Source organism: Pseudomonas sp. TE3899 (genome assembly GCF_056279105.1).
In genome coordinates this window covers 395,001-625,686 of sequence record NZ_JBWBQR010000001.1, presented here as the reverse complement: position 1 = coordinate 625,686, position 230,686 = coordinate 395,001, and the positions used below count along the sequence as shown (strand labels likewise).

Sequence of the window (230,686 nt, the reverse complement as noted above, 5' to 3'; positions counted from 1 at the left end):
GGGGTAGGCGCGAACAGCACGTCAACGTTGCGCTGGCCAGCCATGAAATCGTCAAACCTGATCGCCAACAGCGAACCGGACGCGTATCCCTCGCCCATCGCCCAGTCATCGCGCAATTCCAGCAGCAGCCACTCCCGATGCACCCACTTGCTCGCCGAGTTCGGCGCATCGATCTTCGTCAGCGTGTTGTCCTTGCTACGCAGGTACATCTCATCGTTGTAAAACGCCAGCGTGCGGCAGACAAAATCGCGCTCGAAGCCCGGCGTATCATCGTGCATGGCCGAGATGTACAGGTCGTCCGTCTCGCCTTCGTAGACCACGCTGGCGGCGCTGAGCGGAGTTCCGCGCGTCCACTGTTTGACCACGCGCGGATAACCGGAACTGGTCATCGTGCCGTCACCGAAATCGGTATAGACATAAACAGTGTCCAGGTCGATCCAGCCCAGGCCACCCTTGGCCTCGGGCAGCTGGAAACCGTTCTCGACCCAGCACTTGGTGCCCAAGTCGAATTCACGGGTGACGCTGGCATCGGCACCACCGCGTGACAGCGCGATCAGGCAGCGTTGGTAGTCTGGACGCAAGCAGTCGGCGCCTTGCCAAACCCAGTTCTCGCCTTCGGCCTCGTTCAGCGCATCGATGTCGAGCACCGTCTCCCACTCCGGCTGCGGCGTGCAGTATTCCTCCAGCGTGGTGCGACGCCAGAGCCCCCGAGGGTGGACCGCGTCCGTCCAGAAGTTGTAATAGCAGTGACCGATTTTCTGTACGCCGGGAATCCGCGTGTCCGAGTCGAGCACCGCCAGCAGCTCGGCTTCCATCTGCTTGAAGCTGTCGGACTGGGCGAGCCGGGCCTGGGTCCTGGCGTTCTGAATGTGCACCCATTCAAGCGACCGTGCGCCCTCGACGTCTTCAAGCCAAAGGTAAGGATCGCTGCCGATGGCAGGCTCCAGGGCAGAGACCGCATCGGCGGCGATGAGGTCGAATTGAACGAGTTTTGACATCAGTGGCCTTCATTGGGACAAAGTCAGAGGCCACGAATGCTAACACTCTATACAGACTCATATGGGTGCCGCGCCCCCGCACGACGTCCTGTCAGTGATCGATCCTCAACGCCTCGGTCAGCCGGTTTGCCGGGTCATTTTCATCGTAGATGATATCGGTGATGCGCCAGCCTTCCGGCGTCTTGCGCAAAAGCACTTTGGTGTCATAGAAGGTCTTGTCGCCCAGCGTGGCCCAGGCCAGTTCTGAATGTGCGATCTCCCCCCACTGACGGGTTTCTATAATCCGATATTGATCAACCCGATCCTGGAAACCGGTGATGAGCGTGTTGTCGACAAAAGCAGGCTTGTCTCCGGGATGCGCCTTGATTTGCCTGTCGCGTTCGACTTTCGCTTCAACCAACAGACGAATAACGGCCGGGTCAAACAGTGGCTTGGCATCCTCGATCTTCAACAAAGCGCTATAGCCGTCCTTGAAGCCGTTCTTGAGATACCAGTCCGCCAGTTTTTTTACAGTGGCCTCGGGCGTATTGGCTTCAACTGAGCATCCCAGCAAGACCAGTCCCATGGCGACCAGGCTGAGAGCTTGATAGAACTTCTTCGGTAATGGCATGGGGTCTCTCTTTCTTTCGATATTGTTCATGGAAATGACCGGATGACGCCGCATCAATACCTGTCGGGCGCACCCTCAGCGCGCGATATGCCGCGAATCCAGCCAACTCAATAAATCTTCGCGCCCCATGGGCCGTGCGCACAGATAGCCTTGCCCCTGGGTACACCCGAGTTCCAACAGCTCCTGGCGCTGCTCTTCGGTCTCAATGCCTTCGATCACCACCGACATGCCCAAGGCTTCACCCAGGGCCAGCGTGCTGCTGATGACGGCTCGACAACGTGGTTTGTGCTTAAGGCTGCGGACAAATTCGCCATCAAGTTTTATTTCGTTGAAAGGCAACTGACAAAGGCGCTGCAACGAGGAAAATCCTGCGCCGAAGTCATCGATGGAGAGCTGGCAGCCCATCATCCGCAAGCGCACCAGACTTTCCATGGCGATGGCCGGCTCCTCCAGCAAACCCGTTTCGGTCAGCTCGAACGTCAGGTCACAACCCGATGCATCGTGAGTGTCCAGAATCGTTTTGATCCTTGATACCAGGCCAGGACTATTCAGCTGTGCGGGCTGCAAATTGAACGCGACGTTGAACCGATGGCCTCGCTCCCGAGCGTGTTGTTGCAGGTTCAGTCCTTGATGCAACAGCAGGAACAACAGTTCATCCATCAGCCCGCCCTGCTCCATCACCGGCATAAATACCGAGGGCGGCAGCACGCCTTTGACGGGGTGATGCCATCGCGCCAGGACCTCGACACCTTGAACCTGGTCAGTCAGCAGATCGAATTTCGGCTGGAAATAAGCGTGCAGTTGCTGACCGTCAAGCGCCCGACGCATCGCCTCCGGACTGGCCAGCGCCACCACCGGCTGCCACGGTCGCGCGTGCTTTGCCAATAGCGCCTGCAACGCATCAAGCCGCAAGGGTTTGCCCACATCCCCGAGCATCACCAGTCCCGACAACGCAATGACCTGCCGCACGCTACGAAGTACATCCGCCGACAGCGCGTTGCTGATAATGATCGATCCCACCAGCCCGGAAAGGCCTGCGCTGCGCAAGAATTCCAGGCCGCCCCTGCCTTCCATCCGCAGGTTGCACAACGCGATATCAACCGGCCCCACTCGCTCGAGAATGGCCAGCGCTTGCGCACCGTCGGCGGCAACAAAAACTTCCCGGCAGCCCAATTGCCGAAGCATGTCGAGCGCAACCGAACGCTGGAAGAAATGATCCTCAAGGACCAGAACGCGTAGCGGGAGCATGGGCATTTTGGTTGGCTCGCTGGGTGATGGAATAATCAGGCACGAAAATCACGATTGGGGCGCTGTCAGCAGTCCCTTGATCAGCGGCGAAAAGTACGCCACCTGAAGGGGGTAATCGCGCCCCAGCAATTTGCCTTCGCCATACCAGGTGATACCGCCCTGGTTGAGGATCAGACCGTTGCTGCCAAACTCGAATACGCTGCCGATGGAGCTGCTGAACACGAAGCGACTGTCATCCATTTCCACCAGCCTGTACTGCGTGCCCGCAGGCGGCAGTTGATCCTTGATGCGTTGCAGGTAAGTCGGTGCCAGACGGTCAAACAACTGCTTGGTACGCTCACGGTATTGGGGGACGGTTAAACCGGGACTGCGTTGCAACTCGGCAGCGATCACTGCAAACACATCGGCATTGGCCCGCGCCTCCGCCAGCTTGATCGACAGCGCCGCGGCCAACAGCGCGTTATCCACCTGCAGCGAGGATTTCTCCGGCTGCCCATTGGCCGCCGGTGTCGTGACCGGGCGCATGAACTCCGCCGCATCGACCGTCGACAAAACGGTGGTCGCCAGATACGCCGCACACGCAGTGGTCTGCCCCGCCTGATCACCGTTGACCAATAGCGAGAACTGGCTGCCGTGGGTGGGCAACGTTTGTGCATCGACCCCTTGTTGCTTGAGGAAGGCGTTGACCTGCTCCTGTTTCACCTCGCCCCGGGCCAGCGCGCAAAGCTGCTCCATCACCGGCGTATTACGCTGACCGTTGAACTTCGGTGACAGCTCGAATATCGCATCATGAATCACCGGCAGCGCGGGAACGTCGATCCAGTTGCCAGGGACATCCGCCGGCTTGTTGGCCAGGAACTTGTCGTAACCGGCCAACGCCAGCAGGGTGATCAGCGTGGTGACGAAAATCGATTTCATGTTCATAGGTTTTTGCCTGAGAAAAAGTCGGATAGAGACGCATCAAAAACAGCCATCACCACTGATAACCAACGCCCACGGCGACGCCGACATTGCGTTGGGTGTCAGTACTGCCCTGCACCTTGGTCAGCCACCGCCCGTTGCCGGACAAATGTGAAACACCGAAGGCAACCGACGATTGACCGCGATAGGTACTCGCCGCCGCCGTCGTCATGCTTGCTCCTGGCGAGTAGGACTGCGGCAAGCTGGCCATCGCCATTGCACCGGCAATCCCCGCGCTGAGAATTTCGTCTTGCTTCTTGATGTCATTTTTCAGATCCGAATAACGTTGGTCGGTGTAGGCCTTCGCGTTGTCGGTGATACCCGCCACGCTCTTGTTCAACTGGTCGACGTTCACCGCATCCGTGCCGCTGGTGCCGGCCGCGATGTTGGTGAGCTGCCGCTCATTGCCCACGCTACCGACCGATACGCTGTTCTCGCGGTCGGCCACTGCATTGGCGCCCAGCGCCGTGGCGTTCTTGGCCGAGGCCTTGGCGCCGTTGCCCAAGGCGACCGAATTTTCTCCGGAGGCCTGAGACTGGGTGCCGACCGCCGCGCTGTTTTTGCCCGACGCTACAGCCCCCGCACCACCGGCTATCGAATCGACACCGGTGGCTTTCGGTTTGGCTGCCGCGCTGCCGTTGCTCACCTGGAACATGCCGTCGGTGCCGTTCTTGATGTTGGAGACATCGCCCTCGACAGTGCTGATGCGGGCGCCCTGCTGAACCGCAGCGCCATTGAGATTGGCGATCGAGTCATCCGTGTACTGCTTCGATTCGGCGACTGCTCCGTCGAGCTGCCGCACGTTGACCGCATCGGTGGCGTTCTTGCCGTCGGCGACGTTGCTGACGGTGCGGGTGGCGCCGGTCGCGGCATCGCCCACCGACACCGTGCCCGAGGTCACGTTGTTCGCCCCCGAATATTGGCCGGTGTAAGTCTCCGCCCCTCGCCCCCCATCGCTGGAATCGCTGCCCAGTGCAACGCTGCCGTCAGCGGAAGCCTTGGCACCGTTGCCTACCGCCACCGAGTTGCTACCCGATGCTTGCGCGTTGGGGCCCAAGGCCATCGAGTTGGAGCCGCTGGCCACCGAGTCGGCGCTGCTGGAATTGACGTGCAGATACTTGATCCCGCCGCCCGAGCCAATGACGCTCTCAAGGCCGCCGACCCGACCGTCGAGGTTGGTGATGTTCGTGGTGTTTTGATCCACTTGATCGCCGACCGATTTCAGTTGCGCCACATTGACCGCGTCGCTGTCCTGCGTACCCGCCGACAGCCCGGTCAGCTTGCGATTGCCCGCCGCCGTGCCGATACCGACCTCACCGACCGATGTCTGCGGGGTCGCCAAGCGATAAGCGCTGTAACCCGATTCGGCGCCGACAGTGGTCAGCGAATCCGATCCCAACGCCACGCTCATGGCCTGGCTCGCATTGGCCCCTGCACCCAAAGCAACGCTGCCTGTAGCGGAAGCGCTGGCGCCGCTGCCTATCGCCTCCGAGGCATTACCCGACGCCTGAGCATTGGGGCCCAAGGCCATCGAGTCGATACCGGTGGCCGCCGAGTCGACGCCGGTCGAGTTGACGTGCAAATACTTGATGCCACCACCAGAGCCAACAAGACTCTCGAGGCCGCCGACCCGACCGTCCAGGTTGGTAATGCTCGTGGTGTTTTGATCCACCTGATCACCCACCGATTTCAGTTGCGCCACGTTGACCCCGTCATTGTCCTGGGTGCCTGCCGCCAGCCCGGTCAACTTGCGATTGCCCAGCGCCGTACCGACGCCGATCTCGCCGACCGATGTCTGCGGAGTCGCCAAGCGATAGGCGCTGTAATTCGTCTCGGCCCCAACCGTGTTCACCGAACTTGAGCCCAACGCCACGCTCATGGCCTGACTCGCATTGGCCCCGGCGCCCAACGCCACTGATTGCTCTGCACCTGCCTGGGCCGCGCTGCCCATGGCGATACCGGAGGCGAGCAACACCTGGGTATTGCGGCCGATGGCAATGCCACCGGCGCCGGCCAGACCGACAGTGGCTTGGTTGCCGATACCAATGCCGTTGTCGCCATTGACCACGGTGGCCGGACCGACCGCAATCGACTCTGCACCGCTAGCGAGTGAGTCCGCAGGGTTCGTCGAATTGGCGTGGAAATAAAGGGTACCGGTCGAACTCAAGGAGCCCATCGCCCCAGTCAATTGACGCAGGGTCACGGCGTCGTGATCCTGGGTGGCGTCCGCCACGTTGGTGATCTGCCGGTAACTGCCTGCCTTGCCCACCGAAACCGAGCCGAGCAAGGTTGCATCCGAGGTGTCATAGATGATCGCCCCGCTGCCGGCCGGGATGGTGCCGGTGGTCGGTGCCAGGGCACGATCGGCGACCGAACCTTCACCCAGAGCGATACCGCCCAAGACCTGAACCTGACTCTGATGCCCCAGCGCCAGACCACCATCAGCAGTGACATTGGCGCCCGAGCCGGCGGCAAACGAATTGGTGCCTGCGGCGACGGACACCGGCCCGATTGCCACGCTGTCCACGCCAGCGGCTTGCGAATCGGCCAACACCGAATTGCTGTGGAAGTATTTGATGCCGGTGCCGTTGTTGAGAAGGCTGTCGACCTGAGTCCCCAACCCATTGACCGCGGTGTTGGTGGAGAACAACTGGCTGCCGTTGACCGCATCGGTACTGGTCGCCGACACCTGCCCCGCTGCCACGTTGGTGATCTGCCGTTCATTGCCGGCGCTGCCGACGCTCAGTACGCCCGTCGGTGTCGTACCGGCGTAATTGAAGGTGGCGCCGTTGATCACACCCGAGGCGGTAGCGACCGCGGCGGCTGTGGTGGCGCCGTTGCCCAGGGCGACGGAGTTGGCAGTGCCTGCCACGGCACCATTGCCGATGGCCACCGCGTTCGCGGCGGTGGAACTGGCGGCGGGACCGACGGCCACGCTGTCCACACCGGTTGCTGTGCTGTCGGCGAGCGTCGAATTGCTGTGGAAGTATTTGATGCCGGTGCCGTTGTTAAGCAGGCTGTTGACCTGCGTCCCCAACCCATTCACTGCGGTGTTGGTGGAGAACAACTGGCTGCCGTTGACGGCGTCGGTGCTGCTCGCGGAAACCTGACCGGCGGCGACGTTAGTGATCTGCCGTTCGTTGCCCACGCTGCCGACGCTCAACACACCGGTCGGTGCAGCACCGGCGTAAGTGAAGGTGGCACCGTTGACCACACCGCTGGCGGTCGCAACAGCAGCAGCCGTGGTGGCGCCGTTGCCCAGGGCGACGGAGTTGGCTGTGCCTGCCACGGCACCATTGCCGATGGCCACCGCGTTCGCGGCGGTGGAACTGGCGGCGGGACCGACGGCCACGCTGTCCACACCGGTTGCTGTGCTGTCGGCGAGCGTCGAATTGCTGTGGAAATACTTGATGCCGGTGCCGTTGTTGAGAAGGCTGTTGACTTGCGTACCCAACCCATTGACCGCGGTGTTGGTGGAGAACAATTGGCTGCCGTTGACGGCGTCGGTGCTGCTCGCGGAAACCTGACCGGCGGCGACGTTGGTGATCTGCCGTTCGTTGCCCACGCTGCCGACGCTCAACACACCGGTCGGTGCAGCACCGGCGTAAGTGAAGGTGGCACCGTTGACCACACCGCTGGCGGTCGCAACAGCCGCAGCCGTGGTGGCGCCGTTGCCCAGGGCGACGGAGTTGGCAGTGCCTGCCACGGCACCATTGCCGATGGCCACCGCGTTCGCGGCGGTGGAACTGGCGGCGGGACCGACGGCCACGCTGTCCACACCGGTTGCTGTGCTGTCGGCGAGCGTCGAATTGCTGTGGAAGTATTTGATGCCGGTGCCGTTGTTAAGCAGGCTGTTGACCTGCGTCCCCAACCCATTCACTGCGGTGTTGGTGGAGAACAACTGGCTGCCGTTGACGGCGTCGGTGCTGCTCGCGGAAACCTGACCGGCGGCGACGTTAGTGATCTGCCGTTCGTTGCCCACGCTGCCGACGCTCAACACACCGGTCGGAATCGCACCGGCGTAAGTGAAGGTGGCACCGTCGATCACGCCGCTGGCGGTAGCGACCGCAGCAGCCGTGGTGGCGCCGTTGCCCAGGGCGACGGAGTTGGCAGTGCCTGCCACGGCACCATTGCCGATGGCCACCGCGTTCGCGGCGGTGGAACTGGCGGCGGGACCGATGGCTACGCTGTCCACACCAGTCGCGGCGCTGTCGGCGAGCGTCGAGTTGGCATGGAAGTACTTGATACCCGCGCCATTGTTGACGAGGCCATCGACGGTCTGGTTGGTCGCAAACAATTGCGAGCCATTCACCGCATCGGTGCTGGTGCCGTTCAAGGCCCCGGCACTCAGGTTGGTGATTTTCACCCCACCGGCCGGTGCGCCTGCACCACCCGTCGCCCCCAGGGTGATGGCGTTGCCGCCGACTGCATCGTATTTCACCGAGATGTTGGCGGTGTTGACCGTGTCGGTGTTCAGCGCCGTCAATGCACTTGCCACACTGGTTTGCGCAGTGCCAGCCCCTACCGCCCCAGTGGTGCTGACGCTGTTTATCGGCTGACTGAAGCCCGTAAGCCCCGTAGCCACCGAATAAGTGGCGCCGCCGCCCAAGGTGCTGGCCGAGGTGTTGCCCAGCGTAGTGGTTTGGGTCCCCAGATTAGTGACCGCTGTATCGGTAGCGAAGAGTTGGCTGCCGTTGATCGCGTCGGTGCTAGTCGCGGAAACCTGACCGGCGGCGACGTTGGTGATTTGCCGTTCGCTGCCCACGCTGCCGACGCTTAATACGCCGGTCGGTGCAGCACCGGCGTAAGTGAAGGTGGCACCGTCGATCACGCCGCTGGCGGTAGCGACCGCAGCAGCCGTGGTGGCGCCGTTGCCCAGGGCGACGGAGTTGGCAGTGCCAGCCACGGCACCGTTGCCGATGGCCACCGCGTTCGCGGCGGTAGAACTGGCGGCGGGACCGACGGCCACACTGTCAGTACCCGTAGCAGTGCTGTCGGCGAGGATCGAGGTGCTGTGGAAATACTTGATCCCGGTACCGTTGTTGACGAGGCTGTCGACGGTTTGGTTGGTTGCGAACAGCTGACTGCCATTCACAGCGTCAGTGCTGGTGGCATTCAACGCGCCGACCGCGACATTGGTCAGCTTGGTCGCAGTACCCGCCGGGTTGAAGGTCACCTGATTTTTTGTCGTGGCGTCGTCGTATTTCACTGCCACCGCGGCCGTGTTGGTCACGCTGGCATTCAGATTGGTCAGTGCCGCGCCGACGTTGTTGCTGGCTAATGGACCAGTGTTGGTGCCGACAGCGTTAATACTGTTGGTGGAATAGCTGGGCGCCGTCCACACACCGGTGGTCGCATTCAGCGCCGCGCCGCCGCCGAGGGCGGTCGCTGTGTCCTGACCGGTTTTATTCAGTTGACTGACGTTGACGGCGTCGGTCGCATCGGCACCGGCGGCAAGACCGGTAATACGGCGGCCGTTGGTGCCGTTGGCGATGTTCACTTCACCGCCCGTCGTTGCCGTGCCGCCGACACCATAAGCCGCGTCGGCCAATGTCGCGCCAGTGGCCGACGAATTCGAGCCGAGTGCAACGCCGTTGGCCACGGTAGCACTCGCGACCGGACCGATGGCTACGCTGTCCACACCGGTTGCTGTGCTGTCGGCGAGCGTCGAATTGCTGTGGAAGTATTTGATGCCGGTGCCGTTGTTGAGAAGGCTGTTGACCTGCGTCCCCAACCCATTCACTGCGGTGTTGGTGGAGAACAACTGGCTGCCGTTGACGGCGTCGGTGCTGCTCGCGGAAACCTGACCGGCGGCGACGTTAGTGATCTGCCGTTCGTTGCCCACGCTGCCGACGCTCAACACACCGGTCGGTGCAGCACCGGCGTAAGTGAAGGTGGCACCGTTGACCACACCGCTGGCGGTCGCAACAGCCGCAGCCGTGGTGGCGCCGTTGCCCAGGGCGACGGAGTTGGCTGTGCCTGCCACGGCACCATTGCCGATGGCCACCGCGTTCGCGGCGGTGGAACTGGCGGCGGGACCGACGGCCACGCTGTCCACACCGGTCGTGGCGCTGTCGGCGAGCGTCGAGTTGGCGTGGAAATATTTGATACCCGCGCCATTGTTGACGAGGCCATCGACGGTCTGGTTGGTCGCAAATAATTGCGAACCGTTCACCGCGTCGGTGCTGGTGCCGTTCAACGTACCGACCGCAACGTTGGTCAACTTGACCGCCGTACCTGCCGGGTTGAAGGTCACTTGAGTCTTGGTGGTGGCGTCGTCGTACTTCACCGCCACGGCGGCAGTGTTGGTCAGGCTGGTATTGAGGTTGGTCAGCGCCGCGCCGACGTTAGTGCTGACTAGCGGACCGGTATTGGTCCCGACAGCGTTGATGCTGTTGGTGGAGTAGCTCGGCGCCGTCCATGTCCCGGTGATCCCGTTAAGTGCCGCCCCGCCGCCCAAAGCCGTTGCCGTATCCTGCCCGGCTTTATTCAGTTGGCTGACGTTGACGGCGTCCGTCGCACTGGCACCGGCGGCCAGTCCGGTCATCCGCCGGCCGTCGGCACCGTTGCCGATGTTCACTTCGCCACCCGCCGTCGCCGTACCGCCGACGCCATAAGCCGCGTTGGCCAATGTGGCGCCCGTGGCGGAGGAGTTGGCACCCAGTGCGACACCGTTGGCCACGGTTGCACTCGCGACCGGGCCGATGGCCACGCTGTCCAGGCCGGTCGCGGTGCTGTCAGCCAGCGTCGAGTTGCTGTGGAAATACTTGATGCCGGCGCCATTGTTGAGGAGGTTGTTTACCTGAGTCCCCAAGCCGTTGACCGCAGTGTTGGTGGAGAACAACTGGCTGCCGTTGACCGCATCGGTGCTGGCCGCGGTCACCTGCCCTGCTGCCACGTTGGTGATCTGCCGTTCATTGCCGGCGCTGCCGACGCTCAGTACGCCGATCGGTGCCGTCCCCGCATAGTTGTAGGTTGTGCCGTTGATCACGCTGGAGGCGGTGGCGACAGCGGCGGCCGTGGTGGCGCCGTTGCCCAGGGCGACGGAATTGGCGTCGCCCGCCACCGCGCCATTGCCGATAGCCACCGCGTTGGTCGCGGTGGAACTGGCCGCCGGACCGACAGCCACGCTGTCCTGACCGGTCGCGCTGCTGTCGGCCAGCGTTGAGTTGGTGTGGAAGTATTTGATGCCAGCGCCATTGCTGATGTTGTTGACGGTTTGGTTGGTCGCGAACAATTGCGCGCCGTTCACGGCATCGGTGCTGGTGCCGTTCAACGTGCCGGCGGCGACGTTGGTCAACTTGACCGCAGTACCTGCCGGGTTGAAGGTCACCTGAGTCTTGGTGGTGGCGTCGTCGTATTTCACTGCCACTGCAGCGGTGTTAGTCAGGCCGGTATTGAGGTTGGTCAGCGCCGCTCCGACGCTAGTGCTAACCAACGGGCCGGTGTTGGTGCCGTTCACGCTGATGCTGTTGGTGGAGTAGCTGGGTGCCGTCCATGTCCCGGTGGTCGCATTGACTGCTGCACCGCCGCCCAAGGCTGCCGCTGTGTCCTGTCCCACCTTATTCAGTTGGCTGACGTTGACCGCATCAGTGGCCTGACTGCCAGCAGCTAGACCGGTAATCCGACGACCATTGGCGCCGTTGCCGATGTTCACTTCGCCGCCTGCCGTCGCCGTACCGCCAACGCCATAAGCTGCGGTGGACAACGTCGCGCCCGTGGCGGATGAGTTAGCGCCCAGTGCGACACCGTTGGCAACGGTCGCACTCGCGAGCGGGCCGATGGCCACGCTGTCCAGGCCGGTCGCGGTGCTGTCGGCCAGCGTCGAGTTGGCATGGAAATACTTGATGCCCGCGCCATTGTTGATGCTGTTGAGGGTTTGGTTGGTTGCGAACAATTGCGAGCCGTTCACCGCTTCGGTGCTGGTGCCGCCCAAGGCACCGGCCGCGACATTGGTCAACTTGACCGAAGTCCCTGCCGGGTTGAAGGTCACCTGAGTCTTGGTAGTGGCGTCGTCGTATTTCACTGCCACGGCAGCCGTGTTGGTCAGGCTGGTATTGAGGTTGGTCAACGCCGCGCCGACGTTAATGCTGGCCAACGGGCCGGTGTTGGTGCCGTTCACACTGATGCTGTTGGTGGAGTAGCTCGGCGCCGTCCACGCCCCGGTGGCAGCATTGACTGCCGCACCGCCACCCAGCGCAGTCGCCGTGTTTTGACTGTCTGTAAACAATTGGCTGCCATTCACAGCATCGGTACTGGTGGCGTTCAAGACACCGACCGCGATATTGGTCAGCTTGACCGCCGTACCCGCCGGGTTGAAGGTCACCTGGGTTTTGGTAGCGGCGTTGTCGTATTTCACCGCGACGGCGGCCGTGTTGGTCAGGCTGGTGTTGAGGTTGGTCAGTGCCGCGCCGACATTGTTGCTGATTAACGGGCCGGTGCTGGTGCCGACAGCGTTGATGCTGTTAGTGGAGTAACTGGGAGCGGTCCATGCCCCGGTGGTCGCATTGAGTGCCGCGCCGCCGCCCAGGGCTGTCGCCGTATCCTGCCCTACTTTATTCAGTTGACTGACGTTGACGGCATCCGTCGCACTGGCACCGGCGGCAAGACCGGTAATACGGCGGCCGTTGACGCCGTTGGCGATGTTCACTTCACCGCCCGCCGTTGCTGTGCCGCCGACACCATAAGCCGCGGTAGTTAGCTTGGTACCGTCGGCTAATGAGTTCGAGCCCAGCGCCACGCTGTTGGCAGAGGTCACGGATGCCGATGCACCAATCGCAACACCGGAACTGGCAGCCGCAGATACCGATGTATCAGTCCCTAAAGCAACACTGTTTGCCCCTAACGCACTAGCAGCCGTTGCTGCAGCGTCACCGCCACCTAGCGCGATCGAATTCAGGCCGGTAGCGTTGGCGAATGAACCTAACGCCGTTGCGTTGTCGCCGGAAACAACAGTGTTTGCACCTATCGCCGTTGCGTTCGTATTGTTCGCTTTAGCATTTGTACCGAGGCCAACCGAAGCGGCACCCGTCACGGTTGCAAATCGTCCAATCGCGGTGGAACTGGTTCCTGTTGCGCTGGACACGTCACCAATCGCAATACTGGCGCCTGTAGCCGTCGAGCCGCTCCCACTGCCAATTGCAATGGAACCAGCATCCGCTGACGGCGCGACCGTCCCCGGTCCAGATCCCGTCACATTTCCTGCAACGGTCGTGCTGGCGATCACCGGGGGGCTCATTACCCCCAACAAAAAAGCAGTCAACGCTACAACACCCGCTCCAGATGTTTTCACACCCCGCTTACGCTGCCCCGCCATCCCTCTCTTGGACTTCTTAGAGGCAAGTTCCGAAGCAACTACCCAGCAACCCAGCGACGTATTCCAGACAACCGAAAATATTTTATTCATCTATGAATTGGCGTCGAGCCAACCTCCGAATCACGTGTCATCCATGGCGTGATGACTCCCGCTTTTCAATCAATACTTGATATAAAAACCCTGCTCACAAACGACACTCCGCCTCTGAAACGACAAGTGTTAAATCTTCGTTTTATGCAAGTAACAGCAACTACCAAGGAATTAAGAGATTGTATTGTCTCGACTTGCCAACATGATTAAGTTAGGAAATTTCCTGCTGTTTGTAGGAAATTTCCCGAGCAACTAACCGCCGCCATCCGCTGAAGATCCAGCCAGTTCAATAAACCCGCCGCCGTCATCGGTCGGGAACACAAGTAGCCCTGCCCTTGCGTACAGCCAAGTTCCAGCAATACCTGACGTTGCTCTTCGGTTTCGATCCCTTCGACGACGACCGTCATGCCCAATGCTTCGCCCAGCGCCAGGGTGCTTTTTATAACGGCGCGGCAGCGCGGCTCTTGTTTGAGCCCGCGAACAAACTCGGCGTCGAGTTTGATTTCGTTGAACGGCAACTGACACAGGCGCTGCAACGACGAAAACCCCGCGCCGAAATCATCGATCGACAGGTTGCAACCCATCATTCGCAAGCGCACCAGGCTTTCCAGACTGGCTGCAGGGGCTTCGAGAAGACCCGTTTCCGTCAACTCGAACGTCAGCCCTGAACCGGGCAGATCATGCGCGGTGAGCATCGTCTTGATCCGGCACGTGAGTCCTGCGTTCACCAATTGCACAGCGTGCAGATTGAAGGCGATATTCAGCGCCAATCCCTGCCTGAGTACCTGCCGCTGCAGCCTCAAGCCTTGTTCCATTTGCAGGATCAGCAAGTCATCCATCAACCCGCAACGCTCGATAATCGGCATGAACACCGAGGGCGGCAGTACACCTTCGGAGGGATGGTGCCAACGGGCCAAGGCTTCGACGCTGCTGACTTCGCCGGTCATCAGGTCGAATTTTGGCTGAAAGTAAGTCTGCAATTGCTGATCGGCCAATGCCCGGCGCACCTCCTCTTCCGAGGCCTGCACCGTCACCGCCGGCACGACCCGTTCGCCAATGGGTTCGTGCATGTGTTTTGCCAGCAATCGTTGCAGCGCCCCGAACTGCAAAGGCTTGCTGACATCCCCGAGCAACACCATCCCCAACATCGAAACCAGTTGCCCCACCGCCCGACGCACATCGGCCGACAGCGAACTGCTGATGATGATCGCCCCCGCCAGACGCGATCGCCCCACGCTCTGCAGAAGCTCAAGGCTGTCGACACCGTCCATGCGCAGGTCACACAGGGTGATATCCACCGCACCGACCTGCCCCAGGATCGCCAGGGCTTGTGCGGCATCGCTGGCTACGAAGACTTCCTGGCATCCGGATTGCCACAGCATGTTCACCGCAATCGAGCGATGGAAGGCGTTGTCGCCAAGAACCAGGATGCGCAACGGGAGCATGGGCATGGACGCGGCTCACAATGAAAGGAATGAGCCAATTGTCCGGCGTAGGCCGGTGGGTATCGTTAGGAAATTTCTCCCTGAATGTAGGAAATTTCCGAACGTCACGCCCCTCCCGGTAATGCAGCATATCGTCAGCGGAATGCTGGTTCTTTGAGAAATTTCCTACATACACAACGTTGTATCCATCACTAATGTTTAGCGCTCGTTGTATGCAGTTATTAGCCAACTTTCCCAAGACAGAGTCCGAGATGACTAAAGAGCGAAATCAACTACGGGTATTAATCAGGCGCCACGAAGACAACCTGAAGTTGCTGACTGCACATAGTGAATCGTGGCGCGGCGAAGATCGCGATAGAGGCGCCGCGACCCTGCAGAACCTGACAGTGCAAATGGAAAGACTGTTGCAGCAGTTGAACAAGCGCAGGGGCCGCAAACTAGAGGACTGATCTTGTGCACTAAAGTGAACTCAAGTCAGGGTCGGGAGTTTCCGCCCCACACCGGGGTTTACAGCACCGGATCAGCCATGCGCTGCTCCAGCGTTTGCGCCAATCGCTCCATCGCTTGCTGCAACGCGTCCACCGCCTCCGTCAACAGGATCGAGTCCGAACCCATACAGATGACCTCTAATTGCTCGCAGCACAGGATCAGGCTCTGCGCCTTGATGATGCGGGCGCCGCCCTTGACTCGATGGGCCAGATCGGAAAGACCTGACAAGTCATGCTCGCCGAACAGTTTGATCAGCCGCAACATGTCTTCTTCATTACTGGACGCCAGATCACCGAGCAGGTTTTTGATCGCGTTGCGATCACCACGGGTCAGTTGCTGCAAGCTGCTCAAATTGATGTCGCCATCAATCTCTGGCATCGGCGCGCCAAGGGGTAATGACTTGGTACCGGGTTGTACTGAGGCCAGTCTGGCGCTCAACTCCAGGAGGCTGATGGGTTTGAACAGGCAATCGTCCATGCCCTCGGCCAGGCAGCGTTCTTTTTCTTCCGGCTGGGCATTGGCAGTGAATCCCAGGATCAGGCACGGCTCGGCCCCCGAAGCCTTTTCCTCATCACGAATGGCCCGCGTCAGCTCGTAACCGTTCATCACGGGCATGTTGCAGTCGGTAATGACCACATCGAAGTTGCCGTTGCGCCAGGCGCGCAGGCCATGGGCGCCATCCTCGGCGTCGCAGACACCGTGACCGAGATAGGATAATTGCTGGGAAAGCAGCAAGCGGTTGGCCGGGTAGTCGTCAATCACCAGGATATTGAGCACCCACGCCTGAGACGCCAGCTCGACCGCCGGCAATTCGGCAGCGGGCACAGGTTGCAAGATCAGCAGATCGAGACGGATATCAATCTGCGTGCCCTTACCCGGCACGCTGCTCAGGTGCAATTGGCCGTGCATCATTTCACACAGGGTCCGGCTGATGACCAGGCCCAGCCCCGAACCACCCCGCGCCGACTGATTATTATTGCTGGCCTGGCCGAAAGGGTTGAACAGCCGCTCCTGATCCGAGGTGGAAATGCCAATGCCGGAATCCTTGACTTGCACATGCAGCGCCAACCGCTCGCCGCACACGCCGGGCGCAGCCTGCACGCTCAAGCGCACCTCGCCTTCGTCGGTAAACTTGATCGCGTTGCTCAGCAGGTTGGACAGAATCTGTTTGAAACGCAGCGGATCGATCAGCACATCGCGACTGGCCTTGAGATCAAAATCCAGCAACAACCGCAGGCCTTTTTGCCGCGCCACCCCTTCGAACATGCGCACCACCGACTCGACCAACTCGCGCAAACTGGCCCGTTCCGGGGTCAAGGACAGGCGACCGGATTCAATGCGGGCGATATCGAGAATGTCACCGATCAGGTCCAAGAGACCCCGCGCCGCGCCAGAAGCCACCTCGATGGCGAAGCGGTCCATGACGCCTTGATCGGCTTTCTTCATGGCCAGTTCGAGCATGCCGATCACGGCATTCATCGGGGTGCGGATTTCGTGGCTCATGGTGGCCAGGAACGTGGTTTTCGCCCGGTTGGCATCATCGGCGCTTTTCTTGGCACTCTGCAATTGATCCAACAGGCGCTGGCGGTCGCTGATATCGATCCAGCCGGCGATGATGCCGGCGACCACGCCGTCACTGGTGTGATACGGCAACATCCAGTGATAGACCGTATGCACCTCGCCGTCGTTGAGGGTGTACGTACGATCCTGAATCCACCGCGTACCCTCCTCCATCACCTTTATGTACTCGGCCTGAAAGGTCTCGGTATCGGAATGACCGATCAGTATGCTGTCGGTAATCTTCTGACCCATCACCGCCTCGCGTGTGACACCCAGCACGTCAAGGTAAGCCGAGTTACAACTCACCAGCCGCCCCTGACGGTCACGGACATAAATCGGGTGGGGGGTGCCGTCGATCAAGACGCGCATGAACTCCATCTGGTCGTTGAGCGCCAATTCGGCCTTTTCGCGAGTGGACACCAACCTGCGCAGGTAAATGATCCAAACCACGGCCATCAACAACAACAGCGCAAACAGGACAAAACCCTGGATGACCGCCGAGCGATGGTGCAGCCAGTTGTCATTATCGATCACCACGTCGTGGCGCCAACGGCCGGTCAGCTCATCCAGTTCTTCCGGGGGAATGCTTTGCAGGGCTTTGTCCAGGATCGAGTACAACTCCAGCGCCCCACGGTCGGTGGCGAAACTCGCCTGGGCCGACTGCAAACCGACGACATTGGCAATGTGCAGGCGGTCGCGGAACTGGCGCAAAATCAAGTAACGCCCATTGATCAGCGAGTTGATGGCGCCATCCGCCTCCCCCTTGTCCACCAACACCATGGCATCGGCTGCAGTCTGGGTCTGGATCAACTCAATGCCGGGGAATTTATCTCTGATGAAGTCGTACAGCGCATTGCCGCGCCGCAGTGCCAGTTTTTTACCGACCATGCCGTCCAGTGTTTGCGCACTGTCCGACTCGTCCCGCGTGATCAGGACAAATGGGTTAGTCAAATAAGGACGGGTGAACCGCAGCTCGCCTTCGCGTTCGGTAGTGGGCGTGAACGCCGCGATCAGATCAGCATTGCCGACCCGGATCTGCTCGATCAACTTGTCCATCGAGTTGCCGCGCAGCACATCGAATTTCAAACCGGTGCGCTGGCTGATCTTGGCCAGCACCTCGGCACTGATGCCGCGGAACTCACCCTGATCATCGAAGAAGGACATGGGGGCCAGGCTGTCATTAACCGCCACGGTCAGGCGCGGATGTTTTTTCAGCCAGCGCTCTTCGGCCGTACTGAGCTGCAGCGGATGAAGCCCGGAAAGGCTCGTGTCACCGGCACTCCAACGGCGCAGAATCGCCATGCGCTCAGTGATGGGGATCACCGCCAGCGCGGCATCGACGATGTGCAACAAATGACGATTGCTCTGGGGCGTGGCAAAGGAGAAATGCGTGCTGTACACCCCGGACAATGCCGTCAGGTGGACGTCATTGAGGAAGTGTTTGTTGACCAGATAATGGGTGCTGATGGCATCCCCCACGTAAGCATCCGCGTGTCCGAACGCCACGGCACCGATCGCGCCCTGGGCCGAAGGGTAAAACTGCAGCTGCGCCTTGGGATAGGCGGCCCGGACTGCGTCTGTCGGCTGATAGTGGTCAAGCATGGCCAGGCGACTGTCTGCCAGGTCAGGCGCCAATACCTGATCCGAGCCACTGTGGGTCACCAGTGCCGACGGCGCATCGGCATAGGCACTGCTCAGCGCCAGCTCTGGATCGGCCCCGTCGAAACTGTTGGCAGTGCCCACCAGATCCAGCTCACCGAGCTTGAGCGCCTGGATCACCTCGGCTCGTGAGTCATAACGCCGAACCTCGACCTTGATGTGCAGCATGGTGGCCAACAGCTCGGCATAATCGGCGGTGATACCTTCGTAATCCTGGCCGTTGGTAACCATATCGAAGGGCGCATAATCCGGCGCCGACACGCCCAGGCGCAGCGAGCTTTTGTTGCGTAACCATCGCCAATCCGCCTCCTCCAGAACGACAGCAGCGTTCGCGCCATTTGAACGGCCGAAGAGGTTCAGCGATTGCGCCTCGGCCTGTGCTGTCGAGGCACTTCCTAACGCTCCCAGCAGACAGACGGCAAGCAAATAGTTGCGCAGATAAATTTTCATCTAGATCAGATTATTACGCTTGGCGAAGTCGGCCAGATACACCACCGACTTGACGTTGAGTTTTTCGATCAGACGGGTTTTATAGGTACTGACGGTCTTGTTGCTCAGCAACATGGCATCTCCGATTTCCTTGTTGCTCAGGCCCCGGGCCAGTTGCTGCAAAATCACCAGTTCACGATCGGACAAGCCGCGGATCATCTCCAGCTCAGTGGAATCGATATCGCTTCGGCGTACGGAATTACCCGCCAGGTTGGGAAAGAAGGTATAGCCCGCCATAAGCGCCTTGATCGCTTTGCTCAATTCACTCAATTCATCGGTTTTCGAGATATAACCGGCAGCGCCTGCTTTCATGCAGCGCATGGCATAAAAGGCGGCGGACTGGGAGGTCAATACCAGGATCTTGCTCGACAGTTTCAGCGCGCTGATCCGGTTGATGACTTCCAATCCATCCAGGCTCGGCATGGCGATATCCAGCAGGATCAGTTCCGGGTCGTGCTTGCGAGCCAGTTGCACCGCATCCACGCCATTATCAGCCTCGGCGACGACTTCGAATTGCTCGCGTTCCAGCAACACTTTTACAGTTGCCCGAATGAACGGATGATCGTCTACAACCAATGCTTTATGCATTTGAACCTCACGGTAATACGCACAGGAGATACCAGTGACGGGAAGAGCCATGCATCAAAAGAGTATGGAACAATTCACCGACCTATGTAGCTCACCTCACTACGTAATCGGCAGCCCTATCGAAATCTTTCCGACGTTGCGCCGACGTTTTCAAGCGGGTATTTTCGGGCTCTGCAACCATTGCACGAACCGCTGGGCATCCATGGGCCGCGCCAAGTGGTAACCCTGACCGAATGAACAGCCCATCTCCACCAGCCCATCGCGAATCATCTGGCTGCCGACCCCCTCGATCACCAGGCTCATGTTCAGTACCCGGGCCAGTGCCACGGTGCTGGTGACCATGGCCCTGGTGCGCGGATCGGCAATGGAGCGCACGAGTTGCCCGTCAAGTTTGAGTTGGTTGAATGGCAGGTGGCAGAGCAGTGTCAGCGAGGAAAAACCCATGCCGAAATCATCGATCGAAAGGCTGCACCCCATCATGCGCAGGCGCAGCAGGTTTTCCCGGATCGCCCTTGGGATGTCGAGCAAGCCGTTTTCGGCCACTTCGAACAACAACGTCGACCCCGGGAAGTCGTTGGACTTCAAGACGTGGTGAATGTGGTCGGTCAGGTCATCGCGGGCCAGTTGCGAAGCGTGAAGGTTGAAGGCCAATTCCACACCCAGGCCGGACTGGCGCAAGGCATGCAGCAGACTCATCCCTTGCTCCAGCATTTGCTTGAGCATTTCATCGATCAGGTCATAGGCCAGCACTGCGGCCAGGAAGTCCTTGGGCAATAGCAGCCCCCTGACCGGGTGCTCCCAACGCGCCAACGCTTCAGCCCCGGCCAATACCGTGCCGTTCAGCTCGAACTTGGGTTGGAACCAGGCTTTGAACTCCCCCAACGCCAGGCCCCGGCGAACATCCTCTTCGCTGGGCAACTTGTATGGCGTTGCGGGATCGACGTCCGGTAACAGGCGCCGATGACCATAGCGCTGCAAGATTTGCTGCAACGAATACAACTGCGTGGGTTTGCTCAGGACGCCCAGCAACTGCAATCCGGCAAAGTTGGTCATCTGTTCGACGGCGCGACGCAGCTCCGGCCGGAACTCACTGCACAGGGCAACTGCCCGGACCATGCCGTTCTGCCCGACAGAATGCAGAAAGTCCTGACAATTGAGGGCCGTATTCCCCAGGTCACAGAGCACAATATCCACGCCCCCCGCGCGGCGGATCTGCGCCATCGCCCCTTCGCTGTTATCGGCCTGCAAAATATCGATGACGCCCAGATGCTGCAGCGCCGTGACCAACACACCACGCCGAAACGAGTGATTTTCTAATACGAGAACGCTAGGGGAATCCATCTCGCTGCTTACCCTGCAATACGTGGAAGCAAAATTGTGGCTATTTCATGACACAGCGAGCGAAGGATTTATCTCCCTGATCTGTAGGAAATTTCCTAGGCGCAATATCAGCCAAGCACGGTTCTGTAGCAGCTGGCGATGCCTGCGTTCGGCTGCGCAGCAGTCGTGAATTCAGGCAACGCAGTGCATCAGTAAGACCTTGTGCCCAGGTTTTACGCCTGCTTCGCAGCCAAACGCAGGCTTCGCCAGCTGCTACACAGATCGTGAGGTGACTCAAATGATCGGCATTGGCAGCTCAGGCAGCCGCCACCACCGTGATTTCAATCAGCAACTCCGGCAACGCCAGACGCGACTCCACCGTCGCACGGGCAGGCGTGTGACCTTGGGGCACCCACGCATCCCACACTTCGTTCATTTTGGAAAAATCCGCCTGAATATCCGCCAGCCATATCTGCGCGGAAACGATGCGTGTCTTGTCCAATCCGGCCTTTTCCAGAAACCCGTCTATTTTCTGCAGGACTTGAGCGGTCTGGCCTTTGATGTCTTGCGTGGCGTCGGAAGCGGTTTGTCCGCCGACGAAAACAAAGCCGTTACAGACCACTGCGCGGCTCATCCGATGATTACTGTCGATACGAACGATATCTTTCATTTTTAGAGGCCTTGTGTGGAGAGTCATCAACATGACATTCAATTATTTGGGAACAAACGCCGCCAACGGCGCCGCATTCACATCCGGAACATAAGCGTTTGCCAGCTCAATCAATTGCACGGGTTTGATCGGCGGACGAATCCGGTAATAACCCACCGCCTGCATCGGCGCCTGCCTGGCTTCGGACAGTATCTCCCCAACGGTGATCCCGCACATGCGCCCCTGGCAGGGGCCCATTCCGCAGCGTGAGAATGACTTGGTCTGGTTCGGCCCGCTGCAACCCAATCGGCTCATGGCGCGGATATCACCGGCGCTGACTTCTTCACAGCGACAGACGATGGTCTGGTCTGCCGGCCGACGAAAAATGTCTGCGGGCCGATACAGCGTGTCCAGGAACGGCCGTATGGCGCGGTGGCGATCCAATTGGCGTTTGAGTGGGCGCACGTGTTTGTCGCGAACGGTTTCACTTAAAAAGCCCAGTTGCAGAGCGACTTGCAGGGCGGTCAGTGCCCCGGAAAGCTCCGCCACTTTGGCGCCATCGATGCCGCCACCGTCCCCGGCGACGTAGGTGCCTGCCAACGACGTCTGGCCCCACTCATCCAGCTCAGGGCGCCAGCACAACTGCACGTCGTCCCAGAGATGCTTGCAGCCCAGCGAACGCGTCAGCTGGACATTGGGAATGACGCCCTGATGCACAAGCAGCAGGTCGGAGTCGATGTGCGCTTCGCGACCGCCAACGGTATAACGGACGCTCTCCACAGCGCCCTGCCCCTGCGCAGTGAGCGCTTCGACATGATGGATATGCGGTATGGCACTGCCGCGAATCGTCTTCAACAAGCCGATACCCTTGAACAAATAGCCCGGTGCCCGCAACGCTGAAAACAGATAACGCAGCGCCGGAAAACGATTGGCTCGTGGCGTGGTGTCGAGTATCGCCGCCACTGAACTGCCCGCCCGGATCAACTGCCAGGCAAACAGATAGAGCAATGGCCCGCTGCCCGCGAGCACCACCCGCTGGCTCGGCAGCAGTGCGGCGGACTTCAACAGGGTTTGCGCAGCACCGATGCCCATGACGCCCGGCAGCGTCCAACCGGGAAACGGCACCGGCCGCTCCTGGGCGCCATTGGCGATGACCAGTGCTCGCGCCTGAATTTGCCCACTGCCGCCGTTGGCACCATTACGGGTGAAGCTCACCTGTCGGTCGCGTGTGATTTGCCATGCCAAGGTGCCTGACCAATAGGTCGCGCCGCTCGCCAGAAAGCGCTTCACCAGCGCCGCGCCGACGATATAGTCCTTGCCCAGCACATCAGGATCCGCCAGCGGCGACTGCGCCACGCTGCGATAAATCTGCCCGCCCGGTTGCTGGTTTTCGTCCAACAGCAACACATTGAGCCCCGCTTCCCTGGCTTGCACCGCACAGCTCATGCCCGCCGGACCGGCACCGATGATCAGCAGGTCAACATGGATCATGCTCATTTCAGGCTCCTGGCACCGATCATCGATCGGATCGTCATTCCCGGCTGCACCAACGTCATGCAGGCCTGTTGATTGGGCACACCGTCGATTTCCACCAGGCATTCGAAACAGGCGCCCATCATGCAAAAAGGCGCCCGCGGTGCGTTCGACACCGGCGTTTCACGCAGTTGGGTGACCCCCACGCTCAGCAGCGCAGCGGCGACCGTCATGTAGTTCGGCACGCTGAACGGCCGGTCATTGATCAGGATTGGAACCTGGGCGGCTGGCGCAGCGGCGAGCGCGCTAAACAGCGAATCGTTTGGCATAGAAGTAGTCGAGAAGTGAGGGACGAGGCGCACCCATGAGCCAGGGTACGAGTTGTTCACAATGGGCGGCCGCCAGCGTGACGCCGCTGTGGCACAAGGCAACGAATGCCCCCGGATGCTCGAGCGACTCTTCGTAGACCGGCATGCTGTCCGGGGTCATGATCCGCAACGAACCCCAGGCCCGCACCACGCGTACGTTCTTGAGCAGCGGAAACGGCGCGATGGCTTTCTGCGCGATGTGCGCAATGATGCCCGGCGTCACGCCGTCATCCATGTCCACGTCTTCGGCGGAGTCCCCCAACAGCAATGAGCCTTCGGCGGTCTGCCGGACCGAGAGCGTCGGGTAGTCGAGAAAGCGTTTGACCCGCTCGGTGACCAGGATCTGTCCACGCAGCGGCACGACTGGCGCGCGCAGACCAACCATCGGTGCCAGCTCGCGATTGCCGAGGCCGGCGCAGAGCACCACTTTGCCGGCATCGAAGGTCTGTTTGCCGGCGGTCAGGCGGAAGCCACCGTCACGCGGGACAATCAAATCGACCCGCGAGTCAGCCCGATAAACGCCCCCGGCGCGTTCGAAACCGGCGAACAGGCCGCGCAAGGTGTAGAGCGGACTGACATGGCCATCGTGGGGCGAATACACCGCACCCACCACGTCCGGCCCCACGGCCGGAATGCGCTGTGCCAATTGCCCATGATCGAGCACTTCATAGCTCAAGCGACTGTCTTGCGCATGGAGCTTTTCCAGCGCCGCCGCACTGCTGGCCAGGCTCTCCTCGTTCATGGCAATCATGATTCCACCCGGTTTTTCATAACCCAGCTTCATGCCGCTGGCGTCTTCGAGTTCCTGGCAGAAGCCGGGCCACAGCTGCGATGACTCCAATGACCAGCGCGCGTAATCGATTTGCCGCGAACCCTTGCTCGAGACCCACACCAGGCCGAAGTTGCCCCGGGCGGCACGTACGCTGGAATCCTCGCCATCGAGCACCAGGGTGCGAACACCGCGTTTGGCCAGTCCGTAAGCGATGGCCATCCCGACCAACCCGCCACCGACCACTACGTAGTCGTAGTCGTTTTTCATCAGTTTTTCCCCATCAGCACTTTGTCGAGCCCCACCAGACGGTCCAGCAGAAACATCAAACCCAGAGTGACCACGATGATCACCACTGCGACCGCCGCCACCATGGGATCGATGGTTTCGGTCATGCTCATGTAGATGCGCACCGGCAAGGTGATCGTCGCCGGAGAGGCAAGAAAAATGGTCGCGGTCAGTTCGTCGAAGCTGCTGGCAAAGGCCAACACCCAGCCGCCGAGAATGCCCGGCAGCAGCGCGGGCAGCGTGATGCGGCGAAAGGTGATCCAGGCACTGGCGCCCAGGGACATCGCCGCATGCTCCGGCTCCCGGGACAGGCTCACCATCAACGCCATGATCAGGCGCAGGGAGTACGGGAAGATCAACATCACATGGGCCAACACCAGTGAGGTAAACGAGCCGTTGACGCCAAACCCGTTGAACAGCCGCAACAACGCGACCCCCAACACCACGGGCGGAATCATCAGCGGCGACAGTAACAAGCCGTTCAATGCGGCCCGGCCTGGGAACGTGTAACGCAACAATCCCATTGCGGCAGGCACGCCCAGCAGTGCCGCCCCCGTCGCGGCCAGCGTTGCCAGGCCCATGCTGTTGCAGAACGCGGTGATGAAGCCATTGTCATTGAACAGCGCCACAAACCAGCGCACCGAGAAGTGCAGCGTCGGGACGCTGAGCATGTTGCCCGGGGTAAAGGCGACCAGGCAGACGATCACCAAGGGCGCCGCCAGGAACACGGAAAACAACGTGTGAAACACCAGCGAAAACAATCCGTTCTTGTTCATGTCAGCGCCCCAGACGTCGTTGAATTCGGCGCTCAAGCAGCTTGCCGTACACGCCGATGACCAGCAGGTTGAGCAGCAGCAACAGCACGGCGATGGTCGCGCCCACCGGCCAGTTCAAGGTGTTGAGAAATTCGTCATAGGCCGCGGTGGCCGCGACTTTCAGGCGCCGACCACCGATCAGCGCCGGGGTGGCAAAGGCGCTGGCGCTGAGGGCGAAGGTCATCAGGCTGCCGGACAGCACGCCGGGTAACACCTGGGGCAGGACGATCCGACGCCAGACCGTCATCGGCCCGGCGCCCAGGCTCAGCGCGGCGTTACAGCTTTGCGGGTCGATGCCTTGCAGCGAAGTCCACACAGACAAAATCACCAGTGGCACCAGCGCGTGGATCAGGACGACAACCACGGCCCAGAACGAGAACAGCATCTGCGCGTTGCCATCGATAAGGCCAAGCCACACGAGGAGGGTTGAAACGATCCCGTTCTGACTCAACAGGATTGACCAGCCCAGGGTCCGGACCACCGCCGAGATCAGCAGCGGTGCCAGGGTCATGATCAAAAAGAACGCACGCCAGCGCGGCCGCATGCGAAAAATGATGTACGCCTCCGGCACGCCCAACACCACGGCGCCCACCGTTACCGCCAACGCCAGACCGAGGGTGCGCAGAAAAATGGTTTGGTAATAAGGGTCGAACAGCACCAGGACGTAGTTGTGCCACGAGCGCGTCGCTAGCACCTCACTGGTGGCCACATTGAACTCATGCAGGCTCAGTTCGCCCGTCATCAGCATCGGAATGGCCAGCAGCGCGATGAACAACAGGCTGGCCGGCAGCAAGAGCAGCAGTGCTTTGCTGCTGAACTGGAAGGTGCGTCGACGGGAGGTCAACACAGACGCCTGACTCATGGCGCCACCCCGGTCTTCAGAGCACTGCTGGACATCACGTGGCGCAGGGCCGAAGGCTCCCACGACAAACCCACCTGTGCGCCGGGCACCACCGCCACCTGACCGCGATTCGCCCGCATGACTTGCAGCACGCCGAGTTCGGTCATGACCGTGAGCAGCCAGCAATTGCCCTTGAACACACAACCCGCCACTTTTCCGTAGAGCATGGCGGCAGGCCCTTCAACCAGATCGATACGCTCAGGGCGCAACGAGAACGTTGCAGCACCACACGGCAATTGGGCATCCAGCACCAGGCTGCCGCTACCGCAGATGAAGTGGCGCTGACCGCCACGCTGCACGATTTCACCGTCCAGCAGATTGGCACGGCCAATGAAATCGGCGGCGAAGTGCGATCCCGGATCGTCGTACAAATGGTTGGGTTTATCGAAGCGCACGATGCGCCCCCGGTCCAGCAGTGCGACCCGGTCACTCATGGCCAGGGCTTCGTCCTGATCATGGGTAACCATGATCGTGGTGGTGCCGACCTGGCGCTGGATGCTGCGCAGTTCGGTTTGCATGTCGTGACGCAGTTTGGCGTCGAGGTTGGAGAGCGGCTCATCGAGCAACAGCAAGGGCGGCTTGATGATCAGGGCCCGGGCCAGTGCGACGCGCTGGCGCTGGCCGCCGGACAGGTCGCGCGGAAACTTGTCGCCATGGGCGCCCAGTTGCACCAACTCCAGGGATTGGCTCACCTGACGCCCGCGCTCGGCACGGGCCACGCCACGCATTTGCAAACCAAATTCAATATTTTCCCGAACGGTCATGTGCACGAACAACGCGTAGCTTTGAAACACCATGCCCAGGCCTCGCTGGGCGGGTGGCCGCCCCAATAACGACTGGCCTTGCAAACGGATATCGCCGTGGCTGGGATCGATGAAGCCCGCGATCATCTGCAAGGTCGTGGTCTTGCCGCAGCCTGACGGCCCCAGCAACGAAATGAATTCACCCTGCTCGATATTCAGGTTGACCCCGTGCAAAACCGTCACGTCGCCATACGACTTGCTCAGGCCTTCGATACTCAAATAGCTCATTTTTATTAGACTCACTGTTCGCTTGTGCGGGCGCGTGCTGGCCCAGGCAAGACGACTGTCGGCCGCCCTGCCTGTGACGCTGATGTCATTGCTCGATCTGGCGATTCCACTGCTGGATCCAGGCAGGACGCATGGCGTTGACGACGTCCCAGTCAACGCTGAGCATCGCCGCGACGGTCGCCGTGTCAGGCACCTTGGCCAGCACGGCCGGTGGCAGCACGGTGTGCTTATTGACCGGGGCCACGCCCTCTTCATCGGCGAACAGTGCCTGCACGTCCGGGGTCAAGGTGTACTGGACAAACTTCTGGGCCAAGGCATTAACCGCGTCGTGCTTGACCGGACACACGCTCAGGCCCAGGGCCATGGCGCCTTCCTTGGGGGCGACGAACTTCACCGGTACACCCTGATTACGCAGGGCCTGGGTGCGGCCTGCGCCCCAGGCGCCGATCCACAGGCTGTCGTTCTGGAACAGCTCGGAAATTTTCCCCGGTGACGGATCGAAGGACAGAACGTTAGGCGCCACGCTGGCTTTTATCGCGGCAAAACCTGGCTCGATGTTCTGCTCGCTGCCGCCATTGAACCGCGCAAACATCACCAGGCTTTCAATCCCATAGCCATTGGTGACGCTGGGAAACTGCACGTGCCCCTTATACAAAGGGTTGGCCAGGTCTTTCCAGGACGTCGGCGGCGCCCAGCCCTTGGCGGCAAAGACCCGCTCGTTGTAGACAATGCCCGTGCCGTCGAGACCGATCGTGACAGCCTTGTTGCTTTTGAAATGCGCCGCGTCGTACAGGTCTTTGTAGACCGGGGCATCGCTCAGCGTCTCGCAATAATCCAGCTGCGCCGCCTGGGACATGGGACCGTCATCGAGAAACGCCACGTCCAGCGTCTGCTTGCCTTTCTGGGCTTGCATACGCGCCATGGTGGTGGTCGTGTCGCCCGGTACCAGAATCACTTTGCTGCCGGTCGCTTTCTCGAAGGGCGGCACAATCTGGTCTTTGAGCAACTGCTCGAAAGAGCCACCGAAAACGGCGACATAAAGGGTGGGTTGCTCGGCGTGTGCGTGGCTGGCGAACAGCGAGGCCGCGATGAGGGCGGGGGCAAACCTTCTGATCATGTTGACTCCTGATATGAGGACCACTGTCGATGCCCGCACTTTCCGGGCAGATCCAGTGTCAGCAATTGAAATCAGGGGGTCCAATCACAATTTGCACAACATCCATGTCTAAATATTATGGTTTCCAAGGATACGCAAGCGTCCACAAAATCTGCTGAAACGCTTATTCTGCGCAATGATCTGAGTCTTATCCGCGGTTGGTCGATGGATGTCATTCCAGTGAAATCACGCCAGTGGCCAAATATCAGGCAAACGAATGTCCAAATATAATGAGCACGCATTGTTATGAAAAACAGGCAGCTAGAGGCGTTTCGCGCCGTGATGATCAGGCACTCGATCACCAGCGCGGCAGAGATGATGAGCGTGACTCAACCGGCGGTGACGCGGTTGATTGCTGATCTGGAAGAGGATGTCGGATTCAAGCTGTTCGTACGCGAAAAGGCGCGCCTGTTTCCGACCGCTGATGCCGTGCTGCTTTACCGCGAAGTGGAGCGCTCGTTTGTCGGCGTCGAACGAATTGCCCATGCCGCGCGCCAGATACGCTCATTGAACAAAGGTGCACTGACCGTAGCTTGCGCCCCTGCCCTGGCCGCAGGATTGTTGCCCGCCTGGATCGCGGAGTTCATGGCACGGCACGAAGGGGTCACCGTGATATTTGCGGTTCACGGCACCAAAATCGTCAGTGAAATGGTGGCCAACGAACAATGTGACGTCGGCTTCGTGACGTATACCACCTGGCAACCCGGTGTGAAGCTCGAACGACTTTTCACCGCCCCCATGCGTTGCATTCTGCCGATCGGCCACCGCCTGGCAGACCGGGACCACATCACTGCGCAGGACCTGGCCGGCGAACCGTTCATTTCCTATCCCCAGGCGCTGGATACCCGACGAATGATTGATGAGCTGTTTGCCAAATATCAGGTGGAGCGCCGACTGAGCGTCGAATGCCAGCTATCGACGGTCATCGCGTCTTTCGTCAGTTTCGGTGCCGGCGTGTCCATCATTGATCCTGCGGTCGCCGATACATTGGGCGACCAGGTCCTGGTACGCCCATTCCAGCCTGAGATTGACTTCGAATATGGCGTTGTCACTTCCGAGCGCATGGTGGCGTCACGTTTGACCAAGGCCTTTTTGGAGTTTGTCAGGGAGAAGGTCCTGGCCATGTCGCATCCGGGCTGAAGGGCATGCTGTGCGAAGCCGCTTCCGGGGTCAGTCCGAATCAGCAGTGGCTTCGATCTTCTCCAGTGTCTGGTTAGCTCCGAGCACCTCACGAATCAAAGCCAGTCTGATTTCATCATCCCCCGATGTGCCCCGCTCCAGAGCCGCGAAAGATTGCTCCATTCGAATGACGATTTCGGCGTTCAGGCTTCGCCTGTTCTCTTTCGCAATACGTTTTAACGTGAGGCGCAAACCCTCAGGTAATCGAAGAACAAACCTATCGAGTGCTTTATCCACCACCAACCCCTGAAAACCCAAGAATTCGGTAGTTTGGTCGCCCGCAACGTCAATTTCATGTAGGGCTTTTCCTGCCTTAGCGCGAGAAATTTCCCACAAACAACTGTAGGAGTTGCCGAAGGCTGCGATCTATTGATCTTGAGCTATCTCACTGATGCTAAAGATCAAGATCAAAAGATCGCAGCCTTCGGCAGCTCCCCTACGGGGGGTTCCGTTTATTGTGGAATACCGCCTGTTCAGGCGAACTCTTCGCGCAACATCCCCACAAACGCCTCCCGCGCCGGGTGAACCCCGGCATTTTCGTGCCAGTAGAATAAATTCTCCACGGCCGTCAGCTCCGGGAACTCATACCCGGCGCAGCCCGCGCCTTTGGCGAATTGATCGAACACGCCTTTGGGCACCAGCGCCACGCCGGCCCCGGCACTGACGCAACCGACAATCGCGCCGTAACTGGCCAGGCTGACAATCGGCAACGCCTGCCCCTGGCGCAGCAACCAATGCTCCAGCGCCGCGCGATAGGGACAGCCCTGGGGCCACATGAACACGGTTTTGTCCTGCAAATCGGTGATGTCGCGCACCGGCCCCAGGGACGTCGAGGCAATCAGCAGCAGCTCTTCGCGGTACATCGGCGTGCGCTTGAGTTGTGAGCGCTCGACATCCACCGCGACGATGGCACCGTCGAGGCGGTGATTGGCGGTGTCGTCGAGCAGTTGACTCCAGGTGCCGGTGGTCAGCTCCAGGGCGACACCGGGATAGCGTTTGTGGAATTTGGCCAACAAGCGCGGTAAGCGCCCGGTGGCCGAGGATTCGATGGCGCCGATGCGCAGCGGCCCGGACGGCTCGGCGCACGGGTCCAGTGCGCGCTTGGCTTCAGCGGTCAGCGCGAGGATCTTCGAGGCATAGGCCAGGAACGTTTGCCCCGACGGACTGATCCGCAGGCCCCGGCCCTCGCGCAGGAACAGCGCCACCCCCAACTCGGCTTCCAGCGCCTTGATCCGCGCCGTGATGTTCGACGGCACGCAGTGCAACAGCTGCGCCGCCCGGGCAATGCTGCCGACGTCGGCGACGGTCTTGAACATGCGAATCTGAGCCAATTCCATACATCACCCAAAGTGAAGAGTTGGCGCAGTATAAGTCAGTTGTGGCGAATGATCCGGGTTCTGATACTGAGTGCATCCGCCCACAGGTGCACGACCATGCCGCGACTCTCACCCGCTCTGAAAATCATCCTGGCCATGGCGTTTGTCGTCGCATGCTGGGGTTATTCACCGACCGGCATCCACATTGGCTTGCAGGCTTACGACCCGGGTCATCTGGCGCTGATGCGGTTTCTGGTGGCGTCGGTGTTCATGGCGATCATCGCGCTATGGCGCGGCATCAGCCTCCCGAAACTCCGTGACCTGCCCTTCCTGATCGCCCTCGGTTTCTTTGCCGTGAGCCTGCACCATGTGTTGCTGAATTTCGGTCAGCAAAGCGTCAGCGCCGGGGCCTCCAGCGTGTTGGCGCAATCGACGCCGATATTCAGCACCTTGCTGGCGCGGTTTGTGTTCAAGGATCGAGTCAGCGCCTGGCGCTGGGGCTGCGTGTTACTGGGGCTGATCGGCGTGGTCATCGTGGTGGCCGGCGATAAAGGGCTGGGCAGCATTGACGCCCACGGCTTGCTGATTTTGCTGGCGGCGGTGTCGTGGAGTGTTTACTTCGCCCTGCAAAAACATCACACCGGGCGCTATGACGGTTTGACCCTGACCTGCTGCTCGGTGTGGTCCGGGACCGTGCTGTTGCTGGTGTATTTGCCGGGGTTGGCGGAGCAGGTGGCGAAGGCGCCGCTGGATGTGCAAATCGCCGTGATGGGACTGGGCATTTTCCCGAGTGCCTTGGCGTACCTGGCTTGGGCCTTTGTGCTGGCCCATGTGGATTTGAGCCGTGCGGCGATGACGCTGTATCTGGTGCCGCCGACGGCGATGGCAATTGCGTCGGTGGCGCTGGGGGAACGGCCGGCGTTGATGGTGATTGTCGGGGCGGTCGTGGTGTTGATCAGCGTGCTGGCGTTGAATCTTGAGCGCAGGCCGGTGGTGGCTCGTGTGGCAGGGGTTTAAAGAAACCCGGCGCCATGGCCGGGTTCTGTTTACCGCAGGTCATCGGACAGCGGCGTCTCTTCATCCGCTGCCGGTACGTCTTCATCGGCGGCCGGGTCTTTCCAGTCTTCGGGACGATCCTCGTCACTCAAGGCCGGGTCCCGTGAAGGGTCCATCCCTGCCGGTGCATCCGAGTCCAGCGTGGGTTCGTCCGTGCCGGGCATGGGTCTGGTCGGGTCGGTATGGGGGGTTCCGCCCTGGAACATCGAATCGTTAGCCATGATGCACCTCACTGATGTGGCCCGGTTGATCCGAGCCATATCAGTTGGAAGCGGAGGCAGGAACGGCGTGCTATCGACTAGACCAACGGTTGTCAGCCCTGGGCCAGAAAGCGGTCGCGGCTGTTGGTCAGGTGCAGCCACATGGCGGCGCGGGCCGCGTCCGGGTCCTGGCGCTTGATAGCGTTGAGGATCGCCTCGTGTTCCTGATTGGCCAATTGCCCGAGCTTGCTCAAATCCGTGGCGCCGCGCTCGGCGGCATTCACCCGGGTGCGGGGGATCATTGCACTGCCCAGGTGCTGCATGATCTCGGTGAAGCAGACATTGCCGGTGGCTTCGGCGATCAGCAGGTGGAAGCGTTTGTCGGCTTCAACGCAGCTGTCGTTGTTGGCCAGCAGGCGCTGATAGTCATCCAGCGCCTCGCGCATCTGCGCCAGTTGAGGCTCGGTGCGACGGGTCGCGGCCAATGCGGCGGCCTGGGTTTCCAGCCCCATGCGCAACTCCAGAATGCTGCGCACGCCCAGCGCGGTGTCGACGTTCAGCCGCAGCCCCTGCTCCGCCGTGCGCTCGATGACAAAGGTGCCGATGCCGTGCCGGGTTTCCACCAGTCCCGAGGCCTGCAACTTGGAGATCGCCTCGCGCACCACGGTGCGACTGACGCCATGCTCCTGAACAATCGTGTTCTCTGACGGCAGCTTGTCCCCCGGCAGCATCTGGCCGAGCAGGATGCTCTGGGTCAGCTTGGCCACCAGGTCATGGGCGAGGTTGTGGCTGCGCTTGCGGGCAGGTGCATCGAGGTCTTCTTGCATGGCGATCATCCGAAAAGCAGGGCTATCGGGATCGTAGCACCGGGCACCGCAGAAAACAGCGCTTAACTTGTATGACAACACTCAACAAAATCGCTGTAACGGCCTGAAAAACCACTCAATTCAATCAAAGAAAGAATAACTAATCGCCCAATAAGCGCCATTTTGTTGGACAACAGCCCTTGCACGACGAAAAAATGCAGTTGTATGATGTCTATCAACATCACAACACCAGCCGCACCCCGCATAAAAATAATCAGTGGGAGAAACGCAAGTGAACAAAGCCCTGTCCGGGATGAACGACGGCACCGATTCGGTCCTCGCATCCGCTATCTCGAAAGTCAAACGTCACGTTCTGCCGTTGTTCGTGATCATGTTCATCGTCAATTACATCGACCGCGTGAACATCGGTTTCGTCCGCGCCCACATGGAACAGGACCTGGGCATCGGCGCTGCCGCCTACGGCCTCGGGGCCGGCCTGTTCTTCATCGGTTACGCGCTGTTTGAAGTCCCCTCCAACATGCTGCTGCAAAAAGTCGGCGCCCGCATCTGGCTGACCCGCATCATGTTCACCTGGGGCCTGGTGGCTGCCGGCATGGCCTTCATCCAGAACGAAACCCACTTCTACATCCTGCGCTTTCTGCTGGGCGTGGCCGAAGCCGGGTTCTTCCCGGGGGTGATCTACTACTTCACCCGCTGGTTGCCCGGGGTTGAGCGCGGCAAAGCGATTGCGATCTTCCTCAGCGGCTCGGCGGTTGCGTCGCTGATCTCGGGGCCGCTGTCCGGCATGCTCTTGCAGATCGAAGGTTTCGGTTTGCATGGCTGGCAATGGATGTACTTCATTGAGGGCATGTTCTCGGTGGGCCTGTGCGTATTCGTCTGGTTCTGGCTCGACTCCAAACCCCACGACGCCAAATGGCTGAGCCGCGACGAACAGGACGCATTGGTCAAAGCCATCGACGACGAACAACTGGCTCGCGAAGCCGCGACGCCGATCAAACCGTCGTTGGGCAAACTGCTCAAGGATCGCCAGATCATCCTGTTCTGCCTGATCTACTTCTTCATTCAACTGACCATTTACGCCGCGACCTTCTGGCTGCCGAGCATCATCAAGAAGATGGGCGACCTCAGCGACATTCAGGTCGGGCTGTTCAATTCGATCCCGTGGTTGCTGTCGATTGTCGGCATGTACGCCTTCGCCGCGTTGTCCGCCAAGTGGAAACATCAGCAAGCCTGGGTCGCTGCGGCGCTATTGATCGCCGCTGCCGGGATGTTCATGTCCACCACTGGCGGGCCGATCTTCGCCTTCGTCGCGATCTGCTTCGCGGCCCTGGGTTTCAAGTCGGCGTCGTCACTGTTCTGGCCGATTCCCCAGGCGTACCTGGACGCGCGGATCGCTGCCGGGGTGATCGCGTTGATCAACTCGGTGGGCAACCTCGGCGGTTTCGTCGCGCCAACCACGTTTGGTCTTCTGGAAGAACACACCGGTTCGATCCAGGGCGGACTCTATGGCCTGGCCGCGACTTCGATCATCGCCGCGATCATCGTTTTCGCCGCGCGCAATACGCCCAAACCAGCCCCCGCCGTCGTCGGCCAAGCCACTTCCAGCCACGCCTGAATATCCGTAGTCAAGGACAATAAAAATGAACCCTCAAGACACTGCAAAAGCACCGATCATCACCAGCATGCAGGTTATTCCGGTGGCCGGGCACGACGGCATGCTGCTCAACCTGAGTGGTGCCCACGGGCCGTTTTTCACTCGCAACATTGTGATCCTCACCGACAACGCCGGGCACACCGGTGTCGGTGAAGTACCCGGCGGCGAGCGTATTCGCCAGACTCTGGAAGACGCGCGTTCGCTGGTGGTCGGCAGCCCGATTGGCACCTATCAGAAGATCCTCAATCAAGTGCGCCAGACCTTTGCCGACCGCGATGCCGGTGGCCGTGGCCTGCAGACGTTCGACCTGCGCATCACCATTCACGCGGTCACTGGCCTGGAAGCCGCCCTCCTCGATTTACTCGGCCAGCATCTGGACGTGCCGGTCGCCGCGCTGCTCGGCGAAGGCCAGCAACGCGACGAAGTGAAGATGCTCGGTTATCTTTTTTATGTCGGTGACCGCAACCAGACCGACCTCGCCTATCGCAGCGAAGCGGACGCCGATAACGATTGGTTTCGCGTGCGTCACGAAAAAGCCATGACGGCCGACGCCGTGGTACGCCTGGCCGAGGCCGCCCATGCGCGTTACGGCTTCAAGGACTTCAAGCTCAAGGGCGGCGTGCTCAGTGGCGACGCAGAAATCGAAGCGGTGACGGCCCTGGCCGAACGCTTCCCGGATGCGCGAATTACCCTCGATCCGAATGGCGCCTGGTCACTGAAAGAAGCGATCCGCCTGTGCCGCGATCAGCATCAGGTGCTGGCCTACGCCGAAGACCCGTGTGGCGCGGAAAACGGTTACTCCGGACGTGAGGTCATGGCCGAATTCCGCCGCGCCACCGGCCTGAAAACCGCGACCAACATGATCGCCACCGACTGGCGGGAAATGGGTCACGCGATCCAGTTGCAGTCAGTGGACATTCCCCTGGCCGACCCGCACTTCTGGACCATGCAGGGTTCGGTGCGCGTGGCGCAGATGTGCCACGAATGGGGCCTGACCTGGGGTTCGCATTCCAACAACCATTTCGACATTTCGTTGGCCATGTTCACCCACGTTGCGGCGGCCGCGCCGGGTGAAATCACCGCCATCGACACCCACTGGATCTGGCAGGACGGCCAGCGTTTGACCAAGGCACCGCTGCAGATTGTCGGCGGCTGCGTGCAGGTGCCGAAGAAGCCGGGGCTCGGTGTGGAACTGGATCTGGATCAACTGGCCAAGGCCCATGAGTTGTACAAAGGCATGGGCCTGGGCGCGCGGGATGACAGCGTGGCGATGCAGTTTCTGATCCCGGGCTGGAAATTCGATAACAAGCGGCCGTGCCTGGTGCGCTGACACCCACCGGACTCTGTAGGCGCAAAGCTTGCTCGCGATAGCGGTCTGCCCGGCACATGGATGTTGGATGGGCCGCCGTCATCGCGAGCAAGCTTTGTTCCTACAGGTGTGTTGCTTGAATTAGCCACGTCTTGAACGCCGCCATGGCTGACGTTTCCGGTCGCGACTGCAACCGCGTCAACCAATAACTCCCCGTGGTGATGTGAATGGCGAACGGTTGCTCAATCGCCCCCGCCGCCAGTTGCCGCGCAAACATCAGCGGCGGCGCCAACGCCACGCCCGCCCCTTGCAGCGCCGCTTCCATCATCGCCAGCGACGAGTCGAACATGATGCTCTGGGGCGGTGCGGCGTGGGTCGAGAGGCCCGATGCGTGGAACCAGTCCGGCCACTCGTCCGTTCGATAGGAGCGCAACAACGTTTGCTGCAACAGATCGGCCGGCTCGCGCAGTTGCCGGGCAATCTCGGGCACACACAACACCGACAGCGGCGCCTCGATCAACCGTACCGCTTCAATCCCATGCCACGCCCCCGCACCGAAACGGATCGCGTAATCCAGCCCTTCAGCCGCCACGTCCACCCGGTTGTTATTGGTCGACAGGCGCAAATCTATGAACGGATGTTTCGACTGGAAGTCCGCCAGGCGCGACAACAACCAACCCACTGCAAACGTCCCCACCGCGCCCACGGTCAATACTTCCCGGTGATGCCCGCCTTCCAGTCGTTCCAGGGTTTCGGCAATCCGGTCGAAGGATTCGCGCAGCACCGGCAACAGGGTTTCGCCCTCACTCGTCAGCATCAGGCCACGGGGCAGGCGTTTGAACAGGGTTACGTTAAGCTGAGCCTCAAGGCTCTTGACCTGATGACTCACCGCCGCCTGCGTGACGCACAACTCCACCGCCGCCCGGGTGAAGCTCAAATGCCGCGCCGAGGCTTCGAAGGCGCGCAATGCATTCAACGGTAATTGAGGCCGGATCATGCCCACTCCCAAATTTTTCTAATGGCTCGTGCGAAATATCATCGGTTGTCGATCAGCGGCAGACTGCCTAGATTTGCCTCGCCGCTGATCGGGCAGTCTACCGGCCGGCCGCCTCAATTTGCAGGGAATAGAATCAATGACATACCTAATCAACACCACCAAACTGACTGTGTTCGGGGCTTGCGTCGCCTTGCTCAGCGCTGGTCCGTGCCTGGCGCAGGGTCAGACCGATCAGCAGGTTCAAAGCGTTGTCGATGCCGCGATTAAACCGGTGATGCAAGCCCAGGGCGTTCCCGGCATGGCCGTGGCCGTCACCGTCAACGGCCAGCCACATTACTTTAACTACGGCGTCGCCGACAAAGAAAACGCCAAGGCAGTCACGGAAAACACCCTGTTCGAAATCGGCTCGGTGAGCAAAACCTTCACCGCCACCCTCGGCGGCTACGCCCAGGCGACCGGTAAATTGTCTCTGTCGGACAAGGCCAGCAAGGTCCTGCCGGAATTGGACGGCAGTGCGTTCGACAACGTCAGCGTGTTGCAACTGGGCACCTACACCGCCGGTGGTTTGCCATTGCAGTTTCCGGATGCCGCGGATCATGCGGACAAGATGCTCGGCTATTTCAAGCAGTGGAAACCGGTGTATGCGGCGGGTACTCATCGCCAGTATTCGAACCCCAGCATTGGCTTGTTCGGCTATTTAGCCGCTCATCAACTGGGCCTGCCGTTTGATGAGGCGATGGAAAAAATCTTGCTGCCCAAACTCGGGCTGTCCCACACCTTCTTGCAGGTGCCGCCGGATCAGATGAGCGTTTACGCCCAAGGCTACGACAAGAACGGCAAGCCTGCGCGCGTCGGGCCAGGGGCGCTGGATTCCGAGGCCTATGGCGTGAAAACCAGTGCGGTGGACATGATTCGCTTTGTTCAGGCGAACCTGAAACCGGCATCACTGGAAAAACCGTTGCAGCAAGCCATCGCCACCACTCACGCCGGTTACTACACCGTCGGCGACATGACCCAGGGCCTGGGCTGGGAGCGCTACACCTACCCGATCACCCTCGACAAATTGCTGGCAGGCAACTCGACGCCCATGGCGATGGAGGCGCATAAAGTGCAATGGCTGAACCCGCCGCAACCCGAGCCGAACAGCGTGCTGCTCAACAAAACCGGTTCGACCGGTGGCTTCGGCACCTACGTGGCGTTTGTGCCGGCCAAAGACATCGGCATCGTGATCCTGGCCAACAAGAATTTCCCGATTCCGGAGCGGGTCAAAGCGGCACACCAGATTTTGAGTGCGTTGACCGAGTAGTCCCGCTTGTCATTGGCATAAAAAATGGGCGACCCCTTCAGGTCGCCCATTTTCGTCAAGGTCTTGGCAGCACACCCTTTTTGCGCTCCAGACAAGCCAATGCACTGGCCGCCAGACATAACGCGGCTGCCGTATACACCCATTCCGACGGCGCCACCGGCAACACAAACCCGGCCAACAACGGCCCCACGCCCGCCCCGATATCCCGCCACACCGCATTCCCCGCCAGCGCCCGCACCCGCCCGCTGTCCGGATGACGTTGCGCGATGACGGTCACCACCAACGGCAGTTGCAACGCGCGCAACACCAGCACCAACGCCCCGCCGACCACCAGCCAGTGGAAGCCAAAGCCGATCAACGCCGCTGACGTCATCAACGAGAAGACGATCAGCATCCGCGTCGCCCCCCACCGCTGGGCTGCGATACCGCCCAAGGGGCTGAGCAACAATTCCGAGACATAACGCAACGCCAGCAACGTCCCGGCCACCACCACTGCGTTGCCTTCCAGCAGGTGTTGCGCCAGCAGCGAGAGGCCAATGATGAACAGCCCGTCGAGGGTCAGGCCTTCGATAAACGACCACATCGCCACACTGTCGGGACGCTTGAAACGACGGGTCGACGCCGACATCGGATGCGGCGCCGATGGCAACCCCAACGCCAGCCACATCGCAATCAACGAGGTGGCGAACATCAGGAAAAAAATCAACCGTGGCCCATATTCCACACTCAGCAACGCCCCCAACGGCAGCGCCAGCATCGGCCCCGCCGCAATCACCGCCCGCGAACGCCCGGTACGACGCGCAGCGCCCAAGGGCTCGGCGGTCGCCATCACCTGCGTGGACAAATTCAGCGCCGCATAAGACAAGCCCCAGCCCAGGCGCAACAGCAACAACCACCAAAACCCCGACAAGGTCGCGTAACCCAGCGCGCACAACGCGGCAGTCCCGGTGGCCAGCAACAACGCCGGCCGATCACCCAGGCGGGTGTAAAACTCCATGACATAGCGATAACCGAAAATACGCACCAAGCGATTGGCCGCCAGCAAAATGCCCGCTTCGGCCAGGCTGATGCCGAAGGCCTGAGGCTGCATCGGCAACAGCAGGTACAACAAGACATCGCCAGGTAGACACAGGGCCAATACGGATGCGGCTCGGGTTGAGTGTTTATCGGCGGTTTTTTCAGACATGGGGGCAAGAGGCCTTGGTAGAAATCAGCGGCCCCTCAGACTGGCGTTAAGCGTTGCTGCTGACAAACTTTTTTACAACAAAGCAGCCCCCGCAGGGTGGGTGCAGGGCTCAGATCCGGGTTTTTTCTCTTGAACTAGGCTAAGAGGCTCGCAGTCCTCCCTCTTACCTCCCCTTCAAGAGCGCGATTCCCATGAACATCGATCTATCCAACAAAACCGCCCTCGTTACCGGTTCCACCCAGGGCATCGGTTTCGCCATCGCCAAAGGTCTGGCCCAGTCAGGCGCCGAGGTCGTGATCAATGGCCGCAAGCAGGATGCCGTGGACGCCGCTGTCACCCAGCTCAAGCACTTGCTTCCCTCCGCCAAGGTGCGAGGTGTTGCCGCCGATGTCGGTAGCGCCGAGGGTTGCAGGGTGATGGTCGCCACCCTGCCCCGGGTGGATATCCTGGTGAATAACGTCGGGATCTACGGCCCGCAGGATTTCTTCGAAACCGAGGATGACGTCTGGGAAAAATTCTTTGAAGTGAATGTGATGTCCGGCGTGAGGCTGTCTCGTGCGTATCTGCAAGACATGGCGAAGAACGGCTGGGGTCGGGTGGTGTTCATTTCTTCGGAGTCGGCGTTGAACATCCCGGCGGACATGATTCATTACGGCTTTACCAAGACTTCCAACCTGTCGATTGCCCGGGGCCTGGCCAAGCGCATGGCGGGTACGGGGGTGACGGTGAATGCGGTTCTACCGGGGCCGACGTTGTCCGAAGGCCTTGAAGAGATGCTCAAGGATGCGCAGCAAAAGTCCGGTGAGCCGATGGAAAAAGTGGCGGCGGACTTTGTCATGGCCAACCGCCCGACGTCGATCATCCAGCGGGCGGCGAACATGGAGGAAGTGGCGAACATGGTGGTTTACGTGGCGTCGCCGCAAGCATCGGCCACCACCGGCGCGGCGTTGCGAGTGGACGGCGGCGTCGTGGACACCATTGCCTGACCATCCCTGTGAGGTGGAGGGCAGGGAGCTTGCTCCCGCTGGGCTGCGAAGCGGCCCCAAAAACCGGCGATCGAGGTCTTTCAGATAGACCGCATTCGCTGGTTTTACGACTGCTGCGCAGCCGAGCGGGAGCATGACTCCCTCGCCACAGGGTTCATCCGTTCCAGTAGTCGACTTGCACAAATGCCCCAACGTTTCGCGCAATCGCTGTGCGCCCGCCCCTATCGCGACGCCACGCAAACCGCGTAGGATCGCCCCCTTTTTTACCGCCCTCACCATGCATCCGCTCCTCTGAGCCGTTTTTCAACTCCGGGACTATGCTGAATCTGGGTATGAGGGCTGACCGATGAAAGTGTTACTGGTCGATGATCACGCGGTAGTACGCATGGCGCTCGGGATGATTCTGACCCGTGAAGGCCATGAGATTGTCGCCGAGTGCGATAACGGCGTGGACGCACTGAGCAAAGCCTTCGAGCTCCAGCCGGACGCCATTGTCCTGGACCTCGATATTCCGCAGCTCGACGGCATGGCGGTGCTCGACCGGCTGCGCGTCGGCGGCAACAAGGCCCATGTGCTGGTGCACACCGGGTTGAAAAGCCAGGCCTACGCAGCGCAATGCATGCGGGCCGGGGCGTCGGCGTTTCTGTCTAAGGTCGATGACCCGGAGGAAATCGGCACCGCCCTCAAAGCCATCGCCAGCGGCAAGACCTGGTTTCCCATCGGCGCATTCACTTCGGTACGGCAAAGCGATTTCGCCCAGAACGATGCACAACTGCTCAGCGCGATAACCCGTCGCGAGCTCAAGGTGTTGCATGGCTTGGCCCTGGGCAAAAGCAACAAGCAGATTGCCGACGACATGCTGCTGAGCAACAAGACCGTCAGCACCTACAAAACCCGGCTGATGCAAAAACTCAACACCTCCACGCTGCTGGAGCTGATCGAGTTCGCCAAACGCAACCATCTGGTCTGAGCCATGATCCGTCGAATGCTCATGGGCGTGCTGCTGCTGCTGACGTCGTTGCTGGCGTCTGCCGAACCGCTGACGCTGCTCAGCCGCTCCGCTGACAGCCACGTAGAGCCGACGCTCAGCGTCACGCAACGGCAATGGCTGGCGAAGAAAAGCGTGATCAACGTCGGCGTCTACCTGCCCGATCGTCCCCCCCTGGACATGACCACCAACCAGAAAGACTACGAAGGCCTGTCCGCCGATTACCTCGATGTGTTGGCCCGGGCTTTGGGCGTGCGTTTGCAGGTCAATCGCTACCCTACCCAGCAACAGGCACTGGCCGCCCTGCAACAAGGTGATGTCGATCTGGTGCCGCGCATCAATCACCTCGAACCGAACCACGGCGATATCGTGCTCAGCGCGCCCTATGCCTATGACCAGGCGGTGTTGATCAGCCGCTTCGGCACCCACTGGCCCAACGACAGAGTGCCTCGCGGCACCACCGTGCTGTTCGACCCGGACTGGATTCAGCAGGAACGCGTGGCCACGCTGTTTCCCGAGCAACAAGTGCAATCAGTGCTGTCCACTGAACAAGGCCTGGGCCGGGTGGCTTACGGCGACAACACCGCGCTGCTGACCGACGCGATTTCCGCGCAATACCTGCTGGAACGCAGCTATCAACAGAGCCTGAAACAGACGATCCAGCGCGACTCCGAAGGCCTGGGCTTCAGTTTTGCCCTGCGCCGCCAGGATGCTCAACTGATGACCTTGCTCAACGGCACCCTGGCGAAGATCTCCCCCCAAGACAGTGCAGTGATTGCCCGGCGCTGGGGCATCGGCACCAACCCGAAACTGGGTTACAGCCGCTTGCAACTGACCGCCGCCGAACAGCAATGGATCAAGGAACATCCCGACGTCGAACTGCTGGCCAACGAGCTCTATTCGCCATTCAGTTTCTTCAATGCCGACGGCCAACTGCGGGGCATGGCGGCGGATCTGCTGGAGATAATCAACGACCGTACCGGCCTGGTGTTCCGCCCGACCAAAATCACCTCGGTCGACGCCATGACCAGCCGCGTGCAGCGCGACCCGGTCAGCCTCATCGGCGCCCTGACCTACAGCGCCGAACGAGAACAGAACCTGATGTTTACCCGGCCTTATGTGGTCAACCCGTTCGTGCTGGTGACCCGCACCCAGCCCGAGCATGCGGGGCTGGTCGGGCTCAAAGGCCTGTCCGTGGCCATCATCCGCGGTTCGGCCACCGCCAATTGGCTGGAGCGGGAATGGCCGGACATTCACCGGGTGGAAGTCGACACGCCGATTGAAACCTACGAATTGCTCGCCGAGGGCAAGGTTGAAGGCGTGGTCCAGCCGCAACTGGGCGCGGCATACCTGATCGACCGGTTTTTCCGTGGCCGGTTGCAAATCGATTCGGTGATCGGGTCGCCACCGGCGCTGATCGGTTTTGCCACTGGCACGCAGAACGTCGAACTGGTGTCGATCCTCAACAAAGCCCTGCTGGACATCCCGCCCAACGAGTTCAGCGACCTGGCCAACCGCTGGCAGAGCCCCCAGGAAAGCCCCGCAGGCTGGAATGCTTACAAGGACTGGTTGTACCGCGCCGTTGTCGGGGCGCTGGTGGTGTTGCTCGCTATCCTGGCGTGGAACCTGGGCCTGCGCCGGCAAATCGCCGAACGCTTGAAAGCGCAAAAAGCCTTGAACGACCAATTGGTGTTCATGAAAGTGCTGGTGGACGGCACGCCCAACCCGATCTACGTGCGCGACCGCCAAGGCCTGCTGCTGACCTGCAACCGCGCGTATTTGCAGGCGATGGAGGTCGAGCTCGACCAGGTACTGAACAAAGGCTTGATCGAGGCCAGCATCATGGACCTCGATGCCGCCCGCAGTTACAAACGCATCCACCGCGCCACCCTCGACAGCGGCGAGCCGTCCTTCGACAACTTCGACCTGACCGTCAAGGACAAGACCTACCACATCTACCACTGGGCCCTGCCCTACCGCGATTCCGACGGCACCATGACCGGGGTCATCGGCGGCTGGATCGACCTCACCGAACAGCAGAACCTGCAACACGCGCTGCACCAGGCCAAGGATCAGGCCGAAGCCGCCAATCGGGGCAAGAGCCACTTCCTGGCGGTGATGAGTCACGAAATCCGCACGCCGATGAGCGCCCTGATCGGTGTCCTGGAATTGATGCGTAACGGGCGTCCTGACCCTGAGTTGGTCGACATCGCCCAGAAATCGGCCGGCGGCATGATGGAGTTGATCGGCGAGATTCTCGACCTGTCGAAGATCGAGTCGGGCAAGTTTGAACTGCGCTGCAGCAGTTGCCAGTTGCAACGCCTGGCACGCACGGTAATCCAGAGTTTCGCCAGCCTCGCCCAACAGAAAAACGTCGAGTTGAAGTTCGTCAGTCATGGCGAAGACAGCGCGGTGCAACTGGACTCGCTGCGCTTCCGGCAGATCCTGTCGAACCTGTTGAGCAACGCGATCAAGTTCACCCCGCAAGGGACGGTCACCGTCGAGTTGAGCCTGGACACCGACGGGCCACTGGCCCACGTGCAACTGGCGGTGATCGACACCGGCATCGGCATGGATGAGCAACAGCGCCAACGGCTGTTCCAGCCCTACACGCAGTTCCAGAGCAGTGACACCGAGTTGCAGATCGGCACCGGCCTGGGCCTGGCGATCTGTCAGCAACTGTCGCAACTGATGGGCGGCCAATTGCAGTGCGCCAGTACGCCGGGACAGGGCTCGTGTTTCACCTTCAGCCTCGACGCGCCGCTGGTCGCGGTCGATGAAGCGCTGCCGGTGCTCGACACCGAACAGCTGCCGCCCCTGCCGTCGCGCCATGTGCTGATCGTCGAGGATCACGAGTTCAACCGCGTGGTCCTGCAGCGGCAACTCGAAGCCCTGGGCATGCGCGTCACCTGCGCCGAAAACGGCGTGGAAGGTCTGCGCCTGTGGGGCCGGGACACCTTCGATTATGTGATGACCGACAGCAACATGCCGCTAATGGCGGGCGACGAAATGACCCGCCAATTGCGCGCCATCGAAGCCGCCGAGGGCCGTTCGCCCACCCATGTCCTGGGGCTGACCGCCAACGCACAACCCGAGGAAGTCCAGCGTTGTCGGGACGCCGGCATGAACGATTGCCTGTTCAAACCGGTCACTCGCGATGCACTGGAACGTTATCTGCGCGAGGCGGAACTGGGACGTCAGGCCAGTGCGCCATGCTTCGATTTATCCAGGATCAGCGACATCACGGCGGGCGACGCAACGTTGACCCGCCAACTGCTGAGCACCGTGCTGCGCACCAACCAGGAAGACGCCGATGCCCTGCAAGCGCTGTACGCCGCCGGGGATCTGGACGCCACCGCTCGTCGCTGCCACAAGATCCTCGGCAGCGCGCGGATCATCCACGCCGCGCCGTTGATCAGCGCTTGCGAACAGCTTGAGCATGGCTGCCGGGACGCCGCGCCGGCAGCGGGTTTGAGCCCATTGCTGGAGGCGTTTTTCACGCAAATGAAGCGCCTGCAGGACAGCCTCCGCGCCACGATCAACAGCTGACTTTGTAGGATACTTCCGACAAAAACTTGGGAAACACCTGCGTTACCGACACCCGCCAGCCCCGGAGAATCTGCGGCACTTTCCAAGCAGTCGGCAGGTGTCCCATGTCCAAATCAAATAAGCGTTTTTCTAAAGTATCGCTCTCGGGTGCTGTGTTGCTGCTGGGCTGCGCCGTTGAACAGGTGTCTGCCGAGAACTGCGACCAGAGCCGATGCCTGACCACGTTTCAGGAAAACATCCGGATGGACGACGGCAGTTCGCTGCAGGTCGGTACGGGCGGTTCTATCGTCAACAGTATGGTGATCAACGGGCGCCTGCGCGTCTGGGATTCGGGCTCAGTGATTGGCACGACCGTTAACGGCAACAACGGTTGGCTGGAAATCAATGACTCCGCGTCGGCGCAAGACAGCCTGTTGAACAACGGTCAGATGGTGGTCGTCGGCTCGGCCACGGCGCAGCATACGACGGTCAACAACGGCAATCTGGACGTCGCAAAACAAGCGTCGGTCAGCGATACCCAGCTCAACGGTGGTTCCATGTGGGTGTTCAACGAAGCCTCGGCCACGGACACCCGCGTCAGCAACAGCCAGATGACGGTGTATGAAAATGCCCACGTGCAGGACACCACCGTGAATGACGGCGGGGTCATGTCGGTCTTCGATTCGGCGTTTGCCAGCGATACCGTGGTGAACGACGGCGGCCTGTTCGAAGTCGATTCCGGCACCACCGTGCACAACACCACCGTCAACCAGGGCGGGCTCATGGCCATGGCCGATCGCGCCGAAGCCAGCAACACGTCGATCAACCAGGGCGGGGTCTTGCAGCTCAAGGGCGATGCGATCCTGGGCGAAAACACCCATGTCGACGGACAGGTCAGCTTTGCCGATCCGGCCATCAGCGGCTTCCATACCTTGTTCGTCAAAGGCCCGTTGAGCGGCAATGGCACCTTCATGATGAACACCGACCTGGCCGATCTGCGCGGCGACCTGATCAAGGTGCAGGGCGAGATCAGCGGCAATCACACGCTGGTGGTTGCCGACTCGGGCAAGGCCCCCGCGAACCCCTACGCCTTGGCGCTGGTGGACGGCAATGGCGGCCACGGCAGCTTCAGCCTGTATGGCAAGACCGTGGATGCCGGGGCCTTTCGCTATGAGCTGCAACACGTTGGCGAAGATTGGTATCTGATGAACTCGGCGGATGTCGATCCGATCAACGATCCCGATGGCTCGAAAGTCCCACCGGTCGATCCGGTCACCCCGGTAACACCGATTGACCCGACAACGCCGGTCAATCCCGTCACGCCGGTCAACCCGCAGGAAAAGCCGGCGATCCCTGCCGAGCTGGCCAAACCTGCCCAGCCTGTGCACCGCCCTCAAGCGCAAACCCTGAGTAAGGGCGCCAACGCGGCGGTCGCCAGTCACGCCGCCAGCGCCGCACTGATCAGCGCCCAGATGAGCGCCACCCTCGGCCATTTCGGCGAGCTGCGTTCGGGCAAGGATCAGGGCGGTTTGTGGACCCGTGGCTACGGTGCCGAGCAACACCTGGACACCGGCGCCAGCCGCGCCTTCGACCAGCAGATCAACGGCTTCGAGGTCGGCGCCGACAAGGCCATGTCGTTCGCCGATGGCACGCTGTACGTCGGAGCTTTGTTTGGCCAGGGCAAGGGCCGGCAGTCGTTCGGCGAGGCCAGCAAAGGCACCACCGACAGCACGACCCTCGGCGGTTACGCCAGCTACCTGGACCGTAGCGGTCTGTATGTCGACGGCACCGTGAAATATAGCCGCCTGGACAATGAAACCAAGATCACCAGCAACCTGGGCAACAAGGTCAAGGCAAAATTCAAGAACCACGCGGTGACGGCTGACGTGCAAGTGGGCAAGCACATTGACCTGAGCCAAGGCTGGTTCGTCGAGCCGCAAGCCGGCCTGCAAGTAACCCGCATCAGCGGCAGCCGCTACGCTGCCAGCAACGGCTTGACGGTGGAGCAGGATGCGATGTTGTCCGTGCAGAGCCGGATCGGCGGTGTGGTCGGTCGTGACCTGAAACTGGACAACGGCATGACCGTCAAACCTTACGCCAAGGCGAACTGGATCACCGAGCATGCCGGCAAGAGCAACGTGAAGGTCAGCGGCGCGAAACTCGACAGTCGCCTGCCGGGTTCCCGGGCCGAGATCGGTGGCGGGGTCATGATCAGCGTCGCCGACAAGCACAACCTCTATGCCGAGGCCACCTACACCAAGGGTCGCGGCATCGAACAGCCGATGGCCGTGACCGTGGGTTATCGCTACACCTGGTAATCGCGCTGCGGCGGTGAAAAAGGTCGGGTGTAAAAACCCGACCTTTTTGCGTTTACTCGTAGCGCAGGACAAACGGCAGACTGCCATTGGCGGCGCCCGGCACTTCGGCGCCGGAAGTGCGCAAGTAGGTCGCGCGCAACGCGATATTCGCCGTCCCTACCCCGTCTTCATCAATGTCCAGCGGTGCCGAAATGCTCGGCGCGCTGGACATGTCGATGATGTCATTGGCGCTGTTGACCAGCGCAATCGCCGCACCGCTGGCGCCACCCGGCGACAGGGCCAGCAGGCGACCGTCGATGCTATCCAGGCCACTGCCGCTGTTCGGGTCGAAGCTCATGATCACGCTGCTCAAGGCACCGACGCCGCTTGGGCAACCGATGTCGAAATTAAGGTCCGTGACCGCCACGCCGACATTGCCCACACCCGGCGACGCCACTTGCAGGTCGGCAAAGGACACGTCGCCCATATCAACCAGGATGTTATTACCGGTGCCGGCACTGGCATCACCGCCCGGGGTCACGGTGCAACTGGCGTTATTGAGTTCGCCATTGAATTGCAAGGTGCCGCTGGCAGCGAAAGCGCTACTGGACAGTGCCGCATGGGCGACGATAGCCAGGGCCAATAAGGAGGTTTTTTTCATACACAGTTCTCGTGAAAAGGGTGCTCGTGAAAATGATGGGGACCTGCTTCCTGCAAGTCCTTCAGAATTTACCAACCGCCCCTGGGCTGCGTGGTAGGAACGATCCGCCATGCAGGTAGGACCTAGTGCGCAACACCGGTAGGACATATCCCACAGCTACCTGAGATTCAAGTGTTCACGCCGGAAATCTTTAGCCGCTTCAAGGGTCAGGGGCCGGGAATACCAGACGCCTTGCACGGTGGTGCAGCCCATCTGCTTGAGCGCATGAATCTGGAAAAAGTTATCGACGCCCTCGGCCACAGTCTCCAGCCTCAAGGACTCCGCCAGGGCCAGGGTCGCCTTCACGCACGCCAGGCTCTTGTGCTCAGTGGCCATGGCGTAGATCAACTGGCGAGGGATTTTCAGCAGGTCCACCGGCAGCTCGCACAGGCGTTCGAAGTTGGAGTGTCCCTGGCCAAAATCCTCCAGAGCCAATTGCGCGCCCAGGGCTTTCAAGCGCTCCGCCCCTTGCAGAACCCGGGCGTAATCGACGTCGATCTCGCCTTCACCGGTGATTTCAAAGGTAATACCCAACAGGCTGGTGGTGGCCGGGGCGAACGCCTGGACAATGCGCTCCACCATCGCCCTGTCCGCCAGCTGGGTGATGTCCACATCGACATGAATCGCCTCCAGTACCTTCAGGTCCCGGGCGGCCTGTTCGTACAGGCTGATCGTCATGTCATCGAGCACGCCGCTGCGGCGCGCCATGGGCATGAAGACCTCGGGCGGGACACCCTGCCAGCGTGGATGCACGCAACACGTCAGCGCTTCAAACCCGACGACGCGACGCTGGGGCACATTAATGATGGGCTGGTACAGGGGCGAGACGTGTTTCAACAGGTCAGTGGCAGGAAGCAATCGATTGATGTTCATGAACAGGCTTCCTTGCACAATTACTGACAGGTCAGGGTTTTACTCTGGTAGTTCTCGCCCGGGACTTTTTCGCTCATCACGTACTGCGCCCAGCAGCTTTGATCAGCCCATTTGACCTGCAACTTGCCCTCGGTCTTTTCCACCAGGACCAGCGCCGTTTGGCGTGGATCGACCACCGCCAGTTGCTGCCCTTCTTCGTCCTCGACCACCGCGCCAAACGGAATCTTGCCTTTGAGGTACTGGAAGGTCGCTTCCAGGCGCAGGCCGCTCTTGGCCTTGAACGTAGCCTTGGTGATCGCACCGCGACGTGGAATCACCTGCTGGCTGGTGCTTTCCAGTTCGATATCGGCGCCCAGGTCCTGGGTGTTGAGGCTGACGAAGTTGCCGCGGTACGGTTGCGAGTTGGGAATGACCGCGTAGCCGTTGGCCGCGGTCTTGACCCCGGCGTAACGCCCGACCTGCACGCCCGGTGTGTTCTCGACTTCAGCCAGGGTGAAGGTCTCCCCCACCGGCTGGCCGAAATTGACTCCGCCAGCATGGGCGACCACGGAGCCCCGGGCACTCAGGTTGGCCGACTTGTAAGCGCGACCCTGGCTGTAGCCAGCGCCGACGTTGGCGTAAGGGGTCTTGGCATTGATTTGGCCATCGCCGCTGTACTCGCCGGTGACGCTCCGATTGCCACCCACGGAGAAGGTCATGTCATTGCGTCCCGCAAGGTAACCACTGACGTTGGCATTGGAGTTGGTGCCGGTGCTGTCATGGGCCGAACTGAAACTGGCCCGAGGCGCACGGCCTTCATCGCCCAGGGGAAAGGAGACGCTGAAGGTCGCCTGGGTATCCCGACTGCGGGCCCCACCCTGGCCGGAATAGGCGCTCTGGCTATCGGCGTAGCGGGTATGAGTGACGTCGAACGAATAGTTCGCCTTGCCCCAATAGTTGGAATAGCCGGCCTGCAACGAGCGGGTCTGGCCCGGCAGATTCCAATAGGTCTGATCGCTGGCGGACAGGTACAACGAACCAAAGCCTTGACCCATGACCTGGTTGGCCGTGAGGTTGAAGCGCGACTTGGGCCCGGCCTCGGGCTGGTTGCCCCGGATCGCGGTTTTCATCGTCAACGTGCTCGCTGAAAGTCCGATAACCTTCAGTGGAATAGCGATAACCGGCCAGGGTGAACGTGGTGCCGGTCAGGTTCAGGGTCTTGCTGTAGAGAAAGCGCAAACTCTGGCCGGTGTTTTTGCCTTGGCGGGTCGTGCTGCTGGACTGGGTGGCATCCACCGAAATCGCCCCTGCCGGGGTGTTGAAACCGGCCCCGGCGTTGGTCGCGCTGAAGCCATCGCTCAACATCACGCCGCCGAACGTGGTGACGTTATCGGTCAAGCCGTAGACCAGGTTGCCGGTGCCGAACATCGGCGAATCGCCTTCGCCGTTCAGGTCGTCGAATTGCCCCAGGTCGAGGTTGTAGCGAAAGCTGCCGCGTCGCACCAGGATCGGCAGCGAGGCAAACGACTGGGTGAACGTACGCACCTCACCATCGGCTTCGGTAATGCTGATTTCCAGGTCACCGTTGGAGCCGCTCGGGTAAATGTCCGTCAGCTCGAACGGCCCCGCCGATACGGTGGTGGTGTAGAGGCTGAAACCGTTCTGCTTCACTTCCACCGTGGCGTTGCTGTTGGCCACGCCACGGATCACCGGCGCATAACCGCGCTCGCTGTCCGGCAGCATCGCCAGGTCGGAGCCCAACTGCACGCCCTTGTAGCGCACGCTGTCGAAAATCTCAGAATCGGAATAGGTCTGGCCGACCGTCAACTGGCTGCGCAACGAGGTGATATCGCGTTGGGCGTAGGTGCGGTTGCTGTTGAACAAGCCAGGGCTGTCGGTACTTTTGGAATAGCTCGACTCGTTGCGCAACCGCCACGGCCCGAGGTTCAGGCCATTACGCAGGTTGGCGTTCAGACTGTCGGTAGTCGCAAAATCGTTTTTGCGCCGGTTGCCGTTGACGCTGTAGTCCATGAAGGCTGCCGTGACACCTTCGTCCCACAACGATGGGTCGACGTAACCCCGGGCCGAGCGGCTCATCATCGCCTGGGGGATGCTCAGATACAGGCGCAGCAGGTTGGCCTGGTACTCACTGCTGAACTGCGGGATCAGCGCCTTGATGTCGATGCAACTGTCGGTGTCGGCGTCCTTGCTCAGGGTGCCGGCGGTGACCAGGCTGTCGATGTCCACGCCGAACTGGCGCAGCAAGGTCAGGGTCAGGCACGGCGTTACGTCACCATCGTCCTGCTGCGTGAATGTCATGTCCTGGCGCCCGCTCAAGCTGCGATTGACGTAAATGTCCACGCGGTAAGTACCTGGCAATACGCTGTTGCCGTCGATGAATTGCTTGAGGTCGGCGGGCTGGCCCAGGCCTTGAATGAATGACGTGTTGAAGGTCACCGGGCCCGAGTCATCGGCTGCCTCAGCCAAACCTTGCACGGACAGGCCCAGGGCTACCGCCAGGCTCAAGCGTGACAGCCGCGACGGTTGGTCAAAACGCTGTGAGAGGGGGCTGTGGCGGTGATGGCGTGTACGCATGACAAAAACCTGGATTCATTTTTTCGAGGCAAAGCCCGGCCAACGGACGTTTGCTGGAAACGTCCGGGCGGCTTTAAGAGGAGCGAAGGCGAACGGTTACTGAGCGTCGACCCGGGTGGCGGTGCTGCTGGAAGCGGCTTGCAGTTTGGTGCGATAGGTCTCCTGGCCGCCCCAGTCATTGATGCTGCGGAAGCTGAACTCGGCGCCGACCTTGAACCCGCCGTTGTTGACCTCGAAGGTCTTGCGTTCGCCGGGGGCCACCATGAAGCGCTCGGCCACCAGGTTGCTGAAGGCGGGCATCTCGCCGAGCAGTTGCACCATCGACACGTGGTAGGCGCTCGGGTTGTGAACGCTCAGGCGCTTGCCGCCGTCTTCCAGCTGCCATTGCAGAGAACCGGCAGCGTCCTTGGCTTCGCCCGTCAGATTGGCCGGGCGGTAGAACACCTTGATCTTCTGGCGCACGGCGATTTGCAGGGTGTTCTTGCCTTCGACGCTGGCAGGGATTTCCTGCACGCTGAGCCACACCACCGACTCACGGTCCTGGGGCAAACCCGCCCCTTTGTACAGAACCCGCAGCAGTTGTTGGCCGTTGGCGGCCATTTTGGTCAGGGGTGGTGTCACGGCAAACGGTACTGCCCCGTCGCCTTCCTTGCCGTTGTCCAGCCAGGATTGCAACAGGATCGGTTTTTCACTTTCGTTGCGAACCGTGATGTTTTCTTCCTTGTTCTTCGCCTCAAAAATGATCCGCGTGGCGCCCAGGGAAATACCCGCCTGGGCATTGGAAAGAACCACGAATGGCAACAAGCAGAACAGCGCTTTAAATGTGCACTTGAACATACAACCCTCAACGTCATTAAGGCATTTTGAATATCTGGACCTGCGAGTGCACAACCACTCTCAACCCTTAAAACCGAACCATCTCAAACACACTTCATTGACGACGCGACCGATATCAGACAACAGCGACACATGCGCCAACCCGTACACTAAAAAAAGTAACAACAGACAAAAATAAAACACTACCGAACGCATGTTAAAAAACGTCGCATTCGGTAGTGGTCACATCACTTACTCGTAAGTCAGCACGAACGGCAGGCTGCCGTTTGCAGCGCCTGGCGTTTGAGCGCCAGTGGTACGCAGGTAAGCAGCTGCCAGGTTAATCTGGGCGGTGCCTGCACCGGTGCCCGCGTCAACGGTCAGGGCGGCACGGACTTCCGGGTCCTTGGACATGTCGATGATGTTGCGGTTGCCATCAACCACGGCGATCGCAGCACCGGCTGCGCCACCTGGAGCCAGGGCCAACAGACGGGCATCGGCAGTGTCACGGCCCGAACCGGCTTGCGGGTCGAAGTTCAGGACTACGGTGTCGTAGGCGCCCACGCCGGTACAGCCGATGTCGAAGCTCAGGTCGGTGACAGCAACGCCTACCGAACCTTTGCCTGGCGCAGCGGTTTCCAGGTCGCTGAACGAAACGCTGCCCATGTCGACAACGATGTTGCTGCCGGCACCGGCGCTGGCGTCGCCACCCGGGGTCACGGTGCAACTGGCGGCAGTCAGGTTACCGGTGAACTGCAGGGTGCCGCTTGCAGCGTTGGCAGTGGAGGACATGGCAGCGGCAGCAGCAATGGCCAGGGCAATAAAGGAAAGTTTTTTCATGATGCGTTATCCGTTCGAATTAATTGTCCTGCGTTGGCAGGTAAAACTAGATTAATTCGTAGGACGGGAAATTATTGTAGGACCGGTCCATAACATGCGTCAGATTAGAACTTACATTGCTGTAGGACCGAGACTACAAACAATGATTGCACTGATATAAATCATTATCAGCGCACCCACTTAATGCCCACTATTTTTAATAAGCCGCATCATTTACCCTTGTATTGATCCGAATTCACATCGAGAATGATGGCACTTTACCTCTTCACACTTCTTTTACACTTATTTTTCCCACCCGCTGAGAGAAACAATGAAAGTCTTAGTCGTTGACGACCATCAAATCGTTACCCTGGCGGTTACCAATCTGCTTCATGGACAAGGCTTCGAAGTTGTGGGCGATGCCACCACCGGCATTCTCGCTATCGATGGGGTGCGCAAGTTGAAACCGGACCTGGTGATACTCGACGTCGACATTCCACAACTGGATGGTTTGAGTGTCATGAAGCGCCTGTCCAGCTTCAATCCCAAGCCACGGATCCTGATCTTCACCGGGGCGAAAAACTCACGCCTGCCCCAGCGCTGCCTGCAAGACGGCGCGTCGGGGTATGTGAGCAAGGAAGGCACCATGGGTGAACTGCTGAACGCGTGCCTGGCGATCAAGGACGGTTACACCTGGTTCAAGGCCGACACCATCGACTCGGTGCGCGAAGAGGACTTCAAGACCGACGAGGACGACGCGGTGAAAAAGCTCTCGCCTCGGGAGATGAACGTGTTGCGCTGCCTCGCGGCGGGCCTGACCAATATCAAGATCGCCGAGTCGCTGCACATCAGCAATAAAACCGTCAGCACCTACAAGACCCGTCTTCAGGAAAAACTGCGGATCGACAGCATTGTCGAACTGGCGGAATTCGCCAAGCGGCATGGGTTGGTCTGAATCCCACCGCCGACCCCGAGCGAGGCTTGCCCGCAAAGGCGATCTCACATACGCCATCGCTCGTAGGAGCAAAGCTTGCTCGCGATGGCGATCTCGCGGACGCCTTCGCGGGCAAGCCTCGCTCCTACAGGTTGGGTGGCGATTTCAAGGACGCCATCGCGAGCAAGCTTTGCGCCTACCCTTTTACCCTCCCAACAACGCCTCTTCCAACTGCAGCAGGTTCGCCTTCAGGTGATGCACCTGCACCAGGCAATTCTCTTCCTGGCGCTGTTCGGCAAACGCCTGCAAACGCCGACAGTCATCCACCACATCATGGGCATCGATGATCTTCGCCGCGCCCTTGATCTTGTGCGCCAGGCGCGCCAGTTCCGGTAGATCACCCTCGGCAATCAGCGCATCGAGCAGCATCCGGTCCTCCTGGTTGCTGCGTACCACCTGCGCGATAAAGGTTGCGTGGGCTTCTGCCCCCAGGCCATTGACCTTGGCCAGTGCTTCGGCGGAATACGGCAGGGTCCGGTCAGGAAAGGCCAACTGGATACGATTGAGCAAGTGGTCCAGGGTCAACGGCTTGAACAGGCAGTCATTCATGCCCGCCTGCAAGCACTGCTTGACCACTTCGGTCTGGGCATTGGCGGTCAGGCCGAACACCGGGCACGCCAGCCGCTGCTGCTCGCGCTCCCAACTGCGCAGGCCCTGGGTAAAGGCAAAGCCATCCATGTTCGGCATGTTGCAATCGGTGATGACCAGATCGAACGCCGGATCGGCGTGCCTGCACAGGGATAATGCGCGCTCACCGTCTTCGGCGGACTCGGCGCGATGCCCGGCAAACTCCAGTTGCTGGCACAACAGCAAGCGGTTGGCGGCGTGATCGTCCACCACCAGCACGTGCAGTGAACGCCCCAGCATTGGCGCCACGGGAGCCGGCTCCGGCGCTTGATGCTCCTCACACAACGGGGCGTTGAACACCAGGCTGAACGTCGAACCCGCCTCCAGCTCGCTTTCCACCTGCAACTCGCCGCCCAGCAACTCCGCCAGACGTCGACAGATGCTCAAGCCCAGGCCGGTGCCGCCCTGGGTGGCGCTGCCGCGACTGGTCTGGATAAACGGTTCGAAAATCGCCAGTTGCTGGGCCGGTGACAAGCCATGGCCGGTGTCGGTCACCTGGATCATGAAGTGCCCTACCCCGTCCGCCGGCCCCTGCGCACCATCAAACACGGCGATTTCAATGCTGCCCTGATCGGTGAACTTGATTGCGTTACTCAACAGGTTGGAGACGATCTGCTTGAGCAGCAACGCATCGATCAGCACGTGGTGGTGACGCACCTCCAGCACCAGGTCGATTCCCAGCCCCTTATTGTGGGCGCTGGTTTCGAATAGCTTGAACACCGAGTGCATCAACTTCGGCAAATCGGTTGGGCGCGGCGACGGCTTCATCGCCCCGGACTCGATTTTTGACAGGTCGAGAATGTCACCGATCAGCGACAACAGTGCCTGGGCCGACTCGTGGGCGACGTCCACTGCCTCGCGCACCTGCCGGGCATCGCCGCCCCGGCGCTGGAGCAATTCCAGCAGGCCGATAATGGCGTTCATCGGCGTGCGGATTTCATGGCTCATGCTGGCCAGGAACACCGACTTGGAACGGTTCGCCGAATCGGCGGTGTCCTTGGCTTGGCGCAGTTCCTGGAGTATCTGCTCACGCTCGGTGAGGTCGATCCAGCCACCAATGATCCCGATCACCTGCCCATCGGCGTTACGGAACGGCAAGGTCCAGTGATAGATGCGGTACGCCTGGCCACAGACTTGCACTTCCATGTCGGCGAACGTCGGCTCACCGTCGAGCAAGGTGCGTTCGTAGAACTGCTGGTAGCGCTCGTTGAAGTGCGGCGTCATCAGCGGGGTTTCGCACAGTCTTTTGCCGACGACGATGTGGCGCTCGGTCTGCAAAAAATCCAGGTAGGACTGATTGCATTGCAACAACCGCCCTTCGTGATCGCGCACGTATAACGCCACCGGTGATCCGTCGATCAAGGTCCGGGTGAACTCCAGTTGATCCTTGAGTTTGCGTTCGGCGGCATGACGCTGGTTGATCTGGCGGCGCAGGTAACGGTTCCAGGCCAGGAACAGCACTCCGCACAGCACCGCGATGCCCGTCGCCTTGTAGACAAAGTCCCGGTAGTTGACCCAGGAACTGGCCACGGGCGGGGTGAAGTGGCTGCGCCAGCGCTCGGTCATCTGTTGCAGGTCTTCGGGGGCGATATCGAGCAACGCCTTGTTGATGATGTTGATCAGGATCGCCTGATCTTCCCGCGCCGCCAGGCCGATACGGGCCATGTCCGGCCCCACGGAAGCGCGGACGGCCAGGTGGTTGGGGTAGAAGTTCTTGATGAAATAATCGGCGCCCATCTGGGTGTTGATGGCGCCATCGACCTCGCCCTCCATGAGCATTTCCATGCCGCGCACGGTGCTGTTGACCTCGACCAGAGCGATGCGCGGATAGTGCTGGCGGAACCACGGAATCAGCGTACTGCTGGCGGCGACGGCGATGGAACGGCCATTGAAGGCACTGATTTCGTTCAAACCCGTGGCGTCGACACGGCTGATCAACACCAGCGGATTCACCGCATACGGGCGACTGAAGCGCAGGCTGGGGGTCCATTCCTGCGCCACGCCCAGGGCACCAATCAAGTCGACCGAACCCTCGCGCAGGCGCTCGACCATGTCGATGATGTTGTTGGTGCGCACCATCACGAATTGCAAACCCGTGCGCTGGGCGATGCGTTGCACAATGTCTGCGGTCAACCCGCGATGTACGTCGTGCTGATCATAGAACGTCATCGGCGCATAACTGCCGCTGACCGCTACCTTCAGCGTTGGATGCCGGGCAATCCAGCGCTGTTCTTCCTGCGTGAGGTCGAGCATCGACGGCATTTGCGCATAGCGGATGGCCAGGTCCCAGCGAGAAGTGATGCGCAGGCGTCCGGCCAGGGGAATGGCGTCCAGGGTCTGATTGATCGCCAGCAGCAGTTGCGGATTGGCGGCGCCGACGGCGAAGGTGATATTGAAGTCCGGCACCACCGCATCACCGGCGATATAGGCACCGTTGTAAAACGCATTCTTGATCAGGTAATCCGCCGAGGCCGCATCGCTCCAGAACGCATCGACCTGGCCATGCACCACCGCCGACAAGGCACTGAGCGCCGATTGCACGGGCACCAGCAGCGCCTCCGGGTATTGGGTTTTCAAGCGATGGTACAGGTCTTGATCATTGGCAAACGCCAACCGCTGCCCCTTCAACCGATCCAGCGCCTGCGCGGTATCGCCGGTGCCCTTGACGATCACCGCGCGGTCCAGCAGATAAGGTTTGGAGGTCAGGATATCTTCGCGACGAATGCCGTGACGGGTGTAGAGCCCCAGCATGTGCACCGTACCGGTGACCAGGGCCTGCTCGGCCTCCTGGCGGCTGTGATAGCGGTAAATCTGCACGTCGGCCACGCCCAGGGTATTGCGCAAGACACCGAGGTAGTCCGCCGCCACGCCTTCGAATTTGTCGGCTTCAAAACCGATGTCGAACGGCGCAAACGAATCGCCCCAGATACCCACCCGCAGCAGCGGATGCTGACGCAGCCACGCACGGGTGGCCGGGGCGAATTCGACCACTGGCGCGATGACCGGGGTGTGCACCAACAGTTGCAATTGCGCAGGCTGGGCCATCGCACAAACGCTGAGCAATAGCCACGTCAGTAACAACCAACGGGTGACGAGGACGTGGCGTAAAAAATCGGTCAAAAAACGTTATCCCTAACTCTACAGACAGCGGGGTCCGGCAGTGATCCGGCATCCTGGATGCCGGATCACTGCCTGTGGCTTACCAGAGGTAGCGATAACCCAGGGTCAACCCCCACGGTTGCTTGATGTCATGGCCCTTGGCGAATTCGGCGTCGAGGGCGATCTTGCTCCGCTCGCTGACCTGCACAATGCCGCCGAAACCCAGCTCCAGACGATCCCCCGGCACCTCGGCCTTGAGCCGCGTGCCGTTGACCTTCACCGTGCTGGCACCTGCGTGTTCAGTGATCCACGACGCCTTGGCGTAGGGCTGCACCTCAATCCCGTTGCCGAGGGTCATGCGCCGGCCGAACAATGAGCCGACACGACTTTGCAATGAGTTCATGTCATCGGCATCGACGCGCAAACCATTAGAGGCGGTGTAGTCGCCGCCGGTCGTATGGGTCGCCGTGACCTCGATTTGCGGCTCGACGAACCAGCCCTTTTCGAGCGCAATGTGGCGGCCGATCTCAACGTCCATCCCTACGCCGTGGCTGGTGTAGGCCCCTTTCACCGGGTTCCCGAGGTTGGTCGGGGTTTTGATTTCGTTATCGAAACGGCTGTACTTGGCCACCGTGTCGACATACACGCCGCTATCGTGCAGGTAAGTGGCGTAGGTCCCGATCATCCGGCTATCGACGTTGCCGGAAGCGCCTTCGCCGAAGCTCATGGTCGAGTGCGCGCCGCCCACCACGCCACCGACGTACAACTTGCCGGCGCCCAACGCAAAGGCCTTGTCGACACCGACTTCCATGCCGGTGACGTTTTGCGTGAAGGCGCGACTGGAGCCTTCGGCCACCTCGAAGCGTCGACCGATGGCCCGGGTCCAGATCCCGCCCTCATCCTTGCCCATGCGCAACTCGCCCAGGCGCTTGACCAGCGCGTTCATCTGCGCGCTCCACAGCGTGGCGCCAGCGGTTTGTGCGGAGATGGCGGCGTTGGCGCCTTTGGACAGGTTGGCGGGGCCTGGATCAACAGTGACCGGAGGGGTGATCGGCGGTGTGATCGGATCGGTTGGTTTTTCCGGATCGACCGGGGGAATGAGCGGATCAGTCGGCGTTTTCGGGTCAACCGGGTCACTTGGCGATTCAGGATCGACGGGAGGCTGAATCACCGAGCTGTTGCTCAGAAACCAATCGTCGCCCTGCTGGTTGAGGGTGTAGCGAAACGCACCGGCATCGACGTGCTCGCCATACAGACCGAACGTGCCGCTGCCGCCATTGCCATCCACCACCCGCAGTTGCTGGCCGGGACCGCTCGGGCTGTGGCCGGAGTCTTCGATAAGCAGGGTGTGGCGGCCGGAAATTTGCCCGTTGACCCGCAGCAGATCGCCCTGCAGCGTCGCCAGGTCGGTGCGCATGTCAAAGCGGCCGGAACCTGTCAGGTCTTCGTTGACGGTCAGGGTCTTGAACGTGCCGGACAGCGATGGATCAAACACCACGTGGCCGTTTTGTTGATCCAGCGTCCCGACGTTGGAATCGGCGGTCATGAGCCACAGGCTGTTGTCCAGCTCCAACTGTTGCAGACCGCTGATCGAACCGCGCAATGCGGATTGCTCTTTCAACATCACGCCGACGTCCTGGCCTTCCACCAGGATATCGCCCTGCAGGGTCGAGCCGACTGCTGCGACCGAGACGTGCTGGTTATCGACCAGGCTGCCGTCGGCCAACTCACGGACGCTGGTGCGCAACACCTGCTCACCGGCGACACTGCTGTTGAGCAGTTCCAGGCGCAAGCCACCGGAGATATCGAACGCCGCGTGCTGCGCGCTGATGTCCGAGTCTTGCACATGCAAGACGTTGATCTGCCCGGTGCGGGATAGCGAACGAACCGCCGCGCTGTCCTCGCCCCGCACGTGCACCAGTGCATCCGCCAGGCTCATGCTGCCGCCGTCTTGCAGCAACAAGCCGCGAGCCCCTTCACCGTCGGCATTGAGAGTCAGGCCCTGGGCCAGGACATGGCCCGGGCCGTAACTGACGATGCCCATGCCACTGCCGTCGATATTGATCAGGGCATTGTTGAGGTTGATCCGTGCGCCACTGCCCACGGCAAACACCCCGGCGCTCATGCCGTGGGTGTGAATGTCGATGTCGGTGCCGGTCAGCGTCGAACCATTGTCGGCGTAGAGACCGTGGGCATTGTCGCCGAAGGTTTCGACCGTGGCTTTCTGCAGGTCGATCGTCGCACCGCTTTGGGCGAAGGCACCGATGGCGCTGATGCCCCTTGTGGTGATGTGAACATCCTGGGCCAGTACCTGGCTGGTGGCGCTGGCGGCCCAGAGGCCATGGGCGACCTGCCCGGCGGTGTTGATGCGGGTTCGTTGCAAGTCGACCTGGGAATCACGATTGGCGTTGATGCCCTTCGCGCTGTCACCGGTGGTCTGGATCAGGCTATCGACCAGTGTGGCACTGGCCCGTTGCTGATCACTGGTGCCCCGCAAATACAACCCATCAGCGGCGCGGCCCTGGGTGGCAATCGTGCTGAGCACCAGGCCGAGGGTGCTGGTCCCGGTGGCATTTACCCCACGAGCGCCGGCGCCCTGGGTGATGACGTCGACCGAATCCAGCGCCAGTTTTGCGCCGCTGCCGAGGGTGGCGCCGTGGGCATTGTCGCCCTGAGTCTGGACGGTGCCGGTGCTTACGCTGATCAGGCTGTCGACGCCATTGGCCGCCAGGGCCGAAGCGTTGGCGCCAGTGGTGGTGACCGTCACGTTGCTCAGGATCGCTTCACCGGCCAGCACCTGTGCGGCACTGCTGCCGCGACCGCTGGTGCTGAACGTGCTGTCGCTGATTTTGGCGCTGGCCGCCGCGCCGTCGACCAGCAACACCGGTTCATTGTCGCCACTGGTGCTGACGTTGAGTTTTTTCAGGGAGAGTTGATCGCCGCCTCCCAATTCGATGGAGGCGGCGTTGGCTTCGCCGAAAGCCAGGCAGGCGAGGGAAATGCCTGCAGCCAGGGCGTGGGGTTTGGATAGGAGGCGGCGCACGGAGTCGTCCTTGTGAGTTGAGTTGGGATGCAGGAAAAGTGCGTGGCGCGCAAGCAATGGGCGCAGCACTTAGTGCTCATCAATCTTCAACCGGTGACTTAATGCACAACGTAGGACCAGTCCGTTAATCAATGTCATCCCATTCCTTGCAAGAATGTTGAATGGTCCTACACGCTCTCGTTATTCAACGATCGTTTCAAAAACCAGTTGGGTATCAATCACGCCACCCTTTGATGTTTCATCGGGGTTATTTTGCAGTTCGGCGATGAATTCATACTTAAGACCTTTAGGGCTGATCGTGGTCGAACCGTTACTCGATAACTTGTAGCGCTTCGATAGATCGATGGCTTTACCCGTACCATCTTTCAACGCTATTTGAAGTCCCTTGGCGCAGTTGGCGCACACATTATTTTGCAAAGCCGAGCCATCTACACGAATACGTTCGGAACGGAAGTTCAACGACACGGTGTCATTGAAGCGCTTGCTGTCCGTTTGGTCCGTGCATCCCGAAAATTCAATATTGAATCGCTCGGAAGCTCCGGCCTCAGACACTTCGCCGAAGTCCACCAAAATGTCACTATTCACCAATGTACAGGTGGTAATAATGACCGTCCCTTCTCCGTTTTTTACACCCAGTAACGCGTTGCTGTAGGGCGCGCCGGGAGTCGTGGTGCCGCGGGCCCACGAGATCCAAATCCGTTTTTCGTAGGGTGCCAACGCATAAGCGCCGGGATTTGAAAGCCTGTATTCATTTCGTACGAAATTCTTTCGTGCATAGCCGCTTTGCGGGAACGGCTTATCGAGATAAATCTTGGTTGGAATAGAACCAAAGGGTGCAACCGTTGCACAGTTGGCTGGGGAGACGTCAAGGTAGATCCCGTTAATCGTTGACCTGCAATAAGGTACCGCGCCTCCGAGCCCCCAATACATCACATAAATCTCACGATTGTAGACTGGGGTTGGAAGTGAAGTGCAACCACTGACTGTCCAGCCAAACTCGTAATACCCCACCACATCCAGATAATTGGCGGTCGCCAGATCAGCCGTCATCACACTGTTAGAGTGAACATCATCAAAATCACACCAGGCCGATGCACCTGCCGCACGAACACCCGAGGCATAGAACAAAGACAGAAAACACACCAGCAATAAACGAAACACTCTAGGCACCCATTCGATCAATTCGATACGCAAACAACATGCAGGTCCGTCGCGCTTTCGTCGCGTAAGGAAACCCGTCGATAAAAACTTCAATCGCGCCAGATTAAGACTGAGAACGGAACATGAATGTAGGAGCAGTCCGATGCCGATGTCGGATTACACGCGACCACTGCGTAAGACACGTACCACCAATGTGAAACCGCCCAGCCCCGAGCGGCATCCCCTGAACCTTTCATACGCATTCTTGTAGGAAACATCCTTCACCGAAACCGGAGCATTCCTCGTTACTCCTGCGCTTCGCCGCAGCAAAATTCGTTGTTGTTTCTCCAATCCTTGCGTGCAAATCCCATAAAAAAATCGCCCTCTCGCCAACCAGGCACTGAAGCGGCGGCCTGCAAACCCGGCTCATTAGAACCCCAAGGATTAACCGATGAATTTACGAAACCTGAACATTGCGCCCAGGGCGCTGCTGGGCTTTTCCCTGATCGCGATCATGATGATGATCCTGGGCGGGTACTCACTGACGCAGATGAATGCCATTGCCAGGCTCGGCCAGGATGTCGCCAACAGCGATGTACCCAGCCTGGTCAAGCTCAGCGAGTTCAGTTACATCATCCAGCGGCAACGCAACCTCAATCAGCAACTGAGCAACACCTACGACGCCGATCTCCAGGAGAACCTCATCAAAGAACTGGCGGTGCTGCAACAAATGACCCGTGACACCCAGCACGACTACACGCCGTTCATTTCCAGTGCCGCCGAGCGCTCCAGCTACGACACGCTGGTCAAACAACAATTGCACTATGAAAAGCTGGAAGGACAGTTGATCCGCTTGTCCCGTGATGGCGCGCGCGAAGCGGTGGCGGCCCTCATCGGTGGCACCTTGCTGGACAGCTACACGGCCAGCAGCGATCTGATCAATGCCATGATTTCGATCAACGCCGATCAAAGCAAAGCCGCCGCCAAGACCAACGCCGAACAGTTCGGTATCACGGTGAAGGCAACCATCGCCCTGCTGCTCCTGTCCACGGCGATGACCCTGCTCTGCGCCTGGCGCCTGACCATCAGCATCACCCGCCCGATCAACCTGGCCCTGGAGGTGGCCGACGAAATTGCCCAAGGCAATCTCACGCGCACGATCTCGGTCGAAGGCAAGGACGAAGCCGCCCGCCTGTTGGCGGCGATGCAGAAGATGCAAGGCACCCTGCGCGAGACGCTGCAGAAGATCACCAACTCAGCGACCCAATTGGGCGGCGCCACCGCTGAACTTGATTGCGTCACAGCCGAAAGCGCCCATGGCATCACCCAGCAGACCCTGGAAATCCAGCAGGCCGCCACCGCCGTCACACAAATGACCAGTGCCGTGGAAGAAGTTTCGCGCAACGCCACCAGCACCTCCCTCGCCTCGCAAAATGCCCTGCGCTCGGCCGAAGAAGGCTGTGTGCTGGTGGGCGAAACCCTGGTCGCCATCGAAAGCATGAGCCAGGACGTGCAAGGCGCTGCGGACCTGATCACGGCGCTGGCCGTCGAGTCCCAGGACATCGGCCGGGTGCTGGAAGTGATTCGCGGGCTGGCGGACCAGACCAATCTGCTGGCCTTGAACGCGGCCATCGAGGCGGCGCGCGCCGGTGAAGCCGGACGTGGTTTTGCCGTGGTGGCCGATGAAGTGCGGGCACTGGCTCATCGCACCCAACAGTCCACCAGCGACATCGAGGCGATGATCACCAGCATTCAAAACGGCACCGAAAACGCCGTGGCATCGATGCACCAATGCACGGCGCGCACCGTGTCGACCCTGGACATCGCCAAAGGCGCGGGAACGGCGCTGCAAACGATCAACATTGCGGTGATCGAAATCACCGAGAGCAACCTGGTGATCGCTGCCGCCGCGCAACAACAGGCGCAAGTGGCCCGTGAAGTGGACCGCAACCTGCTCAACATCAATGACCTGGCATCGCAATCGGCCACCGGCGCCAGCCAGGTCAGCGCCGCCAGTAACGAGTTGGCGCGGTTGGCGGCGGACCTCAATGAGATGGTCGTCAAGTTCCACATCTGACCTCCAGCCACCGATCCCCTTTAACTCCAGCCTTGCTGGAGTTTTTTGGCTGAATGTCAGTAGAAAACCCAAGCCGAGGGCCCACCCATGAAAGTGCTGATCGTCGATGACCATGCGGTTGTGCGCATGGCCGTCGGCATGATTCTGACCCGCGAAGGCCATGAGATCGTCGGTGAATGCGAAAACGGAATGGAGGCCATCAGCAAAACCCTGGAGCTGAAACCGGACGTGATTGTGCTCGACCTGGATATCCCGTTGATTGATGGCATGAGTGTCATCAACCGGATAAAAGCCAGCCCCGTGCGCACGAGAATTCTGGTGTACACCTCGATGAAAAACCCGGTGTACGCCACGCAATGCCTGCGCGCCGGCGCCGCCGCTTTTCTATCGAAAGTCGGCCAGCCAGGGGAGATCATTGCGGCGTTGCAAGCGATTGCCAGCGGCAAAAGCTATTTCCCCATCGACACGATGGACTCGGTACGACGCAGCGACTTTGCCGAAGATGACGAACAACTGCTCAAGCGCCTGTCGCGCCGTGAACTCAGGGTGTTGCTGGGCCTTGCCCAAGGCAAGAGCAACATGCTCATCGCCAGGGAAATGCTGCTCAGCAATAAAACCATCAGCACCTACAAAACCCGCGTGATGCAGAAATTGAACAACGCGACATTGTTGGAGATGGTGGAGTTTGCGCGGCGTAATCAACTGATCTGAGTGAGGCGGCATGGGAAGAAGGCATGCCGCTGATCTTGTGGCAAGGGGGCGTGCCCCCCTCGCCACAGGTTATTCATCCGCCTTGGGACTGAGTGTCAAACCCAGGATGGGTACTCAATCATCCGGCATTTCAGGCGGTTTGGCTGGCTTGGCCGGTTTGCCTGGTTTGGTGCCCTTGGCGGCCTTGGCGCCTTTGGTCGTGGCCGGTTCGGCCGCCACCGGTGGCGGGGTCGGTGCAGCCACTTCCTTCTCCTCTGCCGGCAGGGCATCAATGGTGGCGAAGACTTTCTTCAGATCGACCGACTTCGACTCGTCCCCCGACACGTTGATTTTCTCATTGCCATCCTTGCCCAGCAGGATGACCTTGGGTAACGCGCCAGCACCGAGCTTCAGCGAGCGGATCAGCGCCATGGTGTCCTGTTGCCCCATGTCCTTGCCGTCGAGCTGACCGGACATATTAAGCACGCTGTACACCTTGATGTTGCGCTCGGCGATCCCCTGTTTGTTGGCCGGATCCTCGAGCGACTTTTTCAAGCTTATCCACACCGGGTCAATGGTGCTGGACGTGATCACGATCAGGGGCCTCGCCCTGCCCTTATCGACATCCAGCGGCGAATCGTCAGCGACGGCGAGCAAGGGGCCGGCAAATGCCAGCAGGGTTGTCAGGGTCAAAGACCTGATGAGCATGCGCATCTCCTTTTGATATCCACGCTCTAATGATTGCGCATTGCCGCGATCGTTCCGGGTGACGATCCGCAAATGTGTTTCGCTTAGCCCCAAGCTTAGGTCAGGGCCGACATTGCGCAACAAACTGTGAAGGATTGTGAGCGCGCTTTGATTCGTTTTTATGATCGTTTAGGGTGGGTCGTGATGTCCGCGAGCGAATCGCCAGGGGCCGCAATACAGGAGCTTCAATCCACCATGGAAATCGACTACCTCTGTGACCATCCCGAGCTGATCCACGAATTGGCCGAACTGAATTTCAAGGAGTGGGGCCACTTTCGCGCCGACGACACCGTCGAGGGGCGGATCGAACATTTGCAGGCCAACGCCGGAAAAGGCTCGGTGCCGACGGTGATGGTCGCGATCGAGGGTTCACAGTTGCTCGGCGGCGCCATGCTGCTGACTCGCGACATGGCCGCGCGCGCCGAACTGACGCCATGGCTGGCCGGGGTCTACGTCAAGGCAGAACACCGCGGCCGGGGCATCGCCTCGCAACTGGTGGCGCGCATCGTCCAGGAAGCCGCGTCGCTGGGCGTGCCGCAACTCTATCTGTACACCGACACGTCACAGACCCTATATGCGCGCCAAGGCTGGGAAGTGCTGGAGCAGCTGGTTTACCAGGGGCTTGATGTGACGGTGATGACGCGTGGGACCACCACCTGATTAACGTGCGACTCGCCACAGGTCAAGGTTGAATCAAGGAGATCGGGGGTAGATCAGAACGCGAGTTTATAGCCGATCAACAACAGCATCGTTGCCAGACACGGCCGCAGCAGTTCATCAGAAATGCGCCCGGTCAGGTGGCTGCCCAGCCAGATCCCCGGCAGCGAACCGATCAGCAGGAAACCCAGCACATGCCAGTCCATATTGCCCATGCTCGCGTGGCCCAGGCCCGCCACCAGGGTCAGGGGCACGGCGTGGGCGATTTCGGTGCCGACCAGGCGGCGGGTTGGCAGCAATGGATAGAGGATGAACAACGCCACGGTGCCCAGGGCGCCGGCGCCGATGGAGGTCAGGGCAACCATGGTGCCGAGGATCAGGCCGGTGATGACGGTCATCACGTTCAGGCGCGTGCCACTGGGGTTGTAGTTGCCACCGGCGCGTTTGTGGGCGAAGTCGAGCAGGCGCTTCTTGAAGAAAATCGCCAGGGCCGTGGCGAACAGCACAAAGCCCAACGCCTGCTTGATGATGGCGTTCATCGCCTCGGGCGCGGTGTGCAGGCTGCTGAGAAACCACAGGGTCATGGCCACCGCCGGCACGCTGCCGAGGGTCAGCCAGCCGGTAATAGCCCAATCGATATTCTTGTTCTTGCGGTGCACCAGCACGCCGCTGGACTTGGTAATGGCCGCGTACAGCAAGTCCGTGCCCACCGCCGTGGCCGGGTTGACGCCAAACCACAACAGGATCGGCGTCATCAGCGAACCGCCGCCCACGCCGGTCATCCCGACGATAAAGCCCACCACCAAACCTGCGACGACTAATCCGAAATTACCGAAATCCATTAACACGCCCACAAAAACCGCATGAAAAATCTGGCCCGCAGCATAGCGATTTTTCTTATAACCACTTATATCGATGCGGTCTATCGTTATGCCCAACCCCGCATACCTGTAGGAGCGAAGCTAGCTCGCGAAGGGGCCGGCACATCCACTATTTACGTTGCCTGACACACCGTCTTCGCGGGCAAGCCTCGCTCCTACAAGGGCAATGGTTATTGGACGGGGAGGAAATTGAGGAACAACAGGCTCTGCGCGTAATTCAAGCCAATCCGCCGATACCGCTCATCCAGCATCTGCGTCAGCAAATCCAGCCTCGCCACGATCTTGCCAAACTCCACGGCGAAACTCAGGTTGCTGCCCTCCTCCGAAATCTCGTTGGAGAACAGCAACGGCTCGCCGTTCTTGTTCTGCCGCTGACTGAGGATCCAGGTGGCTTTCTCAATGTTGCGCGCAGCGTTGCTGACGAAGACCGGGTTGATCGCATCGGTCATGTAGAACTCCAGCCGATTGCCGTGGGCGGTGACCAGCATGCTGCCGATGGCATAGATGAAGGCGCCGACCCGATCCCCGAGAAACTCCGGACTCATGGCATAGCTCAGCGCCGCCAGGTCTTTCTTGCCGCCGAGGGTCGGCAACGGTTGTTGCAGTTCGATGGCCTCGCGCACTTGTTTCTCGGCGGCGCGGGCATCGAGGAAGCCGGATTTTTTCAGCTCCTGGGGGTTGCGCAGGTACAGCTTGCTCATCAGCAAGTACAGGCTGTCGAGGTTGTCGTGCATCGACAACGTGGCCATGCGATCGACACTGGTCTGGAGGAATTCCTGGGGTTTGCCTTCGCGGAACTGGCTGACGATGTCGCTGCCCTGCTGCTGGCTGCAACCACTGGTGAACAGCAACGTCAGGCACGCCAGCAGGCGAATTCGGGTTTGAAACGGGGTGGACACTCGAGCCATGGATTCTTGGGCTGACACATTCCTGTGCGGCGGGAGTCGCCGCAGCCTGGCCATGGATAGAGCCGGTTAATCGGAAAAAGTGCAGTGCTCGCGATGCCGGACCGATCACTGGCATCGACCGCCCCCTTATTTAGTCCGACTTTATTCTGGAATAAATCGACCTATAGGCTATAAATCTTCATTCAGTCGATATTTAGTATGACTACTGATCAAAACAACAAAAAGGAAGATCAACCATGCTTCAATCCCGCTACCTGCTCTCCGGCCTCGGACTGTCCCTGATGATCGCCACCCTTCCCGCCCACGCCGCTGGCCTGTCCAGCGAACACAAAGCCTTCGGCAAGACCAATGACGGCACGCCCGTCGAGCAATACATCCTGCGCAACAGCCATGACCTGCAAGCCACGGTCATTACCTACGGCGCCACGTTGCAGTCGCTGAAAGTGCCGGACAAAAACGGCAAGGCTGAAGACATCGTCCTCGGCTTCGATGACGTCCAGGGTTACCAGGCCGGCACTGCGTACTTCGGCGCGACCATCGGCCGCTACGGCAATCGCCTGGCCGGTGGCGCGTTCAAACTGGATGGCAAAAGCTACCAGGTGCCAAAAAACGACGGCCCCAACTCTCTGCACGGCGGCACCCAGGGTTTCGACAAGCACGTGTGGAAAGCGCAGCCGAGCAAAGGCAAGGACTCGGTGGGCGTGACCCTGACGTACCTGTCGAAGGACGGTGAAATGGGCTTCCCCGGCAATATGAAAACCGAGGTGACCTACAGCCTCACCGAGAACAATGAACTGCGCATCGAGTACAAGGCCAGCACCGACAAACCCACGGTGCTGAACCTGACCAACCACAGCTATTTCAACCTGGCCGGCGCCGGCAATGGCGACGTGCTGCAACAGCTCGCCACGTTGCATGCCAGTCATTACACGCCAATCGATGGCACGTTGATCCCCACCGGCGAACTGGCACCGGTGGCCGGCACGCCGATGGACTTCACCCACCCCACCGCCATCGGTAAAAACATCAAGGCCGATCACCCACAACTGAAATTCGCCGAGCCGAAACAGGGTGGTTTCGACTTCAACTGGGCGCTAGATGCCAAGGGTGACATGAGCCAACTGGCCGCCGATGTCAGCGATCCACAGTCCGGCCGGCGCTTGCAGCTCTACACCAGCGAGCCGGGGGTGCAGTTCTATACCAGCAACTTCCTCGACGGCACGGTCAAGGGCAAAGCTGGCAAGGTTTACTCCCATTGGGGCGCGTTCACCCTGGAAACCCAGCACTATCCGGACTCGCCGAACCAGGCGAATTTCCCGAGCACGCGCCTGGATCCGGGCAAGACGTACACCCAACACACCGTGTTCAAGTTCTCCGCGCAATAATCCCGACCCACACCCTCCCCGGTAGGAGCAAAGCTTGCTCGCGATTTCGGTCTGACATTCAACGTTGATGTTGAATGACACGGCCTCATCGCGAGCAAGCTTTGCTCCTACCGGTTTTGGCTTAGGGAACCCATGGGCGATTCTGCTGCCCACTGAAGTAACGATCGCGTTTAACAAAGGAGGTTTTTCATGCGAACCCTTGAACTGGCCGGCGTGCAGGTACCGATCATCGGCCAGGGCACCTGGCGCATGGGCGAGGATCGCTCGGCGCACCGCAATGAAGTCGCGGCCCTGCGCCAGGGCATCGAGCTGGGCATGAGCCTGATCGACACCGCCGAAATGTACGCCGAGGGCGGTGCCGAAGAGGTGGTGGGTGAAGCCATCGCCGGCCTGCGTGACCAGGTCTTCCTGGTGAGCAAGGTCTACCCGCACAACGCCAGCCGCAAAGGCATTCCCCAGGCCTGCGAGCGCAGCCTGCGGCGCTTGAACACCGATTACATCGATTTGTACCTGCTGCACTGGCGCGGCCAATATCCCCTGGAAGAAACCGTCGAAGCCTTCGAACGCCTGCGCGAAGAAGGCAAGATCGGGCGCTGGGGCGTGTCCAATTTCGACGTCGACGACTTGCAGGAACTTGCCGCACCGGCCTGCGCCACCAATCAGGTGTTGTACAACCTGGAGGAGCGCGGCATCGAATTCGACCTGCTGCCCTGGAGCCAGCAACAGTCATTGCCACTCATGGCCTACTGTCCCATCGGCCAGGGTGGGCATATGCTGGTGAACTCGACGCTCAAGCAGGTGGCCGCCCGTCACGGCGTGACACCGGCCCAGGTTGCATTGGCATGGATACTGCGTCAGAACACGGTTATTGCCATTCCCAAAGCGGTCCGACCCGAGCACGTGACGCTCAATGCGCAAGCCGCGCAGTTGAAGCTGGAAGCGACGGATCTGGAGGCGCTGGACCAAGCGTTTCGCGCGCCACAACGTAAGCAGCGATTGGCCATGGTCTGAGCCATCGCGCCCTGTCAGAGGGCTTCGGAATGAGAAGTACCGATCAGCTCGACTCGTTCAACCTGCCGCGCTTTGTCCAGGCACAGGATCCGGTGTTCGAGTGGGTCCAGGAGGAACTGCGCGACGGCAAGAAGCGTCGGCACTGGATGTGGTTCATTTTTCCGCAGATTGGCGGGCTCGGTGGCAGCGAGATGTCGCGCTACTTCGCCATTCGTTCCGCCGAAGAAGCGGCGGCCTACCTGAATCACCCATTATTGGGTCAACGCCTGCGCACCTGTACTCAGCTAGTGCTGAACCTGGAAAACCGTTCGATCGCCGAGATTTTCGGCCACCCCGATGACCTCAAGTTTCATTCCTCCATGACCCTGTTTGCCCACGTCGCCCCCGACGGCAGCCTGTTCCATCAGGCGCTGGAACAGTATTTCCACGGCATACAGGATGACTGGACGCTGTCGCTGCTGGACTTAAAACAGGCCAAGCTGCCCACCAATCAGGGTTGAAAAGTCGTCATCGACAAACGGCAGGATCGCATCGGCCACCGGTTGCAATTGCCGGGTGACGTAGTGGTCGTAGTCGATGGGAGCGCTGCGGATCTCCAGCGGCTCGGGCCCGGCGACGGTGATCACGTAGCTGATCCAGCCGCCATTCTGGTATTGCCGGGGGCGCCCCTGCTCATCGTTGTAGGCATCGGCCATCCGCGCCGCCCGCACATGGGGCGGCACGTTGCGCTCATAGTCGTCGAGGGTGCGGCGCAGGCGCTTGCGGTAGATCAGGCGTTCATCAAACTCCCCGGCCAGCGTCTTGCGCACGTAGTCGCGCACATAATCCTGATAGGGCTGGCGATGGAAGATCCGCGAATACAACTCCTGCTGGAATTGCCGGGCCAGCAGCGACCAGTCGGTGCGCACGGTTTCCAGGCCTTTGTAGATCATTTCGTCCGTGCCGTCGGCACGGGTGACCAGCCCGGCATAGCGCTTCTTGCTGCCCTCCTCGGCCCCACGAATGGTCGGCATCAGGAAGCGCGTGTAATGGGTTTCGAACTGTAATTCCAGGGCGCTTTCCAGCCCATATTCCTGCTGCACATGTTCGCGCCACCACTGGTTGACGTGGTCCACCAGGGCGCGGCCGATCTGCGCCGCCTCTTGCTGACCGTGGGCGCGGCGCAACCAGACGAACGTCGAGTCGGTGTCGCCGTAAATCACCGCGTGGCCTTGGGCTTCGATCAACTGCCGGGTGCGCAACATGATTTCGTGGCCGCGCAAGGTGATGGACGAGGCCAGGCGCGTATCGAAGAAGCGGCAGCCGCTGGAACCGAGCACGCCGTAGAAGGCGTTCATGATGATTTTCAGGGCCTGGGACAGCGGCGCGTTGTGTTCACGCTTGGCGGTTTCGCGACCTTCGGCGACCCGGGCGACGATGGCCGGCAGGCAATGTCGTGTTCTTGAAAATCGAGCACCACGAAAGCCCGGCACTGATTCGCTGTCATCCGGGTGCTTGAGGCCTTCGATCAAGCCCACCGGGTCAATGAGGAAGGTGCGGATGATCGACGGATAAAGGCTTTTGTAATCGAGCACCAGCACCGACTCGTACAGACCCGGTTGCGAGTCCATCACGAAGCCGCCGGGGCTGGCCTCGGGTGACTTGCCGCCAAGGTTCGGCGCGACGAAGCCCTGGCGGTGCATCAACGGCATATACAAATGGGTAAACGCCGCCACCGAGCCGCCGCTGCGATCCGCCGGCAACCCGGTGACGCTGGCCCGCTCCAGCAGGAAGGTGAGCAACTCGGTCTTGGCGAAAATCCGCGTGACCAGTTCGCAATCCTTGAGGTTGTAGGTGGCGAGCGCCGGTTTGTCCTCGGCGAACATGCGGTTGATTTCGTCCATGCGCTGGTACGGCGTGCTGATCGCCTTGCCTTCGCCGAGCAGGGTTTGCGCGACGTTTTCCAGGCTGAACGAGGGGAAACTCCAGGTCGCCGAACGCAGGGATTCGATGCCGTCGATGATCAAGCGACCGGCCGCCGCCGCGAAGTAATGGTTGCGGCTGCCGTGTTCGCGCCACTGCATTTCTTCGCCGCCACGCCCCAGTTTTAACGGCACCGCCAGGCGCCGGGCGTGTTCGTGCAGCACCCGCAAGTCGAACTGCACGACGTTCCAGCCGATGATCGCGTCAGGGTCGTGGCGGGCGAACCACTCGTTGAGTTTTTTCAGCAACAGGGTTCGGGAGTCGCAGTATTCGAGCTGGAAATCCACGGCGCTGGCGTCACCGTTGGGCGGGCCGAGCATGTACACCTGACGCTCGCCGCAGCCTTCCAGGGCGATGGAATAGAGATCGCCCTGGGCGGTGGTTTCGATATCGAGGGAAACCAGACGCAGATTCGGGCGATAACCGGGGGCCGGCTTCATCTGCGCGTCGAGCAGCAGGCCGTCGGCGCCGGGCGTGCCACCGAACTGCACGGGCGCGGTGATGAAGCGCTCCATCATGTAGCGCTCCGGCGGGCGCACGTCACCTTCGAACATCTCAACGCCGGCCTTGCGCAGCGCGGTCTCCAGGCGCATCAACTGACCGTGTTGCTGACAGTAGAGGCCGAGCACCGGGCGATGCTCGAAATCCAGCAGCGCCAGAGGCCGTAGCTCGACGTTCTTTTCCCCGCGCAGCACGCTTTCGGCTCGCTCGCGCTGCTCGGCCGGGATAAAGGCTACCGACGGTTGATAAGGCAGGCGGATGCGCCGGGGGCCGGCATCGGTCGCCAGCCAGAACTCGACTTCCGTGCCGGCCGGGGTGTCGCGCCAATGCCGGGTCAGGACGAAGCCCTGCTGTAAATCCACCACTGCAACCTCGAAACTGATTCAGAGGGGGATTCTACGCGTGATTGACCACCGATAGCCCCCTCGCCACCCGTCCGTTTTCGTGCGGTGACACGAGGATTAGCGAATAAAAACCAGCAAATGGCGCTTTTTGCGTGTTATCTGCCGCTTTCTGCCTTGCCCTGCGCGCCTGCGTCTACGATTCTTCAAGAACAACGACAACACCTAGAGAAGCTGCCATGAAAACCGTCGCCCAACTGCTCAAGTTAAAGGCCCAGCAAAATCAGGAAGTTCACACCATTGCGCCGCATCAAATGGTGCTCGAAGCGCTGATGGTCATGGCTGCGAAGAACGTCGGCGCGTTACCGGTGCTGAGGGATGGCGAGGTCGTCGGCATCATCAGCGAACGTGACTATGCGCGCAAACTGGTGCTCAAGGGCCGCTCCTCGGTCGGCACGCCGGTCGAAGACATCATGGTCTCGCCGGTGATCACCGTGGACACCCATCAAAGCGTCGAAACCTGCATGGGCATCATGTCCGACAAACGCCTGCGGCACTTGCCGGTGGTGGAAAACGGCAAGTTGATCGGTTTGCTGTCGATCGGCGACCTGGTCAAGGAAGCGATTGCCGAACAGGCGGAATTGATCAAGCAGTTGGAGCAATACATTCGCGGGGAATGATGTTCCCCCTGTAGGAGCGAAGCTTGCTCGCGAAAGCGGTGTGTCAGTTGGCATTGATTTGACTGACACGCCGCTTTCGCGAGCAAGCTTTGCTCCTACAGGGGATCGCGGTGGGTCAGTTGGCATTGATTGGGCTGGCACACCGCTTTCGCGAGCAAGCTTTGCTCCTACAGGGGATCGCGGTGGGTCAGTTGGCATTGATTGGGCTGACACGCCGCTTTCGCGAGCAAGCTTTGCTCCTACAGGGGATTGCGGTGTGTCAGTTGGCATTGATTGGGCTGACACGCCGCTTTCGCGAGCAAGCTTTGCTCCTACAAGGGATCGCGGTGGGTCGGTTGGCATTGATTGGGCTGACACGCCGCTTTCGCGAGCAAGCTTTGCTCCTACAGGGGATCGCGGTGGGTCAGTTGGCATTGATTGGGCTGGCACACCGCTTTCGCGAGCAAGCTTTGCTCCTACAAGGGATCGCGGTGTGTCGGTTGGCATTGATTGGGCTGGCACGCCGCTTTCGCGAGCAAGCTTTGCTCCTACGGGAGGTCGCTGTAAGTTCAGGCGGGCCAATGCCGGGCGAAGACGGGCGCTAAGGTGGGATGCCGGTCGATGCGCGTCAGCCAGGCAAAAAACCCGGGGCGGGTACTGCGTAAATGTTCCCGAGTCCCGGCCCAGCGTGTCACCACTGCCGCCAGCACATCCAGCGCGCCGGGCGTCTCATCGTTCAGGTACAGCTCACCGGAAAACTGATCGGCAAACACCTCCCAACTCCAGTGCAGCCGCGCGCGGGCGCCGGCCATGAGGTTTTCCCTCGACGACTCGTCGGCCTCCGCCAACCAGCGCTCGGGGTAGTCGATGATGCCGATGGCCGCATAACAATTGCTGACGATGTAGACCAGGCCGCGAATCGCCTGATCCCGTTCTGCCGGGTCATCCGGCAACAGGCCCGACGAAGGGAACGTCAGCCCCAGGTGAATCAGGATCGCCGCGCTCTCGGTGAGAATGCTGCCATCGGGCAGTTCCAGGGTCGGAATCTGCTTGAGCGGGTTGAGTTTTTCCAGCGCGTGAGTCGCCTCGGCAGCGCCGGCCACGTCGATGAAGCGATAAGGAATCGCACAGAGTTCAAGGGCCGCTTCGATCGCCGCCGCGCCGGAATTCTGATGTCCGTAAAGCTGATACATGTCGCGCCCTCCCGGCGAACGAACAGTCAGTCGGTAGACGACCGGCCACGGGAGCATGTTCCCTGCCATTTGGCCGATTGAAGCAGGTAAGATGCGCACCCCGGGGCGCACTGTCGACGTCCCGCTGCACACTTCAAAGGAAAGAACATGCGCCAACCGGATGGCAAACCTGCCTCAATGCCTCGCGTCTATTGGTTTGTACTGGCCTGCCTGGCCCTGAGCGGCTGCTCGCCAAGCGACCGATCGTCATCGGCCAGTCTAGCCGGTGAACAGGGACGCGGCGGCGCGATGCTCGCCTACGAGCATGATGTGCAGTTGATGCTGCCACAAGTGCAAATCGTCCCACGCCTGCAAGCCACCCGTGAGGCCTGTGAAACCGCACGCTTCGGCGCCTGTAACGTGTTGCGCATCGAACAAGGTGCCGGCCGCGCCGAGATCACCTTGCGCATCGCCCCCGCTGGCGTCGAGCCGTTGGTCGCCATGGCCGCCGAGGGCGGCGAAATGGGCCAGCGCGTCACCAGCGCCGAAGACCTGGCCGATGCCGTGGACGACACCCGCCGCCGTCAGGAACGGCTCAAGGCTCAGCAACAACGCCTGGACGATCTGGCCAGCCGCCGGGACATCAGCGTCACCGACCTGATCGCCCTGAGCAAGGAACAGGCCGGCATCGAAAACGACCTGCAAGCCCTGGCCCAGGTCGCCGCCGGGCATCAGCGCCGACTCGACACCAACCGGGTGACGCTATCGTTCCAGCCGACCGGCGCCAGCAGCCGCTCGTCGCACTTGAGCGAAGCGTTCAGCAACGTGCTGGACAACCTGGCCGATGGCGCCGTCGATGCGCTGGAGAAAGGCAGCTATGCATTGCCGTTCCTGATCCTCGCCTTCCCGCTGGTGATGCTGTGGGTGTGGCTGTGGCGCAAATTTGTGCGTCGTCGCGTGTGAGCCGGGAGTCGAAAATGTCTGAATTATCAACTCCAACCTGTTCGGTGGCCGGTCTCGGCGTGCGCAAACTGACCCTGGAAGATGCCCCGCTGGTGCACGCATTTTTCGAGGCCAACCCAGACTACTTTATGCTCGTGGAAGGTGGACCGGCCGACCTCGAACAGGCGCAAGAGGAATTGCTCGGCGAGCTGCCGCCAGGCTGGAACTACAGCGAAAACTGGATGCTGGGCTATCAACCCGCCGATGCGCCGTTGGTGGCAGTGCTGCAATTCGTAACGGACTTGGTGGCGCCGAAGTTGTGGCACATCGGCAGGTTACTCGTGGCCACAGATCTGCACGACTCCGGCATCGCGCAGGCGCTCTATCACGACTTTGAAACCTGGGCCCGCTCACAGGGTGCCGACTGGTTGCGCGTGTGTGAAGTGCATAACAACCCCCGAGACGGGCACTTTTGGCGTGAACAGGGTTTCAAGCACGTTCGAACGAACGAAGGCGTACAGGTGGGCTGGCTGATCCATACCGCGGACATTCTGTTCAAACCGTTGAATGGCGGCACGCTGGAACAGTATTTGGCGTTGATCGAACAGAATCATCCCCAACAAAGCGATTTCTAACGCCAGCCCTGAAATCCTGCGGTGAGTGAGCACCTGTGGCGAGGGGGCTTGCCCCCGTTCGGCTGCGAAGCAGTCGTAAATTCAGATACCACGGACTGACAGGCAGTCCGCGTGTATAGGTTTTGGGGGCCGCTTCGCAGCCCAACGGGGGCAAGCCCCCTCGCCACAGGGGACCGCGTCGCTCAACCAAGCAATGCAACCCACTCCATCGTCGTGACAATCGAATGCGCCTACGTCGGCCCGTTAATGTCGTGGGCGGCGTGCATTGCTTCGGCGCTCTTGCCAACCATCATTGCTGTCGATGTTCACCATCACATCAATGAAGTTCTCATAAAAAATCCCCGGCGTAACATCCGCTCCATACCAACCAATAAACACCCCGGAGCACAACCCTCATGAAACGCCAAATCCTTCTCAGCATCGCTTTCTCGGTTTTTGCAGTTAACGCTTTTGCCGCTTCCCACACCATGGTCGCCGAAGGCGGTTCGGATCGTCTGATTGAAAGCCGAGTGGCTGAGGGTGGTTCGGATCGTCTGCAACAGAACCGCGTCGCTGAAGGTGGCTCCGATCGTCTGCAACAGAACCGCGTCGCTGAAGGTGGTTCCGATCGTCTGCAACAAAACCGCGTCGCTGAAGGTGGTTCCGATCGTCTGATCCAGAATCGCGTTGCCTGAATGAATGGCTTTACCGCGGTACTCAACGAAAAACCCGGCCTCATCCGCCGGTTTTTTTTATGCCTGCGATCTTTTGATCTTATTTCCCCTTCGCCATACACCGCTGATACCGCTCATCAACCCGCTTGGCAAACCACGCCGTCGTGAGTTTGCGCGTGATCTTCGGGCTCTCCAGCACAATCCCCGGCAACATCGCACGCGGCAACGTCCGGCCTTCAGCCTTGTCAGCCAGGGCGAAGACCTCCTGATAAAGCCGTGTCTCCTCGAACTCCAGGCTTTTGCCTTTCTCCAACTGATCGCGAATAGTCGGGTTGCGCATGCCCAGTCGCTTGCCGAGGGTGCGCACCGCCAGTTCCGTGGTGCCGGGCATGATCGAGTCGTAGCGGATCAAGTCACCGTCCAGCGCCAGCGGGATGCCCGACGCGCGGCTCACTGCGTTCTGAAACGCGGCATTGCGGCTGGCGTACCACCCGGCATTGAAATCGGCAAAGCGGTACAGCGGCTGGGTGTAGCTCACCGGATAACCGAGCAAATGGGCGATGCCGAAGTACATCCCGCCGCGCCGACTGAACACTTCATGTCGAATCGTGCCCGGCACCGGGTAGGGATAATTGCGCGCCTGTTGCTCGGCAAATTCGACGCTGACCTGCATCGGCCCGGCGGTATGCACCGGATTGAAACCGCCGAACAGGGTGCGGCCCATGGGCACCATGCTGATGAAATCGTCGAAAATCGCGCTGAGTTCTTTTTCGCTGCGGGCGGCGTTGAGGCGCTCGCTGTAACTCTTGCCGTTGGACGAACGGACTTGCAAGGCACCGCTGACCAACAGGCTGGGGATATGCACCTTGGCGGCGCGGCGGTCGATCTCGTCCCGGGCGATCTTGCCCAGGCCCGGCACCGGCGGGTCGACCTGAAAGGTCGATTCCTGCTCGGTCACAGCCAGCACCGCACACAGGTTTTGCGTGGTCGGTGAAATGTCCTGGGCGGCAAACGCGGCGTAAATGTCCGTGGCCCAGCCCTCACGGTCGACGGTCTTGGCCGGCAACAAACGCACGATCTGCGCCTTGACCTCGGCAGGCTTGCGCGGCGGGGCTTCCTGGGTTTGCCGGGTGCCGCAACCGGCCAGGACCAGCAAGGCAGCGAGGCTGATGATCAATCGGTGGGCGTGCATGTTGCTCCATGGAATTCGTTTAAGCCGGATCACCATACGATCAATGGTGGGGCGCAGGCTATGACTCTCAGCCTTTTACGCCGTTCCCTGTGAGCGATTTCGCCACAAATGACAAACTCATTGCGAAACGTTACTGAGAAAACATATCATTTGCGCCTGGAGTCGCATTTGCGCAAGGAGTTCCCCGCGCCGTTATCTCTTTTTCTCATCGGCGGCGCGCCGTCAGGATCCAACATGCTCACTCCTCCCTTTCGCCCAGCCCTTCTTGCCTTGTTTTGTTCCCTGTCCGTCACCGCCCATGCCGCCACCGCTGAAAATGACGGCAAGGCACTGGTGCTGGACGACGTGAATGTCAACGCCCAGGCCCCGACCGCGACGAGCGCCCTGCCCCCGGTGTTTGCCGGCGGTCAGGTGGCACGCGGCGGTCAATTGGGTGTGCTGGGCAACCAGGACATGATGGACGTGCCGTTCACCATGGCCGCCTACACCGAACAACTGATCCAGGACCAGCAGGCCGAAGACGTCGCCGACGTGTTGCTCAACGATTCCTCGGTGCGCCAGGCCTCCGGTTTTTCCAACCAGGCGCAGATTTTCATGATTCGCGGCCTGCCCCTGACCGGCGACGATATTTCCTATAACGGCCTGTACGGCGTGTTGCCGCGGCAGATCATTTCCACCGACGCCCTGGAGCGCGTGGAAGTGTTCAAAGGCCCGAACGCCTTCATCAACGGCGTGACGCCGACCGGTTCCGGCATCGGCGGCGGCGTCAACCTGCAACCCAAGCGGGCCGGTGATGTACCCACCCGCCGCTTCACCACCGATATCAATGACGAAGGCCGCGTCGGTCAGCACCTGGACCTCGGCCAGCGCTTCGGTGAAGACAACCGTTTCGGTGCCCGGGTCAACCTGGCCCAGCGTGAAGGCGACACCGGCATCGACCACGAAAACCAGCGTTCGAAACTGTTCTCCATCGGCCTCGATTATCGCGGTGACGCCCTGCGTATTTCCGGGGATTTCGCCTACCAGAAAGAACGCGTCAATGGTGGCCGCAACAGCGTGAACCTTGGCACGGCCACGCACATTCCGGATGCGCCATCGGCCGACACCAACTACGCGCCGAAGTGGGGCTTCACCGACATCGAAGACACCTTCGGCATGTTGCGCGCCGAGTACGACCTGAACGACAACTGGACGGCCTACGCTGCGGGCGGCGCCAAGCACACCCGTGAAGTCGGGCGCTATAACTCGACCACGCTGGTGGGCAACAACGGTGCATCCACCACCACCGGCTCGTTCATCCCCCACGATGAAGACAACACCAGCGTCATGGCCGGCCTCAACGGCCGATTCGCCACCGGCCCGGTCACGCACAAGCTCAATTTCGGCCTGGCCGGGATCTGGACCGAACAGCGCAGCGCCTACGATTTCGACCTGACCAAATACGCCAACAACATCTACCACCCGGTGCAAACCCCATCGCCGGTCGGCAACTTCTCCGGCGGCGATCTGAGTGACCCGGGCATCGTCGGCAAGACCTTCAACCGCAGCGCGGCGGTGTCTGACACCCTCGGTTTCTTCGATGACCGACTGCTGCTGACCGTCGGCCTGCGTCGTCAGCAATTGGTGGTGCAAGGCTACGGTTACGCGCCTTACGGTTCCGGCAGCCGCACCTCCGCCTATGACGAAGCCATCACCACGCCGGTCTACGGCCTCGTCTTCAAGCCGTGGGAGCATGTGTCGTTCTACGCCAACCGCATCGAAGGCCTGGCGAAAGGCCCGATCTCGCCGCTCACCTCCGGCAGCCGCGTCGTCACCAATGGCAACGAGGCGTTCGCCCCGGCCCGTTCCAAGCAAATCGAAGCCGGCGTCAAGGTCGACATGGGCACCTACGGGGCCAGTCTGGGCGTGTATCGCATCGAACAACCGAGCGATGGATACTCGGTGATCACCAGCGCGACCACGGCGGAGTTTGTGCGCCAGGGTGAGCAGATCAACAAAGGCGTCGAACTCAACGTCTTCGGCGAGCCGATCGATGGCCTGCGCCTGATCAGCGGCCTGACCCTGATGGACACCGAACTGAAGAACACCCAGAACGGCGCCAACGACGGCAACCGTGCCATCGGCGTACCGACCTTCCAGTTCAACGCCGGTGTGGATTGGGACGTGCCGGGCCTGCAAGGCGTCGCGCTGAATGCGCGGATGTTGCGCACCGGCGGCCAATACGCCGACGCGGCGAACAACCTCAGCCTGCCGACCTGGAACCGCTTCGACGCCGGCGCCCGCTATGGTTTCAAAGTCGACCAGAAAGACATCACCCTGCGTCTGAACATCGAGAACCTGGCCAACGAAAAGTACTGGGAATCGGCTCAGGCCGGCTACCTGACCCAAGGCGAGCCCCGGGTGGCGAAGTTGTCCGGCACCATTGACTTCTAAGCCCCTCGTTCATCGAAAAGGCTCCGCAGTTTCACGGCTGCGGGGCCTTTTCGTTTTCCTGCGCCATACTCATTTCACACCTCATGGAGAACAGGCCCATGAACCGTAGCGACGTGTTGATCATCGGCGCCGGCCCGACCGGCCTGGTGCTGGCGCTGTGGCTGAGCAAACTCGGCATCCACGTGCGCATCATCGACAAGACCCTGGCCCCGGGCACCACCTCGCGGGCGCTGGCTGTGCAGGCGCGAACCCTGGAGCTGTATCGCCAACTCGACCTCGCCGATGCCATTGTGCAAAACGGCCATCGGGTGGCGGCGGCGAATTTCTGGGTCAAGGGCGAACCCGTGGCGCACCTGCCGTTAACCCGGATCGGCGAGGGCCTGACGCCCTACGCGTTCCTCGAAATCTTTCCCCAGGACGAACACGAACAACTGCTGATCGAACGCCTCGAAACCTTCGGCGTCCGCGTGGAACGCAATACCGAACTGGAAAGTTTCACTGAAACCGGCGACGGCATCACCGCGCAGTTACGCTTGCCCGATGGCCAGCAGGAAACCTGCCAGGCCTGCTACATCGCCGGTTGCGACGGCGCGCGGTCGATTGTGCGCAAAACCCTGGACAGCGGTTTCCCCGGCGGCACCTACCAGCAGATTTTCTATGTGGCGGATGTGCAGGCCAGCGGCCCGGCGTTCAATGGCGAACTGCATGTGGACCTCGATGAAGCGGACTTCCTCGCCGTGTTTCCATTGGCCAGCGAAGGCCACGCGCGGCTGATCGGCACCGTGCGTGATGAGCGGGCCGAGCACGCTGAAACCCTGAAATTCGAAGACGTCAGCAGCCGGGCTATCGAGCATTTGAAAGTGCAGGTCGAACAGGTCAACTGGTTCTCGACCTACCGCGTGCATCACCGGGTGGCGGAGTTCTTTCGCAGCGGTCGTGCGTTTTTGCTCGGCGACGCGGCCCATGTCCACAGTCCGGCGGGCGGCCAGGGCATGAACACCGGGATTGGCGACGCGATCAACCTGGCCTGGAAACTGGCCGCCGTGCTGACCGGCGCCGCCACCACCAAATTGCTCGACAGCTACGAAACCGAACGCATCGCCTTCGCCCGGCGCCTGGTGTCCACCACCGACCGGGTGTTCAGCTTCGTCACCGCCGAGGGCAAAGTCGCGGATCTGCTGCGCACGCGGCTGGCGCCGTTCCTGATTCCCAAACTGGCCACGTTCGGACCGGAGTTCCTGTTTCGCACCGTCTCGCAAATCACCCTCAACTATCGCGGCATGCCCCTGAGCGAAGGTGTGACCGGGCACGTCCACGGCGGCGACCGCCTGCCCTGGGCGCATGATGGCGAAGGTGATAACTACGAATCCCTGAAAAACCTGACCTGGCAGGTGCATGTGTACGGCGACACCAGCGACGAAATGATCGCCTGGTGCATCGAACATCATTTGCCCTTGCACGTATTCGACTGGCGGCCAGCGTTTGAGGCGGCGGGGTTGGCGCGTAACGGGTTTTATCTGTTGCGCCCGGATACCTACGTGGCGATTGCCGATAACAGCGCGGATCCGAAGGTGATCGCGCGGTATTTCCGGGATCACGGGATACGGATGTTTTTTGGCTGAAAAGCAAAAAATCGCAGCCTTCAGCAACTCCTACAGGGTGTACACCATCCCAATGTAGGCGCTGTCGAAGGCTGCGATCTTTTGATCTTGATCTTTATCAGATCCCAGCCAGGGCCAGGTCCATCGCAAAGTACGTAAAGATCAAATCCGCCCCGGCACGCTTGATCGCGCCGAGGCTTTCGCGCACGACGCGGTCTTCGTCGATGGCCCCGGCCTGAGCAGCAAACTTGATCATCGCGTACTCGCCACTGACCTGATACGCCGACAACGGCAACCGCGAAACCTCGCGGATGTCGCGGATGATGTCCAGGTACGCGCCGGCCGGTTTGACCATCAGCGCGTCGGCGCCTTCCTGTTCGTCCAGCAGCGATTCGCGCACGGCTTCGCGGCGGTTCATCGGGTTCATCTGGTAGCTTTTGCGGTCGCCTTTCAAGGCGCTGCCGCCGGCTTCGCGGAACGGGCCGTAGAGCGCCGAGGCGAATTTGGTCGAGTAGGCCATGATCGCGGTCTGAGTAAAACCGGCGGCATCGAGCGCCCGGCGAATCGCCTGGACCTGGCCGTCCATGGCCGCCGACGGGGCGATCACGTCAGCCCCGGCACGGGCGGCGGCCACGGCTTGTTTGCCGAGGTTGATCAGGGTCTGGTCGTTGTCGACTTCGTGGTTGTGCACCACGCCGCAGTGGCCGTGATCGGTGTACTCGCAGAAGCAGGTGTCGGACATCACGATCATCTCCGGCACCGCGTCCTTGGCGATCCGCGACATGCGCGAAACCAGGCCGTTGTCGTTCCAGGTGTCGCTGCCGCTGCTGTCCAGGTGATGGGACACGCCGAAGGTCATCACTGACTTGATCCCGGCACGGGCATAACGCTCGATCTCGCCGGCCAGTTTCGACTCGGGAATGCGCATCACGCCGGGCATGCTCTTGATCGGTACGAAGTCGTCGATTTCTTCTTCGACGAAAATCGGCAGCACCAGGTCGTTCAGGCTGAACTCGGTTTCCTGGAACAGGCTGCGCAGGCTCGCATTACGGCGCAAACGGCGTGGACGTGCTTCGGGGAACTGGCTGGACATGGATTTTCCTGAGACAAAAGTCGTAGGGGGCGAAGCTTATGCCCTGTGCGGCGCAGGATACAAACATCAGGTGAGGAACAAACCTTTACCGGGTTGGCAACAATGCCTCTTGTGCTGGTCACAAAATCAGGGACACCACCAAACAAATGTGGAAGCGGGCTTTTGTGGCGAGGGAGCTTGCTCCCGCTCGGCTGCGAAGCAGTCGCAAAGCTTTTGGGGTCGCTTCGCAACCCAGCGGGAGCAAGCTCCCTCGCCACAAAAGCCCGTTCCCACAGGGTATTGGGTTTATCCCGAAGATCAGCTACAGCGTCAGGGTGCCGTCGATACAGGTCACCACGGCGCCGCCGATCCAGATCTCGTCACCGACCTGATCCACCTGAATCCGCCCGGCGCGGCCCATGGTCAAGCCTTGGCTGACCACGTAGGACGCCGGTGCCAGCCCTTCGCTGAGCAGCCATTGGGCGATCCCGGCGTTGAGGCTGCCGGTGGCCGGGTCTTCCGGCATGCCGTCGCCGGAGATGAACGCGCGCGCTTCGAACTGCGCCTCTTCGCCATCGCGCTCGGGGTGCCACGGTGCGATCACGCCAACGGCCAGGCCGAGCATGTGCGCATGATCCGGTTGCAAATCCAGCACCTGCTGCCGATCCGCGACCATCACCGCCAGCCACCCGGCCCCGTTATCGACCCATTGCGCCCGCACAATTGCCCCCGCCGCCAACCCCAGCCCGAGCCGGACCCGCTCCACCACCTCGGCCTCGACCGGACCGGTCTTGAGCAGCGGTGGCGCCAGAAACGCCAGCTCCGTACCTTGCCGACGCACCCGCACCAGCCCGACGCCGCACTCCTGAATGATCTCCTCACCCTTGGGCACGCCACCGGCCTCAAGCCAGGCGTGACAGGTGCCCAAGGTCGGATGCCCGGCGAATGGCAGCTCTTGCAGGGTGGTGAAGATCCGCACCCGATAGTCGGCCCGGGGGTCCCGAGGCTGGAGCACGAACGTGGTTTCGCTGAGATTGGTCCAGCTCGCGAACGCCGCCAGGCGTTCATCGCTGAGTTCGTCAGCGCCGAACACCACGGCCAGCGGGTTGCCTTTGAGCGGTGTACGGCTGAAGACATCGACTTGCTTGAAGGGAAATGAACGCATGACCTTCCTTGGCTCTAAAAACTACTTGGGAATTTCCAGACCGCGCATGACCGCCGGGCGCGCCAGGAAGCGCTCCAGCACCCGCGTGATGTTCGGGAAGTTCTTGATACCCACCAGATCCCCGGCCTCATAGAAGCCGATCAGGTTGCGTATCCACGGAAACGTCGCGATGTCGGCGATGGTGTAGCGCTCGCCCATGATCCAGTCGCGTCCTTGCAAGCGTTGGTCGAGCACGTTGAGCAGGCGCTTGCTTTCTTCGACGTAGCGCTCAAGGGGCCGTTTGTCTTCGTAGTCCTTGCCACCGAATTTGTTGAAGAAACCGACCTGGCCGAAGATCGGCCCGATACCGCCCATCTGAAACATCAACCACTGGATCGTCTCGTAGCGCGCCGCCGATTCCTGGGCCAGCAACTGGCCACTTTTGTCGGCGAGGTAGATCAGGATCGCCCCGGACTCGAACAACGGCAGTGGCTGATCCCCTGGGCCGTGGGGGTCGATGATCGCCGGGATCTTGTTGTTGGGGTTCAACGACATGAACGCCGGCGACAACTGATCATTGGTTTCGAAGCCCACACGATGCGGCTCGTACGGCAGACCGATCTCTTCCAGCATGATCGAAACCTTGACGCCGTTGGGGGTCGGCAAGGAGTAGAGCTGAATCCACTCGGGGTATTGGGCCGGCCATTTTTGGTGGATCGGGAACGCAGAGAGATCGGTCATGGGGTGATCCGCGCAGACATTGGAGCGCTGATCATAATGGAGGACCGGCCGATGCGGCATACGCAATCGTGCCGGCGTCCATAAATCCGCAACATCCTGTCGATAACCTTCGGCCAACCCAGCGAAGGTTGCGGCTAAAGTGCTGCGAACCCGCCGTCATCGAACCAATGGGCTTCAGAGGACTCTGAACATTGCCTTTTACGAAACGGACCGGCTTAACGACATGGAAAACACCCGCTGCTGGGAGCGCGCGGTGTAAAGGTTTGTCAGCCTTAATCGAATGCGCTGAAGATCCCTTTATTCAATGATGAACCTTTCGAAATTTGTCCAACGCTTCAAACGTCGCGCGTATGTCTTTCTGCCCTCGTTATTGGCGGCCAGCGCGCTGTTCCTGTCGCTTGAATCCAGCGAAAGCCGCGCCCAACCGGCAGACGGCACCCAGACGCTGGTATTCCTGCGCCACGCCGAAAAACCCGACGGCGGCCTGGGCCAGCTCAATTGCCAGGGTTTGAACCGGGCGATCAACCTGTCCACCCTGCTCCCGGAAAAATTCGGCAAGGCCGATTACGTGTTTGCCGCCAACCCGACACGCAATGTCGAGGAAGGCGAACTGGACAATTCCTACAGCTACATTCGTCCGCTGATGACCATCAGCCCCAGCGCCATCAAGCTCGGCCTGCCGGTGAACATCGAATACTCGGCCAACGACACCAGTGATCTGGCGGACGAATTGCTGCACGACAAGTATCACAACTCGATCATCTACACCGCCTGGTCCCACGGCTACCTGCCGGAGTTGATCAACAAGGTTGCCGGCGACGCGGTGGGCAAGAAACAGAACATCACCGACGACTGGGAGTCCAGTGACTACGATTCGCTGTACGTGCTGACCCTGACCTGGCACAACGGCAAGGCCAGCCTGGTCAGCCACACCTATAAACAAGGGCTGGATAACGGCTCGCAGAACTGTCCTACATAACAGGTCCCACAGGTCCCACGCACTGTCGGGGCCACACGTACGAAGGCGCTGGGCTATCATGAACCCATCTCTCCTTTGTCCGGAACCTCGCCATGTCGCTCTCATCCACAGCCGTCCCCGCCCGGGGCTGGTCGTTCTGGTGGAAACCCGCCCTGTTCCTGCTGGTCGCCTGCGTCGGTCTCTACTACGTCAAGTGGTCGCCCTACTACCTCAAGGCCTTCGTCGCCGCTGACAACCACAGCATCGGCGCCTCGATCATCAATGACCAACTGTCCGATCCCCTGAGCGCCGCCCTGGCCTACGCCAAGGTGTATTTCCTGGCGATCTGGAAAGCGGCCGTCCTGGCGGTGATCCTCGGTTCCCTGCTGCAAGTGTTGATTCCCCGCGACTGGCTGCTGCGCCTGTTCGGTCGCGCCGGGTTTGCCTCGACCCTGCGCGGTGGCCTGTTCGCCCTGCCCGGCATGATGTGTTCGTGCTGCGCCGCCCCGGTGGCCGCCGGCATGCGTCGGCAAAACGTCTCGGTGGGTGCGGCGCTGGCCTTCTGGATCGGCAACCCGGTGCTCAACCCCGCCACGCTGGTGTTCATGGGCTTCGTGCTCGGCTGGGGGTTCACGGCGTTGCGCCTGGTGGCGGGCATCGTGCTGGTGTTCGGTGTGTCGCTGGTGGCCCAGCGGATCGCCGGCCCAGAGACCTTGCCTGAAGCCGCCGTCGAGGCCGTGGTCGATGCCAGCGAAACCAATACGCAACCGTTCCTGACCCGCTGGGGCCGGACGATCTGGCAATTGTTCTGGAGCACCATTCCGATCTACATCCTGGCGGTGCTGGTGCTGGGCGCGGTACGGGTCTGGGTGTTTCCGCACATCGATGGCGCCATGGCCAACAGCCTGCTGTGGCTGGTGCCGCTGGCGATCATCGGTACGCTGTTCGTGATTCCGACTGCCGCCGAAATCCCGATCGTGCAAACCATGATGACCCTGGGCATGGGCACCGCCCCGGCGGTCGCGCTGCTGATGACCCTGCCGAGCATCAGCCTGCCGTCGCTGCTGATGCTGCGCAAGGATTTCGATACGCGGGTATTGGTCAGCGTGGCACTGATGACCATGGGGATCGGGGTGATCAGCGGGTTGATTGGGGCGGCATTGCTTTAGGGCAGTTGGCGTCTGTGAGGACGCCTTCGCGGGCAAGCCTTGCTCCTACAGGTTTTGCGTCGGTCACATGATTCGGCACGACGCATGACCTGTAGGAGCATGGCTTGCCCGCGATGAGGCCGGCAAAAACACCCTCAAACCCGCTGACTGCAGCGCTCGCGCAGATACTCAAACACCGCCCCCCGCTCCCCGGCAAACTCAATGCGCGCGCCTTTCTTCTCGCGCTGGAACGCATACATCGGGTCGTAATACTCGCTCAACAATCCCTCGATCCAGCCCCGGTGCAAGTCCACCGCGCCACTGCGCGCCTGCTCGGCCAAGGCGTCTTCCATCAACAGCAACATCCGCCGATGACGCTCCCCGCCCAGGCGTTTCTGGACGTTGTTCAGGCTTTCCAGCAAGCGCTCGGAAAACAGCCCGAAGCCTTCCTCGCCGTGCACGCCGATAAACTCGGCACACAGGTCCACCACGTAATCCCGCAGGATCCGCTCGACCCTCCCTTCCAGGCTGTCTTCCAGCCAGACCATCGGAAACTGCTGCATACCCTGGTACAACGGCAACGGCAAGGCACAACTGCCCACCGCGCGGCTCTCGTCTTCCAGTACGAATTGCTCGATGCCCCGGGCGCGCTTTTTCAGCAGGTCCACGGCCAGGCGGTTTTCAAAGTCGATGTTGGAGGGCTGGCCGGTGGCGCGTTTGCCGAAGCTCGACCCCCGGTGATTGGCGTAGCTTTCCAGGTCCAGGCCGTTGCTCAACTGCGTCAGCACTTCGGTTTTACCGGTGCCGGTCATGCCGCCGAGCAAGACGAAATCGCACTGGGCCACGGCTTGATCCGTGGTGTCCAGCAAGAAGCTGCGCATGGCTTTGTAGCCACCGCCGACCCGCGGATAGTCGATGCCTGCCTCGTCCTTGAGCCACTGCTGGACGATCTGCGAGCGCAAGCCGCCGCGAAAACAATACAAATACCCGTCAGGATGAGCCCGGGCAAAATCGGCCCAGGCCTGGATGCGCTCGGCCTTGACCGGACCGGACACCAACTGATGCCCCAACGTGATGGCCGCTTGTTGGCCGTGTTGCTTGTAGCACGTGCCGATCCGTTGCCGCTCGTGGTCGTTCATCAGCGGCAGGTTGATCACGCCGGGGAACGAGCCCTTGAGGAACTCGACCGGCGCGCGCGCATCCATCATCGGCCGGTCGTTGAGAAAGAGGTCGCGGTAATCGGTGTAGTCGATAGACATCAAAACACCTCGACCGCGTTGGTCTGTCGCTCAACCAGTTCACCGATCGGCTCAAGGTTCAGGCCCAGCTCGGCGGCGACGGCGAGGAACTGTTCGTTACCCTCAGGCGTGACCGCAATCAACAGGCCACCGCTGGTTTGCGGATCGCACAGCACGCGTTTGTGCAGTTCCTGCAAGCGCCCGAGTTTGCTGGCGTAGCTGTCGAAGTTGCGCAAGGTGCCGCCGGGCACACAGCCCTGTTCGAGGTAATACTCGACGCCCGCCAGGCGCGGCACGCGGTCGTATTCGATGCGCGCGGTGAGCTGGCTGCCATCGGCCATTTCCACCAGGTGCCCCAGCAAGCCGAAACCGGTGACGTCGGTCATCGCGGTGACGCCGTCGAGTTTGCCGAAGCGGCTGCCGGGTTTGTTCAGGGTGCACATCCAGTCGCGGGCCAAGCCGATATCGGCGTGGCGCAACTTGCCCTTCTTCTCGGCGGTGGTGAGGATGCCGATGCCCAGGGGTTTGGTCAGGTACAGCAGGCAGCCGGCCGTGGCGGTGTCGTTGCGTTTCATGTGGCGCTTTTGCACCAGCCCGGTGACGGCCAGGCCGAAGATCGGTTCCGGGGCGTCGATGGAATGCCCGCCGGCCAGGGGAATGCCCGCCTCGTCGCAGATCGAACGGCCGCCGCGAATCACTTCCCGGGCGATTTCCGGGGCCAGCACATTGACCGGCCAGCCCAGGATCGCAATCGCCATCAACGGATCGCCGCCCATGGCGTAGATGTCGCTGATCGCATTGGTGGCGGCGATGCGGCCGAAGTCGAACGGATCATCGACAATCGGCATGAAGAAGTCGGTGGTCGAGACCACGCCGCGCTCGTCGTCGATGGCATACACCGCCGCGTCATCGCGCGAGGCATTGCCGACCCAGAGCTTGGGGTCGAGGTTCTGCGCGCCGCTGCCGGCCAGGATCACTTCCAGGACTTGCGGTGAGATTTTGCAACCGCATCCTGCGCCGTGGCTGTATTGGGTCAGGCGAATCGGCTCGCTCATGGGGGTGCACCTCGTGGGATCAATGCGGGCGATTCTAGCAGAGCGCGGAGTGCCACCCATTAACGGTGGCGAAGGGGCTTGCCCCCGTTCGGCCGCGCAGCAGTCGTGAAACCAGTACAGGCGGTATGTCTGAATAAATGGCGTTTCTGGTTTTAGGGTCGCGTCGCAACCCAACGGGGGCAAGCCCCCTCGCCACAAAAAACCACATATCGCGGAAAAAAAACCGCCCCGGCGCCGCTGAGGTTGACGATCTGGTTCTGCAACTTGGCACCGGCCAGGCCATTGCGGCTCAAGGCCGAAGCCACGCCACGCTGATTGCCGGTCGCCGCGACGTCGGCGAAGGAAGCCTGGTTGCGACTGACGGTCAGATCCACTTCCTTGGCGCGGTAGATCAGCGCGGTATCGAGGAACGCGGTATCCGGCAGATCGGCAGCGCTGAACGCATGATCGCCCTCTAACAGCAGCGATCCGGCGCCTTGCTTGACCACATCATCGGTACCGCTAAGCACGCCGTTGAAGAACCCGTTGCCGGTCTGGGCAAACATCCCCCGCGCATTGTTGAGGATGCGACCCTGCAAGCTGGTGGTGTTACCGACCAACGTACCGCCGCTGACGGTGGTGCCGCCGCTGTAGGTGTTGGCGCCACTGAGAACCAGAACGCCGGAATCTCGTTAGCTGATCGAGAGGACAGAAAAAACCCCGATTTCTTCGAGTTTTCATGGAATTGAAACAATTGGTATGAGATGTGCAAACGTTTGCGAGTCGCCGATAACGGCATTTTCGCTACCTAACCGCGCAAGCCCGAAAAACCGGGCCTTCGATCCGCACGAAAAGGGACTTTTATGCATCGCACGTCCAGCCGCGTGACTTGCTCGCGCTCGTTTGCTGTTTCCTTGCTACTGGCCAGCGTTACAGGACTACTCAGCAGCACCGTTTTGGCGCAACCCGTCCTCCCCGAAGAGTCAGCCCAGGGCGAAGCGCTTAGCCCGGAAGCCAACCCGCCGAAAAAAGGCGCGTACCTGTCGGACTGGTTCAACCAGGACCTGACGGTCATCGGCAGCAAGGACATCAGCTTCGGCCCGCAACCTTCTGACGATGTGTACCTGGAGTACGAGTACTTCGGGCGCAAGGGGCCGTTTGAGCTGTATGGCTACGTCGACATCCCGAAGATTTTCGACATCGGCAACAGCCACGACAAAGGCGCGTGGGACCACGGCTCGCCGCTGTTCATGGAGCATGAACCGCGGATCTCCATCGATTACCTGGCCGGCCGCAGCCTGGCCGTCGGGCCGTTCAAGGAATGGTATGTGGCGTTTGACTGGATCTACGACCACGGCAGCAACACCCGCAATCGCGCCAACACCTTGTACAGCGGCCTGGGCACCGACATCGACACCCACTCGAGGGTCAACCTGTCGGCGAACTTCTACGGTCGCTACCAGTGGGAAAACTACGGGGCGAGCAACGAATATTCCTGGGACGGCTACCGCGCCCAACTGAAATACATCGTGCCCATCAGCAGCTTCAGCAATGGAGCGTCGCTGACCTACATCGGCTTCACCAACTTCGACTTCGGCTCGGACCTGCACAAGGACAACCCGGCCCGCACCGCCAACGCCACCGTGGCCACCAACGTGTTGCTGTACTCGTTCACCCACCTGCGTTTCACCCTGGTCGGCCGTTACTTCCACAACGGCGGCAACTGGGAGGATGGCAGCGAGTTGAATTTCGGCGATGGGGACTTCAAGGCCCGTTCCAACGGCTGGGGTTACTACGCCGGCATCGGTTATCAGTTTTAAGCGGCAAGTTTCAAGCGACAAGCTGCAAGCGGTTTGTCATGCGTTCAGTCATGGAGATTTTTTATGCACGCAATTACTCGTCTTTCCCTGTCCGTTGGCTTGGCCTGCGGCACCCTGCTTTCTTCTGCTGTTTGGGCCGCCGAAGCACCGATCCAGCCGAAAGTGATGCTGATCACCATGTTCGCCCCCGAGGCGCAGCACTGGATCGAGCGCCTGGAACTCAAGCAGGAAATCCGCGTGCCGGGGCTGTCCGCCGAGTACCCGACGATTCGCTGCAACGCGCAGCAGGTGTGCTTGATGGTTACCGGCATGGGCCAGACCAACGCCGCGGCATCGACGTTGGCCCTGGCGCTGTCTTCGAAATTCGACCTGCGCAAAAGCTACTTCCTGATCGCCGGGATTGCCGGCATCAGCCCCAAGCACGGGACCATCGGTACCGCCGCGTGGGCGCATTACCTGGTGGAGTTCGGCACCCAGTGGGAGATCGATTCCCGGGATGCGCCAAAAGACTGGCCGACCGGTTACATCGGCATCAACACCAAGGGCCCGAACGAAAAACCGCCGCTGGACTACAAGACCGAAGTCTTCGAGCTCAATCCGAAGTTGCAGGCCAAGGCGTTTGCCCTGTCTCATAAAGTCGAGCTGGCGGAGAGCAAGGAGTCGGCGGCGTGGCGTTTGAAGTACCCGTCGGCCCCGGCCAATCTGGCGCCGGTAGTCACGAAGTGCGATACCGCGGCGGGCAATACCTGGTTCTCCGGCACGCGTTTGAGCGAACGCGCCGAGGTCTGGACCAAGCTGCTGACGGATAACAAAGGCGAGTACTGCACGACCCAGCAGGAAGACAATTCCACCTACGAAGCCCTGCTGCGGGCCAGCCGTGAGGGGTTGGTGGATGTGCAGCGCCTGGCGGTGGTGCGCGCCGGTTCCGACTTCGACCGCCCGGCGCCGGGGCAGAGTGAAGTGGATAACTTGCTTAAGTACGCGGACCAGGGCGGGTTTGTGCCGGCGCTGGAAAATCTCTATCGCACCGGGAATCCGTTGGTGCAGGAGATTTTGAAGAATTGGTCGGCTTGGGAGAAAGGGGTGCCTGAGGCTTGAGTCCGGCTTGAGTCCGGCTTGAGTCCGGCTTGAGGACGCCTTCGCGGGCAAGCCTCGCTCCTACATGGGTTACGTGATCCCTGTAGGCGCGAGGCTTGCCCGCGAAGGCGCCACACCATTCAACACATCTATCGGCTATGGCAACAAAATCACCTTGTCGCCACCGCCCGCATTCACCTCGGCATAACGCTCCAATCCCTGCGCCAATGGCGACTCAACCAACCCCTGGGGCAACGGCAACAGATCCTGATCGAAGAACTGGCCAAACTGATCCAGCATCGCGGCACAGGCTTGAACGCCGTACAGCAGCGAATTGATCCCCACCACCGAGCCGCCCTTGCGATACAACGCCAGCGCCGGCAATTGCACGTGACCGTCCACCGGCGCGGCGATGATCGCAATGCGGCCGAACGGCGCCAGTGCCGCAACCGAGGCCGGCAGCCAGAAACCGGTGGTGTCGAAGATCACATCGGCGCCGCCGGCATACACGGCATTCACCTGGGCGCCGAGGTCTTCGGGCTTGTCCAGTTGCAGGGTCTGATAACCCTGGGCCTGCAACTCCTTGACCTGCTCGACCCGCCGCGCCGCCGCCAGCACTTGTGCACCGCGCACCTTGGCCAGCGCCAGCGCCGCATTGCCCACCGCCCCGCCACCGATCACCAGCAAGCGCGTACCGGACGTCACCAGGCTGCGTTCCAGTGCATCCCACGCCGTGGTGTAGGGCACGCCGAGGCTGGCGGCCTGGGCGAAACTCAGGTGCGTCGGTTTCAGTGCCACGCCGTTGGCCGGCAACTTGACGAATTGCGCATGGGAGCCGTCGGCGAAAAAGCCCAATTCACGGCCGGTGCCCCAGACTTCCTGGCCGATCAATGCCTGCGGGCCTTGTACCACCACCCCGGCGAAATCCCGACCGGGAATCCGTGGCAACGTGGTGTAGGGAAAACGCCCGAGCACGTTCTTCACATCGCTGGGGTTCAGGCCGGCAGCCTTGATCTGCACCAGCACTTCACCATCGCCGGCCACGGGGGTGGGGACCTCGACGTAGCGCAGGGCCGAGAGGTCGCCGGTTTTGTCGAATTGCAAAGCTTTCATGGGGACACGTCCATTGAAGGGTTGAAGGGTTTCAAGCGAACCAGCCGGCGATCAACTGCCGGCCCATGGGCCACAACTGCTCGCCGGCGAGCATGCCCAGCAGCCCCACCAGCGCGATGGCCGGGGGTGCCGGCGAGCGAAAATCCAGCGCGCCGTAGAGCAGACCGACGCCCAGGCCGATGGCCAGTGAGATGAGGTAGTTCATGGTGGACTCCGTGGCACAGGGGGTATGTGCAGAGTCTAGGGAAAGGCTGCGAAACCAATCGGCCAAGGGCTTCTGAATATCGGCCAAAACGCGGGCAAGCCAACGCCCCTGTAGGAGCATGGCTTGCCCGCGATGGCGGCGGCACATTCAGCATTGATGTGACTGACACACCGCCATCGCGAGCAAGCTTTGCTCCTACAGGGATCGGGTTCTGATTTGTGAAAGAGCATGGCTTGCCCGCAATGGCGTCCTTGAAATCGCCATCGCGGGCAAGCCATGCTCCTACAGGGTGGGTGTTACTCCGTCAGGAATTGCGAAGGTGCAACGCCCAGTTCCCGGCGGAACATGTCGCTAAAGCTGCTCGGCGAGTACCCCAGTTTCCGGGCGATGGCACTGATCGACACCCCCTGGATCAACTCGGCCACCGCCGTCGCCAATTGCACCTGGCGCCGCCATTCGGCGAAGCCCATGCCCAAGCCGTCCTTGAACAGTCGCGCCAGGGTGCGCACGCTGGCCCCGGTGTTTTCGGCGTGTTGTTCGAACGCGATGTCCAGGGACGGCGCGGCCATGACCGCCTGGCACAGGTTCAACAAACGTCGATCAGAATCGTCCGGCAACGGGATTTTCAACAGCGAGCGTTTGGCCCGCTTGAGTTCCAGCAGGGCCAGGCCGACCAGCGCCTCGTAGTATTCAGGCGCACCGTCGTCGCCCTGCTCCACCAGCCCGATAATCAACTCACGCAGCAGCCCGCCGACCTCGATCACCTGCACGCTGTCATCCAGGGTCGCCGCCAGCGTCGGTCGCAGGTAGATGTTGCGCATCTGCAAGTCCGACACCACCCGAATCCCGTGGGGCACGCCCGGCGGCAGCCACACCGCCCGTTGCGGCGGAACCACCAGGGCTTCGTGCGGCGTTTCGACCCACATCACCCCGCTCATCGCATACAACAACTGGCCCCAGACATGCTCATGGGGCTCAATGAACAAGCCGCGCGGGTAGGTCCGCGCCAGCGGTTGCACGGGCACATCGGTGTCAGTCAGGTCAGGCGGTGCGGCGAGGGCCATGGGCAGCGTTCATTGGGGTTGGCGGAAGTCGCCATGGTAACGAGGCGTCTGGCGCGCCGCCAGTGACACCGCCGTCTGACAATCCGAGTGAATTTTCCGCGCCGCCCGCGATCCCTCTATTACCACAGGGAGGAATACGGGCTTTATGAACAACGCAAAACTCTTCGTCATTGAATACACCCTTCATGGCGTCCCCAAGTCTTTCATTATCCGCCAGGACAAGATGGACAACGCGGAGGCTTGGCATTGGGCAAGTTGCGACGCCGGGGTCGGGCGAATACCACGATTCGGTCGTGAAAAAGTACAAAAAACCAGCAAACCGCTGGCGGAGAAATTCGGCGTCGAGAACGTCAAGTGGCGACCGGCGAGCTAATTTTCATAGGGAGGACAAGGAACGTCTGAAGCAAAAAATGGAGCCCAGTGGCTCCATTTTTTTTGCGACGAAGCGTCAGCCGTGGGCGCATTTGCAGCCCTTGCCGGTACATTCTTCACCGCCGGCGTGGTGCTTGGCGCAGGCTTCGCAGCAATAATGCTTGCCGTGGCGCGCAATGGGATGTTGGCCCAGTTTGCAGGAGCATTTGGGGCAGTCGCAGGTACTTTCGCTGTCGATCATGGGACGGACTCCAGGGTTGTGGTCGTCCAGTGCGACGGGGCCGCACCGTATTAACCAGTGTAGGAGTTGACCGCCGTTATGCCTGGCGAGTGCTGCTGCGATACATGAACACCAACGCCAACGCCAGGCACACCATCGCCAGGACCCGGCTGCCGGACAACTCAATCGCCGGGTTGCCGAGCCAGCCGAAGTTATCGATCAGCATGCCCATGCCCAGTTGCCCGACGATCACCGCCACGGTCGCCACCGCCGTCCCGACTCGCGGCACCGCGCCGACCATGACCATCATGTACACCACGCCGAACAGCGCGCCGCTGAGCTGCCATTTCGGCACGTCCAGCAGGCTCACGGCATGGGCCGGTTCGAAAAACAGGATCAGCAACCCGGTGACAATCGCGCCGACCACAAAGGTCAGCAAACTGCTGCGCAACACGCCGACGGTTTCCCCCAGGCGCCCGTTGATCGCCGCCTGGACACTCAACACCGCGCCAGCCGCCACGACCACCGCCAACAAAATAATCAGATTCATCATCAACCCCTTGCGATCAAAACGAGTGCCGCGACGATCAGCAGCAAAGCGAGCCAGCGTTCACCGTTGACCTTTTTGCGTGTCGCACCGAACCAGCCGAAGTGGTCGATGAGCACGCTTTTACCGACCTGGCCGGAGAGGATCGCGATCATGGTCATGGCGATGCCGATCGAGGGCGTGGCCAGGGTCAGCACCACCACGTAGATCGGCCCGAGAAAACCGCCGATCAACTGCCAGCGCGGCAATTCACTCAGCGCCGGCCCTTGCTGCGGGCCGCTGAACAACAACAGCAGAAACAGAATCGCCGAGCCGACGCCGAAAATGCTCAGGGTTGCCCACAGGTGCCCGACCTGAACCCCGAGCGGCCCGAGCAAACCGGCCTCCACGGACAGGCCCATGCCGGCCAGGATGACCAGGGGCAAAAGCAACAGCCGCAGCCCGGGTTTGGTGGTTGGCGCTGTAGCAACGCCGATGTCATCGATTGAAGAAGATTGCATAAGAAAAACCTGCGAGTTTTCAGTTAAGACGCGGTCCATGTGGGAACGGGCATTTGTGGCGAGGGGGCTTGCCCCCGTTGGACTGCGCAGCAGGCCTGATTTTTAAGGACCGCTTCGCGCTCCAACGGGGGCAAGCCCCCTCGCCACAAAAGCTCACTTCCACAGGATCCGCGGCGTTAGAAGTGGCGCGCATTATCGGCTGGCGATCCTTTGCGATAAATGGGAGCATCCAGACAACACTTTTGCGCAACTCGCACAGCAGGAATAACCATGCACGGCCTCAACGAGCTGGGATTCAAGGCACTTCGGCTATTTGTCGCGGTGCTCGACCACGGCAGTTTTTCCGAAGTCGCCCGCCGCGAAGGCCTGGCGCCCTCTTCGATTTCCCGGCAGATCCAGTTGATGGAACAGGCGCTGAACCAGCAATTGCTTTACCGCCACACCCGCGCGGTCACACCGACGGAAGCCGGACGCATGCTCGGCCATCACGCGCGGCTGGTGCTGGTGCAACTGGAAGAGGCCGAGCAGGCGTTGCAGGAACAGCAAAGCGAACCCAGCGGCCTGGTGCGGATCAATGCGCCCGTGGTGTTTGGCCAGCGGCATCTGACGCCGTGGCTGGGGCAACTCTGCGAGCGTTACCCGAAGCTGCAACTGGATATCCAGCAGACCGACAGCTATGTCGACCCGTTGCAGGAAGGTGCTGACCTGCTGTTTCGCATCGGCCCGCTGCACGATTCGAGCATGCAGGCGCGGATCCTCGCCCCCCATCGCTTTCAAGTGGCCGCCAGCCCCGCGTATTTAGAACGCCATGGCATCCCGCAACACCCCGAAGACCTCGCCGCTCATCAATGCCTGGCCTACAAAGGCGTGACCGGGCAGCAGCGCTGGTTCTTTCGTCAGGGTCAGCAGGACTGGACGCCTTACACGGTGCGAGGTCCGATTACCGGCAACCACGCCGACACCCTGACCCAAGCCGCCGAACAGGGGCTGGGGCTGGTGATGTTTCCGTCGTGGCTGATTGGCGAAGCGGTGCGTGCGGGGACGCTGGTGCCGGTGCTGAAGGACTATCAGGTGTCCAACAGCCTTGAGCCGCAGCAGATTGCGGTGCTGTGGCCGGGGAGCCGACGGTTGTCGGTGAAGGTCAGGACGGTGATCGATTTTTATGTAGAGTGTTTTGGGGTGGTGCCCTACTGGGACAGACCCTGACAACAATGCAAATTGCTTTCTGTAGGAGCCAGGCTTGCCGGCGAAGGCGCCCTCAAGTACGCCTTCGCGAGCAAGCTTTGCTCCTACAGTCGGTGGTCGCACAATCTGCTCTTGTAGGAGCATGGCTTGCCCGCGATGAGGGATTCAGATGCGGAACTGGCCCACCAATTTACCGAGGCGCTGACCCAGGTCTGCCAGGCTGCGCGAGGTCTGCGCCCCGAGCTGGGTTTCATCCGCCACGCTGTCCACCGCCACCGCGATCTGATGCACGCTGCGGTTGATCTCTTCCGCCACGGCCGTCTGTTCTTCGGCGGCGCTGGCGATCTGGGCGTTCATCGAGTTGATGGTGCCGATCAACTGCGCCATGGTGTCCAGGGAGGCACCCGCCTCATTGGCCTGGGCCGAAGTGCCGTCACCGGCCTCGCTGGAACGGCGCATCGCTTCCACGGCTGACTGAGTTCCCGCCTGCAAGCGATCGATCATGCCCTGGATTTCCTGGGTACTGATCTGTGTGCGACTGGCCAGCGCCCGCACTTCGTCCGCCACCACCGCAAAACCACGCCCGGCCTCACCGGCGCGGGCGGCTTCGATGGCGGCGTTGAGGGCCAGCAGGTTGGTCTGCTCGGCAATCGAGCGGATCACCCCGAGCACGCTGACAATCGACGACACGTCTTTTTGCAGGCTGTCGAGGGACACGCCGCTGGTGCGGATGTCATCGACCAACGCATGAATCTTCACGATGCTGCCGGCCACCACACGCTTGGCGGCCTGGCCTTCAGCGTCGGTTTGCTGGGCAGCGACGGCGGCGTTTTGCGCGCTCTTGGCCACTTCCTGGGCGGCGGCGGACATTTCGTTGATCGCCGTGGCGACTTGATCGGTCTCGTGACGCTGACGCTCCATCGCCTGATCCGAGCGCTGGGCTTGATCGGACACCTGATTCACCAGCCCGGTCAGTTGCGAAGTCATTTCGGTGATTTGACGCACGAGGCCATGGATCTTGTCGACGAAGCGGTTGAACGAGCCGGCCAGTTGCCCGAGCTCGTCTTCGCTGGTGATGGTCAGGCGCCGGGTCAGGTCGCCCTCGCCCGCCGCGATGTCGTCGAGGTTGGCTTTCATCAGGTTCAGCGGCCGCAGAATCGCATTGGCCAGCAGCATCCCCGCCGCCGCGATCACCAACAACACGATGACCGCAATCCCGACGATGCTCAGCACCACGCCTTCCATCCGTTCGGTGACCTTGGCCTGCACCAGCGCCACCTGGGCTTCAATGCCATCGAGATTGACCGAGGTGCCGACCGCCATGTCCCACTTGGGCAGGTATTCGGTATAGCCGAGCTTGGGCACCAGCACCTGGCTGTTGCCGGGCAGCGGCGAGCTGTATTGCAGGTAGTGGGTGCCGTCCTTCGCGACTTTCACCAGGTCGCGGTTGACGTAGACACCGTTCGGGTCGCGGTTGTCCTTGAAGCTCTGGCCCACGCCTTCGGGGCTGTTGGCCTTGAACAGGCGCACGGTGTTGGAGTCGTAGCCGAAGAAGTAGCCGTCCTTGCCGTAGCTGATGCTCGACAGCAACTTGACCACTTGCGCCCGCGCGGCGTCATCGCCGGGGGCGGCGGCGTCGTAAAGGGGCTTGATCGCGGTCATGGCCACGGCGACGTAGCTTTGCAGGGTCGCCTTGGCGTCCTTGAGCAGGTTCTGACGGGTTTCCTCGACTTCCTTGCGCGCCTGTTCTTGCAGGATGAACAACGTGGTCAGGCTGATGACGAGGGCAAAGAGCAACACCGGGAGAACGGCAAGGGACAGGACTTTAGCCTTCAGGCTCATGCGCATGACGGTTCACTCTTTTGATTTTATTGGCGTGGTTAAAGGCTGTAACGGCAGGCCAGATCAAAAGTTGAATGCGGTCATGGTGGGAGCGAACTTTGTGGCGAGGGAGCTTGCTCCCGCTGGGGTGCGAAGCACCCCCAAAACCTGAGCTCGCAGTCTGTCAGGCACACCGCATATGAAAGATTGCGGCTGCTGCGCAACCGAGCGGGAGCAAGCTCCCTCGCCACAAAAAGCCCTGCCACAGGGGATCTCTGGTGATTAGAGGACCATCGCCGCCACCCAGCCAAACGCCAGCAGCGGCAGGTTGTAGTGCAGGAAGGTCGGAACCACGGTGTCCCAGATGTGGTGATGCTGACCGTCGATGTTCAGGCCGGAGGTCGGGCCCAGGGTCGAGTCCGAGGCCGGCGAACCGGTATCGCCCAACGCACCGGCGGTGCCGACGATGCACACGATCGCCATCGGGCTGAACCCCAATTGCACGCACAGCGGCACGAAAATCGCCGCCAGGATCGGCACGGTGGAGAACGACGAACCAATGCCGATGGTGACCATCAACCCGACCAGCAGCATCAGCAGCGCACCAATGGCCTTGCTGTGATCGATCCACGCCGCCGCGCTTTCCACCAGCGTGCGCACTTGCCCGGTGGCCTTGAGCACTTCGGCAAACCCGGACGCGGCGATCATGATGAAGCCGATCATCGCCATCATCTTCATGCCTTCGGTGAACAGGTCGTCGGTTTCACGCCACTTTACGATCCCCGAGGCCGAGAAAATCAGGAAACCCGCCAGGGCGCCGATGATCATCGAGTCCAGCAGCAACTGAATGATGAACGCCGCCGCAATCGCCAGACCGGCAATACAGAGCGTCAGCGGGTTGTAGGCCACGCTGACCTGCTCCACCTGCTCGATCTTCGCCAGGTCGTAGACGCGTTTTTTGCGGTAGCTGAAGAACACCGCCACCAACAGCCCGAACACCATGCCCATCGCCGGGATCGCCATGGCGTGCGTGACGTTGATCTGGCTGATGTCGACGCCGCTCTTGCTGACGTTGGCCAGCAGGATCTGGTTGAGGAAGATATTGCCGAAGCCCACCGGGAACACCATGTACGGCGTGATCAGGCCGAAGGTCATGACGCAGGCGATCAGGCGCCGGTCCAGTTGCAACTTGGTCAGCACATATAAAAGCGGCGGCACCAGCAACGGAATAAACGCGATATGTATCGGCAGAATGTTCTGCGAAGCGATGGCCACCACCCACAGCAAACCGATCAACAGCCACTTGACCTGCCGCCCGCCGCTGGCGTGTTGGCGGTCGACCATCAGCAGCGCCTTGTCCGCCAGGGCATGGGCCAGGCCGGACTTGGCAATCGCCACCGCAAAGGCACCGAGCAAGGCATAGGACAACGCCACCGTCGCCCCGCCGCCGAGGCCACTGTTGAAAGCTTTCAGTGTCGCGTCGATGCCCAGGCCACCGGTCAGGCCACCCACCAACGCGCCGACGATCAGCGCGATCACCACATGCACGCGGGACAGGCTGAGCACCAGCATGACGCCGACCGCGGCAATTACAGCATTAATCATCGTTACCTCAAGGCAAGCGGAATGAGCTCCGCCGGCAGTCTGCGAAGCGCCGCCAGCGAAATAAGGAATGGGTTTTATTAGAGGGCGCGCACTGTGAAGGAAGCAGCCGCAAGCTGCAAGTCTGAAGCTGCAAGCTTTTGTGTTTCTCGCTTGCCGCTTGCAGCTTGTCGCTCAAGAAAGCTGCTTTTGCGCCGTTACAGTGCAAAGTCTCAGATAAATATCGAATAAGGACGTCTCTCCATGTCGCTCAGACAACTCTCCATCCAATGGAAAATCACCCTGCTGGCCGGGCTGTGCCTGGCGGGTATCGTGACCCTGCTGGTGGGTCTTTCGCTGTATCGCATGGAGCACAGCTCCGCGCTGGTGAAGGCGTCGAGCATGGAGATGCTCACCGAATCCGCCCAGGCGCGGATCGAGTCCCAGGGTGAAAACCAGGCGCTGGGGATTCGCCAGCAGTTCATGGACGCCTATCAATATGGCCATGGCTTCTCGCGCCAGGTGCTGTTCCTGCGCGAGCAGGCCGAGAAGCGTTTTCTCGATGCCTTCGACCTGCGCGAAGACCTGACCCGCCAGGTCAAGTCGGCGCTGCAAGCCAACCCGGAACTGCTGGGCCTGTCCCTGGTGTTCGAAGCCAACGCGCTGGACGGCAAGGACGAACTGTTCGCCGGTCAGGCCGAGCTCGGCAGCAACGACAAGGGCCGCTTTGCCCTGTACTGGTCGCAGCCGACACCGGGCAAACTGACCTCGATGTCGCTGCCCGAAACCGACATGGCCGACACCAGCACCGGCCCCAGCGGCGAAGCGGCCAACGCCTGGTTCACCTGCCCGCGCGCCACGCTCAAGCCGTGCGTGATCGAACCCTACTTCTATGTGATCGACGGCCAGAACGTGCTGATGACCAGCATCGTGTTCCCGCTGATGGTCAACGGCAAAGTCATCGCCTCGTTGTCGGTGGACATCAACCTCAACAGCCTGCAAGCGGTCAGTCAGGGCGCGAGCAAAAAGCTCTATGACGGCCAGACCAGCGTCAGCATCCTCAGCCCGGTCGGCTTGCTCGCCGGTTACAGCCCGGACGCCAGCAAGCTCAGCCAGCGTCTGGACGCCGTGGACAAAATCAACGGCGCCGAGCTGATCCGGATGCTGGGCACCAGCAGCAAAACCACCAGCCTGCACAGCAACGAGCAGTTGAAAGTGCTGTCGCCGTTCCAGCCGATTCCGGGCGGCAAGTCGTGGGGCGTGTTGCTCGATGTGCCGGAGAAAGTCCTGGTCGGCCCGGCCGAAGCGCTGGAAAAACAGCTGGATGAAAGCAACCGCGCCGGCACCCTGGTCGAACTCGGCCTGGGCGTGCTCGCCGCGTTGATCGGCCTGTTGCTGGTGTGGTTGATGGCGCGCAGCGTGACCAAACCGATCCTCGGCGTGGCGCACATGCTCGAAGACATCGCCAGCGGCGAAGGTGATTTGACCCGGCGCCTGGCCTACGACAAGAAGGACGAACTGGGCCAGTTGGCCGGTTGGTTCAACCGTTTCCTCGACAAGCTGCAACCGATCATCGCCGAGGTGAAACGCTCGGTGCAGGACGCGCGCAGCACGGCGGATCAATCCTCCGCCATCGCCACCCAGACCAGCGCCGGCATGGAGCAGCAATACCGTCAGGTCGATCAGGTGGCCACCGCGTCCCACGAAATGAGCGCCACCGCCCAGGACGTCGCCCGCAGCGCGGCCCAGGCGGCGCATGCGGCGCGCGATGCCGATCAGGCGACCCGTCAGGGCTTGACCGTGATCGACCGCACCACCACCAGCATCGACAACCTCGCCGCCGACATGAGCGCGGCGATGGTGCAAGTCGAAGGCCTGGCGGCGAACAGCGAGAAGATCGGTTCGGTGCTGGAAGTGATTCGCGCCATCGCCGAGCAGACCAACCTGCTGGCCCTCAACGCCGCCATCGAGGCGGCCCGGGCCGGTGAAGCCGGTCGCGGTTTTGCCGTGGTCGCCGACGAAGTGCGCAACCTGGCGCGGCGTACCCAGGAATCGGTGGAAGAAACCCGTCAGGTGATCGAGCAGTTGCAGAGCGGTACCCAGGAGGTGGTCGGCTCGATGAACAACAGCCATCGCCAGGCCCAGAGCAGCGTCGAGCAAGTCAGCCAGGCCGTGACTGCCCTGCGCCAGATTGGTGATGCGGTGACGGTGATTACCGACATGAACCTGCAGATCGCCAGCGCCGCCGAGGAACAAAGCGCGGTGGCCGAGGAGATCAACAACAACGTGGCGACCATCCGCGATGTGACCGAATCGTTGTCGGGGCAGGCGAATGAATCGGCCAGAGTGAGTCAGTCGCTTAACAGCCTGGCCAACCAGCAGCAGAGTTTGATGGATCAGTTCCGGGTTTGACCTGAGGTAACTGATCGTTCCCACGCGACCCGTGGGAATGCAGCCCGGGACGCTCCGCGTCCCATTCAAACGCGGACGCGGAGCGTCCATTGAGGCATTCCCACGCAGAGCGTGGGAACGATAAAGCAGATCCGGGGTTTCAGGGGCCGAGTGGATATTTGCGCGAAGCTGATTATGCTTCTAAGGGCAATCTGACAACATCAGCCCCAGGGCCTGGGTGCGGCAACACGGGTATTTTGAGGTGCTCCGGCCTACAACAAGAGCAAGACGGAGAAGACCCATGGCCGTAATCGACAGCACAACCACGGGCACAGGCAGCGCGCCCCACCACGGCATCACCAAGGAGGAGCGCAAGGTTATCTTTGCCTCGTCCCTGGGCACTGCGTTCGAGTGGTACGACTTTTACCTCTACGGCTCCCTCGCCGCGATCATCGCCAAGCACTTCTTCGCGGGCGTCAACGAGACCACCTCCTTCATCTTCGCCCTGCTCGCCTTCGCCGCGGGTTTCGCCGTGCGGCCCTTCGGCGCGATTGTGTTCGGCCGCTTGGGCGACATGATCGGGCGCAAGCACACGTTCCTGATCACCATTGTCATCATGGGTGTCTCCACGGCCGTGGTGGGTTTCCTGCCTGGCTACGCGACCATTGGCGTCGCGGCACCGGTCATCCTCATTACCCTGCGCCTGCTGCAAGGCCTGGCGTTGGGCGGTGAGTACGGTGGCGCGGCAACCTACGTGGCCGAGCATGCGCCGAAGGGCAAACGCGGTTACTTCACGTCGTGGATTCAAACCACCGCGACCCTCGGCCTGTTCCTGTCGCTGCTGGTAATCCTCGCCTGCCGCACCGCCCTGGGCACCGAAGCCTTCGAGGCCTGGGGCTGGCGGATTCCATTCTTGCTGTCGATCCTGCTGCTGATCGTCTCGGTGTACATCCGTCTGCAACTCAGCGAGTCGCCGGTGTTCCTGAAGATGAAAGCCGAAGGTAAATCCTCCAAGGCACCGCTGACCGAGTCCTTCGCCCGCTGGGAGAACCTGAAAATCGTGATCATGGCCCTGCTCGGCGGCACCGCCGGCCAGGCGGTCGTGTGGTACACCGGGCAGTTCTATGCGCTGTTCTTCCTGCTGCAAACCCTGAAGATCGACCCGCAGACCGCCAACCTGCTGATCGCCGGCTCACTGCTGATCGGCACGCCGTTCTTCGTCATCTTCGGCAGCCTGTCCGACCGTATCGGACGCAAGGGCATCATCATGGCCGGCTGCATCCTCGCGGCCGTGACCTACTTCCCGATCTTCCATGCGCTGACCCAGTACGGTAACCCCGACGTGTTCATCGCCCAGGAGAAGAACCCGGTGACGGTGATCGCCGATCCCGATCAGTGCTCGTTCCAGTTCGACCCGGTGGGCAAGGCCAAATTCACCAGTTCCTGCGACCTGGCCAAGACCCTGCTGGCGAAGCGAGCGATCCCCTACACCAACGTAAAGGCTGAGCCGGGCACCGTCGCGCAAGTGCGCATCGGCGACAAAGTGGTCCCGAGCTTCGAAGGCTCCAGCCTGCCTGCCGCCGATTTCAAGACGCGCAACGACGCGTTCACCGCGTCCCTCGGCACCAGCCTGAAAGAGGCCGGTTACCCCGAAAAGGCTGATCCGGCCAAGACCAACTACCCGATGGTGCTGTTGCTGCTGACGATCCTGGTGATCTACGTGACCATGGTCTACGGCCCGATAGCCGCATGGCTGGTGGAATTGTTCCCGGCGCGGATTCGCTATACCTCGATGTCGCTGCCCTATCACATCGGTAATGGCTGGTTCGGTGGTTTCCTGCCGACGGTGGCGTTTGCGATGGTGGCGGCTACCGGGGATATCTATTACGGGTTGTGGTACCCGATTGTGATTGCGGTGATGACGGCGGTGCTGGGGATTTTCTTTATGCCGGAAACCAAGGATCGGGAGATTCATCACACGTAAGAACGACGCTGAACCCTGTGGCGAGGGAGCTTGCTCCCGCTGGACTGCGCAGCCGGCCCCGCTTTTTTGGGGGGCGCTTCGCACCCCAGCGGGAGCAAGCTCCCTCGCCACAGGCAAGCCCCCTCGCCACAAAAGCCCTCCTAACCACAGGTATTCATCATCAGCGCTTGGGCAATTCGATCACGACCTTCAACCCGTCCCACTCGCTTTGCTGCAACAGCAACGTGCCGCCCCAGGTGTCGACGATGTCGCGCACGATGCCCAATCCCAGCCCATGCCCATCCGTCTGTTCATCCAGCCGCGTCCCGCGACTGAACACTTGGTCGCGCTGGTCTTCGGGAATCCCCGGGCCGTCGTCTTCCACGCTCAGTTCAAACTTTTCGGGCATTTCGACCACGCTCAAGCGAACCTCGGCGTCCGCCCATTTGCAGGCGTTGTCCAGCAGGTTGCCGAGCAGTTCCAGCAAGTCTTCGCGATCCCAGGGCAGCAGCAAACCGGCCGGGGCGCGGTAGCTCAGGTCCAGGTGTTCGCCATGAATCATGTTCAACGTGGCCAGTAACCCCGGCAGCTCCGCATCGCAATCAAACAACACCCCCGGCAACGCGTCCCCGGACAACCGCGCGCGGTTGAGTTCGCGATTCAAGCGATTCTGCACCTGCTCAAGCTGTTGCTGGATGACCTTGCGCAGTTCGGGATGGGCGTCGAGTTTTTCGCTGGACGCCAGGCTGAGCAACACCGCCAGCGGGGTTTTCAACGCGTGGCCAAGATTGCCCAGGGCATTGCGCGAACGCTTGAGGCTGTCTTCGGTATGGGCCAGCAGATGGTTGATCTGCGCCACCAGCGGCTCCAGCTCCACCGGCACCTGATCATCCAGTTGCGAGCGCTGGCCCTGTTGCAGTTGGGCGATCTGTTCACGGGCCCTTTCCAGCGGACGCAAGGCACGGCGCACGGTGATGCGTTGCAGCAGCAGAATCAGCAGCAACCCCGCCAGACCGAGTGCCAGACCGACCTGTTGCATGCGCATGAAACTCTCGCGCACTGGCGTGTAGTCCTGGGCCACGCTGATGGAAATCGACTGGCCAAGCCGCCGGTAGTCCGAGCGCAACACCAGCAACTGCTGACCTTCCGGGCCCAATTGCAGATGGCTCTCAAGGCCTGGGGTTTCGAGACGCGGCAGTTCCTGGTCCCACAACGAACGGGAGCGCCAATGGCTGTCGGCAAAATCGATGCGGAAGTAATGCCCGGAAAACGGCCGTTGATAGGCCGGCGCCAGGTGTCGCTCGTCCAGTTGCAAGCCCTGGGGCCCGCGCACCAACGCGGCCAGCAGGTTTTCACTGTCATTGCGAAGCCCGGCTTCGAGGTAGCGCTGCAAGCCCATTTCGAACAGCCACAAACTGGTTTGCGCCAGCACCAGGCCGACGATCACCATCACGCTGATCAGGCCCAGACTCAAGCGGCGCTGGATCGACCTCACTGCGCTTGCCCGCCGAACAGGTAACCCTGGCCGCGACGGGTTTCGATCACGCTGCGCCCGAGTTTGCGCCGCAGGTGGTTGACGTGGACTTCGAGCACATTGGAATCGCGCTCGGTTTCCCCGTCGTAGAGGTGTTCGGCGAGGTGGCTTTTGGAGAGGATCTGTTCCGGGTGCAGCATGAAGTAGCGCAACAGGCGGAATTCAGCGGCGGTGAGCTGGATGTCGGCACCGTCGCGGGTCACGCACTGGCGGCCCTCATCCAGGTGCAAGCCGTTGGCCTTGAGCGTCGGCTGGTTGGCCTGGCCGTGGGACCGGCGCAGCAACGCCTGGACCCGCAGGTGCAGTTCTTCGGGGTGAAAAGGTTTGCTCAGGTAATCGTCGGCGCCGGCCTTGAGACCTTCGATGCGCTCGGCCCAGGAATCCCGGGCGGTGAGGATCAACACCGGGGTCGACAAGCCGCCGGCGCGCCATTGGGTCAGCACCTCAAGCCCCGGCAAACCCGGCAGGCCGAGGTCGAGGATGATCAGGTCATAGGGCTCGCTGCTGCCCTGATACACCGCGTCGCGCCCGTCGGCCAACCAGTCCACGGCGTAGCCCTGGCGGTTGAGGCCCGCCATCAATTCATCGGCCAGGGGCACGTGGTCTTCCACCAGCAGCAATCGCATCGGTCAATCTTCCTTGTCTTTCAATAAACGGCCGGTTGCGGCCTCGATGTCCAGTTCACGGACCACGCCCTCGGTGGTCAGCAGCTCGACTTCATAAATGTAGACGTCGTGTTTTTCTTCCAGCTCGGCTTCCAGCAATTTGGAGCCGGGATAGCGGTCCAGCGCCTGCTGCAACAGCTGCTCCAGCGGCAGGATCACGCCCTGCTGCCGCAAGCGCAGCGCCTCGTCCTGATCCAGGTCGCGCGCCACGACAACCGAGCAAAACGTCAGCAGCACCAACGCCATGCGTGAAAATGAAAGCACCTTCATTACGTATCCTGATGATCCTTGAGAACCTGCCCGCTGACAGCGTCCAATTCCAGGTCCCACTCAACGCCCTGCGGGTCGCGCATTTCCACCTGATAGATGTACTTGCCGTACTCTTCTTCCAGCTCGGTTTCGGTGATTTTGGAACCGGGGTGTTTGGTGAGTGCGGTGGCGTTGAGCTTCTCGAAAGACACAATGGTACCAGCGTCGCGCAGTCTCAGGGCTTCGTCGGGGCCCAGGTCACGGGCGTGGGCCAGGCTGGCGGTCATGGCGATGATGGACGCGGTGAACAGGGCAGTCAGGGTTTTCATGGGGTGTCTCCGTATTTTTTTAGGTGTTGCGTACGGCGTGCACCTTAACGGGGCGAACTTAATTGAAACTGAATTGCCATCATTGGTCATGACAACACAGCACACCAGGCCAACACAAAACCCTGCAGGAGCCAGGCTTGCCGGCGAAGGCGTCCGTGAAATCGCCTTCGCCGGCAAGCCTGGCTCCTACAGGTCATAGAACACATGTCTATAATCCCCCGCTTGCCCGACATCGAGACCGGTATGACCGCTATCCACATCAAGTTCCCTTCCCTGACCCTCAAGGCCGGCCCGCGGGCCTTTGCGCGGATTCGTGAAAACGGCCTGGACGCTGCCGACGTCGGCACGCTGCCGGGCGCGGCCGGTGGGCCCAAGGCGTTGGGGATTCAGGGTCTGGACCTGGCGCTGTTCGGCGAATGGCTGCCGGCGGCGCCCCGGGAGCGTTCGTTGATTGGTGCGTCGGTGGGTTCCTGGCGGTTCGCCAGCGCGTGTCTGCCGGATGCCGCCGAAGGCATTCGCCGCCTCGGTCATCTGTACACCGAGCAAAACTTCGACAAGGGCGTGACCATGGCGCAAATCAGCCAGAGCTCACGGCGCATGCTCGATGAGCTGCTGGACGGGCGCGATGCCTTGATCCTCGACAACGCCCATTACCGACTGAACATCATGGTGGTCAAAAGCCACGGCCTGCTCGCCCAAGATCATCGCGGCCGCCTCGGGCTGGGCCTGTCATCGGTGATCGCCGACAACCTGCGAGGCCGCGCGCGGCTGTCGAAGCATTTCGAACGGCTGATCATCCATGACCCGCGCCTGGCGCCGCCGGTCAATGCGCTGAACGACTTCCCGTCGCGCTTCGTCGCCCTGAACGCCGGCAACCTGCGCCAGGCCTTGCTTGCCTCAGGCTCGATCCCGATGGTCATGGAAGGCGTGCGCGATTTGCCGGGTGCCGGTGCCGGGACGTTCCGCGACGGCGGCTTGCTGGACTATCACCTCGACCTGCCCTACAGCGGCACCGACATCGTGCTCTATCCGCACTTCACCGACCGGGTGATTCCCGGCTGGTTCGACAAGACTTTGCCGTGGCGCCGCGCCTGTTCGACGCGGTTGCAGGATGTCCTGCTGCTGGCGCCGTCGAAGGATTACCTGGCGCGCCTGCCCTACGGCAAATTGCCGGACCGCAACGACTTCAAGCGCTTCATGGGCGATGCGCCGAGCCGGCAGAAATACTGGCGCGCGGCGATGGATGAAAGCCGGCGCATGGGCGACGAGTTCCTGGAGCTGGCGGCCAGCGGTCGCCTAGGCGAGCGCCTGCTGACCCTTTAGTCAGGACAAACTGGTAAACTCGCCGCCTGCCCACATCGCCGCGGCGATCGCCACCTGACAGAGCTGAAAATCACTGTGGAAATCTTCAAAGAGTTTACGTTCGAATCCGCCCACCGCCTGCCACACGTACCGGAAGGCCACAAGTGCGGTCGCTTGCACGGTCACTCGTTCAAGGTGGCAATCCACCTGAGCGGCGACCTCGATCCGCACACCGGCTGGATCCGCGACTTCTCGGAAATCAAGGCGATCTTCAAACCGCTCTACGAGCGCCTCGATCACAACTATTTGAACGACATTCCTGGCCTGGAAAACCCGACCAGTGAAGTGCTGGCCAAGTGGATCTGGACCGAGCTGAAGCCCCTGCTGCCGGAGCTGAGCGCGATTCGTATCCACGAAACCTGCACCAGCGGCTGCATCTATCACGGTGAGTAAAACCACCTGATCGAAAAGAACCACCGGCGACGGTGGTTTTTTTATGCCTGTCGTTTCAGGCTGACGCCGAGTACAGTCAGGCCCCATCCTTGGCCCAAAGGAACCCGTCCCATGTCTCCGCTTATCCGCCCCGCTACGCTTGAGGACATCGCGCAGATCGAGGCCATCGTCGAGGCGGCTTACTCGCCTTACATCGAACGCATCGGCCGCAAACCCGCGCCGATGCTGGACGACTACGCCAGCCAAGTGCTGGCCCGGCGCGTCCATGTCCTCGCCCATGAAAAGAACCTCAGCGGTTTCGTGGTGCTGATCGACACCGAAGAGTACTTGCTGCTGGACAACATCGCGGTCAGCCCGGCGATCAAAGGGCAAGGTTATGGCCGGCAGTTGCTGGACTTCGCCGAACGCCATGCGCTCGACGCGGGTTACCCGTCCATTCGGCTCTACACCAACGAAGCGATGAGTGAAAACATTGCGCTGTACCTGCGCCGGGGGTATGTCGAAACCCACCGGGTCGAAGAGAACGGTTTACGGCGGGTGCACATGCGCAAGACGTTGGGCTGAGCCGTCGCACACCGCGTTATGCGTTTCGTCAGTTAGTCCAAAAACCACCTTCAGCGGTGGTTTTTTTATGCCTATGCTTTTTGGCTCCCATCTGCCAAGAGGCCCCCCCCGATGACTGACTGGCCGCTGCCCCAGACCTATCGCTTCAATGGGCATTCCGTACGCTTTGCCGTACGCGGTGACGGCCCGCCGTTGGTGTTCGTGCATGGCACGCCATTTTCTTCCTGCGTGTGGCATCGGATCGCGCCGCATTTCATCGCCACCCATCGCGTGCATTACTTCGATCTGCTGGGGTACGGGCAGTCCGCGCAACCCGACGGCGACGTGTCCCTGGGTGTACAAAACGAACTGCTGACGCAATTGCTCGAGCACTGGGGCCTGGACAGCCCGGATGTGGTGGCCCACGACTTCGGCGGTGCCACCGCCCTGCGTGCGCATCTGCTCAACGGCAAAAACTACCGCAGCCTGACCCTGATCGACCCGGTGGCGCTCACGCCCTGGGGCTCGCCGTTCGTGCAGCACGTGCGCCAGCATGAGGCGGCGTTCAGCGGTTTACCCGATTACATCCAGCGCGTGATTGTGCCTGCCTATATTCGCGGCGCGATCCAGCGCGAAATCCCCGACTCTGAGCTGGCGCCGTATGTGCAGCCGTGGCTCGGTGATGTAGGGCAAGCGGCGTTCTATCGGCAGATCGCGCAGATGGACGAGCGCTACACCCTTGAGGCCGAAGGGCTGTACCCGACCATTCGTTGCCCGGTGCAGATCCTGTGGGGGGAAGATGATCAGTGGATTCCCATCGAACGCGGGCGGGCCTTGCATGGAATGATTCCAGGGTCGCGGTTTCAGGCCGTTCCGAATGCAGGGCATTTGGTGCAGGAGGATGCGCCGGAAGCGATCGTCGCGGCGTTGCTGAGGTTTCTGCTTTCAGTTTGATCGTTCCCACGCTCTGCGTGGGAATGCCTCAAGGGACGCTCCGCGTTCCAGCTCTCGATTTGGGACGCGGAGCGTCCCGGGCTGCATTCCCACGCAGAGCGTGGGAACGATCAAAGACAGGTTTTGTGTCTGCCTCATTACGGTGTCGAGCTTCACGACTTCGCACTGCTTTCGTACTCCCTTCCCGCCCCCGCTCCGGCGCTGGTCTATAAATAACCCCACCACCCGCACCTGGCACGACCACTGCAACCCTCATCCGCGTCTCTCACTCAGCAAGGAACGCCCCATGACGCAGAACGCCCCTGGTAACGATTACCCCCTCAGCGAAGTCCCGATGCACGCCCGCAAAGGCCTGGCCTCCACGGCCATGGTGTTGCTGGGTTTCACTTTCTTTACCGCAACCATGTTTGCCGGCGGCAAGCTCGGGGTGGCGTTCAGTTTTGGCGAGATGATGGCGGTGATCATCGTCGGCAATCTGCTGCTGGGGATTTACGCCGCAGGGCTGGGCTACATCGCGTTCAAGAGCGGCCTCAACTCGGTGTTAATGGGCCGATTCTGTTTCGGTGAAGTGGGCAGCAAGCTCAGTGACTTGATCCTCGGTTTCACCCAGATCGGCTGGTACGCCTGGGGCACGGCCACGGCGGCGGTGGTGTTGGGCAAGTATTTCGAGCTGGACGACGGCACGGTGCTCGGGCTGATGGTGTTGTTCGGCCTGGCATTTTGCGCGACGGCATATGTCGGTTATCGCGGGCTGGAGATTCTGTCGTACATCGCGGTGCCGGCGATGATGTTGCTGCTGATGCTGTCGATGTGGGTCGCCACGGTAAAGGTCGGCGGGCTCGACGGCTTGCTGGCTGTGGTGCCGAGCGGCACGCTGGATTGGTCGACCGCCATTACCTTGGTGTTCGGCACCTTCGTCAGCGGCGCGACCCAGGCCACTAACTGGACGCGCTTCTCGCGCTCGGCGCGGGTGGCGGTGTTGGCGAGCCTGATCGGCTTTTTCATCGGCAATGGCCTGATGGTGCTGATCGGCGCCTACGGGGCCATCGTCTATCAGCAGCCGGACGTGGTCGAAGTGCTGTTGTTGCAAGGTTTCGCCATGGCGGCGATGGCGATGTTGCTGCTCAATATCTGGAGCACCCAGGACAACACCATCTACAACTTCGCCGTCGCCGGGTGCAACCTGCTGCGTACCGGGCGCCGCAAAACCGTGACCCTGGCCGGCGCGGTGATCGGCACGCTGCTGGCAACGTTGGGTATGTACGACATGCTGGTGCCCTACCTGATCCTGCTGGGCACAGTGATTCCGCCGATCGGCGGGGTGATCATGGCGGACTTTTTCTTCCGATATCGCGGTCAATATCCTCGTCTGGCCGATGCCCGGCTGCCGGCGTTCAATTGGCCCGGTTTGAGCGCTTATGCGCTCGGCACGGTCGCCGCCTTCAGCTCGCCGTGGGTCGCGCCGCTGGTAGGCATCGCTGCTGCCGCGCTAACGTATGTGATATTGACCGGCGTGCTGGGTGTCCGCACCGCCGATGCACCACTACAAGATCTCTAAAAGGATTCGCCTGATGCACATCATCAACGCCCGCCTGCGCAACCAAGAAGGCCTGCATGAGTTGCACCTGGAAAACGGCCTGATCGGCAACATCGCCCGGCAGACCGAAGCCCCGACCCTGGGTCCCGACGACCTCGACGCCGGCGGCAACCTGGTGGTGCCGCCCTTCGTCGAGCCGCACATTCACCTCGACGCCACCCTCACCGCCGGCGAACCGCGCTGGAACATGAGCGGCACGCTGTTCGAAGGCATCGAATGCTGGGGCGAACGCAAGGCCACCATCACCCTCGAAGACACCAAGACTCGCGCCAAAAAAACCATCCAGACCCTGGCCGCCCACGGCATCCAGCATGTGCGTACCCACGTCGACGTCACCGACCCGACCCTGACCGCGCTCAAGGCGATGCTCGAAGTGCGCGAGGAAAGCCGGCACCTGATCGACCTGCAAATCGTCGCGTTCCCCCAGGAAGGCATCGAGTCCTACCGCAACGGCCGCGAGCTGATGGAGGAAGCGATTCGCATGGGCGCCGATGTGGTCGGCGGCATTCCGCACTTCGAATACACCCGCGATCAAGGCGTCAGCTCGGTGAAGTTCCTGATGGACCTGGCCGAACGCACCGGTTGCCTGGTGGACGTGCATTGCGACGAAACCGACGACCCGCACTCACGTTTCCTCGAAGTCCTGGCCGAAGAAGCCCGCAGCCGCGACATGGGTTCGCGCGTCACGGCCAGCCACACCACGGCCATGGGCTCTTACGACAATGCGTATTGCGCCAAACTGTTCCGCCTGCTCGGGCATTCCGGCATCAGCTTCGTCTCCTGCCCCACCGAAAGCATTCACCTGCAAGGCCGCTTCGACAACTTCCCGAAACGCCGCGGCGTCACGCGGGTCAACGAGTTGCTCGAAGCGGGCATGAACGTGTGTTTCGGCCAGGACTCGATCGTCGACCCGTGGTACCCACTGGGCAACGGCAACATCCTGCGCGTCCTCGAAGCCGGTCTGCACATCTGCCACATGCTGGGTTATCGCAACCTGCAAAGTGCACTGGATTTGGTGACGGATAACAGCGCCAAAGCCATGGCCCTGGGGGATAGCTACGGACTGGAGCGCGGGCGGCCGGCGAACTTGCTGATCCTGTCGGCGGACAGCGATTACGAAGTGATTCGCAGCCAGGGCTTGCCGCTGTATTCGATTCGCGGCGGTGAGGTGTTGATGAAGCGGCAGATGCCGGTGGTGGAGTGGCCGCAACAGGTCTGAATGTTCGCTGACTGGGCGGGCCTCTTCGCGGGCAAGCCTCGCTCCTTCGGGGATCACGCTGTACTTGTAGGAGCGAGGCTTGCCCGCGAAGGCGATCTTGAACTCACCCCATCAACCGCGCCGCACCGAACAAACTCACCCGACTCAATTCACCGCCCTGCTCTTCCAACAAAATCGGCGCTGTGCCGCCGGGCATGACCACCTTCACCTCGCCCGCCTTCACCCAACCCACTCGCCACGCCGCGCACGCCACCGCACTGGCGCTGGTGCCTGATGATGCGGTCGGCCCTTCCCCGCGTTCGAACACTCGGGCCACGATTTGTCCTTCGGATTCAAGCACCGCCCATTGCAGATTCACCCCCGCCGCACAGGGGTGCCCGGTGCCGGTCGGCGTGGCGTAGGCGATGCGGGTCAGTCCTTCGGATAACGCCGGTTCGCGCATTTTCGCGTTGCTCGGCAGTGCTTCGGCTTCAGCGACCAAGGTCACGCAATGGGGATTGCCGATCCGCACAAACTGGCTGCGCGCCCAGGCTGGATTGAGCGCCGACAATGGCTGCACATGGTTAAGGTCGCGCTCGTTCAACGTCACGCTTTCAACCCCTTGGGCGCCCACCGCTTGCGGCCCGAACGAGGGTTTGCCGAGGTCGAGCCAAAACCCGTGAACGCCATCGATCTCGGCAGGTTTCACCGACGTTTCTACCGGCGAAACAGCATCGTTTTTGTCGTGATGAACCCGCAGCACGCAGGCCTCTTCACTCGGCAGCAACCCTTGCTCACTGAGCGACTGAGAGAAAATCGTCAAGCCGTTGCCACTGCGCTCGGCGAGGGTGCCGTCGGTGTTGACGATCAGCAGGTCAAAGGGCGGTGCTGCTTGAAACGGGCCGATCAGCAGGCCGTCGCAGCGATGGTCCTTGCTGCCGGGCGGCTGTGTGCCGGGCGCCCAGCCGCAGAACGCCTCGATGGCCGATAACGCCCAATGCTCGCGGGTTTGTGCGGCACGGCTGGCCTGTCCGGGTAGATCGATACCGCTGTGACGCACCGCGTCAGGCGTTACAACCGCGTAGATATTGCCCCGGGCATCGTAAAACGGCGTCATGGATCGGTCCTGAAGTCAGCGTGAAAAGTGCCTGTACTGTAGGCGTCAAAGCCCGTCGATGAAATACCGCCCCGGCGTCACCCCAAACGTACGGCGAAACATCGCAATAAACGCGCTGACATTGTCATATCCCAACTCCAGCGCAACTGTCGTCACCGCCGCCCCTGCCGCCAGCAACTCCAGCGCCCGCAACAACCGCGCGCGCTGGCGCCATTGGCTGAAGGTGAAGCCGGTTTCGCTGACGAAGCGTCGGGCCAGGGTTCGTGCCGATAATCCGCCCCACTGCGCCCATTGTTCCAGTGAGCGGTTGTCGGCCAGGTCGTCGACCAGTGCCTGGGTGATCCTCAGCAGTCGCGGGTCGTGGGGCAGCGGCAGGCCAAACGGTTCGGCGGGTGAGACGGCGATTTCGTCGAGGATGAGTTGGGCGATGCGCGCTTGGCGTTGATCCTGTACGCCCTCATCCCACGTCGCGGCGCGGTCCACGGCTTCGCGCAGCAATCCCGAAGTGGCGATGATGCAAGGTTGCTGCGGTAACCCGAAGCAGGCAGGCGCCGCCACATAAACGCTCCAGCCATGGAACGGGCCATGGGAGCGCAAGCCGTGCGGGCAGCCCGGCGGAATCCACACCGCATGGGTGGCCGGCACCACCCAATGATGATCCGCCGCATCCACCGACAACAAACCACGCCGCGCGCCGAGCAATTGGCCACGGGCATGTTGGTGCAAGGCGCTTTGGCGTTCGACCGGGCTGTCCAGCGTGACGGCAATCACCCGCGCAGCGGTCGAGGACTGCGCCAGTTCGGTGGAGATCAGCGGTTTAACCATTGGCAGTTTCACGTTATTGAATGACCTGGATGACGCAGTTTAGCCAGATTCAACACTTTAGGCTGAACACTCACTCAACAGGAGTCACCGATATGCGCGCCGAAGACCTGCTTCCCGACGATCTCGACCAAGGCCAATTCAACGGCACCACGGTGCGCAAAGGCACGGTCGGGGCGTTTCTGATCAATGCGCGAATGCTCGCCAATCCACAGGCCAGCGATGAACAGCAGCGCCAGGCCAGGCAGGACATCGTCGAGGCTTTGCCCGCGCTAAAAGCGCTGGGATTGTTCGAAATCCTGCAAGTGCGCGACGAACACCTGCGCCGATTGTGCGAGGGCCAGTGACACCCGCACTCGCGATGGAGGGCCGGGCTGTGCAAGGATGTCGCCCTGCCTGACCGCGAACCGCTGCGGACGCTGATCGAACCTGACCGGTAAGTCACTGTCCCTTGGGTACGCGACGTTTTTTGCCAAGGATCGATATGACCAACCTCAACACGCAAGCCGCCTTTGTTCCCGGACGCCTGGAACAGATGTCCACCCGCATCGCCTTTTTCATCGCCGGTTTCGGCATCGCCGCGTGGGCGCCGTTGGTGCCGTATGCCAAGGCGCGGGCCGGGCTGGATGAAGGGACCCTCGGTTTGCTGCTGTTGTGCCTGGGGGTGGGGTCGATTATTGCGATGCCGGTGGCGGGGATTCTGGCCACGCGGTTTGGCTGTCGCCGGGTGGTCAGTGCCGGGGTGTTGCTGATCTGCGCGGCGCTGCCCTTGTTGGCAACGGTGTCGTCGATTCCGGCGTTGATCGCGGCGCTGTTCATGTTTGGCGCGGGGCTGGGCACGGTGGATTCGACGGTCAACCTGCAAGCGGTGATCGTCGAGCGGGCCAGCGGCAAGACCATGATGTCGGGCTTCCACGGCTTGTTCAGCCTCGGCGGGATCGTCGGTGCGGCGGGTGTCAGCGCTTTGCTCGGCCTGGGGGTTTCGCCGCTTGGCGCGACGCTGGTGGTCGTCGTGATGCTGATCGTGGCCTTGCTCAAAGCCGTACCGCATCTCTTGCCTTATGGCAGTGAAAGTTCCGGCCCGGCGTTCGCCGTGCCCCATGGCATCGTGCTGTTTATCGGCATGATGTGTTTCATCGTGTTCCTCACCGAAGGCGCGGTACTCGACTGGAGCGCGGTATTCCTGGCGTCCGAGCGCGGGATCGATACGGCGTATGCCGGGCTCGGTTATGCGGCGTTTGCACTGACCATGACCGCCGGGCGTTTGACCGGGGATGCAATTGTGCGGCGCCTGGGCGCGACGAAGGTGATGGTCTTTGGCGGGCTGACGGCCGCTGTGGGCCTGGCGCTGGCGACGTTTGCACCGACCTGGGAGGCGGCGCTGGTGGGCTATGCGCTGGTGGGCGCTGGGTGTTCGAACATCGTGCCGGTGCTGTACACGGCGGTGGGCAAACAGACCATCATGCCGGAAAGCATCGCCGTGCCAGCCATCACCACCCTCGGTTACGCAGGGATCCTCGCCGGGCCTGCGCTGATCGGGTTTATCGCCCATGGCAGCAGTTTGAGTTTTGCGTTTGGGTTGATGGCGGTGTTGCTGGTGGCGGTGGCGATTGGCGGGAAGGTGCTGAAGGTTTGAATTGTGGCGAGGGGGCTTGCCCCTGTTGGGTCGCGCAGCGGCCCTGAAATTACGACTGCTTCGCAGCCGAACGGGGGCAAGCCCCCTCGCCACAGGGAACTAGAACCCGACGCTGGCCTGCACAAAGAATGTGCGCGGCGCACCCACGTATATGCCCGAATTGTTGTCGCTGGAACGGGTGAAGTACGGGTAATCGAACACGTTCTTCACCCCGGCGCCCGGCGAGTGCTGCTTGGACTGGGCGACACCGTCGATGTTGTAGGCCCAGCGATCGACGTCGTAACGCAGGGGGTCGATGCCGGTGCTCGTCTCTCATCTCAGATCATCGTTTTTGCGAAATCAAACCACTCATGTATTCATGTAAATCGCGCAGATCATTAACGCTCCAGGCGTGCGGCGGTATCTTTACCCCATTCTCCCGCAACGTTTTTGGAATCAAGTTTCCATTGGGGCGGAGTATTACCGAGGACACAATAACGCCCGGATAATCATTTAGCCGTTTCTTGAAAACGGAGGTTGTAAGATCAGGTGTTGGTGGGTTGCTTTTATTAGCCAATGGCCCTGTCCCCTTGATATCTGCGCCATGGCACACGGAACATCTCTGTAAATAGAGATTCCTCCCATTGAGATTATCTGCAAAGGATTGTGATGCTTGAACAAGTAATAAAACTCCCAGTAAAGCGATGAAGTTTATTTTCATTTCCATATGACCTTGTTGGATAAATCAGATTTGAATCAAGGGCAAACCCCAGAAGTGCCACTCTTTCGCATTTGCTTCTGGATAAGTCAATATTCAAAAAATCAAATTGACAAGGCCTTCACTGGAAGAGACTTCGTAACGGCGAACCGCGCCCTCGCGTTATTTCTAAGTAACCTGATTGTGGGCGCAGGAAAAGCTCGACCCACCGAACCAGGTGAGCCGAGCTTGAGCGTCGCAGCAGGGATGTGGTGCTTAGATATTTTCCTCGTCAATCCCGGCCTGTAGCGACTGGCTGTCGTAATGACCGCCGATTGTCACGGGGCCGAGTTTGACGCTGTGTTCACCCACAAGCGAAACCTCGGGTGTGCTGCCCTCGGCTTTCGGTTTCTCCGGCAGATCGAGACCGGCCGTTACGCCGTAGTCGCGATTGCTCAGGTCGGTGGAACTGACTTTCGAGCCCCCCAGATCGACCCGGCCTTCTGTCGAAGCAATCCGTGCACCGGTCAGCTGCGTGGCGCCACCGACGTTGAGGTTAACGCCTTGCGTGCCACTGATACCGGAAGCCTGACTGACACTGTCTTTATGCTCGTAACCGCCGTCGATCTTCAGTGTTGGCTTGTAGTCAGTCCCGCCCTTGGCAACGTTTTCCTTCTCCGCAGGCGCTGCTTTCTTGCCAGTCACGCCCAGGTCGATATCCACCTTGGCGCGGGTCTGGCTGTCCTGACGACTTTCCATGCTCAAGTCACCGCCAACCTTGCCACTGACCTTCGCCGCATCAATCCGCGCGCCTGCCAGATGCACATCCCCAGCGCTGTTCAATGCCACGCTGTCAGCCTTGATCAGGCTGTTCTGCTGAGTGGTGCCTTGCAAGTAATCAATGCCAACCTTGGCCCCGGCATTGAAGCCGTGATCACTCTTGGCGACGTTCTTTTCATCCACGACCGTCGGTGTGCTGTTGCTCAGGTTACCGCCGGCATTGAGCGCGAGATTCCAGTTAGTACGGTTCTGCGTGGACTGCGCCGACTCCTGATGGATCCCGCCCTTCTGCGCATCAAGGCTCACGCTCGGGGCGCTGACCTGGGTGCCTTGCAGATGGATCGCATCGCCACTGAGGGCGATCTTGTCCTGGCTGTTGAGCTGGCCACCGGTCAAAGTCCGGGTGTTTTCGTTGACCCGGCCGATGTTGAAATTGGCGCTGAGGTTGCCGCCCTGATCAGCACTTTTCTCAGTGCTGGTTTTGCTGCCACCGGCCTTCAGCCCGCCGCCAAGATTGCTGCCTGTGGCGGTATGGGTGTCGGTCGCCGCTTGCAGGTCGAGTTTGCCACCGGCCTTCAGGTCGATGCCGCCGACGGTGTCGACCTTTGTCCCTTGCAGGACTTGATCGCCGCCGCTGCTCAACAGCACCGGCCCCTTGCCCTGAATGCTCGCCACCTGAGCCTGGCTGTCCTGAGTCTGCTTGCCAGTGTGATCAAGCTGGAAGCCCGCACCCAGATCGACATTGGTGCCGTTGGTGCCGGGCGCCGTACCGACATTCAGCGAGCCGTTTCCACGCAGGCTGGAGGTGTCGCTGCTCTGCCGGTCGTTGGCCTGGTTCAACGCCAGCTCACCGCCAGTCTTGATCGAAACACCGCCCTGCCCGCCATCGAAATGGCTGCCTTCGAACTGACCGTTCCCACGCAGGTTGATGTTCACCCCTTCGCTGCCGGCATAGCCGCCGACCACAGCGGTGGCGTTGTCCTTGTGGGTCTGACTGCTGCCGCCCGCGCCGCTGGCGGCCACGTTCACGTCCTCACTGGTCTTGGTGTAGACCCGCACATCAGCCTTGGCGTCCAGCGCCTGATCACTGCTGCTGTGAGTGTTGCTTGCGGCGTTCGCCACCAAGGAATCGGCGCTGATGTTCACCTTGCCCGCGCTCGCCTGGTACTGCGTGCCTTGGTCCTGCAACGTGCCGTCGACCTTCACGTCCACGGTGCCGCCCTTGAACTGGCTGACCACGGCGTTGGTGTTCTGCTCGGTGTGGCTGGCCTCCTGATGACCGATGGCGACGTCGATGCCGAGATTCGGCTGCCCGAGATTGGCCAGTGCATTCTTGTCCGGCACCTTGGCGTTGAGCACGTCTTTGATCACGCCAGCAATCGGTCGGGCGATGTCTTTGTATTCGACATTGGCGCCGATATCGGCGGACCAGTTGCTCTCTGTATGCATGCTGCTGTCGGTGTTGCTCGCAGCCCGATTATCGACCTCGACCGCCGCGACATTCAGCCCTTTGCCGGCATCGACGCGTGCGCCCTCGGTGGTGAGTTTGCCGGTATTGATGTTGAGGTTGCCGCTGCTCTGTACACCGGTGGTTTGCGCCGTGGTTTTACCGGTGGTGTCTTGCGACGTGGTGTGGGCGAAGTCGATGCCACTGCCCGCACGATCGAGGCCACCGGTGTAGTAAAAGCCGCCGCCGGTGCTGGTTTTATCGGTCGTAGTTTTGTGGCTGTCCTGCTCGGCCAGCAGCGAGACGTTTTTGCCGGTCAGGGTTGTGTCGCCATGAGTGGCTTTGATCTCGGCGCCTTTGAGCGTCAGGTCACCGCCCGCCGCCAGTTGCACCGTGGCGCCGCTGAGGCTGGAGCCCTGCTGATTCACATCGTTGCGGGTCACGGTTTGCTGCTTGTCCTCGTAATGCACACCGGCGCGGTACTGGCCGGCGCCCGGGGCATTTTCCCTGGCATAGGCGTCGAAGCCACGGGTCTGGGTGGTCTTGCTGGTCTCACTGGTGTTCTGGGTGGAATGCACTGTCACATCCCCCGCCGCTTCCGCGCTCAGGGTGCCGTCAGCCTTGACCGTGGCGCCGGCCACATCGATGTCCTTGGCGCTCTTGAGCTTGAGGTTGCTGTCCGAGGTCAGTTCACTGCGCACCGTGGTGCTGTCCTTCGTGTTCTGCCGGGATTCGTCCTTGGTGATGCCGAAGAACTTGCTGTCCTTGTCGTGGCTGTTGGCGTGGGAGGTGTCCTGCACGCCATCGATGACCAGCGAACCCTTGTCGCTGATCACACTGGCCTCGGTGCCGCCGCGCACCTGGCTGCCGCTGATGCGCACGTCGTCGGCCTTGACGATCAGTTTGCCGGCGGCATTGACCTTGCTGCCCTGATTCTGCGTCTTGCCCTGATCGGCGTCGCCGGTCTTGCCGAAGAAACCGCCACCGACCAGATCGCCGGAATAACGGTTGTCACTCGTGCGCTGGGTGCGGCTGGCGCTGGTGATCTCGACCTGTTTGCCAGCGAGGTCAATGTCGCCCTTGCTGGTCAACGCCGCGCCTTCGGAACGCAACAACGCCGCCGAGGCCAGGGCGATATTGCCGCCCTTCAACTGGCTGGTGACACTGCGTTGCTCTTCGCTGCTGCTGTTCCAGTCGGCTTTCCACAGGTGTTTGCGGTGGTTGCCCTGGTCGGTTGTGGTGTGGCTTTCAGTGGCGGCGTTCAGGCGCAGATCGCCGCCGCTCTGGACGCTCAGATTGTTCGCCGCTTCAACTTTGGCGGCTTTGAGTTCGGTGTCGCCACCGGACGACAACACTGCGTCACGACTGGCGAGAACCTGGCTGCCATGTTGACGCGAATCACTGTCAGTCTGGGTCCGATCGTAGGTTTCCCAGGTGATGCCGATGGTGCTGTTGTTCCAGTTTTCGCGGGTCTGTTGCAGCTTGCGGCTTTCGACGGTGCTCAGGGTCAGGTTGCGTTTGGCGTCGAGCTTGACGTCGCGGCCGCTGACGTCGGCAGCGGCCAGGGTCAAGTCCTTGCCGCTGTGCAGGGCGACATCGCCCTGGCTGCTGCGCACGCCGGCACGCACCACGTCGAGGCTGTCCGGAACCGCTTGGCCACTGATGCTCAGGTCACCGGCAGAACGAATCTGCACGCCGTCGCGACCCGCCACTTGCACCGGGCCGACCCGCACACCCGCGCCTTCGGCGGTGCTGACGATGTTGATGCGCCCGGCCTGCATGGCGCCAAACAGGCTGGCGTCGATGCGTTGGTCGGCGGTGTTGCCGGCCGGGTCCACGGTGTTCACCTGGCCGCTGGCGTAATCCACCTGATTGCGCCCCACCGTGAGATTGAGTTGATCACGGGCCGTAAGGCTGCCCTGGCTGTCGATGCGCGGAGCGATCAGGTTGATCGAGCCTTCGCGGTTTTGCAGGCCCGCACCTTGTATCTGCAACTGTCCCGTGGCATCGCGGGTGCTCAAGGCTTGCAGCTTGCCGTCGTTCAACTCGGGGCGACCGACCACCAGATTGGCGTTCGGCGTGTTGATGAAGCTGCCCCCATTCACCGAAATACCGTTGGGGTTGGCCAACACGTAATCGGCGGACTTGCCGAAGATTTCCTGGGCGCCATTGAGGGTCGAGGCGTTGCGGCTGATCACTTCGTTGAGGATCACGCTCGCGGCCTGGCCCTGGAGTTGCGGGTTGGCCGCCAGTTGCCCGGCGAGTTGGGATTGCCCGGCCTGCAAGGCGTTGTTCAACACCAAACCCTGACGGTCGACGTTGTAGTCGAGAAACTGGTTATGCGACAGGCCCGAACCATTGGGCGCAACGATATTGACGATGGGCACGCCACCCTGGGTTTGCAGTTGCGCGGTGCCGCCGGGACCTGGCGCGACCACCACGCCACCGGCGAGGGCACTCGGCAGATGGGTGATCAGGAACAGGCTGGCAATCGCCCAGCGCAGTTTGCCCCGAGGGGACAGATGGAACGCAAATGTCTGTGCAGGCATAAAAACCTCTCGATAAAAGTGCGGCATCACGTGGCGCGCCGAGTTGTTGGCCGTGGTTGTGGCGCACAGGTCCGACGGCTGTTTGCTGGTATTCATAGTTGCAACCCCACGCGCATCAGCCAGGTCTCGGGCTCATGCTGCAAACCGCGGGGGGTGTTGAGGCTGTGTTGATAATCGACGTCCACTTGCAGGTTTTTCCAGCCCAGGTTGACCCCGGCACTGGCCCCGCTCAGGCGTTGGCCCTGGGCGCCGTGGTCGGCCTTGATCCAGCCGTTGTCCAGGCCCAGGCGCGGGGTGATTTGCAGCGCAAGATCGTTGCGTAACGGCAGGCGCAAGGTGTTGCGCCAGATCGCGCCGCTGGCGCCGGACGCGCTGTTGACCCGGTAACCGCGCACCGCCGAATCGTCGGTGCCCAGCAGTTGCTCGATGGCCGGCAGCGGATCGGGGCTGTATTGCACGTTGAGCTGGCTCTGCCATTGCCACGCCTGCCGGCCGAACTGGCCATTGCGCCATTGGCTGAGGCCGGCGCGGTACTTGCGAAACTGTGACTTGGGCTGGTTGTTGACCTGGCGATTGGCGTCGTCATCGGCACCGAGCCAGCGCAGGCCCTGGGCCACATTCACGTCGAGGTTCCACACCGCGCTGTTGAGCCAGAACAGGTTCAACCCGGCTTCGGCCACGGTCAGGGTCGGGCTCTGGATGCCGAGGCGCACATTCTCCAGATAACTGTCGACGTCCTTGTGCGCCAGTTGCAGGTTTGCACTTAGTTGGCGACTTTGGTCGCGCCACAACACCCGATCGGCGCGCAGGCTGAGTTGGTCGGTGATGCCGGTGCTGTGAAACGTCACGCGAGGGAGTTTGAACGGCGCACGGTATTCGGCGTGGCTGGCGAACACGCTCCAGGTCCAATAGCCGTAGGGGATCGCGTAATACAGGCTGGCGTTGCGGCTGTAGCGATCGCCCTGGTTGAGGGTGTCGCTGGCGCTGAGGTTGAGGGAGTCGTTGAGTTCCAACGGGCTGTCGAGGCTCAGGCTCAGGGTGTCGCGATCACGCCCGGTGCTGGCGCTGCCCAGGTTGTCCATCCCCAGGCCCAAGGCCCAGCGCGATTGGCCGCCGGTGCGCGAACGCAGGATGATCCGCGAGGCGCCGGGCTGGCTGCCGGGGGCGATGTCGGCGGTCAGGTCTATCGAACGCAGGCGGTTCAACTGGTCCAGGCCCTGCTCCAGATCCCGCAGGTTCAGCGGCTTGCCGAGCATGCCGGGGAAGGCGCCGCCGAGGGACACCGGCAGGCTCTGGTCGGCCAGTTCGATGGACTCGATATAACCTTCATCGACCACGATATCCAGCGATTGTCCCGCCGCTGGCGCGCTGCTGAGCGATGGACGGCTGGCGATATAACCAGCGTCCACGTACAGCGCGGTGATGGTCGCCAGCAGATGATTGATCTGGCCGACGCCCATGCACGCCGACAGTTGCGGCTTGATCTGTTCATTGAGCTTTTTGCTGCTGATCAGGGTAACGCCGCCGATGCGCGTTCCGCTCAGGGGCCAGCAGCGTTCATCCGGAGTGACTTGGGCGGGCAGCGCTGGCGTGACTGGCGGCGCACCGAAGCTGCCGCGTTCGAGTTGCCGGCGGCGTTGTTCCAGTTGCAGCTGTTGCAGGTCGCGCTGCTGCTGTTGCTGCTGGCGCAACACTTCCTGGCCTGGCGCAGCGGGCTCTGCGGCCTGAAGTGACGAAACACCCAGACTCGCCAGCAGAGCCGGCACCCACATACGACGCAGCACAGCGCAAAACGAATACGGCACTCAACATCCTTGCGATCATCAAATGGCTTAATGCCATTTCATCAATTTGCGTGATAGTCAGATCCATCCCACGCAAATGCAAGACGTGTCCTACAACGCTTACATTTCTTAAACAATTGTTCAGTTTTTCCACCAGGACAGCAGCAAGGCCAATGCGCCGCACAGCATCAAGGTTTCGCCCAATGCCTGGGACCAGCCGACCAGCATCAGCCCAGCGCCGATCAACAGGTAATACATCAAGCCAAACAGCGCGCCGGCCGTGCCCAGTCGATCAGCGTAATTGGCCAGGGCCGAGCCGAGAATGTTCGGGATCGCCATGCCGAACGCCAGTACCACCAGCAGCATCGATAACACAAACAATCCGCTGTCTTGCAGCAGCCACACACCGATGCCGCCGAGCAATGCCACGCCCGCCGCGAGACGGATCAGGCCCAATCCCGTGAACCCTCTGCGCAGCAACCGTCTATTGAGCCAGGCGCCAAGACCGGAGCCCAGGGCCAGGATCACACCGCTGTAGCCGAACAGTTGCCCACTCAATCCCAGCCGCTCAAACATAAAAGGACCGAGGCTGTAGTAACTGAACAAGGCGATGTTGAACAGCGCGACCAGCAACGTCGAACGCCAGATGTCCCGATCTTGCAGCATGTGCCTCAGGGTCTCGAACAGGCTGGCGTTGGTCAGGTGTTGCGGTCGGGTTTCCGGCAGGGTTCCCCAGCACCACAGCCACAACCCCAGGGACAACAGCAACAGACACCCAAGCACACCTCGATAGCCGAAGGCGTGCACCAGGCTCGCCCCGCTGAACAGGCCGAGTGCGGGACTGGCCGCCAGCGCAATGCCCATCAGGGAAAATACCTGAGCCAGTTCGGTGCCCTGGAAGCGATCGCGCAATAGGGTTTGCGTCACCACCGAGCCCACCGCAGCGCCGAATGCCGCCAGCGCTTGGGCCATCAACAGTCCGTTGAAGGTGCTGACCTGCAACGCCAACATCGACGCGCCAACGTACAACGCCAAACCGACAAGCATCGTCGGCCGCCGCCCGATGCGGTCGCACACCCGCCCCCACACCACCACGCCGAACGCAAAGGCCAGGAAATACACCGACAGGGTTTGCCCCGCCGCTTGCGGGCCAACGCCGAAGGCCTGGCCGATATCCGCCAACGCCGGGCTGTAGAGGGTTTGGGCGATCTGCGGGAACATCAATAACGCAATCGCCAGCACCAACAGGTTTCGGGAATTCATCACAGCGTCACTCTTCAATAAAAACTGGCGAGGAGTTTAAGAAGCACTGACTGACGTATTATCCGAACCCTGACACGTTTTCGATGAAATCGGACATCTTCATGGCCTGGCTGGATTCCCACGCAACGTTCGACCCCGATCACTACCCGGCGAGTGTCATCGGCATCGCCTCCCACCTCGGCGACCACGATTCCGGCCTGCATCAACATCAGCGCGGGCAACTGCTGTTCACCCGCCGGGGCTGCATGCGCATCACCCTCGCCCAGCAGTTGTGCTTGCTGCCACCCTCCCGCGCCGCGTGGATTCCCTCCGGCGTGACCCACCGCGCGGTGATGCAACGCAGCGTGGATTACCGATCCATTTACCTGACGCCAGCGTTGTGTGTCGACCTGCCGCAACAGGTCTGCGTGATGGAAGTCAGCCCACTGCTGCGGGCCGTGCTGGAACCGATTGCGCTGGCAGATTTCGCCACCGATTGGCAGCAGGGCAAATTCGTCCATCTGCTGGGCCTGTGCCTGAGCGAAATTCGCGAGGCCGCGCAACAACCGATGCTCCTGCCCCTGCCCCGGGATAAACGCCTGGCGCCGTTGCTGACGACACTCGACCGCCTGCCACCGGAACTTCAGGTGCTGGAACAACAGATCGGCGCCAGCGGGCGGACCATCGGCCGCATCTTCCAGCGCGAAACCGGCATGAGTTATCAGCAGTGGCGCCAGCAATGGCGATTGATGCGCGCCATGGAACTGCTCGCCACCGGTCGCAGCCTCGGTTACACCGCTTTTGAACTGGGGTTTGCCAGCGACAGCGCGTTCATCGCCTTCTTCAAGGACATGACCGGCGTGACGCCCGGCACCTGGCTTAAATAATCAACTGACGACCGGCAGCAAAAATAAATTGCCACAATATATTACCTGCGTCATATTACATCCGTAATAAACACCCGATTCCCACAGGTATCCCCCATGACCAGCATGCCCACCGTTGAACCCGACCTGGCTGTCCCGGTGAACACCAAGCCACCCGTGCTCAAGCGTTTGATGCTGCTAACCGTGGCCCTCGCGGCGCTGGTCGGTCTTGGGCTGTACGGCGCCCACTGGTGGAGCGCCGGGCGTTTCCTTGAAGAAACCGACGATGCCTACATTGGCGGCGACGTGACGGTGATCGGGCCAAAAGTCGCGGGTTATATCGAAGAGGTGCTGGTCACCGACAACCAGAAGGTCAAGGCCGGCGACGTGCTGGTGCGCCTGGACTCGCGCGACTACCGCGCCAACCTGGCCAAGGCCGAAGGTGCAGTCGCCGCCGAAGAAGCCCTGCTCGCCAACCTCAACGCCACCGAACAATTGCAACACGCGGTGATCGGCCAGGCCCGCGCCGGGATCGATGCCGCTGGCGCCGAGACCGCCCGATCCCGGGATGACGATGCGCGCTACAAAAAACTGGTGGGCAGCAATGCGGTCTCGGTGGAAAGCGCGCAACGCGCCAATGCGACCTTCAAGACGGCCCAGGCGATCAGCGCCCGGGCCCAGGCGGAATGGCTGGCCAGTCAACGTCAGCTGGACGTGATCGAAACCCAGAAACAGCAAGCCCGCGCCGCACTGATGCAAGCCAAGGCTGAACGGGATCTGGCGCAGTTGAACGTCGGCTACACCGAACTCAAAGCGCCGGTGGACGGCGTGGTCGGTAATCGTCGGGCGCGGGTGGGCGCTTATGCCCAGGCCGGTTCGCAATTGCTGTCGGTGGTGCCGTCCAGTGGGCTGTGGGTCGATGCCAATTTCAAGGAAGATCAACTGGCGCGGATGACCTCCGGCCAACGGGTGATCATCCGGGCCGACGTGCTTTCAGGCCAGGTGTTCCATGGCCATCTGGACAGCCTCGCCCCGGCCAGTGGCGCGCAGTTCAGCGTCTTGCCGCCGGAAAACGCCACCGGCAACTTCACCAAAATCGTGCAGCGGGTACCGGTGCGCATCGTGCTCGATCCGGCGGATGGCGTGCTCGGCCATTTGCGCCCGGGGCTGTCGGTGACCGCTGAAGTGGACACCCGCGCCGACGATAAAACCCCCGCCGTGGCCAGCGCACCATGAGCACCGTCGCCGCCCCCGCGCAGCCGTTCAATGTCGCCAACATGGCGACGGCGACCAAGGTCTTCGCCTTCGCCAGCATGTGCATCGGCATGTTCATTGCGCTGCTCGACATCCAGATTGTCTCCGCCTCGTTGCGTGACATCGGCGGCGGACTCTCGGCGGGCACCGACGAAACCGCGTGGGTGCAGACCAGTTACCTGATCGCGGAAATCATCGTGATTCCGCTGTCGGGCTGGTTGTCCCGGGTGTTCTCGACCCGTTGGCTGTTCTGCGCCTCGGCGGTGGGCTTCACCCTGGCCAGCCTGCTCTGCGGCGTGGCCTGGAACATCCAGAGCATGATCGCGTTCCGTGCCCTGCAGGGGTTTCTCGGCGGCTCGATGATCCCGTTGGTGTTCACCACCGCGTTCTTTTTCTTCACCGGCAAACAACGGGTGATCGCCGCCGCGACCATCGGTGCGGTGGCTTCGCTGGCACCGACCTTGGGCCCGGTAATCGGTGGCTGGATCACCGACATTTCGTCCTGGCACTGGCTGTTCTACATCAATCTGGTACCGGGGATTTTCGTCGCGGTGGCGGTGCCGATGCTGGTCAAGATCGACCAGCCGGAATTGTCGCTGCTCAAGGGCGCCGACTACCTCAGCATGGTGTTCATGGCGCTGTTTCTCGGCTGCCTGGAATACACCCTCGAAGAAGGCCCACGCTGGAACTGGTTCAGCGACAGCACCATTTTGATCACTGCGTGGATCAGCGGCCTCGCCGGCCTGGCCTTCATCAGCCGCACGTTGTACGTGGCCAATCCGATCGTCGATCTGCGCGCTCTGAAGGACCGCAACTTCGCCCTCGGTTGCTTCTTTTCGTTCGTCACCGGGATCGGCCTGTTCGCCACGATTTACCTGACGCCGCTGTTTCTCGGTCGGGTGCGTGGCTACAGCGCGCTGGACATTGGCCTGGCGGTTTTCTCCACCGGGGTGTTCCAGATCATGGCGATTCCGCTGTACGCCTTTATGGCCAATCGCATCGACCTGCGCTGGATCATGATGACCGGCCTGGGGTTGTTCGCGATGTCGATGTGGGATTTCAGCCCGATCACCCATGACTGGGGGGCCAAGGAATTGATGCTGCCGCAAGCGCTGCGCGGGATTGCCCAGCAACTGGCGGTGCCACCGGCGGTGACCCTGACCTTGGGCGGCCTGGCGCCGTCGCGGCTCAAACATGCTTCGGGGTTGTTCAACCTGATGCGCAACCTGGGCGGCGCGATTGGCATCGCAGCGTGCGCCACCATCCTCAACGACCGCACCAACCTGCACTTCACGCGCCTGGCGGAGCATTTGAACAGCACCAACGAAGCGCTCAACCAGTGGCTGTCCCAGGTTGGCAACAACTTCGCCGCCCTCGGCCAAAGCGGTGACGCGGGTGTCACCGCCAGCCTGCATCAGCTGTGGTTGCTGACCTACCGCGAAGCCCAGACCCAAACCTATGGCGACGCGTTTTTGATGATCATGGTCTGCTTCATTATCGCGACGCTGATGGTGCCCTTGATGCGCAAGGTGCAACCACCGGCCGCGCCGTCAGCAGACGCGCATTGATCAGGCTTGTGGCATTTTGCGGAAACCAATCGCCAGGCGGTTCCAGGCGTTGATGGTGGTAATGGCCACGGTCAGGTCGACCATTTCCTTGGGGCTGAACTCGGAGGTGGCCAGTTCGTAGTCTTCGTCCGAAGCGTGGGTCTGGCTGATCAGGGTCAGGGATTCAGTCCAGGCCATCGCCGCACGTTCACGCGGGGTGAAGAACGGCGTTTCGCGCCAGGCCGACAAGGTGGCCAGACGACGCTCGTCTTCGCCGCCCTTGCGGGCATCGGCGCTGTGCATGTCAAGGCAGAAGGCGCAGCCGTTGATTTGCGAGGTGCGCAGCTTGACCAGTTCAATCAGGTTCTTTTCCAGTGGCAGTTTCGACACCGCGGTTTCCAGGGCGATCATGGCTTTGAGGGCGTCCGGGGAAGCGGTGTAGAAATCGATACGAGGTTTCATGGCAGGGCTCCGTCACAAGGGGGTGTGGCGTTAAGTTAATCCCGCCCGTGGTTTCGACAAATAGCCAATATTCGAGAAGACGAGGAGGCCATTGAAGGGCCGCCCCAAAAATCTGTTATCGGGCATTGGCGGCTATAGATTTCTGATCGGTCCGGGATTTGTTGCGGGGCTGACATTGCTTTCGCGGGCAGGCTTCGCTCCTACAGGATTTGTGTCGTGCCGACATTTCGCGGCAAATAGCTAACCTGTAGGAGCGAGGCTTGCCCGCGAACCGCGCAGCGGCCATCCACCGCAAATCCCACTCACGCGCGATGACGCAACCACTGCAAAAACCCCTTCTTCGGCACCACCACCGGTTCGTCCTGGGTCAAGGTCCGCGCCTTGTGCAAGCGGAAATCCAGCAAGGCTTTCATGGCATCGTTGATGTCGTGACGAGCGTCCAGGCACGGTTTGAGGTAGGCCTTTTCGATGCGGTACAGGGCGCAAAAGGTCTTGGCGGTAAACGCGGCGGGTACCGAGGTATCGGACAGGATGCCGGCCTCGCCAATCACCTCGCCAGGGCCCATGCGTCCGGATTCGAACGGGGTGCCGTGACGGGTCAGGGTCACCGAAATAACCCCGGATTCAATGATGAACAAATGATCGCTGACCTCCCCCGCCGCCAGAATCGTCTCGCCGGCACGGAAGGTTTGCAGGGTCATGTTCTGGCTGAAGGTCTCTTTCTCTTCCTGGCGCAGGGTCGAGAAAATCGCCGAGCTTTCCAGCAGCGCCCGTGGTCGGGAGAAACTGTTCGGCGCCAGGGGTTCCACGCTCGACAGCATATTGATGCCGGAGGCCTGCAAGTGCCGGTACGCCAGGTCAAACAACAGATTGCGCACCGCGCGCTTCTGGTCCATAGAGACCACAAACCCACTGATTTCGTATTCCACGCCGGTGCTGCTGGAGCTTTTTAGCGCAACACTCGGCGCCGGGTGATCCAGCAGCAGGCGGCAACCCTGCATCGCCCGTTCAAGGGCTTCGACCACGGTGTTGGGCCGCGCGTGCGGGCTCAGTTGCAGGCTGATGGACACGCCGAATATGTCGCTCGGCCGACTGAAATTGATGATCTTGGCCTTGGCCGCCAGGGAGTTGGGGATCACGGCCAGGCTGCCTTGGGCGGTTTGCATGCGCGTGGCGCGCCAGTCGATGTCGGTGACCCGGCCCTCGGTGCCGTCGATGGAAATCCAGTCATCGATTTGATAAGGCTTGGTGGTGTTCAAAACGATGCCGGAGAACACGTCGCTGAGGGTGCTTTGCAGCGCCAGGCCGACGATGATCGCCACCGCGCCGGACGTGGCGAGCACGCCCTTGACCGGCAGGTCGAGCACGTAGGCCATGGCCGCGATGATGGCGATCAGGAAAATCACCGCGCCCAGCAAATCCTGGAGCAAACGCCCGGTGTGCCCGACCCGTTGCATCATCACCGCGCCGATCAGCACCGTCAGGGTCCGCGCACCGAATAGCCACCAGCCGATCTGCAAACCGGTGGCCGCCAGGTGCAGCGGCACGTTGTCGGCCCAGGGCGCCGGCTCCATCGGGTTCAGGCCTTCGTTGAACAGCAGGACGCTGAACAAGCCGAAAATCACCAGCCGTACGACCAGTTTCCAGTTGCTGCCATTGGTGCTGATCAAGCGCCACAGCCCCAGATCGATGAGGATCAAGGCTACGGCGACGAGCAGTGGGTGATTGGTGAGCAGTGACAGCATCAAGCAACTCCAGCGAGGGCCAATAGCGCGAAGATCTCACACATTGTAGGAGCTGGCGAAGCCTGCGATCTTTTGATCCTGATCTTTTTGAGATAGCCGAAACCAAAGGCCGGATCAAAGATCGCAGCCTTCGGCAGCTCGTTGGGTGGTTACCCTTGCATCCGCCCAAACCGCCCCGACTGGAAGTCGGCAAAGGCCTGGTGGATTTCCTGCTCGGTGTTCATCACGAACGGCCCGTGACCGACGATGGGTTCATCGATCGGTTCGCCGCTCAGCAGCAACACCACCGCGTCGCCATTGGCTTCGAGGGTGAGCTGAGCACCGTCGCGCTCGAACAGCGCCAACTGCCCTTCCCGCGCCAGTTCCAGGCCATTGACCTGCACCGTGCCGCGCAGCACCACCAGCGCGGTGTTGCGACCTTCGTGCAGATCAAGGGTCAGCAACTTGCCGGCGTTCAGGCGAATATCCCAGACGTCGATGGGCGTAAAGGTGCGGGATGGGCCAGTGTGGCCGTCGAACTCACCGGCAATCAGGCGCAGGCTGCCCGCGTTGTCCGGCAGCGGGATGCTCGGGATGTCGCGGTCGAGGATCGTCTGGTAACCGGCGTCGGCCATTTTGTCCTTGGCCGGCAGGTTGACCCACAGTTGCACCATTTCCAGTTTGCCGCCCGTTTTGGCGAAGTTTTCCGAGTGGAATTCTTCATGAAGAATCCCCGAGGCCGCCGTCATCCATTGCACGTCGCCAGGGCCGATGGTGCCGCCACTGCCGGTGGAGTCCCGGTGTTGCACTTCGCCGTCGTAGACGATGGTCACGGTTTCAAAACCGCGGTGCGGATGCTGGCCCACACCACGGCGCTCAGTGGTCGGGGTGAATTCAGCGGGGCCGGCGTGATCGAGCAGCAGGAACGGGCTGATGTGTTTGCCCAGGGTGTCGTAGGAAAACAGCGTGCGAACCGGAAAACCGTCGCCGACCCAATGGGCCCGTGGACTGGTGTAGATACCGATGATGTTTTTCATCGTGCCTCCGAAAAAGGTGGGTGAAACATGAACCCAGCTTAAATCTGCGCTCAATTCAGCACTAGAGGGCAACAACCAGCCTCAGCGTTCCACCAGTAGGACAATGCACGCCATTGAAGAAAGACCAGGGCTACACGACGCTGGATTTGCGCATCAGTTATGTCCGCGCGTTGACCGGCGCCAGAGGACCGGGGCGGGCCGAAGGCAAGATTGTGCATCCGGGACGTTCGACGGCGCTGGCCGAGGGGCGGATTTATGACGTGGATGGGCGGTTGTAGGCGACCGGGTCGACGACTTGCATGATTCTTGAGGCGCGGGGGTAAGGCTCCGAAACCGCGTTACGGCTATCGCGGGCAAGCCTTGCTCCTACAGGATGTGTATCGTGGCGATATTTCGCGGAAAATCTCAAACCTGTAGGAGCGAGGCTTGCCCGCGAACAGGCCAGACCAAACACCCACAATTTCATCGACCAGCCACCCATTCATGACTTCCCGTCAACATTGACTTGACCTACCTGCGGTTTTTCTCGAGGGCATCGGCGCGGATACTGGTGGCCATTCCCACTGCAACCCTGGAGTCATTGATGTCTATTCCCGCATTCGGTCTTGGTACGTTTCGCCTGCAAGGCCAGGTGGTCATCGATTCGGTGAGCACCGGTCTTGAACTGGGCTACCGGGTCATCGACACCGCGCAAATCTACGAGAACGAAGCCGAAGTCGGCCAGGCCATCGCCGCCAGCGGTGTCCCGCGTCAAGAGTTGTTCATCACCAGCAAGATCTGGGTCGCCAACTTCGCCAAGGACCGCTTGATCGACAGCCTCAAACAGAGCCTGCGCAACCTGCAGACCGACTACCTGGACCTGACGCTGATCCACTGGCCGTCCCCGGAAGACCAGGTGCCCGTCGAAGAATTCATGGGCGCACTGCTTGAAGCCAAAAACATGGGCCTGACCCGCCAGATCGGCGTGTCCAACTTCACCGTCGACCTGATGAAACAGGCGATCGCCGCGGTCGGCGCCGAGAACATCGCCACCAACCAGATCGAGCTGCACCCGTACCTGCAAAACCGCAAGGTCGTCGAATTCGCCCAGAGCCAGGGCATCCAGATCACCTCTTACATGACCCTGGCCTACGGCGAAGTGTTGAAGGACCCGGTGATCCAGCAGATCGCCGAGCGCCTGCAAGCGACCCCGGCACACGTCACCCTGGCCTGGGCCATGCAGTTGGGTTACGCGGTGATCCCCTCCTCCACCAAACGCGCCAACCTGGAAAGCAACCTGCAGGCCTGCGCCTTGACCTTGAGCGACGCCGACATGGCGCTGATCGCCGGTCTGGATCGCGGTCAGCGCTTGACCAGCCCTAAAGGCATCGCGCCGCAGTGGGATTGATCGTGCGCTAGCCAAGACTCTGGTCGAGGCGCGCCATGCTCTGCTGCAAGCGCTCGACGGCCTCGTCGATCAACACCGCACGGCCTTCGGCGCAAGCCATTTCCAGTTGCTCGCAACACTCGACCAGCCGGATCGCCCGGACCATGCGCGCACCGCCCTTGATGCGGTGCGCCAGGTCCTGGAGGTCCTGGCGATTGCCCGCCGCGTGCGCCTGAAGCAGGTGTTGACGATCCTCGCGATTGGTCACCGCCAGATCGTGCACCAGACGATTAATCAAGGTGCGGTCGCTGCCGACGTATTGCTCAAGGCCACTCAAGTCAATCTCTGATGCCGGTGGTGACGGAATATCCGCAGCGTTCAATTCGCCTGGAAACCTGGCCGCCAGCCACGCGCTCAGATCCCCCAGACGAATCGGTTTGAACAGGCAATCATCCATGCCGGCTTCGAGGCAACGGCGCTTTTCCTCGGGCTGGGCATTGGCGGTAAAGCCCAGGATCAGCGTGGCGGACAAGCCTTGGGCGCGTTCTTCATCACGAATCGCCATCGCCAGTTCATACCCACTGAGCACCGGCATGTTGCAGTCGGTGATGAGCACATCGAGCGGCTGGCGGCGCCATTGCCCCAGCCCCTGTTCGCCGTCCTCGGCCTCCAGCACCCGGTGCCCCAGATAACTCAGTTGTCGCGACAGCAACAGCCGATTGGCCGGGTAATCATCGACCACCAGAATCGTTAACTGCCGGGTCGGCAGTAACAATCCATTGGGCGGCACAACGTCGCCAACCAAGGGTTGAAGGACTGGCACATCCAGACTGACCTCAACCTGCGTGCCCCCGCCCAGCGTGCTGTGAAGCTGCAATCGCCCGCCCATCATTTCGCACAAGGAACGGCTGATCACCAAGCCCAGCCCTGAACCGCTGCGGCCGGATTGCGGCGTCTTGCCCGCCTGGACGAACGGGCTGAACAGCCGCTGCTGGTCGGCGGCGCTGATGCCGATGCCACTGTCTTCAATCACCACGCTCACCAACCGATGGCCGGAGATCCCGGGCTCGGCGCGCAAGGTCAGGCTTACCTGACCTTCTTCAGTGAACTTGATGGCATTGCTCAACAGATTGGACAGCACTTGCTTGAAACGCAGGGGGTCGATCAACACATCGCAGTCACTGTGCTCGTCCAGTTCGACCCGCCAATCCAGCCCTTTCTGCCGCGCCAGCCCTTCGAAAACCCGGCACACCGATGCCGTCAATTCGTGCAGATTGGCCCGTTCCGGCGTCAGCGACAAATGCCCGGACTCGATGCGGGCAATGTCCAGAATGTCGCCGATCAACGCCAGCAACTGCTGCGCGGAACCGGACGCCACCTCAATGGCGAAACGGTCGGTGATGCCCTCTTCGGAGCGTTTGAGGGCCAGTTCGAGCATGCCGATCAGGGCGTTCATCGGCGTGCGGATTTCATGGCTCATGGTCGCCAGAAACGTGGTTTTTGCCCGGTTGGCGTCGTCGGCGGCGTCCTTGGCGTCCTGCAACTGCTGCAACCATTGTTGGCGTTGGCGAATCTGCCGGCGCTGCCAGACGATCCAGCCCAACGCCAGTAACAGCAAGGCGCCGACAGCGGCAAAACCTTGAAAAATGGCGCGGCGATGACGCAGCCAATAACTGTCGTCCACCACCTCGTTGTTGCTCCAGCGCGCCACCAGTTCGTCCAGCTCCTGGGGCGGAATGCTCAGCAAGGCCTTGTTCAGAATCGAGTGCAGCTCAAGCGCACCGCGTTCGGTGGCCAGGGTGATGCGCGCCGGTTCGTCGCCCACGGTACTGTTGATCCGCAAGCGCTCGCGGTAATGCCGGGCAATCAGGTAACGGGTCAGGATCAGTGAACTGAGGGCCGCATCAGCCTGCCCTTTGATCACCGACTCCAGGCCCTGGGCCGGGCCTTGCACCTCCACCAGGCGAATGTCCGGCGCGCGCGCCCGAATGTACTCGCGCAACGGATGACTGTGGTAGATCGCCAGGCGTTTTCCGGCCAGATCATCCAGGGTTTTCGGGCTGCCCGGGGTCGCGCTGCTGACCAGCACGAACGGGTTGCTCAGGTACGCGCGGGTGAAGCGCAACTCGCCTTCCCATTCGCGGCTGGGAATGATCGCCGGCAACAGGTCAATCTCCCCGGCCTTGAGTTGCTGGACCTGCTGATCCAGTGAACGGCTGCGCAGGACCTTGAAGGTCAAGCCGCTGCGCTGGCTGATCAAGGTGAGTAATTGCGCGGTCAAGCCGCTGAAGCGCCCCTGGGCATCAAAAAATGTCAGTGGAGCGAAGTCTTCGACAACGCCCACGGTCAACGTCGGGTGCAGAGCCAGCCAGTGTTGTTCGCTGGGGCTCAATCGAACACGTTGCTGGCCGGAAATGTTGGCCCGGTCCGCACTCCAGCGCCGCTCGATGGCATCGCGCCGGTCCATGGGAATCGCGGCCAGTGCCTGATCGACAATCCTCGTCAGCCGCGCATTGCTGCGGGCCAGGGCAAAGCCAAACGGATTGGCGTCTAGCCCGGAGGGCCCCGCCAGGTGAACGTTGTTCAGGTAGTTATTGTTGATCAGGTAATTGGCGCTGATGAAGTCGCCCAGGTAGACGTCATCCTGGCCGAACGCTACGGCGCCGATGGCTTCAAGCGTCGAGGGATAAAGGTGCAGACTCGCCTCGGGATAGAACGCCGTGATGCTTGCGGCGGGCAGATAGTCATCGACCATGGCGATGCGCTTGCCGGCGAGGTCCTCGGGCACTTGCTCGTCCAGCCGGGTGACCAGCATGGGTTGATCTTCGGCGTAGGCCCGCGAACTCATCAGTTCGGGATCGGCCGCCTCGAAGTTGTTCGACGTCCCGAGCAGATCCAGCTCATCGACCTTGAGTGCCTGCATGGCGGCGTCGCGCGTGGCGTAACGCCGGACCTCGATCTTGACGTGCAGCAGTTGGGCCAGCAGATCGGCGTAGTCGGCGGTGATGCCTTCCAGTTCATCGTGATTGCGCGTCACCTCGAACGGCGGGTAGTCCGGGCCCGTTACACCGAGACGCAAGACCCGCTTGTTGCGCAGCCATTCCCAGTCTTTGTCATCGAGGCGCACATCGTAGCCGTCCACGGTGGAGCGTCCGAGCAGGTGCTGGCTGACCGGCTCGGCCGCTGCATGCGTCATGGTCAACAGCATCAGCAGCAAAAGACAGGCACGCATGGTCTGGCTCGTTCAGATCAGATGGTTGCGTTTGGCAAATTCACGCAAGTACACCGACGAAGGCACTCTGAGTTTTTCAGTCAGGCGCGTCTTGTAGGTGCTGACGGTCTTGTGGCTCAGGTGCATGACCCTGGCGATGTCCTTGTTGCTCATGCCGCGAGCCAGGTGCTGGCAGATGGTCAGTTCGCGATTGGAGAGTAAGTCGATCAGTTGTTTTTCGGTACTTTGCAGACTGTCCCGCGATACCGCTGGCAACTGGGTGAAATAGGTGTAGCCGGCCATGAGCGCGTGCACCGCTTCGTGCAAATGCCTCAAGTCGTTGGTTTTGGAGACATAGGCCAGGGCCCCGGCACGCATGCAACGCTCTTGAAAATGCTGCGGGTCCAGGGACGAGAAAACCAGCACCCGGCACGACTGATCACTGGCCCTGATTCGCTCCAGCACATCAAGCCCGTCGAGGGACGGCATGACCAGATCGAGCACCAACAGCTCCGGCGAATGCTCGCGCAACAGCGACATCACCTCGCTACCGTTCGACGCCTCAAAAATGCGTCTGAAGCCCTTCTGCTCAAGGACAATTTTGACTGCGGCCCGTACCACCGGATGATCGTCCACAATCAACGCTGACTTCATGGCAACTCCTTGTGCAAAGACATGACGACTGCACACCGAATACCACCGGGATCAGCCCGGTGTAGACGCAACGGCTGCGCAATGACTTTTGCATGGGAGATCAGGCAAAACCACCTGTCAGATCTGACAGTTCCGACGAACGGTCAACCCTGCTGTTGCTTGTACAAGCGGGTCAACCAGGGTTGGTCTTCAGCCGGCATCGGCGGATCGACCACCGTCATCAACTGCACCAGGGTGCCCAGATCGGGCAGTACCCCATGGCTGACCTGAACCTTTTGTTGCGCACATCCCGGAATCGGCGGCAATTGGGCCCGCTCACCGTCATAGATCAAGGCGTAATGAACTTGCGGGTTGTTCAGAAAGAATCCCAACCAGTCCAGCGCGCCGTGCGCCATGGCGGCATTGACCACCACCAGATCGAACGGCTCGCAACCGTACTCCACCAGAGTCAGCAGTTCTTCGAGATTTTGCGCGGGTGCAACACGGAAGTAATCGAGTTGATTGAAGAGCCGCTCGACTTTCATCCGATGGAAATGCTGCTCGTCGGCGATCAGTATTCGTAAGGCTTTATTCGGCATCATTGCCTCGGGAGAGTGGGAGATTCATGTCGCGCAAGGCTACGGAACACCTGTTGAATTTTCTGTAGGACCTTTCCTAAAAATCACTTCTCACCGCCCCACGCAAAGGCAACCATTGCAGCAAATCCTCACCGCTCATGGGTCGCGCGTACCAGTAGCCCTGCCCTTGGGTGCAACCCAGCGCCAACAATTGCTGGCGTTGCGCCTCGGTTTCGATGCCTTCGATGACCACCGACATCCCCAACGCCTCACCTAACGCCAGGGTGCTGCTGATCACGGCGCGGCAACGAGGTTCGTGTTCCAGGGTGCGGACAAATTCGGCATCAAGCTTGATCTCGTTGAACGGCAACTGACACAGGCGTTGCAGCGAGGAAAACCCGGCACCGAAATCGTCGATGGACAACCGACAGCCCATCATCCGCAAACGCACCAGGCTTTCGAGGCTGGTGGCCGGGGCCTCCAGCAGACCGCTTTCGGTGAGTTCAAACGTCAGGCTCGCGCCCACTGTGGCGTGCCGGGCCAGGATGTCCTTGATGGTGAACGTCAGCTCGCTATTGGCCAGTTGCGAGGTTTGCAGGTTGAACGCCATGTTCAGCGTGAAGCCATGTTGCCTGGCCTGTTGTTGCAGGCTCAACGCCTGATCCAGTTGGGCAAACAGCAACTCATCCATCAACCCGCACCGCTCCAGCACCGGCATGAACACCGCAGGCGACAACACACCCTTGAGCGGATGCAACCAGCGGCATAGCACCTCGACCCCACACACGTCACCGGTTTGCAGGTTGAACTTGGGTTGATACCAGGCCTGCAATTGCCGGGCGGCCAGCGCCCCACGCACTTCCTGCTCGGTGGCCAGCTCCGGGATTTGCATCGACCAAGGCTTGGCAACCGGGCTGTTGAGGTATTTGTTCAACAATTGCGCCAGCACCTCACCATGCAACGGTTTGCCGACATCGCCGAGCAGCGCCAGGCCCGACAGCGACACCATCTGATGCACCGCCCGACGCAAATCCGCCGACAACACACTGCTGATGATGATCGACTTCACCTGCCCCGAAGCGCCGACCCGCTGCAAAAAGGCCAGGCCGTCCATGCCTTCCATCTGCAAGTCGCACAGGGCGATGTCCACCGCGCCGACCGCGTCCAGGACCTCCAGCGCTTCGGCGCCGTCGCTGGCTTCGAATACCTCGTGGCAACCCAGCGTGCGTAACATGTTCACGGCGACGGAACGCTGAAAGGTGTGATCTTCGAGCACCAGGACACGCAGAGGCAGGTTAGGCATGGAAGGCGTCGACTCGTCGGTTGGGGTGCGACGATTGTCCAGGAACCACGGGGCAAGCTAATTAGGAAACGTCTGAAACTCTGTAGGAAACGTCCCATAAACCTTCTAGTGCCGGTAGAACTGGATCACCACTCAAGGCTTTGCATAAAAGCCTGGAGCGTTTGCCGATCCGGCGTACGAATGAGGCTCAGTTGTCGTCGGCACGAGGTAAACAGCAGCTCGGGCTTTTCCTGGCCGCGACGTGCGTCATGGATCAAACCGTGGCGGACCTGGGCATTGCGCATGAAAAACCGGTGAGGATCGGCACCGGCGCTGCTCAGTAACTCGCCGTTGATGATCAGCAGGTCGAATGCCTCGAAGGGTTCGTAGGAATAGTGGGTCAAGTCCAGAAGTTCGCGCAGGGAGGTCACCTGGGTGATGCGTCGATAGCCCAGTTCGTTGAGGTGTCTGGCCATGCGTTGTTGCAGAAGTGGCTGGGGTTCGGCGATCAGGATGTGCAGGGGTTGAAGCGACATGGGTTTCGACTGGTTCGGGGTTTTCCTAACGCTAGACGAAACACCTTGAAACCGATGTAGGACGCTTCTGAAATGTGTCTGCAGCAGGTCCCACACCGATGTGGCGTTGGCGCAACACCTGTGGCGAGGGAGCTTGCTCCCGCTGGGCTGCGAAGCGGCCCCCTTCGACGACGGCTTCGCCGCCGAACGGGAGCAAGCTCCCTCGCCACAACAGCGTTTTATTGCCAGCCAAACCGGCGAATGTAGAAGCCCTTCACCGCCTGGGTCAGGCCCATGTACGCCAGCAGAATCACCGGCAAAAACACGAAGTACAGCGACGGCAGCGCCTGCAGTTTGAAGTAGTGCGCGAACGGCCCCATCGGCAGGAAGATACCGATGGCCATGATGACCCCGGTCATGATCATCAACGGCATGGCCGCGCGGCTTTGCAGGAACGGGATCTTCGGTGTGCGGATCATGTGCACGATCAGGGTCTGGGTCAGCAGCCCCACCACAAACCAGCCGGACTGGAACAACGTCTGGTGATCCGGGGTGTTGGCGTCGAACACGTACCACATCAAGGCAAACGTGGTGATGTCGAAGATCGAGCTGATCGGCCCGAAGAACAGCATGAAGCGCCCGACGTCCGCCGGTTGCCAGCGTTGGGGTTTCTTCAGCATCTCGGCATCGACGTTATCGAACGGGATGGCGATCTGCGAAATGTCATACAGCAGGTTTTGCACCAGCAGGTGCATCGGCAGCATGGGCAGGAACGGGATAAACGCACTGGCCACCAGCACCGAGAACACGTTGCCGAAGTTCGAACTGGCGGTCATCTTGATGTACTTGAGCATGTTGGCGAAGGTCCGCCGTCCTTCCAGCACGCCCTCCTCCAGCACCATCAGGCTTTTTTCCAGGAGGATGATGTCGGCCGCTTCCTTGGCGATGTCCACCGCGCTGTCCACCGAAATACCGATGTCCGCGGCGCGCAACGCCGGGGCGTCGTTGATGCCGTCGCCCATGAAGCCGACCACGTGGCCGTTGTCTTTGAGCAGACGCACAATGCGTTCCTTGTGCGACGGTGTCAGTTTGGCGAAGACGTTGGTGGTTTCCACCGCCAGCGCCAGCTCGGCGTCGCTCATGCGTTCGACATCGTTGCCCATCAGCAGGCCTTGTTGCTCCAGGCCGACTTCGCGGCAGATCTTGGCGGTGACCAGTTCGTTATCGCCGGTCAGCACTTTCACCGCGATGCCATGCTCGGCCAGCGCCCGCAGGGCCGGCGCGGTGCTTTCCTTCGGTGGATCGAGGAAGGCGACGTAGCCGATCAGGGTCATCTGTTGTTCATCGGCGATGCTGTAGACCGTCTGATCCTTGGGCGTGTGCCGCGCCGCCACGGCCACCACGCGCAAGCCTTCTTCGTTGAAAGACGCCGTCACTTCACGGATCCGCGCCAGCAGTTCATCGGTCAACGGTTCGTCGTTGTCGCCGTGGCGAACCCGGGTGCAACCGGCGAGGATTTCTTCAACCGCGCCTTTGCACACCAGCAAATGGTGCTGTTGATCATGCTCGGCCACCACCACCGACATGCGTCGGCGGGTGAAGTCGAACGGCACTTCATCGACCTTGGCAAACGCCGTGGCCACTTCCAGTTCCCGGTGCACTTCGACGTGTTGCAACACCGCCACGTCCAGCAGGTTTTTCAGGCCCGTCTGGTAGTAGCTGTTGAGGTAGGCCATTTCCAGTACGTCATCGGACTCTTCGCCCCAGACGTCCACATGCCGGGCGAGGAAGATTTTGTCCTGGGTCAGGGTCCCGGTCTTGTCGGTGCACAGCACGTCCATGGCGCCAAAGTTCTGGATCGCGTCCAGGCGCTTGACGATGACCTTCTTGCGCGACAGGAACACCGCGCCCTTGGCCAACGTCGAGGTGACGATCATCGGCAGCATTTCCGGGGTCAGGCCCACGGCAATCGACAGCGCGAACAGCAGCGCCTGCATCCAGTCGCCCTTGGTGAAGCCGTTGATGAACAACACCAGCGGCGCCATCACGAACATGAAGCGGATCAGCAGCCAACTGACCTTGTTCACGCCGTTCTGGAACGAAGTCGGCGCCCGGTCGGTGGCGCTGACCCGCTGGGCCAGGGCACCGAAATAGGTGCTGTTGCCGGTGGTCAGGATCACCGCAATGGCTGAACCCGACACCACGTTGGTGCCCATGAACAGAATGTTGTCCAGGTCCAGCGGGTTGGCGGTGTCGCGGTCCTGCTGGCGCGGGAATTTTTCCACGGGCATGGATTCGCCGGTCATCGCCGCCTGGCTGACGAACAGGTCCTTGGCGCTGAGTACCCGGCAATCGGCGGGGATCATGTCGCCGGCCGAAAGCACGATCAGGTCCCCGGGCACCAATTGTTTGATCGGCAATTCGATGCGCTGCGCGCCCTGGCGCAGCACGGTGGCAGTGTTGCTCACCATGGCCTTGAGCGCGTCGGCGGCCTGGTTCGACTTGGCTTCCTGCCAGAACCGCAGCAAGGTCGAGAGCACCACCATGGAGAAAATCACCACGGCGGCCTTGATGTCTTCGGTGAACCACGACACCGCCGCCAACAAGGTCAGCAGCAGGTTGAACGGGTTTTTGTAGCAGTGCCACAGGTGCACCCACCACGGCAGCGGCTGTTCGTGCTCGACTTCGTTGAGGCCGAATTGCTCGCGCAGGGTGTCGGCTTCGAGTTCGCTCAAACCATCGCTGTGACTGCCGAGGCTGTCCAGCAGATGGCCGGTGTCGCTGTTGGCGGCGGACACCAACGTCTGCGCCAGGGTCGGCGGTACTTCACGGCTGACCGTGGTGTCGTTGATGCTTTCCAGCAAGGCCAGGCGACGGAAGTGCCGGGCGATGTGGCGGGTGCGCAGGAATCCGGCGAAGAATTCCTTGAGCAAGGTCAGGTTCATGGCAGTTGCCCCCAGGGTCAGCCGGGAAACCGTCGAGCAGGCGCGTCGAGTCGCCGCGATGACGACATGAAAGTCGAACATCACGCACGGTTCAGCGTCGATGAGAGGGACCTCGGGTATCGCGCCGCCACTGGCCGCGATCGGGATGCCGCTACTCGCTTGTCAGCAAGGTAACGGCACAAAAAAATTGCGCGTTAGCTTGCCGAGAAAATGCCGGTCACTGAAACCGGCCGACGACTGTCACTCGAACAAGTACCCACTGTGGGTCTCCGCTATTGATGAAAACGCGCGAAGCTTACGCCCCGATTTCTGGAGAGTAAACGATGCTTGGGCGAGTGCCGGGAGAATCGGCAGGTTCTTCAGGAAGGGTTCAGGATGATCAAAAAACTGTGGCGAGGGGGCTTGATCGTTCCCACGCTCCGCGTGGGAATGCCTCCAGGGACGCTCTGCGTTCCAATGGGACGCGGAGCGTCCCGGGCTGCATTCCCACGCGGAGCGAGGGAACGATCAGGTGAAGGGATTAGCTGGCAGTGGCGAGTAACAAATCCATCACCGAACGAGTATGCCCACGGGACTTGCCATGGTCATACAGCGACCCGGCAATCTCATCGGCGCGAATCGGCAGGATCGACAGCAAGGTGTCGCTCAAGCCGTGGCTGGCCTGGCAGAAGCCCTGCATGTAGATGCCGGCCTTGCAGCGCTCGTCGGTGATCAGTTTGTAATGGCGGTCGACTTCGAAGTCGCCCAGGTACGCCTCCAGCGGCGCCAGCAGCTTGCGGTGCATCTGCCGCTCGTAACCGGTGGCCAGCACCACCGCGTCGTAATGTCGAACCGTGACTTCGCCCGTGGCATTGTTGCGTACCGCCAGCTCGATACCTTGCTCGGTGGCGGTGGCTTTCTCAATCGTGGTCAGGGTGCGGAACGCATGGCGCGCAATCCCGGAAACCTTCTGGCGATAGAAGATGCCGTAGATGCGTTCGATCAGGTCGATGTCCACCACCGAGTAGTTGGTGTTGTGGTACTCGTTGACCAGGCGCTCGCGCTCACTGCTGGCTTGCTGGAACACCAGGTCGGTGAACTCCGGCGAGAACACTTCATTGACGAACGGGCTGTCGTCCGCCGGCTTCAGGGCCGAGCCGCGCAGGATCATGTCCACCTGCACCGACGGGAAGCTGTCGTTCAGGTCGATAAAGGCTTCCGCCGCACTCTGCCCGCCGCCGATGATCGCGATGCTCATCGGTTGGTTGTCCACGCACGGCTGCTTGGCCATCTGCGCCAGGTACTGCGAGTGGTGGAACACGCGGCCATCATCCTTCAGCGCTTTGAACGCCTCCGGAATACGCGGGGTTCCGCCAGGGCTGACCACCACTGAACGGGTGGTGCGCACGTGTTGCTGGCCCTGGGTATCGCGGGAGATCACGCGCAGCGCTTCGACGTGCTGGTTGTGCAGCACCGGCTCGATGGTCAGCACTTCTTCGCCGTAGCGGCTCTGCTCGGTGAACTGCCCGGCGACCCAGCGCAGGTAGTCGTTGTACTCCATGCGGCACGGGTAGAAGGTGCCCAGGTTGATGAAGTCCACCAGGCGCCCGTGGTGCTTGAGGTAGTTGACGAACGAGTACGGGCTGGTCGGGTTGCGCAGGGTCACCAGGTCCTTGAGAAAGGAAATCTGCAACTCGCTCTGGGTCGACAGCGTGTTGCCGTGCCAGCTGTACGTGGCCTGCTTGTCGAGAAACAGTACATCCAGTTCACCCTGGCTCGGCCCGCGCTCTTGCAGGGCGATGGCCAGGGCCAGGTTCGAAGGGCCGAAACCGATGCCGATCAGGTCGTGAACGATGGGCGATGCAATTGCCTGTGTCATTTCCAGTGTCCTCTGGATGAACCCCGGAGCAGCGGGGATAAAGCCTGGGTGACCTGACCGGCCTTGGGGGGACAGCAGATCGTCTGTTGAGTAGGAACGAGGACAATGAAAAAAAATTTAATGGGTGGGGATCAATGGGCGTCCCATTGCTTGATACGCACCCGGCAATGTTTCATGGCGTTGACGATGTGTTTTTCCACCAGCGCCCGGGAAATCCCCAGGTGTTCGGCGATCTCGGGGTGCGACAGGCCATCGATCTTGCGCAGCAGAAAACTCTCGCGGCACAGCTTGGGCAATTCCGCCAGGGCGCGCTGGAGCATGGCCAGGCGTTGCCCGTGATCGAGGCTGGTATGCGGTGACGGGGTGAAGTAGCGCTCTTCGGTATCGAGCACTTCCAGGGATTCGACTTGCCGCAGGGCATTGCGCCGATGGTCGTCGATCACCAGGTTGAGCGCGGTGCGATAAAGGAAGGCCCGGGGCTGCTCGATCGGCGTGTCACTGGAACGCTCCAGTACCCGCAGATAAGCGTCATGCACCACATCTTCGGCCACCTGACGGTTGCCCAGCTTGGCGTTCAGAAAGCACACCAGCTCGCGATAGTAGTTTTCCAACATGACTCCCGGCCGCACGCAGGCGGTTTCTATCCTTGAGCCAGATCGGCGACCGCCAAATGAGCAGTAGCACGATGGTGGCAATTTGAGTCGCGTAATTTATAGTAATTCTCATATAGATTTAAAGCACTTGATCCATTTGCCGGAGAAATAGCCTGGTAGCGCAGCTGTAACCCCCCTGTATCAAGGCTTAAATTCCCGGCCAGGGTTCTCGTTTACAGGACAGCTTCCCGTGTCTGTCGGCCGACCGACAGCGTCCAGTTGCGCGCCAAACGGTGTGCGCCGCCGCACGACGGGCCGATTTACTCTGGCTGGAACCCTGCATGAAACGTCCCCGTCCGACCCGACGCGCCCTGCTTGTAGCACTCTGCCTGATCCCCGCGATCGCGGTCGCCGCCTGGCAAGTGCTGCCCCCCGGGCGCGAAAAACTGGCCACGGCCCAGGTCACCCGCGCCACCATCGAAACCAGCGTGACCGCCCTCGGCACCCTGCAACCCCGTCGTTATGTCGATGTGGGTGCCCAGGCTTCGGGGCAGATCCAGAAAATCCACGTCGAGGCTGGCGATGAGGTCAAGGAAGGCCAGTTGCTGGTCGAGATCGATCCATCGACGCAGAAAGCCAAGCTCGATGCCGGGCGTTTTTCCATCGACAACCTCAAGGCCCAACTGCAAGAGCAGCGCGCCCAGCACGACCTGGCGCAGCAAAAATACCAACGCCAGCAGAATCTGGCCGCCGGGGGCGCCACGCGCGAAGAAGACGTGCAGACCGCGCGCGCCGAAGTGCGCGCCACCCAGGCCCGCATCGACATGTTCCAGGCGCAGATTCGCCAGGCCCAGGCGAGCCTGCGCAGCGACGAAGCCGAACTCGGCTACACGCGGATCTTTGCGCCGATGACCGGCACGGTGGTGGCAGTAGGTGCCCGGGAAGGCCAGACACTCAACGCACAACAACAAACCCCGCTGATCCTGCGCATCGCCCGTTTGTCACCGATGACCGTGTGGGCGGAAGTCTCCGAAGCCGATATCGGCCAGGTCAAAGCGGGCATGACGGCTTATTTCACCACGCTTAGTGGCGGCACCCGCCGCTGGAGCAGCACCGTACGACAGATCCTCCCGGTGCCACCGCGCCCGCTCGAACAATCCCAGGGCGGCAGTCCCACCAGTGGACGCAGCGGCGCCGAACGGGTGGTGCTTTATACCGTGCTGCTCGACGTCGACAACGCCGACAACGCGTTGATGACCGACATGACCGCCCAGGTTTTCTTCGTCGCGCAACAGGCGCAAAACGTCCTGACCGTACCGACCGCCGCACTGCAGAGAGGCTCCGAGACCGACACGCAGGTGGCACAAGTGGTCGCGGCCAACGGCGATGTGCAGCCGCGACAAGTGCGCACCGGCATCAGTGACCGACTGCGCACGCAGATCCTCAACGGCCTGGCCGAAGGCGATCACGTGCTGAGCGCCCCGGTCACCGGCAGTGGAGGCTGAATGCAAACGCCCCTGATTGACCTGCGCGGTATTCGCAAAGCTTACGGCGGCAATGACAGTCCCCTGGTGGAAGTGCTGCGGGGCATTGACCTGTCGATTCACGCCGGGGAATTTGTGGCGATTGTCGGGGCCTCCGGCTCCGGCAAATCGACGCTGATGAACATTCTCGGCTGCCTCGACCGCCCCACCAGCGGCGAATACCTGTTCGCCGGCGAAAACGTCGCCCGCCTCGACAGCGATGAACTGGCCTGGCTGCGCCGCGAAGCGTTCGGCTTCGTGTTCCAGGGCTATCACTTGATCCCTTCCGGCTCGGCCCAGGAAAACGTTGAAATGCCGGCCATCTATGCCGGCACCCCGGCGGCCGAACGTCACGCCCGCGCCGCCGCCCTGCTGGACCGCCTGGGCCTGGCCAGCCGCACCGGCAACCGCCCGCATCAGCTGTCCGGTGGCCAGCAGCAAAGGGTCTCGATTGCCCGGGCACTGATGAACGGCGGCCACATCATCCTCGCCGATGAACCCACCGGCGCCCTCGACAGCCACAGCGGTGCCGAGGTCATGACCCTGCTCGACGAGCTCGCCAGCCAGGGCCATGTGGTGATCCTGATCACCCACGACAGGGACGTCGCTCAACGCGCCAACCGCCTCATCGAAATTCGCGACGGCCTGATCATCAGCGACACCGCCGACGCCCCCTCGGCACCGCCGCGCAGCGCCAGGCCGGGCGCCTTGCAAGCCGTGGACCTGCGCCAGCGCCTGAGTGTCGGCAGCGAGAACACCGGGGCCTGGAAAGGTGAACTGGTGGATGCCGTGCAAGCGGCCTGGCGGGTGATGTGGATCAATCGCTTCCGCACCGCGCTGACCCTGCTGGGGATCGTCATCGGGGTCGCCTCGGTGGTGGTGATGCTGGCGGTGGGCGAAGGCAGCAAACGTCAGGTCATGGCGCAAATGGGCGCCTTCGGCTCCAACATTATTTATCTCAGCGGCGCCGCACCCAATCCGCGCACGCCGCCAGGGATCATCACCCTCGACGACGTCGCCGCGCTGGCGGCGTTGCCGCAAGTGCAACGCATCATGCCGGTCAACGGCGCGACGGCCGGCGTGCGTTTCGGCAACGTCGACCACACCAGCTATGTGGGAGGTAACGACACCAACTTCCCGGTCATTTTCAACTGGCCGGTGGTCGAGGGCCGTTACTTCACCCAGGCCGATGAGGACACTGGCGCCGCAGTTGCGGTGATCGGCAAAAAGGTCCGCGACAAGCTGCTCAAGGACGTCGCCGACCCCATCGGCCAATACATCCTGATTGAAAACGTGCCATTCCAGGTGCTTGGCGTCCTCGCCGAAAAAGGCTCCAGCTCCGGCGACTCCGACAGTGACAACCGCATCGCCGTGCCCTATTCGGCTGCCAGCGTGCGCCTGTTCGGCAACCGTAATCCCGAATACGTGGTGATTGCTGCCAAGGATGCCCGCAAGGTCAAGGAGGCCGAGCAGGCCATCGAACAAACGATGCTGCACCGGCACAAGGACAAAAAGGACTTCGAGCTGACCAACAACGCCGCGATGATCCAGGCCGAGGCCCGGACCCAGGGCACGCTGTCGCTGATGCTCGGTTCCATCGCGGCGATTTCGCTGTTGGTGGGCGGTATTGGTGTGATGAACATCATGCTCATGACCGTGCGCGAACGGACCCGCGAGATCGGTATTCGCATGGCCACCGGCGCCCGTCAGCGCGACATCCTGCGCCAGTTCCTCACCGAAGCGGTGATGCTCTCGGTGATCGGCGGACTCGCCGGGATCGGCCTGGCATTGCTGGTCGGCGGCGTGCTGCTACTCAGCGATGTGGCTGTGGCATTCGAGTGGATCGCCGTGTTCGGCGCCTTCGGTTGCGCGCTGGTCACCGGTGTCATTTTCGGCTTCATGCCTGCCCGCAAGGCTGCCCGGCTCGACCCGGTCACGGCCCTTACCAGTGAATGATCGACCTATGAAAGCCCACTTGACCCTCCTGGCCGCCAGCCTTTTGCTGGCGGCCTGCAGCAACCCTGCGCCGCGTCCCGACAGCGGCTTACAACCCCCCGCTGCGTGGCAGTCGCCGAATAACGCCGAGGCCGCGCACGGCAATCGGCAATGGTGGACCCACTTCGGCAGCCCGGAGCTGGATCGCCTGATCGAACAAGCGCGATTGGGCAGCTATGACCTCGCTGCCGCAGTTGCCCGCGTCCGGCAAGCCCAGGCCATCGCGACCATTGCCGGTGCGCCCCTGCTGCCCGAGGTCAAGGCCGGACTCAATGGCAATCGCCAACGCCTGCTGCACGGCAAGGGCTACAGCCAACTGGACGTCAACCCGAACAATCGCTCACTCGATTACTACGACGCCGAACTCAGCGCCAGTTACGAAATCGATTTCTGGGGCGGCAAACAGGCCGCCCGGGACAGCGCCGCATTCGGCGTGCAGGCCAGTGAATTCGAGCGCGCCACCGTGGAGCTGACCTTGCAAAGCGGTGTCGCCAACAGCTACACCCAGACCCTGTCGCTGCGCGAACAGGTGCGGATCGCCGAGCTGAACCTGGCGAACGCGCAGAACGTCCTGCACCTGGTGCAAACCCGCTACGACGCCGGCAGCGCCACCGCACTGGAACTGGCCCAGCAAAAAAGCCTGGTCGCCGAACGGCAACGCACATTGCCACGGGTGCACCAACAGGCGCGGGAAGCCCTGATCACGCTGGCCGCGCTGCTCGGCCAACCGGTACAAGGGTTGGCACTATCGCCGCAACCGTTCGAGCAACTGCAATGGCCAGAAATCGCCAGCGGCGTGCCCAGCGAGCTGCTACGCCGCCGCCCGGACATCGCCAGTGCCGAAGCCAGACTCGCCGCGGCCCAGGCGGACGTGACGGTCGCCCGCGCGGCGATGCTGCCCAAGGTCACCCTCACTGCCAGCCTCGGCACCGGTGCCGATATGGCCTCGGACCTGCTGCGCACGACGTTCTACAACCTGTCCTCGGGGCTGGTGGCGCCGGTGTTCAACAATGGCCGCTTGAGCGCCGAGCGCGACAAGGCCACGGCGCGCCAGCAAGAGCTGCTGGAAACGTATCGCGGTGCAATCATTAACGGGTTCGCCGATGTCGAAAAAGCCCTCACCAGCATTCGCGGCCTCGACGAACAACGTCAGTGGCAAACCGAAGAACTGATCCAGGCACAAACCGCTTTCGACATCGCCCAGAGTCGTTACCAGGCAGGCGCCGAAGACTTGCTTACCGTGCTGCAGACCCAGCGCACGCTGTATGCCGCCCAAGACATGAATGTGCAACTGCGGTTGTCGCGGCTGCAGGCGAGCATTGCGCTGTACAAGGCGCTGGGTGGGGGTTGGCAAGTTATCTGACGGAGTGAATCCTGATACCCCTTTCGCGAGCCGGCTCGCGATTGAACGATAACGCGGACTGGAGGATTAAACCCTCCAGCCCTTGACCTTCAGATGTCGCGCATACCACGGCCGTTGCGGCACCTTGCGGAACAGGTCGGTCATGTTGTCTTCGTCGCCAAAGGTAATGCGCAGCGCCAGCTTCATGGTCTCCGGGTCCATCTCCACCGAGCGCCCGACCTGCAATCCCGCAACGGTACTGCAGCCATGGGTATCCGGCCCGAGCCACGGGTCATCGACTTCCACCCAACGCCCCGGCGCAAACCACGGCACGCCGTTGACTTCCAGGCGATTCAGCTCGCCCGGATGAAAGCGTTCATGGGCGCGGAACCAATCCTCGATGCGATCATCGATCCAGCCGTGGAAACGCCAGAACACCGGGTTCACATGAGACGAAAACGGATCGCCGAGAAAGTCGTTTTCCGGGGCGTACCAGCGGGCGGCGAAGTCCGCCTGATCTCGGGCCATTGGCACCGCGATGTCGTTGGAGGGGTCACGCGCCACCGACGCCCAGCGCATGTGCAGCCAGTCGTGCAAGCCCAGTTCGACTTCCGAACCGAACTGGCCCAGGGTCAGCTTCGATAGATAACGCGGGTCACGGTACTGCGACTCCCAGACCTGGAAGTTGCTGTGGTAGGTCTCGGCGGCTTTGATGTCGCTGACCCACTTGGTGTATTCGTCGTCGCCCTCCGTCAACCAGGTTGGCGGCAACGCGTTGCCATCGTGGTTGTCGAAATAACGGGCGAAACCCTGGCGGTCGCGCTCCAGCTCGGGTTGCGGCATCGGGAAGGCCGACCACGACGGTAGATCCTGTTTGGAACGAGCCAGCCCCAGCATGCGCCGGTGCATGAAGAAAAAGTCGATGCCGGAGCCGTTACGATCCTTGCGCGGGCCGCGGGCATCGCGCTCCTTGTCTCGTGGGCCGGGTTGCCAGCCGATGCCGCGCAACGCGTCGCGCTTTTTTTCCGAGAGCTTGTGCCATTTGTCCCGGGACGCATGCCACAGCTGATGAAACAAACGGTGCTCGGGCGCCACCAGCCACGCCAGCAGCTCCGGGTTCAGGCCGGTTCGCTCCCGCGCCTCGGGAAACCGCCGCTTGATCGCGATAAAACGGTTGTCGAGTTCCGGCAACGCAAGCGGCCGATCAAGACGCATGACCTGACCGCTGAACGTGCCGCTACCGGCATTGCCGAACGCCGCCCAGACCTCGTCGAGTTTGACTTTGAATTCATAAACGGGCGGCGCCATCGGCGTGTCGGTGCGTATCAGCCGCCAGTACAACTCGGCGCCATTGCCCGGCGCCAGATCACCGATCACTTGATAAACCGGCGCCTGTTCGGCACGCAACCGGGTACCGGTGTCGAGGTAGCCGCGCATACCGCGCCCGCGGTGGGCGATGTCAATAAACAACTCCAGCCCCTCGTGCGGCAGGCTTTCGAGCCCGGCGTCGGTGCCGCTGAAACGGATGTCCCAGACCCCGCGCAGGCTGTCAGCCAGGTGTTGACCGGCAGTGTCCGCCAGATCGACCGTGGCCTCCCCCGGGGTAATGGGCTCTTCCTCGCGGGTCAGCTCACGATGTGCATAAAAAGCGGCAGGCAGCGCAGCGCCCGTGAGTGCCAGGCCCGCCATGAACCAGCGTCGAGAAATCGTCATTGCCCTACCTGTGTCAGCCATGAAGCAGGCTTTATCCAAGCTAGAACGTTTGTTCGCGGGGGAAATTTATGGCCGCCGTGAAAGAGAGTGCCCATCCCTCACAGCGATGTTTTCAGCGCGCACCTAAATTCCCTCGCCAGCCGCTCGTTCTTCCCAGATAGCAAAGGCCCCTGCGCCTGTACCTCGACGGCGAACCTGACTGAGATGGCAATGACAAAAACTCGTTCGAAAAAGGCTGTGTACCTTGGCCTGCCACTGGCCCTGGCCCTCGGTGCAGGTGCTGGCTTCCTGGCCTGGGATTACTGGTTCCGGGACAACCCCGGCTATCCGGTCAAGGTGATGAAACAGGCCAGCGAACTGCAGGAGCGGATCCTCTCTTTCGACAGCCACATCACCGTACCGCTGAGCTTTGGCGCCCATGGCAACGAGGCCGACAAGGATGGCTCCGGCCAGTTCGACCTGGTCAAGGCCAACCGCGGGCGCCTGTCCGGCGCCGCGCTCACGGTGTTCGGCTGGCCGGAAATGTGGAACGGTCCGAATGCCCCGCACCGCCCCACCGAGGGTTTTGTCGAAGAAGCTCGCAATCAGCAGGAGGTGCGCTACAAGATCATCTCCGGGCTGGTGCGCGACTTCCCAAACCAGGTCGCGATCGCCTACACCCCTGACGACTTCCGCCGCCTGCACGGCGAAGGCAAGTTCGCCATTTTCATCAGCATGCTCAACGCCTACCCGCTGGGTAATGACCTGAGCAAACTGGACCTGTGGGCCGCCCGCGGCATGCGCATGTTTGGCTTCAGCTACATCGGCAACAACAGCTGGGCCGACTCCTCCCGGCCGCTGCCGTTCTTCAATGATTCGCCCGATGCCCTCGACGGTCTGTCGGACATCGGCAAGCAAGCGGTGCACCGGCTCAACGACCTGGGCGTGATTATCGACGTCTCACAGATGTCGACCAAAGGCCTGGAGCAAGTGGCGCAATTGAGCCGCACACCGATGGTCGCTTCGCACTCGGCGCCCCGGGCGTCGGTGGACATCCCGCGCAACCTCAGCGACAAGGAATTGCAGCTGATCAAGAACAGCGGCGGCGTGGTTCAAGTGGTGGGCTTCTCGCAATACCTCAAGCCGCTGACCCAGAGTACCCAGGACAAACTCAACGCCCTGCGCGCACGTTTCGACCTGCCGCCCTTGCCTGACCTGGCCATGGCGCTGATGCCGGGCGATCCGATTATCACCGCCTGGTCCGAACAAAAACTCGGTCAGTACGCCAGCGGCCTGTACGCGATTCTCGAAGAAGAACCCAAGGCGACGCTCAAGGACCTCGGCGATGCGATCGACTACACGGTGCGCAAGATCGGCATCGACCATGTCGGCATCGCCTCGGACTTCAACGACGGTGGCGGGATCAAGGGTTGGGAAAACGTTGGCGAAATCCGCAACGTCACCGCCGAGCTGATTCAGCGCGGTTACTCCGAAGCCGATATCGCCAAGCTCTGGGGCGGCAACTTCCTGCGGGTCTGGGAACAGGTACAAAAAGCCGCGAAGCCAGCGCTGTTATCTCGCCAGGATTCAGCCAAGCCATGAGTGATCGTCGCACGTTTCTGAAACAGGCCGGCGTTCTGGCCGCCGGCCTGCCGCTGGGCGCCAGCCTCGGTCACCCGGCGCTCGCCGCCCCCCAGCCAGCCCTGCCCCGGGACAAGTGGGCGCAATTGCGTCAACTGTTCAACCAGGACCCGGACTGCATTCACTTCGCCAACTTTCTGGTGACCTCGCACCCAAGGCCTGTGCGCGAGGCCATCGACCGGCATCGCGCGGCGCTCGACCTGAATCCGGGGCTGGCCATGGACTGGGAGCTCGGTGTGACCGAGCAGCGTGAAGAAAACGTGCGGATCTGGGCCGGCAAATACCTGCAGGCCACACCGAAGCAGATTGCCCTCACTGGCAGCACCACCGAAGGTTTGGCGATGATTTATGGTGGCGTGCACGTGCGCCCCGACCAGGAAATCCTGACCACGGTTCACGAGCATTACTCGACCCGCAACATCCTCGATTTTCGCAATAAGCGCGACGGCACCCAGGTGCGCAAGATCACGCTGTTCGACAACCCGCAGAGTATTTCGACGGATCAGGTCCTCGACACCATCAACCGCAATATCCGCCCGCAAACCCGAGTGCTCGGCATGACCTGGGTACATTCGGGCAGTGGCGTGAAGCTGCCGATCAGCGACATTTCGCGCCTGGTGGATGAACACAATCGGCAACGCGACGACAAGGACCGGATCATCTACGTGGTCGACGGCGTGCATGGTTTCGGGGTCGAAGACCTGCGTTTCCCGGCCATGAACTGCGATTTTTTTATCGCCGGCACCCACAAATGGATGTTCGGACCACGCGGCACCGGTCTGGTGTGCAGCCGCAGCGAAGAGCTGAAGTACGTCAGCCCGAGCGTGCCGACGTTCTCCGAAGCCACGCATTTCTCCAACACCATGACCCCGGGCGGTTATCACGCTTTCGAACACCGCTGGGCCGTGGATGAAGCCTTCAAGTTGCACCTGGAACTGGGCCCGGCCGAGGTGCAGGCGCGCATCCATCAGCTCAACAGCTACTTGAAGCAACGCCTGCAGGAGCAACCTCAGATCGAACTGGTAACCCCGGCCGATCCGCAGTTTTCCGCCGGGTTCAGTTTCTTCCGGGTCAGGGACCAGGACAGCGATGAAGTGGCCGCGTACCTGATGGAAAACCGCGTCATCAGCGACGCGGTCAGTCGTGACGTCGGCCCGGTAATACGCACCGCGCCCGGCCTGCTCAACACCGAGCACGAAGTGGACCGGTTCATGGCGATCCTCGGCAAAAAGCTGAAGGCCTGAACCGCCGCCACAGGGTTGCGTGGCGCCCCGCTCTTTGCAGACACAGCTTCCTTTACTAGAGACGACTTATGAAAAAGCCCCTCCTGTCATCCTCCCTCAAGACCTTGTCAGCCCTGGCGCTGACGGCCCTGCTCGGCTACCTCATGCCCGCTGTCGCCCAGGCCTCCACCCCGCCGACACCGGGCAACGTGTTCAAGGACTGCAAGGACTGCCCGGAAATGGTCGTGCTGCCCACCGGCAGCTACACCATGGGCACGCCGGACGATGAGGTCGGACGCGAGCCGGATGAAGGCCCGCGCCACGAAGTGACCTTCACCAAACCCTTCGCCATCAGCCGCTTCCAGGTGCTGGTCAGCGAATGGGACGCCTACGTCAAGGCCACCGGGAACAAACCCTACGATTTCGATGATCGTCCGGGCCGCCGCTGCACGGCCGGCAAACCGACCTTCGCGCAAACACCACGGGACCCGGCGGTGTGCATGAACGTTGCCGAAGCCCAGGGCTACATTGACTGGCTGTCGAAGAAAACCGGCCAGGCCTATCGCCTGCAGAGCGAATCGATCCGCGAATACGCCGCCCGTGCAGGCAGCACGGGCTCATTCCCGTTCCCGTTCGATGAAGGTGCCGACTATCAGATTTCCAGACACGCCAACACCTACGGCGCTGCCGATGGCTACAACTTCACCTCGCCGGCAGGCACCTTCCCGGCCAACGCATTCGGCGTGTACGACCTGCACGGCAACGTCTATGAATGGACCGCCGATTGCTACCACAAGGACTATTCCGGCGTACCCACCGACGGCAGCCCGTGGGTGCAGGCCAACTGTGAACGCCAGGTCATGCGCGGCAACGATTGGGGCGAAGCCCCGGTGTTCTCCCGTTCCGGCAATCGCAACAGCAGTTGGCCGACCAGCAAAGGCGACTGGCTGGGCTTTCGCGTAGTCCGCGATCTCTGATGCAACCCCTGACGACCGTAGCCTTGTCTGCGGTCGTTTAAAGAAACAGCGCAATCGTTCGTTTTTCCAAGTACCGGCACTCCCTCCGCATCGAAGCAGGAATCCTCCATGACCAAGCCAACGCGTGGGGCGATCAACGAATTGTTCGCCCTGCTCAAGCCCTTCCGCCTGATCGTCTCTGTGTCCATCGTGCTCGGCATGATCGGAGGCCTGAGCGTCACCGTGTTGCTGGCGACCATCAACAACGCCCTGCACTCTGCCGACGGCCTGACCCGCACCGTGGTCATGATCTTCGCCGGCCTGTGCGTCGTGGCGTTGCTGACCCAGATCCTGTCCGACATCGGCACCAACTATGTCGGCCAACACATCATTGCCAGGCTGCGCAAGGAACTGGGGGAGAAAGTGCTGTCGGCGCCGATCGACCAGATCGAGCGCTACCGCAGCCACCGCTTGATTCCGGTGCTGACCCATGACGTGGACACCATCAGCGACTTCGCCTTCGCGTTCGCACCGCTGGCCATTTCACTGACCGTAACCTTCGGTTGTCTCGGTTATCTGGCCATGCTGTCCTGGCCGATGTTCCTGATGATGCTGGTGGCGATTGCCATCGGCACCACGATCCAGGCGATTGCCCGGGCCAAGGGCATGCGCGGTTTTTATGCTGCGCGGGACTCCGAGGATGAACTGCAAAAGCATTACAACGCGATTGCCGAAGGCGCCAAGGAACTGCGTATCCATCGCCCGCGGCGCCAGCGCATGTTCGTGGCCGGCATCCAGAAAACCTCGGAAAAAATCTGCGACACCCAGATCAAGTCGATCAATACGTTCGTGATCGCCAAGTCGTTCGGCTCGATGCTGTTCTTCGTGGTGATCGGCCTCGCGCTGGCCCTTCAATCGTTCTGGCCGAGTTCCGACAAAGCGGTAATGAGCGGTTTTGTGCTGGTGCTGCTGTACATGAAAGGGCCACTGGAGCACTTGGTCAGCACCCTGCCGATCATCAGCCGGGCGCAGATTGCCTTCCGCCGGATTGCCGAGCTGAGCGAGCAGTTTTCCTCGCCTGAGCCGCACCTGCTGCTGCAAGACCAGGGCCGCAAGGCCGGGCCGGTGAACAGCCTGGAGTTAAGCAACGTGCGCTACGCCTTCCCCGCCGTGGAAGGCAGCGAACCGTTCCGTCTCGGCCCGGTGAATCTGCGAATCGAACAAGGCGATATCGTCTTCATCGTCGGCGAGAACGGCTGCGGCAAGACCACCCTGATCAAACTGCTGCTGGGCCTGTATGCGCCGACCGAGGGTGAGATCCGCGTCAACGACCAGCCGATCACGGCGTTGAACCGTGACGATTACCGACAGAACTTCACCACGGTGTTTGCCGACTACTACCTGTTCGACGACCTGATCCAGGGCGATCAACAAGTGCCGCAGGATGCCACGCGCTACCTCGAACGCCTGGAGATCGCGCACAAGGTCAGCGTCCGCGACGGCGCCTTCAGCACCACCGACCTGTCCACCGGGCAACGCAAGCGCCTGGCGCTGGTCAATGCCTGGCTCGAGGAGCGCCCGGTGCTGGTGTTCGATGAATGGGCGGCCGATCAGGACCCGACGTTCCGACGGATTTTCTACACCGAGTTGCTGCCCGACCTCAAGCGACTGGGCAAGACCATCATCGTGATTTCCCACGATGACCGCTACTTCGACGTCGCCGATCAACTCGTACGCATGGAGGCTGGCAAGGTCAAAAGCGAACTGCAACCTGCTTGATTGAAGACGCCGCGGATCAACCGGAAAAATAGTTTTCCGGTTTACCGCGGCGTCCTCGTCTTAATGAGATGAATAAGAACCATTAACAACTATACCTGCCAAGGTCTTAACCTCATGTCCGCATCCCGTTTCATGCTCCGCCCTCTGACCCGAGCCTTGCTGCTGCAAGGCGCAACGCGCTCCCGACTGGCCAGTACCGGCCTCGGCCTGGCGATGTCCATGGCCATGACGCCGTATGTTCAGGCCCAGGAATGGACCTTGAACATCCCGGCCCAGCCGTTGGCCCAGGCCCTGCAAGTGCTGGGTCAGCAGACCAGCCTGCAAATCATCTACAGCCCTGAAAGCATCCAGGGCCTGCGTTCCAGCGCGCTCAACGGTCGTTATAACGACGATGATTCGCTCAGTGCGTTGCTCAAGGGCACCGGCCTGCGTCACCAGCGCGATGGTAACTCCGTGACCTTGCTGGCACCCGCAACCGGCAACACGATGGAACTGGCGCCGACCAGCGTCACCGGTCAGCAACTGGCAGCCACCACCGAGGGCAGCAACTCCTACACCACGGGTGCGGTGACCATCGGCAAGGGTGAACACTCCCTCAAGGAAACCCCGCAATCGGTCACGGTGATGACCCGCAAGATGCTCGATGACCAGAACCTGAACACCATCGAACAGGTCATGGAAAAGACCCCGGGCATCACCGTCTACGACTCGCCGATGGGCGGCAAGTATTTCTATTCCCGCGGTTTCCGCATGACCGGCCAGTACCAGTACGACGGCGTGCCTCTGGATATCGGCAGCAGCTATGTGCAGGCCGACAGCTTCAACAGCGACATGGCCATTTACGACCGCGTCGAAGTGCTGCGCGGCGCGGCCGGGATGATGAAAGGGGCCGGTGGCACAGCGGGTGGTGTCAATTTCGTGCGCAAGCGCGGCCAGGATACCCCGCACACTCAACTGCAATTGTCCGCGGGCACCTGGGACAACTATCGCGCCCAGGTTGACACCGGCGGCCCGCTGAATGACTCCGGCACCATCCGTGGACGCGCCGTGGTCACCCAGCAGACGCGCCAGTACTTCTACGACGTCGCCAGCCGCAAGGATCAAATCTACTACGGCGCCCTGGACTTCGACCTCAGCCCCGACACCACGCTGGGCCTGGGCATCTCATATGAAGACGTCGATGCCACCCCGTGCTGGGGCGGTCTGCCGCGCTACGCCGACGGCAGCGACCTGCACCTCAAGCGTTCCACTTGCCTGAACACCGCCTGGAACAACCAGCGCAGCAAGCGAGCCACCTACTTCGGTGACCTGACCCACCGCTTCAACGACGACTGGGCACTGAAAGTGGCCGGGGTCTACTCGCGCAACACCCAGGACATGGAATATGCGTTCCCGAGCGGTTCGGTGCCGGTCGGCGCCACCAGCTCCAACACCCTGATGCTGGGCAGCACGTACGACTACGATCAGGTCGACTACGGTTTCGATACCTACGTAGACGGCAAATTCGAGGCGTTCGGCCTGGAGCACGAACTGACCGTCGGCGCCAACGCCAGCCGTTCCCACAAGGACGACTTCTACGCCGTGGCCGCCCTGCCCCAGCGCCAGAACGTCCTGAACCCTGATCACCACCTCCCGAAACCCGACGATAGCTATTACCTGGCGAATGCGTCCCGCGGTGGTCCGGTGGACATGCGCATCGAGCAATATGGCGTCTACTCCACCGCTCGCCTGAAGCTCGCCGAACCGCTGACCTTCGTATTGGGCAGCCGCGTGAGCTGGTACAAATCCGAAACCGACTCCGTTCAGTTCTTCCGCGGTGAAGGCACGCCCGTCAACACCAAGGCGACTGAAACCGGACAAGTCACACCGTTTGCCGGGTTACTGTTCGACATCAACGACAACCTGACGGCCTACGCCAGCTACTCGGACATCTTCACCCCGCAGGGCGGCTACAAGACCCTCAACGGCAGCACCCTCAAGCCGTTGATTGGCCAGAGCTATGAACTGGGGATCAAGGGCGCCTGGTACGACGGTCGCCTCAACAGTTCCTTCAACCTGTTCCGCACGATCCAGAAAGACGCCGCCCAGGACGACCCGGCGTGCGAAGACGGCAGCTGCTCCATGAACTCCGGCAAGGTCCGCGCCCAGGGCTTCGAAGCGGAAGTCAGCGGTGAAGTCATTGATCGCCTGCAACTGCTGGCCGGCTACACCTACACCCAGACCAAGGTGCTGGAAGACGCCGATGCCAGCCAGGACGGCCTGTCGTACAACTCGTATGTGCCGCGCCACCTGCTGCGCGTATGGGGGGACTACAGCCTGAGCGGTCCGCTGGATCGTGTAACGATTGGCGCCGGCGTCAACGCCCAGAGCGATAACTACCGCACCTCGCCAACCAGCGGCAAAAAGATCACTCAGTCCGGCTATGCCGTCTGGAACGGTCGCATCGGCTACCGCATCGATGACACCTGGTCGGTGGCACTCAACGGCAACAACCTGTTTGACAAGCGCTACTACTCCACCATCGGTACCGAAGGCTTCGGTAACTTCTATGGCGATCCGCGCAACTTCGTGATGTCGGTCAAAGCCGACTTCTGATACCCCCCATAAAAAACGCCCCGCATTGCGGGGCGTTTTTTATGCCTGTGTCTTGGAACCCACCCAACGCTGCTTTTAGCGTTTATGAGGGAGCCGGTTTGCTCGCCAAAGCGGTGTTAATTCCGGTTTACCGCAAATGCCGGCTCAGCGCACGGCTCAAGGTTTCGTGCACGGCCAGGACATCCGGCATCACCGAGGCCATGCGCAGCAAGTCATGGGTCAGGCCGGGGCAATGTTCGAGCTCTACACTGACGCCCTGCTCACGCAGTTTGTCGACATACGCCTGGCCTTCGTCCAGCAACGGATCGAAGCCGGCCAGCAGCACAATTGCCGGCGCCACACCGCGCACATCCTCGGCCAGCAGCGGCGAGAAGCGCCAGTCCAGGTAGTCTGCCGGCGTGCGGGCGTAGTGCTGGTAGAACCAGTCCAGCGTCTCGTCCTCCAGCAAATAACCTTCGCTGAACAAGGCCCGCGAATCACGGGTGCGCGAGGCATCGGTGACCGGGTAACACAGCAATTGGGCTTTCGGCGCGATGGCCACGGTGTGCGGCTGGACCACCGCCTGCAACGCCAGCACGGTGGCCAGTGTCGCCCCGGCGCTGTCGCCGCCAAACGCTACGCGACTGACATTCAGACCCAGTGCGAGCGCGTGCTCGGCCAACCACGATAAAGCGTCCTCGCCATCCTCCAGCGCCGTCGGGAAGCGGTGTTCCGGCGCCAGGCGATACCCCACCGAGAGCACGGCACACGGCGTGCGCCGGCAAAACTCGCGGCAGACGCCATCATGGGAGTCCAGGCTGCCAACCACAAACCCGCCGCCGTGAAAGTACACCAACACCGGCATCGACGCCGGCGCACCGTTGGGCCGATACAAACGCAAAGCCAGAGGTGCGCCATCGCGGGCCGGCGTGTTGACCTCCAGCACCTCAAGGTCCTGGGGCGCGGGCCAGCGCAACTGCGCGGTGGTTTGTTCGAAGGTGTCCCGGGCCTGGGCCGGGGTCAGTTGATGCATGGCCGGCAAGCCCGCGTCCTGGCTGTCTTGCGCCAGGTCGAGGAAGGCTTCCAGATCAGGGTGTAACGCCATCGATAAAATCCTCGTACCCACAAAATAGAAAAACGGAGGGAGCGAGCCTGCTCCCACAAGATTGCCGGCTGACGACCGATCAACTGACCCGCGCCATGCAATGCTCGATCAACGCTTCCAGCTCGTGCTGATAGCCCTGCATGAAGCCGTCCATGGTCTGTGCCCGGTAGCGCTGGGTGCTGTAGATGCAGCGCAACGCCAACTGACCGTCATAGACCTGGCCGACGATTTCCAGCCAGTTGCCCAGGTTCGCCTTGAGGCTGTAGTTGTCGCCGGTTTCCTCCAGTGCCGGCACCAGCAGCGCCTGTTCATCGAAGCTCTGGTCAAACTGCCCCAGGTAGTTGAACGTCACGCGGGCCTGCGGCAGCCCGGCCAACTGGGTGGCCAGTTGCGAACCGGCGAGATGACGCAACACGCCATAACCAATGCCCTTGCGCGGCACCGCGGCCAGTTGCGCCTGCACATTGATGATCGACGCACCGATGTCCTCGCTCGGGTTCAGGCGCACCGGGAACATGCTGGTGAACCAGCCCAGGCTGCGGCTCAGATCGATGCGCTCGAACAGGTCTTCGCGACCGTGCCCTTCCAGCAGAATCAGCGCCGATGACTGTTCGCTCCAGCGGCACAATGCACGGCTGAGTGCGGTCAGCAGCAAATCGTTGATCTGCGTGCGATAGACCGCCGGGGCCTGCTTGAGCAACTGTTCGGTGTGCTCGCGGGACAACTTGAGCCGCGCCTGCGCCTGCTGCCGCACCTGGTTCTTGCCTCGCAGGTTGTCGCACGGCAGATCCACGCCCGGCTGATCGAGTTGCTCCAGCCAATACCCGAGTTCTTGCTCGGCAATCACCGGTGCCTGCGCCTGCAAGGCCTCGGCAAATGCACGATAACTGCTGGTGCGAATCGGCAATTGGGGTTCCAGGCCCATGACGCAAGCCTCGTACGCCACTTTCAGATCGTCGAGCAGAATCCGCCAGGACACCGTATCGACCACCAAATGGTGAATGACCATCAACAGCCGTGCCTGGCCGTCCGGCAACGCGATGTGCACCGCGCGCCAGGCTGGGCCGTCATCGAGTTTAAGGCTGCGCTGGGTCAGGTTCGCCAGGGCTTCAACCTGCTCGCGGTCCTGCGCCTCGCGCCGCCACAGCAACGGCTCGCGTTGATCGGTCGGCGCCGCGTATCGCTGCAACCAGCGCCCACCTTCCTGGCAGAAGCGCAGGCGCAGCGAATCGTGGTGTTTTTCGATCCAGCCCAAGGCGTGTTCCAGTGCATCCAGGTCCAACGCCTGACGCGCACTCAACAACAGCGACTGGTTGTAGTGGTGCGCCTCGGACATGCCTTCGGCGAAGAACCACTCCTGGATCGGCAACAGGTTGAACAGGCCTTCGCTGGCCACATGGGTGATGTCCTCCGACAGCTGTTGCGTGGCCGGTTTCGCCCCGTCCTGTTCGACAATCCCGGCGATGGTTTGCAGACGCATCAGGTCGCGCAGCTTCAGGTCCATCTTCAACGTTGGGTGGTTGCGCACCCGGGAAATCACTTGCAGGCTGAGAATCGAATCACCACCCAGTTCAAAGAAGTTGTCGCTGATACCGACCTGCTCCACCTGCAGCACCTGGGCCCAGATCTCGGCCAGCAGTTGCTCCTGTTGATTGCGCGGCGCGACATAGTCTTCGCTTTTGAACTCCGGCTCCGGCAGTGCCTTGCGGTCCAGTTTGCCGTTGGGCGTGACCGGGAAAGCGTCGAGGCAGACAATCTGCGCCGGCACCATGTACTCCGGCAGCGTCGCCCGCAGACCGGCCTTGAGCGCATCGCCCAGGTCCTGTCCGTCAGGGGTGACGACGTAACCGATCAACTGCTTGCCACTGGCATTGTCCCGGGCGATGACCAGCGCATCGCTGACCTGCTCGAGTAGCCGCAAGCTGGCCTCGACTTCACCCAGCTCGATACGGAACCCGCGCACCTTGACTTGATGGTCGATACGCCCGACGTAGTCGAGCACGCCGTCAGGCCGCAGACGCACCAGGTCGCCGGAGCGGTAGAGCCGCTCGCCGGCCGCGAACGGGTTAGGCACGAAGCGCTCCCCGGTCAGGTCCGGCCGATGGTGATAACCACGGGCGATACCGTAGCCGCCAATGTACAACTCGCCGGAAAAACCGGGCGGCAGCGGATTCAGGTCTTCGTCCAGCACATACAGCGAGCGACCACCCACGGCTCGGCCAATCGGTGCATAAGCCGCTTCACAGCGCTGGCTTACCGGCACTTTCCACAGCATCGGCGTGACCACCGTTTCCGTCGGGCCATAACCGTTGGTGAAGTACTCGGGGCGCAGCGCCGCCTTCACTTGTTCGAACGTCTGATCCGGCACCGCGTCGCCACCGAAGCAGTAGATGCGCACGGGCGGCGGCGCGATGCCACTGGCGGCGGCGTATTCGGCCAGTTGCTTGAGGTAGGCCGGCGGGAAGCAGGCAATCGTCACACCGTACTCGTGCAGGGCCTGATAAGTCTGTTCGGGGGTCCACAGGCAACCGTCACGAATCACCAGGCGACCACCGCTGTAAAGCGTACTCAACCAGCGTTCATGGGCACCGTCGAAGGCGAAGGACATGAAGTGCAATTCGCAACTGTCGGTGTCCATTTCATACAGCTTGGCGATCGCCTGGCAATGCATGCTCAACGGACCCTGGGTCACCGCGACGCCTTTTGGCCGACCGGTGGAACCGGAGGTGTAGACCAGATAGGCCAACCCCTGCTCCTGGACGCGGCAAACAGGGGCCGCATCGGTGTAACGGGCTTCGTCGAGGTGATCGATTTCCAGGCGCAGCAGGCCTTCGGGGGCCGGCAACGCGCCGCGCAGGCTGCTTTGAGTCAACAGCAGCGCCATCCGCGAATCTTCGATCATGAACGCCAGGCGCTCCGGCGGATAATCGATGTCCAGTGGCACATAGGCCGCCCCGCTCTTGAGCACCGCGAGGAAGCTGACCACCATTTCCAGGGATCGCGGCAGTGCCACGCCGATGACCACTTCCGGGCCGGCGCCGTGTTCGATCAGGCAATGCGCCAGACGATTGGCCCGCTGTTCGAGTTCGCCATAGCTGAGGCTCAACCCGGCGCATTGCAGCGCGATCGCCTCGGGCTGGTGCAGCGCATGCTGGCTGATCAGTTGCGGCAACAGCGTCGCCTGATGATCAGCGGCCGGTTCTGCGCTCCAGGCCTGCATCGCGTGCCACTGCTCGCAGGACAAACGCTGCAAGTTACCCAGGCGTTCGTAAGGAGCGCTCATCATCGCCTCAAGGGTGTTTTCCATTGTCAGGCGAATGCCTTCCACGGCCTCGGCGCTGAAGTGGCTGCGCAGGTACAGGTACTCGATGGACAACTCGTCGCCGAGCATCACCGCCAGGTCCATCGGCACGTTGGTCACTCCATGGCCGATGGATTTTCCGAAGGTCAGCTCCGTGTCGTTTTCCTCTTGCAAGCGGTCATCGATCGGGAAGTTCTCAAACACGATGATGCTGTCGAACAAGCCCTGGCCGCCCAGGTTGGACCAACGCTGCACATCAGCCAGCGGGACCTGGGAATAATCGCGAATGTCCAGGTTGCAGGCCTGGACCTGGTTGAGCCAGTCGGCCAGGCGCTGATCCGGTTCCGGGGTCTGGATGATCGGCAAGGTGTTGATGAACAGCCCAAGCATGTTGCCGACATTCGGCAGGCTCTCGGGACGCCCGGACACCGTGGCGCCGAAGGTGACCGTGCGCTGGCCGGTGTAACGCTGCAACAGCAACAGCCACGCGCCCTGGATCAAGGTGTTGGGGGTGATCCGCAGGTCGCGGCAGAACTGTTGCAAGCGCGCGGTCTGCGACGTGTTCCAGTTTGAATAAATCGCATCGTGCCCGGACACATCGGCCGAGAAGCGCGGGTGCATCGCCTGGCTCAGCGCCGTCGGTTCGGTGACCGGCGCCAGACGGGCTTTCCAGAACACCTCCTGGGCATTCTGGTCCTGGGCTTGCAGCCAGCCGATGAAGTCGCGGTAACGCCCGTTCTCTCCACTGACCTGGCCTTTGGAGTAGTACTGCAACACCTCACCGAACAGCCGCGAACTGCTCCAGCCGTCCATCAGAATGTGGTGGCTGGTCCAGATCATCTGGAACTGCTCGTCACTCAGGCGCAGCAACGTTACCCGCTGAAGACATGCCTTCGACAAGTCAAATGCGTTCGCACGGTCCACGGTGGCAAACTCGGCGATCTGCGCTTCGCTGACCTCCCGATCACGCCAGTCGAGCACTGCCATTTGCAACGGCGCATGGTAATGGACGATCTGCAACGGTTTGGCCAAGCCGTCCTGCCAGTGGAAACTGGTGCGCAGAATGGCCTGGCGCTCGATGATGAATTCCCAGGCGCCACGGAAGCGCTCCACGTCCAGCCCTTTGACCGGCAGGCTGACCTGTTGCATGTACAGGCTACTGCCGTTGTCGGACAGGGTGTGGAACAACATGCCTTCCTGCATCGGCGACAACGGATAGATGTCTTCGATGTCCGCCGCCGTCACCGGCAGCGCGTCGAGCTGGGCCTGATCGAGGCCCGCCAGCGGGAAGTCCGATGGTGTCAGGCCACGGCTATCCGGCTGGCAGCAGTGCTCGGTCAATGCACGCAGTTCCTGCACATACTCGTGCGCCAGGCGCTGGAGGGTCGAGGCATTGAACTGCTGCGGGTTGAACGACCAGCGCAGCTGCAACGCACCGTTGTGCAACTGTGCATCGAGGCTCAGGCACTGGCTGGAAGGCGCCGACAGGTGCTCGAAGGCGTCATCGTCCGCCACCAACACGCCATCGCCCACCCAGTCGAGGGTGTCGTGGAAGGTGAAACCGATACAAGGCACCGGCCCATGCAGGTGATCCTGCAACAAGCCATGGCCAATGCCCTGATCCGGCACCGCCCGCAGTTGTTCCTTGATCTGTTTGATCGAGTCCGCCATCAGCGCGTCGGCCGTCAAGCGTACCGGGTAGCGATGACGGAAAGCACCGACGGTGCGGCTCAGGTCCAGCGCCTCGCCCAACGCCTGACGCCCGTCGGCCTCAAGCTCGAAGACAACCGTCGGCTGACCACTCCAGCGCGAGATAACCCGCGTCAGTGCGGCCAGCAGCAGTTCATTGCGCCCGGTGCGGTAAGCGTCCGGGGCTTGGGTAAGCAGTTGCTGCGTGGCGGCTGGATCGAGCGCAGTGACCCGCGTCGCCGCGGCGGATTGACCTTGCGGCGAATCCAGCGGCAACAGCATGGCATCGCCGCTGTGCTGCGCTTGCCAGAACGGCACTTGCGTCAGCAACGCATCGCTGCGGCCAAACTCCAGCAGTTGCTCGCTCCAGCGCTGGAACGAGGTGGTCTTGACCGGGAACGTCACGCGGTCACCGGCCAGCAGTTGCCGGCAAACACGCTGCAAGTCCTGCAACAGCAGCGACCATGATGCGTTGTCCACCGCCAGCCAATGAGCGACCACCAGTACGCGTTGTTGACCCTGCGGCAGCTCGAAGAGCACCGCGCTCAACAGCGGGCCGTGTGCCGGATCCAGCTCCGCTTGCGCCTGTTCAGCGAGGCGTTGCAGTTGCGCAAGATCGCTCACCCGCTGTTGTCGCACCCGCGCGGCACCTGGCTCTTGATAACGGGCAACGCCGTCGGCGAATGTCAGGCGCAGGCTGTCGTGCTGACCCACCAACGCTTGCATTGCCTGTTCGAGCAACGCCAGAGTCAGCGGCACCTGCGGTTCAAGCCGTATCGAGCAATGGCGCGGACGCTGTGTTTGCGGGGTCTGCAAATACCATTGCTGCAACGGCAGCAACGGCGTGCTGCCCATCACGGCGCCTTGTTCGGCCGATAGCAGCGCCGGATCAAAGGACACCACGGTCGCCAGCCCCTCCACGGTCTGCTGCTGGAACAGGTCTTTGGGCGTGAAGCGAATGCCCGCCTGGCGCGCACGGCTGACCACCTGGATGGAAATGATCGAATCGCCGCCCAGGCTAAAGAAGTTGTCGCTCACCCCGACCCGGTCGATTTTCAGGATGTCTTGCCAGATCTGCACCAATTGCTGTTCCAGCGCCGTGCGCGGTGCCACGTAATCGCGCGACAGGGGGTTGGCGTCCGGGGCCGGCAAGGCCTTGCGGTCGAGTTTGCCGTTTGGAGTCAGCGGCAACTGGTCGAGGAACAGCCACTGCGCCGGCACCATGTACTCGGGCAAGTGCGCCTTGAGCGCAGCTTTCAGGGCCTCGCTCAGTTCGTCTTGCTCCTGCAGGCTCAGGTCGGTCTGCACGGCCACCACGTAGGCCACCAGTTGCTGGCCATTGTTGCCCTCTACCGCCAGTACCACGCCTTCACGCACGCTGGCATGAGCCAGCATTCGGGTTTCGATTTCCCCCAGCTCGATGCGGAAACCACGGACCTTGACCTGATGGTCGATGCGTCCGACGTATTCGATCACGCCACCGTCCTGCAAGCGAGTCAGGTCGCCGGTGCGGTACATGCGCTCGCCGTTGTTCGCCAACGGGTCAGGCACGAATCGTTCGGCGGTCAGGCCTGGACGGAACAGGTAGCCCCGGGTGATGCCGTCGCCAGCCAGGTACAGTTCGGCCGCCACGCCGATGGGCGCCGCCTGCAGTTGTGCGTCGAGCAAGTACGCCGTGGTGTTGACCAGCGGCCGGCCAATGTTGGCCAAACCGCCGGCGTCGCGACGGGTCCAGGTCGAATAGGTGGTGTCTTCGGACGGCCCGTACAGGTCGTAGACGTGCTGCACCGACGTGTCGCGGTACAGGCTGTCGACGAGGGTCTGCTTAAGCGGTTCACCGGCGAGGTTGATGATCCGCACACCCGGCGGGATCTGCCCGGTCCGCTGCAACGCCGCTATGGCTGACGGCACGGTGTTGATCAGGCGCACCTGATCGCGCTCCGGCAGGTCCGGCAGCTCCAGCGCATTGCGGGCGACGATCATCGAGCCGCCGCGCGCCAGGGTGACGAAAATCTCCCACACCGACAGGTCGAAACATACCGATGTCGAGGCCAGCACGCCCTGCAGGTCTTCATCGCTGTAGACCTCGAGGGACCAGTGAATCAGCGCCTGGACATTACGGTGGGCGATGGCCACGCCCTTGGGCTTGCCGGTGGAACCGGAGGTGTAGATCACGTACGCGAGGTTGGCGCAATCACCCCGGGGTTCCAGGTTGTCCGCGCCGAGGTCAACAAACGCCAGGCCACCCGCCTCCACCAACACCACATGGGCCTCGGTAGACGGCAATTGGGCGAGCAGCGCCTGCTGGGTCAGCAGGACTTTCGCCTGGCTGTCCTCGAGCATGTACGCCACGCGATCGGCCGGATAGTCCGGGTCCAGCGGCACGTAGGTGCCACCGGCCTTGAGCACCGCCATCAGCGCAATCACCAATTCCGCCGAGCGCGGCATCGCCACGCCCACGCGCACTTCAGGGCCGACGCCCAACTGCACCAGCCGCCGGGCCAACTGGTTGGCCTGGCGGTTGAGTTCGGCGTAGCTCAGCGCCACGCCGCCATGACTCAAGGCCAGCGCCTGCGGCCGGCGTTGCGCCTGGGCTTCGAAGCCGTGATGAATCAGCGACTGCCTCGGGTATGGCGCTTGATGGTCGTTCCATTGCGCCAGGGTGAGCAGTTCGCTGGACGACAACAGGCCGATTTCACCCAGCACACGCTGCGGCGCTTCGAGGAACTGAAGCAGCACGGCTTGCAGATGCCCCGCCAGGCCGACAATGCTGCGCTCGGCGAAGTGTGCTGTGAGGTAGTTGAAGTCCAGGCTCAAGACCTCGCCGGCACCGGCGATCAGGGTCAAGGCATAGTTGGTTTGCTCGCGGTGTTCCAGGCTGCCAAAACCCAAGCCGCCCGGATTCGCCTCGAGGGTTTCCGAGACCGGGTAGTTTTCGAACACCAGCAACGTGTCGAACAAGGCTTCGCCACTGAGTTCTGCCAGACGCTGGATATCCTGCAACGGCGTCTGCTCGTAGTCGCGCAGCTGCAGGTTCTTGTCCTGTACGCTGCGCACCCAGTCGCGGACGCTGCTGGTGGCTTGCGGACTGGCGATCACCGGCAAGGTGTTGATGAACAGCCCGAGTTGTTGCTCGATACCCGGCAAATCCACCGGACGCCCAGACACCGTGGCGCCGAACGCGACGCTGGCCTGACCGGTGTAGCGTTGCAACACCAGCAGCCACGCCGCTTGCACCAGGCTGTTGAGCGTCACTTGTTGCTGACGGGAGAAACCGTTCAGCCGTTGCGTGAATGCCGCGTCGAACGTCAGGCGATGCACGCCCTTGCCCGGCCCCGGCACGGTCTGCCCGTGACAGGCGCACGCCAACCGGGTCGGTTCGCTCAGCTGCGCCAGTTGCCCGCGCCAGAAGGCTTGCGCCGCGTCTTTGTCCTGGCGTTGCAGCCAGGCCAGGAAGTCGCGGTAACGGCCCTGGGCACTGGGCACCGGTTGACCGGCGTAATCCTGCAGCACTTCGCCGAACATCCGCGAGTTGCTCCAGCCATCCATCAGGATGTGGTGGCAGGTGAAGATCAACCGGTGCCGATCATCCGCGGTGCGCAACAGACACAAGCGCAGCAACGGCGGGTTCTGCAGATCGAAACCGCGCTCCAGGTCAGCCCGCGCCCGCGCTTCGAGGGCGGCGGCCTGATCCGGTTCGCCGCGCACATCCACTTCCGGCATTTCCAGGGTCAACTGGCGATAGATCACCTGCAACGGCGTATCGAGGCCATCGCTGCCCCAGATAAAACCGGCCCGCAGCACTTCATGGCGATCCACCACGCGCTGCCAGGATTGCTGGAAGCGCGGGACGTCCAGACCGTCGATATCCAGCAGCATCTGATAGACGTAGGCACTGGCATCGGCGTCGTACAGGCTGTGAAACAGAATCCCCTGCTGCATCGGCGCCAGCGGATAAAGGTCCTCGATCCGCTGCGCGGCAATCGGCAGGCTGTCCAGATGCGCCTGGGACAACCCGGCCAGCGGCACGTCGGAGGGCGTCAAACCACCGCTCGGGTGGTTCAGGCAATGATCGATCAACTCGCCCAGCGCCACTTCATAGGCACGGGCCAGGGCATTGATGGTGCTTTCTTCAAAGACATCACCGCTATAGGTCCAGGTCAGGCTCAACTGCCCTTGGTAAACCCGGCCATCGATGGTCAGCCAGTTACTCATCGGCGCCTGTTCATCTTGCCCGGCGCCTTTGTTTTCGGTGGCCGGCACCCACAGCGCGGCCTCATCGAAGTTGTTGTCGAACTGGCCGAGATAGTTGAACGTGACCTTCGGTTGCACCAGATCGCGCAAGGCCGCTTGCGATTCGGCGCTGCCCAGGTAACGCAACAGCCCGAAGCCGATGCCCTTGTTCGGGACCGCCCGCAGTTGTTCCTTGATGCCCTTGATCGACGCTTCGACACTGGCCTGGGGTTTGAGGCGCACCGGGAACATGCTGGTAAACCAGCCGACGGTGCGGCTGAGGTCGAGGTCGTCGAACAGGTCTTCACGACCATGGCCTTCGAGTTGCACCAGGGCGCTGTCGGAAGCGGTCCAGGCACACAGGACCTGAGCCAGTGCGGTCAGCAGCAGGTCATTGACCTGAGTGCGATAGACCGCCGGCGCCTGTTGCAGCAATTGCCGGGTGCGCTCGGCATCAAAGCGAGTGTCGACGCTGCGCTCGAAGCGGTTTTGCAACTGGCCGTGGGGACGGTCCAGCGGCAAATCGACCGGGGCGGCGGCCAGCTGCTCGCGCCAGTAAGCCAGTTCGGCCTCCAGCGTGGCACTGCGGGCATACCCTTGCAGGCGTTCGCCCCAATCCTTGAACGCGGTGGTCTTGGCCGGTAGCTTCAAGGCCTGGCCGGCGCTGATCTGCTGGTAAGCGCTTTGCAAGTCTTCGAGCAAAATACGCCACGACACGCCATCGACCACCAGGTGATGAATCACCAGCAACAGGCGTTGGCTGGCATCCGGCAAGTCCACCAACACCGCGCGGATCAACGGGCCGTCGCTCAGGTCCAGGCTGCGTTGCAGCTCCAGGCACAGCGCCGGCAAGGCGTCGCTGTCGTGCAGGGTGACCGTGCGCAGCAACGCGGTGGGCTGATCGACCGCGGCATGCACCTGGCGCCAGGCACCGGCGGTTTCACGGTAGCGCAGGCGCAAGGCATCGTGATGCCGTTGCAGGTGCAGCAGCGCCTGTTCCAGCGGCGCCGCGTTCAGCGGCTCGGCCGGGGTCAGCAGGATCGACTGGTTCCAGTGTTGACGCTGGGGAATCCCGGTGCCGAAAAAGTACTGCTGGATCGGTGTCAGCACGGCCTCGCCGATGACATCCCCTTGCATCGCCAGCACCGCATCGCTCTGTTGCGCGACGGTGGCCAGACGCCGCACGGTCTGGTGCTGGAAGATGTCCTTGGGCGAAAAACGGATACCCGCCTGACGCGCCCGGCTGACCACCTGAATCGAGATGATCGAGTCACCGCCCAGCTCGAAGAAGTTGTCGTTGAGCCCGACACGCTCGACCTTCAACACGTCCTGCCAGATCTCGGCCAGACGTTGTTCCAGCTCATTGCGCGGCGCGGCGTAAACCTCCTGCACCTGAATCACGTCCGGGTGCGGCAATTGCTTGCGGTCCAACTTGCCGTTGGCCGTCAGCGGCAGACGCTCCAGGAACGCCCAGTTGAACGGCACCATGTAGTCCGGCAACGTCTCGCGCAGGTGCGCCTTGATCCCGTCGCGCAGCGCGGCGTGGGCATCATCCGGCAGCGCCTCGTTCGGCACGATCCAGGCCGCCAGTTGAGGACCGCTCAGCCCTTCGATCGCCAGCACCACCGCCTCGCGCACGCCCGGGTGCTTGAGCAGTTGGGTTTCGATTTCCCCCAACTCGATGCGGAAACCACGGATCTTCACTTGATGGTCGATACGACCGATGTACTCGATCACCCCGTCGCCGCGCAGCCGCGCCAGGTCGCCGGTGCGGTACAGGCGCGCCCCGCTTTGCGGGTTGAACGGGTCAGGCACAAAACGCGTGGCGGTCATGCCCGGCTGGTTCAGGTAACCCCGGGCCAGGCCATCGCCGGTAATGTACAACTCGCCGATACAGCCTTGGGGCACCAGGTTCAGCGCGCCATCGAGCAAGTACCAAGACAGGTCGACAATCGGTTCGCCGATCGGGCTGGCGTGGCTTTGTTGCAAATCCGCCAGGGACAACGGGCGATACGTCACGTGCACCGTGGTTTCGGTAATGCCGTACATGTTGACCAGCCGCGGCGCGCGGTCGCCGAAGCGCTCGAACCAGGGGCGCAGGCTTTGTACTTCCAGGGCTTCGCCACCGAACACCACATAACGCAGCGCGTGGTGGCGCGACGAGGCGCTGGCCACTTGCACCAACGGCTTGAACGCCGACGGTGTCTGGTTCAACACGGTGATCTGTTCATCGCAGAGCAAGGTGTAGAAATCGTCCGGGGAACGGCTGACGTCGTGGGGCACGACCACCAGTTTGCCGCCGTGCAGCAGCGCGCCGAAAATTTCCCAGACCGAAAAATCGAAGGCGTAGGAATGGAACAGCGTCCAGCTGTCATGAGGGCCGAAACCGAACCAGTGGTCGGTGGCGCTGAACAGGCGCATCACATTGCTATGGGGCAGCAAGGCGCCTTTCGGTTTGCCGGTGGAGCCCGAGGTGTAAATGACATAGGCCAGGTTGTCCGGCGTGGTCAGGCAGACCGGGTTGCTGCTGTTGTCCTGCTCCGGCGACTGATTCAGGTCGAGGCAGTCGAGCCCCTGCGGGATCGGCAGTTGCGCCAGCAGATGCCCCTGGGCCAGCAATAATTCGATGCCGCTGTCTTCGATCATGTAGCTCAAGCGATCGTGCGGGTAACTCGGGTCTAGCGGCACATAGGCCCCACCCGCCTTCAGCACCGCGATGATGGCGACGATCATGTCCAGCGAACGCTCGACCGACACCCCTACCCGCACGTCCGGGCCAACGCCCCGCGCGATCAGGTGATGCGCCCATTGGTTGGCGCGACGGTTGAGTTCGGCGTAGCTCAGGCGCTGTTCGCCAGACACCACGGCGACCGCCTCGGGATAACGCTCGGCCTGCGTCTCGATGGCTTGATGAAGACACTGGCTGACCGGGTGGGCAACCCGTGCCGGGTTCCATTGCGCAAGCAATTGCTGCTGCCGGGCGGCGCCGAGCATCGGCAATTGGGCGATACGCTGGCTCGGGTCCTGGACAATCGCCCGCAACAGCTCAGACCAATCCTCGGCCAGGCGTTCAATGGTGGCCGCATCGAACAGGTCAGTGGCGTATTTGAGCACCGCTTCGATGCCATGGGCCTGCTCGGTGGTGTTGAGCACCAGGTCGAACTGCGCGGTCTGGCTCTGCCATTGCAGCGGCTCGATGTGCAACCCGTTCAGACGAGTGTGCACACTCGCCCGACGTTCTGCGGTGTGGTTGAACATCACCTGGAACAACGGACTGTGACTCAGGCTGCGGCCCGGCTCCAGGGCTTCCACCAACTGCTCGAACGGCAGATCCTGATGCGCCTGGGCTTCTTGCGCGGTGAGCTTGACCTGACGCAGCAAATCGACAAAACGGCTTTGCCCATCGACGTCAGCCTTGAGCACCTGGGTGTTGACGAAGAAACCGATCAGACGCTCGATTTCCACCCGGCCACGGTTGGCCACCGGCACGCCGACGCGAATGTCGGCTTGACCGCTGTAACGGTGCAACAGCGCCTGGAAAGCCGCCAGCAACACCACGAACAGCGTGACGTTTTCCTGGCGGGCGAATGCCTTGAGGCCATTGCTCAGTGCCGGGTCGAGAATCAAATTGTGGCTGGCACCGGCAAAGCTTTGATCCACCGAACGCGCGCGGTCGGTGGGCAGCTCCAGCACCGGTTGTTCGCCACCGAGCTTTTGTTGCCAGTAAGCCAACTGACGCGCTTGCTCGCCGGCCTCCATCCACTGCCGCTGCCACAGGGCATAGTCGGCGTATTGAATCGGCAAGGCGGGCAATCCGGCGGCGTGGCCGAGGTTGAAACCGGCGTACAGCTGCACCAGCTCCTCGATCATGACTTGCAGCGACCAGCCGTCGGAGACGATGTGGTGCAGGGTCAGCACCAACACGTGGTCATCGGGGGTAACTTGCAGCAGGGCTGCGCGCAACAGCGGGCCGTGCTGCAAATCAAAAGTCTTCTGGCTCTGGGCCTGGACGAACGCCTGGATGGGTTCATCCGGGGCGCTCGACTGCGCAGGGCTCAGTTGATGGGTATCAAGGGCAAAGGGTCCTGCGGGCAGGATCACTTGCAAAGGTTGCTCGGCTTCCTGGGTGAACACCGTGCGCAAGGTTTCGTGTCGTTCAATCAATGCCTGGATGCTGCTTTGCAGCGCGGCCACATCCAGCGGCCCCTGCAAACGCAGGGCCGTCGGAATGTTGTAGGCGGCGCTGTGCGGCGCCCATTGCCAGAGGAACCACTGGCGCTGTTGAGCGTAGGACAGCAGCAGCGGCTCTTCGGCCGTGCGCTTGAAAACCGGGGCGATGTCAAAGAGGTTGACGCCTTTCTGCTTGAGCAGAACCGCCAGGGCCTTTCTTTGCTTAGCCGAAAGTTGTCCTACCGACTCGATTAACTCTTGCACGCGTTGTTCCCTCTCAAGAAATCAGTTTTTCCAGATCATCGAGGGATAGACGTTTGAGGGCCTCCAGGGATTTAGCCAATTCGTCCTGAACCGGCGATAAATCGACGCGCAATGCCTCGATACGGTTGCAGAACGCGTGCAGCGTGTCCGCTTCGAACAGTTCCTTGAGCGCCACTTTGTCGCCCAGGCGTTCCTTGATCCGGGTGACCACCAGGGTCGCCAGCAACGAATGCCCGCCCAACTGGAAGAAATTGTCTGTCAACCCGACCTGCTCGACTTCAAGGACTTCCTGCCAGATCGTTGCCACTTCCCATTGCAGCTGCGTGTGCGGCGCTTCGTAGCGTTGCCGGGCCGGGCTGCCGCCCAGCGCCATCAGGGCCTTGCGGTCCAGCTTGCCATTGGGGGTCAGCGGCACGGCGTCGATAATGTGCAGATGTGCTGGCACCATGTGCGCCGGCAAACGACTGATCAACGCCGCCCGCAAGCGCTCTGCCAGCCAGTGCGAATCCGCGACCGGTTGCACCGCCACGACATAGGCGTGCAAGTGTTTGCCGGCAACGCCGTCCTCGGCCAGGACCACCGCTTCGCGGACCTCTGCCAGCTCCAGCAGTCGCGCTTCGATTTCACTCAACTCGATGCGAAAGCCGCGGATCTTCACCTGATGGTCGGCACGGCCGATGTACTCGATCTGCCCGTCCGCCCCCTGGCGCACCAGATCGCCGGTGCGGTACAGGCGCTCGCCGTTGCTGGAGAACGGGTCTGGCACGAAGCGTTCAGCGGTCAGCCCCGCCCGCATCAGGTAGCCTCGGGTCACGCCGGCACCGGCCAGGTACAACTCGGCGGCGACCCCGGCCGGCAGCACGTGCAACTGACTGTCGAGCAGGTAGGCCACGGTGTTTTCCAGCGGCCGGCCGATGTTCGCCTGGCCCTGGGGTGTGCGCAGGGTGAAGGTCGAGTAAGTGGTGTCCTCGGAAGGCCCATACAAGTCGTAGACTTGCTTGACCGACGTGGTCGCGTACAGCGTGTCCACCAGCGTTTGCTTGAGCGGTTCACCCGCCAGATTGATGGTGCCGACCGAGGCCGGAATCTGCCCGGAGCGCTGCAACGCGGCGATCGCCGACGGCACAGTGTTGATCAGCGTGACCCGTTCGCGGGCCGGCAAATCCGCCAGCGCCAGGGCATTGTCAGCCAGCACCATGCAACCGCCGCACGCCAGGGTGACAAAGATTTCCCAGACCGACAGGTCGAAGCAAATCGAGGTCGAGGCCAGCACGCCGAGCAATTGCTCATCGCGGTACACACCCGCAGACCACTGGATCAGCGCCCCCAGGTTGCCGTGGGTAATCGCCACGCCCTTGGGCTTGCCGGTGGAACCGGAGGTGTAGATGACATAGGCGAGGTTGTGCGCCGAAAGGCTGATCGACGGCGCGGTGGACGGGTAGTCGCCGAGCCAGTCGCTGCGCTCCTCGACCACCAGTACCTGCGCGCTCAACGCCGCGGGCAACAGCGCCTGGGCCACCGCCTCGGTCAGCAGCACGGCCGCGCAACTGTCGTCGAGCATGTGCAGCAAGCGCTCCTGCGGGTACTCCGGGTCCAGCGGCACATAAGCGCCACCGGCCTTGAGGATCGCGAGCAAGCCGACCAGCATGTCCGGCGTACGGCGCATGCACACGCCGACCCGCACTTCCGGTCCGACACCCAGCGCTTGCAGCTTGTGCGCCAGGCGATTGGCCCGGGTATCGAGCTGCTGATAATCGATCTGCTGCTCGGCAAACAGAATCGCCGTCGCTTGCGGTTGCCGTTGAACCTGCGCGTCGATCCGCTCAAGCACCGTGCGCGAATCCAGCGCCGTGGTGTCAGCCCGACCCCATTCGAGCGCGGCCTGCCGTTGCGCTTCGTCCAGCAGGTGCAAGGCACCCAGCGGCTGCGTGGGATCGGCGAGGAACTGCGTCATCAGGCTTTCGAGTTGCGCGGTCAGGCCGACGATGCTGGCCTGATCGAAACAGGCCTGGTCGAAACTCAACCCCAGGCTCAGCTCACGGCCGGTGACGGCCACCAAAGTCAGCGGGTAGTGGGTCTGCTCCTGACGCTGGATGGCCGAGAACACCAGGCCCGAGGCCGGCGCCTGCTCCAGGGCTTCGGCCATCGGGTAGTTCTCGAACACCAGGATGCTGTCGAACAGTGAGCCCGCGCCCAAGCCAGCCCGGCGCTGGATTTCATAGAGCGGCGTATGTTCGTGCTCGCGCAGGGCCAGGTTGAGGCTTTGCACCTGCTGCAACCATTGACCTACCGACAACTCGGCGGACGGTGCGGCCACCACCGGCAAGGTATTGATGAACAAGCCGATCTGTTGCTCGACCCCGGGCAAATCGGTCGGGCGACCGGCCACGGTCGCGCCGAAGGCCACGGTGTCCTGCCCGGTGTAGCGTTGCAACAGCACCAGCCAGGCCGCTTGCATCAGCGTGTTGAGCGTGACTTTCTGCTCACGGGCAAAGCGGTTCAGCTCAACCGTCAGTTGCTCGCCGAACACATGCTGATGTTCGGCATAGCCGCTGCCCGGCTGCTGACGCGGCGGCATGGCGCTGGCCAGTCGGGTCGGCTCTTCGAGGCTGGCCAGCGCCGTGCGCCAGAAGTCACGACTGGCCTGTTGGTCGCGTTGCCCCAGCCATTCGATGTAGTCGCGATAACGCCCGGCGCTAGCGGTCGGGGTCATGCCGGCATAGCGTTGCAGCACTTCGCCGAACAGCTGCGAGGTGCTCCAGCCGTCCATCAAAATGTGATGGCTGGTGTAGATCAGGTGATGCACCGACTCACCGGTCTGCACCAATTGCACGCGCAACAGCGGCGCCTTGCTCAGGTCGAAACCGCGCGCCAGGTCTTCCTGTGCCAAGGCGTCCAGCGCGGTGTCGAGGTCGGTACGCGCGCGCCAGTCTTGCACGCGCCACGGCATCTGCGCCGTTTGGCAAACCACCTGCACGGCTGCGGCGGCGTCTTCAGGCCAGACAAACACTGTGCGCAGAATCTCGTGGGCGTCGACGGTCTGCTGCCAGGCCTGCTGAAAGCGCCCGGCGTCCAGCTGCCGCACATCGACCCGCAACTGATTGGTGTACGCCGGGCCGTCCGGTTCGTTGATGCTGTGGAACAGGATGCCCTGCTGCATCGGCGACAACGGATAGAGATCAATGATCTCCCGCGCCGGTACCGGCAAGGCCGAGAGTTGCGCCGGGGTCAGGGTTACCAGGCTGAAGTCCGACGGCGTGACGCCGGCCTGTTCGGTGTCGCAGCAATGCTCGATCAGCCGCTCCAGCTCAAGGCGATAGGCATCAGCCAGGGCTTGAATGGTTTGCGGGCGGAACATGCCCTCGCCGAACGTCCAGGTCAGTTCCAGCTCGGCGCCATACACCTGACCGTCGATGCTCAGCCAGTTGGCCAGCGGCGCATCCGGGTCCTGATTGGCCCCGGTGCTCTCCCCGCTCGGGAGGAACAACGCGCCATCAGCGGCACTGAACGAACCGTCGAACTGGCCCAGGTAGTTGAAAGTCACCCGTGGTTGCACCCACGGGGTCAGCGGCTGATCCGGAGTCAGGTAAAGCAGCACGCCGTAGCCAATGCCTTTGCCCGGCACGGCGCGCAGTTGTTCCTTGATCGCACACAGCGACGCACCGGGCTCGGCCTCTGGCGTCAACCGCACCGGGAACAGGCTGCTGAACCAGCCGACCGTGCGACTCAAGTCCAGATCGTCGAACAGGTCTTCACGACCATGTCCTTCAAGCTGGATCAGCACCGAGGACTGCTCACTCCAGTCACACAGCACCCGCGCCAGGGCCGTGAGCAACAAGTCGTTGATCTGCGTGCGGTAGGCGGCGGGCGCGACTTTGAGCAGTTTGTGGGTCAGGGCCTTGCTCAGTCGCGAAGTCGCCCTGGCCGCCTGACGCTGAACCTGAGCCTGCGCAGTCAGCGGGAAGTCCCGAGGCAGTTGCGCCTCGACGCCGTCCAGGGTGTTGATCCAGTAATCACGTTCGCCAGCCAGGGTTTCACTGCGGCCGAACTGATGCAGGTGTTCGGCCCAGCTCTGCAGCGAACTGCTCTTGCCCGGCAGGGCCGGCGCCCTGCCCGCCGCCAGCGCGGTATACGCCTGCTGCACATCTTCCAGCAGGACCCGCCAGGACACGCCGTCCACCACCAGGTGATGGATAACCAGCAGCAAACGCTGCGCACCGTCCGGCAGGTTCACCAGCACCGCTCGCACCAGACGGCCCTGTTGCAGATTGAGACTGCGCTGGGCTTCGTCCGCCAGCGCCGGCAACTGCGCCAGGTCACTCAGCTCGCGCACCCACAAGACCTCAGGGTCGCGCTCGGTCTGGAACATCGCTTGCCAGCGATCGCCACAGGCCTGGAAGTTGAGGGTCAAGGCATCGTGATGTTCGATCACGGCCAGTAACGCCTTGTGCAGATGGCCGGCATTGAGGGGCGCTTGTGGTTGCAACATCACGGACTGGTTCCAGTGATGTCGCTTGGCAATGTCCATCTCGAAGAATCGCGCCTGGATCGGCAGCAACGCCAACGTGCCACTGATCTGTTGCGGGGTGGTCAGCGCCGGCTTGGTTTCGATCAGCTTGGCCACCGCCGCCAACAGGCCAATGGTCTGCTTTTCGAACAACTGCTTGGGGCTCAACTTGATTCCCTGGCGCTTGGCCCGGGCAATGATTTGCAGGCTCAGGATCGAGTCACCGCCCAGTTCGAAGAAATTGTCGGTGCTGCCGACGCGCTCAAGCTTGAGCACCTCGGCCCAGATCGCGGCCAGTTTCTCTTCGATTTCACCCACCGGCGCCACAAAGTGCTGCGTGACCACCCCGGGCACCGGCAAGGCACGCTTGTCGAGCTTGCCGTTGGCCGTGAGGGGCAGGTGCTCCAGAAGCACCATCTGCGCCGGCACCAGGTAGTCCGGCAGGCAAGCTTGCAACTGCTGACGCAGGCCATCGATTTGCAGGGTCATACCCGCCGCAGCGACGCAATAGGCGACCAGTTGCAGCCGCGATTCATCGCCGTCCAGCGGCAAGGCCAGCACCGCCGCCTCGCTGACGCCGGCCAGCCCGAGCAACACCCGGGCGACTTCGGCGGGTTCCACACGGTAGCCACGGACCTTGACCTGATCGTCGGCGCGGCCGATGAATTCCATCGCCTGCTGGCGATTACGGCGCACCCGGTCACCGCTGCGATACAACCGCGCACCGGCCGGGCCAAAGGGGTCCGGCACGAAGCGTTCAGCGGTCAGGCCTGGCTGCCCGAGGTAACCCAGGGCCACGCTGTCGCCACCGATGTACAACTCGCCCGCGACCTTGTCGGCGACAGCATTCAACACGTCGTCCAGCACGTAGGCCTGAGCGCCCGGCAATGGCCGGCCGACCGGCACGCCCCGGGCGCTCGGGTCGAGGTCGACGACTTCGTGAGTCAACACCCCGACCGTGGTTTCGCTGGGGCCGTAGTGGTTGATGAAACGGCATTGCGGCTTGAGTTGGCGCACCCGCTCCAGCAACGCTGGCGAGCAGGCTTCGCCGCCTACGATCAGCGCATGTTCGGGCAAGACATCGGCTGGCCGCGAAGCCTGCAACAGCGCCGCCAAATGCCCCGGCACGATTTTCAGCACGCCCACGCGGTGTTCGCTCATGTACTCGGCAAAGCGGTCCGGATCAAAGCCCAGTTCTTCCGGCAACACATGCAGCAGGCGCCCCGAACACAAGGCGCCGAACAGCACGGTAAAGCCCAGGTCAGCGGCGATGGTGGAGACCAACGCCATGCTCGCGTCCGGCGCCAGGGCCAGCCGTTCCAGCGCGCCACGCACATAACTGGCGAGCGCACCGTGACTGACCAGCACGCCTTTCGGTTGCCCGGTGGAGCCGGACGTGTGAATCACATAGGCCGGCGACTCCGCCGACAGCGTCAACGCAGGGCTCGATGCAGGCTGGTCCTGCCAGTGCGACGGGGCAAAGGCCAGGCCCTGGCAACCGGCGACCGCCAGGCGGGTGACGCGCTCATCTCCGTCAGCGCACAACAACACCGCTGCCTGCGCGCCTTCCAGCATCTGCTGCAAACGCGCCGCCGGGGCCTTGATGTCCAGCGGCATGTACACCGCCCCCGCCTTGAAAATGGCGAGGACGCTGATCAGCCAGTCCAGCGAGCGCTCCATCAGCACCGCCACCGGTTGAGCATCGCGCACGCCTTGCGCACGCAAATAATGCGCGAGGCGATTGGCCGCTTGATCCAGCGCCTGAAAACTCAGGGCCTGCTGCAAATCCCGTGCGGCCAGCGCCTCGGGTTGCCGCGCCACTTCGCGCTCCCAGTGCTGCAACACTTGCAATGCCGACGTCTGCGACGGTTCGGCCAGCGCCAATGCGCCAGTCGCAATGCTGTGCAGCGGCGCTTGCGGGGCCTTCAACAGTTCGTCGAACAGGCTGAGCAGCGCCGGTATAAAGCCTTCAATGGTCGAGCGCTGGTAGAGGTCGCTGGCGTAGGTCATTTGCCCGTGGATCAGCGCGCCATCGTCGGTGATGTCCAACGCCAGGTCGAAATGCGTGCCTTCCTTGTCCAGCGTGTATTCGGCAACGCTCAGGCCCGGCAGGTCCATCGAGCGTTGTTTCTGCATGCCGACGTTCTGGTTGAACTTGGCCTGGAACAACGGGTTGTGGCCGAGGGTGCGCTCGGCCACCAACTCGTCGACCAACTGCTCGAACGGCAGTTCCTGATGCGCCTGGGCACCGAACGAAGCCTCGCGCATCTGTGCCAGCAGATCATTGAAACTGCCACGCTCATCCACCTGGCAACGCAGTACCTGGGTGTTGACGAAGAAGCCGATCAGCCCTTCGACTTCGGCGCGACCGCGGTTGGCGTTGGGCACGCCGACGCGGATATCGCGCTCCCCGGCCTGACGCGACAGAAACAGCGAAAACCCGGCCAGCACCAGCATGAACAGACTGGTGCCCCGAGCCCGGGCGAACGCATTGAGCTGGCGCGACAGCCCAGTGCCGAAATCAAAGCTCAGGGTCTGACCCTCAAAGCTTTGGGTCAGTGGCCGGTCGAAGTCCGCCGCCACCGCCAACAACGGATGCTCTTCACCCAACTGCTGGCGCCAGTAATCGAGTTGACGCTCGCCTTCGCCGGCCTCCAGCCAGCGACGTTGCCAGATGGCGTAGTCGGCGTACTGCAGGGTCAGCGCCGGCAGTTGCGGCTCGCGCTCCAGGCAAAACGCCTGATAGCACTGCACGAACTCCTTGACCATCACGTCCATCGACCAGCCATCGGAGACGATGTGATGCATGCTCACCACCAGCACCCACTCGTCCTCGGCCAGGCAAAACAGGCTCGCGCGCAGCAAGGGGCCGTGGCGCAAATCGAACGGCTGCGCCGTGACCGTGCGCACCCGTAGCGCCAGTTCGGCTTCGCGCTCTTGCGGGGCAATACCCGAGAGGTCGATGCGTTCCAGCGGCACCTGTTGCTGATCAAGGATCACCTGACGCGGCTGATCACCGTCGGTATGGAACACCGTACGCAGCACTTCATGCCGCGCCACCAGGTGATCGAACGAACGCAGCAACGCCGGCTCATTCAATTGCCCGCGCAAGCGCAGGCCGGCAGCCATGTTGTAAGCAGCGCTGTGGGGCTCCAGTTGCCAGAGAAACAGCAAGCGTTGCTGGGCGAACGACAGCGGGATCAGCGGGTTGTCGTGACGGCTGACCGGCAGCGGCAACAGGCTGAAATCCTTGCCGTCCTCACGCAATTTGGCCAGAAACTGCCGACGCTGCTCCAGCGGCAAACCGACGAACCTTTTAGCGATGCGTTCCGCCATAGTGCCGCTCATGCTTCTACTCCTTCCAAAGAACTCATGAACTGGTCCATGTCCGACCAGTCGTTATCCGCCGCACTGCCCGCCAACTGCGCCACGGTCAGGGCCAGATCACCCAGCACGGGTTTTTCGAACAGGTTGCGCAGCGGCAGAATCACGCCCAACTGGTTTTTGATCCGGCCGATCACTTGCGCGGCCAGCAGCGAATGACCGCCCAACTCAAAAAAGTGATCGTTGACCCCCGACCTGGGGTACTTGCAGCACGTCCATCCAGATGTTCGCCAGGCACACCTCGGTGTCGGTTTGCGGGGCGCGATAGGCGACCTGCAATTGACTGGCGTGCGGCGCCGGCAAGGCCTTGCGATCCAGCTTGCCGCTGGGGGTCAGGGGCAAATGCGGCAACAGCAGCAGATGGCCGGGGACCATGTAGTCCGGCAGGCTGGCTTGCAACGCAGTGCGGGTTTGCTGACGGAACAGCGCCTGCTCGGCCACGCTGTCGAGCACCGATTCCTCGGGAACCAGATAGGCCACCAGTTGCAGGCCTCCGGTCAGCGGCAACGCCAGCACCACCGCCTCGCGAACCCCCGGACATTGCTGCAGGCGCGATTCGATCTCGCCCAGCTCAATGCGGAAGCCGCGAATCTTCACTTGGTGGTCCACCCGTCCGATGTATTCCAGCGCGCCATCCACCCGCAGGCGAGCGCGGTCGCCGGTGCGGTACAGGCGCTCGCCGGTGGCGAACGGGTCGGCGATAAAGCGCTCGGCGCTGAGGGTCGGCTGCCGGTGATAACCGCGCGCCAGCCCTGGGCCGCCGATGTACAACTCGCCCACCGCGCCTTGAGGCAGCAGATTCAAATCGTCGTCGAGCACGTACACCCGACGTTGCGCCAGACCGTGGCCAATCGGAATCCCGCGCCACGACACGGCTTGCGGCGTCAGCGCGGTGCAATCGTGAATGGTCGAGACCACCGTGGCCTCGGTCGGGCCGTAGGTATTGAGCAAGCGCACATGGCCCAGCCCGGCCAGTTGCCACAGGCGCAGGCCGTCCACCGCCATGGCTTCGCCGCCGACATGGATCTGGCGCAAGGCACCGAAGTGCGCCGGCGGATTGGCTGCGTAGTCCTGCACCAGCCAATGCCAGTACGCCGCAGGCAAGTCGGCCAGGGTCACGCCGTGTTCGAGAATGACCTGATGCAACGTCGCGCTGTCCCACAACCGTGAGTCGCGCAAGACCACGCAAGCGCCATGGCACAGCGCCGGGAAGAATTGCTCGACGAATCCGTCGAAGCTGCTGGTTGCGAACTGCAACACCCGGTCACCTTCGCGCAGGCCGCTGTAGTCGATGGCCCGCTCGATGAACTCGCTCAGCGCACCATGACTGATCGCCACGCCTTTCGGGCGTCCGGTGGAGCCGGAGGTGTAGATCACGTAGGCAAGGTTCTGCGGATCGACCGCCACGCTCAGATTGTCCTGGGCCGCGTTGGTCGGCAAACGGTCCACGCACAGGCACTCGATGCCATTGAGCGGCGGCAGGCTCGGCAGCCATTCGCTGTCGGTCAGCAGCAGTTTCAGCCCGCTGTCGTCGAGCACATGGCGCAGGCGCTCGGCCGGGGTCTGCGGGTCCAGCGGCACGTAGGCGCCGCCGGCCTTGAGCACCGCCAGCAGCGCGACGGCCAGCTCCAGCGAACGACCGAGCGCCACGCCAACCAAGACGTCGGGGCCGACACCCTGGGCGCACAACTGATGGGCCAGGCGATTGCTGCGGGTATTGAGTTCGGCGTAGTTGAGCGAGGGCGCATGATCGTGCGCAAGGATCAACGCCGCCGCGTCCGGGGTGCGCGCGACGTGCGCTTCGAACACCTGTTGGAAGCAGGCGATGCGGGCCGGGGCCTCGCTGGCCTGGATCAAACCGTCGTGCTCGGCTTCGGCCAGCATCGACAATTCGCCCAGCGGCTGCTGCGGGTCGCGGCACACCGCCGCCAACAGGTTGTGCCAATGCCCGGCCAGCGCGGCGATGGTCGATGGGTCGAAGATGTCGGTGGCGTAGGTAAACGCCGCAAACAACTGCTCGCCCTCCTCCCGGGTATCGAGCATCAGGTCGCTGGTCGCCGCATGCTGACGACCGCAGCCCGCCAGTTGCGCTTCGCTCAGGTAACCGACCTGCAAACCGCAGTCGAGTCGCACATCCTGTAAATCGGTGACCAGCGGTTGGTGATTGAACATCACCTGGAACAGTGGGTTATGGCTCTGGCTGCGGGCCGGTTGCAGGGCCTCGATCAACGCGTCGAACGGCAATTCCTGATGGGCCTGGGCGCCGAGGGCTGACTGGCGCAGGCTCTGCAGCAGGTCGGTAAAACGGGTTTGCGCCGTGACCTCGCTGCGCAGGATCTGGGTGTTGACGAAGAAGCCGATCAGGCCTTCGGTTTCACTGCGGGTGCGGTTGGCGATCAGGCCGCCGACGCGGATGTCGGTCTGGCCGCTGTAGCGGTGCAGCAAGGTCTTGAACGCTGCCAGCAGGACCACGAACAGCGTGACACCCTGGCGCTGCGCGAGGTTTTTCAAGTCCTGGCGCAACGCCGCGTCGATGACTTTTTCCAGGCGTGCGCCCTGGTGGCTGGACTGGGCCGGATAGGCGCGATCCGTCGGCAATTCGAGGATCGGGTGTTCGGCGCCCAACTGTGTGCGCCAATAGTCGAGCTGGCGCTCACGCTCGCCGGCCTCCAGCCAACTGCGCTGCCACAGGGCGTAGTCGCGATAGTGCACGGTCAGCGCCGGCAATGTCGGCTGCTGGCCGGCGACAAGAGCGTCGTAGGTCTTCATGAACTCGTCGATGAGGATGTTCATCGACCAGCCATCGGCAATGATGTGATGCAGCGTCAACAGCAGCACGTGCTGCTGCTCGGCCAGGCGCAACAGGCGCAGGCTCAGCAACGGGCCTTGTTGCAGGTCGAACGCCTGGGTGGCTTCGGCCATCATGTGCTGTTGCGCACGGGACCAGCGCTGTTCTTCGGGGACCGCACTCAGGTCGGTGACCGCCAGGGTCAGCTCCTTGGGTTCAGCCACGCGCTGGAAGGCACGCTCGCCCTCCTGACCGAAGGTCGTGCGCAGGCACTCATGCCGCGCCACCAGAAGACTGAACGCACGCTCCAGCGCCTTGGGCTGCAACGGGCCATCGAGGCGCACCGCCATCGGCAGGTTGTAGGCCGCGCTGTGGGGGTCCAGTTGCCAAAGAAACCACATGCGCTGCTGGGCATAGGAAAGACCGTCGCGCTCGGCGGCGCCGACACAGGCCGTCATGGGAAGCTGAGCAAAATCGATGCCTTCGCGGGCCATGCCGGCGAGGAACAAGCGGCGCTTGTCCTGTGGCAACTCGATAAAACGGCGGGCTAGTTTCTGTGCATCTGCGGCATTCATGCGTGGGGTCCTTGCTGATCGGCGGCGTGACCAGGAGGCCCGGTCGTATCAACAAGAACGAATGACAAACGTGATGATTTAGCGAAGGGCGACGAAGAACCTCATGCAGGAGCGGGCAAACCCGCTCCCACAGGGCGCAGAGTTAGAACTCGTCCTGCGAGTGCCCCTGGGCCATGGCGACGATGACTTTGCGCGGCCCTTCGAAGGGCGAGCGGGCATGGGCCGAAAGCATGTTGTCGAGCATCAGTACATCGCCTTCCTGCCACGGGAAGCTGATGGCGCAGTCATCGAGAACCGCACGGATCTCGCTGAGCACATCGTCTTCGATCGGCGAGCCGTCGCCGTAGTAGACGTTACGCGGCAGGTCTTCTTCATCGACGATGTCCAGCAGGCTCTCACGCACTTCCGCTTGCAGGTTGGAGATATGGAACAGATGCGCCTGGTTGAACCAGACCCTCTCACCGGTCACCGGGTGGCGGGCGACGGCCTGGCAGGTCTGGCGGGTACGTAACTCACCGTCCTCCTTCCACTCGCAGAGGATGCCGTGGGCCTTGCAATAGGCTTGCGCCACTTCGCGGTCTTCGGTGTTGAACACGTCTTCCCAGGAGACATCGAGCCCATTGCCGAAGTTGCGCACGTACATCAGGCCTTTGCTGACAAAGCGCTCGCGGATCGCCACCGGGATGCGCCGATAAACTTCCCGACTATCGGCAATCGGCGTCTCACCGCCGGACCTGGCCGCGATCATGCTGTAGAACCAGATCTTCATCGGCCAGTCGCGGGAGTAGGCCTGCTCGTTATGCAGCGGAATACTTTGATGCGCCGGGTATTCGGTGGAGGTGTAAACCCCCTGCGTCACGCTGGTGCGCGGCGTGGAGCCGAACTCGTAGTTCAGCAACGGGTGACCGAAACCGGCGGCGAACTGCCGGAACGGCTCGGCGCCGTCCAGCTTGAAGCCGCGAAACAGAATCCCGCCGTCGCGCAGCAGGTGCTCATCCACCAATTCTTTCAATTCGTCGAACACCGCCAACAGGCTCGTGTCCGGCTGGGTCGCTTCCACCAGCAACGGCAAGCGACCCCGCGCCGGCATCAATGGCCGGACGGCAAATCCCACAGCAACACCCATGACGGGCCTCCCGTAAACACTCGAAAAGTGATTCGCGCGCTAATAAGCCGGCGCCGCCAACTGCGCATGTCGCCGGTGATGGACTTCCAGATGATTCTTGATAATCCGGATGACCTTGGCCTCATGCTCGTGAATGAAAAAGTGCCCGCCGGTCATCATGTCCACCGAGAAACTGCCGAGGGTTTCTTTGCTCCAACCGATCAATTGCTCGGTGGTGGCCTTGTCTTCCTTGCCACCTAGCACGTGCACCGGGCATTTGAGCAAGGGCCGCTCCATCGGGCGGAACCGTCCGCACAACATGAAATCGGCGCGCAGGATCGGCAGCGTCAGGCTCATCAGCTCCTGATTGCCCAACACCTCTTCGCTGGTGCCCTGGAAGGTGCGCAACTGGTCGATCAACTGCTCGTCGCTCTGGGCCTCGGCAAAGCCGCGGTCGTAGTCGCTGCGCATGCTGGGCGCAGCCGTGCCCGAGGCAAAAAGTGCCACGGGTTCAGGCGCGCCGAGGGCGCGAAACGCATGGCCCATCTCGCACGCGAGCAACGCGCCCAGGCTGTGCCCGAACAGGGCATAGGGCGCCTGCAAGCCCGGCAGGTGTTCCCGGGCCAATTGCAGGGCCAGGGCGCGCATATCGGTTTGCAAGGGTTCGTCGTAACGGGCACCCCGCCCCGGCAGTTCTACCGGTTGCAGGTGCAGCCACGGCGGCAGTTGACGCCGCCAGCGGCTGTAGACCATGGCGCTGGCGCCCGAATAGGGCAGGCACAGCAGTGTCAGTTTTGTCACCGCATTTACCTCAATGGGTTATCTGTAAAAGAGAACGGATGAGGGGCGGTGCGAATTAGTCGGTGAGCGCGTGCAAGCGCCCGCCGCCGACGTTTGACATCATTTCAGATGGCGCAAGCCCTGCACCGCCGAGCCCAGCACTACGGCCCCTGCCGCGATCGCCACCCAAAACCCGCTGCGCGCGCCGAACGCATCCACCAGCCAACCCGAACTCGCCGCACCAATCGCCACACCGATGCTCAACCCGGTGATCAGCCACGTCAGGCCTTCGGTCAGTTTGGCCGGGGTCACGATGCGTTCCACAAGGGCCATCGCCACAATCAGCGTCGGCGCAAAGAACAGCCCCGCGACGAACATCGCCAGGGCCAAGCCGAGAATGTTCGTCGCCAATAACAGCGGTAAGGTGGTCACGGCGGTCATCACACCGCCATACAGGAACAATCGCGGCAGCGGCGCTTTCGAGCGCAACGCGCCGAATGCCAACCCGGCCAGGCACGAACCGATGGCGTACACCGACAGCACGATACTCGCCGCCGCCGGCTGGCCCTGTTGTTCGGCGAAGGCGACGCTGACCACGTCCACCACGCCGACAATGACGCCCATGGCGGTCATCAACAGCATCAGCAACTGGATTTTCCCGGAGCGGATGATCGAGCCTTGATGATGAATTTCATGGAGATGCACGGGCGGTTCGGTGGCGCGCTGCAGCACGAAGGCCGGCACCCCGATGGCCAGCGCCAGCAGCGCCACCAAGGGACCGGCCTCGGGGAACGCCACCACGCTCAGCCCCACCGACAGCGGCGGCCCGACAATAAAGCAGACCTCGTCCAGCACCGATTCCAGGGCATACGCGGTTTGCAATTGCGGCTGGCCACGGTAGAGCTCGGTCCAGCGCGCCCGGACCATCGCCGACATACTCGGCATGCACCCGGCCAGCGCGGCGAACACGAACAGTGTCCAGTGCGGCGCCTGCAAGCGAGTGCACACCAACAGCAGCAACAGCGAACCACCGCCCAGCAGCGCCGCCCATGGCAGGATTCGCCCCTGGCCATAACGATCCACCAGACGCGAGACCTGCGGTGCACAAAACGCCGTGGCCAGAGCGAAGGTCGCCGCCACCGCGCCGGCCAGGCCGTAGCCGCCCTGCAATTGCGAAAGCATGGTGATCAGGCCGATGCCGGTCATGGAAATCGGCATGCGCGCGATCATCCCGGCCAGCACGAAGGCCCGGGCGCCAGGGGCGTTGAACAGTTCGCGGTAGGGGTTTGCCATGGGTTGCGGGCCTCGTTTCGGGCCTGCAAGTTGCCATAAAGGCGGGTTGAGGGGAAAGCGGGGAATTGTTGGCGGAATGTGAAGGCGCCCGCTCATGAAGAGTTCTTCACAGTCGACCCGCAAATGAACTCTCGCCCTCCCAAACCAGTCAGCTACTTAGGCCCTCACCGCAAGGCGCTAACCTTCATGCAGATTTCCCTCGATCAACAAGTCGCCCTGGTCACCGGCGCCAGTTCCGGCATCGGTGCCGGCGCCGCCAAAGCCCTGGCCGCCGCCGGTGCGGCCGTGGTGCTCAACTACAACTCCGAAGCCGCCCCCGCCCAGGCACTGGCCAAACAGATCAACGACAGCGGCGGCCGGGCCATCGCCATTGGCGCCGATGTCTCGAAAGAAGAAGACGTTGAACGCCTGTTCGCCCAGACCCTGGACGCTTTCGGTTTCCTCGACATTCTGGTGGCCAATTCCGGGATGCAGAAAGACGCCAATGCCGTGGACATGACCCTGGCCGACTGGAACCAGGTGATTGGTGTCAACCTCACCGGCCAATTCCTCTGCGCCCGCGCCGCCCTGCGGATTTTCAACCGGCAAGGCATTCGCCAGGGCGTGTCCCGGGCGGCCGGCAAGATCATCCACATGAGTTCGGTGCACCAGCGCATTCCATGGGCCGGGCATGTGAATTACGCGGCGTCCAAGGGCGGCGTCGACATGCTGATGCAGACCCTGGCCCAGGAAGTCAGCCACCAGAAGATCCGCATCAACGGCATCGCGCCCGGGGCGACTCGCACGGCGATCAACCGCGCCGCCACCGAGGGCGACGCCGCGCAAGAACTGCTCAAACTTATTCCCTATGGCCGCATCGGCGACGTCGACGACATCGCCAGCGCCGTGGTGTTTCTCGCATCTGATGCCTCCGACTACATCGTCGGCACCACCCTGTTTATCGACGGCGGCATGAGCCTCTATCCGGAGTTCCGTGGCAATGGCTGATCATCATCCCGAACGACAAAGCGCCATCGACGCCCACGGCATCATTGGTGACATGCGCAGCGCGGCACTGGTCAACGACAAGGGCAGCGTGGATTTCTTCTGCTGGCCGGAGTTCGACAGCCCGTCGATCTTCTGCTCGTTGCTGGACACCCCCGAGGCCGGGATTTTCCAGTTGGCGCCGGACCTGCCCGACGCCCGACGCGAGCAAATCTACCTGCCGGACACCAACGTCCTGCAAAGCCGCTGGCTGAGCGATCGCGCCGTGGTTGAAGTCACCGACCTGCTGCCCATCGGCGACAGCGAGGATGACTTGCCGATGCTGATGCGCCGGGTGCGGGTGGTCAGCGGCAGCGCGACGATGCACATGCGTTGCGCAGTGCGGCACGACTACGCCCGGGCGAACACCCGTGGCCGCATGGACGCAAAGGATGTGCTGTTTAACGCCGCCGACCAGCCGTCCCTGCGCCTGACGTCGGACCAGGCCTTGAGCCTCGACGGCAACGCCGCCATCGCCGTATTCACCCTTGAACAAGGCCAAAGCGCAGAATTTCTGCTGGGTGCCAGCGACGACCCGCGCTTCCAGGAAGGCGCCGCCGCACTGTGTGTGGAACGCACCCTGAAGTTCTGGCGCGACTGGATCGGGCAGTCCAACTACCGTGGGCGCTGGCGGGAAATGGTCAACCGCTCGGCCCTGGCCCTCAAGCTGCTGACCTCGCGCAAACACGGCGCGATCCTCGCCGCCGCGACCTTCGGCTTGCCGGAAACTCCCGGCGGCGAACGCAACTGGGATTACCGCTACACCTGGATCCGCGACGCCTCGTTCACTGTCTACGCCTTTATGCGCCTGGGCTTTGTCGATGAAGCCAACGCCTACATGAAATGGATGCGCGGCCGGGTCAGCGATTGCCACGGCAAGCCGATGAAAATCAACATCCTCTACGCCATCGACGGCCGCCAGGAACTGCCGGAAACCGAACTCACCCACCTGAGCGGCCACGGTGGCGCAACACCGGTGCGCATCGGCAACCAGGCTTACGATCAGATCCAGCTCGACATCTTCGGCGAGTTGATGGACGCGGTGTACCTGGTCAATAAATACGGCGAAGCGATTTCCCATGAAGGCTGGAAGCACACGGTCGAAGTGGTGGATCAGGTCTGTGAAACCTGGCAGAGCGAAGACGTCGGCATCTGGGAAATGCGCGGCGAGCAGCATCACTTCCTGCACTCGCGCCTGATGTGCTGGGTGGCGCTGGACCGCGCCATTCGCCTGGCCTCCAAACGCTCCCTGCCCGCCCCGTTCGCCCGCTGGGACCAGACCCGCCAGGCGATCTACGCCGACATCTGGGAAAACTTCTGGAACGAAGAACGCGGGCACTTCGTGCAGCACATCGGCGGTACCGCCCTCGATGGCTCGATGCTGCTGATGCCGCTGGTGCGCTTCGTGAGCGCCAAGGACCCGCGCTGGCTCTCGACCCTGGAAGCGATCCAGAAAACCCTGGTGCGCGACGGCATGGTCTACCGCTACCGCAACGACGACAGCCAGATCGACGGTTTGTCCGGCACCGAAGGCGCCTTCGCCGCGTGTTCGTTCTGGTACGTCGAATGCCTGGCCCGGGCCGGTCAGGTGGAAAAGGCGCATCTGGAGTTTGAACAGTTGCTGCGCTATGCCAACCCGTTGGGGTTGTATGCCGAAGAATTCGACAGCCATGCGCGGCATCTGGGGAATACGCCGCAGGCATTGACGCACCTTGCGTTAATTAGTGCAGCCAGTTTCCTCGATCGAAAGTTGAGCGGCGAGAAGAACTTCTGGCAACCATGAGAGACGTCGCCGGTTATTACCCTGGTGTAATGCCGGCGATTAATTAGTTCAACTCAATAAAATAACAGCCGCCGTTCTATTGAATCTTATTGCCACACTTTCCAACTTTCTTTCCATCCGCCCGTCCGATTATAAAGTGCTCAAGCCCGAGACCTGCACAACACATCAGAAGTAAGGCTTACTACTTTTATAAACCATTCAATAGAACTATTTAGCATGAGCAATTCAATCACCCGCAACAACTACGCCAACTGGATGAGCACCACACCAGACATTGATCATTTGAACATTGGACTGTTTGTATGGCCTGGTTGCCACAATGCCGGCATGGACTGGGACATCGGTCATCCGTTCCCGGAATCGACAACCGCCAACTGGGCACTTTGTCAGAACCATGACTTACTGTGGCAAATGAGGAATGGTGCACGCTCGTTTGATCTGCGCATCATGAAGCGCAACAATGAATTCATGACTTTTCACGGATCCATCCGTGGCCGGCGACTCAGGGAAATCATCGCCTCGGCCAATACCTTCCTTGATGAAAATCCTGATGAGTTCATTATTCTCGACTTCAATACATTGCAAAGCGAAGTCGATAACCGGTTTGATTTTCAGGCGTTCGAAAAAGAACTGCTGCAGGGGCTAAAAGAACGCCTGATTCCCCGTCACAACAGGCACCTCACTTTCGCACAACTAAAAAACGTCAGCCAAAAACAGCGAATCATTCTGTCCGTTGCCTATTATCAAATGTTCTATTCCGACCTGTTCTGGCCTGAATTTGAGAATCGCTGGCAAGGGGATACATTCGTTTCAACCCAAGACCTCGCGAAGTACGTCGTTAACGTCATGCAAAATCCACCGACGTCCAGCTACCCATGGCGGTTATCCATGACTCAATACACACTATTACGCGGCCCGACCAAGCTGACCAAAGAAATCAACACCTGGTTTGATTTGGACAGTTACCTGCTGTACCGCTCCAGCATTGTCAGTGTCGACTTCTTTGAAGAAACTAAACTCGTTGAATACTGCATCGCCGTCAACAGCCGCCTGGTCCGGGATCCCGATTTGAAACGACCTTACCGATTAAGCGTTTAAAACCGATCGTGAGGGTCATACCTAACCAGCAGACTTTGTCGCAAATGTGTCTTTTTTGATCAGGCTCTGTAGGAGCGGTTCTTTAGATCGTTCCCTACAGCCGTTAAACAGCACCTTGGGATTCACTGCACGCAACGTCCGTCCGACACTCGGAAATACCTTGTTGCCAGCTGTTACATCCGCCCCTAACATCCACCGTCAACGGGTACAGCGGAGCTGTCCAACAAAACCCGAATTCAAGGAAACAGAATGATCCAGCGCATCCACCGCAGCATCGACGCGCCACTGCGTTCCGGCCTGAACCGGGACGAACTGTGGGAAGCCCATGACAAGGGCCTGATCAAATGCTGGGAAATCGGCCGCCAACGCGCCACCCGCTTCCCCGACATGGCCCAACAGTGCCTCGCCGGCGAACTCCCGGTGCTGGGCTGGAAGGGTGGCGTCAGTCGCAGCCTGAAAAAACTCGAAAAATACGGATCCCTCAAATACCTCGCGCAATGGCAGGGTTTGCGTGGGGAGGATCTGGATATTGATTTGGCCACGGAGCGAGTGTTGACCTGTTCCCGGACGAAAATGGTGGTGACGTTTACGCCGGATCGGTCGAAGTATTTCAATCAGGTGGCTGAAACAGAAACCTGAGACGCTCACGTTCTGTGGCGAGGGGGCTTGCTCCTGCTTGGCTGCTCAGCAGTCGCAAAGATATTGGGAGCGCTTCGCACCCCAGCGGGAGCAAGCTCCCTCGCCACAGCCCCTCCCCACAAGATGATGTAGTGTTCCCGGATGCCAATGCTCAGGAGTTCGATCATGACCCCGTCGCCCGTCATTCAGCACATTGAAACGCCCAGCCTGACTATCGCCTACGAACACCACGGCCCCACCACTGGCGAGCCAATCATCCTGCTCCACGGCTTCCCCTACTCCCCCCGCGCCTTCGACGAAATCGCTCCAGCCCTGGCGGCACAAGGCTATCGCGTCATCGTCCCATACCTGCGCGGCTACGGCCCGACCCGTTTCAACAGCCCCGACACCCCGCGCTCCGGCCAACAAGCGGCCCTCGCCCAAGATCTGCTGGACCTGATGGACGCCCTCGCCATCGCGCAAGCCGCGCTCTGCGGCTATGACTGGGGCGGCCGCGCGGCGTGTATCGTGGCGGCGTTGTGGCCGGAGCGGGTTCGCTGCCTGGTCACGGGTGATGGCTACAACTTGCAGGACATTCCCGGCTCGATCCAGCCACAGACCCCGGAGACCGAACATCGCCTCTGGTATCAGTTCTACTTCCATACCCCGCGCGGTGTTGACGGCTTGACCCGGAATCGCCGGGCCTTTTGCGAATTGCTGTGGCGTCTGTGGTCACCGACCTGGGCCAGGAACGACGAGCGTTATCCCTTGAGTGCGCCGGCCTTCGATAACCCGGATTTCATCGAGGTGGTGATTCACTCGTATCGGCATCGCTTTATGTACGTTGCGGGCGATCCGGCGCTGGAGTGGATGGAGGAAGCGCTGGCCAGGCAACCGCCCATCAACGTGCCAACGATTTCCCTGTGCGGCGCCGATGATGGCGTGGGACCTGCGACGGAGGTCGACGAAGACGTCGAGCACTTCACCGGCCATTACGAGCGCCGCGTGTTGGCGGGCGTCGGGCATAACATTCCCGAAGAAGCCCCCGAAGCGACGATCAAGGCATTACTGGATCTACTGAAAGGCTGACGCTGAAGCGCTCGCGATAGGCCTGCGGCGTCACGCCCATGGCCCGCAGGAAACTGCGGCGCAGGGTTTCTTCGCTGCCGAAGCCGCATTGCACCGCGACCCGCTTGATCGGCACGCCAGTGTCGCTGAGCAGCCGGCGCGCGGTTTCAACGCGAATCAATTCGATGGCCCGGGCGGGGGTCTGGCCAGTGTCGGCCCGGTAGTGGCGGATAAAGCTGCGCTCGCTCATGCAGGCCTGCTGGGCCAGGGTCGGGACGCCGAGGTCCTTGGTGAGATTTTCGCTGATCCAGGCGTGAAGTTCGTCGAAGCGGTTGCCTTCCTGTTGCAGGGACAGGGTCACGCTGAACTGCGACTGGCCGCCCGGGCGCTTGAGGAACACCACCAGTTGCCGGGCGACGTCCAGGGCCATGGCGCGACCGAGGTCTGCTTCGACCATGGCCAGCGCCAGGTCGATGCCGGCCGTAACCCCGGCCGAAGTCCAGACCGGGCCGTCGTTGATGAAGATCGGGTTGGGTTCGACTTGCAGGCGCGGGTGCTTTTGCGCCAGCTCTTCGCAACGGGTCCAGTGGGTCACCACACGCCGGCCATCGAGCCAACCACTGGCTGCCAGCAAAAACGCCCCGGTGCACACCGAAGAGATCCGCCGACAACCCATCGCGTGTTCACGCACCCACGTCACCAGAGACTCATCCTCCGCAGCCGAGTAAACGCCCCAACCGCCGGCGATGATCAACGTGTCGCTGCCGCCCGAGGGCAGCGGTTCAGCCAGCAGCGCCAACCCCGCCGACGACATCACCGCCCCGCCACCACTGGCAATCACCGACGGCGCATAGGGCGCCGGCATGCCCCGTTGACGGGCAATATCATTGGCCGAGGCGAACACCTGCAACGGCCCGGTGACGTCCAGCAGTTGTACGTTGGTGAACGCGAGCACATGAATGGCTTTGGGCATGATTGGCGTAATTCGTGGGGTTATTGGCGGATACGCCAAAGCCTACGAGCCTACAGTGAAGCCGTCCACCCCCCAACCCGGAGAAAAACACCATGACGTTGCAGATCGGTTTTCTGTTGTTTCCCCAGGTTCAACAACTGGACCTGACCGGCCCCTACGACGTGCTGGCCTCGCTGCCGGACGTGAAAGTGCATTTGATCTGGAAGGATCTGGTGCCCGTCACCGCCAGCACTGGCCTGGTGCTGAAGCCGACCACCACGTTCGACGATTGCCCGGCGCTGGACGTGATCTGCATTCCCGGCGGCAGTGGCGTCGGACCGTTGATGGAAGATGAAGTCACCCTGGCGTTCATCAAGGCGCAGGCGGCCAACGCCCGTTATGTGACATCGGTGTGCACCGGCTCACTGGTGCTCGGTGCGGCGGGTCTGCTCAAGGGCAAGCGCGCCACCACGCATTGGGCTTACCACGATCTGCTCGCCACTTTGGGCGCGATCCCGGTGAAGGATCGGGTGGTGCGCGACGGCAACCTGCTGACCGGTGGCGGGATCACCGCGGGCATCGACTTCGCCCTGACCCTGGCCGCCGAGTTGTTCGACAAGGACACCGCGCAAGTGATTCAGCTGCAACTGGAATACGCGCCGGCGCCACCGTTCCAGTCCGGCAGCCCGGAAACCGCGCCGCAGGGCATTGTCGAAGAGGCGCAACGGCGAGCGGCCCCCTCATTCGTGCAACGCAAGCTGATCACCGAGCGGGCGGCGGCCAGGCTCGGCCTTTGATCCTGAACGCAACGTAATCCGTAGGAGCAAGGCTTGCCCGCGATGAACGATGACGCGGTTCTATCTGGACCACCGCGTCAGCTTCTTCGCGGGCAAGCCTTGCTCCTACACAAGCAAAAGCGTGGTGTTGCCGATGCTTTTCGACAGACGAAAAAAAACCCGCCGAAGCGGGTTTCTCAAGACCATTGCGACATCCTGTCGGCAGCCATCCTGGCTAATGGTCGATCATCCGTGATCTGTAGGAGCAAGGCTTGCCCGCGATGAACGATGACGCGGTTCTATCTGGACCATCGCGTCAGCTTCTTCGCGGGCAAGCCTTGCTCCTACACAAGCAAAAGCGTGGTGTTGCCGATGCTTTTCGACAGACGAAAAAAAACCCGCCGAAGCGGGTTTCTCAAGACCATTGCGACATCCTGTCGGCAGCCATCCTGGCTAATGGTCGATCATCCGTGATCCTGAGCACTTCCTGTGCTTCAGTTGATGGATCCAAGAATAGGCGCTTCAACGAAGCTTAAACAGACGACATATCCGCGAGTGCGTGTAAGCGATTGACCATTGGTGGCCAAAATCCATGCTCGTCCACTCTGTAGGAGCGAGGCTTGCCCGCGAAGGCGGCGGCATATCCAGCATCGATATCACTGAAAGACCGCTTTCGCGGGCAAGCCTCGCTCCTACAAAAAACGTGGTGCGACGGATGCTTTTCGACAGGCCAAAAAAAACCCGCCGAAGCGGGTTTTTCCCAAGACCATTACGACTCCCTGTCGGCAGCGTGTCCTTGCTTATGGTCGATCGTCCGTGATCCTGAGCACTCCCTGTGCTTCAGTTGATGAGGCTAGATTACGCTTCGGATCCAATGTGCAATAGACGACATAGCTACTACAGCGTGTAAGACATTCGCCATAGCGCCCCTTCCGAAAACCCTTAGACGCATCAGGCATTCAGCCTGCAAGCCGCGAGTTCAGCGACCTGCAGCTGACCTTCGGCCGCCAGGGTGTCGCCGTCTTCCAAAAACCACGCCGCCGACAATCCGGCAAAGGCGAACACCCATTGCAGCAAGCGCCGACGTTCAAGTCCCGCCGCTGCGCAAACAACCCCGACTTGCCGTTCAAAGCGTAGAGGATCTGTCGCCGTAGGCAGTTCGGGGTTGCAGATCAGGTTGGCGTAGTCGTAGCCGCGCTCGCCGATCACCCGTTTCGGATCGATGGCCAGCCAGCCGCGGGGGCCAAAATCGAGAATATTGTCGTGATGGATATCGCCGTGCAGCACCACCACGTCTTGCGGCTCGGCGAGCAAGGCTTCGGCCGTGGTCAGGCAAAGGGAATAGCGGCCACCGTGTCGTTCGGCGGCCAGGCGTAACGATTCAAACCATTGCACCAGCGGCACCAGCGGCGGCAAAGGCGATGGACGCGGCACATGCAAGCACGCCACCGCCGCACACATGATCCGGCTGGCTTCGTCGTCCTGCCCGTTGAGCGCCATGTGCATCAGCGAACGCTCGCCCATGGCACGCTCCATCAGCAACCCGTCGCCGTGCTGGGCGAACACCTGGGCCGCGCCCTCGCCGTCCCACCAGGTCATCAGCAGATTGCCGAATTTTTCCTCGGCATCCACCGCCACCTTCAACATCGCCGGCACCTCGGCCCTGCGTACCGGCAACAAGCGACTGCCAGGGGTGATGATCGGCTGGCCGTCCGGCTCCAGTAACCAGCGTTTCAACCAGGGTTCAAACATTCACTCTCCATGATGCTCGCGATGATGTTCGCGGGCCTTGGCGCTGGTTTTCAGAAACTCTTCGATATTGTTCATCTGCTCATCCCAACCGCGGCTGTCCATGCGGAAGGCCTTGAGCCTGCGCTCTTGGGGAATGTGATCGAAACCGGATTCGGTCACCTTCAGCAAGGTGCCGTCATCCATGTCTTCAAGTTCGAACAGCACCAGGGTGGTGGGCTCCTGGGAATAGTCGATGTGCGGCTCCACGGCATACGGGTGCCAGCGAAACGAAAACACCCGCTCCGGCTCGACCCGCTCCACCAGGACATTCCACAGCAAGTGCTCATAACCGGGGTAGGTAATCTGCCCCTGGGTCCATTCACCGGCGACAAAGCGCTTGCCCTCCAGCGCCACGCCAAACCACTGGCCAAACGCCTCGGCATTAGCCAACACGCGCCATACATGCGAACGCGGCGCCTTGAGCACAATCTTCCTTTCGATGCGATCTGATGCTGGGTTCATAAGTCACCTCCTGTACTGAACAGTAGGCCTGTAAGACCACAAGACCAACCCTAAAGTTGTATCAAGCGGGTTCGATCGTCGCTCTCGGGATCTTGGTTACGCCTCGAAAAGTGCGCGAAGGTGCATGTTAAAGTGCGCAACGTGTGAATTTCAGGCCAAGGACGATCCATGCCACTCCCCACCCTGCGCGGCAGCTGCCTGTGCAAAACCATCGAATATCAGCTCGACGGCCTCGACATGCCGATCGTTCATTGCCACTGCCAGACTTGCCGCAAGGCCCACGCCGCGGCGTTCGCCTCGACCGCCGGAGTCTTGCGAGAGCATTTCCGTTGGACCAGAGGACAGGATCGGTTGAGTAGCTTTGAATCGTCGCCGGGCAAACTTCGCCATTTTTGCTCGGTGTGTGGTTCGCATTTGATGGCGCAACGGCTGGCTCAGCCGCATGTGATCGTGCGGGTGGCGACGCTGGATGATGATCCGGGAATGTTGCCGCAGGCGCATATCTGGACATCTCATGATGTGCCTTGGCTTGACGATGAAGGCGTTGAAAAATCCCCTGAATGGCAGACATGAATGGTGAGTCGCAGATTCGCTACACTGCCCTTCACTTCCCCACTACACCACGAGAATCCCCCATGCACCCACGCTTTCTCCTGGCCCTGACGCCGCTGCTGTTTATCACCGCCGCTCACGCCGTGGACTGTGACAACGCCACCACCCAGGGCGATATGAATCAGTGCGCCGGCCAGCAGTTCAAGGCTGCTGATAAAGAGCTGAATACGCTGTATCAGCAGATCACCAAAAGGTTGAAGGACAGTCCCGATGCCAAGAAGCTGCTGGTCAGCGCCCAGCGCAATTGGGTGGCGTTCAGGGATGCCGAGTGCAAGTTCTCCGCTTCCGGGGTGGATGGCGGCAGTGTTTATCCGTTGATTTACAGCAACTGCACGACCAGTCTGACGAAGTCGCGGGTCGAGGCGTTCAAGAACTATTTGAAGTGTGAGGAAGGGGATTTGAGTTGCCCGGTGCCTGGGGCTTGATGATTGTGTGTCTGTGAGGACCTCTTCGCGGGCAAGCCTCGCTCCTACAGGATTTTGCGTTGTTCACGAATCCGTGTAGGAGCGAGGCTTGCCCGCGAAGGCGTCCGTCCAACCGCCACAATTACCGAACAAATATCTGCGCCGTAGTAATCGCCATATCCCCACCCGGCAACTTGATACTCCCCACCTGTTTCAAACTGTCGGCATCAAAAATCGCCACATCATTGAACGTCCCGGCCAGGTAGATCTTGCTGCCGTCCTTGTTGAAGGAAATGCAGTAGTAGGAATGATCCAGCGTCGCCGCCTGGAGCATTTTCTTCTGCTTGATGTCGTACTTGGCCAGGCGATTGAGTACGCCGAACATCAGGTTCGGGTCCTTGGGCGAGCGCATGCCGCTGAAGTAGATTTCCGTCAGCGGGCCGAAGTCGGTGGTTTCAGTCTTGCCCGTTTTCAGGTCGATGCTGAACAGCCCGTAGAGGTACTCGGCGGTTAAAGGATCCTGCTTCTTGTCCTTGAATTTCGCCGCGGTGTAGAGCAGCGAGAAGTCATGGCGATACGTCTGCTGGTTCCACACGTAGAGCACGTCCGGCGCACTGTAGTTCTCGCGTTTCCAGTGCCGGCTCGGGATCAGCACGTCGAACTTACCGGTTTTTACATCGACCTTGTAGACATCCGCCCCCGCCACATACAGCGTGCCATCGTCGCCACTTTGCATGATGGTCAACTGCCGTGGCGCCGGGAAGCTGCGCACAGATTTGGCGTCCATGCCGGCGTCGGTGGCATACACGTCGAGCCGAGGCTGTTGCACTTCGTAGCGGTCGTTAAGCATCAACGTCGGGTTGGCGATGGCAAACAGTTCCTTGCCATCGTGGCTGAGGGTGAAGGCGAACATCGACTTGGCTTTCTCACCCGGTTTCTGAGTGATGCTGGCGTGGAACACCTGTTTGCAGCTGTCGAGTTCGACGCCGTAGATGTCCGCGTAGTGGTTGTTCAACACGTAGGCGGTCTTGCGATCCGGCGCCAACTGCACGGTGCCCGGGCCGAAGGCGTCCGGCAGCTTGCAGGTCTTGAACAGGGTGTCGGTGGCGAGGTCGATCACGTGCAGGTTGTTCGGGTAATTGGTGGTCAACATGTACTCGTGACCGTCTTGCAGTGCAGTGTTTTCATCGGCCAGAACGTTGAGCGAACAAACGCTCAGGACGGCGAACGCGGCCAGGCCGCAGGCTTTGATGCTAGGCATGCTGGAATCCTTTTATCTGACCGATCACTTGTCTTTTGGAAAGACAGTCCCGAGGTTGCGCCAGTTTTCGTTGGACGCCTGGGCGTCCTTGTTCCAGTCCGGGTAGGTGCTCATCATGTCGGGCACCTGGGCCGGCCACCAGCACGGGTCGGAGCAGCCATACAAGTCGGCTTCCATCGGCTGGCACAGCGACGACACCCCGCCAAACGCATCGATTTCCCAACCCGGGTCGGTGGTCGAGGCGCAACCGGCAACGGAACTCATCGCCACCACTTCTTCAATGCGGTTTTCGGCGGCGGCCTGGTCGAGCTTCAGCGCTTTGTTATTGATTGCCTTGAGATGTTTCATATCAGTGAGCCTTGCGCGGAGTGATGTAGCTGCTGATAAACGCAGGGTTGTGGGCCATGATCCGGGTGTAGACCTCGATGCCGAAGTCGACCCAGTCACGCATCAGTTCGCAGTAGTGATAGGTCGGGTGGGTCGGGTCGCCGTAACGCGCATAGCTTTCGTGGTAGCAGCCGCCGGAGCACAGGTTGCGGATCTGACAGTCCTCGCAGCCGGTGTTGGTGCGGTCCAGGCGTTGGGACAGGAAGTCGTTCAATTCCACCTGTTTCACGCCGCTGTGGACATTGCCGAAGGTCGGCAATGACGAACCAGTGAAGCGATGGCACAGGTTCAGCTCGCCCTTGTGATCCACCGCCAGCATCTTCAAACCGGCGCCGCATGGCAGGGCTTTTTTGTGGCCTTCGTGGATGTCGGTGATCAACTGGTGCAGGTTGGAGAAGCCGATGTTGCGATGCTCCAGCGCCGCTTCCAGGTAACGCCGACCGAGCTTCTTCATGTTGGCGAAGACTTCGATCAATTCGTCGCTGGACAGGTTGAACGTGCTGATATCGCCCGAAGTCACCGGGGCAAACCCGACTTCAGCAAACCCCAATTCGTTGAACAGGTGATCCCAGATGGTTTCGACGTCAGTAACCCCAGTGGTCAGGGTCACCCGCGCGCCCACCGGACGGCTGTTGTAGCGCGACAGCAGCATCTCGGCCTTGCGCCGCACCACGTCATAGGTGCCCTGCCCGCCAACGGTGATGCGGTTGCGGTCGTGCACGGTTTTCGGCCCGTCGATACTCACCGACAGCCCGAAGCGGTGGGCGTTGAGGTAGTCCACGGTGTCTTCGGTGAGCAGCGTGGCGTTGGTGGTCATGACGAATTCGACGAACTTGCCGGCTTCCGAAAACCGCTTCTCACAGTAATCGACCATGTACTCGATCAGCTTGCGATTGCTCAGCGGTTCGCCGCCAAAGAACACCACGGTGAAACGCTCTTCATCCGGGGATTCGCGCAGCAGCATTTCCACCGAAGCGACCGCCGTGTCGATATCCATTTTCTTGCCCGCCGACGGCTTGTCGAGGTCTTCCTTGTAGCAGTAGGTGCAGCTCAGGTTGCAACCGGTGTTGACGTTGAGCACCACGGTGTTGATCGCCGTGCGTTCGACCCGTTTGGTGCCGATGTCCGGGGTCAGTGGCGAGCCGTCGCTGACCAGTTCCAGGGCCATCAGCTCGCGCAAGGTCTCGGTGATTTCCTCACCGTTGAAGCGCGCGGCCAAACGCTGGATCAGGTCGTCCGACGAGCAGCCGGGACCGCGCAAGGTATCGATGATGGTGCCGGTCAGCTCATCGCTGGCGAACAGCGAACTGCTAGGGATATGAAACAGCATGCGGTCGGCATCGACGTGCACTTCGTGCAGGTTCCGTTCAACCAGATTCAAAATAGCGCCCATTGCAACCTCCTGTGCAAACCCCGGTTGGCGGGGCCTGCGGTCATTCCAAAAAAGTGTCTGAAACCGTTAACGATCAGCCAACTCATGGAATGGGTGGATTGTTCCAGCGTTGTACCGTGACGATCATGTGGCCTTCGCCGGTCAGGGATTTCCCTGCGTCGTCGACGGCGGCGATCACCTTGAGGTTGCCGGCATTGTTGGTGGACATCTTGCGCTGCGGGTTCGGCCCGGCATCGCCTGGGGTGAACACGCCGCTGTCGGCCTGCATGGTGCCGGCGAACTTGACGTCTTCGTCTTCCTTGGCGCGGTCGTCGAACGCTTCGACTTTCCATTGCGCCGGGAACACGCCGATGCGGTACGGCTTGCCGTCAGCACCTTTGCCCCACGCTTCCGCATCGAAACGGCCCTGGACTTTCGGCGTCGAACCGCCCCCCTCGCCGATCCGCGCCACGGAGAATTGCGGCACGACTTTGACGCTGGCAATCGAGCTGTAGACCGACAGGGTCGGGCCTTTCAGCGTGCCGACGGTGACGTTACGCAGCCCCGGTTGGGCATTGGCCGCAGCCTTGAGTTTGACGCGCATCCGCTCAGGACTTTGCTCGATGACAGATACCACTTCCACGCCTTTGCCGAAGTTCGGTTTGCCGCTGAGCCCGCTGCCGATCAACGTCACTTCAGTTTCAGCGCCCGCCTTCAGATAGCCCGGCTGCACCGCCAGCAAACGACTGCTGCCCTGCTTCGCTGCGACGAAGTCCAGACCGCGCTCATCGTGCTCGGCCTCGAACATCCGGCCTTGCATCGCGTTGCCCTGGGCGGCGAATACCTGGCGCATGGTCACGCCATCGACGGTCACGTTGCCGCGCCATTCGTAGCCGCTGTAGAGAATCGCGCTGCCGTCGCCGTTGAACGGGCTGCCATCGGCGTATTGGCCTTTGACGCTGACCTTGAAGGTGTCGCCGGCATCGGCGCTGACGCTCATCACGCCGGCCAATTCACCCTTGCCCGGCAAGTGACCGCTGAAGCTCCAGTCGCCCACCAGCGCATCGCTTTTCGGCGCGGTGCTCAGCCACTTTTTCCAGGCCGGGTTGTCCAGTGGATATCGCTTGGCCAACAGCGGCACCATGTCCTTGCGGGCAATGTCGAACCAGTCGCGATCCCGGGCCAACGCCTGGTACTCCAGGGACGGCCATTGGCCGAGGTGGAAGTTGACCAGGCGTTCCCATTCCTGGGCGGGACGCCGCTGCAGGGCGACCCGCGCACCGGAGTGGCAGCGGCCGCACATCTGGCTGGTCTGGTCGTCGAATTTTTCGACGGTGTTGAGCCGCCGTTCCAGCGCATAGCGCACGCCGTCGGTTTCGCTCGGCGCCAGGCCCTGGGTGTCGGCCAGGTATTTGACCAGGGTGCGGCGGTCGTCATCGCTGATCTGCAAACCGTGCATGGTCTGCATCCGGGCGATGCTCATCAGCCAGCCTTCGGGGGTTTTGCGCTGGTGGCTGATGCGGCTCAGGGTGTTATCGGCTTCGGGGGTGTGACAGCCCTGACAGGTTTCCTTGAGGATGGTCTGGGCATCGCGGGCTGCCAGGCTGTCAGGCGAATGCAGCGCCACACAAGCGGCCACGGCCAGCAGGCCGGCGCTTATGCCTGATCGGAGTCTTCTCTTCATCAACGTCGAACCTCGCACGGTGCTTTCTTATTGTTGTGGCTTATCGTTTTTATGGTTTCTACCGCCGGCGGCGCACCGCAGACGGAGGCAAGAGAAACGTCTGCCATGAGCAATACACGGAGCGTGCCAGCTTATCGATATCCTTATTAATCAATCAGTTACTTGAATATTCCTACCGAAAGCCCGGCCCGACCCGGATCGTCTGCGTCTAATATCGCGACAGCTGTTGCAACCTGAGACAAGCGTAGCTGCCCCGGCGCGAACACTTCATCGCCCGACGATTGACGGCTGATCGGCCCGGGTGCGAAATGGCTGTTCACCGATTGCCAAGCAGGGGATACCACAATGGCAAGCATCACTGTCCTGGCGGGGGACTTTCTGCAGGGTGATGGAGAGTACCTGGACGGCGTTTTTACCCTTCGAACGTCGCTTCATCCATGGCCCGGCATTACCCTTCCACTGTCATCGTTCAAGCATCTGGAAGTGGCCAACGAGGATTCGATCAAGGACGTCAAGGACGCCATCGGCTTCGGCGTGGCCGGGGCCATGCTGCTGGGCCCGATCGGCGCGATCGCCGGGTTCATGCTGGCCGGGAAGGAAACCGAAGTGACCTTCCTGGCCACGCTCAAGGATGATCGAAAGTTGCTGGCTGCGGTGGATGGCCACACGTTCGAGGATATTTACCGCAAGATGGCGTCATAAGCCTACGGCGTCATGCCGCCCCGTCGCGTGGGGGCGGCATGCCGTCGGTTCAGATGTAGAAGGTCGGGTGAACGCCTTTGTGAACCTCGATTTCCTGGCGCATGTCGGCCACCAGCGAGGCGATGGCATGGGGACTGTCCAGGGTCCAGAGCGGGACGTGGGTCGCCACCATGTCGACTTTCCCGGTCATGCAGTCGCAGACCCGAATCGTCAGCGATTGGTCTGCCTCCATGTTGCAGGTGCAGACCGAGGGCAAAAAGCTGCGTTCAATGATGTTTTGAATTTCCAGGGTTGAAAGGAACATCGTTACCTCCCTCACGCCAGATATGTGGCCGGGCAAAGGCTCCCTCGTTTCGCCCGTCGAGCCTGAAAATTCTAGTCCTCAAAAGTGAGTGCCTCAAGGGCGCAACACGGCTGCTCGTCGTCTCAGCCGCTGTCGCAATTTGCGAAAAAATCCAGCGTTGCCTCCTTCGTGAAAGCCTGCAAAACCCGGCCAATCAAGGGTTGTCCTGCGCTTGTCGACACTTGGCACAGCCATTGCGAAAGCCTGGATCTCATGAATAAAAAGAGATCGCGCCATGTCCCTCCCTTATCTGCTTCCCGCCACCTCGGCGTTCATCCAGCGCGCCCCGCGCATGTTGATCGGCGGTGACTGGGTCGAGGCCGCCGACGGCCAGACCATGCCCCTGCACAACCCGGCTACCGGTGAAATTTTATGTGTGGTGCCGCGTGCCACGCCGGAAGACGTTGACCGCGCCGTGCTCGCCGCCCGTCACGCCTTCGACGATTCAACCTGGACCCGCACCCGCCCCCGGGAGCGGCAGAACCTGCTGTGGAAACTCGCCGACCTGATGGAGCGCGACGCCGAGCTGCTGGCGCAACTGGAATGCCTGAACAACGGCAAGAGCGCGGCGGTGGCGCAGGTGATGGACGTGCAACTGTCCATCGACTTCCTGCGCTACATGGCCGGTTGGGCGACCAAGATCGAAGGTTCAAGCGTCGAGGTGTCGCTGCCGCTGATGCCCAACGATCAATTCCACAGCTTCATCCGCCGCGAAGCGGTGGGCGTGGTCGGCGCCATCGTGGCCTGGAACTTCCCATTGCTGCTGGCCTGCTGGAAACTCGGCCCGGCCCTGGCCACCGGTTGCACCGTGGTGCTCAAGCCTGCGGATGAAACCCCGCTGAGCGCACTGAAACTCGCCGAACTGGTGCTGGAAGCGGGCTACCCCGAAGGCGTGTTCAACGTCGTGACCGGCACCGGCATCACCGCCGGTTCCGCGCTGACCCACAACCCGTTGGTGGACAAGCTGACCTTCACCGGCTCCACCGCCGTGGGCAAGCAGATCGGCAAGATCGCCATGGAGTCCATGACCCGTGTGACACTGGAGCTGGGAGGCAAATCGCCGACCATCGTCATGGCCGATGCCGACCTGAAGACTGCCGCCGCCGGTGCCGCCAGCGCGATTTTCTTCAACCAGGGCCAGGTCTGCTGCGCCGGTTCGCGACTGTATGTGCAGCGCAAGCATTTCGACAATGTAGTGGCGGACATCGCCGACATCGCCAACGCCATGAAGCTCGGCAACGGTATGGACCCGACCGTGGACATGGGGCCGTTGATCTCGAAACGTCAGCAGGAACGGGTCTACGGCTACATCGAACAGGGCCGGGAAAGCGGCGCGACCATCGCCTGCGGCGGTGAGCAGTTCGGGCCGGGTTTTTTCGTCAAGCCGACAGTGATTGTCGATGTCGATCAGAAGCACTCGTTGGTACAGGAGGAGATCTTCGGCCCGGTGCTGGTGGCGATTCCGTTCGATGACGAGGCCGATGCGTTGCGCATGGCCAATGACAGCCCTTATGGGTTGGGCGCGAGTATCTGGTCCAACGATCTGGCGGCGGTGCACCGGATGATTCCGCGGATCAAATCGGGGTCGGTGTGGGTCAATTGCCACAGCGCGCTGGATCCGGCACTGCCGTTTGGCGGGTACAAAATGTCCGGGGTCGGACGGGAGATGGGGTATGCGGCGATTGAGCATTACACCGAGTTGAAGTCGGTGTTGATCAAGCTCTGACACACTGATCGTTCCCACGCTCTGCGTGGGAATCCATCCCGTGCGCTCTGCGTCACCTTCAGACGCGGAACGCGGAGCGTCCCTGGCGGCATTCCCACGCGGAGCGGGGGAACGATCAGTGTCAGGGTTTGAATCCTTGGGCCAACAGCCAACTACGAACAACCCTGCCCTGCTCCACCGTCAACCCGGCCAACGCCTGCTCAGCCGGTTCAGCCCACAACCGCCGCACCAACGGCGCCAACTCAACCCCCTGCACATGCCAGATCCCCAACGGCTGATCCGCCGTGATCACCACCTCGGCCTCATCCACAAATCCATCGCGCAGTACGGGCGCCCGCTCAATTCGCAACGAGGCAAAATCCGCCTCGGCGTGGGCCACTTCAGCATCCGGCCAACAGCGCCGCGCCTGCCAGAACGGCCGCTCCCGCCAGCGCTGTTCATCGGCATAAAAATCCCGCCCGATCCGCGCAAAGCGCAAAAACAACTGCTCCACCCGCTGCCGATGAAAGCACTGGGCCAACGCCGCTCGCTCGGGCTTACGCAACAACGTGTTGATCACCGTCGGCGCCTGCAACGCCGAGGACAGGGACTGGAAAATCCCGTTGCCCGACAACGGATCCACCGCCATCGCTGCGTCGCCTACGCGAATCCAGTTATCACCACAGACCTGCGGAGACAAAATCGCCGTGCTGCTACGGGCGTGCAATTGCAGATCGTTCTGCGGCTGATCACCGAAAAACGCCCGAGCCACTGCCGATTCGTGGCGCCGCTGGCGACAGTACTCGAGCAACATCGCCTTACCCGGTAACGAAGCGCTGGCCACGTCCACCGTCCATTGCCAGTAACACTGCCCGTCGGCCCGTCGCGCCATCCAGGCCCAGCCGTCCTCAAGGCTTTCCACGGCGCTGGCGGTGTCGCCCGGCGTGCCTTGCCAGCGATTGAGCAGGCTGACTGTCTCCGGGCCGCGCAGGCCTTTACCGAGGGTCGGAGTTGAACGGCCCCGAGCTTCCACCAGAAAATCCGCGACCAGCACTTCGTGTCCTTCGATCTCGACCCGATGCCCCTCCGCTGAGGTCTGCACCGTCAGCACTCGGCCTTCGATCAACTCGACCCCAGCCCCACGCAAATCCTCGCGCAGGCCGCGATCAAAACTCGGGCGATCCAGTAAAAATTCGATGTTCTGCGCGTGCTGCTGGCCGTTCCACGACACCTGCCGTTGTGAAGGCAGCGCCGCGTCTGCCAACGCGTGGTTCAGACCCGTGCCACGCAACGCCTCCAGCACCCGTACGGAAACGCCTTCCAGCGCAGCAAAGCGTCGCCATTCGCTGACCAGCGTCACCGGGTATCCGAGCCGGCGCAAACCCAAAGCCACCGCTGCGCCCGCCGGGCCTGCGCCTAGAATACAAATCACGGTCCGAAGCGCCGTTCAGGGCCGCGATAACGGGCGTGATCCCGCAGCCATTCGATGACCTGCTGATTGCTCGCATCGGGATACACCACCAGAAACCCGGCGATATGCCCGCTCAACGCAGCACACCCCAGACTCGCGCCGGACTGCCCCGGATACGTCCCGTGCACACACGCGGCGAAATCCGCCTGGGCGCTGTTGAGCCACGACCATTCGTTTTCCGCGCAACGGGCATCGCCGGTCACCCGCAACACCTGCGGATACTTCGCCGGAAACACGCCCTCGCCCTGGGCCGGACTCGATGCACACAGCAACACGCCTCGCGCCACGGCTGCCGCACACGCTTCGCGCAACAGGCTGCGATCCTGACGCAATCCGAGGCTCAGATTAATCAGCCGCACGTCCTGCGCCACCAGCCAATCAATCGCCGAGGCAATCTGCAAGGCACTGGTCACGCCACGCTGGTCGAACACCTGCGCCACACAGAACACCGCTGCCGGCGCTCGCCGCCCAATCGCCTCGATCACCGCGCTGCCGTGACCGAGCGGATCGTCGCGCAAATCCCCTTGCGCCAGCCCATCCTCCAGCAACGAAAACCTGCGCCCCGCGACCACCTGCACCCGCTGCGCCGCCGAGTGACCGCTGTCCACCACGCCAATCCGCAGTTCAGGCTTCATGCAGCACCGTTTTTGATGTGAGCACGCCGTCGAGCAATTCAAAGCGCAGATCGGCATCAGCCAACGTCGAAGGGCGATGGCTGATGAGGATGCGCGTGCGTCCGGCAAACAAGCGGTCGATGGCTTCGATCACTTCGCGCTCGGTGGCTTCATCCACCGCCGAAGTGGCCTCGTCGAGCACCAGGATCAACGGGTCCTGCAACAGCGCCCGGGCAATGGCGATCCGTTGTTTCTGCCCGCCGGACAACTGCTGGCCACGCTCGCCCAACGGACTGTCGAGGCCTTCGGGCAAGGATGCGATCAGGCTGTCGAGTTGCGCCAGCCGTGCGACTTCAGCGATGGCGTCGCGACTGGCGTCCGGCACCGCGTAGGCCAGGTTATCCGCGAGGCTGCCGCGAAACAGCACGATGTCCTGACTGACCACCGCAATGCGCCGCCGCAGCTGGAACAGGTCCAGATCCCGCAGGTCTACGTCCCCGAGCAGCACCCGGCCCGACTGTGGATCGTGATGCCGTTGCAGCAGGTCGATCAGGGTTGTTTTACCCACGCCAGAGCCGCCGCTCAGGGCGACTTTCAAGCCGTAAGGGATGCGCGCATCGATCCCGCTCAAGGTGCTCGGGCGCCCCGGATGACTGAAATGCACATTGTCGAAACGCAACTCGCCAGAGCTCGGCATCGGCTGCGGCGTGACCGGGGTGAGCACGGTCGGTTCTTCGCCGCGCAACTCCATGACCCGCCCGAGGCTGACGGTCATGCGCTGGATCGCCACGTAGAGCCCGAGCAGGCTCTGCACCGGCCCCACCGCCATCCCGAGGTAAGTGGAAAACGCGATCAGCGCACCGAGCTGCCACGTGCCCTGCACCACCCAATAACCGCCGATCAAGAAGGCACAGGCACGGGACAATGAGGTCAAAGTGCCCGGCACAGCCTGGGTGAAAAACTCGGTGACTTGCAGGCGCAGCAACTGGCTCATATAGCCCTGGCCCAACGTCTCCAGCCGTCGTGCTTCGCGCTGTTGCTGGCCGGCAGACTGGATGAATTTCATCACCGGCAAGGTCTCGACCATAAACGAAGACATGTCCGCCGAACGCTCGCGCAACTGCCGTACATCGCGCTCGACCTTGCGCCGCATCCAGCGCAGCCACAGCACGTCGAGGGGAATCAGCACCAGCGCCAGCAGCGACAATTTCCAGGACAAGGTCAGCAGCATCGCGATGGAGAAGACCAGGCCGATCACGCTCGATACCGCCGAGAACAGCGAGTCCACGGCAAAGCGCTGGATCTCCGCCACATCGCCATCCAGGCGCGACATCAAATCGCCGATGCGCCGCTGGCCATAGAAGCTTGGTGACAAGGTCTGCAAGTGCCGATACAAGTCATCACGCAGGGCAAACAGAATCCGCCCGGAGAGCCGCGTGTGCAGGTAACGGTTGATCCCCGACAGCGCGGTGCCAAGCAAACCGGCGACGATCATCAAACCGGCAATCAGCACCAGCACCGGGAAGTTGCGCCCCAGCAGGCCATCGTCGATCAGCAACTTGGTCAGCCAAGGTTGCACCAGCACCAGCAACGAAGCGCAGACTGACAACCCGAGCAACCCGGCAATCGCCAGCCGATGGGGCCGCACAAAACTGTAGAGCCAGCGCAGCGCCGCTTGCAGGGCTTGCGGGTCGCGGCTGTCGATCAGCCGCACGATCAGGCGCTGCATCACAGGCGCAACTGCTTGAGTTTGCGATACAGGGTCGCGCGGCTGATGCCGAGGGCGTCGGCGGCGGCCGAGACGTTGCCTTGGTGCGCGTCCAGGGACTGGCGAATCAGCTCCAGTTCGTTTTCACGAATGCTGCCGGCCTGGGGGCGTTCGGTGGCGGTGAGGTCGTCGAGCATGCTGTCGGGCAAGTGGTCGAGGGTGAGCACGGTGTCGCCCGCCTCGCGCATGGCCAACGCGGTGCGCAACACCATCTCCAATTGGCGAATGTTGCCCGGCCAGTGATAGCCGCCGAGCAATTTGCTCAAGTCATCGTGCAAGGTCACTGCCGGGGCATCGAGTTTGGCCAGCAGGCGACCGACCAGACTGCTGAAATCCTCGCGCTCGCGCAGGGCCGGGAGCATCACGCTGATGCCGTTGACCCGGTAGAACAGGTCTTCGCGAAAGTGTTTGTCTTCCACCAGGCGCTTGAGGTCGCGGTGGGTGGCGCAGATCAGGGCGACGTCGATGTCTTGCTCTTCGCCGGCGCCCAACGGCGCGACTTTGCGGTCCTGCAACACCCGCAACAACCGGGCCTGCAACGCCAGTGGCATGTCGCCGATTTCATCGAGGAACAAAGTGCCGCCGTGGGCCTGTTGCAGGCGCCCGACCATACCGCCACGCCGGGAACCGGTGAACGCGCCTTCGCGGTAGCCGAACAGTTCCGACTCGATCAGGCCTTCGGGAATCGCCGCGCAATTCACTGCGACGAAGGGTTTATCGCAACGGGTGCCGGCCATGTGCAGGGCGCGGGCGATGACTTCCTTGCCGGTGCCGGTTTCGCCGAGCAGTAGCACCGGCAACTCATTGGCCAACCCTTGGCGGGCCATGCGCAAGGCGCGGGCGTAACGCACATTGCTGCCGGCCAGGGATTCAAGATCCGGTTGCGGTTTGGCGGGTTTGGCCACCGGGCGGGTTGTGGTGCCAACGTTGATCGACCGCTGGGGCGCGCGCAGGGTTTTGTAGAAGAATTCGCCCTTGGCGGTTTGCAGGCTGCCGATACCGCCCTGTTGCAAACGAGCCAGCAATTGCAGGCCATCGACGCCGAGAAACTCTTCGCAACGATGCCCCACCAGCGCCGAACGCTCGGCCCGCAGCAGCTGACAGGCCTGGGCGCTGACCGCGAGAATCTGTCCGCCGAGGCTCACCGCCAACAGGCCCTGCCACGGGGATTCGAGGTACTGCCGACGGCTGTGGAACGCGAGAACGATTTGATCCGGATAACTGGCGTTGAACACCCGGCTTTCGATCTGGCTGACCGCCATGGCCAGCAGCGCGGTGCTGTCGTGGACGCGGCCGAGAGGGCCTTCGCGGGTCAGGTCGAGGACGCCGAGGATATCGCCTTGAGGGCAGTGAATCGGCACCGAAGTGCAGGAGAAATCGCTCAGGCGATCCAGGTAGTGTTCGCCGCAATCGATCAGGGTTGGCCGGGCTTCCACCAAAGCGGTGCCGAGGGCGTTGGTGCCGCGAGCGGCTTCGCTCCAGCAGGCGCCAAGGGTGATGTCCTGCAGGCCGGAGCCCTTGAGACGATCGGCGCGGCCTTCGACGGCGAGGATGGTGGCGTCGGAATTGGCGAGGATGATCAGGCCTTCTTTGCCCTGGCGTTCGGCCAGGTAATCGATGGCCGGCATCGCGGCGTCGATCAGCAAACGGTTGCTGGCCAACAGCACTTCAAGGCTGGCGCTCGATTCCAGGGTCAGCTCGTGCTTGCCATTGAAATGCACGCCATGGCTGAGGCTGCGCCGCCATGAAGCGTCGATTTCCGCACGCAGTACGCCATCAGGGACTTCGCCTTCGAGGTGAAGCTTTTCCCGGGCCAGCCGGGCTTCCTGATGGGGTTTGGGATGTGTTGTTTTTATGAGTGTCATCAAGCGCTCCGCAGCGGTCCGCTTTGCGCTTTTTGAGATCAGCGCCGTGGCGTCAATCTTTACGTTAACGTCAGGGCGATGGCAAGTGCCGTAGGGCGTTTGTGTTGCATCTGGGGGACCGCGTTAGCGTTCTTCGCGGGCAAGCTTGTTCCTACAGGGGAATGTGATCACCTGTAGGAGCGAGGCTTGCCCGCGAAGGCGGCCTTCTGGACACCTCACACCTCAGAGTTGCCACACCTCGGCATTCACAAAAAACGCCCGCGCATTGTCCTCCAGGCTTTCCAGGTGATACCCACCCTCCTGCACTATCAAACACGGCAACCCCAGGCTACGAATCCGCTCCCCCAACCGCGCAAACCCTTCCCGGGTGACCGCCACTTTGCTCTGCGGATCGAGCTCAAAAATATCGAAACCCAGGGACAGCACCAACACCTCGGCGCCGAAGTCCTTCACCGCCGCCAACGCCACCTCAAGTTGTCCGAGGAAATCCGCTTCACTGGCGCCGTGGGCCATCGGCAGATTCAGGTTGAACCCCTCCCCCGCGCCAACGCCACGCTCATCGGCAAACCCGGCCACGCCCGGATAGAAATTGGTCGGATCGCCATGCACCGAGACGTACAGCACGTCGTCGCGGTCGTAGAAAATCTCTTGAATGCCCTGACCGTGATGCATGTCGGTATCAAGCACCGCCACCCGCTCGAACCCTGCGCGCAAGACCTGCGCCGCCACTGCCGCGTTGTTGAGGTAGCAGAAACCACCGGCCGCTTCTGCCCGCGCATGGTGACCTGGCGGACGGCAAAGTGCATACGCCGCCGGCTCGCCATCGAGTAAAGCCTGGGCGCCCGCAATTGCGCTTTGCGCCGACCAATAAGCCGAGCGCCAGGTCTGCTCGCCCACCGGGCAACTGCCATCGGCCAGATAACGAGCGGCTTGGGCGAGGATCCCGCGCAGGGCATTGGGCTCGCGGACGAAGATGTTCGACATCACTTCATCGCCCCAATCTTCGGGGATTTCCTTCCAGCGTTGATGGGCTTCCTTGAGGAACGTCAAATACGGCGCGCCGTGAACCGCCAGTAATGGCGCGAGTCCGGCGTCGGTCGGTTGCTGGACCTTGAAGCCCAGGGAATGCGAAGCCTGTACCAATCGTTGCGCACGCTCCGGGACTTCCTGCGGCGTGCGCATCTGCCCGCGGGAGTAGTAGCTGCGTGGGTGATGGAGCAATTGTTCGGGGTGGAAAAAACTGCGCATGGGATAAATTCCTGTTCTGAAACGGAGCGCGCTCCCCTGTAGGAGCGAGGCTTGCCCGCGAAGGCGTCAGCACATTCAACATCTATGTTGACTGACACACCGTCTTCGCGGGCAAGCCTCGCTCCTACAGGGGTTGTGGGTTATTCAGTTCTTTCGGCGCGGGCCAGTACGGCGTTGAGCAGCACGTCGGTGCCCTGGCGCACATCCTCGGGCAACACATCCTCGGCTTCGTTATGGCTCAACCCACCCACGCACGGGATAAACACCATCGCTGTCGGGCAGTACCGCGCCAGGTGAATCGCATCATGCCCGGCGCCGCTGACAATCGATTGCTGAGCGTAGCCCAGGGCATCCACCGCGTGCTGCACCGCCGCCACGCACTCGGCGTCGAAGGGTGTCGCCGGGCTGATCCAGTGCGGCGTGATCGTCAGGTTCAACCCGCGACCCTCGGCAATCGCCTGGAGTCGCGCGCGGACTTGCTGCTCCATCGCCTCGATGGCTTCGTCCCGGTGATGGCGCAGATCAACCGTGAAATTCACCAACCCCGGAATGGTGTTGCGCGAAGATTTGTTAATGCTCAACTCGCCCACCGTGGTCAGGCCTTCTGGGGCGAAATCGGCAGCCAGAACCTCGATGGCCTGGATCATCCGCGCCACGCCGTACAGGGCATCCTTGCGTAATGGCATCGGCGTGGTGCCAGCGTGGGCGGCCATGCCTTCGACCCGCACGTCGAGCCAGCGAATCGCCTGGCCGCCCGTGACCACGCCGATGCTCTTGGCGTTGTCTTCAAGGATCGGCCCTTGCTCGATATGCGCTTCAAAATACGCATCCACCGCGCCACCCAACGGACGCTCGCCGGCATAACCGGTGCGTTGCAGGGCTTCGGCAACGCTGATGCCATCGATGTCACGCACTGCCAGCGCCGCGTCCAGTTTCATGATCCCGGTGAACACCGCCGAGCCGAACATCGCCGGGGTGAAGCGTGCACCTTCTTCGTTGGTCCACACCGCGACTTCCAGCGGTTTGCGGGTCTGAATACCCAGATCGTTTAGGCAACGCACCACTTCCAGACCAGCCAATACACCGTAGACGCCATCGAAGCGGCCACCTTCAGGCTGGGTGTCGAGGTGACTGCCCATCATCACCGGCGCAGCGTCCGGATCGGTGCCTTCGCGGCGGGCAAACAAATTGCCGATGGCGTCCACGCTCAGGGTCATCCCGGCTTCGCGACACCAGTGGGCGAAGAGTTCGCGGCCAGCCTTGTCTTCATCACTGAGGGCCAACCGGCAACTGCCACCCCGCGCCGTGGCGCCGATTTCGGCCATGGCCATCAGGCTCGCCCACAGGCGTTCACCATTAATCTTCAACATAAGTAACTCCTCGAAAATCGGGATTAAGCGTTGGCCAATTCGATACGTTCAGCACTGGCATGGCGGCGAGCAAGGGACAAGACGCAGATCAGCGAAGTGGCGGCGATCAGGCTGTAGAACACCGCCAGCGGCCACCATTGGCCGGCGAATTTGTGCGCCAGCAGCGTGCCGATCAACGGCGTCAGGCCACCGGCCAGCGCACCGCAAATCTGATAAGCCAGGGAGATCGCGGTGTAGCGCACGCGGGTCTCGAACATGCCGCTGACGTAACCGGCGATCACCGCGTAGAACGAGGCCATGCACACCACCGCCAGGGCGATGCCGAGGATGATCAGCGACGGCTGGGCCGAGCTGACCAGCACGAACATCGGATACGGCGAGGCCATCGCCAGCAGCGACATCAGGCACAGGAAACGCGTCGCACCGATTTTCTCGGCGACCCAAGCCGCCAATGGCTGAATGCAGAACTGAATAATCGCCACCACAAACAGGCACTCGAGGATCAGCGAGCGCGGCAACTCAAGTTGCTGGGTGGTGTAGGCGATCATGAAAGTGTTGGTGAAATACACCCCAGCGATCCCGAGGGTGTTGGCGCCGATGCACAGCAGCAATGGGCGCCACGCGGTACGCAGCACTTCCATCACTGGCGCCTGCTCCTTGCGTGTGCTTTTGCTGGCCAGTTCGCGGCTGGCGAGGAATTCCGGCGATTCATTCACACCGAGTCGAATCGCCAAACCCACCAGCAACAACAGCGAACTGGCGAGGAACGGTAGGCGCCAGCCCCAACTCATCAAGTCTTCTTCCGGCAAGCGAGTGACTGCACTGAAGGCCAGCAACGACAAGATCAAACCCGCCGGGCTGCCCAGTTGTGCAAAGGAAGCGAAGAAGTTGCGACGGCCCTTGGGCGCATGCTCGCCGGCCATCAACACCGCCCCGCCCCACTCGCCGCCGACGGCAATGCCCTGGACGATGCGCAACAGGATCAACAGCACCGGCGCCGCAACGCCGATTTGCGCGTAGGTCGGCAGCAAACCGATGCACACCGTGACCACACCCATCATCAACAAAGTGATGATCAGCGACTTCTTGCGCCCGATGCGGTCGCCGATATGACCAAAGATAATCCCGCCCAACGGTCGCGCAAAAAAGCCCACGGCGAAGGTGCCGAACGCGGCCATGGTGCTGAACAGTTTGTCGTCGGAGGGGAAGAACAGCGCACCGAACACCAGGGCGGCGGCGGTGGCGTAGATGTAAAAGTCATACCACTCGATCATGGTGCCGATAAAAGCTGCAGCTGCCGCACGGCGCGGTTGGGACGAAGCTTGGGGCTTCATGGGTCGGGCTCCTTTGATTGTTTTTTTGGCAGGAGAAAATCGGATGCATCAAGGCACTCTGGCGGCGCCTGTCTGGGGGTGATTTATCGTCTCGGGGCTATGATTAGTCAATTTTCTATTTATTATGCGGACTATTACTCCAGCTTATAATCGAGAACTACCATGGCCGAACGCGACGTGCAACGCCTGCTCAACGACCGTCTGGACTGGAACCTGCTGCGCACCTTTCGGGTCATCGGCCAGGAGCTGAGCATCAGCCGCGCCGCCGCACGCCTGCACTTGACGCAACCGGCAGTGAGTCAGGCGTTGAAGCGGCTGGAAGAACAACTGGGCCGACAATTGATCGCCCGGCGCGGACCGCGATTTGCCCTGACCGAGGTCGGCGAGCAGATCTTCGAACTGGCCGGGGAAATCTATGGGCAGATGTCGCAAGTCAGCAGCGTGCTGGAGCAACCGGCCGACGAAGTGATCGGCAAGGTGCGGTTGCTGATCATCAGTCGGATCTTCTCTGAGCGTTTCGATGACTTCCTCGCCGACTTTCACCGCCAGCACCCACGGGTGGATCTGGAAGTGGACGTGATGCGCAGTTCCGACATCGTCAGCGCTTTGCAGGAGAAAACCGCGACCCTCGGTTTGAGTCTCAATCGCCGGCCACAACCACGCCTGGAACAGCGACTGTTCCTGCGTCAGCGCTATGCGTTTTTCTGTGGCAAGCACCATGCATTATTCGGCCAGCAGAACGTCGCTGAGGGGGATTTGCAGCGGGAGAATTTCGTCAGTTTCACCAGCGATCAGATTGGCGGCATGCTGTCGCCGCTGACGATTTTTCGTGATCAGCAGGGTTTCAGCGGACGCATTGTGGCGTCGTCACCGAGCCTGGAAGAAGTCCGGCGACTGGTGATCGCCGGGTTCGGCATCGGCTGTCTGCCCGAGCACGTGGTGGCGGCGGACGTCGACGCCGGATTGCTCTGGCGCCTGCCGCCCCACGAAGGGATTGCCGATGTGGACATTCATTTGTTGTGGAATCGCGAGCAGCGCATGAGCCGCGCGGAGACACTGTTTATCGAGAGCTTGCAGGCGTGTTTGACGGCTTAGGTTTTTAAAACCTGTGCAATCGGTTCGCCGGATTTTAAGCGTTCCAGCAAACGTGGCTCCGCGTGGTCGGAAGCCAGGGCCTGATCGATGACAGAGGCCGCGGTTAGCCAGTCGAGAAACAGCACGCCGTTGTCGTCCGCCAACACCAGATCCCCGGGATTTACCGTGACGCCAGCGCAGTGGATTGGCTGATTGATCTGGCTATCGCCGCGACCATGCAGCTTGGTGGTCAGCAAACTGGTGCCACGAGCGAACAACGGTAGACCCGCCTCACGCAGTTCCAGCAGATCAGTCACCGCCCCGTCCACCACAATCCCCGCCGCCCCGGCGCATCCCGCCGCGCAGCTGGTCACCGCGCCAACCGGGGCGTGCCGGTAATCGCCCCCGGTGTCGATCACCAGCACATCACCGGGTTTGATCAGCGCCAACGCCTGGTTGACCGCGATGGCATCGGCACCGACCAGTTTCAGGGTCAGTGCGCGACCGACCACTTTCACATTGGGCACCATCGCCCGCAGTTGTGAGTCGGCGAAGCCCTCCTCCAGGAAATGGCCGAGGGTTGGAAAGCTCACTGCTTTGAGCTGCTCGATCAGTTTCGACTCATCCATTGTGCAACTCCTTCGCTATCAACTCGGCGACACACTCGATTTCCAGCGACACACCCCACAACGTCACGCACACCGTGGTGCGTGCCGGCGGCGCATGGCCGAGGAGTTCGCGATACACGGCGTTGAACGGTTCCAGTTGCGCCGGATCGGTGAGGTAGGCGTTGACCTTGATCACATGGCTGAAATCGGAGCCGGCTTCAATCAGGATCGCCTCCAGGTTGCGCAAGGTTTGTCGCACTTGTTCGGGGAATTCGGCGGGTTGATCGTCGAGCCCACTCTGAGCCGGAATCTGCCCGGCGGTGAATACCAGATGACCGCTGACCACAGCCTGGGAGTAAGGCCCGACCGGGCCGATGAAACCCGGGGCGGATTGGATTCTGCGCATGCTTTGGAACTCCTGGGCTTAGGCCGCAGCCGATTTAAAGGGTTTGTGCTGCGGGTCGGCCGGAGCCTCGATTGGGACTTCGCTGATGTCACGCTTGAAGGTCTCGGTCAGTAGCAACAATGCCAGCAATGAAATCGCTGCCGCGCCGATCATGTACCAGGCCACCGAAGACCCTTTGCCAGTTGCCGCCAATAAAGCGGTGGTGACAATCGGCGTCGCCGCGCTGCCGAGCAAACCGGACAACATGTAGCTGATCGACAACCCCGAATAGCGCACCCGCGTGCCGAACAATTCGGCGAGGAACGTCGCAATCGGTCCGTAGTTGGCGGCGAACGCGGTCATCAACATCAGGTAACCGAAGATCACCAACGGCAACTCTTTGGTGTCCATCAACCAGAACATCGGGAACGCCACCAGGGCTTCAGCAACGATGCCGGCCACGATGATCGGCTTGCGTCCGTAGCGGTCCGACAGCGCGCCAAACACCGGCAACATGACGATGCACCAGGCGCAGGACAGCAACACCACGCCGAGCATCGTGCTGCGACTGAAGCCAAGATTTTGCGTGCCGTAGGTCAGGCCGAACGCGACGATGATGTTGAACGAGGCACCGGTCGACATCGTCGCGATGCCGCCGAGCACCACTTGCTTCCAGTACTTGCGAAACACTTCGGCCAGGGGCATTTTCACCTGCACTTCGGCTTCCTTGACCTTGTTGAAGGCCGGGGTTTCGGCGATGTTCAAGCGGATATACAAACCCACGGCGATCAGCAGCACGCTGGCGAGGAACGGGATCCGCCAGCCCCAGGCCAACAGGTCTTCCGGGGACAGGTAGGCCGCGATCAACAGGAAGGCCAGGTTGGCGATCATGGTTCCGGCCGGGACGCCGATTTGCACCCACGAACCGTACAAGCCGCGCTTGTTGGCCGGCGCATGTTCTACCGCCATCAACACCGCCCCGCCCCACTCGCCGCCCAATGCCAGGCCTTGAATCACCCTGAGCAATAACAGCAGGATCGGCGCCCAGATGCCGATGGCGGCGTAGTTGGGCAACAAACCGATGGCGAACGTGGCGGCGCCCATGGTCAGCAGTGAAATCAGCAACATCGACTTGCGGCCCAACTTGTCACCGAAGTGCCCGAACAATGCGGCGCCGACGATCCGCGCCAGGTAGGCCGAAGCAAAAGTACCGAAGGCCAGTAACGTACCGATCAAGGGCACGAAGTCTGGAAAGAACACTTTGTTGAACACCAGCGCGGACGCCGTAGCGAAAACAAACAGGTCGTACCATTCAACGGTGGTGCCGATGACACTGGCCACAGCAACTTTTTTCATGCTGATCGGCGGGTCGCCGGACTTTTCTGCGGACGATAGATCGCTCATCACTGACTCCAGGAATTTGATTAATTATTTTTTTACTGGCAGTAAATCGTTTGAGAGTGAGGGATTGTTGTTATGCCTCGCCCAACTCAGTGGGCGAGTTTGTTGTCAGTAACCGAGTGTTCGGTCGGCACAGTTCAATAACGGTTCATCGGCGTTTAAACGGCGCAAGTTCTCCGCGACTTGTTCGGCAATACAGTCATGGGAAGCGGCCGAGGCCATGTGTGGCGTGATCGTGACGCCGGGCATGCTCCAGAGACGATGATCGGCGGGTAGCGGTTCTTGTTCGAATACATCCAGCAACGCGCCGCGCAGTTTTCCGGTTTGCAGGGATTGTTCGAGATCATCGATATTCAGGTGAGCGCCGCGACCGCAATTGATTAGCGCGGCGCCGCTGGCCAGGTGTTCGAATGTTTTGTTGCCAAGAATGCCGCGGGTTTCGCTAGTCAGCGGCAACAAGTTGATCAGCAGTTCCACGCCATCGAGAAACGGGTTCAGTTGTTCCGCACCAGCAAAGGTCTGGACACCGCTTAGATCCTTGCTGCGACGGGCCCAACCCCGAACGTCGTAACCGGCGGCGGTCAGATCCTGGGCGATGGCGCTGCCCAACGAACCCAGCCCCATCACCCCGACCTTGAACTGCCCCGCCGCCCGTTGCAGCGGTCGCTCCCAATGCTGTTGCCGCTGGTGCTGCAGCACTTGGTCAAAGCCTCGGTGGTAGTGAATCACCGCCCAACGCACGTACTCGGTCATGCCCTGGCGATGGCCTGGATCGACCACCCGACACACTGGCAAATCCGGGCACGACGGGTCGTGTTCCAGGTGATCGATACCGGCGGCGACCGAGTGAATCACTTGCAGGTTCGGCAATGCCGCGAGGCTGCCGGGCAAGGGAAACCAGCACGCCGCAATTTGCGCATTCTTGGCCAACGGATCGTCGGCCAGCACCGTGGTGAGTTGCGGTGCGCTGCGGGCGAACGCGGCTTGCAGTTGCTTGAGTAACAGGCTGTCGCGGGACATCAAAACGACGGTGTTCATGAAAGGTAAGACTCGCGCTGGGATTCGATCAGGGTCAGAGCGGCCTCCCAGGCCAGGTCGATGATGTTGTCCTGTTCATCACGGTCAAACTGTTCGGCGGTGTGGGCGCAGACTTCCGGCGACGGGTAATGCAACGCCGAACCACCGGCCAGCGCCGCCACTTGCGCCTGACAGGCACGCTCCAGAAAGTGGATTTCCTGGAACGCCTGAGCCACACCGGAGCCGCCGACCAGCAAGCCGTGATTGCGTAGGATCATTGCCCGGTGAGGGCCGAGGTCGGCGATCAAACGCTCGCGCTCATCCAGCGACAGGGCGATGCCTTCATAGGTGTGATAGGCCAGTTTTCCGTAGAACTTCAGCGCGTGTTGACTGATCGGCAGCAAGCCTTGCTTCTGCGCCGCGACCGCCATGCCTGCAGCGGTGTGCGTGTGGATCACGCAGTTCAGGTCCGGGCGGGCCATGTGGATCGCCGAGTGAATGACGAAGCCGGCGGCGTTGACTCGATGACCGGCGTATTCGGGATCGACGATGCGCCCGTCCTGATCGATGCGCACCAGGTCCGAGGCGCGCATGCGGTCGAAAATGACCCCGTAGCGGTTGATCAGGAAATGATGCTCAGGCCCCGGGATGCGCAGGGTGATGTGGGTGTCGATCAGGTCGGTCATGCGAAAGTGCGCGACCAAGCGATACAGCGCCGCCAGTTCGCAACGGGCTTGCCATTCAACCGGGTCGATGTGTGCGGGTTTACTCACGAATACACCTCTTTAGCAGCGTGGGTGACGACCGGGTTGGCGCGCAGGCGGGCCAGGCCGCAAACACCGATCAGGGACAAGGCCGAGAGCAAGGTGAAGAACACCGCCAGCGGCCACCATTGCCCGGAAAACTTGCTCGCCAGTAGCGTGCCGATCAGCGGCGTGGTGCCGCCGGCCAGGGCGCAGCTCAACTGGTAAGCGATGGAAATGCCCGAGTAGCGCAGGTGCACCGGGAACGCCTGGGTCATGTAACCGGCAATCACCGCGTACAGCGCCGAGAGAATCACCACCGCCAAGGCAATGCCGAGGGTCATCAGCACAATATTTTGCGTGCCGACCAGCAGGAACATCGGGTACGGCGTGACCATGCACAACAGCGCGACGAGTTTGAGGAAGCGACCTTCACCGATGCGCTCGGCGAGCAATGCGGATAGAGGTTGCGAGAGCAATTGAATGACCGTCACCAGAAACAGGCAATCGAGGATCGTCGAGCGCGGGATGCCCTGGTATTGGGTGACGTAGGTGATCATGAAGGTGTTGGTGAAGAAGAACCCGGCGGAACCGATGGTCACGGCGGCTGCGGCGAACAGGATCTGCCGCCAGCAGGTGCGGATCACATCCTTCACCGGGTATTGGGCGGTTTCGTTGTTGTCCCGGGCCTTGGCGAATTCCGGCGATTCGTGGACCCCGGAACGGATCATCAGGCCCACCATCATCAGCACACCGCTGGCGAGAAACGGCAGGCGCCAGCCCCAGGCGAGGAAGTCCGCTGGCTCAAGGGATGTCACCAAACGAAAAGCGATCAACGCCAGCAGCAAACCTGCCGGGCTGCCGAGTTGGGCGAACGAAGCGTAGAAAGTTTTGCGCTTGGCCGGTGCGTGCTCGCTGGCCATCAGCACTGCCCCGCCCCACTCGCCGCCGACGGAAATACCCTGAATCAAACGCAGCACGATCAGACCGACCGGCGCCCAAATGCCAACGCTGGCGTAGCTGGGCAGCAGACCGATGCCCGCGGTCGCCAGGCCCATCAGCGCCATGGTCACCAGCAGCATTTTCTTGCGACCGAGGCGATCACCCAAATGACCGAACACCATGCCGGCCATGGGGCGGGCAATGAAGCCGACGGCGAAACTGCCGAACGCGGCCAAGGTGCTCATCACCGGGTCGCTGCTAGGAAAGAACACTTGCCCGAGCACCAGCGCCGCCGCAGTGGCGTAGATGTAGAAGTCGTAGAACTCGATGGTCGTGCCAATAAAGGCAGCGGCCGCGGCGCGTCGCGGTTGAGGGGTGGTGTGCATGCAAGGACCCTGTGTATTTATAGTTTTGGGCAGGTGCTGAAGGCTGGCTACGGTTGCACTCTGTGGTGCTTGTGGGCTTTATCGCTTCCATGCCAGGATTAGTCAATTTTCAAATTCTTATCTTTACTATTAGCCCTGCTACTACATGGATGATTTATGCCCTCCACGTCGAACCCTTGGGTCGGTCGTCGATTTCTCAATGACCGCCTCGATTGGAACCTGCTGCGCACTTACCTGGTGATCGGCCAGGAAGGCAGCATGAGCCGCGCTGCCGCGCGTTTGCACATCACCCAGTCGGCGGTGAGCCAGGCCCTGAAACGTCTTGAAGAACAATTGGAATGTGTGCTGATTGCCCGTAGCGGGCGACGCTTTGATCTGACGGAAACCGGGGAAGAAGTCCTGCGCATTGCGGCGGATATCTACGGCGATATTTCCCGCTTGGGCACGGTGGTGGAAAGTCGGCATGACGATGTGGTGGGCAAGATCCGCATCCTCACCGTCAGTGGCGTGCAAGCGCGGCACTACGATGAGTTTCTTGCGGACTTCCATGAAACCCACCCGAAGATCGAGCTGGAAGTCGAGGTGATGGGAAGCTCGAACATCATCAGTTCGTTGCTGCAAAAGACCGCGACCATTGGCGTCGGTCTGTGTCGATTACCGCAGCCACGGCTGGAGCAGCGGGTGTTGTTTCGCGAGCGCTATGCGTACTTCTGCGGCCAGCGTCATCGTCTGTTCGGTCAGGAAAACCTGACCCTGGAGCAACTGGCGGCGGAGAACTTCGTCAGCTTTACCAGCGATCAACTGGGCGGCAATCTTTCACCGTTGACGCTGTTTCGCGATGAACAGGGGTTTACCGGCAAGATCGTCGCCTCCTCCACCAGTTTCGAAGAGATTTACCGCTTGATCTGCGCAGGGTTTGGAATTGGGTGTTTGCCGGTGCACCTGGTGCGACGGGATGTCGAGCAGGGTTTGCTCTGGCGTTTGCCGCCGGAAGAGGGGGTGGTGGATTTCGATATCCAACTGCTGTGGAATCGCGAGCAGAAGATGACGCAGGCGGAAACGGTGTTCCTGGAGAGCTTCCAGCACATGCTCAGCATCCGTGAGCCTGTGCTGTGAAGCTCTGAGCGCTAGACGTGAGGATCGCCCGGCGGTTTGGCCGGCGTGGCGTATTGCGGCTTGAGATGGCCGTCCTGGTCGAGTAGCCAGGCGTCCATGATCTGCCGCACCACAGGACCGGCCACCCGACCACCGGCCTCGCCGTTTTCGATCATGACCGAGATGACAATCTTCGGGTGTTCAGCCGGGGCGAAACCGACGAATAAGGCGTTGTCGCGGTTACGCTCCAGGGTTTTCGCCCGGTTGTAACGCTCGCCCTGTTTGATCGCCACCACCTGCGCGGTACCACTCTTGCCGGCGATGCGGTACTGGGCGCCCACCGCTGCTGCCCGGGCGATGCCGCGTGCATCATGCATCACCATTTGCATGCCATGGTTGACCTGTTCCCAATCACGCGGATCCTTGAGCAGGATGTTCGGCATCGGGTTCTCGTCCACCGGCGCAACGCCATCGACGGTCTTGGCCAGGTGCGGTCGGTTCCACACGCCTTTGTTGGCAATCAGCGCCGTGGCCTGGGCCAGTTGCAGCGGCGTAACCTGCATGTAGCCCTGGCCGATGCCGAGGATCACCGTTTCACCCGGGAACCATGGCTGCCGGCGCGTGGCGCGTTTCCAGGCTTGGGATGGCATCAGGCCGGCCGATTCTTCGAACATGTCCAGGGAGACTTTCTCGCCGAGGCCGAACATGGCCATGTAGTCGTGCAGCCGATCAATGCCGAGCTTGTGCGCCAGGTCGTAGAAGTAGGTGTCGTTGGAGCGCATGATCGCCGCGTCCATGTCCACCCACCCGTCGCCGCTGTGATTCCAGTTGCGGTATTTGTGATCGAAGTCCGGCAGTTGGTAGTAACCCGGATCGAAGACGCGGGTTTGTGGGGTGACCACACCGGAGTCGAGGCCGGCAATGGCCACTTCCGGCTTGATGGTCGAGCCCGGCGCATAGAGGCCGCGCAGGACGCGGTTGAACAGCGGCCGGTCGATGGAGTCGTGCAGCGCCGCGTATTCCTTGAAGCTGATGCCGGTCACGAACATGTTCGGGTCGAAACTTGGCTTGCTGACCATGGCCAGCACTTCGCCGGTCGATGGATCGAGGGCGACCACCGAACCACGGCGATCCCCCAAGGCATCCTCGGCGGCTTCCTGAAGGTGGACGTCGAGGCTCAGTACGATGTTTTTGCCGGGGGTCGGATCGGTGTGCTTGAGCACCCGCAGCACGCGGCCCTGGGCGTTAGTCTCGACTTCTTCGTATCCGACGTGGCCGTGCAACTCGGACTCGTAGAATTTTTCGATGCCGGTTTTGCCGATGGACTGAGTGCCGCGGTATTCCACCCCGTCCAGCGCCTTGGATTCTTTTTCGTTGATGCGACCGACGTAACCGATCGAGTGGGCAAAGTGCGCACCCATCGGGTAATGGCGGACGAATTGCGGCTCGACATCCAGACCCGGCAGACGGAATTCGTTAACCGCGAGGACGGCGATCTGCTCTTCGGTGAGTTCATAGAATAAGGTCACCGGGACAAATGGATGCCGTGCCTGCTTCATCGCCTTGTCGAACAACGCGCGGTCTTCGGACGGCAGGTGCAGGAGATTGATCACCTCATCCAGTTCTTCTCTGACGTCTGTGGCGCGTTCGCGGGTGATGGTCAGGTTGAAGCTGGGCCGATTGTCCGCCAGGACCACCCCATTGCGGTCATAGATCAGCCCACGTGTCGGGGTGATCGGCAAAACGTGGACGCGGTTGTTTTCGGAGATGGTCGAGTGATAGTCGAATTCGATCACTTGCAACACGTACATGCGCACGACCAGTGCGCAGGTGATGGCGACCACAAACAAGGCGCAGGCCATCAGTCTTTTATTGACCAGGCGCGTCTCTTTTTCGTGATCCTTGATGGGTATCGGTTCGGGCATTTCTGCAGCAGCTCTTTGACTATGAAGGGGGTGCCGATCCTCAGCGTTGTCATCAGTCCATTAAAAAACGAGCTGCACCATACCAAAAATGACGCCGGCACTTTAGCGCGATTTCCTCGAACGGTTGTCCTTGAGGGCCAAAACGACGGTCGGGCGTGTGTGGTTTTTGGGTGAACTCGTGCGTTTTACTCAAGATTGATATTCCCATTCATGCATTTTTCTTGCAGATGCGCCTGTAGATACTGGGTGCATGTCATTCCCTCTCTGGAGTTTTTCATGCACTCACGATTTCAACGATTACTGGGCTCGAATGGATTTTCCATTGGCCTTGAATTGCCGCTGGATAACGATTGGTCCAGTGATGGGCAACGGTTGCGAATGGCCGAGGACAGACCTTTTGGTGTTCCTGACCTGAAGCAGCACGCCGCCATGGCACGCTTGGCCGACAAGGCTGGGTTTGCTGCGCTTTGGGTTCGCGATGTACCGGTGTACGACCCCAATTTCGGCGATGCGGCGCAGGTATTCGAAGCCTTTTCGTATTTGGGTTATCTGGCGGGGATTACTGACAACATCATGTTGGGGACGGCAGCGGTGGTATTGCCGTTGCGTCAGCCGTGGTTGACGCTCAAGGCTGCCAATAGTGTCGATGAGCTGAGTGATGGGCGGCTGCTTCTGGGCGTCGCCAGTGGTGACCGGCCGATGGAGTATCCGTTGTTTGGTGTGGACTACGGCCAGCGCGGCGAGATCTTTCGCGATACGGTTGAGCTGTTGCGTAGCCAGGGTGAAGGTCGCTTGCCTGAAGGCGCTCGGTTGCTACCAGAGCGTGATCAGGCGGTACCGTTACTGGTGGCGGGGCTTGGTCAGCAGTCACCGGCATGGATAGGTCAGCATATGGACGGTTGGCTCGCCTACCCTGGCACGCCGGATGAGCATCGTTGTCGCGTGGGGTTATGGCGTGAGGTCGGCGGCGATAAACCTTACATCAGCTTTGTTCATCTGGATCTGGAGGCCAATCCGCATGCACCGATGCGACGTGTACGCTTCGGTGGCAGTTGCGGACGCCTGGCATTGATTGATGAGCTGCAGGCTTTGCGGGACACCGGTGTGCAGCATGTCGGCCTGCACGTGCGCCGTAGCGAACGACCGGTGGCGGAAGTGATTGAGGAGATCGCTGAACACGTACTGCCAATGTTTCACTGAGGGTGCGGTTGGTTGTATTCAGGGATAGCCATTGAGCTGTCCCTTTTCTTTGCGCCACTTTTTCGAGGGCAAAAACAAAACCCCTACCTGCATACGCAGATAGGGGTTTCGGAATCTAATCTTGACGATGACCTACTCTCACATGGGGAAACCCCACACTACCATCGGCGATGCATCGTTTCACTGCTGAGTTCGGGATGGGATCAGGTGGTTCCAATGCTCTATGGTCGTCAAGAAATTCGGGTACTGAGTCGCGGCCAGCTGGCCTCGCTTCAGCAAATTGGGTATGTGATAGCTTTCGGTGTTTGTGAGTCTTTCGAACTTTCGGTTCGTTTCGTCTTCACACACCGCAATCTGCTCTTTCGACGCAAATTGCTTGGGTGTTATATGGTCAAGCCTCACGGGCAATTAGTATTGGTTAGCTCAACGCCTCACAGCGCTTACACACCCAACCTATCAACGTCGTAGTCTTCGACGGCCCTTCAGGGGACTCAAGGTCCCAGTGAGATCTCATCTTGAGGCTAGTTTCCCGCTTAGATGCTTTCAGCGGTTATCTATTCCGAACATAGCTACCCGGCAATGCCACTGGCGTGACAACCGGAACACCAGAGGTTCGTCCACTCCGGTCCTCTCGTACTAGGAGCAGCCCCTCTCAAATCTCAAACGTCCACGGCAGATAGGGACCGAACTGTCTCACGACGTTCTAAACCCAGCTCGCGTACCACTTTAAATGGCGAACAGCCATACCCTTGGGACCGGCTTCAGCCCCAGGATGTGATGAGCCGACATCGAGGTGCCAAACACCGCCGTCGATATGAACTCTTGGGCGGTATCAGCCTGTTATCCCCGGAGTACCTTTTATCCGTTGAGCGATGGCCCTTCCATACAGAACCACCGGATCACTAAGACCTACTTTCGTACCTGCTCGACGTGTCTGTCTCGCAGTCAAGCGCGCTTTTGCCTTTATACTCTACGACCGATTTCCGACCGGTCTGAGCGCACCTTCGTACTCCTCCGTTACTCTTTAGGAGGAGACCGCCCCAGTCAAACTACCCACCATACACTGTCCTCGATCCGGATAACGGACCTGAGTTAGAACCTCAAAGTTGCCAGGGTGGTATTTCAAGGTTGGCTCCACGCGAACTGGCGTCCACGCTTCAAAGCCTCCCACCTATCCTACACAAGCAAATTCAAAGTCCAGTGCAAAGCTATAGTAAAGGTTCACGGGGTCTTTCCGTCTAGCCGCGGATACACTGCATCTTCACAGCGATTTCAATTTCACTGAGTCTCGGGTGGAGACAGCGCCGCCATCGTTACGCCATTCGTGCAGGTCGGAACTTACCCGACAAGGAATTTCGCTACCTTAGGACCGTTATAGTTACGGCCGCCGTTTACCGGGGCTTCGATCAAGAGCTTCGCGTTAGCTAACCCCATCAATTAACCTTCCGGCACCGGGCAGGCGTCACACCCTATACGTCCACTTTCGTGTTTGCAGAGTGCTGTGTTTTTAATAAACAGTCGCAGCGGCCTGGTATCTTCGACCGGCATGGGCTTACGCAGTAAATGCTTCACCCTCACCGGCGCACCTTCTCCCGAAGTTACGGTGCCATTTTGCCTAGTTCCTTCACCCGAGTTCTCTCAAGCGCCTTGGTATTCTCTACCCAACCACCTGTGTCGGTTTGGGGTACGGTTCCTGGTTACCTGAAGCTTAGAAGCTTTTCTTGGAAGCATGGCATCAACCACTTCGTGTTCTAAAAGAACACTCGTCATCAGCTCTCGGCCTTAGAATCCCGGATTTACCTAAGATTCCAGCCTACCACCTTAAACTTGGACAACCAACGCCAAGCTGGCCTAGCCTTCTCCGTCCCTCCATCGCAATAACCAGAAGTACAGGAATATTAACCTGTTTTCCATCGACTACGCTTTTCAGCCTCGCCTTAGGGACCGACTAACCCTGCGTCGATTAACGTTGCGCAGGAAACCTTGGTCTTTCGGCGTGGGTGTTTTTCACACCCATTGTCGTTACTCATGTCAGCATTCGCACTTCTGATACCTCCAGCAAGCTTCTCAACTCACCTTCACAGGCTTACAGAACGCTCCTCTACCGCATCACCTAAGTGATACCCGTAGCTTCGGTGTATGGTTTGAGCCCCGT

The 230,686-nt window shown here is 61.3% G+C and carries 162 protein-coding genes, 2 rRNA genes and 10 pseudogenes (2 of these 174 only partly in view); 66 read left to right on the top strand and 108 right to left on the bottom strand.

Features of this window, described 5'->3' with window-relative positions; translation table 11 throughout:
• From ACZ89E_RS02740 to ACZ89E_RS02655, 18 genes and pseudogenes are all read right to left on the bottom strand, one after another.
• A protein-coding gene (locus ACZ89E_RS02740; RefSeq protein ID WP_476254786.1) for a prolyl oligopeptidase family serine peptidase crosses the window boundary here: on the bottom strand, positions 1-998 show its start. The gene continues 1,087 nt to the left of window position 1, outside the view; only the first 998 of its 2,085 coding nucleotides appear in the window; the start codon lies at positions 996-998; the stop codon falls past the left edge of the window.
• A 91-nt stretch (positions 999-1,089) separates the two neighbouring features.
• On the bottom strand, positions 1,090-1,638 hold the full coding sequence (locus ACZ89E_RS02735) for a hypothetical protein (protein WP_149662250.1): 549 nt from the start codon (positions 1,636-1,638) through the stop codon (positions 1,090-1,092).
• Positions 1,639-1,683: 45 nt separating this feature from the next.
• Positions 1,684-2,862: an EAL domain-containing response regulator gene (locus ACZ89E_RS02730; RefSeq protein ID WP_149662249.1), complete on the bottom strand. Its 1,179-nt coding sequence runs from the start codon at positions 2,860-2,862 to the stop codon at positions 1,684-1,686.
• Between the two features lie 42 nt (positions 2,863-2,904).
• Positions 2,905-3,780, bottom strand: a complete 876-nt coding sequence (locus ACZ89E_RS02725; RefSeq protein ID WP_149662248.1) for a hypothetical protein — start codon at positions 3,778-3,780, stop codon at positions 2,905-2,907.
• A gap of 49 nt (positions 3,781-3,829) precedes the next feature.
• Entirely contained in the window at positions 3,830-12,574 is an 8,745-nt protein-coding gene (locus ACZ89E_RS02720) for a hypothetical protein (protein ID WP_476257011.1), read from the bottom strand.
• Between the two features lie 147 nt (positions 12,575-12,721).
• Positions 12,722-13,222: pseudogene (locus ACZ89E_RS02715) on the bottom strand (ESPR-type extended signal peptide-containing protein); the annotation flags it as partial.
• 206 nt (positions 13,223-13,428) lie between these two features.
• The gene (locus ACZ89E_RS02710) at positions 13,429-14,673 is read right to left on the bottom strand and encodes an EAL domain-containing response regulator (RefSeq protein WP_149661877.1); all 1,245 of its coding nucleotides are present in this window, start codon (positions 14,671-14,673) and stop codon (positions 13,429-13,431) included.
• Between the two features lie 501 nt (positions 14,674-15,174).
• Positions 15,175-18,825 carry a transporter substrate-binding domain-containing protein gene (locus tag ACZ89E_RS02705; RefSeq protein WP_476254785.1) on the bottom strand — a complete coding sequence of 1,217 codons (3,651 nt, stop codon included), beginning with the start codon at positions 18,823-18,825 and terminating at the stop codon, positions 15,175-15,177.
• Positions 18,826-19,452, bottom strand: a complete 627-nt coding sequence (locus tag ACZ89E_RS02700) for a response regulator transcription factor (protein WP_149661875.1) — start codon at positions 19,450-19,452, stop codon at positions 18,826-18,828. It lies immediately after the preceding gene.
• A 150-nt stretch (positions 19,453-19,602) separates the two neighbouring features.
• Positions 19,603-20,742, bottom strand: coding sequence for an EAL domain-containing response regulator (locus ACZ89E_RS02695; protein WP_476257010.1), 1,140 nt, complete (start codon positions 20,740-20,742; stop codon positions 19,603-19,605).
• Positions 20,743-21,088: 346 nt separating this feature from the next.
• A complete protein-coding gene (locus ACZ89E_RS02690) occupies positions 21,089-21,442 on the bottom strand; it encodes a RidA family protein (RefSeq protein WP_149661873.1) in 354 nt (117 codons plus the stop codon).
• 42 nt (positions 21,443-21,484) lie between these two features.
• Positions 21,485-22,918 carry an FAD-dependent oxidoreductase gene (locus ACZ89E_RS02685; protein ID WP_476254784.1) on the bottom strand — a complete coding sequence of 478 codons (1,434 nt, stop codon included), beginning with the start codon at positions 22,916-22,918 and terminating at the stop codon, positions 21,485-21,487.
• On the bottom strand, positions 22,915-23,223 hold the full coding sequence (locus tag ACZ89E_RS02680; protein ID WP_149661871.1) for a (2Fe-2S)-binding protein: 309 nt from the start codon (positions 23,221-23,223) through the stop codon (positions 22,915-22,917). Before ACZ89E_RS02680 ends, ACZ89E_RS02685 begins: the two co-directional genes overlap by 4 nt.
• On the bottom strand, positions 23,201-24,301 hold the full coding sequence (locus ACZ89E_RS02675; RefSeq protein ID WP_149661870.1) for an NAD(P)/FAD-dependent oxidoreductase: 1,101 nt from the start codon (positions 24,299-24,301) through the stop codon (positions 23,201-23,203). Before ACZ89E_RS02675 ends, ACZ89E_RS02680 begins: the two co-directional genes overlap by 23 nt.
• A complete protein-coding gene (locus tag ACZ89E_RS02670; protein ID WP_476254783.1) occupies positions 24,301-25,095 on the bottom strand; it encodes an ABC transporter permease in 795 nt (264 codons plus the stop codon). Before ACZ89E_RS02670 ends, ACZ89E_RS02675 begins: the two co-directional genes overlap by 1 nt.
• Position 25,096: 1 nt before the next feature.
• Positions 25,097-25,996: an ABC transporter permease gene (locus ACZ89E_RS02665; protein ID WP_149661868.1), complete on the bottom strand. Its 900-nt coding sequence runs from the start codon at positions 25,994-25,996 to the stop codon at positions 25,097-25,099.
• Positions 25,993-27,066, bottom strand: coding sequence for an ABC transporter ATP-binding protein (locus ACZ89E_RS02660; protein WP_476254782.1), 1,074 nt, complete (start codon positions 27,064-27,066; stop codon positions 25,993-25,995). The genes ACZ89E_RS02665 and ACZ89E_RS02660 overlap by 4 nt, the downstream gene beginning before the upstream one ends.
• An 85-nt stretch (positions 27,067-27,151) precedes the next feature.
• Entirely contained in the window at positions 27,152-28,183 is a 1,032-nt protein-coding gene (locus ACZ89E_RS02655; RefSeq protein WP_476254781.1) for an ABC transporter substrate-binding protein, read from the bottom strand.
• A 285-nt stretch (positions 28,184-28,468) separates the two neighbouring features.
• On the opposite strand from ACZ89E_RS02655, the gene ACZ89E_RS02650 reads away from it, so the two are divergent.
• The gene (locus ACZ89E_RS02650) at positions 28,469-29,362 is read left to right on the top strand and encodes a LysR substrate-binding domain-containing protein (protein WP_476254780.1); all 894 of its coding nucleotides are present in this window, start codon (positions 28,469-28,471) and stop codon (positions 29,360-29,362) included.
• A 30-nt stretch (positions 29,363-29,392) separates the two neighbouring features.
• Here the strand turns inward: ACZ89E_RS02650 and ACZ89E_RS02645 are convergent, their stop codons facing one another.
• Positions 29,393-29,638, bottom strand: coding sequence for an Arc family DNA-binding protein (locus tag ACZ89E_RS02645; protein ID WP_476254779.1), 246 nt, complete (start codon positions 29,636-29,638; stop codon positions 29,393-29,395).
• Between the two features lie 236 nt (positions 29,639-29,874).
• Positions 29,875-30,738 carry a LysR substrate-binding domain-containing protein gene (locus ACZ89E_RS02640; protein WP_149661863.1) on the bottom strand — a complete coding sequence of 288 codons (864 nt, stop codon included), beginning with the start codon at positions 30,736-30,738 and terminating at the stop codon, positions 29,875-29,877.
• Positions 30,739-30,834: 96 nt separating this feature from the next.
• On the opposite strand from ACZ89E_RS02640, the gene ACZ89E_RS02635 reads away from it, so the two are divergent.
• A complete protein-coding gene (locus tag ACZ89E_RS02635) occupies positions 30,835-31,734 on the top strand; it encodes a DMT family transporter (RefSeq protein ID WP_149661862.1) in 900 nt (299 codons plus the stop codon).
• A gap of 29 nt (positions 31,735-31,763) precedes the next feature.
• Here the strand turns inward: ACZ89E_RS02635 and ACZ89E_RS02630 are convergent, their stop codons facing one another.
• On the bottom strand, positions 31,764-31,994 hold the full coding sequence (locus ACZ89E_RS02630) for a hypothetical protein (RefSeq protein ID WP_476254778.1): 231 nt from the start codon (positions 31,992-31,994) through the stop codon (positions 31,764-31,766).
• A gap of 92 nt (positions 31,995-32,086) precedes the next feature.
• On the bottom strand, positions 32,087-32,800 hold the full coding sequence (locus ACZ89E_RS02625) for a FadR/GntR family transcriptional regulator (protein WP_476254777.1): 714 nt from the start codon (positions 32,798-32,800) through the stop codon (positions 32,087-32,089).
• 292 nt (positions 32,801-33,092) lie between these two features.
• Here ACZ89E_RS02625 and ACZ89E_RS02620 point away from each other — a divergent pair, with 292 nt between their 5' ends.
• Together ACZ89E_RS02620 and gudD are read left to right on the top strand one after the other, a co-directional pair.
• On the top strand, positions 33,093-34,415 hold the full coding sequence (locus ACZ89E_RS02620) for an MFS transporter (protein ID WP_372242373.1): 1,323 nt from the start codon (positions 33,093-33,095) through the stop codon (positions 34,413-34,415).
• A gap of 25 nt (positions 34,416-34,440) precedes the next feature.
• The gene (gudD, locus tag ACZ89E_RS02615) at positions 34,441-35,784 is read left to right on the top strand and encodes a glucarate dehydratase (RefSeq protein WP_149661858.1); all 1,344 of its coding nucleotides are present in this window, start codon (positions 34,441-34,443) and stop codon (positions 35,782-35,784) included.
• 100 nt (positions 35,785-35,884) lie between these two features.
• Here gudD and ACZ89E_RS02610 read toward each other — a convergent pair whose 3' ends face one another.
• The gene (locus ACZ89E_RS02610) at positions 35,885-36,760 is read right to left on the bottom strand and encodes a LysR family transcriptional regulator (protein WP_463257952.1); all 876 of its coding nucleotides are present in this window, start codon (positions 36,758-36,760) and stop codon (positions 35,885-35,887) included.
• Positions 36,761-36,896: 136 nt separating this feature from the next.
• Between ACZ89E_RS02610 and ampC the strand changes: the two genes are divergently transcribed.
• Entirely contained in the window at positions 36,897-38,066 is a 1,170-nt protein-coding gene (gene ampC, locus ACZ89E_RS02605) for a class C beta-lactamase (RefSeq protein WP_476254776.1), read from the top strand.
• 55 nt (positions 38,067-38,121) lie between these two features.
• Here ampC and ACZ89E_RS02600 read toward each other — a convergent pair whose 3' ends face one another.
• The gene (locus ACZ89E_RS02600; protein WP_476254775.1) at positions 38,122-39,252 is read right to left on the bottom strand and encodes an MFS transporter; all 1,131 of its coding nucleotides are present in this window, start codon (positions 39,250-39,252) and stop codon (positions 38,122-38,124) included.
• Positions 39,253-39,443: 191 nt separating this feature from the next.
• On the opposite strand from ACZ89E_RS02600, the gene ACZ89E_RS02595 reads away from it, so the two are divergent.
• The 4 genes from ACZ89E_RS02595 to ACZ89E_RS02580 all read left to right on the top strand — a co-directional run bounded on the left by ACZ89E_RS02595 (position 39,444) and on the right by ACZ89E_RS02580 (position 47,072).
• Positions 39,444-40,238 (top strand): SDR family NAD(P)-dependent oxidoreductase, encoded by a 795-nt coding sequence (locus tag ACZ89E_RS02595; protein ID WP_476254774.1) that lies wholly within the window; start codon positions 39,444-39,446, stop codon positions 40,236-40,238.
• A gap of 346 nt (positions 40,239-40,584) precedes the next feature.
• Positions 40,585-41,208, top strand: a complete 624-nt coding sequence (locus tag ACZ89E_RS02590) for a response regulator transcription factor (protein ID WP_149661853.1) — start codon at positions 40,585-40,587, stop codon at positions 41,206-41,208.
• 3 nt (positions 41,209-41,211) lie between these two features.
• Positions 41,212-44,775, top strand: coding sequence for an ATP-binding protein (locus ACZ89E_RS02585; protein ID WP_476254773.1), 3,564 nt, complete (start codon positions 41,212-41,214; stop codon positions 44,773-44,775).
• Positions 44,776-44,879: 104 nt separating this feature from the next.
• Positions 44,880-47,072 (top strand): autotransporter outer membrane beta-barrel domain-containing protein, encoded by a 2,193-nt coding sequence (locus ACZ89E_RS02580; protein WP_149661852.1) that lies wholly within the window; start codon positions 44,880-44,882, stop codon positions 47,070-47,072.
• A 52-nt stretch (positions 47,073-47,124) separates the two neighbouring features.
• Here ACZ89E_RS02580 and ACZ89E_RS02575 read toward each other — a convergent pair whose 3' ends face one another.
• The 6 genes and pseudogenes from ACZ89E_RS02575 to ACZ89E_RS02550 all read right to left on the bottom strand — a co-directional run bounded on the left by ACZ89E_RS02575 (position 47,125) and on the right by ACZ89E_RS02550 (position 52,854).
• Positions 47,125-47,712: a fimbrial protein gene (locus ACZ89E_RS02575; protein ID WP_149661851.1), complete on the bottom strand. Its 588-nt coding sequence runs from the start codon at positions 47,710-47,712 to the stop codon at positions 47,125-47,127.
• 156 nt (positions 47,713-47,868) lie between these two features.
• Entirely contained in the window at positions 47,869-48,624 is a 756-nt protein-coding gene (locus ACZ89E_RS02570) for an EAL domain-containing protein (RefSeq protein ID WP_463257958.1), read from the bottom strand.
• Positions 48,625-48,644: 20 nt separating this feature from the next.
• Entirely contained in the window at positions 48,645-49,658 is a 1,014-nt protein-coding gene (locus ACZ89E_RS02565) for a fimbria/pilus outer membrane usher protein (RefSeq protein ID WP_476254772.1), read from the bottom strand.
• A 121-nt stretch (positions 49,659-49,779) separates the two neighbouring features.
• Positions 49,780-51,198 (bottom strand): annotated as a pseudogene (locus ACZ89E_RS02560) (fimbria/pilus outer membrane usher protein); the annotation flags it as partial.
• A gap of 96 nt (positions 51,199-51,294) precedes the next feature.
• The gene (locus ACZ89E_RS02555; protein ID WP_149661849.1) at positions 51,295-52,035 is read right to left on the bottom strand and encodes a fimbrial biogenesis chaperone; all 741 of its coding nucleotides are present in this window, start codon (positions 52,033-52,035) and stop codon (positions 51,295-51,297) included.
• A 231-nt stretch (positions 52,036-52,266) separates the two neighbouring features.
• A complete protein-coding gene (locus tag ACZ89E_RS02550; protein ID WP_149661848.1) occupies positions 52,267-52,854 on the bottom strand; it encodes a fimbrial protein in 588 nt (195 codons plus the stop codon).
• A gap of 310 nt (positions 52,855-53,164) precedes the next feature.
• On the opposite strand from ACZ89E_RS02550, the gene ACZ89E_RS02545 reads away from it, so the two are divergent.
• A complete protein-coding gene (locus ACZ89E_RS02545) occupies positions 53,165-53,788 on the top strand; it encodes a response regulator transcription factor (RefSeq protein WP_149661847.1) in 624 nt (207 codons plus the stop codon).
• Positions 53,789-53,971: 183 nt separating this feature from the next.
• On the opposite strand, the gene ACZ89E_RS02540 is transcribed toward ACZ89E_RS02545, so the two are convergent.
• The 3 genes from ACZ89E_RS02540 to ACZ89E_RS02530 form a co-directional block, all read right to left on the bottom strand.
• Positions 53,972-57,574, bottom strand: a complete 3,603-nt coding sequence (locus ACZ89E_RS02540) for an ATP-binding protein (protein WP_476254771.1) — start codon at positions 57,572-57,574, stop codon at positions 53,972-53,974.
• 79 nt (positions 57,575-57,653) lie between these two features.
• Complete coding sequence (locus tag ACZ89E_RS02535) at positions 57,654-60,596, bottom strand: autotransporter outer membrane beta-barrel domain-containing protein (RefSeq protein ID WP_476254770.1); 2,943 nt, start codon at positions 60,594-60,596, stop codon at positions 57,654-57,656.
• 180 nt (positions 60,597-60,776) lie between these two features.
• Positions 60,777-61,790, bottom strand: coding sequence for a fimbrial protein (locus tag ACZ89E_RS02530; RefSeq protein WP_463257962.1), 1,014 nt, complete (start codon positions 61,788-61,790; stop codon positions 60,777-60,779).
• Between the two features lie 397 nt (positions 61,791-62,187).
• Between ACZ89E_RS02530 and ACZ89E_RS02525 the strand changes: the two genes are divergently transcribed.
• Positions 62,188-63,813, top strand: coding sequence for a methyl-accepting chemotaxis protein (locus ACZ89E_RS02525; RefSeq protein WP_476254769.1), 1,626 nt, complete (start codon positions 62,188-62,190; stop codon positions 63,811-63,813).
• A gap of 87 nt (positions 63,814-63,900) precedes the next feature.
• Entirely contained in the window at positions 63,901-64,524 is a 624-nt protein-coding gene (locus ACZ89E_RS02520; protein ID WP_149661841.1) for a response regulator transcription factor, read from the top strand.
• A 114-nt stretch (positions 64,525-64,638) separates the two neighbouring features.
• Here the strand turns inward: ACZ89E_RS02520 and ACZ89E_RS02515 are convergent, their stop codons facing one another.
• The gene (locus tag ACZ89E_RS02515; protein WP_149661840.1) at positions 64,639-65,211 is read right to left on the bottom strand and encodes a DUF4174 domain-containing protein; all 573 of its coding nucleotides are present in this window, start codon (positions 65,209-65,211) and stop codon (positions 64,639-64,641) included.
• Between the two features lie 234 nt (positions 65,212-65,445).
• On the opposite strand from ACZ89E_RS02515, the gene ACZ89E_RS02510 reads away from it, so the two are divergent.
• On the top strand, positions 65,446-65,910 hold the full coding sequence (locus ACZ89E_RS02510) for a GNAT family N-acetyltransferase (RefSeq protein WP_149661839.1): 465 nt from the start codon (positions 65,446-65,448) through the stop codon (positions 65,908-65,910).
• A 53-nt stretch (positions 65,911-65,963) separates the two neighbouring features.
• On the opposite strand, the gene ACZ89E_RS02505 is transcribed toward ACZ89E_RS02510, so the two are convergent.
• Both ACZ89E_RS02505 and ACZ89E_RS02500 read right to left on the bottom strand, forming a co-directional pair.
• Positions 65,964-66,749: a sulfite exporter TauE/SafE family protein gene (locus ACZ89E_RS02505; protein ID WP_149661838.1), complete on the bottom strand. Its 786-nt coding sequence runs from the start codon at positions 66,747-66,749 to the stop codon at positions 65,964-65,966.
• 209 nt (positions 66,750-66,958) lie between these two features.
• Entirely contained in the window at positions 66,959-67,696 is a 738-nt protein-coding gene (locus tag ACZ89E_RS02500; RefSeq protein ID WP_149661837.1) for a hypothetical protein, read from the bottom strand.
• A gap of 236 nt (positions 67,697-67,932) precedes the next feature.
• On the opposite strand from ACZ89E_RS02500, the gene ACZ89E_RS02495 reads away from it, so the two are divergent.
• The 3 genes from ACZ89E_RS02495 to ACZ89E_RS02485 all read left to right on the top strand — a co-directional run bounded on the left by ACZ89E_RS02495 (position 67,933) and on the right by ACZ89E_RS02485 (position 70,592).
• On the top strand, positions 67,933-69,081 hold the full coding sequence (locus tag ACZ89E_RS02495; RefSeq protein ID WP_476254768.1) for an aldose epimerase family protein: 1,149 nt from the start codon (positions 67,933-67,935) through the stop codon (positions 69,079-69,081).
• A gap of 189 nt (positions 69,082-69,270) precedes the next feature.
• Complete coding sequence (locus ACZ89E_RS02490; protein ID WP_149661835.1) at positions 69,271-70,092, top strand: aldo/keto reductase; 822 nt, start codon at positions 69,271-69,273, stop codon at positions 70,090-70,092.
• Between the two features lie 29 nt (positions 70,093-70,121).
• On the top strand, positions 70,122-70,592 hold the full coding sequence (locus tag ACZ89E_RS02485) for a DUF1810 domain-containing protein (RefSeq protein WP_463257964.1): 471 nt from the start codon (positions 70,122-70,124) through the stop codon (positions 70,590-70,592).
• Here ACZ89E_RS02485 and ACZ89E_RS02480 read toward each other — a convergent pair.
• Positions 70,557-72,917 (bottom strand): DNA polymerase II, encoded by a 2,361-nt coding sequence (locus ACZ89E_RS02480; RefSeq protein WP_476254767.1) that lies wholly within the window; start codon positions 72,915-72,917, stop codon positions 70,557-70,559. The two genes, ACZ89E_RS02485 and ACZ89E_RS02480, sit on opposite strands and share 36 nt — an antisense overlap.
• Before the next feature lie 218 nt (positions 72,918-73,135).
• Here ACZ89E_RS02480 and ACZ89E_RS02475 point away from each other — a divergent pair, with 218 nt between their 5' ends.
• Together ACZ89E_RS02475 and ACZ89E_RS02470 are read left to right on the top strand one after the other, a co-directional pair.
• Positions 73,136-73,576 carry a CBS domain-containing protein gene (locus ACZ89E_RS02475; protein WP_463257965.1) on the top strand — a complete coding sequence of 147 codons (441 nt, stop codon included), beginning with the start codon at positions 73,136-73,138 and terminating at the stop codon, positions 73,574-73,576.
• 110 nt (positions 73,577-73,686) lie between these two features.
• Positions 73,687-74,160 (top strand): hypothetical protein, encoded by a 474-nt coding sequence (locus ACZ89E_RS02470; protein WP_476254766.1) that lies wholly within the window; start codon positions 73,687-73,689, stop codon positions 74,158-74,160.
• Here the strand turns inward: ACZ89E_RS02470 and ACZ89E_RS02465 are convergent.
• Positions 74,125-74,748 (bottom strand): glutathione S-transferase N-terminal domain-containing protein, encoded by a 624-nt coding sequence (locus ACZ89E_RS02465; RefSeq protein WP_463257966.1) that lies wholly within the window; start codon positions 74,746-74,748, stop codon positions 74,125-74,127. The genes ACZ89E_RS02470 and ACZ89E_RS02465 overlap by 36 nt on opposite strands.
• Before the next feature lie 147 nt (positions 74,749-74,895).
• Here ACZ89E_RS02465 and ACZ89E_RS02460 point away from each other — a divergent pair, with 147 nt between their 5' ends.
• The 3 genes and pseudogenes from ACZ89E_RS02460 to ACZ89E_RS02450 all read left to right on the top strand — a co-directional run.
• Positions 74,896-75,690 carry a DUF4349 domain-containing protein gene (locus tag ACZ89E_RS02460; RefSeq protein ID WP_476254765.1) on the top strand — a complete coding sequence of 265 codons (795 nt, stop codon included), beginning with the start codon at positions 74,896-74,898 and terminating at the stop codon, positions 75,688-75,690.
• Between the two features lie 14 nt (positions 75,691-75,704).
• Positions 75,705-76,304, top strand: a complete 600-nt coding sequence (locus ACZ89E_RS02455; RefSeq protein ID WP_149661829.1) for a GNAT family N-acetyltransferase — start codon at positions 75,705-75,707, stop codon at positions 76,302-76,304.
• Positions 76,305-76,699: 395 nt separating this feature from the next.
• A pseudogene (locus ACZ89E_RS02450) lies at positions 76,700-76,975 on the top strand (phage infection protein); the annotation flags it as partial.
• Positions 76,976-77,057: 82 nt separating this feature from the next.
• Here the strand turns inward: ACZ89E_RS02450 and ACZ89E_RS02445 are convergent.
• Positions 77,058-78,149 (bottom strand): DUF1615 domain-containing protein, encoded by a 1,092-nt coding sequence (locus ACZ89E_RS02445; protein ID WP_476254764.1) that lies wholly within the window; start codon positions 78,147-78,149, stop codon positions 77,058-77,060.
• Between the two features lie 234 nt (positions 78,150-78,383).
• Between ACZ89E_RS02445 and ACZ89E_RS02440 the strand changes: the two genes are divergently transcribed.
• Positions 78,384-80,582 (top strand): TonB-dependent receptor, encoded by a 2,199-nt coding sequence (locus ACZ89E_RS02440; RefSeq protein WP_476254763.1) that lies wholly within the window; start codon positions 78,384-78,386, stop codon positions 80,580-80,582.
• Between the two features lie 98 nt (positions 80,583-80,680).
• The gene (locus ACZ89E_RS02435; RefSeq protein WP_463257972.1) at positions 80,681-82,204 is read left to right on the top strand and encodes an FAD-dependent oxidoreductase; all 1,524 of its coding nucleotides are present in this window, start codon (positions 80,681-80,683) and stop codon (positions 82,202-82,204) included.
• 97 nt (positions 82,205-82,301) lie between these two features.
• Here ACZ89E_RS02435 and hemB read toward each other — a convergent pair whose 3' ends face one another.
• The 3 genes from hemB to ACZ89E_RS02420 form a co-directional block, all read right to left on the bottom strand.
• Entirely contained in the window at positions 82,302-83,276 is a 975-nt protein-coding gene (gene hemB / locus ACZ89E_RS02430) for a porphobilinogen synthase (RefSeq protein ID WP_133840596.1), read from the bottom strand.
• A 301-nt stretch (positions 83,277-83,577) separates the two neighbouring features.
• Positions 83,578-84,420 (bottom strand): PhzF family phenazine biosynthesis protein, encoded by an 843-nt coding sequence (locus ACZ89E_RS02425; protein WP_476254762.1) that lies wholly within the window; start codon positions 84,418-84,420, stop codon positions 83,578-83,580.
• Positions 84,421-84,441: 21 nt separating this feature from the next.
• The gene (locus ACZ89E_RS02420) at positions 84,442-85,140 is read right to left on the bottom strand and encodes a glutathione S-transferase family protein (RefSeq protein WP_463257974.1); all 699 of its coding nucleotides are present in this window, start codon (positions 85,138-85,140) and stop codon (positions 84,442-84,444) included.
• A gap of 304 nt (positions 85,141-85,444) precedes the next feature.
• Here ACZ89E_RS02420 and ACZ89E_RS02415 point away from each other — a divergent pair, with 304 nt between their 5' ends.
• Together ACZ89E_RS02415 and ACZ89E_RS02410 are read left to right on the top strand one after the other, a co-directional pair.
• Positions 85,445-86,119, top strand: coding sequence for a histidine phosphatase family protein (locus ACZ89E_RS02415; protein ID WP_149661933.1), 675 nt, complete (start codon positions 85,445-85,447; stop codon positions 86,117-86,119).
• A 92-nt stretch (positions 86,120-86,211) separates the two neighbouring features.
• On the top strand, positions 86,212-87,267 hold the full coding sequence (locus ACZ89E_RS02410) for a permease (RefSeq protein WP_476254761.1): 1,056 nt from the start codon (positions 86,212-86,214) through the stop codon (positions 87,265-87,267).
• 134 nt (positions 87,268-87,401) lie between these two features.
• Here the strand turns inward: ACZ89E_RS02410 and mnmH are convergent, their stop codons facing one another.
• The 3 genes and pseudogenes from mnmH to ACZ89E_RS02395 all read right to left on the bottom strand — a co-directional run.
• Entirely contained in the window at positions 87,402-88,505 is a 1,104-nt protein-coding gene (mnmH, locus tag ACZ89E_RS02405) for a tRNA 2-selenouridine(34) synthase MnmH (protein WP_476254760.1), read from the bottom strand.
• On the bottom strand, positions 88,505-89,539 hold the full coding sequence (selD, locus tag ACZ89E_RS02400; protein ID WP_476254759.1) for a selenide, water dikinase SelD: 1,035 nt from the start codon (positions 89,537-89,539) through the stop codon (positions 88,505-88,507). The genes mnmH and selD overlap by 1 nt, the downstream gene beginning before the upstream one ends.
• Positions 89,540-89,763: 224 nt before the next feature.
• A pseudogene (locus ACZ89E_RS02395) lies at positions 89,764-90,207 on the bottom strand (autotransporter-associated beta strand repeat-containing protein); the annotation flags it as partial.
• 174 nt (positions 90,208-90,381) lie between these two features.
• On the opposite strand from ACZ89E_RS02395, the gene ACZ89E_RS02390 reads away from it, so the two are divergent.
• Both ACZ89E_RS02390 and ACZ89E_RS02385 read left to right on the top strand, forming a co-directional pair.
• Entirely contained in the window at positions 90,382-91,338 is a 957-nt protein-coding gene (locus tag ACZ89E_RS02390; protein ID WP_149661929.1) for a nucleoside-specific channel-forming protein Tsx, read from the top strand.
• 63 nt (positions 91,339-91,401) lie between these two features.
• A complete protein-coding gene (locus ACZ89E_RS02385) occupies positions 91,402-92,436 on the top strand; it encodes a purine-nucleoside phosphorylase (protein ID WP_149661928.1) in 1,035 nt (344 codons plus the stop codon).
• Between the two features lie 135 nt (positions 92,437-92,571).
• Here the strand turns inward: ACZ89E_RS02385 and ACZ89E_RS02380 are convergent, their stop codons facing one another.
• From ACZ89E_RS02380 to ACZ89E_RS02370, 3 genes are all read right to left on the bottom strand, one after another.
• Positions 92,572-93,528, bottom strand: a complete 957-nt coding sequence (locus tag ACZ89E_RS02380; protein ID WP_476254758.1) for a quinone oxidoreductase family protein — start codon at positions 93,526-93,528, stop codon at positions 92,572-92,574.
• A 31-nt stretch (positions 93,529-93,559) separates the two neighbouring features.
• Positions 93,560-93,733 (bottom strand): DUF1427 family protein, encoded by a 174-nt coding sequence (locus ACZ89E_RS02375; protein ID WP_133840606.1) that lies wholly within the window; start codon positions 93,731-93,733, stop codon positions 93,560-93,562.
• A 296-nt stretch (positions 93,734-94,029) separates the two neighbouring features.
• A complete protein-coding gene (locus ACZ89E_RS02370; RefSeq protein ID WP_476254757.1) occupies positions 94,030-94,797 on the bottom strand; it encodes an AraC family transcriptional regulator in 768 nt (255 codons plus the stop codon).
• Positions 94,798-94,942: 145 nt separating this feature from the next.
• Here ACZ89E_RS02370 and ACZ89E_RS02365 point away from each other — a divergent pair, with 145 nt between their 5' ends.
• Positions 94,943-95,170, top strand: coding sequence for a DUF6555 family protein (locus ACZ89E_RS02365; RefSeq protein WP_133840608.1), 228 nt, complete (start codon positions 94,943-94,945; stop codon positions 95,168-95,170).
• Between the two features lie 75 nt (positions 95,171-95,245).
• Here ACZ89E_RS02365 and ACZ89E_RS02360 read toward each other — a convergent pair whose 3' ends face one another.
• The 3 genes from ACZ89E_RS02360 to ACZ89E_RS02350 form a co-directional block, all read right to left on the bottom strand.
• Complete coding sequence (locus ACZ89E_RS02360; protein ID WP_133840609.1) at positions 95,246-95,410, bottom strand: metallothionein; 165 nt, start codon at positions 95,408-95,410, stop codon at positions 95,246-95,248.
• 76 nt (positions 95,411-95,486) lie between these two features.
• Positions 95,487-95,939 carry a DMT family transporter gene (locus tag ACZ89E_RS02355; RefSeq protein WP_149661924.1) on the bottom strand — a complete coding sequence of 151 codons (453 nt, stop codon included), beginning with the start codon at positions 95,937-95,939 and terminating at the stop codon, positions 95,487-95,489.
• 2 nt (positions 95,940-95,941) lie between these two features.
• The gene (locus tag ACZ89E_RS02350) at positions 95,942-96,436 is read right to left on the bottom strand and encodes a DMT family transporter (RefSeq protein ID WP_149661923.1); all 495 of its coding nucleotides are present in this window, start codon (positions 96,434-96,436) and stop codon (positions 95,942-95,944) included.
• A 270-nt stretch (positions 96,437-96,706) separates the two neighbouring features.
• On the opposite strand from ACZ89E_RS02350, the gene ACZ89E_RS02345 reads away from it, so the two are divergent.
• Positions 96,707-97,642 (top strand): LysR family transcriptional regulator, encoded by a 936-nt coding sequence (locus ACZ89E_RS02345; RefSeq protein WP_149661922.1) that lies wholly within the window; start codon positions 96,707-96,709, stop codon positions 97,640-97,642.
• Positions 97,643-97,786: 144 nt separating this feature from the next.
• Here the strand turns inward: ACZ89E_RS02345 and ACZ89E_RS02340 are convergent.
• From ACZ89E_RS02340 to ACZ89E_RS02330, 3 genes and pseudogenes are all read right to left on the bottom strand, one after another.
• Positions 97,787-98,299 (bottom strand): annotated as a pseudogene (locus ACZ89E_RS02340) (methyl-accepting chemotaxis protein); the annotation flags it as partial.
• A gap of 393 nt (positions 98,300-98,692) precedes the next feature.
• A pseudogene (locus ACZ89E_RS02335) lies at positions 98,693-99,463 on the bottom strand (cache domain-containing protein); the annotation flags it as partial.
• Between the two features lie 261 nt (positions 99,464-99,724).
• On the bottom strand, positions 99,725-101,044 hold the full coding sequence (locus ACZ89E_RS02330; RefSeq protein WP_476257009.1) for a Na+/H+ antiporter family protein: 1,320 nt from the start codon (positions 101,042-101,044) through the stop codon (positions 99,725-99,727).
• 243 nt (positions 101,045-101,287) lie between these two features.
• Here ACZ89E_RS02330 and ACZ89E_RS02325 point away from each other — a divergent pair.
• The 3 genes and pseudogenes from ACZ89E_RS02325 to ACZ89E_RS02315 form a co-directional block, all read left to right on the top strand.
• Positions 101,288-102,577: pseudogene (locus ACZ89E_RS02325) on the top strand (cache domain-containing protein); the annotation flags it as partial.
• A gap of 102 nt (positions 102,578-102,679) precedes the next feature.
• Positions 102,680-103,435, top strand: a complete 756-nt coding sequence (locus tag ACZ89E_RS02320; RefSeq protein ID WP_372242375.1) for a methyl-accepting chemotaxis protein — start codon at positions 102,680-102,682, stop codon at positions 103,433-103,435.
• Between the two features lie 280 nt (positions 103,436-103,715).
• Positions 103,716-105,398, top strand: coding sequence for an MFS transporter (locus ACZ89E_RS02315; RefSeq protein WP_476254756.1), 1,683 nt, complete (start codon positions 103,716-103,718; stop codon positions 105,396-105,398).
• Between the two features lie 160 nt (positions 105,399-105,558).
• Here the strand turns inward: ACZ89E_RS02315 and ACZ89E_RS02310 are convergent, their stop codons facing one another.
• From ACZ89E_RS02310 to ACZ89E_RS02295, 4 genes are read right to left on the bottom strand one after another with little or no spacing between them, the layout of a single operon-like run.
• On the bottom strand, positions 105,559-106,872 hold the full coding sequence (locus ACZ89E_RS02310; RefSeq protein ID WP_476254755.1) for a sensor histidine kinase: 1,314 nt from the start codon (positions 106,870-106,872) through the stop codon (positions 105,559-105,561).
• Complete coding sequence (locus tag ACZ89E_RS02305) at positions 106,869-107,537, bottom strand: response regulator transcription factor (RefSeq protein WP_123409931.1); 669 nt, start codon at positions 107,535-107,537, stop codon at positions 106,869-106,871. Before ACZ89E_RS02305 ends, ACZ89E_RS02310 begins: the two co-directional genes overlap by 4 nt.
• A 3-nt stretch (positions 107,538-107,540) precedes the next feature.
• The gene (locus tag ACZ89E_RS02300; RefSeq protein WP_149661916.1) at positions 107,541-107,846 is read right to left on the bottom strand and encodes a PepSY domain-containing protein; all 306 of its coding nucleotides are present in this window, start codon (positions 107,844-107,846) and stop codon (positions 107,541-107,543) included.
• Positions 107,846-108,154 (bottom strand): PepSY domain-containing protein, encoded by a 309-nt coding sequence (locus ACZ89E_RS02295; RefSeq protein ID WP_149661915.1) that lies wholly within the window; start codon positions 108,152-108,154, stop codon positions 107,846-107,848. Before ACZ89E_RS02295 ends, ACZ89E_RS02300 begins: the two co-directional genes overlap by 1 nt.
• A gap of 243 nt (positions 108,155-108,397) precedes the next feature.
• On the opposite strand from ACZ89E_RS02295, the gene ACZ89E_RS02290 reads away from it, so the two are divergent.
• The 6 genes from ACZ89E_RS02290 (at position 108,398) to codA (ending at position 114,222) form a co-directional block, all read left to right on the top strand.
• A complete protein-coding gene (locus ACZ89E_RS02290) occupies positions 108,398-109,477 on the top strand; it encodes a patatin-like phospholipase family protein (RefSeq protein ID WP_476257008.1) in 1,080 nt (359 codons plus the stop codon).
• Positions 109,478-109,552: 75 nt separating this feature from the next.
• Complete coding sequence (gene queD / locus ACZ89E_RS02285; protein WP_123409926.1) at positions 109,553-109,909, top strand: 6-carboxytetrahydropterin synthase QueD; 357 nt, start codon at positions 109,553-109,555, stop codon at positions 109,907-109,909.
• A gap of 111 nt (positions 109,910-110,020) precedes the next feature.
• Entirely contained in the window at positions 110,021-110,473 is a 453-nt protein-coding gene (locus tag ACZ89E_RS02280; RefSeq protein ID WP_463257983.1) for a GNAT family N-acetyltransferase, read from the top strand.
• Positions 110,474-110,584: 111 nt separating this feature from the next.
• Entirely contained in the window at positions 110,585-111,406 is an 822-nt protein-coding gene (locus ACZ89E_RS02275; protein ID WP_149661327.1) for an alpha/beta fold hydrolase, read from the top strand.
• Between the two features lie 286 nt (positions 111,407-111,692).
• Positions 111,693-112,964, top strand: coding sequence for a cytosine permease (codB, locus tag ACZ89E_RS02270; RefSeq protein ID WP_149661326.1), 1,272 nt, complete (start codon positions 111,693-111,695; stop codon positions 112,962-112,964).
• Positions 112,965-112,977: 13 nt separating this feature from the next.
• On the top strand, positions 112,978-114,222 hold the full coding sequence (codA, locus tag ACZ89E_RS02265; RefSeq protein WP_476254754.1) for a cytosine deaminase: 1,245 nt from the start codon (positions 112,978-112,980) through the stop codon (positions 114,220-114,222).
• A 103-nt stretch (positions 114,223-114,325) separates the two neighbouring features.
• Here codA and ACZ89E_RS02260 read toward each other — a convergent pair whose 3' ends face one another.
• Together ACZ89E_RS02260 and ACZ89E_RS02255 are read right to left on the bottom strand one after the other, a co-directional pair.
• Positions 114,326-115,318, bottom strand: coding sequence for a diaminopimelate epimerase (locus ACZ89E_RS02260; protein WP_476254753.1), 993 nt, complete (start codon positions 115,316-115,318; stop codon positions 114,326-114,328).
• A gap of 45 nt (positions 115,319-115,363) precedes the next feature.
• Positions 115,364-116,143 carry an AraC family transcriptional regulator gene (locus ACZ89E_RS02255; RefSeq protein WP_476257007.1) on the bottom strand — a complete coding sequence of 260 codons (780 nt, stop codon included), beginning with the start codon at positions 116,141-116,143 and terminating at the stop codon, positions 115,364-115,366.
• A gap of 92 nt (positions 116,144-116,235) precedes the next feature.
• On the opposite strand from ACZ89E_RS02255, the gene ACZ89E_RS02250 reads away from it, so the two are divergent.
• Both ACZ89E_RS02250 and ACZ89E_RS02245 read left to right on the top strand, forming a co-directional pair.
• Positions 116,236-116,487, top strand: coding sequence for a hypothetical protein (locus ACZ89E_RS02250; RefSeq protein ID WP_476254752.1), 252 nt, complete (start codon positions 116,236-116,238; stop codon positions 116,485-116,487).
• 137 nt (positions 116,488-116,624) lie between these two features.
• Positions 116,625-117,776 carry an MFS transporter gene (locus ACZ89E_RS02245; RefSeq protein ID WP_476254751.1) on the top strand — a complete coding sequence of 384 codons (1,152 nt, stop codon included), beginning with the start codon at positions 116,625-116,627 and terminating at the stop codon, positions 117,774-117,776.
• A gap of 99 nt (positions 117,777-117,875) precedes the next feature.
• On the opposite strand, the pseudogene ACZ89E_RS02240 reads toward ACZ89E_RS02245, so the two are convergent.
• The 5 genes and pseudogenes from ACZ89E_RS02240 to ACZ89E_RS02220 all read right to left on the bottom strand — a co-directional run.
• Positions 117,876-118,064, bottom strand: a pseudogene (locus ACZ89E_RS02240) (hypothetical protein); the annotation flags it as partial.
• A gap of 34 nt (positions 118,065-118,098) precedes the next feature.
• On the bottom strand, positions 118,099-118,476 hold the full coding sequence (locus ACZ89E_RS02235; protein WP_476254750.1) for a c-type cytochrome: 378 nt from the start codon (positions 118,474-118,476) through the stop codon (positions 118,099-118,101).
• 252 nt (positions 118,477-118,728) lie between these two features.
• Entirely contained in the window at positions 118,729-123,228 is a 4,500-nt protein-coding gene (locus ACZ89E_RS02230) for a hemagglutinin repeat-containing protein (RefSeq protein WP_476257006.1), read from the bottom strand.
• 92 nt (positions 123,229-123,320) lie between these two features.
• Positions 123,321-125,033, bottom strand: coding sequence for a ShlB/FhaC/HecB family hemolysin secretion/activation protein (locus ACZ89E_RS02225; protein WP_476254749.1), 1,713 nt, complete (start codon positions 125,031-125,033; stop codon positions 123,321-123,323).
• 120 nt (positions 125,034-125,153) lie between these two features.
• On the bottom strand, positions 125,154-126,275 hold the full coding sequence (locus ACZ89E_RS02220; RefSeq protein WP_476254748.1) for an MFS transporter: 1,122 nt from the start codon (positions 126,273-126,275) through the stop codon (positions 125,154-125,156).
• Positions 126,276-126,376: 101 nt separating this feature from the next.
• Between ACZ89E_RS02220 and ACZ89E_RS02215 the strand changes: the two genes are divergently transcribed.
• The 3 genes from ACZ89E_RS02215 (at position 126,377) to ACZ89E_RS02205 (ending at position 129,942) form a co-directional block, all read left to right on the top strand.
• Positions 126,377-127,141, top strand: a complete 765-nt coding sequence (locus tag ACZ89E_RS02215; RefSeq protein WP_149661329.1) for an AraC family transcriptional regulator — start codon at positions 126,377-126,379, stop codon at positions 127,139-127,141.
• A 96-nt stretch (positions 127,142-127,237) separates the two neighbouring features.
• Positions 127,238-128,356 (top strand): HlyD family secretion protein, encoded by a 1,119-nt coding sequence (locus ACZ89E_RS02210; protein WP_476254747.1) that lies wholly within the window; start codon positions 127,238-127,240, stop codon positions 128,354-128,356.
• Positions 128,353-129,942 carry a DHA2 family efflux MFS transporter permease subunit gene (locus ACZ89E_RS02205; protein ID WP_476254746.1) on the top strand — a complete coding sequence of 530 codons (1,590 nt, stop codon included), beginning with the start codon at positions 128,353-128,355 and terminating at the stop codon, positions 129,940-129,942. Before ACZ89E_RS02210 ends, ACZ89E_RS02205 begins: the two co-directional genes overlap by 4 nt.
• Here the strand turns inward: ACZ89E_RS02205 and ACZ89E_RS02200 are convergent, their stop codons facing one another.
• The 3 genes from ACZ89E_RS02200 to ACZ89E_RS02190 all read right to left on the bottom strand — a co-directional run bounded on the left by ACZ89E_RS02200 (position 129,943) and on the right by ACZ89E_RS02190 (position 133,144).
• Entirely contained in the window at positions 129,943-130,383 is a 441-nt protein-coding gene (locus ACZ89E_RS02200) for a carboxymuconolactone decarboxylase family protein (protein ID WP_149661315.1), read from the bottom strand.
• 302 nt (positions 130,384-130,685) lie between these two features.
• A complete protein-coding gene (locus ACZ89E_RS02195; RefSeq protein WP_149661314.1) occupies positions 130,686-132,128 on the bottom strand; it encodes a mechanosensitive ion channel family protein in 1,443 nt (480 codons plus the stop codon).
• 149 nt (positions 132,129-132,277) lie between these two features.
• Complete coding sequence (locus ACZ89E_RS02190) at positions 132,278-133,144, bottom strand: pirin family protein (protein WP_476254745.1); 867 nt, start codon at positions 133,142-133,144, stop codon at positions 132,278-132,280.
• Positions 133,145-133,251: 107 nt separating this feature from the next.
• On the opposite strand from ACZ89E_RS02190, the pseudogene ACZ89E_RS02185 reads away from it, so the two are divergent.
• Together ACZ89E_RS02185 and dkgB are read left to right on the top strand one after the other, a co-directional pair.
• A pseudogene (locus tag ACZ89E_RS02185) lies at positions 133,252-133,422 on the top strand (PaaI family thioesterase); the annotation flags it as partial.
• 305 nt (positions 133,423-133,727) lie between these two features.
• Positions 133,728-134,531, top strand: coding sequence for a 2,5-didehydrogluconate reductase DkgB (gene dkgB / locus ACZ89E_RS02180; protein WP_463257996.1), 804 nt, complete (start codon positions 133,728-133,730; stop codon positions 134,529-134,531).
• 7 nt (positions 134,532-134,538) lie between these two features.
• On the opposite strand, the gene ACZ89E_RS02175 is transcribed toward dkgB, so the two are convergent.
• The 8 genes from ACZ89E_RS02175 to ACZ89E_RS02140 form a co-directional block, all read right to left on the bottom strand.
• Positions 134,539-137,742, bottom strand: a complete 3,204-nt coding sequence (locus ACZ89E_RS02175) for an ATP-binding protein (RefSeq protein WP_476254744.1) — start codon at positions 137,740-137,742, stop codon at positions 134,539-134,541.
• 12 nt (positions 137,743-137,754) lie between these two features.
• Complete coding sequence (locus ACZ89E_RS02170) at positions 137,755-138,375, bottom strand: response regulator transcription factor (protein WP_149661310.1); 621 nt, start codon at positions 138,373-138,375, stop codon at positions 137,755-137,757.
• 143 nt (positions 138,376-138,518) lie between these two features.
• Positions 138,519-138,953 carry a PleD family two-component system response regulator gene (locus tag ACZ89E_RS02165; protein WP_149661309.1) on the bottom strand — a complete coding sequence of 145 codons (435 nt, stop codon included), beginning with the start codon at positions 138,951-138,953 and terminating at the stop codon, positions 138,519-138,521.
• A gap of 76 nt (positions 138,954-139,029) precedes the next feature.
• Positions 139,030-140,235 carry an EAL domain-containing response regulator gene (locus ACZ89E_RS02160; RefSeq protein ID WP_463257999.1) on the bottom strand — a complete coding sequence of 402 codons (1,206 nt, stop codon included), beginning with the start codon at positions 140,233-140,235 and terminating at the stop codon, positions 139,030-139,032.
• 125 nt (positions 140,236-140,360) lie between these two features.
• On the bottom strand, positions 140,361-140,750 hold the full coding sequence (locus ACZ89E_RS02155; protein WP_149661307.1) for a hypothetical protein: 390 nt from the start codon (positions 140,748-140,750) through the stop codon (positions 140,361-140,363).
• A gap of 218 nt (positions 140,751-140,968) precedes the next feature.
• Positions 140,969-143,674, bottom strand: a complete 2,706-nt coding sequence (gene mgtA / locus ACZ89E_RS02150) for a magnesium-translocating P-type ATPase (protein WP_476257005.1) — start codon at positions 143,672-143,674, stop codon at positions 140,969-140,971.
• A 520-nt stretch (positions 143,675-144,194) separates the two neighbouring features.
• Entirely contained in the window at positions 144,195-145,532 is a 1,338-nt protein-coding gene (locus tag ACZ89E_RS02145) for a lysine N(6)-hydroxylase/L-ornithine N(5)-oxygenase family protein (RefSeq protein ID WP_476254743.1), read from the bottom strand.
• A 131-nt stretch (positions 145,533-145,663) separates the two neighbouring features.
• Positions 145,664-146,146, bottom strand: coding sequence for a sigma-70 family RNA polymerase sigma factor (locus ACZ89E_RS02140; protein WP_149661304.1), 483 nt, complete (start codon positions 146,144-146,146; stop codon positions 145,664-145,666).
• 320 nt (positions 146,147-146,466) lie between these two features.
• Here ACZ89E_RS02140 and ACZ89E_RS02135 point away from each other — a divergent pair, with 320 nt between their 5' ends.
• From ACZ89E_RS02135 to ACZ89E_RS02125, 3 genes are read left to right on the top strand one after another with little or no spacing between them, the layout of a single operon-like run.
• Positions 146,467-147,630, top strand: coding sequence for an efflux RND transporter periplasmic adaptor subunit (locus ACZ89E_RS02135; protein WP_476254742.1), 1,164 nt, complete (start codon positions 146,467-146,469; stop codon positions 147,628-147,630).
• Positions 147,631-149,604, top strand: a complete 1,974-nt coding sequence (locus tag ACZ89E_RS02130) for a MacB family efflux pump subunit (RefSeq protein WP_149661302.1) — start codon at positions 147,631-147,633, stop codon at positions 149,602-149,604.
• Positions 149,605-149,611: 7 nt separating this feature from the next.
• Complete coding sequence (locus ACZ89E_RS02125; protein ID WP_476254741.1) at positions 149,612-151,006, top strand: efflux transporter outer membrane subunit; 1,395 nt, start codon at positions 149,612-149,614, stop codon at positions 151,004-151,006.
• Positions 151,007-151,072: 66 nt separating this feature from the next.
• Here ACZ89E_RS02125 and pvdP read toward each other — a convergent pair whose 3' ends face one another.
• Positions 151,073-152,698: a pyoverdine maturation tyrosinase PvdP gene (pvdP, locus tag ACZ89E_RS02120; RefSeq protein WP_476254740.1), complete on the bottom strand. Its 1,626-nt coding sequence runs from the start codon at positions 152,696-152,698 to the stop codon at positions 151,073-151,075.
• A 210-nt stretch (positions 152,699-152,908) separates the two neighbouring features.
• On the opposite strand from pvdP, the gene pvdM reads away from it, so the two are divergent.
• From pvdM to ACZ89E_RS02095, 5 genes are all read left to right on the top strand, one after another.
• Positions 152,909-154,279 carry a pyoverdine-tailoring dipeptidase-like protein PvdM gene (gene pvdM, locus ACZ89E_RS02115; protein ID WP_476254739.1) on the top strand — a complete coding sequence of 457 codons (1,371 nt, stop codon included), beginning with the start codon at positions 152,909-152,911 and terminating at the stop codon, positions 154,277-154,279.
• Entirely contained in the window at positions 154,276-155,562 is a 1,287-nt protein-coding gene (gene pvdN / locus ACZ89E_RS02110; RefSeq protein ID WP_476254738.1) for a pyoverdine-tailoring periplasmic protein PvdN, read from the top strand. Before pvdM ends, pvdN begins: the two co-directional genes overlap by 4 nt.
• Positions 155,563-155,630: 68 nt before the next feature.
• Entirely contained in the window at positions 155,631-156,518 is an 888-nt protein-coding gene (pvdO, locus tag ACZ89E_RS02105; protein ID WP_476254737.1) for a dihydropyoverdine dehydrogenase, read from the top strand.
• A 108-nt stretch (positions 156,519-156,626) separates the two neighbouring features.
• Positions 156,627-158,276 (top strand): cyclic peptide export ABC transporter, encoded by a 1,650-nt coding sequence (locus tag ACZ89E_RS02100; protein ID WP_463258006.1) that lies wholly within the window; start codon positions 156,627-156,629, stop codon positions 158,274-158,276.
• A gap of 114 nt (positions 158,277-158,390) precedes the next feature.
• Positions 158,391-160,871: a TonB-dependent siderophore receptor gene (locus ACZ89E_RS02095; RefSeq protein WP_476254736.1), complete on the top strand. Its 2,481-nt coding sequence runs from the start codon at positions 158,391-158,393 to the stop codon at positions 160,869-160,871.
• 127 nt (positions 160,872-160,998) lie between these two features.
• Here the strand turns inward: ACZ89E_RS02095 and ACZ89E_RS02090 are convergent, their stop codons facing one another.
• The 7 genes and pseudogenes from ACZ89E_RS02090 to ACZ89E_RS02060 form a co-directional block, all read right to left on the bottom strand.
• Positions 160,999-161,955: an alpha/beta hydrolase gene (locus ACZ89E_RS02090; protein ID WP_476254735.1), complete on the bottom strand. Its 957-nt coding sequence runs from the start codon at positions 161,953-161,955 to the stop codon at positions 160,999-161,001.
• Positions 161,956-162,034: 79 nt separating this feature from the next.
• Positions 162,035-175,612: a non-ribosomal peptide synthase/polyketide synthase gene (locus ACZ89E_RS02085; protein ID WP_476254734.1), complete on the bottom strand. Its 13,578-nt coding sequence runs from the start codon at positions 175,610-175,612 to the stop codon at positions 162,035-162,037.
• A gap of 13 nt (positions 175,613-175,625) precedes the next feature.
• On the bottom strand, positions 175,626-183,467 hold the full coding sequence (locus tag ACZ89E_RS02080) for an amino acid adenylation domain-containing protein (RefSeq protein WP_476254733.1): 7,842 nt from the start codon (positions 183,465-183,467) through the stop codon (positions 175,626-175,628).
• Positions 183,464-186,866, bottom strand: a pseudogene (locus ACZ89E_RS02075) (amino acid adenylation domain-containing protein). The gene ACZ89E_RS02080 and the pseudogene ACZ89E_RS02075 overlap by 4 nt, the downstream one beginning before the upstream one ends.
• A 142-nt stretch (positions 186,867-187,008) precedes the next feature.
• A complete protein-coding gene (locus tag ACZ89E_RS02070; protein ID WP_476254732.1) occupies positions 187,009-187,992 on the bottom strand; it encodes a TauD/TfdA family dioxygenase in 984 nt (327 codons plus the stop codon).
• 39 nt (positions 187,993-188,031) lie between these two features.
• The gene (locus ACZ89E_RS02065) at positions 188,032-188,772 is read right to left on the bottom strand and encodes a thioesterase II family protein (RefSeq protein WP_149661289.1); all 741 of its coding nucleotides are present in this window, start codon (positions 188,770-188,772) and stop codon (positions 188,032-188,034) included.
• Between the two features lie 99 nt (positions 188,773-188,871).
• The gene (locus ACZ89E_RS02060) at positions 188,872-190,044 is read right to left on the bottom strand and encodes an MFS transporter (RefSeq protein WP_149661288.1); all 1,173 of its coding nucleotides are present in this window, start codon (positions 190,042-190,044) and stop codon (positions 188,872-188,874) included.
• Positions 190,045-190,230: 186 nt separating this feature from the next.
• On the opposite strand from ACZ89E_RS02060, the gene ACZ89E_RS02055 reads away from it, so the two are divergent.
• The 5 genes from ACZ89E_RS02055 to ACZ89E_RS02035 all read left to right on the top strand — a co-directional run bounded on the left by ACZ89E_RS02055 (position 190,231) and on the right by ACZ89E_RS02035 (position 195,655).
• Positions 190,231-191,031: an SDR family oxidoreductase gene (locus tag ACZ89E_RS02055; RefSeq protein ID WP_476254731.1), complete on the top strand. Its 801-nt coding sequence runs from the start codon at positions 190,231-190,233 to the stop codon at positions 191,029-191,031.
• A complete protein-coding gene (locus ACZ89E_RS02050) occupies positions 191,024-192,850 on the top strand; it encodes a glycoside hydrolase family 15 protein (protein ID WP_476254730.1) in 1,827 nt (608 codons plus the stop codon). The genes ACZ89E_RS02055 and ACZ89E_RS02050 overlap by 8 nt, the downstream gene beginning before the upstream one ends.
• A 216-nt stretch (positions 192,851-193,066) precedes the next feature.
• Entirely contained in the window at positions 193,067-193,948 is an 882-nt protein-coding gene (locus ACZ89E_RS02045) for a PI-PLC domain-containing protein (RefSeq protein WP_476254729.1), read from the top strand.
• Between the two features lie 249 nt (positions 193,949-194,197).
• Complete coding sequence (locus tag ACZ89E_RS02040; RefSeq protein ID WP_149661284.1) at positions 194,198-194,587, top strand: hypothetical protein; 390 nt, start codon at positions 194,198-194,200, stop codon at positions 194,585-194,587.
• A gap of 165 nt (positions 194,588-194,752) precedes the next feature.
• Positions 194,753-195,655 (top strand): alpha/beta fold hydrolase, encoded by a 903-nt coding sequence (locus ACZ89E_RS02035; protein ID WP_476254728.1) that lies wholly within the window; start codon positions 194,753-194,755, stop codon positions 195,653-195,655.
• On the opposite strand, the gene ACZ89E_RS02030 is transcribed toward ACZ89E_RS02035, so the two are convergent.
• Entirely contained in the window at positions 195,624-196,607 is a 984-nt protein-coding gene (locus ACZ89E_RS02030) for a GlxA family transcriptional regulator (protein WP_476254727.1), read from the bottom strand. The genes ACZ89E_RS02035 and ACZ89E_RS02030 overlap by 32 nt on opposite strands.
• A gap of 92 nt (positions 196,608-196,699) precedes the next feature.
• Between ACZ89E_RS02030 and inhA the strand changes: the two genes are divergently transcribed.
• On the top strand, positions 196,700-197,383 hold the full coding sequence (gene inhA, locus ACZ89E_RS02025; RefSeq protein WP_476254726.1) for an isonitrile hydratase: 684 nt from the start codon (positions 196,700-196,702) through the stop codon (positions 197,381-197,383).
• A gap of 930 nt (positions 197,384-198,313) precedes the next feature.
• Here the strand turns inward: inhA and ACZ89E_RS02020 are convergent.
• Together ACZ89E_RS02020 and ACZ89E_RS02015 are read right to left on the bottom strand one after the other, a co-directional pair.
• Positions 198,314-199,114, bottom strand: coding sequence for an aminoglycoside phosphotransferase family protein (locus tag ACZ89E_RS02020; RefSeq protein ID WP_476254725.1), 801 nt, complete (start codon positions 199,112-199,114; stop codon positions 198,314-198,316).
• Positions 199,115-199,615: an SRPBCC family protein gene (locus ACZ89E_RS02015; protein ID WP_149661277.1), complete on the bottom strand. Its 501-nt coding sequence runs from the start codon at positions 199,613-199,615 to the stop codon at positions 199,115-199,117.
• Positions 199,616-199,783: 168 nt separating this feature from the next.
• Between ACZ89E_RS02015 and ACZ89E_RS02010 the strand changes: the two genes are divergently transcribed.
• Together ACZ89E_RS02010 and ACZ89E_RS02005 are read left to right on the top strand one after the other, a co-directional pair.
• Positions 199,784-200,188, top strand: a complete 405-nt coding sequence (locus ACZ89E_RS02010) for a GFA family protein (protein WP_476254724.1) — start codon at positions 199,784-199,786, stop codon at positions 200,186-200,188.
• 62 nt (positions 200,189-200,250) lie between these two features.
• On the top strand, positions 200,251-200,652 hold the full coding sequence (locus ACZ89E_RS02005) for a lysozyme inhibitor LprI family protein (protein WP_463258022.1): 402 nt from the start codon (positions 200,251-200,253) through the stop codon (positions 200,650-200,652).
• 121 nt (positions 200,653-200,773) lie between these two features.
• Here the strand turns inward: ACZ89E_RS02005 and peaD are convergent, their stop codons facing one another.
• The 4 genes from peaD to peaA form a co-directional block, all read right to left on the bottom strand.
• The gene (peaD, locus tag ACZ89E_RS02000) at positions 200,774-201,892 is read right to left on the bottom strand and encodes a quinohemoprotein amine dehydrogenase subunit beta (RefSeq protein WP_476254723.1); all 1,119 of its coding nucleotides are present in this window, start codon (positions 201,890-201,892) and stop codon (positions 200,774-200,776) included.
• 24 nt (positions 201,893-201,916) lie between these two features.
• Complete coding sequence (gene qhpC, locus ACZ89E_RS01995; RefSeq protein ID WP_105339546.1) at positions 201,917-202,240, bottom strand: quinohemoprotein amine dehydrogenase subunit gamma; 324 nt, start codon at positions 202,238-202,240, stop codon at positions 201,917-201,919.
• A gap of 1 nt (position 202,241) precedes the next feature.
• Positions 202,242-203,672, bottom strand: coding sequence for a quinohemoprotein amine dehydrogenase maturation protein (gene peaB / locus ACZ89E_RS01990; protein WP_476254722.1), 1,431 nt, complete (start codon positions 203,670-203,672; stop codon positions 202,242-202,244).
• Between the two features lie 82 nt (positions 203,673-203,754).
• Positions 203,755-205,335, bottom strand: coding sequence for a quinohemoprotein amine dehydrogenase subunit alpha (gene peaA, locus ACZ89E_RS01985; RefSeq protein ID WP_463258024.1), 1,581 nt, complete (start codon positions 205,333-205,335; stop codon positions 203,755-203,757).
• 345 nt (positions 205,336-205,680) lie between these two features.
• Here peaA and ACZ89E_RS01980 point away from each other — a divergent pair, with 345 nt between their 5' ends.
• A complete protein-coding gene (locus ACZ89E_RS01980) occupies positions 205,681-206,037 on the top strand; it encodes a hypothetical protein (RefSeq protein WP_149661271.1) in 357 nt (118 codons plus the stop codon).
• A gap of 49 nt (positions 206,038-206,086) precedes the next feature.
• Here ACZ89E_RS01980 and ACZ89E_RS01975 read toward each other — a convergent pair whose 3' ends face one another.
• The gene (locus ACZ89E_RS01975) at positions 206,087-206,341 is read right to left on the bottom strand and encodes a DUF1652 domain-containing protein (protein WP_054053445.1); all 255 of its coding nucleotides are present in this window, start codon (positions 206,339-206,341) and stop codon (positions 206,087-206,089) included.
• 274 nt (positions 206,342-206,615) lie between these two features.
• Here ACZ89E_RS01975 and ACZ89E_RS01970 point away from each other — a divergent pair, with 274 nt between their 5' ends.
• Positions 206,616-208,106 carry an aldehyde dehydrogenase family protein gene (locus tag ACZ89E_RS01970; protein ID WP_476254721.1) on the top strand — a complete coding sequence of 497 codons (1,491 nt, stop codon included), beginning with the start codon at positions 206,616-206,618 and terminating at the stop codon, positions 208,104-208,106.
• Between the two features lie 121 nt (positions 208,107-208,227).
• Here the strand turns inward: ACZ89E_RS01970 and qhpG are convergent, their stop codons facing one another.
• The 7 genes from qhpG to ACZ89E_RS01935 form a co-directional block, all read right to left on the bottom strand.
• A complete protein-coding gene (gene qhpG / locus ACZ89E_RS01965) occupies positions 208,228-209,517 on the bottom strand; it encodes a flavin-dependent monooxygenase QhpG (RefSeq protein WP_476254720.1) in 1,290 nt (429 codons plus the stop codon).
• A complete protein-coding gene (gene qhpE, locus ACZ89E_RS01960) occupies positions 209,514-210,191 on the bottom strand; it encodes a subtilisin-like serine protease QhpE (RefSeq protein ID WP_149661268.1) in 678 nt (225 codons plus the stop codon). The genes qhpG and qhpE overlap by 4 nt, the downstream gene beginning before the upstream one ends.
• Positions 210,181-211,899 (bottom strand): ABC transporter ATP-binding protein, encoded by a 1,719-nt coding sequence (locus ACZ89E_RS01955; protein ID WP_476254719.1) that lies wholly within the window; start codon positions 211,897-211,899, stop codon positions 210,181-210,183. The genes qhpE and ACZ89E_RS01955 overlap by 11 nt, the downstream gene beginning before the upstream one ends.
• Positions 211,899-213,803, bottom strand: coding sequence for a sigma-54-dependent Fis family transcriptional regulator (locus ACZ89E_RS01950; protein WP_476254718.1), 1,905 nt, complete (start codon positions 213,801-213,803; stop codon positions 211,899-211,901). The genes ACZ89E_RS01955 and ACZ89E_RS01950 overlap by 1 nt, the downstream gene beginning before the upstream one ends.
• Positions 213,804-214,025: 222 nt before the next feature.
• Positions 214,026-215,051 carry a histone deacetylase family protein gene (locus ACZ89E_RS01945; RefSeq protein ID WP_476254717.1) on the bottom strand — a complete coding sequence of 342 codons (1,026 nt, stop codon included), beginning with the start codon at positions 215,049-215,051 and terminating at the stop codon, positions 214,026-214,028.
• 140 nt (positions 215,052-215,191) lie between these two features.
• A complete protein-coding gene (locus ACZ89E_RS01940) occupies positions 215,192-216,421 on the bottom strand; it encodes a Zn-dependent hydrolase (RefSeq protein ID WP_149661264.1) in 1,230 nt (409 codons plus the stop codon).
• Positions 216,422-216,444: 23 nt separating this feature from the next.
• Complete coding sequence (locus ACZ89E_RS01935; protein WP_149661263.1) at positions 216,445-217,755, bottom strand: MFS transporter; 1,311 nt, start codon at positions 217,753-217,755, stop codon at positions 216,445-216,447.
• A gap of 162 nt (positions 217,756-217,917) precedes the next feature.
• Here ACZ89E_RS01935 and ACZ89E_RS01930 point away from each other — a divergent pair, with 162 nt between their 5' ends.
• Positions 217,918-218,850 carry a LysR family transcriptional regulator gene (locus tag ACZ89E_RS01930; protein WP_123516118.1) on the top strand — a complete coding sequence of 311 codons (933 nt, stop codon included), beginning with the start codon at positions 217,918-217,920 and terminating at the stop codon, positions 218,848-218,850.
• Here ACZ89E_RS01930 and ACZ89E_RS01925 read toward each other — a convergent pair.
• The 6 genes from ACZ89E_RS01925 to ACZ89E_RS01900 form a co-directional block, all read right to left on the bottom strand.
• Entirely contained in the window at positions 218,847-219,458 is a 612-nt protein-coding gene (locus ACZ89E_RS01925; RefSeq protein WP_476254716.1) for an RraA family protein, read from the bottom strand. The genes ACZ89E_RS01930 and ACZ89E_RS01925 overlap by 4 nt on opposite strands.
• The gene (locus ACZ89E_RS01920) at positions 219,451-219,843 is read right to left on the bottom strand and encodes a RidA family protein (RefSeq protein WP_476254715.1); all 393 of its coding nucleotides are present in this window, start codon (positions 219,841-219,843) and stop codon (positions 219,451-219,453) included. The genes ACZ89E_RS01925 and ACZ89E_RS01920 overlap by 8 nt, the downstream gene beginning before the upstream one ends.
• 18 nt (positions 219,844-219,861) lie before the next feature.
• On the bottom strand, positions 219,862-221,226 hold the full coding sequence (locus tag ACZ89E_RS01915; RefSeq protein ID WP_476254714.1) for an MFS transporter: 1,365 nt from the start codon (positions 221,224-221,226) through the stop codon (positions 219,862-219,864).
• Between the two features lie 105 nt (positions 221,227-221,331).
• On the bottom strand, positions 221,332-222,261 hold the full coding sequence (locus ACZ89E_RS01910; RefSeq protein ID WP_476254713.1) for a 2-hydroxyacid dehydrogenase: 930 nt from the start codon (positions 222,259-222,261) through the stop codon (positions 221,332-221,334).
• Positions 222,258-223,013: a class II aldolase/adducin family protein gene (locus ACZ89E_RS01905; RefSeq protein WP_476254712.1), complete on the bottom strand. Its 756-nt coding sequence runs from the start codon at positions 223,011-223,013 to the stop codon at positions 222,258-222,260. The genes ACZ89E_RS01910 and ACZ89E_RS01905 overlap by 4 nt, the downstream gene beginning before the upstream one ends.
• Positions 223,010-224,311: an MFS transporter gene (locus tag ACZ89E_RS01900; RefSeq protein WP_123409845.1), complete on the bottom strand. Its 1,302-nt coding sequence runs from the start codon at positions 224,309-224,311 to the stop codon at positions 223,010-223,012. Before ACZ89E_RS01900 ends, ACZ89E_RS01905 begins: the two co-directional genes overlap by 4 nt.
• Before the next feature lie 156 nt (positions 224,312-224,467).
• Here ACZ89E_RS01900 and ACZ89E_RS01895 point away from each other — a divergent pair, with 156 nt between their 5' ends.
• A complete protein-coding gene (locus ACZ89E_RS01895) occupies positions 224,468-225,427 on the top strand; it encodes a LysR family transcriptional regulator (RefSeq protein WP_054053480.1) in 960 nt (319 codons plus the stop codon).
• An 11-nt stretch (positions 225,428-225,438) separates the two neighbouring features.
• On the opposite strand, the gene mrdA is transcribed toward ACZ89E_RS01895, so the two are convergent.
• On the bottom strand, positions 225,439-227,331 hold the full coding sequence (gene mrdA / locus ACZ89E_RS01890; protein WP_476254711.1) for a penicillin-binding protein 2: 1,893 nt from the start codon (positions 227,329-227,331) through the stop codon (positions 225,439-225,441).
• Positions 227,332-227,607: 276 nt separating this feature from the next.
• On the opposite strand from mrdA, the gene ACZ89E_RS01885 reads away from it, so the two are divergent.
• On the top strand, positions 227,608-228,531 hold the full coding sequence (locus tag ACZ89E_RS01885) for a TIGR03571 family LLM class oxidoreductase (protein WP_476254710.1): 924 nt from the start codon (positions 227,608-227,610) through the stop codon (positions 228,529-228,531).
• 119 nt (positions 228,532-228,650) lie between these two features.
• Here ACZ89E_RS01885 and rrf read toward each other — a convergent pair.
• Positions 228,651-228,766, bottom strand: a 5S ribosomal RNA gene (gene rrf / locus ACZ89E_RS01880).
• Positions 228,767-228,918: 152 nt separating this feature from the next.
• Positions 228,919-230,686: ribosomal RNA gene (locus tag ACZ89E_RS01875) — 23S ribosomal RNA — on the bottom strand; it runs 1,124 nt beyond the window's last position.

What these genes read in the sequence shown, in the direction of transcription:
- ACZ89E_RS02415 (WP_149661933.1), top strand. Translation starts at nt 85,445, where the DNA reads ATGATGAACCTTTCGAAATTTGTCCAACGCTTCAAACGTCGCGCGTAT.
- ACZ89E_RS02290 (WP_476257008.1), top strand. Translation starts at nt 108,398, where the DNA reads ATGACCGCTATCCACATCAAGTTCCCTTCCCTGACCCTCAAGGCCGGC.
- ACZ89E_RS02690 (WP_149661873.1), bottom strand. Translation starts at nt 21,442, where the DNA reads ATGAAAGATATCGTTCGTATCGACAGTAATCATCGGATGAGCCGCGCA.
- ACZ89E_RS02375 (WP_133840606.1), bottom strand. Translation starts at nt 93,733, where the DNA reads ATGAACTACCTCATCTCACTGGCCATCGGCCTGGGCGTCGGTCTGCTC.
- mgtA (WP_476257005.1), bottom strand. Translation starts at nt 143,674, where the DNA reads ATGAACCTGACCTTGCTCAAGGAATTCTTCGCCGGATTCCTGCGCACC.
- ACZ89E_RS02675 (WP_149661870.1), bottom strand. Translation starts at nt 24,301, where the DNA reads ATGAAAAACGACTACGACTACGTAGTGGTCGGTGGCGGGTTGGTCGGG.
- pvdP (WP_476254740.1), bottom strand. Translation starts at nt 152,698, where the DNA reads ATGACGATTTCTCGACGCTGGTTCATGGCGGGCCTGGCACTCACGGGC.
- ACZ89E_RS01925 (WP_476254716.1), bottom strand. Translation starts at nt 219,458, where the DNA reads ATGGATGAGTCGAAACTGATCGAGCAGCTCAAAGCAGTGAGCTTTCCA.
- ACZ89E_RS01920 (WP_476254715.1), bottom strand. Translation starts at nt 219,843, where the DNA reads ATGCGCAGAATCCAATCCGCCCCGGGTTTCATCGGCCCGGTCGGGCCT.
- ACZ89E_RS02035 (WP_476254728.1), top strand. Translation starts at nt 194,753, where the DNA reads ATGACCCCGTCGCCCGTCATTCAGCACATTGAAACGCCCAGCCTGACT.
- ACZ89E_RS02320 (WP_372242375.1), top strand. Translation starts at nt 102,680, where the DNA reads ATGGAGCAGCAATACCGTCAGGTCGATCAGGTGGCCACCGCGTCCCAC.
- ACZ89E_RS02145 (WP_476254743.1), bottom strand. Translation starts at nt 145,532, where the DNA reads ATGACACAGGCAATTGCATCGCCCATCGTTCACGACCTGATCGGCATC.
- ACZ89E_RS02195 (WP_149661314.1), bottom strand. Translation starts at nt 132,128, where the DNA reads ATGCTGTCACTGCTCACCAATCACCCACTGCTCGTCGCCGTAGCCTTG.
- ACZ89E_RS01975 (WP_054053445.1), bottom strand. Translation starts at nt 206,341, where the DNA reads ATGTTCCTTTCAACCCTGGAAATTCAAAACATCATTGAACGCAGCTTT.
- hemB (WP_133840596.1), bottom strand. Translation starts at nt 83,276, where the DNA reads ATGTCCAGCCAGTTCCCCGAAGCACGTCCACGCCGTTTGCGCCGTAAT.
- ACZ89E_RS02680 (WP_149661871.1), bottom strand. Translation starts at nt 23,223, where the DNA reads ATGCCAAACGATTCGCTGTTTAGCGCGCTCGCCGCTGCGCCAGCCGCC.
- ACZ89E_RS01930 (WP_123516118.1), top strand. Translation starts at nt 217,918, where the DNA reads ATGGCCGAACGCGACGTGCAACGCCTGCTCAACGACCGTCTGGACTGG.
- ACZ89E_RS02570 (WP_463257958.1), bottom strand. Translation starts at nt 48,624, where the DNA reads ATGAACATCAATCGATTGCTTCCTGCCACTGACCTGTTGAAACACGTC.
- mnmH (WP_476254760.1), bottom strand. Translation starts at nt 88,505, where the DNA reads ATGTCTATCGACTACACCGATTACCGCGACCTCTTTCTCAACGACCGG.
- ACZ89E_RS02140 (WP_149661304.1), bottom strand. Translation starts at nt 146,146, where the DNA reads ATGTTGGAAAACTACTATCGCGAGCTGGTGTGCTTTCTGAACGCCAAG.
- ACZ89E_RS02260 (WP_476254753.1), bottom strand. Translation starts at nt 115,318, where the DNA reads ATGACGCCGTTTTACGATGCCCGGGGCAATATCTACGCGGTTGTAACG.
- ACZ89E_RS02045 (WP_476254729.1), top strand. Translation starts at nt 193,067, where the DNA reads ATGAGCAATTCAATCACCCGCAACAACTACGCCAACTGGATGAGCACC.
- ACZ89E_RS02060 (WP_149661288.1), bottom strand. Translation starts at nt 190,044, where the DNA reads ATGGCAAACCCCTACCGCGAACTGTTCAACGCCCCTGGCGCCCGGGCC.
- ACZ89E_RS02485 (WP_463257964.1), top strand. Translation starts at nt 70,122, where the DNA reads ATGAGAAGTACCGATCAGCTCGACTCGTTCAACCTGCCGCGCTTTGTC.
- ACZ89E_RS01895 (WP_054053480.1), top strand. Translation starts at nt 224,468, where the DNA reads ATGCCCTCCACGTCGAACCCTTGGGTCGGTCGTCGATTTCTCAATGAC.
- ACZ89E_RS02030 (WP_476254727.1), bottom strand. Translation starts at nt 196,607, where the DNA reads ATGCCCAAAGCCATTCATGTGCTCGCGTTCACCAACGTACAACTGCTG.
- ACZ89E_RS02550 (WP_149661848.1), bottom strand. Translation starts at nt 52,854, where the DNA reads ATGAAAAAACTTTCCTTTATTGCCCTGGCCATTGCTGCTGCCGCTGCC.
- peaD (WP_476254723.1), bottom strand. Translation starts at nt 201,892, where the DNA reads ATGCCTAGCATCAAAGCCTGCGGCCTGGCCGCGTTCGCCGTCCTGAGC.
- ACZ89E_RS02100 (WP_463258006.1), top strand. Translation starts at nt 156,627, where the DNA reads ATGACCAAGCCAACGCGTGGGGCGATCAACGAATTGTTCGCCCTGCTC.
- ACZ89E_RS02305 (WP_123409931.1), bottom strand. Translation starts at nt 107,537, where the DNA reads ATGCGATTGCTGCTGGTGGAAGACCACGTGCCCCTGGCCGATGAATTG.
- ACZ89E_RS02365 (WP_133840608.1), top strand. Translation starts at nt 94,943, where the DNA reads ATGAACAACGCAAAACTCTTCGTCATTGAATACACCCTTCATGGCGTC.
- ACZ89E_RS02125 (WP_476254741.1), top strand. Translation starts at nt 149,612, where the DNA reads ATGAAAGCCCACTTGACCCTCCTGGCCGCCAGCCTTTTGCTGGCGGCC.
- ACZ89E_RS02190 (WP_476254745.1), bottom strand. Translation starts at nt 133,144, where the DNA reads ATGAAAAACATCATCGGTATCTACACCAGTCCACGGGCCCATTGGGTC.
- ACZ89E_RS02160 (WP_463257999.1), bottom strand. Translation starts at nt 140,235, where the DNA reads ATGCCTAACCTGCCTCTGCGTGTCCTGGTGCTCGAAGATCACACCTTT.
- ACZ89E_RS02155 (WP_149661307.1), bottom strand. Translation starts at nt 140,750, where the DNA reads ATGTCGCTTCAACCCCTGCACATCCTGATCGCCGAACCCCAGCCACTT.
- ACZ89E_RS02255 (WP_476257007.1), bottom strand. Translation starts at nt 116,143, where the DNA reads ATGGTTAAACCGCTGATCTCCACCGAACTGGCGCAGTCCTCGACCGCT.
- ACZ89E_RS02620 (WP_372242373.1), top strand. Translation starts at nt 33,093, where the DNA reads ATGAACGACGGCACCGATTCGGTCCTCGCATCCGCTATCTCGAAAGTC.
- ACZ89E_RS02230 (WP_476257006.1), bottom strand. Translation starts at nt 123,228, where the DNA reads ATGCCTGCACAGACATTTGCGTTCCATCTGTCCCCTCGGGGCAAACTG.
- ACZ89E_RS02235 (WP_476254750.1), bottom strand. Translation starts at nt 118,476, where the DNA reads ATGAAAATAAACTTCATCGCTTTACTGGGAGTTTTATTACTTGTTCAA.
- ACZ89E_RS02585 (WP_476254773.1), top strand. Translation starts at nt 41,212, where the DNA reads ATGATCCGTCGAATGCTCATGGGCGTGCTGCTGCTGCTGACGTCGTTG.
- ACZ89E_RS02015 (WP_149661277.1), bottom strand. Translation starts at nt 199,615, where the DNA reads ATGAACCCAGCATCAGATCGCATCGAAAGGAAGATTGTGCTCAAGGCG.
- ACZ89E_RS02135 (WP_476254742.1), top strand. Translation starts at nt 146,467, where the DNA reads ATGAAACGTCCCCGTCCGACCCGACGCGCCCTGCTTGTAGCACTCTGC.
- ACZ89E_RS01935 (WP_149661263.1), bottom strand. Translation starts at nt 217,755, where the DNA reads ATGAAGCCCCAAGCTTCGTCCCAACCGCGCCGTGCGGCAGCTGCAGCT.
- ACZ89E_RS02710 (WP_149661877.1), bottom strand. Translation starts at nt 14,673, where the DNA reads ATGCCCATGCTCCCGTTGCGCATCCTGGTTCTTGGCGACAACGCCTTC.
- ACZ89E_RS02205 (WP_476254746.1), top strand. Translation starts at nt 128,353, where the DNA reads ATGAGCACCGTCGCCGCCCCCGCGCAGCCGTTCAATGTCGCCAACATG.
- ACZ89E_RS02580 (WP_149661852.1), top strand. Translation starts at nt 44,880, where the DNA reads ATGTCCAAATCAAATAAGCGTTTTTCTAAAGTATCGCTCTCGGGTGCT.
- ACZ89E_RS02735 (WP_149662250.1), bottom strand. Translation starts at nt 1,638, where the DNA reads ATGAACAATATCGAAAGAAAGAGAGACCCCATGCCATTACCGAAGAAG.
- ACZ89E_RS02350 (WP_149661923.1), bottom strand. Translation starts at nt 96,436, where the DNA reads ATGCAATCTTCTTCAATCGATGACATCGGCGTTGCTACAGCGCCAACC.
- codB (WP_149661326.1), top strand. Translation starts at nt 111,693, where the DNA reads ATGACGCAGAACGCCCCTGGTAACGATTACCCCCTCAGCGAAGTCCCG.
- ACZ89E_RS02465 (WP_463257966.1), bottom strand. Translation starts at nt 74,748, where the DNA reads ATGTATCAGCTTTACGGACATCAGAATTCCGGCGCGGCGGCGATCGAA.
- ACZ89E_RS02445 (WP_476254764.1), bottom strand. Translation starts at nt 78,149, where the DNA reads ATGCACGCCCACCGATTGATCATCAGCCTCGCTGCCTTGCTGGTCCTG.
- ACZ89E_RS02490 (WP_149661835.1), top strand. Translation starts at nt 69,271, where the DNA reads ATGCGAACCCTTGAACTGGCCGGCGTGCAGGTACCGATCATCGGCCAG.
- ACZ89E_RS02440 (WP_476254763.1), top strand. Translation starts at nt 78,384, where the DNA reads ATGCTCACTCCTCCCTTTCGCCCAGCCCTTCTTGCCTTGTTTTGTTCC.
- ACZ89E_RS01900 (WP_123409845.1), bottom strand. Translation starts at nt 224,311, where the DNA reads ATGCACACCACCCCTCAACCGCGACGCGCCGCGGCCGCTGCCTTTATT.
- ACZ89E_RS02220 (WP_476254748.1), bottom strand. Translation starts at nt 126,275, where the DNA reads ATGAATTCCCGAAACCTGTTGGTGCTGGCGATTGCGTTATTGATGTTC.
- ACZ89E_RS02175 (WP_476254744.1), bottom strand. Translation starts at nt 137,742, where the DNA reads ATGCGTGCCTGTCTTTTGCTGCTGATGCTGTTGACCATGACGCATGCA.
- ACZ89E_RS02650 (WP_476254780.1), top strand. Translation starts at nt 28,469, where the DNA reads ATGAAAAACAGGCAGCTAGAGGCGTTTCGCGCCGTGATGATCAGGCAC.
- ACZ89E_RS02210 (WP_476254747.1), top strand. Translation starts at nt 127,238, where the DNA reads ATGACCAGCATGCCCACCGTTGAACCCGACCTGGCTGTCCCGGTGAAC.
- ACZ89E_RS02670 (WP_476254783.1), bottom strand. Translation starts at nt 25,095, where the DNA reads ATGAACAAGAACGGATTGTTTTCGCTGGTGTTTCACACGTTGTTTTCC.
- ACZ89E_RS02665 (WP_149661868.1), bottom strand. Translation starts at nt 25,996, where the DNA reads ATGAGTCAGGCGTCTGTGTTGACCTCCCGTCGACGCACCTTCCAGTTC.
- ACZ89E_RS02380 (WP_476254758.1), bottom strand. Translation starts at nt 93,528, where the DNA reads ATGAAAGCTTTGCAATTCGACAAAACCGGCGACCTCTCGGCCCTGCGC.
- ACZ89E_RS02495 (WP_476254768.1), top strand. Translation starts at nt 67,933, where the DNA reads ATGCTTCAATCCCGCTACCTGCTCTCCGGCCTCGGACTGTCCCTGATG.
- ACZ89E_RS02625 (WP_476254777.1), bottom strand. Translation starts at nt 32,800, where the DNA reads ATGCAAGAAGACCTCGATGCACCTGCCCGCAAGCGCAGCCACAACCTC.
- ACZ89E_RS02070 (WP_476254732.1), bottom strand. Translation starts at nt 187,992, where the DNA reads ATGGGTGTTGCTGTGGGATTTGCCGTCCGGCCATTGATGCCGGCGCGG.
- ACZ89E_RS02130 (WP_149661302.1), top strand. Translation starts at nt 147,631, where the DNA reads ATGCAAACGCCCCTGATTGACCTGCGCGGTATTCGCAAAGCTTACGGC.
- ACZ89E_RS02095 (WP_476254736.1), top strand. Translation starts at nt 158,391, where the DNA reads ATGTCCGCATCCCGTTTCATGCTCCGCCCTCTGACCCGAGCCTTGCTG.
- ACZ89E_RS02455 (WP_149661829.1), top strand. Translation starts at nt 75,705, where the DNA reads ATGTCTGAATTATCAACTCCAACCTGTTCGGTGGCCGGTCTCGGCGTG.
- ACZ89E_RS02040 (WP_149661284.1), top strand. Translation starts at nt 194,198, where the DNA reads ATGATCCAGCGCATCCACCGCAGCATCGACGCGCCACTGCGTTCCGGC.
- ACZ89E_RS02315 (WP_476254756.1), top strand. Translation starts at nt 103,716, where the DNA reads ATGGCCGTAATCGACAGCACAACCACGGGCACAGGCAGCGCGCCCCAC.
- ACZ89E_RS02295 (WP_149661915.1), bottom strand. Translation starts at nt 108,154, where the DNA reads ATGAAAACCCTGACTGCCCTGTTCACCGCGTCCATCATCGCCATGACC.
- ACZ89E_RS02165 (WP_149661309.1), bottom strand. Translation starts at nt 138,953, where the DNA reads ATGCCGAATAAAGCCTTACGAATACTGATCGCCGACGAGCAGCATTTC.
- ACZ89E_RS02595 (WP_476254774.1), top strand. Translation starts at nt 39,444, where the DNA reads ATGAACATCGATCTATCCAACAAAACCGCCCTCGTTACCGGTTCCACC.
- ACZ89E_RS01885 (WP_476254710.1), top strand. Translation starts at nt 227,608, where the DNA reads ATGCACTCACGATTTCAACGATTACTGGGCTCGAATGGATTTTCCATT.
- ACZ89E_RS02500 (WP_149661837.1), bottom strand. Translation starts at nt 67,696, where the DNA reads ATGGCTCGAGTGTCCACCCCGTTTCAAACCCGAATTCGCCTGCTGGCG.
- ACZ89E_RS02370 (WP_476254757.1), bottom strand. Translation starts at nt 94,797, where the DNA reads ATGGCCCTCGCCGCACCGCCTGACCTGACTGACACCGATGTGCCCGTG.
- ACZ89E_RS02705 (WP_476254785.1), bottom strand. Translation starts at nt 18,825, where the DNA reads ATGAAAATTTATCTGCGCAACTATTTGCTTGCCGTCTGTCTGCTGGGA.
- ACZ89E_RS02010 (WP_476254724.1), top strand. Translation starts at nt 199,784, where the DNA reads ATGCCACTCCCCACCCTGCGCGGCAGCTGCCTGTGCAAAACCATCGAA.
- ACZ89E_RS01950 (WP_476254718.1), bottom strand. Translation starts at nt 213,803, where the DNA reads ATGACACTCATAAAAACAACACATCCCAAACCCCATCAGGAAGCCCGG.
- ACZ89E_RS02420 (WP_463257974.1), bottom strand. Translation starts at nt 85,140, where the DNA reads ATGACCGATCTCTCTGCGTTCCCGATCCACCAAAAATGGCCGGCCCAA.
- ACZ89E_RS02090 (WP_476254735.1), bottom strand. Translation starts at nt 161,955, where the DNA reads ATGGCGTTACACCCTGATCTGGAAGCCTTCCTCGACCTGGCGCAAGAC.
- ACZ89E_RS01910 (WP_476254713.1), bottom strand. Translation starts at nt 222,261, where the DNA reads ATGAACACCGTCGTTTTGATGTCCCGCGACAGCCTGTTACTCAAGCAA.
- ACZ89E_RS02360 (WP_133840609.1), bottom strand. Translation starts at nt 95,410, where the DNA reads ATGATCGACAGCGAAAGTACCTGCGACTGCCCCAAATGCTCCTGCAAA.
- ACZ89E_RS02345 (WP_149661922.1), top strand. Translation starts at nt 96,707, where the DNA reads ATGCACGGCCTCAACGAGCTGGGATTCAAGGCACTTCGGCTATTTGTC.
- ACZ89E_RS02630 (WP_476254778.1), bottom strand. Translation starts at nt 31,994, where the DNA reads ATGGCTAACGATTCGATGTTCCAGGGCGGAACCCCCCATACCGACCCG.
- ACZ89E_RS01980 (WP_149661271.1), top strand. Translation starts at nt 205,681, where the DNA reads ATGGCAAGCATCACTGTCCTGGCGGGGGACTTTCTGCAGGGTGATGGA.
- ACZ89E_RS02425 (WP_476254762.1), bottom strand. Translation starts at nt 84,420, where the DNA reads ATGCGTTCATTTCCCTTCAAGCAAGTCGATGTCTTCAGCCGTACACCG.
- ACZ89E_RS02510 (WP_149661839.1), top strand. Translation starts at nt 65,446, where the DNA reads ATGGAAATCGACTACCTCTGTGACCATCCCGAGCTGATCCACGAATTG.
- ACZ89E_RS02730 (WP_149662249.1), bottom strand. Translation starts at nt 2,862, where the DNA reads ATGCCCATGCTCCCGCTACGCGTTCTGGTCCTTGAGGATCATTTCTTC.
- ACZ89E_RS02505 (WP_149661838.1), bottom strand. Translation starts at nt 66,749, where the DNA reads ATGGATTTCGGTAATTTCGGATTAGTCGTCGCAGGTTTGGTGGTGGGC.
- ACZ89E_RS02385 (WP_149661928.1), top strand. Translation starts at nt 91,402, where the DNA reads ATGCACGCAATTACTCGTCTTTCCCTGTCCGTTGGCTTGGCCTGCGGC.
- inhA (WP_476254726.1), top strand. Translation starts at nt 196,700, where the DNA reads ATGACGTTGCAGATCGGTTTTCTGTTGTTTCCCCAGGTTCAACAACTG.
- ACZ89E_RS01970 (WP_476254721.1), top strand. Translation starts at nt 206,616, where the DNA reads ATGTCCCTCCCTTATCTGCTTCCCGCCACCTCGGCGTTCATCCAGCGC.
- ACZ89E_RS02590 (WP_149661853.1), top strand. Translation starts at nt 40,585, where the DNA reads ATGAAAGTGTTACTGGTCGATGATCACGCGGTAGTACGCATGGCGCTC.
- ACZ89E_RS02300 (WP_149661916.1), bottom strand. Translation starts at nt 107,846, where the DNA reads ATGAAGGTGCTTTCATTTTCACGCATGGCGTTGGTGCTGCTGACGTTT.
- ACZ89E_RS01945 (WP_476254717.1), bottom strand. Translation starts at nt 215,051, where the DNA reads ATGCGCAGTTTTTTCCACCCCGAACAATTGCTCCATCACCCACGCAGC.
- peaA (WP_463258024.1), bottom strand. Translation starts at nt 205,335, where the DNA reads ATGAAGAGAAGACTCCGATCAGGCATAAGCGCCGGCCTGCTGGCCGTG.
- qhpC (WP_105339546.1), bottom strand. Translation starts at nt 202,240, where the DNA reads ATGAAACATCTCAAGGCAATCAATAACAAAGCGCTGAAGCTCGACCAG.
- ACZ89E_RS02390 (WP_149661929.1), top strand. Translation starts at nt 90,382, where the DNA reads ATGCATCGCACGTCCAGCCGCGTGACTTGCTCGCGCTCGTTTGCTGTT.
- ACZ89E_RS02050 (WP_476254730.1), top strand. Translation starts at nt 191,024, where the DNA reads ATGGCTGATCATCATCCCGAACGACAAAGCGCCATCGACGCCCACGGC.
- ACZ89E_RS02725 (WP_149662248.1), bottom strand. Translation starts at nt 3,780, where the DNA reads ATGAACATGAAATCGATTTTCGTCACCACGCTGATCACCCTGCTGGCG.
- ampC (WP_476254776.1), top strand. Translation starts at nt 36,897, where the DNA reads ATGACATACCTAATCAACACCACCAAACTGACTGTGTTCGGGGCTTGC.
- pvdO (WP_476254737.1), top strand. Translation starts at nt 155,631, where the DNA reads ATGAAAAAGCCCCTCCTGTCATCCTCCCTCAAGACCTTGTCAGCCCTG.
- qhpE (WP_149661268.1), bottom strand. Translation starts at nt 210,191, where the DNA reads ATGAAGCCTGAACTGCGGATTGGCGTGGTGGACAGCGGTCACTCGGCG.
- ACZ89E_RS02475 (WP_463257965.1), top strand. Translation starts at nt 73,136, where the DNA reads ATGAAAACCGTCGCCCAACTGCTCAAGTTAAAGGCCCAGCAAAATCAG.
- pvdM (WP_476254739.1), top strand. Translation starts at nt 152,909, where the DNA reads ATGACAAAAACTCGTTCGAAAAAGGCTGTGTACCTTGGCCTGCCACTG.
- pvdN (WP_476254738.1), top strand. Translation starts at nt 154,276, where the DNA reads ATGAGTGATCGTCGCACGTTTCTGAAACAGGCCGGCGTTCTGGCCGCC.
- ACZ89E_RS02200 (WP_149661315.1), bottom strand. Translation starts at nt 130,383, where the DNA reads ATGAAACCTCGTATCGATTTCTACACCGCTTCCCCGGACGCCCTCAAA.
- ACZ89E_RS01915 (WP_476254714.1), bottom strand. Translation starts at nt 221,226, where the DNA reads ATGAGCGATCTATCGTCCGCAGAAAAGTCCGGCGACCCGCCGATCAGC.
- dkgB (WP_463257996.1), top strand. Translation starts at nt 133,728, where the DNA reads ATGTCTATTCCCGCATTCGGTCTTGGTACGTTTCGCCTGCAAGGCCAG.
- ACZ89E_RS02275 (WP_149661327.1), top strand. Translation starts at nt 110,585, where the DNA reads ATGACTGACTGGCCGCTGCCCCAGACCTATCGCTTCAATGGGCATTCC.
- peaB (WP_476254722.1), bottom strand. Translation starts at nt 203,672, where the DNA reads ATGGGCGCTATTTTGAATCTGGTTGAACGGAACCTGCACGAAGTGCAC.
- ACZ89E_RS02355 (WP_149661924.1), bottom strand. Translation starts at nt 95,939, where the DNA reads ATGAATCTGATTATTTTGTTGGCGGTGGTCGTGGCGGCTGGCGCGGTG.
- ACZ89E_RS02545 (WP_149661847.1), top strand. Translation starts at nt 53,165, where the DNA reads ATGAAAGTCTTAGTCGTTGACGACCATCAAATCGTTACCCTGGCGGTT.
- ACZ89E_RS02655 (WP_476254781.1), bottom strand. Translation starts at nt 28,183, where the DNA reads ATGATCAGAAGGTTTGCCCCCGCCCTCATCGCGGCCTCGCTGTTCGCC.
- ACZ89E_RS01940 (WP_149661264.1), bottom strand. Translation starts at nt 216,421, where the DNA reads ATGTTGAAGATTAATGGTGAACGCCTGTGGGCGAGCCTGATGGCCATG.
- ACZ89E_RS02055 (WP_476254731.1), top strand. Translation starts at nt 190,231, where the DNA reads ATGCAGATTTCCCTCGATCAACAAGTCGCCCTGGTCACCGGCGCCAGT.
- selD (WP_476254759.1), bottom strand. Translation starts at nt 89,539, where the DNA reads ATGAGCGAGCCGATTCGCCTGACCCAATACAGCCACGGCGCAGGATGC.
- ACZ89E_RS02460 (WP_476254765.1), top strand. Translation starts at nt 74,896, where the DNA reads ATGCGCCAACCGGATGGCAAACCTGCCTCAATGCCTCGCGTCTATTGG.
- ACZ89E_RS02685 (WP_476254784.1), bottom strand. Translation starts at nt 22,918, where the DNA reads ATGAGCATGATCCATGTTGACCTGCTGATCATCGGTGCCGGTCCGGCG.
- ACZ89E_RS01955 (WP_476254719.1), bottom strand. Translation starts at nt 211,899, where the DNA reads ATGCAGCGCCTGATCGTGCGGCTGATCGACAGCCGCGACCCGCAAGCC.
- ACZ89E_RS02170 (WP_149661310.1), bottom strand. Translation starts at nt 138,375, where the DNA reads ATGAAGTCAGCGTTGATTGTGGACGATCATCCGGTGGTACGGGCCGCA.
- ACZ89E_RS02635 (WP_149661862.1), top strand. Translation starts at nt 30,835, where the DNA reads ATGCCGCGACTCTCACCCGCTCTGAAAATCATCCTGGCCATGGCGTTT.
- ACZ89E_RS02080 (WP_476254733.1), bottom strand. Translation starts at nt 183,467, where the DNA reads ATGAGCGGCACTATGGCGGAACGCATCGCTAAAAGGTTCGTCGGTTTG.
- ACZ89E_RS02575 (WP_149661851.1), bottom strand. Translation starts at nt 47,712, where the DNA reads ATGAAAAAAACCTCCTTATTGGCCCTGGCTATCGTCGCCCATGCGGCA.
- ACZ89E_RS02245 (WP_476254751.1), top strand. Translation starts at nt 116,625, where the DNA reads ATGACCAACCTCAACACGCAAGCCGCCTTTGTTCCCGGACGCCTGGAA.
- ACZ89E_RS02610 (WP_463257952.1), bottom strand. Translation starts at nt 36,760, where the DNA reads ATGATCCGGCCTCAATTACCGTTGAATGCATTGCGCGCCTTCGAAGCC.
- codA (WP_476254754.1), top strand. Translation starts at nt 112,978, where the DNA reads ATGCACATCATCAACGCCCGCCTGCGCAACCAAGAAGGCCTGCATGAG.
- ACZ89E_RS02005 (WP_463258022.1), top strand. Translation starts at nt 200,251, where the DNA reads ATGCACCCACGCTTTCTCCTGGCCCTGACGCCGCTGCTGTTTATCACC.
- ACZ89E_RS02555 (WP_149661849.1), bottom strand. Translation starts at nt 52,035, where the DNA reads ATGTTCAAGTGCACATTTAAAGCGCTGTTCTGCTTGTTGCCATTCGTG.
- ACZ89E_RS02565 (WP_476254772.1), bottom strand. Translation starts at nt 49,658, where the DNA reads ATGGGTCAAGGCTTTGGTTCGTTGTACCTGTCCGCCAGCGATCAGACC.
- ACZ89E_RS02520 (WP_149661841.1), top strand. Translation starts at nt 63,901, where the DNA reads ATGAAAGTGCTGATCGTCGATGACCATGCGGTTGTGCGCATGGCCGTC.
- ACZ89E_RS02600 (WP_476254775.1), bottom strand. Translation starts at nt 39,252, where the DNA reads ATGTCTGAAAAAACCGCCGATAAACACTCAACCCGAGCCGCATCCGTA.
- ACZ89E_RS02515 (WP_149661840.1), bottom strand. Translation starts at nt 65,211, where the DNA reads ATGCTCATCAGGTCTTTGACCCTGACAACCCTGCTGGCATTTGCCGGC.
- ACZ89E_RS02410 (WP_476254761.1), top strand. Translation starts at nt 86,212, where the DNA reads ATGTCGCTCTCATCCACAGCCGTCCCCGCCCGGGGCTGGTCGTTCTGG.
- gudD (WP_149661858.1), top strand. Translation starts at nt 34,441, where the DNA reads ATGAACCCTCAAGACACTGCAAAAGCACCGATCATCACCAGCATGCAG.
- ACZ89E_RS02250 (WP_476254752.1), top strand. Translation starts at nt 116,236, where the DNA reads ATGCGCGCCGAAGACCTGCTTCCCGACGATCTCGACCAAGGCCAATTC.
- ACZ89E_RS02640 (WP_149661863.1), bottom strand. Translation starts at nt 30,738, where the DNA reads ATGGAATTGGCTCAGATTCGCATGTTCAAGACCGTCGCCGACGTCGGC.
- ACZ89E_RS02700 (WP_149661875.1), bottom strand. Translation starts at nt 19,452, where the DNA reads ATGCATAAAGCATTGGTTGTAGACGATCATCCGTTCATTCGGGCAACT.
- ACZ89E_RS02280 (WP_463257983.1), top strand. Translation starts at nt 110,021, where the DNA reads ATGTCTCCGCTTATCCGCCCCGCTACGCTTGAGGACATCGCGCAGATC.
- mrdA (WP_476254711.1), bottom strand. Translation starts at nt 227,331, where the DNA reads ATGCCCGAACCGATACCCATCAAGGATCACGAAAAAGAGACGCGCCTG.
- ACZ89E_RS02020 (WP_476254725.1), bottom strand. Translation starts at nt 199,114, where the DNA reads ATGTTTGAACCCTGGTTGAAACGCTGGTTACTGGAGCCGGACGGCCAG.
- ACZ89E_RS02660 (WP_476254782.1), bottom strand. Translation starts at nt 27,066, where the DNA reads ATGAGCTATTTGAGTATCGAAGGCCTGAGCAAGTCGTATGGCGACGTG.
- ACZ89E_RS02525 (WP_476254769.1), top strand. Translation starts at nt 62,188, where the DNA reads ATGAATTTACGAAACCTGAACATTGCGCCCAGGGCGCTGCTGGGCTTT.
- ACZ89E_RS02215 (WP_149661329.1), top strand. Translation starts at nt 126,377, where the DNA reads ATGGCCTGGCTGGATTCCCACGCAACGTTCGACCCCGATCACTACCCG.
- ACZ89E_RS02435 (WP_463257972.1), top strand. Translation starts at nt 80,681, where the DNA reads ATGAACCGTAGCGACGTGTTGATCATCGGCGCCGGCCCGACCGGCCTG.